Annotated in this window: 204 protein-coding genes, 2 pseudogenes and 1 riboswitch (2 of these 207 only partly in view); of the genes and pseudogenes, 99 read left to right on the forward strand and 107 right to left on the reverse strand. The window is 72.2% G+C overall.

Annotated elements, in window-relative coordinates; genetic code table 11:
* Window positions 1–523, forward strand: partial view of an aldehyde dehydrogenase family protein gene (locus OG736_RS38265; RefSeq protein ID WP_327186509.1) — the 3' portion only. 914 nt of this gene lie to the left of the window's left edge; only the last 523 of its 1,437 coding nucleotides appear in the window; its start codon lies beyond the left edge, outside the window; it ends in the stop codon at window positions 521–523.
* Between the two features lie 26 nt (window positions 524–549).
* Here the strand turns inward: OG736_RS38265 and trxA are convergent, their stop codons facing one another.
* A complete protein-coding gene (gene trxA, locus OG736_RS38270) occupies window positions 550–954 on the reverse strand; it encodes a thioredoxin (RefSeq protein ID WP_020127589.1) in 405 nt (134 codons plus the stop codon).
* Window positions 955–1,097: 143 nt separating this feature from the next.
* On the opposite strand from trxA, the gene OG736_RS38275 reads away from it, so the two are divergent.
* Window positions 1,098–2,516 carry a dihydrolipoyl dehydrogenase family protein gene (locus tag OG736_RS38275; RefSeq protein WP_327186510.1) on the forward strand — a complete coding sequence of 473 codons (1,419 nt, stop codon included), beginning with the start codon at window positions 1,098–1,100 and terminating at the stop codon, window positions 2,514–2,516.
* Between the two features lie 26 nt (window positions 2,517–2,542).
* Here OG736_RS38275 and OG736_RS38280 read toward each other — a convergent pair whose 3' ends face one another.
* Complete coding sequence (locus OG736_RS38280; protein WP_327186511.1) at window positions 2,543–3,187, reverse strand: peptide deformylase; 645 nt, start codon at window positions 3,185–3,187, stop codon at window positions 2,543–2,545.
* 160 nt (window positions 3,188–3,347) lie between these two features.
* On the opposite strand from OG736_RS38280, the gene OG736_RS38285 reads away from it, so the two are divergent.
* Window positions 3,348–4,775, forward strand: a complete 1,428-nt coding sequence (locus OG736_RS38285) for a PepSY-associated TM helix domain-containing protein (RefSeq protein ID WP_327186512.1) — start codon at window positions 3,348–3,350, stop codon at window positions 4,773–4,775.
* Window positions 4,776–4,841: 66 nt separating this feature from the next.
* On the opposite strand, the gene OG736_RS38290 is transcribed toward OG736_RS38285, so the two are convergent.
* The 10 genes from OG736_RS38290 to metE form a co-directional block, all read right to left on the reverse strand.
* Window positions 4,842–5,213 (reverse strand): tetratricopeptide repeat protein, encoded by a 372-nt coding sequence (locus OG736_RS38290; RefSeq protein ID WP_327186513.1) that lies wholly within the window; start codon window positions 5,211–5,213, stop codon window positions 4,842–4,844.
* A 75-nt stretch (window positions 5,214–5,288) separates the two neighbouring features.
* On the reverse strand, window positions 5,289–5,741 hold the full coding sequence (locus tag OG736_RS38295; RefSeq protein WP_327186514.1) for a winged helix DNA-binding protein: 453 nt from the start codon (window positions 5,739–5,741) through the stop codon (window positions 5,289–5,291).
* A 2-nt stretch (window positions 5,742–5,743) separates the two neighbouring features.
* Window positions 5,744–6,226, reverse strand: coding sequence for a MarR family winged helix-turn-helix transcriptional regulator (locus OG736_RS38300; RefSeq protein WP_327186515.1), 483 nt, complete (start codon window positions 6,224–6,226; stop codon window positions 5,744–5,746).
* A 177-nt stretch (window positions 6,227–6,403) separates the two neighbouring features.
* The gene (locus OG736_RS38305) at window positions 6,404–6,739 is read right to left on the reverse strand and encodes a hypothetical protein (protein ID WP_327186516.1); all 336 of its coding nucleotides are present in this window, start codon (window positions 6,737–6,739) and stop codon (window positions 6,404–6,406) included.
* A 52-nt stretch (window positions 6,740–6,791) separates the two neighbouring features.
* Complete coding sequence (locus OG736_RS38310) at window positions 6,792–8,738, reverse strand: glycoside hydrolase family 9 protein (protein WP_327186517.1); 1,947 nt, start codon at window positions 8,736–8,738, stop codon at window positions 6,792–6,794.
* Entirely contained in the window at window positions 8,735–8,863 is a 129-nt protein-coding gene (locus OG736_RS38315) for a hypothetical protein (RefSeq protein ID WP_327186518.1), read from the reverse strand. The genes OG736_RS38310 and OG736_RS38315 overlap by 4 nt, the downstream gene beginning before the upstream one ends.
* An 84-nt stretch (window positions 8,864–8,947) precedes the next feature.
* The gene (locus tag OG736_RS38320) at window positions 8,948–9,514 is read right to left on the reverse strand and encodes a universal stress protein (RefSeq protein ID WP_327186519.1); all 567 of its coding nucleotides are present in this window, start codon (window positions 9,512–9,514) and stop codon (window positions 8,948–8,950) included.
* A 116-nt stretch (window positions 9,515–9,630) separates the two neighbouring features.
* Entirely contained in the window at window positions 9,631–10,482 is an 852-nt protein-coding gene (gene folP, locus OG736_RS38325) for a dihydropteroate synthase (RefSeq protein WP_327186520.1), read from the reverse strand.
* Window positions 10,475–11,386, reverse strand: coding sequence for a methylenetetrahydrofolate reductase [NAD(P)H] (gene metF, locus OG736_RS38330; RefSeq protein ID WP_327186521.1), 912 nt, complete (start codon window positions 11,384–11,386; stop codon window positions 10,475–10,477). Before metF ends, folP begins: the two co-directional genes overlap by 8 nt.
* Before the next feature lie 161 nt (window positions 11,387–11,547).
* Window positions 11,548–13,866 carry a 5-methyltetrahydropteroyltriglutamate--homocysteine S-methyltransferase gene (gene metE, locus OG736_RS38335; protein ID WP_327186522.1) on the reverse strand — a complete coding sequence of 773 codons (2,319 nt, stop codon included), beginning with the start codon at window positions 13,864–13,866 and terminating at the stop codon, window positions 11,548–11,550.
* 165 nt (window positions 13,867–14,031) lie between these two features.
* Window positions 14,032–14,263, reverse strand: a riboswitch (cobalamin riboswitch).
* A 308-nt stretch (window positions 14,264–14,571) separates the two neighbouring features.
* Between metE and OG736_RS38340 the strand changes: the two genes are divergently transcribed.
* Window positions 14,572–14,841 (forward strand): hypothetical protein, encoded by a 270-nt coding sequence (locus OG736_RS38340; protein ID WP_327186523.1) that lies wholly within the window; start codon window positions 14,572–14,574, stop codon window positions 14,839–14,841.
* Between the two features lie 33 nt (window positions 14,842–14,874).
* On the opposite strand, the gene OG736_RS38345 is transcribed toward OG736_RS38340, so the two are convergent.
* Window positions 14,875–15,354, reverse strand: coding sequence for a nuclear transport factor 2 family protein (locus OG736_RS38345; RefSeq protein WP_327186524.1), 480 nt, complete (start codon window positions 15,352–15,354; stop codon window positions 14,875–14,877).
* A gap of 55 nt (window positions 15,355–15,409) precedes the next feature.
* Entirely contained in the window at window positions 15,410–15,778 is a 369-nt protein-coding gene (locus tag OG736_RS38350; protein ID WP_327186525.1) for an STAS domain-containing protein, read from the reverse strand.
* 173 nt (window positions 15,779–15,951) lie between these two features.
* Here OG736_RS38350 and OG736_RS38355 point away from each other — a divergent pair, with 173 nt between their 5' ends.
* On the forward strand, window positions 15,952–16,401 hold the full coding sequence (locus OG736_RS38355; RefSeq protein WP_327186526.1) for an ATP-binding protein: 450 nt from the start codon (window positions 15,952–15,954) through the stop codon (window positions 16,399–16,401).
* Between the two features lie 89 nt (window positions 16,402–16,490).
* On the opposite strand, the gene OG736_RS38360 is transcribed toward OG736_RS38355, so the two are convergent.
* From OG736_RS38360 to OG736_RS38380, 5 genes are all read right to left on the reverse strand, one after another.
* Window positions 16,491–17,858, reverse strand: a complete 1,368-nt coding sequence (locus tag OG736_RS38360; RefSeq protein WP_327186527.1) for a M1 family metallopeptidase — start codon at window positions 17,856–17,858, stop codon at window positions 16,491–16,493.
* 140 nt (window positions 17,859–17,998) lie between these two features.
* Complete coding sequence (locus OG736_RS38365) at window positions 17,999–18,670, reverse strand: response regulator (protein WP_327186528.1); 672 nt, start codon at window positions 18,668–18,670, stop codon at window positions 17,999–18,001.
* 23 nt (window positions 18,671–18,693) lie between these two features.
* Window positions 18,694–19,893, reverse strand: a complete 1,200-nt coding sequence (locus OG736_RS38370; RefSeq protein WP_327186529.1) for a sensor histidine kinase — start codon at window positions 19,891–19,893, stop codon at window positions 18,694–18,696.
* 136 nt (window positions 19,894–20,029) lie between these two features.
* Complete coding sequence (locus OG736_RS38375; RefSeq protein ID WP_327186530.1) at window positions 20,030–20,779, reverse strand: DUF4232 domain-containing protein; 750 nt, start codon at window positions 20,777–20,779, stop codon at window positions 20,030–20,032.
* 221 nt (window positions 20,780–21,000) lie between these two features.
* Entirely contained in the window at window positions 21,001–21,597 is a 597-nt protein-coding gene (locus OG736_RS38380; RefSeq protein WP_327186531.1) for an NADPH-dependent FMN reductase, read from the reverse strand.
* A 112-nt stretch (window positions 21,598–21,709) separates the two neighbouring features.
* On the opposite strand from OG736_RS38380, the gene OG736_RS38385 reads away from it, so the two are divergent.
* Window positions 21,710–22,546 carry a helix-turn-helix domain-containing protein gene (locus tag OG736_RS38385; protein WP_327186532.1) on the forward strand — a complete coding sequence of 279 codons (837 nt, stop codon included), beginning with the start codon at window positions 21,710–21,712 and terminating at the stop codon, window positions 22,544–22,546.
* A gap of 46 nt (window positions 22,547–22,592) precedes the next feature.
* Here the strand turns inward: OG736_RS38385 and OG736_RS38390 are convergent, their stop codons facing one another.
* The 4 genes from OG736_RS38390 to OG736_RS38405 form a co-directional block, all read right to left on the reverse strand.
* Window positions 22,593–23,237 carry a dihydrofolate reductase family protein gene (locus tag OG736_RS38390; protein ID WP_327186533.1) on the reverse strand — a complete coding sequence of 215 codons (645 nt, stop codon included), beginning with the start codon at window positions 23,235–23,237 and terminating at the stop codon, window positions 22,593–22,595.
* 265 nt (window positions 23,238–23,502) lie between these two features.
* Complete coding sequence (locus OG736_RS38395) at window positions 23,503–24,468, reverse strand: pirin family protein (RefSeq protein ID WP_327186534.1); 966 nt, start codon at window positions 24,466–24,468, stop codon at window positions 23,503–23,505.
* 80 nt (window positions 24,469–24,548) lie between these two features.
* A complete protein-coding gene (locus tag OG736_RS38400; RefSeq protein WP_327186535.1) occupies window positions 24,549–25,037 on the reverse strand; it encodes a hypothetical protein in 489 nt (162 codons plus the stop codon).
* A gap of 1 nt (window position 25,038) precedes the next feature.
* Window positions 25,039–25,524 (reverse strand): ATP-binding protein, encoded by a 486-nt coding sequence (locus OG736_RS38405; RefSeq protein WP_327186536.1) that lies wholly within the window; start codon window positions 25,522–25,524, stop codon window positions 25,039–25,041.
* 130 nt (window positions 25,525–25,654) lie between these two features.
* Here OG736_RS38405 and OG736_RS38410 point away from each other — a divergent pair, with 130 nt between their 5' ends.
* Together OG736_RS38410 and OG736_RS38415 are read left to right on the forward strand one after the other, a co-directional pair.
* A complete protein-coding gene (locus tag OG736_RS38410; protein ID WP_327186537.1) occupies window positions 25,655–25,885 on the forward strand; it encodes a DUF397 domain-containing protein in 231 nt (76 codons plus the stop codon).
* A 134-nt stretch (window positions 25,886–26,019) separates the two neighbouring features.
* Window positions 26,020–26,943 (forward strand): helix-turn-helix domain-containing protein, encoded by a 924-nt coding sequence (locus OG736_RS38415; RefSeq protein ID WP_327186538.1) that lies wholly within the window; start codon window positions 26,020–26,022, stop codon window positions 26,941–26,943.
* An 11-nt stretch (window positions 26,944–26,954) separates the two neighbouring features.
* Here OG736_RS38415 and OG736_RS38420 read toward each other — a convergent pair whose 3' ends face one another.
* Window positions 26,955–27,773 (reverse strand): SAM-dependent methyltransferase, encoded by an 819-nt coding sequence (locus OG736_RS38420; protein WP_327186539.1) that lies wholly within the window; start codon window positions 27,771–27,773, stop codon window positions 26,955–26,957.
* A gap of 172 nt (window positions 27,774–27,945) precedes the next feature.
* Here OG736_RS38420 and OG736_RS38425 point away from each other — a divergent pair, with 172 nt between their 5' ends.
* From OG736_RS38425 to OG736_RS38435, 3 genes are all read left to right on the forward strand, one after another.
* Window positions 27,946–28,656 carry a helix-turn-helix transcriptional regulator gene (locus OG736_RS38425; protein ID WP_327186540.1) on the forward strand — a complete coding sequence of 237 codons (711 nt, stop codon included), beginning with the start codon at window positions 27,946–27,948 and terminating at the stop codon, window positions 28,654–28,656.
* Window positions 28,653–29,627: a threo-3-hydroxy-L-aspartate ammonia-lyase gene (locus tag OG736_RS38430; protein WP_327186541.1), complete on the forward strand. Its 975-nt coding sequence runs from the start codon at window positions 28,653–28,655 to the stop codon at window positions 29,625–29,627. The genes OG736_RS38425 and OG736_RS38430 overlap by 4 nt, the downstream gene beginning before the upstream one ends.
* 142 nt (window positions 29,628–29,769) lie before the next feature.
* Window positions 29,770–30,129: a cupin domain-containing protein gene (locus OG736_RS38435; protein ID WP_054241124.1), complete on the forward strand. Its 360-nt coding sequence runs from the start codon at window positions 29,770–29,772 to the stop codon at window positions 30,127–30,129.
* Between the two features lie 17 nt (window positions 30,130–30,146).
* Here OG736_RS38435 and OG736_RS38440 read toward each other — a convergent pair whose 3' ends face one another.
* On the reverse strand, window positions 30,147–31,499 hold the full coding sequence (locus OG736_RS38440) for a vWA domain-containing protein (RefSeq protein WP_327186542.1): 1,353 nt from the start codon (window positions 31,497–31,499) through the stop codon (window positions 30,147–30,149).
* The gene (locus tag OG736_RS38445) at window positions 31,496–32,353 is read right to left on the reverse strand and encodes an AAA family ATPase (protein ID WP_327186543.1); all 858 of its coding nucleotides are present in this window, start codon (window positions 32,351–32,353) and stop codon (window positions 31,496–31,498) included. Before OG736_RS38445 ends, OG736_RS38440 begins: the two co-directional genes overlap by 4 nt.
* Window positions 32,354–32,477: 124 nt before the next feature.
* On the opposite strand from OG736_RS38445, the gene OG736_RS38450 reads away from it, so the two are divergent.
* Window positions 32,478–33,056, forward strand: coding sequence for a hypothetical protein (locus tag OG736_RS38450; protein WP_327186544.1), 579 nt, complete (start codon window positions 32,478–32,480; stop codon window positions 33,054–33,056).
* Window positions 33,057–33,058: 2 nt separating this feature from the next.
* Here OG736_RS38450 and OG736_RS38455 read toward each other — a convergent pair whose 3' ends face one another.
* A complete protein-coding gene (locus OG736_RS38455; protein ID WP_327186545.1) occupies window positions 33,059–33,904 on the reverse strand; it encodes an NAD(P)H-binding protein in 846 nt (281 codons plus the stop codon).
* A gap of 103 nt (window positions 33,905–34,007) precedes the next feature.
* On the opposite strand from OG736_RS38455, the gene OG736_RS38460 reads away from it, so the two are divergent.
* Window positions 34,008–34,373, forward strand: coding sequence for a winged helix-turn-helix transcriptional regulator (locus tag OG736_RS38460; protein ID WP_327186546.1), 366 nt, complete (start codon window positions 34,008–34,010; stop codon window positions 34,371–34,373).
* A 49-nt stretch (window positions 34,374–34,422) separates the two neighbouring features.
* Here OG736_RS38460 and OG736_RS38465 read toward each other — a convergent pair whose 3' ends face one another.
* The 6 genes from OG736_RS38465 to rhaI all read right to left on the reverse strand — a co-directional run bounded on the left by OG736_RS38465 (window position 34,423) and on the right by rhaI (window position 42,151).
* Window positions 34,423–35,064 (reverse strand): LutC/YkgG family protein, encoded by a 642-nt coding sequence (locus OG736_RS38465; protein WP_327186547.1) that lies wholly within the window; start codon window positions 35,062–35,064, stop codon window positions 34,423–34,425.
* On the reverse strand, window positions 35,061–36,545 hold the full coding sequence (locus tag OG736_RS38470; RefSeq protein WP_327186548.1) for a LutB/LldF family L-lactate oxidation iron-sulfur protein: 1,485 nt from the start codon (window positions 36,543–36,545) through the stop codon (window positions 35,061–35,063). Before OG736_RS38470 ends, OG736_RS38465 begins: the two co-directional genes overlap by 4 nt.
* A complete protein-coding gene (locus OG736_RS38475) occupies window positions 36,542–37,297 on the reverse strand; it encodes a (Fe-S)-binding protein (protein ID WP_327186549.1) in 756 nt (251 codons plus the stop codon). The genes OG736_RS38470 and OG736_RS38475 overlap by 4 nt, the downstream gene beginning before the upstream one ends.
* A 73-nt stretch (window positions 37,298–37,370) precedes the next feature.
* Window positions 37,371–38,807 carry a rhamnulokinase gene (locus OG736_RS38480; RefSeq protein ID WP_327187822.1) on the reverse strand — a complete coding sequence of 479 codons (1,437 nt, stop codon included), beginning with the start codon at window positions 38,805–38,807 and terminating at the stop codon, window positions 37,371–37,373.
* Between the two features lie 5 nt (window positions 38,808–38,812).
* Window positions 38,813–40,852, reverse strand: a complete 2,040-nt coding sequence (locus OG736_RS38485; RefSeq protein ID WP_327186550.1) for a bifunctional aldolase/short-chain dehydrogenase — start codon at window positions 40,850–40,852, stop codon at window positions 38,813–38,815.
* A gap of 138 nt (window positions 40,853–40,990) precedes the next feature.
* Entirely contained in the window at window positions 40,991–42,151 is a 1,161-nt protein-coding gene (gene rhaI / locus OG736_RS38490; RefSeq protein ID WP_327186551.1) for an L-rhamnose isomerase, read from the reverse strand.
* Window positions 42,152–42,412: 261 nt separating this feature from the next.
* On the opposite strand from rhaI, the gene OG736_RS38495 reads away from it, so the two are divergent.
* From OG736_RS38495 to OG736_RS38540, 10 genes are all read left to right on the forward strand, one after another.
* Window positions 42,413–43,930, forward strand: a complete 1,518-nt coding sequence (locus OG736_RS38495) for a sugar ABC transporter ATP-binding protein (protein WP_327186552.1) — start codon at window positions 42,413–42,415, stop codon at window positions 43,928–43,930.
* Window positions 43,927–45,021, forward strand: a complete 1,095-nt coding sequence (locus tag OG736_RS38500; RefSeq protein ID WP_327186553.1) for an ABC transporter permease — start codon at window positions 43,927–43,929, stop codon at window positions 45,019–45,021. The genes OG736_RS38495 and OG736_RS38500 overlap by 4 nt, the downstream gene beginning before the upstream one ends.
* Window positions 45,014–46,006, forward strand: coding sequence for an ABC transporter permease (locus tag OG736_RS38505; RefSeq protein ID WP_327186554.1), 993 nt, complete (start codon window positions 45,014–45,016; stop codon window positions 46,004–46,006). Before OG736_RS38500 ends, OG736_RS38505 begins: the two co-directional genes overlap by 8 nt.
* 34 nt (window positions 46,007–46,040) lie before the next feature.
* Complete coding sequence (gene rhaS / locus OG736_RS38510; protein ID WP_020127638.1) at window positions 46,041–47,123, forward strand: rhamnose ABC transporter substrate-binding protein; 1,083 nt, start codon at window positions 46,041–46,043, stop codon at window positions 47,121–47,123.
* A 40-nt stretch (window positions 47,124–47,163) separates the two neighbouring features.
* The gene (locus OG736_RS38515) at window positions 47,164–47,484 is read left to right on the forward strand and encodes an L-rhamnose mutarotase (protein ID WP_020127639.1); all 321 of its coding nucleotides are present in this window, start codon (window positions 47,164–47,166) and stop codon (window positions 47,482–47,484) included.
* A gap of 85 nt (window positions 47,485–47,569) precedes the next feature.
* On the forward strand, window positions 47,570–48,994 hold the full coding sequence (locus OG736_RS38520) for a BNR repeat-containing protein (RefSeq protein ID WP_327186555.1): 1,425 nt from the start codon (window positions 47,570–47,572) through the stop codon (window positions 48,992–48,994).
* A 91-nt stretch (window positions 48,995–49,085) separates the two neighbouring features.
* A complete protein-coding gene (locus OG736_RS38525) occupies window positions 49,086–50,144 on the forward strand; it encodes a LacI family DNA-binding transcriptional regulator (protein WP_327186556.1) in 1,059 nt (352 codons plus the stop codon).
* Between the two features lie 126 nt (window positions 50,145–50,270).
* Window positions 50,271–51,572 carry an alpha/beta fold hydrolase gene (locus OG736_RS38530; protein WP_327186557.1) on the forward strand — a complete coding sequence of 434 codons (1,302 nt, stop codon included), beginning with the start codon at window positions 50,271–50,273 and terminating at the stop codon, window positions 51,570–51,572.
* A 28-nt stretch (window positions 51,573–51,600) separates the two neighbouring features.
* Window positions 51,601–52,344, forward strand: coding sequence for a PIG-L deacetylase family protein (locus OG736_RS38535; RefSeq protein ID WP_327186558.1), 744 nt, complete (start codon window positions 51,601–51,603; stop codon window positions 52,342–52,344).
* A gap of 41 nt (window positions 52,345–52,385) precedes the next feature.
* Window positions 52,386–53,216 carry a pentapeptide repeat-containing protein gene (locus OG736_RS38540; protein WP_327186559.1) on the forward strand — a complete coding sequence of 277 codons (831 nt, stop codon included), beginning with the start codon at window positions 52,386–52,388 and terminating at the stop codon, window positions 53,214–53,216.
* Here OG736_RS38540 and OG736_RS38545 read toward each other — a convergent pair.
* Entirely contained in the window at window positions 53,178–54,764 is a 1,587-nt protein-coding gene (locus OG736_RS38545; protein ID WP_327186560.1) for a cytochrome P450, read from the reverse strand. The two genes, OG736_RS38540 and OG736_RS38545, sit on opposite strands and share 39 nt — an antisense overlap.
* A 107-nt stretch (window positions 54,765–54,871) precedes the next feature.
* Here OG736_RS38545 and OG736_RS38550 point away from each other — a divergent pair, with 107 nt between their 5' ends.
* Entirely contained in the window at window positions 54,872–55,486 is a 615-nt protein-coding gene (locus OG736_RS38550; RefSeq protein ID WP_327186561.1) for a TetR/AcrR family transcriptional regulator, read from the forward strand.
* A 135-nt stretch (window positions 55,487–55,621) separates the two neighbouring features.
* Window positions 55,622–56,347, forward strand: a complete 726-nt coding sequence (locus OG736_RS38555; protein ID WP_327186562.1) for a DUF2470 domain-containing protein — start codon at window positions 55,622–55,624, stop codon at window positions 56,345–56,347.
* Here the strand turns inward: OG736_RS38555 and OG736_RS38560 are convergent.
* Entirely contained in the window at window positions 56,315–57,505 is a 1,191-nt protein-coding gene (locus OG736_RS38560; RefSeq protein WP_327186563.1) for a lactonase family protein, read from the reverse strand. The genes OG736_RS38555 and OG736_RS38560 overlap by 33 nt on opposite strands.
* 359 nt (window positions 57,506–57,864) lie before the next feature.
* Window positions 57,865–59,121 carry an FUSC family protein gene (locus OG736_RS38565; RefSeq protein WP_327186564.1) on the reverse strand — a complete coding sequence of 419 codons (1,257 nt, stop codon included), beginning with the start codon at window positions 59,119–59,121 and terminating at the stop codon, window positions 57,865–57,867.
* A 181-nt stretch (window positions 59,122–59,302) separates the two neighbouring features.
* On the opposite strand from OG736_RS38565, the gene OG736_RS38570 reads away from it, so the two are divergent.
* A complete protein-coding gene (locus OG736_RS38570; protein ID WP_327186565.1) occupies window positions 59,303–59,950 on the forward strand; it encodes a TIGR03086 family metal-binding protein in 648 nt (215 codons plus the stop codon).
* A gap of 32 nt (window positions 59,951–59,982) precedes the next feature.
* Here OG736_RS38570 and OG736_RS38575 read toward each other — a convergent pair whose 3' ends face one another.
* A complete protein-coding gene (locus OG736_RS38575; protein ID WP_327186566.1) occupies window positions 59,983–60,624 on the reverse strand; it encodes a PAS domain-containing protein in 642 nt (213 codons plus the stop codon).
* Window positions 60,617–61,216: an HD domain-containing protein gene (locus tag OG736_RS38580; protein ID WP_327186567.1), complete on the reverse strand. Its 600-nt coding sequence runs from the start codon at window positions 61,214–61,216 to the stop codon at window positions 60,617–60,619. The genes OG736_RS38575 and OG736_RS38580 overlap by 8 nt, the downstream gene beginning before the upstream one ends.
* A 154-nt stretch (window positions 61,217–61,370) precedes the next feature.
* Between OG736_RS38580 and OG736_RS38585 the strand changes: the two genes are divergently transcribed.
* From OG736_RS38585 to OG736_RS38605, 5 genes are all read left to right on the forward strand, one after another.
* Window positions 61,371–64,619 carry a cytochrome P450 gene (locus OG736_RS38585; protein ID WP_327186568.1) on the forward strand — a complete coding sequence of 1,083 codons (3,249 nt, stop codon included), beginning with the start codon at window positions 61,371–61,373 and terminating at the stop codon, window positions 64,617–64,619.
* 22 nt (window positions 64,620–64,641) lie between these two features.
* Window positions 64,642–65,604 carry a phosphotransferase family protein gene (locus OG736_RS38590; protein ID WP_327186569.1) on the forward strand — a complete coding sequence of 321 codons (963 nt, stop codon included), beginning with the start codon at window positions 64,642–64,644 and terminating at the stop codon, window positions 65,602–65,604.
* A gap of 91 nt (window positions 65,605–65,695) precedes the next feature.
* Complete coding sequence (locus tag OG736_RS38595) at window positions 65,696–66,988, forward strand: ROK family transcriptional regulator (RefSeq protein WP_327186570.1); 1,293 nt, start codon at window positions 65,696–65,698, stop codon at window positions 66,986–66,988.
* Between the two features lie 266 nt (window positions 66,989–67,254).
* The gene (locus tag OG736_RS38600; protein WP_327186571.1) at window positions 67,255–67,527 is read left to right on the forward strand and encodes a hypothetical protein; all 273 of its coding nucleotides are present in this window, start codon (window positions 67,255–67,257) and stop codon (window positions 67,525–67,527) included.
* Between the two features lie 247 nt (window positions 67,528–67,774).
* Complete coding sequence (locus OG736_RS38605; protein ID WP_327186572.1) at window positions 67,775–68,608, forward strand: alpha/beta fold hydrolase; 834 nt, start codon at window positions 67,775–67,777, stop codon at window positions 68,606–68,608.
* Between the two features lie 12 nt (window positions 68,609–68,620).
* Here the strand turns inward: OG736_RS38605 and OG736_RS38610 are convergent, their stop codons facing one another.
* The 3 genes from OG736_RS38610 to OG736_RS38620 form a co-directional block, all read right to left on the reverse strand.
* Window positions 68,621–69,583, reverse strand: a complete 963-nt coding sequence (locus OG736_RS38610; protein WP_327186573.1) for an SDR family NAD(P)-dependent oxidoreductase — start codon at window positions 69,581–69,583, stop codon at window positions 68,621–68,623.
* A gap of 395 nt (window positions 69,584–69,978) precedes the next feature.
* Window positions 69,979–70,635, reverse strand: coding sequence for an HAD family hydrolase (locus OG736_RS38615; RefSeq protein WP_327186574.1), 657 nt, complete (start codon window positions 70,633–70,635; stop codon window positions 69,979–69,981).
* Between the two features lie 37 nt (window positions 70,636–70,672).
* On the reverse strand, window positions 70,673–71,713 hold the full coding sequence (locus tag OG736_RS38620) for a PHP domain-containing protein (RefSeq protein WP_327186575.1): 1,041 nt from the start codon (window positions 71,711–71,713) through the stop codon (window positions 70,673–70,675).
* Window positions 71,714–71,809: 96 nt separating this feature from the next.
* On the opposite strand from OG736_RS38620, the gene OG736_RS38625 reads away from it, so the two are divergent.
* Window positions 71,810–72,046, forward strand: a complete 237-nt coding sequence (locus OG736_RS38625) for a hypothetical protein (RefSeq protein ID WP_028806480.1) — start codon at window positions 71,810–71,812, stop codon at window positions 72,044–72,046.
* Between the two features lie 6 nt (window positions 72,047–72,052).
* On the opposite strand, the gene OG736_RS38630 is transcribed toward OG736_RS38625, so the two are convergent.
* Both OG736_RS38630 and OG736_RS38635 read right to left on the reverse strand, forming a co-directional pair.
* Window positions 72,053–72,529 (reverse strand): VanZ family protein, encoded by a 477-nt coding sequence (locus OG736_RS38630; RefSeq protein ID WP_057604057.1) that lies wholly within the window; start codon window positions 72,527–72,529, stop codon window positions 72,053–72,055.
* Between the two features lie 352 nt (window positions 72,530–72,881).
* A complete protein-coding gene (locus tag OG736_RS38635) occupies window positions 72,882–73,562 on the reverse strand; it encodes a DUF4230 domain-containing protein (protein ID WP_327186576.1) in 681 nt (226 codons plus the stop codon).
* Window positions 73,563–73,988: 426 nt separating this feature from the next.
* Here OG736_RS38635 and OG736_RS38640 point away from each other — a divergent pair, with 426 nt between their 5' ends.
* The gene (locus tag OG736_RS38640; RefSeq protein ID WP_327186577.1) at window positions 73,989–74,942 is read left to right on the forward strand and encodes a ribose-phosphate diphosphokinase; all 954 of its coding nucleotides are present in this window, start codon (window positions 73,989–73,991) and stop codon (window positions 74,940–74,942) included.
* 120 nt (window positions 74,943–75,062) lie between these two features.
* On the opposite strand, the gene OG736_RS38645 is transcribed toward OG736_RS38640, so the two are convergent.
* The gene (locus OG736_RS38645) at window positions 75,063–75,470 is read right to left on the reverse strand and encodes an anti-sigma factor antagonist (protein ID WP_082412745.1); all 408 of its coding nucleotides are present in this window, start codon (window positions 75,468–75,470) and stop codon (window positions 75,063–75,065) included.
* Between the two features lie 164 nt (window positions 75,471–75,634).
* Window positions 75,635–76,099: a MarR family winged helix-turn-helix transcriptional regulator gene (locus tag OG736_RS38650; protein ID WP_442817123.1), complete on the reverse strand. Its 465-nt coding sequence runs from the start codon at window positions 76,097–76,099 to the stop codon at window positions 75,635–75,637.
* A gap of 104 nt (window positions 76,100–76,203) precedes the next feature.
* On the opposite strand from OG736_RS38650, the gene OG736_RS38655 reads away from it, so the two are divergent.
* Together OG736_RS38655 and OG736_RS38660 are read left to right on the forward strand one after the other, a co-directional pair.
* Window positions 76,204–77,658 (forward strand): aldehyde dehydrogenase family protein, encoded by a 1,455-nt coding sequence (locus OG736_RS38655; protein WP_327186578.1) that lies wholly within the window; start codon window positions 76,204–76,206, stop codon window positions 77,656–77,658.
* A gap of 30 nt (window positions 77,659–77,688) precedes the next feature.
* Window positions 77,689–78,795 (forward strand): NAD(P)-dependent alcohol dehydrogenase, encoded by a 1,107-nt coding sequence (locus OG736_RS38660; protein WP_327186579.1) that lies wholly within the window; start codon window positions 77,689–77,691, stop codon window positions 78,793–78,795.
* Window positions 78,796–78,802: 7 nt separating this feature from the next.
* Here the strand turns inward: OG736_RS38660 and OG736_RS38665 are convergent, their stop codons facing one another.
* A complete protein-coding gene (locus tag OG736_RS38665) occupies window positions 78,803–79,753 on the reverse strand; it encodes an NADP-dependent oxidoreductase (RefSeq protein ID WP_327186580.1) in 951 nt (316 codons plus the stop codon).
* A 71-nt stretch (window positions 79,754–79,824) separates the two neighbouring features.
* Here OG736_RS38665 and OG736_RS38670 point away from each other — a divergent pair, with 71 nt between their 5' ends.
* Complete coding sequence (locus tag OG736_RS38670) at window positions 79,825–80,781, forward strand: GlxA family transcriptional regulator (RefSeq protein ID WP_327186581.1); 957 nt, start codon at window positions 79,825–79,827, stop codon at window positions 80,779–80,781.
* A gap of 72 nt (window positions 80,782–80,853) precedes the next feature.
* Window positions 80,854–81,708, forward strand: coding sequence for a hypothetical protein (locus tag OG736_RS38675; RefSeq protein WP_327186582.1), 855 nt, complete (start codon window positions 80,854–80,856; stop codon window positions 81,706–81,708).
* Window positions 81,709–81,715: 7 nt separating this feature from the next.
* Here the strand turns inward: OG736_RS38675 and OG736_RS38680 are convergent, their stop codons facing one another.
* Both OG736_RS38680 and OG736_RS38685 read right to left on the reverse strand, forming a co-directional pair.
* Window positions 81,716–82,279, reverse strand: coding sequence for a TetR/AcrR family transcriptional regulator (locus OG736_RS38680; protein WP_171401078.1), 564 nt, complete (start codon window positions 82,277–82,279; stop codon window positions 81,716–81,718).
* Window positions 82,276–82,638 carry a DUF1304 domain-containing protein gene (locus tag OG736_RS38685; protein ID WP_327187824.1) on the reverse strand — a complete coding sequence of 121 codons (363 nt, stop codon included), beginning with the start codon at window positions 82,636–82,638 and terminating at the stop codon, window positions 82,276–82,278. Before OG736_RS38685 ends, OG736_RS38680 begins: the two co-directional genes overlap by 4 nt.
* 136 nt (window positions 82,639–82,774) lie before the next feature.
* Between OG736_RS38685 and OG736_RS38690 the strand changes: the two genes are divergently transcribed.
* Window positions 82,775–83,239 carry a pyridoxamine 5'-phosphate oxidase family protein gene (locus OG736_RS38690; protein ID WP_327186583.1) on the forward strand — a complete coding sequence of 155 codons (465 nt, stop codon included), beginning with the start codon at window positions 82,775–82,777 and terminating at the stop codon, window positions 83,237–83,239.
* A gap of 71 nt (window positions 83,240–83,310) precedes the next feature.
* Window positions 83,311–83,703 carry a VOC family protein gene (locus OG736_RS38695; protein ID WP_327186584.1) on the forward strand — a complete coding sequence of 131 codons (393 nt, stop codon included), beginning with the start codon at window positions 83,311–83,313 and terminating at the stop codon, window positions 83,701–83,703.
* 141 nt (window positions 83,704–83,844) lie between these two features.
* Here OG736_RS38695 and OG736_RS38700 read toward each other — a convergent pair whose 3' ends face one another.
* A complete protein-coding gene (locus OG736_RS38700; protein ID WP_020127674.1) occupies window positions 83,845–84,141 on the reverse strand; it encodes a DUF4235 domain-containing protein in 297 nt (98 codons plus the stop codon).
* Window positions 84,142–84,183: 42 nt separating this feature from the next.
* Complete coding sequence (locus tag OG736_RS38705) at window positions 84,184–85,203, reverse strand: glutathione S-transferase family protein (RefSeq protein WP_327186585.1); 1,020 nt, start codon at window positions 85,201–85,203, stop codon at window positions 84,184–84,186.
* 126 nt (window positions 85,204–85,329) lie between these two features.
* Between OG736_RS38705 and OG736_RS38710 the strand changes: the two genes are divergently transcribed.
* Window positions 85,330–86,421: a cation diffusion facilitator family transporter gene (locus OG736_RS38710; protein WP_327186586.1), complete on the forward strand. Its 1,092-nt coding sequence runs from the start codon at window positions 85,330–85,332 to the stop codon at window positions 86,419–86,421.
* Between the two features lie 132 nt (window positions 86,422–86,553).
* Here OG736_RS38710 and OG736_RS38715 read toward each other — a convergent pair whose 3' ends face one another.
* Window positions 86,554–87,003, reverse strand: coding sequence for a nitroreductase family deazaflavin-dependent oxidoreductase (locus OG736_RS38715; RefSeq protein ID WP_327186587.1), 450 nt, complete (start codon window positions 87,001–87,003; stop codon window positions 86,554–86,556).
* Window positions 87,004–87,110: 107 nt separating this feature from the next.
* Window positions 87,111–87,734 (reverse strand): LysE family transporter, encoded by a 624-nt coding sequence (locus OG736_RS38720; RefSeq protein WP_327186588.1) that lies wholly within the window; start codon window positions 87,732–87,734, stop codon window positions 87,111–87,113.
* 300 nt (window positions 87,735–88,034) lie between these two features.
* Between OG736_RS38720 and OG736_RS38725 the strand changes: the two genes are divergently transcribed.
* The 3 genes from OG736_RS38725 to OG736_RS38735 all read left to right on the forward strand — a co-directional run bounded on the left by OG736_RS38725 (window position 88,035) and on the right by OG736_RS38735 (window position 91,724).
* Window positions 88,035–89,351: a cytochrome P450 gene (locus OG736_RS38725; protein ID WP_327186589.1), complete on the forward strand. Its 1,317-nt coding sequence runs from the start codon at window positions 88,035–88,037 to the stop codon at window positions 89,349–89,351.
* A gap of 9 nt (window positions 89,352–89,360) precedes the next feature.
* The gene (locus tag OG736_RS38730) at window positions 89,361–89,564 is read left to right on the forward strand and encodes a ferredoxin (RefSeq protein WP_054241080.1); all 204 of its coding nucleotides are present in this window, start codon (window positions 89,361–89,363) and stop codon (window positions 89,562–89,564) included.
* A gap of 183 nt (window positions 89,565–89,747) precedes the next feature.
* The gene (locus OG736_RS38735; protein ID WP_327186590.1) at window positions 89,748–91,724 is read left to right on the forward strand and encodes a M28 family metallopeptidase; all 1,977 of its coding nucleotides are present in this window, start codon (window positions 89,748–89,750) and stop codon (window positions 91,722–91,724) included.
* A 132-nt stretch (window positions 91,725–91,856) separates the two neighbouring features.
* Here the strand turns inward: OG736_RS38735 and OG736_RS38740 are convergent.
* Window positions 91,857–92,006, reverse strand: a pseudogene (locus OG736_RS38740) (TetR/AcrR family transcriptional regulator); the annotation flags it as partial.
* On the opposite strand from OG736_RS38740, the gene OG736_RS38745 reads away from it, so the two are divergent.
* The 3 genes from OG736_RS38745 (at window position 91,951) to OG736_RS38755 (ending at window position 93,928) form a co-directional block, all read left to right on the forward strand.
* Window positions 91,951–92,346, forward strand: a complete 396-nt coding sequence (locus OG736_RS38745) for a DUF1348 family protein (RefSeq protein WP_442817208.1) — start codon at window positions 91,951–91,953, stop codon at window positions 92,344–92,346. The pseudogene OG736_RS38740 and the gene OG736_RS38745 overlap by 56 nt on opposite strands.
* Before the next feature lie 9 nt (window positions 92,347–92,355).
* Entirely contained in the window at window positions 92,356–92,871 is a 516-nt protein-coding gene (locus tag OG736_RS38750) for a flavoprotein (protein WP_327186591.1), read from the forward strand.
* A gap of 88 nt (window positions 92,872–92,959) precedes the next feature.
* Entirely contained in the window at window positions 92,960–93,928 is a 969-nt protein-coding gene (locus OG736_RS38755; protein ID WP_327186592.1) for an aldo/keto reductase, read from the forward strand.
* A 97-nt stretch (window positions 93,929–94,025) separates the two neighbouring features.
* Here the strand turns inward: OG736_RS38755 and OG736_RS38760 are convergent, their stop codons facing one another.
* Window positions 94,026–94,850 carry a phytanoyl-CoA dioxygenase family protein gene (locus tag OG736_RS38760; protein WP_327186593.1) on the reverse strand — a complete coding sequence of 275 codons (825 nt, stop codon included), beginning with the start codon at window positions 94,848–94,850 and terminating at the stop codon, window positions 94,026–94,028.
* A gap of 68 nt (window positions 94,851–94,918) precedes the next feature.
* On the opposite strand from OG736_RS38760, the gene OG736_RS38765 reads away from it, so the two are divergent.
* Complete coding sequence (locus OG736_RS38765; protein WP_327186594.1) at window positions 94,919–95,905, forward strand: helix-turn-helix domain-containing protein; 987 nt, start codon at window positions 94,919–94,921, stop codon at window positions 95,903–95,905.
* A gap of 277 nt (window positions 95,906–96,182) precedes the next feature.
* Window positions 96,183–98,180, forward strand: coding sequence for an RICIN domain-containing protein (locus OG736_RS38770; RefSeq protein ID WP_327187825.1), 1,998 nt, complete (start codon window positions 96,183–96,185; stop codon window positions 98,178–98,180).
* Between the two features lie 9 nt (window positions 98,181–98,189).
* On the opposite strand, the gene OG736_RS38775 is transcribed toward OG736_RS38770, so the two are convergent.
* Complete coding sequence (locus OG736_RS38775; RefSeq protein WP_327186595.1) at window positions 98,190–99,485, reverse strand: arsenic transporter; 1,296 nt, start codon at window positions 99,483–99,485, stop codon at window positions 98,190–98,192.
* 72 nt (window positions 99,486–99,557) lie between these two features.
* Window positions 99,558–101,927, reverse strand: a complete 2,370-nt coding sequence (locus OG736_RS38780) for a SpoIIE family protein phosphatase (protein ID WP_327186596.1) — start codon at window positions 101,925–101,927, stop codon at window positions 99,558–99,560.
* Between the two features lie 299 nt (window positions 101,928–102,226).
* Between OG736_RS38780 and OG736_RS38785 the strand changes: the two genes are divergently transcribed.
* Window positions 102,227–105,313 (forward strand): glycoside hydrolase family 2 TIM barrel-domain containing protein, encoded by a 3,087-nt coding sequence (locus OG736_RS38785; RefSeq protein ID WP_327186597.1) that lies wholly within the window; start codon window positions 102,227–102,229, stop codon window positions 105,311–105,313.
* A 220-nt stretch (window positions 105,314–105,533) separates the two neighbouring features.
* Here the strand turns inward: OG736_RS38785 and OG736_RS38790 are convergent, their stop codons facing one another.
* Window positions 105,534–106,100: a cysteine hydrolase family protein gene (locus OG736_RS38790; RefSeq protein WP_327186598.1), complete on the reverse strand. Its 567-nt coding sequence runs from the start codon at window positions 106,098–106,100 to the stop codon at window positions 105,534–105,536.
* 216 nt (window positions 106,101–106,316) lie between these two features.
* On the opposite strand from OG736_RS38790, the gene OG736_RS38795 reads away from it, so the two are divergent.
* The 4 genes from OG736_RS38795 to OG736_RS38810 all read left to right on the forward strand — a co-directional run bounded on the left by OG736_RS38795 (window position 106,317) and on the right by OG736_RS38810 (window position 111,405).
* Window positions 106,317–108,557: a glycoside hydrolase family 9 protein gene (locus tag OG736_RS38795; protein WP_327186599.1), complete on the forward strand. Its 2,241-nt coding sequence runs from the start codon at window positions 106,317–106,319 to the stop codon at window positions 108,555–108,557.
* Between the two features lie 139 nt (window positions 108,558–108,696).
* Window positions 108,697–108,942, forward strand: a complete 246-nt coding sequence (locus OG736_RS38800; RefSeq protein ID WP_037735240.1) for a hypothetical protein — start codon at window positions 108,697–108,699, stop codon at window positions 108,940–108,942.
* A gap of 3 nt (window positions 108,943–108,945) precedes the next feature.
* On the forward strand, window positions 108,946–109,323 hold the full coding sequence (locus tag OG736_RS38805; protein ID WP_020128970.1) for a hypothetical protein: 378 nt from the start codon (window positions 108,946–108,948) through the stop codon (window positions 109,321–109,323).
* Between the two features lie 438 nt (window positions 109,324–109,761).
* Entirely contained in the window at window positions 109,762–111,405 is a 1,644-nt protein-coding gene (locus tag OG736_RS38810) for an RICIN domain-containing protein (RefSeq protein ID WP_327186600.1), read from the forward strand.
* A 73-nt stretch (window positions 111,406–111,478) separates the two neighbouring features.
* On the opposite strand, the gene OG736_RS38815 is transcribed toward OG736_RS38810, so the two are convergent.
* The 3 genes from OG736_RS38815 to OG736_RS38825 all read right to left on the reverse strand — a co-directional run bounded on the left by OG736_RS38815 (window position 111,479) and on the right by OG736_RS38825 (window position 115,113).
* Window positions 111,479–112,648 carry a lactate 2-monooxygenase gene (locus tag OG736_RS38815; protein WP_327186601.1) on the reverse strand — a complete coding sequence of 390 codons (1,170 nt, stop codon included), beginning with the start codon at window positions 112,646–112,648 and terminating at the stop codon, window positions 111,479–111,481.
* Window positions 112,649–112,733: 85 nt separating this feature from the next.
* Window positions 112,734–114,332, reverse strand: coding sequence for a purine-cytosine permease family protein (locus OG736_RS38820; protein ID WP_327186602.1), 1,599 nt, complete (start codon window positions 114,330–114,332; stop codon window positions 112,734–112,736).
* A 157-nt stretch (window positions 114,333–114,489) separates the two neighbouring features.
* The gene (locus OG736_RS38825; RefSeq protein WP_327186603.1) at window positions 114,490–115,113 is read right to left on the reverse strand and encodes an ATP-binding transcription factor AbmR; all 624 of its coding nucleotides are present in this window, start codon (window positions 115,111–115,113) and stop codon (window positions 114,490–114,492) included.
* A 356-nt stretch (window positions 115,114–115,469) separates the two neighbouring features.
* Here OG736_RS38825 and OG736_RS38830 point away from each other — a divergent pair, with 356 nt between their 5' ends.
* Complete coding sequence (locus OG736_RS38830; protein ID WP_020128975.1) at window positions 115,470–115,904, forward strand: protease inhibitor; 435 nt, start codon at window positions 115,470–115,472, stop codon at window positions 115,902–115,904.
* Window positions 115,905–116,076: 172 nt separating this feature from the next.
* On the opposite strand, the gene OG736_RS38835 is transcribed toward OG736_RS38830, so the two are convergent.
* The 9 genes from OG736_RS38835 to OG736_RS38875 all read right to left on the reverse strand — a co-directional run bounded on the left by OG736_RS38835 (window position 116,077) and on the right by OG736_RS38875 (window position 127,717).
* Window positions 116,077–116,274: a CDGSH iron-sulfur domain-containing protein gene (locus OG736_RS38835; RefSeq protein ID WP_054241065.1), complete on the reverse strand. Its 198-nt coding sequence runs from the start codon at window positions 116,272–116,274 to the stop codon at window positions 116,077–116,079.
* A complete protein-coding gene (locus tag OG736_RS38840; protein ID WP_442817124.1) occupies window positions 116,255–116,884 on the reverse strand; it encodes a HemK2/MTQ2 family protein methyltransferase in 630 nt (209 codons plus the stop codon). Before OG736_RS38840 ends, OG736_RS38835 begins: the two co-directional genes overlap by 20 nt.
* A 45-nt stretch (window positions 116,885–116,929) precedes the next feature.
* Window positions 116,930–117,946, reverse strand: coding sequence for an iron-containing redox enzyme family protein (locus tag OG736_RS38845; RefSeq protein WP_327186604.1), 1,017 nt, complete (start codon window positions 117,944–117,946; stop codon window positions 116,930–116,932).
* Window positions 117,947–118,625: 679 nt separating this feature from the next.
* Window positions 118,626–119,708 (reverse strand): Ppx/GppA family phosphatase, encoded by a 1,083-nt coding sequence (locus OG736_RS38850; protein ID WP_327186605.1) that lies wholly within the window; start codon window positions 119,706–119,708, stop codon window positions 118,626–118,628.
* Between the two features lie 134 nt (window positions 119,709–119,842).
* Complete coding sequence (locus OG736_RS38855) at window positions 119,843–121,345, reverse strand: MFS transporter (protein ID WP_327186606.1); 1,503 nt, start codon at window positions 121,343–121,345, stop codon at window positions 119,843–119,845.
* Between the two features lie 199 nt (window positions 121,346–121,544).
* Window positions 121,545–124,388, reverse strand: coding sequence for an NHLP bacteriocin export ABC transporter permease/ATPase subunit (locus OG736_RS38860; RefSeq protein ID WP_327186607.1), 2,844 nt, complete (start codon window positions 124,386–124,388; stop codon window positions 121,545–121,547).
* A 1-nt stretch (window position 124,389) separates the two neighbouring features.
* Window positions 124,390–126,612 (reverse strand): NHLP family bacteriocin export ABC transporter peptidase/permease/ATPase subunit, encoded by a 2,223-nt coding sequence (locus OG736_RS38865; RefSeq protein ID WP_327186608.1) that lies wholly within the window; start codon window positions 126,610–126,612, stop codon window positions 124,390–124,392.
* Complete coding sequence (locus OG736_RS38870; protein ID WP_327186609.1) at window positions 126,609–127,415, reverse strand: HlyD family efflux transporter periplasmic adaptor subunit; 807 nt, start codon at window positions 127,413–127,415, stop codon at window positions 126,609–126,611. Before OG736_RS38870 ends, OG736_RS38865 begins: the two co-directional genes overlap by 4 nt.
* 86 nt (window positions 127,416–127,501) lie before the next feature.
* Window positions 127,502–127,717: a hypothetical protein gene (locus tag OG736_RS38875; RefSeq protein ID WP_020128984.1), complete on the reverse strand. Its 216-nt coding sequence runs from the start codon at window positions 127,715–127,717 to the stop codon at window positions 127,502–127,504.
* Between the two features lie 1,027 nt (window positions 127,718–128,744).
* Between OG736_RS38875 and OG736_RS38880 the strand changes: the two genes are divergently transcribed.
* Window positions 128,745–130,259 carry a S1 family peptidase gene (locus OG736_RS38880; RefSeq protein WP_327186610.1) on the forward strand — a complete coding sequence of 505 codons (1,515 nt, stop codon included), beginning with the start codon at window positions 128,745–128,747 and terminating at the stop codon, window positions 130,257–130,259.
* A 72-nt stretch (window positions 130,260–130,331) separates the two neighbouring features.
* Here the strand turns inward: OG736_RS38880 and OG736_RS38885 are convergent, their stop codons facing one another.
* The gene (locus tag OG736_RS38885; RefSeq protein ID WP_327187827.1) at window positions 130,332–132,488 is read right to left on the reverse strand and encodes a SpoIIE family protein phosphatase; all 2,157 of its coding nucleotides are present in this window, start codon (window positions 132,486–132,488) and stop codon (window positions 130,332–130,334) included.
* Between the two features lie 304 nt (window positions 132,489–132,792).
* Between OG736_RS38885 and OG736_RS38890 the strand changes: the two genes are divergently transcribed.
* Window positions 132,793–133,401: a LuxR C-terminal-related transcriptional regulator gene (locus OG736_RS38890; protein ID WP_327186611.1), complete on the forward strand. Its 609-nt coding sequence runs from the start codon at window positions 132,793–132,795 to the stop codon at window positions 133,399–133,401.
* A gap of 351 nt (window positions 133,402–133,752) precedes the next feature.
* Here OG736_RS38890 and OG736_RS38895 read toward each other — a convergent pair.
* The 4 genes and pseudogenes from OG736_RS38895 to lanKC all read right to left on the reverse strand — a co-directional run.
* Window positions 133,753–135,339 (reverse strand): annotated as a pseudogene (locus OG736_RS38895) (ATP-binding cassette domain-containing protein); the annotation flags it as partial.
* An 80-nt stretch (window positions 135,340–135,419) separates the two neighbouring features.
* The gene (locus tag OG736_RS38900; RefSeq protein WP_327186612.1) at window positions 135,420–137,174 is read right to left on the reverse strand and encodes an ABC transporter ATP-binding protein; all 1,755 of its coding nucleotides are present in this window, start codon (window positions 137,172–137,174) and stop codon (window positions 135,420–135,422) included.
* A 118-nt stretch (window positions 137,175–137,292) separates the two neighbouring features.
* Window positions 137,293–137,409: a SapB/AmfS family lanthipeptide gene (locus OG736_RS38905; protein ID WP_020128989.1), complete on the reverse strand. Its 117-nt coding sequence runs from the start codon at window positions 137,407–137,409 to the stop codon at window positions 137,293–137,295.
* A gap of 88 nt (window positions 137,410–137,497) precedes the next feature.
* Window positions 137,498–140,146: a class III lanthionine synthetase LanKC gene (gene lanKC, locus OG736_RS38910; protein WP_327186613.1), complete on the reverse strand. Its 2,649-nt coding sequence runs from the start codon at window positions 140,144–140,146 to the stop codon at window positions 137,498–137,500.
* 210 nt (window positions 140,147–140,356) lie between these two features.
* Between lanKC and OG736_RS38915 the strand changes: the two genes are divergently transcribed.
* From OG736_RS38915 to OG736_RS38945, 7 genes are all read left to right on the forward strand, one after another.
* Complete coding sequence (locus OG736_RS38915; protein WP_327186614.1) at window positions 140,357–142,807, forward strand: SpoIIE family protein phosphatase; 2,451 nt, start codon at window positions 140,357–140,359, stop codon at window positions 142,805–142,807.
* Window positions 142,808–142,857: 50 nt separating this feature from the next.
* Complete coding sequence (locus tag OG736_RS38920) at window positions 142,858–143,196, forward strand: DUF6479 family protein (RefSeq protein WP_327186615.1); 339 nt, start codon at window positions 142,858–142,860, stop codon at window positions 143,194–143,196.
* Window positions 143,193–143,375: a hypothetical protein gene (locus OG736_RS38925; RefSeq protein ID WP_327186616.1), complete on the forward strand. Its 183-nt coding sequence runs from the start codon at window positions 143,193–143,195 to the stop codon at window positions 143,373–143,375. The genes OG736_RS38920 and OG736_RS38925 overlap by 4 nt, the downstream gene beginning before the upstream one ends.
* Window positions 143,376–143,442: 67 nt before the next feature.
* The gene (locus tag OG736_RS38930; RefSeq protein WP_327186617.1) at window positions 143,443–144,510 is read left to right on the forward strand and encodes a glucose-1-phosphate thymidylyltransferase; all 1,068 of its coding nucleotides are present in this window, start codon (window positions 143,443–143,445) and stop codon (window positions 144,508–144,510) included.
* Complete coding sequence (gene rfbB / locus OG736_RS38935; RefSeq protein ID WP_327186618.1) at window positions 144,507–145,475, forward strand: dTDP-glucose 4,6-dehydratase; 969 nt, start codon at window positions 144,507–144,509, stop codon at window positions 145,473–145,475. Before OG736_RS38930 ends, rfbB begins: the two co-directional genes overlap by 4 nt.
* The gene (rfbD, locus tag OG736_RS38940) at window positions 145,472–146,380 is read left to right on the forward strand and encodes a dTDP-4-dehydrorhamnose reductase (RefSeq protein ID WP_327186619.1); all 909 of its coding nucleotides are present in this window, start codon (window positions 145,472–145,474) and stop codon (window positions 146,378–146,380) included. The genes rfbB and rfbD overlap by 4 nt, the downstream gene beginning before the upstream one ends.
* The gene (locus tag OG736_RS38945; RefSeq protein WP_327186620.1) at window positions 146,367–147,170 is read left to right on the forward strand and encodes a class I SAM-dependent methyltransferase; all 804 of its coding nucleotides are present in this window, start codon (window positions 146,367–146,369) and stop codon (window positions 147,168–147,170) included. The genes rfbD and OG736_RS38945 overlap by 14 nt, the downstream gene beginning before the upstream one ends.
* 3 nt (window positions 147,171–147,173) lie before the next feature.
* Here the strand turns inward: OG736_RS38945 and rfbC are convergent, their stop codons facing one another.
* Window positions 147,174–147,773, reverse strand: a complete 600-nt coding sequence (rfbC, locus tag OG736_RS38950) for a dTDP-4-dehydrorhamnose 3,5-epimerase (protein ID WP_327186621.1) — start codon at window positions 147,771–147,773, stop codon at window positions 147,174–147,176.
* 4 nt (window positions 147,774–147,777) lie between these two features.
* Complete coding sequence (locus OG736_RS38955) at window positions 147,778–149,709, reverse strand: glycosyltransferase family 2 protein (protein WP_327186622.1); 1,932 nt, start codon at window positions 149,707–149,709, stop codon at window positions 147,778–147,780.
* 134 nt (window positions 149,710–149,843) lie between these two features.
* Between OG736_RS38955 and OG736_RS38960 the strand changes: the two genes are divergently transcribed.
* Window positions 149,844–150,347, forward strand: a complete 504-nt coding sequence (locus OG736_RS38960) for a metallophosphoesterase family protein (protein WP_327186623.1) — start codon at window positions 149,844–149,846, stop codon at window positions 150,345–150,347.
* A 192-nt stretch (window positions 150,348–150,539) separates the two neighbouring features.
* On the opposite strand, the gene OG736_RS38965 is transcribed toward OG736_RS38960, so the two are convergent.
* Window positions 150,540–151,640: an XdhC family protein gene (locus OG736_RS38965; protein ID WP_327186624.1), complete on the reverse strand. Its 1,101-nt coding sequence runs from the start codon at window positions 151,638–151,640 to the stop codon at window positions 150,540–150,542.
* A 204-nt stretch (window positions 151,641–151,844) separates the two neighbouring features.
* Between OG736_RS38965 and OG736_RS38970 the strand changes: the two genes are divergently transcribed.
* Window positions 151,845–153,707 carry a cellulase family glycosylhydrolase gene (locus OG736_RS38970; RefSeq protein WP_327186625.1) on the forward strand — a complete coding sequence of 621 codons (1,863 nt, stop codon included), beginning with the start codon at window positions 151,845–151,847 and terminating at the stop codon, window positions 153,705–153,707.
* A 76-nt stretch (window positions 153,708–153,783) separates the two neighbouring features.
* Here the strand turns inward: OG736_RS38970 and OG736_RS38975 are convergent, their stop codons facing one another.
* Window positions 153,784–155,043, reverse strand: coding sequence for a YncE family protein (locus tag OG736_RS38975; protein WP_327186626.1), 1,260 nt, complete (start codon window positions 155,041–155,043; stop codon window positions 153,784–153,786).
* A 181-nt stretch (window positions 155,044–155,224) separates the two neighbouring features.
* On the opposite strand from OG736_RS38975, the gene OG736_RS38980 reads away from it, so the two are divergent.
* On the forward strand, window positions 155,225–155,887 hold the full coding sequence (locus OG736_RS38980) for a TetR/AcrR family transcriptional regulator (RefSeq protein ID WP_327186627.1): 663 nt from the start codon (window positions 155,225–155,227) through the stop codon (window positions 155,885–155,887).
* Here OG736_RS38980 and OG736_RS38985 read toward each other — a convergent pair.
* A complete protein-coding gene (locus tag OG736_RS38985) occupies window positions 155,884–157,146 on the reverse strand; it encodes a glycosyltransferase (protein ID WP_327187828.1) in 1,263 nt (420 codons plus the stop codon). The genes OG736_RS38980 and OG736_RS38985 overlap by 4 nt on opposite strands.
* Before the next feature lie 208 nt (window positions 157,147–157,354).
* Here OG736_RS38985 and OG736_RS38990 point away from each other — a divergent pair, with 208 nt between their 5' ends.
* Together OG736_RS38990 and OG736_RS38995 are read left to right on the forward strand one after the other, a co-directional pair.
* Window positions 157,355–159,313, forward strand: a complete 1,959-nt coding sequence (locus OG736_RS38990) for a ricin-type beta-trefoil lectin domain protein (RefSeq protein WP_327186628.1) — start codon at window positions 157,355–157,357, stop codon at window positions 159,311–159,313.
* A 148-nt stretch (window positions 159,314–159,461) separates the two neighbouring features.
* On the forward strand, window positions 159,462–160,235 hold the full coding sequence (locus OG736_RS38995; protein WP_327186629.1) for a hypothetical protein: 774 nt from the start codon (window positions 159,462–159,464) through the stop codon (window positions 160,233–160,235).
* Window positions 160,236–160,540: 305 nt separating this feature from the next.
* Here OG736_RS38995 and OG736_RS39000 read toward each other — a convergent pair whose 3' ends face one another.
* The gene (locus OG736_RS39000) at window positions 160,541–160,906 is read right to left on the reverse strand and encodes a nuclear transport factor 2 family protein (RefSeq protein WP_327186630.1); all 366 of its coding nucleotides are present in this window, start codon (window positions 160,904–160,906) and stop codon (window positions 160,541–160,543) included.
* Between the two features lie 171 nt (window positions 160,907–161,077).
* Here OG736_RS39000 and OG736_RS39005 point away from each other — a divergent pair, with 171 nt between their 5' ends.
* Window positions 161,078–161,377 carry a hypothetical protein gene (locus OG736_RS39005; protein WP_327186631.1) on the forward strand — a complete coding sequence of 100 codons (300 nt, stop codon included), beginning with the start codon at window positions 161,078–161,080 and terminating at the stop codon, window positions 161,375–161,377.
* 66 nt (window positions 161,378–161,443) lie between these two features.
* On the opposite strand, the gene OG736_RS39010 is transcribed toward OG736_RS39005, so the two are convergent.
* Window positions 161,444–163,198, reverse strand: a complete 1,755-nt coding sequence (locus OG736_RS39010; protein ID WP_327186632.1) for an ABC transporter ATP-binding protein — start codon at window positions 163,196–163,198, stop codon at window positions 161,444–161,446.
* Window positions 163,199–163,371: 173 nt separating this feature from the next.
* Here OG736_RS39010 and OG736_RS39015 point away from each other — a divergent pair, with 173 nt between their 5' ends.
* From OG736_RS39015 to OG736_RS39025, 3 genes are all read left to right on the forward strand, one after another.
* Window positions 163,372–164,457 (forward strand): S-(hydroxymethyl)mycothiol dehydrogenase, encoded by a 1,086-nt coding sequence (locus OG736_RS39015; protein ID WP_142267472.1) that lies wholly within the window; start codon window positions 163,372–163,374, stop codon window positions 164,455–164,457.
* Window positions 164,457–165,086: an MBL fold metallo-hydrolase gene (locus tag OG736_RS39020; RefSeq protein WP_171401138.1), complete on the forward strand. Its 630-nt coding sequence runs from the start codon at window positions 164,457–164,459 to the stop codon at window positions 165,084–165,086. Before OG736_RS39015 ends, OG736_RS39020 begins: the two co-directional genes overlap by 1 nt.
* Before the next feature lie 137 nt (window positions 165,087–165,223).
* On the forward strand, window positions 165,224–166,138 hold the full coding sequence (locus OG736_RS39025; protein WP_327186633.1) for an SDR family oxidoreductase: 915 nt from the start codon (window positions 165,224–165,226) through the stop codon (window positions 166,136–166,138).
* A gap of 4 nt (window positions 166,139–166,142) precedes the next feature.
* On the opposite strand, the gene OG736_RS39030 is transcribed toward OG736_RS39025, so the two are convergent.
* Window positions 166,143–166,679 (reverse strand): hypothetical protein, encoded by a 537-nt coding sequence (locus OG736_RS39030; protein WP_327186634.1) that lies wholly within the window; start codon window positions 166,677–166,679, stop codon window positions 166,143–166,145.
* Window positions 166,680–166,779: 100 nt separating this feature from the next.
* Between OG736_RS39030 and OG736_RS39035 the strand changes: the two genes are divergently transcribed.
* Window positions 166,780–168,060, forward strand: coding sequence for an MFS transporter (locus tag OG736_RS39035; protein ID WP_327186635.1), 1,281 nt, complete (start codon window positions 166,780–166,782; stop codon window positions 168,058–168,060).
* On the opposite strand, the gene OG736_RS39040 is transcribed toward OG736_RS39035, so the two are convergent.
* Window positions 168,038–169,426 (reverse strand): pyridoxal phosphate-dependent decarboxylase family protein, encoded by a 1,389-nt coding sequence (locus tag OG736_RS39040; RefSeq protein ID WP_327186636.1) that lies wholly within the window; start codon window positions 169,424–169,426, stop codon window positions 168,038–168,040. The two genes, OG736_RS39035 and OG736_RS39040, sit on opposite strands and share 23 nt — an antisense overlap.
* Window positions 169,427–169,486: 60 nt before the next feature.
* Here OG736_RS39040 and yczR point away from each other — a divergent pair, with 60 nt between their 5' ends.
* Window positions 169,487–170,866 (forward strand): aminotransferase-like domain-containing protein, encoded by a 1,380-nt coding sequence (gene yczR / locus OG736_RS39045; protein WP_327186637.1) that lies wholly within the window; start codon window positions 169,487–169,489, stop codon window positions 170,864–170,866.
* 108 nt (window positions 170,867–170,974) lie between these two features.
* Complete coding sequence (locus tag OG736_RS39050; RefSeq protein ID WP_327186638.1) at window positions 170,975–171,670, forward strand: L,D-transpeptidase family protein; 696 nt, start codon at window positions 170,975–170,977, stop codon at window positions 171,668–171,670.
* A gap of 48 nt (window positions 171,671–171,718) precedes the next feature.
* On the opposite strand, the gene OG736_RS39055 is transcribed toward OG736_RS39050, so the two are convergent.
* Genes OG736_RS39055 through OG736_RS39070 form a run of 4 tightly spaced genes read right to left on the reverse strand, consistent with a single transcriptional unit; the run spans window position 171,719 to window position 176,216 of the window.
* Window positions 171,719–172,921, reverse strand: a complete 1,203-nt coding sequence (locus OG736_RS39055; protein ID WP_327187829.1) for a Gfo/Idh/MocA family protein — start codon at window positions 172,919–172,921, stop codon at window positions 171,719–171,721.
* Between the two features lie 14 nt (window positions 172,922–172,935).
* Window positions 172,936–174,270, reverse strand: coding sequence for an ABC transporter substrate-binding protein (locus OG736_RS39060; RefSeq protein ID WP_327186639.1), 1,335 nt, complete (start codon window positions 174,268–174,270; stop codon window positions 172,936–172,938).
* 23 nt (window positions 174,271–174,293) lie between these two features.
* Complete coding sequence (locus OG736_RS39065; protein WP_327186640.1) at window positions 174,294–175,232, reverse strand: carbohydrate ABC transporter permease; 939 nt, start codon at window positions 175,230–175,232, stop codon at window positions 174,294–174,296.
* A 15-nt stretch (window positions 175,233–175,247) separates the two neighbouring features.
* Window positions 175,248–176,216, reverse strand: coding sequence for a carbohydrate ABC transporter permease (locus OG736_RS39070; protein WP_327186641.1), 969 nt, complete (start codon window positions 176,214–176,216; stop codon window positions 175,248–175,250).
* A gap of 173 nt (window positions 176,217–176,389) precedes the next feature.
* On the opposite strand from OG736_RS39070, the gene OG736_RS39075 reads away from it, so the two are divergent.
* Both OG736_RS39075 and OG736_RS39080 read left to right on the forward strand, forming a co-directional pair.
* A complete protein-coding gene (locus OG736_RS39075; protein ID WP_327186642.1) occupies window positions 176,390–177,550 on the forward strand; it encodes an ROK family protein in 1,161 nt (386 codons plus the stop codon).
* 111 nt (window positions 177,551–177,661) lie between these two features.
* Window positions 177,662–177,832, forward strand: a complete 171-nt coding sequence (locus OG736_RS39080) for a hypothetical protein (RefSeq protein ID WP_020129024.1) — start codon at window positions 177,662–177,664, stop codon at window positions 177,830–177,832.
* A gap of 60 nt (window positions 177,833–177,892) precedes the next feature.
* Here the strand turns inward: OG736_RS39080 and OG736_RS39085 are convergent, their stop codons facing one another.
* From OG736_RS39085 to OG736_RS39095, 3 genes are all read right to left on the reverse strand, one after another.
* Window positions 177,893–179,284: a S1 family peptidase gene (locus OG736_RS39085; protein WP_327186643.1), complete on the reverse strand. Its 1,392-nt coding sequence runs from the start codon at window positions 179,282–179,284 to the stop codon at window positions 177,893–177,895.
* A gap of 119 nt (window positions 179,285–179,403) precedes the next feature.
* Window positions 179,404–180,237, reverse strand: a complete 834-nt coding sequence (locus OG736_RS39090; protein WP_327186644.1) for an SAM-dependent methyltransferase — start codon at window positions 180,235–180,237, stop codon at window positions 179,404–179,406.
* 50 nt (window positions 180,238–180,287) lie between these two features.
* Window positions 180,288–181,322, reverse strand: coding sequence for a hypothetical protein (locus tag OG736_RS39095; protein ID WP_327186645.1), 1,035 nt, complete (start codon window positions 181,320–181,322; stop codon window positions 180,288–180,290).
* Window positions 181,323–181,347: 25 nt separating this feature from the next.
* Between OG736_RS39095 and OG736_RS39100 the strand changes: the two genes are divergently transcribed.
* The 7 genes from OG736_RS39100 to OG736_RS39130 all read left to right on the forward strand — a co-directional run bounded on the left by OG736_RS39100 (window position 181,348) and on the right by OG736_RS39130 (window position 188,541).
* Entirely contained in the window at window positions 181,348–182,526 is a 1,179-nt protein-coding gene (locus tag OG736_RS39100) for a MalY/PatB family protein (protein ID WP_327186646.1), read from the forward strand.
* Between the two features lie 216 nt (window positions 182,527–182,742).
* The gene (locus tag OG736_RS39105; RefSeq protein WP_327186647.1) at window positions 182,743–184,074 is read left to right on the forward strand and encodes a sugar ABC transporter substrate-binding protein; all 1,332 of its coding nucleotides are present in this window, start codon (window positions 182,743–182,745) and stop codon (window positions 184,072–184,074) included.
* Window positions 184,071–184,985 carry a carbohydrate ABC transporter permease gene (locus OG736_RS39110; RefSeq protein WP_327186648.1) on the forward strand — a complete coding sequence of 305 codons (915 nt, stop codon included), beginning with the start codon at window positions 184,071–184,073 and terminating at the stop codon, window positions 184,983–184,985. The genes OG736_RS39105 and OG736_RS39110 overlap by 4 nt, the downstream gene beginning before the upstream one ends.
* Complete coding sequence (locus OG736_RS39115) at window positions 184,982–185,926, forward strand: carbohydrate ABC transporter permease (RefSeq protein WP_327186649.1); 945 nt, start codon at window positions 184,982–184,984, stop codon at window positions 185,924–185,926. Before OG736_RS39110 ends, OG736_RS39115 begins: the two co-directional genes overlap by 4 nt.
* A gap of 46 nt (window positions 185,927–185,972) precedes the next feature.
* The gene (locus OG736_RS39120; protein ID WP_327186650.1) at window positions 185,973–186,881 is read left to right on the forward strand and encodes a 5-dehydro-4-deoxyglucarate dehydratase; all 909 of its coding nucleotides are present in this window, start codon (window positions 185,973–185,975) and stop codon (window positions 186,879–186,881) included.
* A complete protein-coding gene (locus tag OG736_RS39125) occupies window positions 186,878–188,134 on the forward strand; it encodes a glucarate dehydratase family protein (protein WP_327186651.1) in 1,257 nt (418 codons plus the stop codon). Before OG736_RS39120 ends, OG736_RS39125 begins: the two co-directional genes overlap by 4 nt.
* A gap of 26 nt (window positions 188,135–188,160) precedes the next feature.
* On the forward strand, window positions 188,161–188,541 hold the full coding sequence (locus OG736_RS39130) for a PPOX class F420-dependent oxidoreductase (protein ID WP_327186652.1): 381 nt from the start codon (window positions 188,161–188,163) through the stop codon (window positions 188,539–188,541).
* Window positions 188,542–188,607: 66 nt separating this feature from the next.
* Here OG736_RS39130 and OG736_RS39135 read toward each other — a convergent pair whose 3' ends face one another.
* The 4 genes from OG736_RS39135 to OG736_RS39150 all read right to left on the reverse strand — a co-directional run bounded on the left by OG736_RS39135 (window position 188,608) and on the right by OG736_RS39150 (window position 193,874).
* Window positions 188,608–191,397 carry a hypothetical protein gene (locus OG736_RS39135; protein ID WP_327186653.1) on the reverse strand — a complete coding sequence of 930 codons (2,790 nt, stop codon included), beginning with the start codon at window positions 191,395–191,397 and terminating at the stop codon, window positions 188,608–188,610.
* 177 nt (window positions 191,398–191,574) lie between these two features.
* Window positions 191,575–191,988 carry a Zn-ribbon domain-containing OB-fold protein gene (locus OG736_RS39140; RefSeq protein ID WP_327186654.1) on the reverse strand — a complete coding sequence of 138 codons (414 nt, stop codon included), beginning with the start codon at window positions 191,986–191,988 and terminating at the stop codon, window positions 191,575–191,577.
* Window positions 191,989–192,183: 195 nt separating this feature from the next.
* Window positions 192,184–192,906, reverse strand: a complete 723-nt coding sequence (locus OG736_RS39145) for a TetR family transcriptional regulator (protein WP_327187830.1) — start codon at window positions 192,904–192,906, stop codon at window positions 192,184–192,186.
* A 119-nt stretch (window positions 192,907–193,025) separates the two neighbouring features.
* Entirely contained in the window at window positions 193,026–193,874 is an 849-nt protein-coding gene (locus tag OG736_RS39150) for a bifunctional methylenetetrahydrofolate dehydrogenase/methenyltetrahydrofolate cyclohydrolase (RefSeq protein ID WP_327186655.1), read from the reverse strand.
* Window positions 193,875–194,059: 185 nt separating this feature from the next.
* On the opposite strand from OG736_RS39150, the gene OG736_RS39155 reads away from it, so the two are divergent.
* Together OG736_RS39155 and OG736_RS39160 are read left to right on the forward strand one after the other, a co-directional pair.
* On the forward strand, window positions 194,060–194,887 hold the full coding sequence (locus tag OG736_RS39155) for an ATP-grasp domain-containing protein (protein WP_327186656.1): 828 nt from the start codon (window positions 194,060–194,062) through the stop codon (window positions 194,885–194,887).
* Between the two features lie 57 nt (window positions 194,888–194,944).
* Window positions 194,945–195,778 (forward strand): peptidoglycan-binding domain-containing protein, encoded by an 834-nt coding sequence (locus OG736_RS39160; protein WP_327186657.1) that lies wholly within the window; start codon window positions 194,945–194,947, stop codon window positions 195,776–195,778.
* A gap of 217 nt (window positions 195,779–195,995) precedes the next feature.
* Here the strand turns inward: OG736_RS39160 and OG736_RS39165 are convergent, their stop codons facing one another.
* The 6 genes from OG736_RS39165 to OG736_RS39190 all read right to left on the reverse strand — a co-directional run bounded on the left by OG736_RS39165 (window position 195,996) and on the right by OG736_RS39190 (window position 204,989).
* Window positions 195,996–198,377, reverse strand: coding sequence for a SpoIIE family protein phosphatase (locus tag OG736_RS39165; protein WP_327186658.1), 2,382 nt, complete (start codon window positions 198,375–198,377; stop codon window positions 195,996–195,998).
* A gap of 101 nt (window positions 198,378–198,478) precedes the next feature.
* Window positions 198,479–198,859, reverse strand: a complete 381-nt coding sequence (locus OG736_RS39170) for a hypothetical protein (RefSeq protein WP_020129043.1) — start codon at window positions 198,857–198,859, stop codon at window positions 198,479–198,481.
* Between the two features lie 303 nt (window positions 198,860–199,162).
* Window positions 199,163–200,086: a MurR/RpiR family transcriptional regulator gene (locus OG736_RS39175; RefSeq protein WP_327186659.1), complete on the reverse strand. Its 924-nt coding sequence runs from the start codon at window positions 200,084–200,086 to the stop codon at window positions 199,163–199,165.
* Between the two features lie 98 nt (window positions 200,087–200,184).
* Window positions 200,185–201,843: a glycosyltransferase family 39 protein gene (locus OG736_RS39180; protein WP_442817125.1), complete on the reverse strand. Its 1,659-nt coding sequence runs from the start codon at window positions 201,841–201,843 to the stop codon at window positions 200,185–200,187.
* Window positions 201,844–201,939: 96 nt separating this feature from the next.
* The gene (locus OG736_RS39185; RefSeq protein ID WP_327186660.1) at window positions 201,940–203,856 is read right to left on the reverse strand and encodes a phosphatase PAP2 family protein; all 1,917 of its coding nucleotides are present in this window, start codon (window positions 203,854–203,856) and stop codon (window positions 201,940–201,942) included.
* A 224-nt stretch (window positions 203,857–204,080) separates the two neighbouring features.
* Entirely contained in the window at window positions 204,081–204,989 is a 909-nt protein-coding gene (locus OG736_RS39190; protein WP_327186661.1) for a BadF/BadG/BcrA/BcrD ATPase family protein, read from the reverse strand.
* A 321-nt stretch (window positions 204,990–205,310) separates the two neighbouring features.
* On the opposite strand from OG736_RS39190, the gene OG736_RS39195 reads away from it, so the two are divergent.
* The 6 genes from OG736_RS39195 (at window position 205,311) to OG736_RS39220 (ending at window position 213,602) form a co-directional block, all read left to right on the forward strand.
* Window positions 205,311–206,444 (forward strand): ROK family transcriptional regulator, encoded by a 1,134-nt coding sequence (locus OG736_RS39195; RefSeq protein ID WP_327186662.1) that lies wholly within the window; start codon window positions 205,311–205,313, stop codon window positions 206,442–206,444.
* Window positions 206,445–206,722: 278 nt separating this feature from the next.
* Complete coding sequence (locus tag OG736_RS39200; RefSeq protein ID WP_314220065.1) at window positions 206,723–208,051, forward strand: extracellular solute-binding protein; 1,329 nt, start codon at window positions 206,723–206,725, stop codon at window positions 208,049–208,051.
* Between the two features lie 116 nt (window positions 208,052–208,167).
* Window positions 208,168–209,079 (forward strand): carbohydrate ABC transporter permease, encoded by a 912-nt coding sequence (locus OG736_RS39205; RefSeq protein ID WP_028806721.1) that lies wholly within the window; start codon window positions 208,168–208,170, stop codon window positions 209,077–209,079.
* Window positions 209,076–209,975: a carbohydrate ABC transporter permease gene (locus tag OG736_RS39210; protein ID WP_327186663.1), complete on the forward strand. Its 900-nt coding sequence runs from the start codon at window positions 209,076–209,078 to the stop codon at window positions 209,973–209,975. Before OG736_RS39205 ends, OG736_RS39210 begins: the two co-directional genes overlap by 4 nt.
* A gap of 2 nt (window positions 209,976–209,977) precedes the next feature.
* Entirely contained in the window at window positions 209,978–211,696 is a 1,719-nt protein-coding gene (locus tag OG736_RS39215) for a hypothetical protein (RefSeq protein WP_327186664.1), read from the forward strand.
* Between the two features lie 70 nt (window positions 211,697–211,766).
* A complete protein-coding gene (locus OG736_RS39220) occupies window positions 211,767–213,602 on the forward strand; it encodes a hypothetical protein (protein ID WP_327186665.1) in 1,836 nt (611 codons plus the stop codon).
* Here the strand turns inward: OG736_RS39220 and OG736_RS39225 are convergent.
* Together OG736_RS39225 and OG736_RS39230 are read right to left on the reverse strand one after the other, a co-directional pair.
* Window positions 213,592–214,227, reverse strand: coding sequence for a DUF6461 domain-containing protein (locus tag OG736_RS39225; protein WP_327186666.1), 636 nt, complete (start codon window positions 214,225–214,227; stop codon window positions 213,592–213,594). The two genes, OG736_RS39220 and OG736_RS39225, sit on opposite strands and share 11 nt — an antisense overlap.
* A gap of 10 nt (window positions 214,228–214,237) precedes the next feature.
* Window positions 214,238–214,912, reverse strand: a complete 675-nt coding sequence (locus OG736_RS39230) for a nucleoside/nucleotide kinase family protein (protein ID WP_327186667.1) — start codon at window positions 214,910–214,912, stop codon at window positions 214,238–214,240.
* A 63-nt stretch (window positions 214,913–214,975) separates the two neighbouring features.
* On the opposite strand from OG736_RS39230, the gene OG736_RS39235 reads away from it, so the two are divergent.
* The 4 genes from OG736_RS39235 (at window position 214,976) to prcB (ending at window position 219,497) form a co-directional block, all read left to right on the forward strand.
* The gene (locus OG736_RS39235) at window positions 214,976–215,371 is read left to right on the forward strand and encodes a YybH family protein (protein ID WP_020129056.1); all 396 of its coding nucleotides are present in this window, start codon (window positions 214,976–214,978) and stop codon (window positions 215,369–215,371) included.
* 57 nt (window positions 215,372–215,428) lie between these two features.
* The gene (locus OG736_RS39240; RefSeq protein ID WP_327186668.1) at window positions 215,429–216,208 is read left to right on the forward strand and encodes a beta-phosphoglucomutase family hydrolase; all 780 of its coding nucleotides are present in this window, start codon (window positions 215,429–215,431) and stop codon (window positions 216,206–216,208) included.
* On the forward strand, window positions 216,205–218,547 hold the full coding sequence (locus OG736_RS39245; RefSeq protein WP_327186669.1) for a glycoside hydrolase family 65 protein: 2,343 nt from the start codon (window positions 216,205–216,207) through the stop codon (window positions 218,545–218,547). Before OG736_RS39240 ends, OG736_RS39245 begins: the two co-directional genes overlap by 4 nt.
* Window positions 218,548–218,633: 86 nt before the next feature.
* On the forward strand, window positions 218,634–219,497 hold the full coding sequence (gene prcB / locus OG736_RS39250) for a proteasome subunit beta (RefSeq protein ID WP_327186670.1): 864 nt from the start codon (window positions 218,634–218,636) through the stop codon (window positions 219,495–219,497).
* Window positions 219,498–219,557: 60 nt separating this feature from the next.
* Here the strand turns inward: prcB and OG736_RS39255 are convergent, their stop codons facing one another.
* Window positions 219,558–220,439, reverse strand: coding sequence for a sigma-70 family RNA polymerase sigma factor (locus tag OG736_RS39255; RefSeq protein WP_327186671.1), 882 nt, complete (start codon window positions 220,437–220,439; stop codon window positions 219,558–219,560).
* A gap of 81 nt (window positions 220,440–220,520) precedes the next feature.
* On the opposite strand from OG736_RS39255, the gene OG736_RS39260 reads away from it, so the two are divergent.
* On the forward strand, window positions 220,521–220,970 hold the full coding sequence (locus OG736_RS39260; RefSeq protein WP_327186672.1) for a carboxymuconolactone decarboxylase family protein: 450 nt from the start codon (window positions 220,521–220,523) through the stop codon (window positions 220,968–220,970).
* Between the two features lie 288 nt (window positions 220,971–221,258).
* Here OG736_RS39260 and OG736_RS39265 read toward each other — a convergent pair whose 3' ends face one another.
* Entirely contained in the window at window positions 221,259–222,218 is a 960-nt protein-coding gene (locus tag OG736_RS39265; RefSeq protein ID WP_327186673.1) for a hypothetical protein, read from the reverse strand.
* Window positions 222,219–222,229: 11 nt separating this feature from the next.
* The gene (locus tag OG736_RS39270; protein ID WP_327186674.1) at window positions 222,230–223,702 is read right to left on the reverse strand and encodes an APC family permease; all 1,473 of its coding nucleotides are present in this window, start codon (window positions 223,700–223,702) and stop codon (window positions 222,230–222,232) included.
* 332 nt (window positions 223,703–224,034) lie between these two features.
* Here OG736_RS39270 and OG736_RS39275 point away from each other — a divergent pair, with 332 nt between their 5' ends.
* Entirely contained in the window at window positions 224,035–224,496 is a 462-nt protein-coding gene (locus OG736_RS39275) for a DUF5709 domain-containing protein (RefSeq protein WP_327186675.1), read from the forward strand.
* A gap of 30 nt (window positions 224,497–224,526) precedes the next feature.
* Here the strand turns inward: OG736_RS39275 and sthA are convergent, their stop codons facing one another.
* Both sthA and OG736_RS39285 read right to left on the reverse strand, forming a co-directional pair.
* Entirely contained in the window at window positions 224,527–225,930 is a 1,404-nt protein-coding gene (sthA, locus tag OG736_RS39280) for a Si-specific NAD(P)(+) transhydrogenase (protein WP_327186676.1), read from the reverse strand.
* 63 nt (window positions 225,931–225,993) lie between these two features.
* Window positions 225,994–226,200, reverse strand: coding sequence for a hypothetical protein (locus tag OG736_RS39285; RefSeq protein WP_057603951.1), 207 nt, complete (start codon window positions 226,198–226,200; stop codon window positions 225,994–225,996).
* A 140-nt stretch (window positions 226,201–226,340) separates the two neighbouring features.
* Here OG736_RS39285 and OG736_RS39290 point away from each other — a divergent pair, with 140 nt between their 5' ends.
* Window positions 226,341–226,804, forward strand: partial view of an MMPL family transporter gene (locus OG736_RS39290; RefSeq protein WP_327186677.1) — the start only. Its footprint extends 1,789 nt past the window's final position; only the first 464 of its 2,253 coding nucleotides appear in the window; its start codon is at window positions 226,341–226,343; the stop codon falls past the right edge of the window.

Below are 226,804 nucleotides of genomic sequence, written 5' to 3' on the forward strand. Positions count from 1 at the left end.
CCTCGCCGTCGGCGACCCGCACCGCGCGCAGGTCCACCTCGGCCCGCTCATCGACAGCGGCCAGCTGACCAAGGTGCACGGCCTGGTGGAGGCCAGCACCGCGGCCGGCGCCAAGCTCGCCGCGGGCGGCAGGCACGAGGACCTCTTCTACCGGCCGACCGTCCTCGCGGGCGTCGACGACGACACCCCTGCCTACGCGGAGGAGGTCTTCGGCCCGGTGGCCCCCGTCCGCTCGTTCGGCACCCCGGACGAGGCGGCGGCCCTGGCCGCGCGCAGCTCCTACGGCCTCTCGCTCGGCATCGTCACCCGGGACGCCGCCCGCGGGCTGGACCTCGCCGAACGCGTCCCCACCGGCATCGTGCACATCAACGACCAGACGGTGAACGACGAGGCCGTCGCCCCCTTCGGCGGGGTCGCCGCCTCCGGCACCGGCGCCCGCTTCGGCGGCGAGGCCAACCTCGAGGCCTTCACCGACGTCCGCTGGACGACGGTGCGCGCGGACGTGGCGCCGTACCCCTTCTGAGAACTTCCGTGCCGGGGACTCCGGGCCTACTCGCCCTGAGCGGCCGGGGAGCCGTCGGCCCCGGCCTTGGCCTGCTCTTCCTCGATCGACTTGCGGACCTCGTCCATGTCCAGCTTGCGCGCCTGTCCGATGACGTCCGTGAGGGCGGCCTCGGGCAGGGCGCCCGGCTGCGCGAACACGGCGACCCGGTCCCGCACGATCATCAGCGTCGGGATCGACTGGATACCGAAGGCCGCGGCCAGCTCCGGCTGCGCCTCGGTGTCCACCTTGCCGAACACCAGGTCCGGGTTCTCCTGCGCGGCCTTGTCGTAGACCGGGGCGAACTGACGGCACGGGCCGCACCAGGACGCCCAGAAGTCGATCAGGACGAAGTCGTTGTCGGTGACCGTCTGGTCGAAGTTCTCCTTGGTGAGCTCCACGGTGCTGCTCATGGCGTGATTCCTCTTCCCGGTGCTTCCTGCCAGGGGTCTCCTGGCATGGGGTGAAGCCGTCCGCCACAACACGGCCGGACCGACGCGTATTCCGCGCCCCTACCCGTGTGGCCACCCCGCACACCACCCACCAGACTGACCCCATGACGGAAACGGAAACCAACCTGTACGACGTGGTTGTGCTCGGAGCCGGGCCCGTGGGGGAGAACGTCGCCGACCGCACCCGTGCGGCCGGCCTCACCACCGCGGTCGTGGAGAGCGAGCTGGTCGGCGGCGAGTGCTCGTACTGGGCCTGCATGCCCAGCAAGGCCCTGCTGCGCCCGGTGATCGCCCGCGCGGACGCCCGCAGACTGCCCGGCCTGCGCGATGCGGTGCAAGGCCCGCTGGACACGGCGGCGGTGCTCGCCCGCCGCAACTGGTTCACCGGCGACTGGACGGACGACGGTCAGGTCGACTGGATCAAGAGCATCGGCGCGGACCTCTACCGCGGCCACGGGAGACTGACCGGCCCGCGCACGGTGACGGTGGGGGACAAGGTGCTCACGGCCCGCCACGCGGTCGTCGTCGCCACCGGTACCCGCGCGGCGCTGCCCGACCTGCCGGGCCTCGCCGAGGTCAGGCCCTGGACGAGCCGGGAGGCCACCAGCGCACAGTCGGCGCCCGGCCGGCTCGTCGTGGTCGGCGGGGGAGTCGTCGCCACCGAGATGGCCACCGCCTGGCAGGCGCTCGGCTCGCAGGTGACCCTCCTCGTCCGGGGCAAGGGCCTGCTCGACCGGATGGAGCCGTTCGCGGGCGAACTGGTCGCCGATGCGCTCACCGAGGCCGGCGCGGACGTGCGCACGGGCACCTCGGTCGCGTCGGTGACCCGCTCCGACGGCACCGTCGTGGTCGTCACCGACACCGGCGAACGCATCGAGGCCGACGAGATCCTCTTCGCCGTCGGCCGCGCCCCGCGCACCGACGACATCGGCCTGGACACGGTCGGCCTGGCACCCGGCTCCTGGCTCAAAGTCGACGACAGTCTGCGGGTCAACGGCACCGACTGGCTCTACGGGGTGGGCGACGTCAACCACCGGGCCCTTCTCACCCACCAGGGCAAGTACCAGGCCAGGATCGCGGGCGCCGCCATCGCCGCCCGCGCGGCCGGTACCGAACTGCCGGAGAGCGACCCGTGGAGCGCCCACGCCGCCACGGCCGACCACGAGTCCGTCCCCCAGGTCGTCTTCACCGACCCGGAGGCGGCCGCCGTCGGTCTCTCGCTCGCCGAGGCGGAACAGGCCGGACACCGGGTGCGGGCCGTCGACGTCGACATGTCGTCCGTGGCCGGAGCGGGCCTGTACGCCGAGGGCTACAAGGGCCGCGCCCGGATGGTCGTCGACCTGGAGCGGGAGATCCTGCGCGGCGTCACCTTCGTCGGTCCCGGTGTCGGCGAGTTGATCCACTCGGCGACGATCGCGGTGGCCGGACAGGTCCCGCTCGCCCGGCTGTGGCACGCCGTCCCGTCCTACCCGACGCTCAGCGAGGTGTGGCTGCGGCTGCTGGAGGCCTACCGGGACAACTGAGCGCACCCGGCCGACCGGCCCGCCGCTCAGGGGAGTTCGAACCCCAGCGCCCTCGCGGCCAGGTCCGCCGTCGGCTGCGTCCAGCGTTCGAGCACGGACTGGTTGGCCGAGAGCGAGCGCGGTTCGGCCCGGTCGAGGTAGAGCAGACCGTCGAGGTGGTCCGTCTCGTGCTGGACGATACGGGCGGGCCAGCCGGCGAACACATCGTCCAGCGGCCGGCCGTGCTCGTCCGCACCCGTGAGCCGCACCTCGGCGTGCCGGGCCACCACCGCCTGGTAGCCCGGCACACTCAGGCAGCCTTCGAAGAAGGCGGCGCGGGTGGAACCGACCGGCTCGTACTCGGGGTTGACCAGCACCCGGAACGGCTGGGGCACCCGGCCGCGGGCCAGCCGCACCTCCTCCGGTACCGGCGCCGGGTCCTCGATGACGGCGATCCGCAGTTCCACGCCGACCTGCGGGGCGGCGAGGCCGACGCCCGGCGCCGCGTGCATGGTGACGCGCAGGGCCTCGACGAACCGGGCGAGCAGAGCGGGGTCGAGCTGACCCTCGTAGCGCGTCGTCCCCGTCCTCAGGACCGGGTCTCCGGCCGCGACGATGGGCAACGGGCCGCCGGAGGCGAGGAGTTCCTCGATCCGTTCGGCAAGGGGCGGGCGGGGACTGGGAGATGCCATCGGGCCAGCATGCCACGGCCGCATGGCGTGTGACGCACGCCACTCGAAGTGGCGGGAACTCGGGGCCGTCCGCCGCCGACTACTGGTGCGTCACGGCTGAAAAGCGTCCCCCGGGCCGCTGACCCCGACCCACTCCTCCTGCCCCCGGAGAAGCGCCACCATGTCCACCGCTCCCTCGACCTCCCCCACTCCCGGCTCCGCTCGAGCCGGGGGATCGGACGAGGCCCCGCAAGCAGCGGCCCCCGCGCCGAAGTCCCGCGGTCCGTGGGCCCCGCTGCGCCCGCTGATATTGCGTCTGCACTTCTACGCCGGCGTGTTCGTGGCGCCGTTCCTGCTGGTCGCCGCCGTCACCGGGTTCCTGTACGCCGGCGCGTTCCAGGCCGAGAAGCTCGTGTACTCCCACGAGTTGACCGTGCCGGCCGGCGACACGAAGCTGCCGATCTCCGAGCAGGTGGACGCCGCCCGCAAGGCCCACCCCGAGGGCACGGTCTCGGCCGTCCGCCCGTCGCCGGAGGACGACGCCACGACCCGGGTGATGCTGTCCGGCGTCGAGGGCGTCGAAGCCACCCACACCCTCGCCGTGTTCGTCGACCCGTACACCGGCAAGGTGCGCGGCGCGCTGGAGCAGTACGGTTCGACCGGCGCGCTGCCGCTGCGCACCTGGATCGACGAGTTCCACCGCGATCTGCACCTCGGCGAGAACGGCCGCCTCTACAGCGAACTCGCCGCCAGCTGGCTGTGGGTGATCGCGGGCGGCGGTCTGGTGCTCTGGTTCTCCCGGCGGCGCGCCCTGCGCAAGGTCCGCGGCACCGCCGGACGGCGCCGCACGCTGGGTCTGCACGGCACCGTCGGCGTGTGGGCCGCCGTCGGCTTCATCTTCCTGTCCGCGACCGGGCTGACCTGGTCCACCTACGCGGGCGCCAACATCGACGTCCTGCGCACCTCGCTCGGCCAGGCCACCCCGTCGGTCTCGGCGGCCGCGAGCGGCGGCGACCACGCCGGTCACGACACGGCCTCCGGCGCGGGCGGGGACGGCGAGCACGGCGTCGGCCTCGACAAGGTCCTGGCCGCGGCGCGGGCCGAGGGGCTGGGCGACCCGGTCGAGATCGTCCCGCCCGCGGACGCCTCCTCCGCGTACGTGGTCAAGCAGGTGCAGCGCAGCTGGCCCGAGAAGCAGGACGCGGTGGCGATCGACCCGGCCACCGGCGAGGTCACCGACGTGCTGCGGTTCGACGACCACCCGCTGCTCGCCAAGCTGACCCGCTGGGGCATCGACCTGCACACCGGCGTCCTGTTCGGTCTGGTCAACCAGCTCGCGCTGATGCTTCTCGCGGGCTCCCTGGTCCTGTTGATCGTCTGGGGCTACCGCATGTGGTGGCAGCGAGGGCGCGGGTCCGCCTTCGGCCGGCCCATCCCGCGCGGGGCCTGGGCGCAGGTCCCGCCGTACGTCCTCGTCCCGCTGATGGCGACGGTCGCCGTGGTCGCCTACTTCGTGCCGCTCCTCGGCATCCCGCTCGCCGGCTTCCTGGTCGTGGACGTCGTCCTCGGCGAGATCGCGCACCGGCGGGGGCGGCGGGCGGCTGTCTGAGCGGGCCCGTGCACGGCGGCGGCCCGGCGGTGGAATGTCACCGCCGGGCCGCCCGCTGTTGTGGGCTCAGGCCTCGGGGAAGTCCCCGGCCAGTGCCGAGGCGAGCCGCAGGTGCGGTCCCGCCTCTGCGTGCCGCCCCTGTCGCTCCAGGGTCCGGCCCAGCATCAGCCGGGCATAGTGCTCCACCGGGTCCCGCTCGACGATCAGCCGCAACTCGGTCTCCGCGCGGAGCAGTTGGGCCGAGTGGTAGTAGGCGCGGGCCAGCAGCAGCCGCGGTCCGGTCTGCTCCGGCACCTCCTCGACCAGCCCGACCAGCACCCGCGCGGCGGCGGCGTACTCCTTCGCGGCGAAGAACAGCTGCGCCCGCTCCCACCGCTCGGCCGGCGTTCCGTGGGCGTAGTAGGCGGTGTTGTCGGTCGTCTCGTATGTGGTGTCCACTCGTGCCTCCTTCGAGGCCGACAACCGGAGATGGTGGTTGAATATTCCACTACTCGGAGGGGGTGCGTGGGTGCGCTACCGCGACGCGCGGGCCAGCTCCGCCAGCTCCGCCTCGGCCCGCTCGGTGACGCGGGCCAGGACGTGGCCGGTGGTCGCCAGATCCTCCGGCGGGATCCCGGCATAGATCCGGGCCGAGATCTCGCCCGTCTCGGTGCCGACGACGGCGAACAGCTCACGCCCGGCGTCCGTGGGTCGGACCAGAGTGCCGTCGGCCGCCAGCAGCTCTGCGGCGAGCAGCCCGTCGACGGTGGCGTGTACGTCCGCCGCTTCGGTCTTGAGTGCGTGGGTCACCTGCTCGACGAGCGCGCCGCGCTCCAGCGGTCCGTCGGCGGTGACGGCCGCCCGCAGGGTGATCTGCTGCTGGAAGGTGGCGCCGTGCCGGGCCAGGACGCGCTCCAGGACGGCGCGGCCCGCGTAGTGGGCCAACCCTATGGTGCGGCCGTCGACGGACGGTGCGGTGTCGGTCATCGTCACTCCTGCGTTCTCTCGTCGGTGAGGTCGAGCGGTACGTCGAGCAGAAGGGCCAGTTCGCCGGTGAACGCGCGTGTCCGCGGGCTCGTCAGGCCGCCGAGAGGTTCCAGCAGCTGTTCCAGCAGCCCCTGGACCACCTTGACGGCCCGCTGTGTCACGTCCTGGCCCCGTTCGGTCAGGGCGAGCTGTACGGCGCGCGGGTCGCGGGGATCCCGGGCGCGCTCGATGAGGCCGGCGGACTCCAGGGCGCGCGCCAGCTTGGAGACGTAGAGCGGCTCGAGGCCGGTGTGGTCGGCGAGCCGGCGCTGGCTGGGCCGTTCGCCGGCGTGCCGCATCCCGTACAGCGAGGCGACCAGCGAGTACTGGGCGTGGGTCAGGCCGAGCGGTGCCACCGCCCGGTCCACGGCCACGCGCCACTTCGTCGACAGCCGCCACACCAGAAAACCGGGCGTCGCCCCTTCGGGGCCCTTGCGCTCACTCATGAACAATAGAGTACATGGCTACTATGTCCATGGCTACTTAATCTCTGCTGCTGGGTCGGGAGTGACACGGGAGCCGGGAAACCGGGTTCGCTGAGACTCGCGCGTTCAAGGCTGCCTGCTGGTGGGTTCGGCGGGGCCCTGCCCGCTTCGCCGCCGGATCACCCCAGGTCCCCCGGATCACTCCGGATGGGCCACCGTCTCCTTCTGCAGTTGCACCGCCGCCAGCAGGCTCAGCTTCGGTTCCGCCTTGCGCAGCGCCTTCACCGCCGCGACCGAGGCGATGTCGCCCGTGAAGCCGACGGCGGCCAGCCGGGAGCGGACCCAGCGGGCACGCAGCTGCGTTTCGGTGGCGGCGGCGGTGGACTCGACGAGTGCGGCGGCGCGTTCCAGGCCCGGGCGCTCCTGTGGCGAGGCCTCGGCCAGTGCCTGACGCAGCGCCGTCGCGACCAGGTCCGCGTCCCGGATGGCCAGCACGAAGTTGTTCCTCTTGCTCAGTCCCGTTATTCCTGTCATGGGCAGCAGCGTGACGGGCATGTTCCCTGCGTGCCAAGCGACTTGAGGAGTCTCAGAGGCTCGGTTGTTCGCTGCCGCCCTGTGCGGTCAGGGCGAAGGCCAGCAGCGCCGTCGTGGTGAAGTCCAGTGCGGGCTCCACCGTCTGCCAGGCGCCCACGTCGTCGACGTACCGTGCGCCCTTCCCGTCGAAGTCGGTCCATGCTCCGCTCGGCGGGGCGGCCGTGCACTTCTTCATGGTCGGAAAGCCGTTCAACTCCTCCAGCCTCGAAGCGGCGTTGGGGCCGTTGACCACGGCACCCCGCAGGATGGCGCCCTTTCCGTCACGGCTGCCCCGGAGGTTGGCGAGCTGGTGTTCCGGGCAGTGCGGGTAGACCTCACCCGCACCGATCACGAAGCTGGTTCCCCAGGCGTTGGCGCCGAGGGCCCAGCCTCGCTGCCGGCCGGCGAAGGCCGCGTAACGGGTGTCCCCGGTGGCCTTGGCGTAGAGGCGGGCGGTGGCCATCAGGCCGAAGGTGTGCGGTACGGCGTCGAAGTCGTCGTAGACGGCGCCTGCTCCGAACGGATCGTGCCCGGCGCGGGTGACACCGTCGTCCAACTGGCGGCGCAGGTCCGCGTACAGCTCCTCGGCCCCGATGCCGTTCGTGCGGGCGCCGTCCAGGACCGTGGCCAGGTCGACGTGGGCCAGGGCGCTGACGTCCGCGACGTTGAGCGTGCCCTTGACGTCGGAGGCCAGATAGTCCCCGGCCCATCCGGCCGCGGCGTCGGCCCAGTCGCTCTCCCGGTCGTCCCCGAGTTCCCGTGCGGCCAGGGCCAGTTCGGCACCGCCGAACTCCATGTCGTCCTGCCATGAGTCCTCGGGATAGAAGGCGCCCGGGAACGCGGTGACGAGCTGCTCGTCGGGGTCGTGGTCGGCGTCGGCCAGGTCGTACACGGCGGCCGCCTTGTCCAGCCAGTCCTGGGCCTCCTCCGGCTCCGTGTCGGCCGCGCGCTGTGCGGCGAGGGCGAAGACCGCGGCCACCCGTCCCGCCAGGTTGGGGCTGATCGGCTCGCCCGGTGCGGCCGCGCGGAAGACCGGCCGGTGCTTGATCGTGTAGTCCGGGTCACCGGGGGACACGTCGAGTCGGTCGTCGGCCTCCGGCAGCCGCCACACGTCGTGGTCCGTCAGTACGGCGTCGTTGCCCGCGCCGATGCCGACCTGTGCGTAGAGGGTCTCGCTGTCCTCGTCCCACATCCTGTCCAGCCAGGCCAGCCCGTGCGAGGCCTCGGCGGACAGCTCGGTCAGGCCCGCCAAGTCGCGCTGTGCGAGCAGGAGTTCGGCGACGGAGTAGGAGGTGGTGGCGGTGAACTTGAGGAAGTCGCCCGCGTCGAACCAGCCGCCCGAGACGTCGACCCGGTCGCCGGTCGGGGTCAGCTGCTCGTCGAGCAGCTCGTTGCCCTCCTCGTCGTAGTCCGGGTCCGCGTAGACGGTCGCGTCCTGGTCGGCGAGATGCGAAGGGCCGTGCCGCAGGGCGCCGGGAAGCACGTCGGTTCCGTCGCGCTGTGCCTGCAGGAAGCGGACGTTGTCCCGGACGAGCGGGGTCATCAGCTCCTCGGCGTCGGCGACCCGGAAGGCGGGGGAGCGGCCGGCCGCGGTCCCGGTCAGGACGATGCGGTAGGTGCCGGGGGTGTTGAGCGTGGAGAGGTCGACGGTACGCACCGACGGGTACTTGGCGTTCCAGCGGCCGGTGGAGGCACCGAGCCGCCCCGCCGTGACGACGTCGTTCTCGGCGTCGACGACCTTGAAGCGCGCTTCGGAGAGGGCCCCCGAGGGCCCCATGACGTAGGCCTGCTTCGCCTCGCCCGCTATGTAGCCGACCTGGTCGACCCGGATGGCCACCTCGGTCGAGGCGGGCCCGGTGCCGCCGCCGAAGGGCAGGCCGTGCAGGGTCGCGGCGAGGAGCAGGGTGCCAAGTCCCGCGGCGGTGCCGACCAACAGCCGGGGCCTGCGCAGAGTGTTCATGCGCCCGTCTTGAGATCCGCGACGGCCACGGCCCGCGCGAGGGCCGTCGCGAACCCCGCGCCGCACAGCTGAGCAGCGACGACCGCCCCTCGTTCGGGACCGTCCTCCAAGATCGATACGCGCATGGCTCGGAGCTTAGACGGTGGGGGCGCCGGGGTCCGCGCCGGTCCCTTCATGGGGGAGGTCCCCACCGACTCCATCGCCTCGCCTCAGGCGTCGGGCGGCACGGTTTCGAACTCCCTCGCCAGGTGCCCGGTGTCCAGTCGCAGCCGCCACGCGTTCCGGCGCTGCGCGGCCGCGAGGGTGGCCTGGAGCGGTGACGGCGGCACCGCCAGGACGGGGCAGCCGGCGTGGGCGAGGCAGTAACGGCTGATCGACGGCCACAGCGCACGATGCAGCAGACCACGCCGCCCGGCGCCGATCACGAGGAGGTCGTCCTCCCGGTCGGCGGTCCCGACCAGCGCCGGACCCGGGGTGCCGCGCGCGATGAGGGGGCGTGTACGCAACCCGTGGCCGTCACCGCCGAACACCTCGCGCAAGGCACCGAGCAGCCGCTCACGCGCCAGCCGCTCCCAGTCCTCGACCAGGACGGCCGCGGCCGTCGACCTGCGGGCGGCGAGCTCCCCGCCCGGCGGCTCCCAGGCCAGCACCGGCCAGAGCTCGGCTCCCCGGCGCCGCGCCTCGTCGGCGGCCCGGACCAGGGCGGTGAGACTCCCCAGCGAGCCGCTCACCCCCACGACGACACGGGGGGCCGAGGACGGGCGGAACTCGGACATCGCTTCCTCCGTTCTGCGGGCGCCGACCGGTCCCTCCGGGCGGCGACCTTCCGCAAAACCTCTTCCACCCCAGCTACCCTGCGAGGCTCCGAACAGCCCGTGCGCCCTTCCCTACGTCACCACCCACCCTCCTTGGCCAGTTCCAGGGCTTCGAAGACCGTGAGCGCGTCGCGGAGGGCGGCGACGTCGTGGGTGCGGATGTAGTCGGCCCCGCTGCGCGCGGCGTACAGCTCCGCCGCCAGGGTGGCCGGGCCGATCTCGGGAAGAGCGCTCCCCGTGAGCGTCCGCAGAAAGGACTTCCGGGACGGGGAGACCAGCACCGGTACGTCGAAGCGCGCTCTCAGCCGCTCCAGGTGGGCCAGGGTTCTCAGCGACGGTTCGGGCCCCCTGCCCAGGAAGTGGCCCAGCCCCGGGTCGATGACCAGCCTGTCGTGACGGACCCCTGCCGCTTCCAGCGCTGCCAGGCGCTCGGCGAAGAACTCCTCGATGCCCTTGCACACTTCCGTGGGATAGGTCCGTACCTCGGTGGCGGGACCGCGACGTTGCACGGAGTGCATGACGACGAGCCGGCAGCCGGATTCCGCGAGCTCCTGGTACCGGGCGGGCTCGGCGAAGCCCTGGATGTCGTTGAGATACAGGGCGCCACGCGCGGCGGCGAACCGCTGCGTCGCGGGCTGAAAGGAGTCGACCGACACCGGAACGCCCTCGGCGACCAGCTGATCGATGACGTCGGCCAGCCGCCCCGTCTCCTCGTCCGCGGACACCCTCCGGGCTCCCGGATGGCTCGCGGCGGGCCCGAGTTCGATGACGTCGGCCCCGTCCGCGCGCAGCCGGCGCGCGTGGGTCACCGCGGCCTGCGCGGTCAGGAATCTGCTCCCGTCCGAGAACGAGTCCGGGGTGATGTTGACGATCCCGACCAGCGAAGGCCGACGGACTCCCACCGGTGAGGGATGAGCGCGCTCATCCATGGAGCTCGAGGTTCTGATAGATCTCGGCCGTCACCGTCGAGAAGTTCATGGTCATGAAATGCAGTCCAGGGGCCTCTTCGGCGAGCAGCCGGCGGCACATCTCGGTGGCGTGGTCGATTCCGAGTGCTCTGACCGCCTTGGGGTCTTCCTGAGCGGCGAGCATGCGCTCGGCCAGCCGGGCGGGGACGGCGGCGGTGGAGAGGGTGGGAATACGTCGCAGTGAGGGGACGGTGGTGATCGGCATGATCTCCGGGATGATCGGCGTCTCGCAGCCCGCCGCTGTCACACGGTCGCGGAAGCGCAGATAGTCCTCGACGTCGAAGAACATCTGGGTGACCGCATAGTCCGCGCCGGCCCGGCACTTGGCGACGAAATGGCGGATGTCGCTGTCCCGGTCGGCGGAACGCGGGTGCATCTCCGGAAATGCGGCGACGCCGACGCAGAAGTTTCCCGACTCCCTGATCAGACTGACCAGTTCGGCCGCGTACCGGACACCCCGCGGATGTCTGGGCCAGGGGCCGAGCGGGTCGCCGGGCGGGTCTCCGCGCAGAGCGAGAATGTTGCGCACGCCCTGGTCGGCGTAGTGGCCGAGAATGTTGCGCAGTTCGGCGACGCTGTGGCCGACCGCGGTGAGGTGGGCGACGGGGGTGAGCGTGGTCTCCTGGGCGATCCGCCCGGTGACGTTGACCGTCCGGCCCCGCGTCGAGCCGCCGGCACCGTACGTCACGGAGACGAAAGTGGGCGACAGGGCCTCCAGGCGGCGGATCGCGGTCCAGAGTCCGGCCTCTGCCGCCGCGCTGCGGGGCGGCATGAATTCGAACGAGTAGGAGCGGCCACCCCGTGCGAGCAGGTCGCGAATGGATACTGCGCTGTCTGTTCTTGTGCTGGGGATGCCGAGTGCCATGTGAACAAGCCTTCCGATCCTCGCAGTTCGTGGGCTGCCGCCCCGCTGATGCTGTCTCCGACGCCGACGCCGACGCCGACGCCGACGCCGGGGCTCGGGCTCGGGCCGGGGGAGGACGGCGAGTGCTTCCTCCCCCGGCCCGCTCGGCCTGCCCTCAGGCCTCAGGACCCGGAGAGTTCCTCACGCACGGCACGGGCGGCGGCGACCAGGTTCTCCAGCGAGGCCCGGGTCTCGGGCCAGCTGCGGGTCTTCAGGCCGCAGTCGGGGTTGACCCAGAGACGCTCGGCGGGAATGGCCCTGAGACCGGTACGGAGCAGCTCGGCGGCCTCCTCGGTGCTCGGGACGCGGGGGGAGTGGATGTCGTAGACACCCGGCCCGGCCTCGCGCGGGTAGCCGTGCGCGGCGAGTTCGCGGGCCACCTGCATGTGGGAGCGGGCGGCTTCGAGGCTGATGACGTCGGCGTCGAGGTCGTCGATGGCCTGGACGATGTCGCCGAACTCGGCGTAGCACATGTGGGTGTGGATCTGCGTGTCCGGACGCACTCCGCCGGTGCTGAGCCGGAACGCCTCGGTGGCCCAGGCGAGGTAGGCCGGGCGGTCGACGGTCCGCAGCGGCAGGGTCTCGCGCAGCGCGGGTTCGTCCACCTGGATCACCGAAGTCCCGCCCGACTCCAGGTCGTCGACCTCGTCGCGCAGGGCGAGGGCGACCTGGCGGGCGGTGTCGCCGAGGGGCTGGTCGTCGCGGACGAAGGACCAGGCCAGCATGGTGACGGGACCGGTGAGCATGCCCTTGACCGGGCGGTCGGTGAGGGAGCGGGCGTACGTCGTCCAGCGCACGGTCATCGGTTCGGGGCGGGAGATGTCGCCGGCCAGGATCGGCGGGCGGACGTAACGGGTGCCGTAGGACTGCACCCAGCCGTGCTCCGTGGCCAGGTACCCGGTGAGCTGCTCGGCGAAGTACTGCACCATGTCGTTGCGTTCGGGCTCGCCGTGCACGAGGACGTCCAGGCCGGCCTTCTCCTGGAAGGAGACGACGTCCTGGATCTCGGCCCTGATGCGCTCCTCGTAGCCGGTGGTGTCGATCCGGCCGGTGCGCAGGTCGGCGCGGGCGGTGCGCAGTTCGCCGGTCTGCGGGAAGGATCCGATGGTGGTGGTCGGCAGGAGGGGCAGGCGGAGGTGGGCGCGCTGGGCCGCGGCCCGCTCCGCGTACGGCTGGGAGCGGCGGGTGTCGGTGTCCCTGACGGCGGCGGCGCGGGCGCGCACGGCCGGGTCGTGGGTGAGGGGGGAGTTGGCCCGGCCGGTCAGGTCGGCCCGGTTCGCGGCCAGTTCGCCGGTGATCGCGTCGGTGCCGAGGGCCAGGCCCCTGGCGAGGGTGACGACTTCGGCGGTCTTCTGGCGGGCGAAGGCCAGCCAGCGCCGGATCTGTGGCTCGATGTCCCGCTCCAGAGCCGTGTCGAGGGGCACGTGGAGCAGGGAGCACGAGGCGGCCACGTCGACCCGTTCGGCCAGCCCGAGCAGGGTGCCGAGGGTGGCGAGGGACTGCTCCAGATCGTTGATCCAGACGTTGCGGCCGTTGACGACACCGGCGATCAGCCGCTTGCCGGGCAGGCCGCCCACGGCCGCCAGGGCGTCGAGGTTGGCGGCTGCGGCGTCGGTGAAGTCGAGCGCGAGCCCGTCGACGGGGGCCTTGGCCAGGACCGGCAGGGCGTCGCCGAGCCGGTCGAAGTAGGAGGCGACCAGGAGCTTGGGCCGGTCGGTCAAGGCGCCGAGAGCGCGGTAGGCGCGGGCGGCGGCGCCCAGTTCGGCCGGGGTGCGGTCCTGGACGAGGGCGGGCTCGTCCAGCTGTACCCACTCGGCGCCGGCCGCGCGCAGGTCGGCGAGGACCTCGGCGTACACCGGCAGCAGCCGGTCCAGCAGGGTGAGCGGCTCGAAGTCCGCGGGCACGCCCGGGGCGGGCTTGGCGAGCAGCAGGTAGGTGACCGGGCCGACCATCACCGGGCGGGCGTTCAGCCCGAGGGCGAGGGCCTCCCCGAGCTCGGCGACCTGCTTGGCCGGATCGGCCGTGAAGACGGTGTCCGGTCCCAACTCGGGCACCAGATAGTGGTAGTTGGTGTCGAACCACTTGGTCATCTCGAGCGGCGCGACGTCCTGGGTGCCGCGTGCCATGGCGAAGTAGCCGTCGAGCGGATCGGTGGCGACGGCGTCGCGGTGGCGGCCGGGGATCGCGCCGACCATGACGGTGGTGTCCAGGACGTGGTCGTAGTACGAGAAGTCGCCGGTCGGGACCTCGTCGATGCCGGTGTCGGCGAGCTGCCGCCAGTTGGCGGCGCGCAGTTCGGCCGCGGTGGTCCGGAGGGCGTCGGCGGTGACACGGCCCTTCCAGTAGCCCTCGACGGCCTTCTTCAGTTCCCGGTTCGGGCCTTGACGGGGGTAGCCGTACACGGTGGCCCGTGCTGCCGCGGCTGCGGACTTCGCTGTCACGGAAATCTCCTTCGCGAGACATCTCCCTGGGATCCCGGGACGGGACGCGAGCGCGAAGGGGTGACGAACCGGGCGGACCGATCCCGCGCGGCGCGGCGCGGTCGTTCGCCTGATATGTACGCCGACCCGCCCACGAGGTCACCGGGATTTCCGCGCACGAGTCCTTTCGTGCGCGGGCAACGGGCAGGTCTTCGGACTCACGGGCACGTCTCGTCGTACGGAGTTCGTACGAGACACCTACTGGCCGTCGCTTCCCAGACCCTGTTCGTGGGTCCAGTGCGTATGACGGCGGTCGTTCCCGCTCACCGCTGCGGGGCAGTCCCGGATTTCCACCGGGTTCCCTCTTGCGACGCATCCCGCCTGGCGGACGGGGCGAACCAGCTGCGCCCGCCAGCCTACGGGGCGGTCCTCCGGTGCGGCGGATCACTCAGCCATTCGGATGGTGAGGTGGAACACGCGTTCGGCATGCTTGGAATGTGCCGAGGGCGGGAAACGGCCCACTCGCGTCTCTCGCCCGTGTCCTCGAGACCTTCGCCATCGGACTCGGCTGCGAGATCCGCCGCGCCCGCCGGCTCGTCCGACGGGCTCGCCCTCGCCCTCGCCAACGCCTCCGTCCCGCTACCGTTGGCTTCCGTTCTGCAAGCCCGGCTCGGGGTGGCTGCGCCACCTCCGCCCCCACCCCCACCCCACGCAGCGAGGATGACCATGTCCAAGGACCGTCCCTGGAACCGCAGTCCCGAATCGGAGCCCGCCGGGCAGCCCGAACCGGCGGACATCCTCCCGCCGTTGGCCGGGCTCGAGATCCACGGCATGAACGACGAGCGGGTCAGGGCCCACTGCCTGAATCAGGCCCGATACTGGCTCGCCTCGTACGAGCACCTGCGCCGCCGCAATGACGACCACCTGGAGACCGCCACCAGGTACGCCGTCATCGCTGACGCCTTCCGGCCCGGATCCACGCCCATGGAGCAGTAGCCGCGAGCCCCCGGGGCCGATCGCGGCGGTGCGTCACGCATCCGGCGTCGGCCGGATCTCCGGGGCGAGCTCGGGCGGCCGACCCGTGGTCCACATCGCCCGGACGGACATGCGGCTGATGCGCCAGCCCCCGCGCTCGCGCCGCAGTTCGGCCTCCCAGTAGCCGCCCACCGTGAAGAGAGGGTCGGCGTCCTCACCGCGCTTCCGAAGCGTGGCGTCGTGGTGAACGTGCGTCATCAACGCGTTCCAGGACACCGTGGCCCTCCCCGTGGCCGGTTCGACGTCGACCAGGACGTCCGAGGCGATGTGCTGGGTGCGGGCGTACCTCTCGAGTGCCTCCCTGGTGTGTGCCATCGCCTCGACGCCGTCGGCCGCGCCGATCGGGGTCACCGTCCGGACGTCGTCGGTGACGTAGTCACGGGCCCAGTCGCCCTCGAACCTCCGCTCGTCCAGAGCTCGGAAGAAGCGGCTGATGAGCATGCTGATCTCGGTGTGATCCGGCTGTGTGGTCATAGCGGGAGCGTCGGCCCTCAACCGCGCTTGAGGTCAAGATCGGAGGACGTCGGCCTCAGGGGTTCAGGGCCCGCTCGGTGGTGGGGTGACAGGAGAGGAGGGCGTCGACGCCGACCAGTCGCAGGACCTGCAGGACGGGCTCCTGCGCGGCGGCGATGCGCAACCAGCCCTGCGCGCCGCTCACCTGCCGGTGGGCGGCGAGGAAGACGTTGATGCCGCTGGAGTCCATGAAGGTCACGCCGCTGAGGTCCGCCACGATCCGCGGGGGCGGCACCGCTCCGTCCGCGGAGAGCAGGGCTTCGCCGAGGACGTCCTTGACGTCGTGGTCGATCTCGCCCCGCATGGTCACGACACGAACGCCGTCGACCACGCGATGTTCGACGGACAGGCTCTTCGGCCGGCCCGCTTTCTCGATGTCGGTCACCGTCTCCTCGACTGCGTCTAGGCTGGCCCCCGGGTGAGGGCGTGCGCGGGAGATTCTGCCCCACCACCGCGAGGGCATGCACCCGGGCGGCTGTGCCGAGCGGCATCCCGTGGCATGCATGGCGCGATCGCGGGTACCGGCGCACGTGACCGGGGGAGTGAGGGCGAGGACACGTGGAATCCCACGCCGGAGGCGACGGCAGTACCGGGCTGGACGGCCACCTGATGCGCGCCGGTTACTCCCTGGGCGCGGACGACGGCAGCATCGCCGACGCCCGACACCATGCCGTCGACTTCCTCGACCGGGCCCATGACCACCATCGCCTGCCCGATCCCGCCCGTGCGCGTGACCTCACCCAGTTGGTGGTGAGCGAGCTGGTCACCAACGCCCGCAAGTACGCCCCCGGCCCCGTTCTGATGGAGCTGCGCCTCACGGCCCACGCGGTGGAAGTCGTCGTGTGGGACAGCGACCCGACGGTGCCCGCGGCCCGGCCGAGCGATCCCGGCCGGATAGGCCAGCACGGCCTGGAGATCGTCAAGGCCGTGACGGAAGACCTCTTCGTCGAGCAGGAACCGGTCGGCAAACGCATCACCGCCCGCATCGCCCTCGACGGCCCTCGCTGACCCACCCCGCACCAGCGCCACCCGCACCTGACACGGCGGTGGGTCCCACCCGGCGGCAAGTCCCCAGCCGCTCAACGGTCGTTGCACCGTCACCGGATGCGGTGGGTCTCCCAGAAGGGGCCGAGGTCCTCGTCCGTCATGGACTGGGCGGCCTTCTTGAAGTCGGCGGTGGTGGAGACGCCGTACCAGTGGTCCCGGGCGTACCGCTCGAGGAGCCGGGCCATGGTGTCGGCGCCGAGGATGCGTTCCAGGTCGGCCAGGGCGCAGGGCCCGGCCGTGTAGACGAGGTGGTACGTGCCGCGGTGCTGCGACCAGTAGGCCATGGAGGCGGTCAGCGCGGCGCTGTCGTCGGGCCAGTAGACGTCGGACCAGCAGTCGCCCGTCTCCCAGCCGTAGAAACGGGCGTTGGCGTACTGGGCGAAGCTCTCGTCCAGCCACGGTGAGGTGTACTCGTCGTTGCCGACGATGCCGTACCACCACTGGTGCGCCAGCTCGTGGACGACGGCGCCGCCTTCCTCGGTGGTGCCGAGGAGGACGAGGCCGGGGTACTCCATGCCGCCGCCGAACCCGGGGGTCATCACGAGGTCGACCTCGCCGTACGGATAGCGGCCGAACTCCCGGCCGAACCGGTCGATCGCGGCGACGGCGTCCGCGCGGGTGAGGCGCACGCCCGCGGCGGGGGTGTCGGCCGCCCAGTACGACTTCACGCGCACGCCCCCGGGCGTGGTCTGCGCCGCCGTGCGGAACGGGCCCGCGGCCCACGCGAAGTCCCGCACCCGGTCCGCGACACCGAGGGTGACCGTACGGCCGGGTCCGCCGGGGAGGGTGCGGGTGTGACCGGTCGTGGGCACCTTCAGGGCCGACGGGTGGTCGAGACGGACGCGGAAGTCGCTCGTCAGGGCGTAGAAGCTCTCACCGAGCGCCACGTACGGGTCGAGGTGCCACCCCTTCGCGTCGTGGACGGCGAGCACCGGCAACGCGTTGCCGAGAAAGCGGTAGGCGCCTTCGCGGCCGAAGCGGGCATTGCGTTCGGGCACCGTGATGGAGACATCGAAGGCGACGGCCGTCCGCGCGCCGCGCGCGAGCGGCTTCGGCAGGGCGATGCGCAGGGCCGTGCACTCCACGGCGGGCCGCCCCGGCGTGCCTCCCGCCACGTTCGACACGACGACGGGGGCGGGCGCGCCGGGTGTGCCGCACGGGTCCTCGCCGTTGCCCCACAGCCGCAGGTACACCTCACGCAGCGGCCGGTCGGACGCGTTGCGGAACGACACCCGCTGCCGTCCGGTCCAGTGGCTGCCGTCGGCGTCGGCGCGCAGGGTCACGTCGTAGCGCGCGCGATCGGGCGTCGCGGCGGCCCTGGACACTCCCGGCCCGGCTGCCGCGCCGGCCTCACGCACACCGGCGCCGGCCGCCGTGAGAAGCACGAGCAGCACGACGAACAGACGACGAACGGGCATGGGCGACCACACGGCCAACGGCGACATGCCAGCCGATATTGCCACAACACCCCGCCCATGGCACCGACTTGAGCGGACCGGCCGCGGTCGCCGGGGCCACCCCGCAGCCCCTGATGTCCGCCCGAGCCGTCACCGGACAGTCACGGACGCTCCCCGCCGACCTGCGCGATGCCCGTCTCGTAGGCGAACACCACCGCCTGGGCGCGGCTGTGGAGGTTCAGCTTGGTCATCACCCGGTGCAGGTGTGTCTTGACGGTGGACTCGCTGACACACATGTGCTCGGCGATCTCCTCGTTGCCGAGACCCTTGGCGACGTACCCGAGCACCTCGACCTCCCGGCCCGTGAGCAGGCTCGTCGATCCGGTCCCGGCCCGGGACTGCTGTGGGTGGACGGCGTGTCGCTCGATGAGCCGCCGGACGTGGGCAGGGGCCACCAGGAGGTCGGCGGAGAGGGTCGCCGTCACGGCGCTGAGCAGCTGTTGCGGCGGCATGTCCTTCAGCAGGAAGCCGCTGCATCCGGCGCGCAGGGCCGCGTAGACGAATTCGTCTTCGTCGAAGGTGGTGAGGACGACGATGCGCGGAGCCGGGTCGAGACCGAGGGCGAGAATGCGCTCCGCGGCCGCGAGCCCGCTGAGCCGGGGCATCTTGATGTCCATCAGGATCAGGTCCGGGTGGTGCTCGCGTGCCGCGGCGACGGCCTCCACGCCGTCCGATGCCTCCACGACCGGGCCGAGCCCTTCCACCGTGCGCAGGAGCGTGACGATGCCGGAGCGGATGAGGTGCTGATCGTCCACAACCAGGATGCGGGCCACAGCGCTCCTCGGAGATGCTCACGTCACGGATCGGCCGCCGTCGCGGTCTGCCCCAGGGGAAGACCGAGTCGTACCTGGAATCCACCCTCCGGGCGCGTACCGGCTGTCAGCGAACCGTGCCAAATCTTGGCCCGTTCCCGCATCCCGATCAAGCCGTGTCCGGACCCGGCGGTGGATGTGGCCGAAAGCGGTCCGCCCCGGTCGAGAACAGTGACCTGCAGTTCGTCGTCCAGGTATCGGACGGTCACTTCGGCCGTGGCCGACCCGGAGTGCTTCACGACGTTGGTGAGGGCCTCCTGGACGACGCGGTAGGCGCACAGTTCGACTCCCGGGTGCAGGGGCCTGCGCTCGCCCGCGAACCGGACCTCGACGTGCAGGCCGACCGCCTCCAGCCGCTCGGCGAGCGCGGGAATGCGGTCGACGCCGGCCAGCAGGTCGTCGGGGACCGGGTCGGCCGGATTCTCCGGACCGCAAGCGTCGCCGAGATCGTAGGTGCGCAGTACGACCAGCAGGCGGCGAAGCTCCTCCAGCGACTCCCGTCCGGCCGCGGCGGCGGTACCGAGCGCCTTGCGGGCGGAGGGCGGATCGGTGAAGAACACGTACTCGGCCAGCCCGGCCTGAAGCGTGACGATCGTCATGTGCTGCGAGATCGTGTCGTGCAGCTCGCGCGCGATGCGGAAGCGCTCGTCGAGGACGGCCCGGCGGGCCTCCCGGCGCTGCTGCTGATCGAGCAGGTAGGTCAGTCGCCGCAACTCGGCGTTGCGTTCGGCGAGACGGCGCTGGGTGAGCCCGACGGTGCAGGCGACGGCCGGCACGATCAGGGCCTGCACGGCCACGACGGGCCAGGGCAGCCGGCCGCACACCCCGCTGAGGGCGATGACCGCCGCGAGCAGCGCGACACCGCCCCCGATGCGGCCGCGTCCTTCCCGGGCGGCGACGGAGATGAACGCGACCGCCGGAACCCAGAAGTTGAGAGAGGGTTGGTAGCCGAGCAGCAGATATCCGGCGAAGCCGGCCGCCGTGACCACGAGCACGCCGAACGGCCGGTTCTCCCGCAGTGCGAGTGCCAGGGCGATCAGCAGGGTGAGCAGATGCGCCCACAGGTCGAACGGCCGCCAGGGCGCCGGATGGTAGAAGGCGCCGGCCAGGCAGCCCGCGAGGGCGAAACCGACGGCGAGGGCGACGTTGGCCGGGCGCGGCCGCAAGGCCTCCGTCGCGGGCATCCGGACATGGTAGACGACGGTTCTCAACTGATCCGCCTCCTACAGGAGTTGCAGATGACCGCCGGCCCTGCCGGAGGACGTCCCCGGCAGGGCGGGCGAGGGTCGGTGACAGGAGGCCGGTCCCGGTCGAGGTCGGTCAGGAGGACATGATGAAGTCCAGGGCGAAGCCGGAAGCGGTCGTCCAGTAGGTGACGCGTGCACCGTCGTCGAAGGCCACCGTGCGGGGCAGGTCGACGCCGATCGGCTTGCTCCCGTCGCTGCCGAGCTCGCGGCCGTGGAGGAGAAGGGTGATCGTGTTCGTCTCGTACTGGTCCATGGGGACACCGGAGGCGAGCAGCGCCGCGTACGCCTCGTCACCCGGAGCGAGCGTGACGGGCCCCGCCTTCGGGTCGCTGTCCTCGTACACGTCGATCGGATACCGGGCCTCGGCGTACTCACCGAGAAAGAGGTGCGGGTAGTGGAAGACGCTGCACTTCTTGTCGCCTGCGTTGGTGACGGTGATGAGCAGATGCTTGGGGACCTCGCCCTTCCCGTCCTCGAGCGTGGTGCCGAACGAGAGGTCCGTCGCGGCGCAGGCGGGGGCGGCACCGCTGCCGCTCCCGCCACCGGTGGCGCCCCCCGCGCCGCCGCCACCGGTGGCACCCGCGCCGCCGCTCGGTGTGGCCGAACCCGTCGAGCCGGGCGTGGCCGAACCTGTCGCACCCGGCTGGGCCGGGCTGGTCGCGCTCGGCCGGTCCGAGGCGGTGGAGCCCGCGCCGTCGGCCTCACCCGGCTCGCACGCGGTGGACGTGAGCATCGCGCCGATCGCCGCGGCACCCAGGGCACAGGACCTCCAGCCCTTGGGGCTCCTGGGCGTCTTGCGGTTCTTGCGGACAGCAGCATTCATGGTGTTCCCCCGTGGCCGGCCGCGCCGGCCGCTCTCGACTCCGGTCCGCCCGAACGTCGTCCCGGTGATGCCGAGGCTAGGAGGACGAGGGTGCCGACGGCGTCCGGCGGAGAGCCAGTACCTCCGTCAACTTCTGGCGTCGAGCGGCATCCCGACGTGGACCGGGGGCCGACGACGGGGTCAACCTCCGGTGGACTCGTCCGTCGGGGCGTCGCCGGTCGTCATGCGGGGTAGGGGGTGGTCTCGCGCGCCGTGCGCAACGCGCCTGCCCACCAAGCAAGTTGGTCGAACAGGGTCTTGGCGTACCCGGAGACCTGGGGGTCGAGCGGGCGGCCGTCCTGCCACGCGGTGTAGTAGTTCGGGAAGGCCAGGCCGTCGCGGACGGTCACCGCGTGCAGCTCGGTCAGCACGTTCTCCAGGTGCAGCACCGCGTGCCGGCCGCCTGCCGCGCCGCCGTAGCTGACGAAGGCGACGGGCTTGGCCGTCCACTGGGTGAAGTGCCAGTCGATGGCCGCCTTCAGCGAGGCGGGGTAACTGTGGTTGTACTCCGGCGTGACCACGATGAACGCGTCGGCGCTCTCCAGCGCCGCCGTCAGCCTCGTCATCCCGGCCGGCCGGGGGTAGTCGTCGCCGGCGTACTTCGGTGAAGCCGCGGGCAGGGCGAGCGGGATGTCGATCTCGGCCAGATCGACGACATCCACGTCGAAACCGGCGTGCAGGCGCGCCTGTTCGGCGATCCACGAGGTCACGACCGGGCCGAACCGTCCCTCCCGGACGCTCCCGACGATGATCACCAGCTTGTGCTTGTCGTTGTCCATGCCCATCACGATCAGGCCGCACCGTGGCCGCAGCCAGACCGTGCTCAGGCTGGCCCCCGCAGGGCCACGCTGAGCCCTGCGCGGTCAGCGGGCAGCGGCCTATCCTCGTCGCATGGGCACGCCGTTGGGAGATTTCGTCCGGGCCAAGCGCGACAGCATCCAGCCGCAGTCGTTGGGGCTTCCCGATCGGGGCCGCCGCAGGTCACCGGGGCTGCGGCGGCTGGATCTCGCCGCACGAGCCGGCATCAGCGTCGAATACCTGACCCGCATCGAGCAGGGCCGTGACCGACGTCCCTCGCTGGCGGTGATCCACGCACTCGCCGACGCGCTCAGCCTCGACGCCTCGGAGCGGGACCACCTGCGCTATCTGGCGAAGATCACCGGCGGTGAATGCTCCGCGCACACCCGGCCCGCACCACCGCGCCGCAACGTGCGACCGGCGGTCCTCGAAACGCTCCGCCTCCTCGAACCGGGCATCGCCGTGGTCACCAACCGGCTGGGCGACATCCTCGCCCACACCGGCGCATACGAGTCGGTGACCGGCGCGGCCGGGCTGCTCGACGCCGACGCTCCGAATCTCACCCGCTATGTCTTCACCGACGCACGCGCCCGCACGTTCTTCGCCGACTGGGACGACATCGCCGACGAGCAGGCGTTCGACCTGTGGCTCGGACCGTCCGCCGAGAACTCGGAGTGGCTCACCGCGCAACTCGCGACCCTCGCCGGACCCGACTTCACCCGCCGCCGGAACCGCCACGTGGTGCCACGCCGTGGCATCCTCCGGCTCAACCACCCCTCCGGATGCGAACTCCGGCTGAGCCGCGAGACGCTCGAACTCTCCTCGGACGCCCAGCAACTCGTCGTCTTCCTTCCCGCGGACGACGCGACGGTGCAAGCCGTCGAACAACTCCGCCAACGGCCCCACGGCCGGCTCCGGGCCATCTCGTAACGGACTCCGCCCTCGCCGCCCGGGCCCGCCCGGTCGCGGGACGCGTTCAGTCGCCGCGACCGACACCCCGATCGGGTGCGGTCATGTCCCCCGTCCCGGGTGTGCCTTCGGCGAGCCCGTAGCGCAGGTACACGGTCCCCTTCGGGCCGGCTGCCGGGGGTTCGAGGAGGGTCACGTTCGTGGGCACCGCGCCGCCGTCGAACACCTTCTTCCCGACGCCGAGCACGATCGGGTGCACCCAGAGGTCGAGACGGTCGAAGAGCTGCTCGCGCAGGAGGGTCTGCACCAGGTTCAGGCTCCCGACGACCTTCACGTGCTCGTGCCTGTCCCGGATCTCGCGCACCGCTCCGGCCAGATCCGGCCCGAGCCGCGTCGACCCGGCCCACGAGAGGTCGGGCCTGCCGCGGGAGGCCACGTACTTCGGGACACTGTTGAAGAGCGTGGCGATCTCGTTGTCCTCGCCGCCCTCCTGGTGCGGCCAGTAGGCGGCGAAGATGTCATACGTCCGCCGGCCGAGCAGGAGGGCGTCCGTCCCCTCGTACGCGGCCATGACCTGCGCCCCGGCGACCTCGTCCAGCAGGGGCGCCTGCCAGCCGCCGAACGGGAACCCCGTCGGGTCCTCCTCGGGGCCGCCGGGCGACTGCCCGACGAGGTCGAGGGTTGCGAACAGCTCGATGTGGATGAGGCCCATGTCCTGCTCCCGGTGGGATTGACTCGGTGGGGAGGTAGACCTGCGGGCGCCGGCGGACTCATCGCTGCGACGACACCCGGATCCGTACGCGTCTCGGCACTCCTGACTCACGATAGATCACCGGCCGCGTGCCCACCGGGTGACCGCCCTTCGGCCGGCGTCACCGCATGTCACCGGCGCGATCCACGGCTGCGGCCGGCCGGCGGAGCGGGGGCGGGGTGTGTCCGCGACGGTTGCTCCGGCCCGGCGGTCCGGTCTTCCCGGGTCAGCGGACCCTTCCGCGCGGCTTCAGCGGTGTCGGCGGCAGTTCCGGGGCGCGCAGGGGAGCCCCGTCGTAGCCCTTCACCTCGCCGAAGCGGGTGCCCGTCGTCCAGTCCTCGCGGGCCTGGGCGATCTCTTCCTGGGAGCGGCCGACGAAGTTCCACCACATGACGAGCTCCTCCTCGAACGGTTCGCCGCCGAGGAGCATCAGGCCCGCGTCGGACTCGGCCCGCAGGGACAGTTCGGTGCGGCCGCAGCCGAGGTAGAGCATCGAGCCCGGCAGCACGGGAACCCCGTCCACGTGCGCCTCGCCGGACATCGACAGCACGCCGTACTCGAAGTCGGGGTCCAGCGGCAGCCGGACGTCGGCACCCCGTGCGAGTGCCAGGTCGGCGCCGACGAGCGGGGTGTACGTGGTGCCGGGGGAGGCGGCGCCGTCGAGGGCGCCGAGGAGCACGGTGGCGCTGAGGCCGGGCGCGGTGACCGTGGGCAGGTCGGCGTGGTGCTCGAAGCGGGGGTCGGTGTGCCGGTGGGCGTCCGGCAGCGCGACCCACAGCTGGGCGCCGTGCAGGTAGCGGGCGTGCGACCGCGGGCTCTCCTCGGAGTGGCTGATCGCCCGCCCCGAGGTCATCAGCCCGAGTTCCCTGGGCCGGATGGTCTGGAGGCTGCCGGTCGAGTCGCGGTGCAGCACCTCGCCCTCGTGCAGCCAGCTGACGGTCTGCAGCCCCATGTGCGGATGCGGCGGGACCTGCATGCCGGGCTCGTCGGCGATGTCGTCGGGGCCGTAGTGGTCGACGAACGCCCAGGCGCCGATCATGCGCCGGCCGAGGTTCGGCAGCAGCCGGCGCACCTCGGTCGACCCGCCGAGCTTCACCTGCCGGGGGCTCAGCAGTTCGCGGACGGGTTCGGCTACGACGAATCCACGGCCGCCGCACAGACTCGGTACGGGCGCGCGGTCAAGGTTGCTCATGCGGTCAACCTAGCGGTCGGGTGCGGCGGTGTGCAGAACGGGCGGCGCAGGCCGGGGCGTGGCCCCCGGCGGCGGCGGGTTCAGTCGGCCAGGGTCGCGGCGAGTTCCGTGGTGGCCCGCACGAGGTCGGTGTCCCGCTCGGCGAGCAGTTGACGCAGGACGTCGCGCTGGGCGTGCACGGCGTGCCGGGCCGCGCGTTCCCATGCCACGTAGTTGTCGGGGTGGTGCAGCAGTTTGGGGTAGGCGGCGGCGGTGGTCTCCCACTGCCGGGTGTCGGCGATGCTCTTCAGCAGGCGCAGGATCTCCGCGCGGCAGGTGACCTGGGGGAGCCGGACGAGTTCCCAGAGGAAGGGCACCGTGGCCGCCGTCGCCTCGTCGACGACGAAGCCGAACTGGCAGATTCGGCGGCGCAGTTGGCCGAGTGCCGTGCCGGCGCTGTCGGCGTCGCCGCGGGCGAGTGTGGTGAGCAGGAAGGGGATGCCCGCCGCGGAGCCGGTGGAGTCCTTGATCTCGGGCCACGGCACGTGTCCCAGGTCCTTGAGCGGTGCGGGTCTCTTCGTCGCAGTCATGTCAGGTGTCACGTGTCGGGTAGGGGTCGGGACGGGACCGGGTCGGCAGCATCGCCCAGACGGTCTTGCCCACGGGAGGGCGCCGGGTCCAGCCCCAGTGTTCGGAGAGGGCCTCGACGATGTGCAGTCCGCGGCCGTGTTCCAGGAGGGCGTCCGCGGTGCGCGAGTGGACGGGCAGGCTGTCGCTCGGATCGGTGACCGCGCACACCAGGTGCGCGCGGCGCAGGGTGAGCCGGAGCCGTACGTGGAACTCGTCCGTCGAGGTGTGCGGGAGCGCGTGCAGGACGGCGTTGGCGGCCAGTTCCGTGACGACGGTGACCGCGTCGTCGGTGCAGCGCTCCAGGGACCAGCAGTCGAGGGTGCGCTGGGTGAACTCCCGTGCCTGGGCGAATCCCTCCCGGCTGCCCGTGAGGTACAGGGCGGCCGTTCTGGGGGATTCGCGGACGGAGACGGACTCGTGGCTCCGGAACTGCGCAGGTGATGACACGGGGCATCTCCCTGAGGCGGCGTCAGGACGTCGGGTTGGAAGTGCGGTTGACGGCATGGCTATTATCCACGCTGACGAGGTCCTCGTGCAATTTCACGAGAAATTGCGCGTACGAAGCGAGGAGAGTGCAGTGTCGTCAGTGTCGAACGGAGTGCGGGCGAGTTCGCTGGGCGTCCGCTGGATCAAGAGCAGTCACAGCAACGCCGAGGGCAACTGTGTGGAGGTCGCGGCCTTGGTCGGGGGAGGCGTCGCGCTGCGCAACTCCCGTGATCCCGACGGTCCGGCGCTGGTGTACACACCGGCCGAGGTGGCCGCGTTCGTGGCCGGGGCGAAGGACGGGGAGTTCGACCACCTGGTCTGACGCCTGGGCCGCCATCTGGCCCGGCACCTGGTCCGAGGGGGCTGTGTGGAGGCTCAATTCCCCTGCCGCGTGCGGTCGGAGGCCTTCGGATGCGATACTGCGGTCTGTCGTCTGCCGGTCCACGGGGAGTCAGGATGTCTGTCGAGTCGCCTCGAGTGTCCCGCCTCGAACCGTATCTGAACCGGGCCGAGCCCGCCCCGACCTTGCTGAAAATGCTGGTCGGCGTCCAGCTGGCAGGTATCCGGGAGGACGCCGGCCTCTCCCAGGACCAGGCCGCGCGGGCCGTCGGGTTCAGTCCGGCGAAGCTGTCGCGGATCGAGGCGGGCAAGGGCCGCAGACCGCCCGTCGAGGCGGACGTCCGCGCCCTGCTGTCGCTGTACGAGACCGACGACCACGAGGCCTCCGTGCTGCTCCGGTTGCTGCGGCAGGCGGGCGAGCCGGGCTGGTGGCAGCGCTACGACAAGCGGCTCATGCCCGAGTGGTTCGACCGGCTGGTCGGCCTCCAGGAGGCGGCCACCGCGATCCGTACCTTCGAGATCCAGTACGTGCCGGGCCTGTTGCAGACCCCCGCCTACGCACGTGCCGTCGTCGAGCGCGGGCTGCCTTCGGCGACCTCCCGGGAGGTCGAGCGCCGGGTGGAGCTGCGGACGCGGCGCACCGAACTGCTGCGGCGACCGGACGCCCCGCGGGTGTGGGCGGTCCTCGACGAGTCGGTGCTGCTGCGGGTGCTGGGCGGCCAGGACGTGATGCGCGAGCAGCTCACCCACCTCGTGGAGCTGGCCGGGCTGCCCCATGTCACGGTCCAGGTCGTCCCGTTGGATGTCACGCATGCCTCCGCGCCGGCCATACCGGTCACCTATCTGCGTTTCGGCGGCGTCGATCTCCCCGACGTCGTCTACCTGGAGCAGATCAGGAGCGCGACCTTCCTGGAGGACCGGGACGAGACGGAGGAGTACCGGGTCGCGCTGGACCGGCTCGCGGACGAGGCGCTCGATCCGCGTGCCTCGATGGCACTGCTGAAGGAGACGGCGGAGCGGCGCTATGCCGCCGCTCCATGAGGTGAGGCGGCTCAGCCCAGGCGGCCCACTCCGCCGAACTCGATCCACTCCTGCGTGAGTTGGCGGGGCGCGACCTCGGTGTCGGGCCGCCAGGTGGAGACCTCCACCAGTCCCGGGTCGAGGATCTCCGTGCCCTCGAAGAACGCGGCGACGTCCTTCTCCTGACGCACCCGGCCCCAGTGGCCCTGCGTGGCCTTGTCCATGAAGTCGGTGACGAACGCCCTGACCTCCGGATCCTCGCTGACCAGCTGGCACATCACCAGGAAGCTGCCGGGCGCGAGGCGTTCGGTCACCCGGCGGACGACCGCCTGCGGACCGTCGGTGTCGCTGTCGGGGATGCAGTGGAAGACCGAGTTGAACAGCACGGCCGCCGGCTGCGAGAAGTCGATCAGCCGCCGGGTGTCCTCGTGCGTGAAGATCGCCTCGGTCTCCCGCAGGTCGGCGTGGATGACGGTGGTCCGCTCGTCCTGCTCCAGCAGGGCCCGGCCGTGCACGAGCACCATGGGGTCGTTGTCGACGTAGACGACGTGCGCGGTCGGGTCGACGCGCTGGGCGACCTGGTGCACGTTGTCCTGGGTGGGCAGGCCGGAGCCGTGGTCCAGGAACTGCCGGATCCCGAACTCCTGCGTCAGGGTCTTCACGACCCGCTGGAGGAAGCGCCGGTTGTTCAGCGCGAGAGCACGGGTGCTCGGGACGACCTTGTCGAGTTCCTCGCAGGCCGCCCGGTCGGCCGCGTAGTTGTCCTTGCCGCCCAGGTAGTGGTCGTACATGCGTGCGGCTGTGGGGACGGCCGCATCGATCGACGTGGACAGCTGCTTGCCAGGCTGCATCTCTTCCCCCAGAACGCCGCCGCACCACGGACTGGCGCGGTCGACAACACATCCTAGGGAAACGGTAATTGGCGAACCACCCCCTTGATCGGCGGTTCCCCTGAAGGTGTCGACGCGCCCGGCCGTTCTGGACTGCTGGTCCAGAGACTGGACGTGTGGTCTAATCTCTCTCATGGAGACCCGGGAGTCCGAGCAGGACGTGATCCTGCGTGCGCTCACCCCCGTCGTCGACGGGATCGCGGCCACGTTCGGGCCGGTGTGCGAGGTGGTGCTGCACGACTACCGGCGGCCGGAGCGGTCCGTCGTCGCCGTCGCCGGATCGGTGACGGGACGGACCGTCGGCGGGGCGATGAGCGAGATCGGCATGCGCGTCCTCGCCCGCGGCGACGACGCCGTGGACGAGCTGAACTACGTCACCCGCACCGGTGCCGGACGGCTGGTGAAGTCGTCCACGATGGTGCTGCGCGACTCCACGGGCGCGGTGTTCGGCGCGCTGTGCGTCAACGTGGACGTCACCGAGGTGGACCGGGTGCAGGGCCTGCTGGCGGCGCTCGCGGGGGCGGCGGGCGGCCGGGCCGAGGTGCCCGTGACCACGTTCGGCGACGACATCGACTCCGTCGTCGACGCCCTCCTCGACGACCGTCTGCGGCGCCAGGAGCAGACCTGGGCCGGTCTCGACCGGGCGCGGCGCCTGACGCTGTTCCGCAGCCTGGACGAACGCGGAGTCTTCGCCGTGCGCCGCGCGATCGAGCAGGTCGCCGCCCGCCTCGGCATCTCCCGGGCCTCCGCCTACAGCTACCTCGCCCGGGCCAGAGCCACGGACGAGACCGGAGCCGACGGCACCGCAGGCACCGACGACAACCCCGAGGGAGCACACCCGTGACGACCACACCCCCGACGATCACCCTCGACGACGTACGCGACGCGGCCGCCCGGCTCAAGGGCGTCGCGCACCGTACGCCCGTACTGCGCTCCAGCACCCTGGACGCGCTGGTCGGCGCCGAAGTCCTGCTGAAGTGCGAGAACTTCCAGCGCGTCGGCGCGTTCAAGTTCCGCGGCGCCTACAACGCGGCCTCCCGGCTGGCCCCCGAGCAGCTCGCCCGGGGCATCGCCGCGTACTCCTCGGGCAACCACGCCCAGGCCGTCGCCCTGGCCGCGCGGGAGCTCGGCACCACCGCGGTGATCGTCATGCCCGAGGACGCGCCCCGCTCCAAGCGGGCCGCGACGGAGGGTTACGGCGCCGAGATCGTGACCTACGACCGCTACACCGGCGACCGGGTGGCCATCGCCGAGGCGCTGGCCGCCGACCGGGGGCTGGCGCTCATCCCGCCCTACGAACACCCGCACGTCATGGCGGGCCAGGGCACCGCCGCGCTGGAACTCCTCGAGGAGGCGGGCGAGCTGGACGCCCTGCTGGTGCCGGTCGGGGGTGGCGGACTGATCGCCGGCAGCGCGACCGCGGTCAAGGGGCTGCGGCCGGGCACCCGGATCGTCGGTGTGGAACCGGAGGCCGGGGACGACACCAAACGCTCGCTGGAGGCGGGCCGACGGGTCGAGATCCCGGTGCCGCGCACCATCGCCGACGGCCAGGCCCTGCACACACCGGGGGAGCTGACCTTCTCGGTGAACCGGCGGCTCGTGGACGAGATCGCCCTGGTCTCCGACGACGAGATCCGCGCGGCCATGCGGTTCGCCTTCGAACGCCTGAAGATCGTCGTGGAGCCGAGCGGCGCCACTCCGCTCGCCGCCCTCCTCGCCGGGCGGGCCGGCGTCCTGCCCCGGCGCGTCGGAGTGATCGTCTCCGGCGGCAACATCGACACCGGCCGCTTCGCCGAGCTGTGCGGCTGCGTCTGAGGGGCCGATACCACCGATTGGCGGCTCCCGCGCTACGGGCGGAGGATGGAGGGGTGGGGCTCGGCCCCCGACCGGCGACGCCCAGAGCCGCTGGGGAGACCGGCCCCGGCCGTGGTGAGGCGCGGCCGGAAGGAGAAGCGTCATGATGGAAGTGAAGGCGCTCGAGAAGCCGGACGAGCGGCGCGATTTCCCCAGGGGGCACCTCGAGGCCGTCCATATGACGGGGCTCGACTTCGCCGTGGCGACGTTCGAACCGGGATGGCGCTGGTCCGAGTCGCTCGCGTCGCTGGCGGGCACCGACACCTGCCAGATCCACCACAACGGTTACGTGGTCCAGGGCCGCATGCACATCACCATGGACGAGGGCGGCGAGGGCGAACTGGGCCCGGGCGATGTCTTCGTGGTGTCGCCCGGCCATGACGCGTGGGTCGTGGGCGACGAACAGTGCGTGGTGTACGACTTTGCCGGGGCGATGGCCAAGGACTACGCGAAGGCGCAGTAGGACGGGGCCGGATACTGCTAGACCGGGAGCAACCGGCTGACCAGGGCGCCGAGTTGGTGGGCGTTGCGGCACTCGTGCATCGCGATCGACCCGGCGTACTCGGGGGCGGCCGAGTCGCCCGTGCCCCACAGGGAGCGGGGCTCCGGGTTCAACCAGTGGGCGTGACGGGCCTGTTCGGCGATCTGCCGGACCGCGGGCAGGTTCGGGTCGCTCATGTTCGTCCGTGCGTCGCCGAGCACGAACACCGTGGTGCGCGGGCCGACCGCCGCACCGTACCGCTCGGTGAACTCGCCCAGGGCCACGCCGTAGTCGCTGCTGCCGTGGTATCCCGTCAGGTTCGCCTCCGCCCGGATGCGGGCGCCGAGGCCCTCCGGGTCGGCCGCGCCGTGTTCGAGGAGGCCGGTCACCTCGTCGATCCGGTTGACGAAGGCGAACACCCGCACCTTGCTGAACTGGTCGTGCAGCGCCTGTACCAGCAGCATCGTGAAGTCGGAGAAGCCGGACACCGACCCCGACACATCGCACAGCAGCACCAGTTCGGGACGGGCCGGACGCCGGCGGCGCAACACGGGCCGCATCGGCACCCCGCCCGTCGAGAGCGAGCCGCGCAGGGTCCGCCGCAGGTCGATGGTGCCCCGGGCGGCCCGGCGGCGCCGCGCGGCCATACGCGTCGCCAGCTTGCGGGCCAACGGCTGTACCGTCCGACGCAGTTCGGCCAGCCGGTCCTTGCCCGCGTACAGGAAGTCGACCCGGTCGGCGGTCGGCGCCACCGCCCGCCGGGCGATCTCGTCCCGCCCCCGCCGCTCCGCCACCCGGCGCCGCGCCTCCCCGGCCACCAGCGCGCGGAAGGTCTCGATGCGGCGCCGGATCTCGTCCTCGAGGAGCCGGTCGGTGAACCCGACGTCGCCGCCCCGGGCCCGGACGTCGTCCCGCACCCGCGCCAACAGTGTCTGCGGACGCAGGCGTTCCAGCGTCTGGTACGACGACCAGCCGTCCGCGCCCGGTGAACTCCCGTACCCGCCCAGCCCGTCGACGGCCTCGATCGCCAACCGGGCCAGCATCGCCTCGTCGCCGGCGGCGAGTGCGGCGGCCAGCCGGTCACGCAGGTCGTCACGGTCGCCGGGCTCGCCCTGGGGCGCGCCGACGCCGTGCGGGAAGTACAGGTCGAAGACCGTGTCGAACACCCGCCGCTGGTCCGTCGAGTGCAGCAGTGTCGCGGCCAGCCCCTCGCGCAGCAGTCCGCGGTCCGCGAACCCCAGCGCCGCCGCAGCCTCGGCGGCGTCCACCGTCTCGCCGGTGCCGACGCGCAGACCGTGCGCGCGCAGCGCGGCGACGAAGCCGACCAGGCGGTCGGCGACCTCGGCGCTCACACGGCGTCCAGGTCGAGCTTCGCGCCGGCCTTGAGGATGTCGTCCTGGTGCTTGAGGATCACGCCCAGGCTGTCGCGTACGACGCTCTCGTCGAGGGTGGTGGCGCCGAGCGCGAGCAGGGTGCGCGCCCAGTCGATGGTCTCGGCGACGGAGGGCGCCTTGCGCAGGTCCATCGCGCGCAGCGCGCCGATCACCCGGACCACCGACTCGGCCAGCGCCGTTTCGATGCCCGGCACCTTCAGCCGGACGATGCGCCGCTCCAGCTCCTCCTCCGGGAAGTCGATGTGGAGGAACAGACAGCGGCGGCGCAGCGCCTCCGACAGCTCACGGCTCGCGTTGGAGGTGAGCACCACGAACGGGCGGCGGGTGGCGGTGATCGTGCCGAGTTCCGGGACGGTGACCTGGAAGTCGCTGAGCACTTCGAGGAGCAGTCCCTCCACCTCGACGTCGGCCTTGTCGGTCTCGTCGATCAGCAGGACGGTCGGCTCGTCGCCGCGGATGGCGGTCAGCAGCGGCCGGGGGAGGAGGAACTCCTCGCTGAAGATGTCCGTGCGGGCCTCGTCCCAGGTCTCGTCCCGGCCCGCGCTGATGCGCAGCAGCTGCTTGGCGTGGTTCCACTCGTACAGCGCCCGGGACTCGTCGACGCCCTCGTAGCACTGGAGCCGGACCAGCCGGGCCCCCGCCACCTGGGCCACGGCCTTGGCGAGTTCCGTCTTGCCGACGCCGGCCGGTCCCTCCACGAGCAGTGGCTTGCCGAGCCGGTCGGCGAGGAAGACGGTCGTGGCGACGGCGGGGGAGGCCAGGTAGCCGCTCTCGGCGAGCCGGGCGGAGACATCGTCGACGGACGTGAACAACGGGGCCTCCGGGCGGATCGGTCGCGGTCTCGGCGAGTGTTCGATCACCTATCTAAGCGCTTGTTCACCCCCGTTGTCATCAGCGGCCGGAGGTGTTGTCAGTGGCGGGCGGTACGTTGCGATCATGGGTGTGTATCTGGTGAGCGTCACCGCGCAGGACTGGTCGGAGCCCGGCGAGGACGGGTACGGAGACGTCGCGGCCGCGCTGAACACGGAGTTGGGGCGGTGCGGGCTGCCCCCGTACGAGCCGCGTGAGGCGGTGCGGGACGCGCCGGGCTGGTTCGAGGAGAAGATCAGCCCGTCCATGGACGGCTTCGACGAGCTGTGCCGGGCGCGGCTGACCCTCGAGGAGCGGCACACCCTCCTCGACTGGTCGGTGCTGGTCCCGTTCGCGCTGGACGAAGGCGTCCTGCTGCCCGTCGGCTCCGCCTACACGGACGAGACCCTGGTCGTCGGGGCGCCGCACGTCCTCGCGCTCGCCGAGCGGCTCGCCGCGGCCCTCGACCTGCCGCTGGACCTGGTACCGGCGACCTTCGGCAACCTCGAACTGACCTTCTGGTTCCTGGAAGGCGAGGCGGAGAAGGCCGCCGCCACCCGGCCGGGCCCCTGGGCCGACGACCTGGCCACGGCGTTCTACACGGCGCTCTACCTGCGCGCCGCCCAGTACTCGCTACGGCACGGCTGCCCGATGACCTACTGCTGAGCTCACCGGAACGCGGCCGCGTTGCGCCGTGCCCAGTCCTCGAAGGTGCGCGGCGCCCGGCCCAGGACGCGTTCCACGTCCGGGCTGACGAGCCGCTCCGCGGGCGTCGGTTCGCCGAGGATGGACAGGGTGGTCTCGACGACCGGCTCCGGCATGAACGCCAGCATCTGCGCGCGCGCCTCCGCCCGCGTCTGCTCGACGAACCGGACCGGCTCCCCGATCGCCCGGCCGATGGCCTCCGCCCGCCCGCGTGGTGTCGTGGGGACGGGCCCGGTCAACTCGTGCACCCGGCCGTGATGTCCCTCCTCCCGCAGGGCCACCGCGGCGACCTCCGCGATGTCGGCCGGGTCGACGGTGGGCAGAGCGACGTCGCCGAAGGGGGCCGCGACGGTGCGATGGGTGCGGACCGGCTCCGCCCAGGCGTAGGCGTTGGAATGGAAGCCGCCCGGCCGCAGGATCGTCCACTCCAGGCCGGACTCCCGGACGGCGTCCTCGATCGCGCCCGCCAGGGCGCCGTGCGACTCCGACTCCGGCCGGGTCGCCACCCCTTGGGACGACAGCAGCACCACCCGGCCGACCCCGGCGGACTTGGCCACGTCGAGGAGGTCGCGCGGGCTGAGCAGATGGATGCCGGCGCCGCCGTTCTGGAGGAACAGCGCCTCGGCCCCGTCGAGCACCGGCCGCAGGCTCTCCGCGTCGATGAGGTCCGACCTCAACGTCCGTACGTCTTCCGGGACGTCGCTCTCCGAGATGTGCCGGGACGTGGCGGTCACCCGCTCGCCCGCGGCCGCCAGAGAACGGACCAGTTCACGGCCGACGTTCCCGGTCGCCCCCGTCACCACGATCATGGGTAACTCCTTGTTCGGAATGGGTTGTTGACGTTGCGGAGCGACGCTAACACCGCCGGTATAGTAGGTACCCAGAGGAAAGTGACTTCCCCGAGGGGTACGCATGACCGGTGACCCGACCGATCCCGAACTCGCCTGCCCCATCGCCCCCGTGGTGGACATCGTCTTCAGCCGCTGGACCACACCGATCCTGTGGACGCTGCACGCGCGGGGCCGTCAGCGGTTCGGCGAACTGGAACGCGCGATCACGAACATCACCCCCAAGGTGCTGACCCAGCGCCTGCGCCAGCTGGAGCGCGACGGCCTGGTGGTGCGCACCTACCACCCGGAGGTGCCGCCGCGCGTCGAGTACGAGATCAGCGAACTCGGCCTCAGCCTGGCCCCGCTCTTCGCCCACCTCGCGGACTGGGCCACCGGAAACCTGCCCAAGGTGGCGCAGGCCCGGGAGGGGTACGACCGGGGAGCATGAACCGGCCCGGGGATCCTCGCGATCTCCGGGCCGGGGCACCCGGGGGCGCTCAGCCGACCAGGATCACCTCCAGGGTGCGCGGGCCGTGCACCCCCTCCACCCGGTCCAGCTCGATGTCACTGGTCGCCGAAGGGCCCGAGATCCACGTCAACGGGCGGGCCGGATCGAGCCGTTCGAGAGCCTGCGGCACGGACGACACCACCTGCTCGGGGACGCGCACCACACAGATGTGGTGGTCCGGGACCAGGGTGATCCGGCGCCGCCCCTGGTCGGGACCGCCGTCCAGCACGATCGTCCCGGTCTCGGCGACCGCCACCGCGCACGCCGTGACCACGCTGTCCACCCGGTCGAGTTCCTGCGCGCCGCTCTCCACCCGGTCCGCCACCCGGGCGGTGTCCGCCTCCGCCAGCCACGCCTCGTCGAGTCCGGGCGGCACCAGCACGGTCGCCGCCTTCCGCTCCGCCAGCAACCGGGCCAGCACGGACGGAAGTTCGTCCGCGCCGCACCGGTGCACGACGGCCCGGTAGTCCGCCAGGTTCTCCGCCAGCAGCTCGACCGTCTCCTCGGCGCTCCGGGCGCCGTGCTCGCGCAGATAGTCGCGCGCGACGGCTTCCTCGTACGGGGTGTCGTCCTGCGGCACATCGGCCAGCGCGCGCCGCACCCGGCCCAGAATCCGTTCCCTGCTGCTCACTTCGCCGTCCCCTCGGTGGTCCCGCCGTTCGTACGCTGCCACCAGTCGCGGAACGGCTCCGCGGGCACCGCCGGCAGATCCCGCGTGGCGCTCCACGCCCTGCCGGGGCCGGGCAGCGTACGAGGATGCAGCCGGCGTGTCCGGGACGCCAGTCGCTGCCCGGCGCGCAGGGCGCCGGGCCGGCCGAACGCCCAGCGGGCCGCCCGCATCGCGGCCCGCTCGGCGCCGTGGCCCTTGGCCGGCTTGAGCACCACCTTGTTGCCCTCGCGCGTGGCCGGGCCGCCCTGGACGACCCGTTCCCGCAGGTGCACCAGCACCTCCGGGATGTCGATGGCCACCGGGCACACCTCGTAGCAGGCGCCGCACAGCGACGAGGCGTACGGCAGGGAGGCGTCGATCTCGCTCTCGGTGCCGCGGAGCTGGGGGCTGAGGATCGCTCCGATCGGGCCCGGGTAGACCGAGCCGTAGGCATGCCCGCCCGCCCGCTCGTACACCGGGCACACGTTCAGACAGGCGGAGCAGCGGATGCAGCGCAGGGCCTGCCGGCCGACCTCGTCGGCGAGCGTGTCGGTGCGGCCGTTGTCCAGCAGCACCAGGTGGAAGGTGCCGGGACCGTCGCCGTCCGTCGTGCCCGTCCAGGTCGACGTGTACGGGTTCATGCGCTCGGCCGTCGAGGAACGGGGGAGCGTCTGCAGGAAGACCTCCAGGTCCCGCCAGGTCGGCACGATCTTCTCGATGCCGACGACCGAGATCAGCGTCTCGGGGAGGGTGAGGCACATCCGCCCGTTGCCCTCGGACTCGACGACCACCAGGGTGCCGGTCTCGGCGACCATGAAGTTGGCGCCGGAGACGCCGACCCTGGCACGCAGGAACTTCTCGCGGAGGTGCAGACGGGCTGCGTCGGCGAGCTCGGCGGGGGTGTCGGTCAGGCCCTCGGGAGCGGGGCGGCCCCACTCGCTCATCTCACGGGTGAAGATGTCCCGGATCTCACCCCGGTTGCGGTGGATCGCGGGGACCAGGATGTGCGACGGCCGGTCCTTGCCCAACTGCACGATGAGCTCGGCGAGGTCGGTCTCGTAGGCGCGGACGCCCTCCGCCTCCAGCGCCTCGTTGAGCCCGATCTCCTGCGTGGCCATGGACTTGACCTTGACGACCTCCGACTCGCCGGTCTCCTTGACCAGGTCGGTCACGATCCGGTTCGCCTCGTCCGCGTCGGCGGCCCAGTGGACGATGCCGCCCGCCGCCGTCACCGACTCCTCCAACTGCACCAGATACCGGTCGAGATGGCGCAGCGTGTGGTCCTTGATCCGCTTGCCCGCCTCCCGCAGCTCCGCCCAGTCGGACACCTCGGCCACGGCGTTCGCCCGTTTGGCCCGGATGGTGTGGGTGGCGTGCCGCAGATTCGCGCGCAGGGTCTGGTTGCCGACCGCCTCGTGCGCGGCCTCGGGGAAGGCCGGCATTCCTACGAACGTTCCGCTCATGCCGCCGGTTCCTCCTCGGTGCTCGCCAGGATCTCCGCGATGTGCACGGGCCGCATGCCGGTCTCCAGCCGGGTCATGGTCCCGCCGATGTGCATCAGGCAGGAGTTGTCCGCCGCGCACAGCACCTCGGCGCCCGTCGACTCGGCGTTGCGCACCTTGTCGGCGCCCATCGCCGCCGAGACGTCGGCGTTCTTGAGTGCGAAGGTCCCGCCGAAGCCGCAGCACTCGTCGGCCCCCGGCAGCTCCACCAGCTCCAGCCCCCTGACCGCCTGGAGCAGCCGCCGGGGCCGCTCCCCGAGACCCAGTCCCCGCAGCCCGTGACACGTCGGGTGATAGGTCACCGTGTGCGGGTAGTACGCGCCGACGTCCGTCACCCCGAGCACGTCCACCAGGAACTCGGTGAGCTCGTACGTCTTCGGGACCACCGGCGCCAGAGTGGCGGCGAGGGTGTCCCCGCGCCCCTCGGCCCGGGCCCGCTCGCCCATCCGCGGATACAGCTCCCGCACCATCGCCCCGCACGACCCGGAGGGCGTCACGATCGCCTCGTACTCCCCGAAGACATCGGAGAAATGCCGGGCGAGCGGCTCGGCCTCATGGCGGTAGCCGGTGTTGTAGTGGGCCTGGCCGCAGCAGGTCTGGGCCATCGGGAAGTCGACCTCGACGCCCAGCCTGGTCAGGAGTTTCACCACGGCACGGCCGGTCTCGGGATAGAGCGTGTCGTTGACACAGGTCAGGAACAGTGCGACACGCATCGCGGCTCCTTGCGGGTAGGTCATCGGATGAGTGCAGAGTAGTCCGGTGAGGGGGCCCGGGGGAGACCCCGGCTCACCGCGTGGCGAGCCGGGCCTCCGCCTCGCGCCACCGCTCGGCGTCGCCCTGCGGCTCGTAGCGCGTCAGTGGCTGGGTACGGGCGAGCAGCCGGCGCATGTCGGCACGGTCGCCGACCAGTCCGTGCGCCCGCGCCTGGACGAGCACGTTGCCGAGGGCCGCGGCCTCCGTCGGACCGGCCACCACCGGCAGCCCGCAGGCGTCGGCGGTGAGCTGGCACAGCAGCGCGTTACGGGTGCCGCCCCCGACGATGTGCACGACGTCCACGGGATGGTCGGCGAGCCGCTGCGCCTCGTCGACGGCCCGCCGGTGGGCCAGGGCGAGCGAGTCGAGGATGCACCGGGTGATCTCCGCGGGCGTGGCGGGCACCGGCTGCCCGGACGCGCGGCACGCCTCGGCGATCCGCTCCGGCATCCGCCCGGGCGCCAGGAAGGCGGCGTTCCCGGCGTCCACGACCGAGCGCAGCGCGGGCACGGCGGCCGCCTCCCGCAGCAGCCCGCCCAGGTCCGGGTCGCCCCAGGCCCGTACGCACTCCTGGAGGAGCCACAGTCCCATGATGTTGCGCAGGTAGCGGACCGTGCCGTCCAGCCCGAGCTCGTTGGTGAAGTTGGCGGCCCGGCTCTCCTCGGTGAGCACGGGCGCCGTCAGCTCCAGGCCGGCCAGCGACCAGGTGCCGGTGCAGATGTAGGCGAACCGCTCACCGGTCGCCGGGACCGCGGCCACGGCGGAGGCGGTGTCGTGCGAGCCGACCGTCGTCACCGGCACCGGCCCGGGCAGCCCCGTCTCCTCCAGCACCTCCGCCCGCAGCAGCCCCGCCGGGTCGCCGGGCCGCCGCAGCGGTGCGAACAGGTCCAGGTCGATGCCGAGCCGGGTGGCGATGTCGTACGACCAGTCGCCCGTCGCGGGATCGATCAGCTGGGTGGTGGAGGCGTTGGTGAGCTCGGTGCCCTGCTCACCTGTCAGCCAGTAGGCCAGCAGGTCGGGGATGAGCAACAGGCGCCGGGCGTGGGCCAGTTGCCGCGTCTCGCGGGCCGCCGCCAGCTGGTAGAGGGTGTTGAAGGGCGCGTACTGGAGTCCGGTGGCCGCGTAGAGCTCGGCTGCCGGCACGGTCGCCCACACCTTCTCGGCGACCCCGTCGGTACGGGCGTCCCGGTAGTGCACCGGGTTGCCGAGCAGGGTCCCGTCGGCGTCGAGCAGGCCGTAGTCCACGGCCCAGCTGTCGATGCCGACCGAGTCCACCTGGCCGGCCGCCCGCAGGCCCTCCAGAACTCCCGCGTAGAGGGACAGCACATCCCAGCGCAGTCCCTCGGGGACCCGGACCGGCCGGTTGGGGAAGCGGTGCGCCTCCGCCAGCTCCAGCGAGTCCGGGCCCACCCGGCCGACCATGACACGCCCGCTGGACGCGCCGAGGTCGACCGCCGCGTACGACCGCACGGCCGTCACCGGAGGAACGCGGCCGCCACACCCGCGTCGACGGGGACGTGCAGTCCGGTGGTGTGGGTGAGTTCGCCGCCGGTGAGCGCGAACACCGCGTTGGCGACGTGGTCCGGCAGCACCTCACGCTTGAGGATGGTCCGCTGCGCGTAGAACTCGCCGAGCTTCTCCTCGTCGATGCCGTAGGTCGCGGCCCGCTGCGCGCCCCAGCCGCCCGCGAAGATGCCCGACCCGCGCACCACGCCGTCCGGGTTGACGCCGTTGACGCGGATGCCGTGCTCGCCCAGCTCTGCGGCCAGCAGGCGCACCTGGTGGGCCTGGTCGGCCTTGGTGGCGGAGTAGGCGATGTTGTTCGGGCCGGCGAAGACGGCGTTCTTCGACGCGATGTAGACGATGTCGCCGCCCAGCTCCTGCGCGATCATCACCCGTGCCGCCTCACGTGAGACGAGGAACGACCCGCGGGCCATGATGTCGTGCTGGAGGTCCCAGTCCCGTGCCGTCGTCTCCAGCAGCGGCTTGGAGATGGAGATCCCGGCGTTGTTGACGACGAGGTCGACGCCGCCGAAGGCGAGTACGGCGTCCCGGAAGGCACCGGCGATCTGCTCCTCGGAGGTCACGTCGACGGTGACGGCGACCGCCTTGTCGGGCCCGCCGAGCTCTTCGGCGACCTGCGCCGCGTTCTCGCCGTCGAGGTCGGCGATCACGACACACGCGCCCTCGGCGGCCAGCCGGTGCGCGATGGCCTTGCCGATCCCGCTGCCGGCTCCCGTGACCAGGGCCACCCGGGTGGCCAGCGGCTTCGGCGCGGGCATCCGCTGGAGCTTGGCCTCCTCCAGGGCCCAGTACTCGATGCGGAACTTCTCCGACTCCTCGATCGGCGCGTACGAGGACACCGCCTCCGCGCCACGCATCACGTTGATCGCGTTGACGTAGAACTCGCCGGCCACCCGCGCGGTCTGCTTGTCCTTGCCGAAGGAGAACATGCCCACGCCCGGGACCAGCACGATCGCCGGGTCGGCGCCGCGCATGGCGGGCGAGTCGGCGTCGGCGTGCCGCCGGTAGTAGGCGGCGTACTCCTCGCGGTACGCGGCGTGCAGCTCCTTGAGCCGCGCGATCGCGTCCTCCACCGTGACGGTGGGCGGCAGGTCCAGGACCAGCGGCCGCACCTTGGTCCGCAGGAAGTGGTCGGGGCAGGAGGTGCCGAGTGCGGCGAGTCGCGGGTGCTCGGCCCGGGCCAGGAAGTCGAGGACGGCGTCGGAGTCGGTGAAGTGCCCGACCTGGGGACGGTCCTGGGAGGCGATGGCCCGCACGTACGGCGCGAGCGCGGCGGCCCGCTCCCGCCGCTCGTCCTCGGGCAGCGCCGCAAAGCCGTCGAGGACCGGGCCGAACGGATCGGCCTTCCCCTTCTCCTCGAGGAAGGCCTCGGCGGTCCGGATGATGTGCAGCGAGTTGCGCTCGCACTCCTCGGAGGTGTCGCCCCAGGCGGTGATCCCGTGCCCGCCGAGGACCACACCGATCGCCTGCGGGTTCGCCGCCTTGATGGCGGCGATGTCCAGCCCCAGCTGGAAGCCGGGCCGCCGCCAGGGTACCCACGCGACGGTGTCGCCGAAGCATTCGGCCGTCAGCTTCTCCCCGTCGGCGGCACAGGCCAGCGCGATCCCGGAGTCGGGGTGCAGGTGATCGACGTGTGCGGCGTCGACGAGTCCGTGCATGGCGGTGTCGATCGAGGGCGCCGCCCCGCCCTTGCCGTGCAGGCAGTAGTCGAACGCGGCGACCATCTCGTCCTCGCGCTCGACGCCCGGGTAGACGTCGACGAGCCCCCGCAGCCGGTCCAGCCGCAGCACGGCGAGCCCCGCTCCGGTGAGCGTGCCGAGGTCGCCACCCGACCCCTTGACCCACATCAGCTCGACGTCCCCGCCGGTCACGGGGTCGGTGTCGGTGCCCTTGGCGGAGGTGTTGCCGCCGGCGTAGTTGGTGTTACGGGGATCGGCGCCGAGCCGATGGGACCGACCGAGGAGGGCGAGGGCTTCGGGGTGAGTGGTCATGAACCTTCAATCCTTACGTGACGGGGCGAGTGCACTTACTTCAGGGGCGCGGGGCGGCAGCGACATGCGGCTCCGCCGGGCGGGCGCGACCGGCCACGACGGGCCCGCGGTCCGCGACGAACAGGTGGCGGCAGACGCTTACGCCCCCCACCCCGCCTGCTCCCCACCGACCCGCGAGGCGACGATCTTCTCGGCGTACCCGGACGCCCGGTACGCGGCCATGGGGTCGGGGTCAAGCCCCGTCTCCTCCCGCACCTCACGCAGCAGCGGACGCACGTCGGTGTTGTACGCGTCCATCACCACCGCGTTGGCCTCCAGCACATCACCGGACGCCTGCGCGGCGGCCAGCGCCGAGCGGTCGACCAGCAGCGCCTTGGCCGTGGCCTCCTGCACGTTCATCACGGACCGGATGATCGCCGGGATCTTCGCCTCGATGTTGTGGCACTGGTCGAGCATGAACGCCACATCGGACGTGAACCCGCCCCCGCGCACGACCTCGTACATGATCCGGAACAGCTGGAACGGGTCGGCGGCACCCACCATGAGGTCGTCGTCCGCGTAGAACCGCGAGTTGAAGTCGAACCCGCCGAGCTTCCCCTCGCGCAGCAGCGTGGCGACGATGAACTCGATGTTGGTGCCGGGCGCGTGGTGCCCGGTGTCCACCACGACCTGCGCCTTCGGCCCGAGCTTCAGGCAGTGCGCGTACGCCGTGCCCCAGTCCGGGACGTCCGTGGAGTAGAAGGCCGGCTCGAAGAACTTGTACTCCAGCAGCATCCGCTGCCCGTCCCCGAGCCGCTCGTACACCGCGGAGAGGCCCTCGGCGAGCCGGTCCTGCCGCGCCCGGAGGTCGTCCTGGCCGGGATAGTTCGTGCCGTCGGCGAACCACAGCTTCAGATCGGTGGAGCCCGTCGCGTCCATGATGTCGACGCACTCGAGCAGATGATCGAGAGCCTTGCGCCGCACCGCCGCGTCCGGGTGGCAGACGCTGCCCAGCTTGTAGGCGTCGTCCTGGAAGGTGTTGGAGTTGATCGCCCCCAGCTTCACCCCGCGATCCTCGGCATGTTTCGCAAGTGCGGAGTAGTCCTCCACCTTGTCCCACGGGATGTGCAGGGCCACGGTCGGAGCGGCGCCGGTGAAGCGATGCACCTGCGCCGCGTCGTCCAGCTTCTCCTGCGGGGTGCGCGGGACGCCCTCCTGGGCGAACACCTTGAAACGGGTGCCTGAGTTCCCGTACGCCCACGACGGCGTCTCGACGGCCTGGGTCTTCAGCGCGGCCTTCACCGCGGCGAGGTCGGTCACTTCGGGCTCCTGTGACATCGGTCCGGAACAACTCCCGGATGAAACGATTCAGAACGGGAAGCTATGAGGCTGCGGGGAGAGTGTCAAGCCCTCCGGCCTGCTTCGTTCTCCGTGACCGCCGCGTGACCTTCGGCTATCGAAAACTTTTCGAGACGTACCCATTGACGTGACATGGCCCGGATGCCTAACGTCCCGGCAATCCAGTTGAAACCTTTCACGACGCTGTGAGGGCACGTCCCGGGCGTCGTCGAGGAGCCATCCATGACCCACCCGTCCGACGCGGGACCGGCCCCGGTGCTGGCGTTGAAGGACGTAACCAAGTCCTTCGGTGCCGTTCGCGCCCTGCGGGGCGTCTCCCTGGAGCTGTTCCCCGGCGAGGTGCACGCCCTCGCCGGCGAGAACGGCGCGGGCAAGTCCACGCTCATCAAGGCCCTCGCGGGAGTGCACCGACCCGACGCGGGTCGGGTGCTGCTCGACGGTGAGGCCGTCACCTTCCACGGTCCCGGCGACGCCCGCGACGCCGGCATCGCCGTGATCTACCAGGAGCCCACGCTCTTCCCCGACCTGTCGATCGCCGAGAACATCTTCATGGGCCGCCAGCCCCGGCGCGCCCTCGGCCGCATCGACCACAAGGCCACCCACGCGGCCACCGCCGCCCTGATGCGGCGCCTCGGCGTCGAGCTCGACCCCGACCGTCCGGCGCGCGGCCTGTCCATCGCGGACCAGCAGATCGTCGAGATCGCCAAGGCGCTCTCCTTCGACGCCCGGGTCCTGATCATGGACGAGCCGACCGCCGCTCTCACCGGCAGCGAGGTCGCCCGGCTGTTCGGCGTCGTGCGCACCCTGCGCGAGCAGGGCGCGGCGGTGCTGTTCATCTCGCACCGGCTGGAGGAGATCTTCGAGATCTGCCAGCGGGTGACCACCCTGCGCGACGGAGCCTGGATCGCCAGCGAGCCGCTGGCGGACATGACCGAGGACGACCTGGTCCGCCGGATGGTCGGCCGCGACCTCGACGAGCTCTACCCCAAGCAGGACGTGACGCCGGGCGAGGTCGCCCTCAGCGTCCGCCGGCTGACCCGCGAGGGTGTCTTCACCGACGTCTCCTTCGAGGTCCGGCGCGGCGAGATCGTCGGGCTCGCCGGACTCGTCGGCGCCGGCCGCACGGAGGTCGCCCGGGCGGTCTTCGGCATCGACCGCTGGGACGCCGGGGAGGTCGCCGTGGACGGCCGTACGCTGACCAACGGCGCCCCCTCCACCGCGATGGCGGCCGGCCTCGCGCTGGTCCCCGAGGACCGGCGGGCCCAGGGCCTCGTGATGGACATGTCCATCGAGCGCAACATCGGCCTGACCGGCCTGCGCACGACCGTGAAGGCCGGCCTGATGGACCGCGGCGCCGAGCGCAGCCGCTCCCTCGACTGGGCGGTCAAGCTCCAGGTGAAGTACGCCCGGCTCGCCGACACCGTCAACACACTGTCCGGCGGGAACCAGCAGAAGGTCGTCCTCGCCAAGTGGCTGGCCACCGGCCCCAAGGTGCTCATCGTCGACGAGCCGACCCGTGGCATCGACGTCGGCACCAAGGCCGAAGTGCACCGGCTGCTCAGCGAGTTGGCCGCCGACGGGGTCGCCGTCCTGATGATCTCCTCCGACCTGCCCGAGATCCTCGGCATGGCCGACCGCGTGCTGGTGATGCACGAGGGCCGGCTCGCCGCCGAGATCCCCCGCACCGAAGCCACCGAGGAAACCGTGATGGCCGCAGCCACCGGGAGGGCCGCCGCATGACGGTGACCACTTCCCAAGAGGCCCCCGTCGCCGAGGTGCCGAAGTCCAGCGGCACCCGGCTGGTCGACCGCGTCTTCAAGATGCGCGAACTCGCCATCCTGGTCGTCTTCCTGGTGATGATCGCCGTCACCCAGGCCGGCAACAGCGAGTTCCTGTCCGAGCAGGGCATCAAGGACCTGCTGCTGAACGCGACCATCCTGGTGCTGGTCGCCACCGGCCAGTCCCTGGTCGTCATCACCCGCAACGTCGATCTGTCGGTCGGCTCCACCCTGGGCATCAGCGCCTTCGCCGCCGGTACGTATCTGCAGGGCGGCGGCAACCCGGTGATCGCGATCGTGCTGGCGATCCTGCTGGGCGTCGGCTTCGGGCTCCTCAACGGCCTGCTGGTCAGCCTCGGTCAGGTGCCCGCCCTCGTCGTCACCCTCGGCACGCTGTACATCATCCGCGGTATCGACTCCATCTGGGTCGGCTCCCGCCAGATCACCGCCGCCGACCTGCCCGACTCCTTCGTGGACTTCGGCTCCGGCGGTCTGTCCGCGGTGCCGTGGCTGGCGCTCATCGCGCTCGCCGTCCTCATCGCCACCGCGTACTACCTCAAGCACTTCGGCAGCGGCCGCGAGCTGTACGCGCTCGGCTCCAACCCGGAGGCCGCCCGGCTCGCCGGCATCCCGGTGCGCAAGCGGATCCTCGCCGCGTACACCTTCTGCGGCGGCCTCGCCGGCCTCGCCGGGGCGATGTACCTGGCCCGGTTCGGCAACGTGGACTCCGGGACCGGCAACGGCTACGAACTCACCGTCGTCAGCGCGGTCGTGGTCGGCGGCGTCGTCTTCACCGGCGGCTCCGGCAGCGTCTACGGCGCGGCCCTCGGCGCGCTGCTGCTCACCTCCATCAACAGCGTCCTGCCCGCGCTCGGCGTCAGCTCGGTCTGGGTGCTCGCCATCAACGGCGTGCTGCTCCTGCTGGCCATCGCGGTCGACCGGGTCGTCGCCCTGCGGGTGGCGTCCGCGCTGAAGAAGAAGTCGGCCGCGGCCAGGACCACCACCGCCTCCGTGAAGCCCCCCGTCAAGAAGGGAGACGCCGGCCATGCCTGAGTCGCTCACCCGCGCCGTCCGCTGGGACACGGTCGTCGGCGCCCTCCTGATCGTCCTGCTGCTGTTCTCGTTCTCCTTCGTGGACGGCTTCGGCAACGCCCTCAACCTGTCGTTCCTGATCGGCAACACCCTGCCCATCGCGCTCATCGCGCTGCCGATGACCCTGCTGGTCGTCTCCGGCGAGATCGACCTGTCCGTCGCCTCCACCGCCGGGCTGTCCGGCGCGGTGATGGGCGCCCTGTGGAACCAGGGCCTCACGATCGAGGCGATCATCCCGATCTGCCTGCTGCTCGGTGTGGTGTGCGGGCTGGTCAACGGACTGCTCGTGACCCGCCTCGGGCTCCCGTCGCTCGCCGTCACCATCGGCACCATGGCCGCCTACCGGGGCATCGCGCAGATCGTGCTCGGCTCCGACGCGGTCACCGACTTCCCCACCCAGTACCTGGACTTCGCGGCCGGCCGGCTCGGGGACACCTTCCTCCCGCAGGCCTTCCTGCCCTTCGTCGTCCTGCTCGCGATCGCCGTGGTCGTGCTGCACGCCACCCCGTTCGGCCGCTCGCTGTTCGCGATAGGCGCCAGTGAGGAGGCCGCCCGGTTCGCCGGCATCCGGGTCAGGCGGCACAAGCTGATCCTGTTCACGGTGACCGGCCTGCTGGCCTCCCTCACCGGCATCTTCTGGGCCCTGCACTACGCCAGCGCCCGCTACGACAACGCCACCGGCCTCGAACTCTCCGTCATCGCGGCCGTCCTGCTCGGCGGTATCGACTTCGACGGCGGCAAGGGCACGCTCGGCGGTGCCATCGCGGGAGTCTTCCTGCTCGGCGCCGCGCAGAACGTGATGAGCCTCCAGGACGTCTCCGCACAGTCGCAGATCGTCGTCACCGGCGTCCTGCTCGTCGTCTCCGTGCTCGGCCCCCGGGTCGCACGGCAGATCTCCGTCGCACGGGCGGGCCGTAGAGCCACGGCCCCGACTCCGACGGCTTAACTCCGCCTCGCACACCTCGTAAAGGAACCCCGTGATGCGCAAGTCATCCCTCCGTCGTGCCTGTGCGGCCCTCGCCGCCGTCTCCTCCCTCGCGCTCGCCGCCACCGCCTGCGGCGGCACGACCAAGGAGGACGTGAAGAACGAGAGCACCGGCGCGGCCGCCTCGGCCGGCAAAGCCGACCCGAACGCGGCCACCAAGAAGGGCCTGACCGTCGGCTTCCTGCCCAAGCAGGTCAACAACCCCTACTTCACCAGCTCCGACAAGGGCGGCGAGGCGGCTCTGAAGGAGCTGGGCTCCAGCTACAAGGAGGTCGGCACCAACAGCGGCACCGACACCTCCGGCCAGGTCTCCTACGTCAACACGCTGACCCAGCAGCAGGTCGACGCGATAGCCGTGTCCGCCCAGGACCCGGGCGCCCTGTGCACCGCGCTCAAGCAGGCCATGAGCAACAAGATCAAGGTCGTCACCTACGACTCGGACACCAACCCCGAGTGCCGCAACGCCTTCGTCTCGCAGGCGTCCGCCGAGGACCTGGGCCGTACCGAGGTGCAGCTGCTCGCCGAACAGATCGGCTACAAGGGCGAGATCGCGATCCTGTCCGCCGCGCAGACCGCGACGAACCAGAACACCTGGATCGACTTCATGAAGGACGAGCTGAAGGACGCCAAGTACAAGGACATCAAGCTCGTCAAGGTCGCGTACGGCGACGACGACGCCCAGAAGTCCTTCCAGCAGACCCAGGGCCTGCTCCAGGAGTACCCGAACCTGAAGGGGATCATCTCCCCGACCACCGTCGGCATCAAGGCGGCCGCCCAGTACCTGTCGGGTTCCAAGTACAAGGGCAAGGTCAAGCTGACCGGCCTCGGCACCCCGAACGACATGCGCACCTACGTCAAGAACGGCACCGTCGACGCCTTCGAGCTGTGGGACCCCGCGAAGCTCGGCGCGCTGGCCGCCCAGACGGCGGTGGCGCTGGTCTCGGGCCAGATCACCGGCGCGGAGGGTGAGACCTTCAAGGCCGGCGGCACCACGTACACCATCGGCAAGGACGGCGTGATCAGCCTCGGCAAGCCGACCGTGTTCGACGCCAAGAACATCGACCAGTTCAACTTCTAGTCGCCGGACACCTCGACCACCCACGGAGGAGCGGTACTTCATGCAGCGCGTCTGTTTCCTGCTCAAGGTCCGACAGGACCGGCTCGCCGAGTACCGCGAACGCCATGCCGCCGTGTGGCCGGAGATGCTCGAGGCTCTCTCGGCCACCGGCTGGCACAACTACTCCCTGTTCCTGAGAGACGACGGCCTGCTCGTCGGCTACCTGGAGACCGAGGACTTCGCCGCCGCCCAGGCCGGCATGGAGGCCGCCGACGTCAACGCCCGTTGGCAGGCGGAGATGGCCCCGTTCTTCGAGTCGCTCGACGGAGCCCGGCCCGACGAGGCGATGAAGCCTCTCACTGAAGTGTTCCACCTCGCCTGACACCCCCGTCCCCTCTCCGCCGTCACCGGCTGTTCCCCGCTGTTTCCTCTGCTTCCCGCTCTCGCAGACGATGGAGTCCCCCGAGATGAGACGACGCACCCTGCTGGCCGGCGCTCTCCTCAGTGCCGCGGCGTCCCCCGTCCTCGCCGCCGGCACCGCCCGCGCCGCCGACCCCGGCCCCTCGGTCACCAAGAAGGCCACCACCCGACTCGACGCCACGGCCGTGTTCTTCGTGTCCTACGACGGCCTGGTCAACAACAACTCGTTCCAGAAGAACGGCTTGTTGACCTACAAGGGCTACCAGTACGCCGCCTGGTACACCTCCACCAAGAACGCGGTGGTCGCCCGCCGCGTCCTCGGTGGCACCACCTGGTCCACCGTCACCCTCTCGCACCAGCTCAAGGCCGGCGACTCGCACAACGTCATCTCCATGGGCGTCTCGAAGGTCGACGGCCGGCTGCACCTCAACATGGACTCCCACAGCGACGGCTTCTTCTATGTGAAGTCGGCTCCCGGGCTCCTGGACAACCCGGCGGCCACCTCCTGGACGTCGTCCGTCTTCGGCACCGTCCAGACCACCCTGGACGGCCTCGCGCTCACCACCCAGTTCACCTACCCGCAGTTCATCGCCACCCCCGAGGGCAGGCTCCAGCTCAGCTACCGGGTCGGCATCTCCGGCAACGGCCGCAACGCCCTTGCGGAGTACGACGGTTCGACCTGGACGAACCTCGGCGAGTGGTCCAGCTCCACCGGCACCTACACCAGCGAGCACGGCTCCTCGACCGTCCGCAACATGTACCTGCACGGCATGGACTACGACGTCAACGGCCGGCTGCACTCCTTCTTCACCTGGCGCGAGCAGAACGGCGCCGTGATGTGCTCCGGCGGCGGCATCACCAACCACGACACCGGCTATGTCTACTCCACCGACCGCGGCCGCACCTGGCTGAACAACGCGGGCACCGTCGTCGGCACCACGGGCGGCTCCGACAAGGTCGCCGTCACGGACGCCGGACTCGTCGTGGACGCGCTCAACCCGGACCACTCCCTGATGAACCAGGAGAGCCAGGCCACCGGCTCCACCGGCCTCCCGCACGCGATCATCAGCTACGTCCCCGGCCGCTTCGGCCAGTGCACCACCAACTACGTCGGCGACCGCACCGCCAACGGCCGCGCCTTCCATCTGCGCAAGAACTCCTCCGGGAGCTGGCAGAAGACGGAGATACCCGTCGTCCTCGGCTCCAGCCAGCGCACCAAGCTGGTCCTGGACAAGTACGACAACGCGTACGCGATCTTCCCCTTCGGCCGGATCGCCGGCGCCTCCAAGGCCTCCGGCTACACGGACTGGACCGTGCTCTTCGACGGCAGCGGCCTCAACGCCTTCGGGGAGGTCGTGATCGACGAACTGCGCGTCAAGGCCGACAACGTGCTGTCCTTCATGTACCAGGAGAAGTCGAGCGGGACGACCCCCTCGGCACTCCACGTCGTCGACTTCGCACTGCCCGCATGACCCGTATCCGTACTAGGACAGGGGTGCGGCGGGGTGACGGTAATGTGAAGGCCGTCCCGCCGTATCCCGTTCACCTGGAGGTCCCCGCCTGATGGCCCAGCCGGTGGGAATCAAGGACGTCGCCCGTGCCGCCGGAGTCTCCGTCGGCACGGTGTCGAACGTCATCAACCGCCCGGACACCGTCGCCACCGAGACCCGGGCGCGCGTGCTGTCGGCGATTGACCGGCTCGGCTACGTGCGCAGCGAGTCCGCCCGGCAGCTGCGCGCGGGACGCAGCCGGATCATGGGGCTGCTGGTGCTCGACATGGGCAACCCCTTCTTCGTGGACGTCGCCCGCGGCGCGGAGCGGGCCGCCCGCGACGCCGGGCTCGGTGTGATGGTCTGCAACAGCGCCGAGAGCGTCGGCGAGGAAGCCGAGTACCTGTCGCTCTTCGCCGAGCAGCGGGTGCGGGGCGTGCTGCTCACCCCGGCCGACGCGACCGGCCGCAACATCGCCTCCTTCCGCCGGCACGGCATCCCCTTCGTCCTCGTCGACCGCGTCTCGGAGGGCACCACCGAGTGCTCGGTCTCGGTGGACGACGTGGCGGGCGGCGCGCTCGCCGTACGGCATCTGGTCGACGCCGGGCACCGCTCGATCGCCTATGTCAGCGGCCCGCCCGGTTTCACCCAGGTCCGCGACCGCCGCACCGGAGCCCTGAACGCGCTCGCCGAGGCGGGCCTCGGCCCCGAATGCCTGCGTGAGCTGCCCACCGAACGGCTCGACGTGGCCGCCGGGCGGGACGCGGGCGCCCGCCTGCTGGGCCTCGGCGACCGCCGCCCGACCGCCGTGTTCTGCGCCAACGACCTGCTCGCCCTCGGCGTGCTCCAGGCGATGTACTCGGCGGGGGTGAAGGTACCGGAGGACCTGGCCATCGTCGGCTACGACGACATCGAGTTCGCGGCCGCCGCCGCGGTCCCCCTCACCTCGGTCCGGCAGCCCGCCGTCACCATGGGCGCGCTGGCCGCCGAGATGCTGCTGGAGGAGACCGAAGAAGGAGGGACAGGAGGAGCGGGAGGGGCAGGAGGAGCGGGCGCAGGCCGGCACGAACACCGGCGGGTGGTGCTCCAGCCGGAGCTGGTGGTGCGCAGGTCCAGCCTCTCGGCGCGCTGAGCGACGGTTCAGTAACGTGCTGAGTGCCCGTTCAGTAGCTGTTCATGATCCCCCGGGCTCCTGCACCGCCCGGACATGTGCTGAACTGGGACGCGGCCCTTACACCGATCGTCCCGGGAGCCTCTGTTGTCCGTCAGCTACCGCCAGCCCGGCGTCGTCCTCACCGACCGTCGCTTCACCGTCCCCCTCGACCACGCCGACCCGGGCGGGGAGACGATCGGGCTCTACGCCCGCGAGGTCGTCGCGAGCGAGAAGGCGGACCAGGACCTGCCCTGGCTGCTCTACCTCCAGGGCGGCCCCGGCTTCGGCGCCAACCGCTTCGTCGGCAGGCCGGCCTGGCTCGGGCGGGCGCTGAAGGAGTACCGCGTCCTCCTCCTCGACCAGCGGGGCACCGGCCACTCCACCCCGGCCAACCGCCAGACGCTCCCGCTGCGCGGCGGCCCGGCCGAACAGGCCGACTACCTGGCGCACTTCCGCGCCGACTCGATCGTCCGCGACTGTGAGCTGATCCGTCGCGAGGTCACCGGCGGCGCCCCCTGGACCGTGCTCGGCCAGAGCTTCGGCGGCTTCTGCACGGTCGCCTACCTCTCCCTCGCGCCCGAGGGCCTCGCCGCCGCCCTGATCACCGGCGGTCTGCCCGCTCTGGACGCGCACGCCGACGACGTGTACCGCGCCGCCTACCCGCGCATGGAGCGCAAGGTCGCCGCGCACTACGCCCGCTACCCGCAGGACGTCGACCGCGTCCGCCGTATCGCCGACCACCTCCTCCACCACGAGGTGACCCTCCCGAACGGCTACCGCCTCACCGTCGAGGCCTTCCAGACGCTCGGCATCCTCCTCGGCGGCGGCGAGGGCAGTCACCGCCTGCACCACCTCCTCGAAGAGGCCTTCGTCCCCACCCCGCACGGCCCGGCGCTGTCCGACGCCTTCCAGGAGGAGATGCAGAGCCAGCTCTCCTACGCCGGACACCCTCTCTACGCCCTGGTCCACGAGGCGATCTACGGTCAGGACGGCCGCCCCACCGCCTGGGCCGCCGACCGGGTGCGCGCCGAGTTCCCGCAGTTCGACGCGGCGAAGGCGCTCACCGGCGACGGACCGCTGCTGCTCACCGGCGAGACGGTCCACCCCTGGATGTTCGACACCGACCCCGCGCTGCGCCCGCTGCGCGAGACCGCCGAGCTCCTCGCCGCCCGCACCGACTGGCCGCCCCTGTACGACCCCGCGCGCCTCGCCGCCAACGAGGTCCCGGTCGCGGCGGCGATCTACCACGACGACCTGTACGTCGACACCACCCATTCCCTGCGCACCGCCCGCGCCGTCCGCGGCCTGCGCACCTGGGTCACCGACGAGTTCGAGCACGACGGCGTGCGGGCCGGCGGACCCCGCGTCCTGGACCGGCTGCTCGCCCTCGTCCGTGACGAGGCGTGACCCCGTCGTCACCGGTTAGTCTGCGGGCATGACCGAGCCGACGATCACCCAGCTCCAGCCCATGCCCGAGGACTGGCGGCGCGCCCTGGCCGTGGTGGCGCACCCGGACGACCTCGAGTACGGGTGCTCCGCGGCGGTCGCCGCCTGGACCGACGCCGGTCGCGAGGTCGCCTATGTGCTGGCGACGCGGGGCGAGGCGGGCATCGACACCCTCGCGCCCGCCGAGTGCGGTCCGCTGCGCGAGCGGGAGCAGCGGGCCAGTGCCGCCGTGGTGGGTGTGTCGACGGTCGATTTCCTGGACCACCGGGACGGCGTCGTCGAGTACGGTCCCGCCCTGCGCCGCGACATCGCCGCCGCGATCCGCAGGCACCGCCCCGAGCTGGTGATCACCCTCAACCACCGCGACACGTGGGGCGGGGTCGCCTGGAACACCCCCGACCATGTCGCGGTCGGCCGCGCCACCCTCGACGCGGCCGGGGACGCGGGGAACCGCTGGATCTTCCCGGAACTTCTCGAGCAGGGCCTGGAGCCCTGGAACGGCGTGCGCTGGGTCGCGGTGGCCGGCTCCGCGACGCCCACCCACGCCGTGGACGCGTCGGCGGGACTGGAGCGGGCGGTGGGCTCGCTGCTCGAACACCGCGCCTATATCGAGGCGCTGACCGACGAGGAGCCCGAAAGCTATGTACGGGGCTTCCTGACCGGGGTGGCGAAGTCGGTGGGCGAACGGTTCGGCGGCCGCCCGGCAGTGGCGTTCGAGCTGTTCAGCCGGTAACCGGGCAGGTCAGCCCGTATCGAATGCGTAGGCTGGACGGCATGCAAGACAAGACGGTGGACCGGACCGGACTGCGCGGCGACTGCGAGAACTGCTTCGGCCTGTGCTGCGTGGCCCTGCCCTTCGCCCGCTCCGCGGACTTCGCGATCGACAAGCCCGCGGGCAGGGACTGCCCCAACCTCGGCGAGGACCACCGCTGCGGGATCCACGCGCGACTGCGGCAGAGCGGCTTCACGGGCTGTACGGTCTACGACTGCTTCGGCGCCGGGCAGAAGGTCTCGCAGCTCACCTTCGGCGGCCGGGACCGGCGTACGGCCGCGCCCGAGGACGCCCGCCGGATGTCCGAGGTGTTCCCGGTGGTCCGCCAGCTCCACGAACTCCTCTGGTACCTCACCGAGGCGCTCGGCCTGTCCGCCGCCCGCCCGATCCACGGCGAGCTGCGCCGGACCCTGGCGAAGACCGAGGAACTCACCCGGCTGTCCCCGGACGAGCTGCTCGCCCTCGACGTCCCGGCGCACCGTCAGGACGTCAACGTGCTGCTGCTGAAGACCAGTGAACTGGCCCGGGCGGGTATCCGCGGGCGCAAGAAGGAGCGCCGGGGCGCCGACCTGATGGGCGCCCGTCTCCGGGGCACCGACCTGCGCGGCGCGAACCTGCGCGGCGCCTGTCTGATCGCGGCCGACCTCACCGGCGCGGATCTGCGCGGCGCGGACCTGATCGGCGCGGACCTGCGGGACACCGGCCTCGCCGACGCCGACCTGACCGGCGCCTTCTTCCTGACCCAGCCGCAGCTGAACGCGGCCCGGGGAAGCGCGGGCACCAGGCTGCCGGAGTCAGTCACCCGCCCCGTGCACTGGACAGCGGGACTCTGAGGGCGCCGTCGCCGCGCGCTCCTCGCCGAACGTCGCGCCGGACGGCGTCGGTGCCGGTGTCGGAGTGCGCCGGTCCAGGTGCATCCGCAGCCCGTCCGGCATCAGCGTCAGCCGTTCCGTGACCCGCAGCCGGTACGCCGGGTCGGGCTGCAGCTCGTAGCGGCGGAGCAGCAGCCCGAGCACCAGCGTGGCCTCGTGCAGCGCGAACTGCCGTCCGATGCAGGCCCGCGCCCCGGTGCCGAACGGCTTGAAGGTGTGCGGGGCACGCGCGCGGACGGCGGCCGCGTCGAAGCGGTCCGGGTCGAACCGGTCGGCGTCCGGCCCCCACGCCTCGGGGTCCCGGTGCAGCATGGCCGTCAGGATCAGTGCCCAACCGCCCCGCCGCATCGGATGCTCCCCGCCCAGCACGGTGTCCGCCCGGGCCTCGCGCGCGAACGCGGGCGCCGTCGGCCACAGCCGCAGCGCCTCGTCGAGGACCCGGCGGACGTATCGCAGCTTCGCGACCTGCTCGTACCCCGGCACGGCAGCGTCCCCCCACACCCGGTCCACCTCGGCGCGGGCGCGGGCCGCGATCTCGGGGTGGAGGGACAGGTAGTGCAGGGCGAAGGAGAGCGCGCCCGAGGTGGTCTCGTGGCCGGCGACCAGGAAGGTGACGACCTGTCGGCGCACGTTCTGCGCCGACAGCCGTTCGCCCGTCTCCGGGTGGGCGGTGTCCAGCATCCGGTCGAGCAGGTCGCCGTCCCCGCCGCCGCCCTCGCGGCGCGCCCGCACCAGCTCGTCGACCGTGCGGTTCAGGTAGGCGATGTCGGCCTCGTTGCGGCGCGTGGCCCGGCGCAGCAGGGCGGGGGAGGGCACGGTGTTGAGGCGCTGCGCGTAGGTGAGGGTGCCCACCATCGCCGTCACGAAGGGGTGCGGCCGGGCGCGTTCGAAGGACGCGAAGTCGTGCCCGAAGCCGGTGCGGGCGATCGTCTCCAGGGTCAGTTTGGTCATGTCGCCGGGCACGTCCACCGCCCGGCCCGCGGCCAGCTCGCGGTCCCAGTGGCCGGTGAGCCGCTCCGCCACGTCCAGCATCATCGGGTGGTAGGCCGCCATCGCCTCCCGGCTGAACCCCGGGGCCAGGACGTCGTGGGCCAGCTGCCAGTTCGGTTCGTGGTTGTACGCCGTGAACAGGGCGTCCCCGACGACGGGCCGCAGATTGGCGATGCCCAGCCCCACATGCTTGGCGAACCGTGTCTCGTCGGCCATGTCGGCGGCCAGTCCGGCGCCCCACACGAACACGAACTCCCGGCCGAACGCCTTGCGGCGGAAGATCGGCCCCAGCTGCCCGGCGTACCGCAGGGAGTCCTGGAGGGGCGTGCGCCGGCTCGCGCCCAGCACGTCGCCGAGCAGGGGGAGCCGGCGCGGCGGATGCGGTATGCGCTCCAGCTCGGGCCAGCCGAGCTCCGCGCTGCGGAACCCCTTCGGCAGGACGTCCCCCGACGCGGGCCCCGTCGGCCCTGTCGTCCCTGTCGTGGCCGGTCCGCCCGTCGTCCCCGTCGTCTCCGCCATGACGCGATCTCCCTTGATGCAGCGGCAGGTTGAGCATGTTGTACGTGGGTTCAACAGCGGTCTCAGTCTGCTGCCGCTGTTGAACCGGCGTCAAGTAGAGTGCGGGGATGGCCGCGAACCAGGGGGAGCGCACCCGGCGCCGACTCAGCACCGAGGAGCGCAGGGAGCAGCTCCTGTCGGTCGGCGCGCGGCTGTTCTCCGAGAGCCCGTACGACGACGTGTGGATCGAGCGGGTCGCCGAGATCGCCGGGGTCTCCCGGGGGCTGCTGTACCACTACTTCCCCACCAAACGGGACTTCTTCGCGGCGGTCGTGGAGCGCGAGAGCCGGCGCATGCTGCGCATGACGGCGGCGGTTCCCGGTGTCCCGGTGCGCGAACAGCTGGCGTCCGGCCTCGACACCTACCTGGCGTACGTGGCGGCCCACGCCCACGGGTACCGGGCCTTCCACCGCGCCGACGCCTCCGGGGACCAGGCCGTGCGCCAGGTCTACCGGCGGGCGCTCGCGGCACAGGAGCGGCAGATCCTGGCGGCGCTCGGCGCCGACCCGGAGTTCGGCCCGGTCTTCGAGGAGCGCCCCGACGTACGGCTGGCGGTGCGCGGCTGGCTGGCCTTCACGACGGCGGTCTGCCTGGAGTGGCTGCGGGGGTCGGACCTGTCACGGGAGCAGGTGGGGGAGTTGTGCGCGCGGGCGCTGCTGGGGGTCATCGCGGGCCCGGCGTGATCATCGGCCGGAGGGCCCGCGCCCTCGTTGCCGAGGTCGGACGGCCGGTGTCCCGGTCGAACATGGTGGGGCCATGGTTGGCGAACACTCGGATCTCCGATAGGTTAGGCAAGGCTTACCTAAGGAGGATTTGGGATGGGTGACAGCCAAAGCTGGGCGGCCGTGCCTGCCGCTGCCGAGCGGGCCCGTTCGGTACTCGCGGCCTCATGGTCCTGCGCGGTGACCGCGGACGGCGGGCGCGAGGAGTTCGTCGGTGCGCACACCGTCGACGAGGACGGCCGGGTGATCCTGCACGTGCCCGAGGACAGCGCCCTGCTCACGGCCGCGATCTGCGCGCCCCGCGGCGAGCCGTCCGCCGTGCTGGAGTTCGCGGACGTGGCGCCCGTCCCGGTCCGCGGCCGTATCCGTGCCCGGCTCTGGCTGGCCGGCTGGTTCACCCCCGAGGACGGCCACCTCGCCTTCCACGCCACCCGTGTCGTACTGAAGGAGCCCACCGGCGCGGTCGTCGTCGACCTCGAGGAGTTCGCCGGCGCCGAGCCCGACCCGCTCGCCACCGCCGAGGCGCACCTGCTCACGCATCTGGCCGACGCCCACCCCGACGCGGTGGAGCGGCTCTCCCGGCTCGTCCAGCGGGACTGCCTGCACGGCGCCGTCCGCGTCCAGCCGCTCGCCGTCGACCGGCACGGACTGACGCTGCGCATCGAGCGCGCCCGCGCCCACGGCGACGTACGCCTGCCCTTCCACGCGCCCGCCGACGACGTCGGCCAGCTCACCGAACGCATGCACGTGCTGCTCACCCAGGCGGCCGCCGCCGCCTGTCCCCGAGCCCTACAGCGGCAGCGCACAGACGGCGACGGGTGACGCGAACGGCTCGCCCGCGAGCCGCAGTTCACCGTCGGTGCCGTCCACCCGGAAGACGCTGACCGTGCCGGAGCGCTGGTTGGCCGCGAACAGCAGACCGCCGTCGGGGGAGAGGGCGATCTGCCGGGGGAAGTCGCCTTCCACCGGCACCGTGCCGAGCAGCCGCAGCCGGGCCCCGTCCGCCTCCACCGCGTAACGGGCGAGGGTGTTGTCGCCGCGGTTGGCGAGGAAGGCGTACCCGCCGTCCGGCGTGACCGCCAGCTGCGCCGGGTAGTTGGTGTCCGCCTTCGCGCCGGTGGACTGCGGCCTGCCGATCGTCAGCCGGCCGCTCGACGGCTCGTACGCGCAGACCGCGACGGTGTCGTCCGCCTCGTCGGCGAGGTAGGCGTACCGGCCGCCGGGATGGAACGTGAGGTGCCGCGGCCCGGCGCCCGCCCGGGTGTGCGCCTGCGCGACCTCCGTGAGCGTCCCGGCCCGCTCGTCCAGGCGGTAGCTGTACACCGTGTCCGTGCCGAAGTCGACGGCGAGGACATGGCCGCCGTCCGGGGCCGTGATGAACTGGTGTGCGTGCGGCCCCTGTTGGCCCGACCGGGGCGCCGGACGGCTGTGTGTCACCCGGTCGGTGCGCTCGCCGAGCGCCCCCGAGGCGGCGATCGGGTGCACGGCCACGCTGCCCGAGCCGTAGTCGGCGCTCAGCAGCCACCGCCCGCCCGGATGGACCGACAGGTGACAGGTGTGCGCCCCGCCCGTCGGCCGGCCGCCCAGCACCTTGCCGTCGGACAGCCGCACGGCGGTCACCGCGCCCCGCTCCCGTTCGTTCACCGCGTACAGCGTTCCGCCGTCCGGGTGCACCGCGAGATACGACGGGTCCTGGACACCCGTGATCGTGCCCCGCCCGGTGATCCGCCCCGAGGCGGGGTCGTACGAGGCGATGCCGATGCCCTTCCCACCGCCCTCGGCGGAGGTGTAGGTGCCCAGGTAGAGGGGGCGGGGGCCGGAGGAACTCCGCGAGGGATCCGGGGCGGCGGACGCCGACGCCGAGGGCTGCCCGGGCGGCGCGGCCTGCGGTGAGTCCCGGCTCTTCGCCGCGCCGCCGTCGTTGTCGCCGCCGCTGCCGCACCCGGCGAGGGCCGACGCGGCGGCCGCGCCGCCGAGCATCCCGACGAAGCCGCGCCTGCTCCGACCTCCGCCGGGCTCTCGGCTTCGCCCGGGGCGGGGGGAACCCCGGCGCGCCGCTTCCGTCCCACTGCCCATGCCCGCACCTCAGGTCGTCGTACGCCTCCGCCGTGACAGCCACCTTGACCCGGACGGGCCGTCGAACGCAAAAGCGGACCCTGGGCGCGGCGGGCGGCCGGGTACGCCGGGGCGGAGGGACAGGCGCGGTGCCCGGCTGCCGTAGCCGTACCGCACCGGTCTCCCGGGGCGTCCCGCAGGTGCTGCGCAGCGGGGGCGGCGCTCGCCCCGGGTCCAGGCAGGTCACCGGACGGGACCCCACGCCGACCCCGTCCGGGGCCGACTCAGGAGGAACGCCGGCCGAACCCCGTACGGTTCCGCCACAGCTGGTCCTGCACGCCCAGGCGCTCGCGCAGCCGGTTCAGTCGTGGCATCCGCTCACGCTGCTCACGGCTGTTGCGGTCCAGTTCCTCCAGGAGACGGCGGGAGCGGTGCTCGGTGTCGAGCTCGTCGATGATGCGGGTGGCCTCGGTCAGCACCGCGCCGTGCAGCTGCCACTGGCGCGCGTCGTGCTGGAGCTGCTCCAGCAGCAGCTGGGCGAGCTTGTCGCGGGTGGCCGCGGCCTGCCGCAGCTCGGCGGTGAGCCGCTCCTCGGCGGCGTCCGCGTTGAGGCTGACGCTCGTGGTGACCAGCACCGCGAAGCTGACCACCGCGTCGGCGATCTCGGACAGCAGCCGCTCCACGACCTCGCCGGTCCCGTCCGGGAACAGCGGCTGCGGCTCGCGCTCCTTGGCGAGATCGGTGAGGGTCCGGGCGAGCACCCGCAGCACGACCGTGCAGATCTCCAGCGTGTCCAGACCGGTGCGCAGCACCACCCGGTGCAGCAGCCCCTCACGCACCCGTGGATTGAACCGCAGGCTGTCCTCGGCCTGCCGCAGGGCCGCGTCCACCTGGACGATGTCGTGGTCCAGGCGGCGCGCCTCGTGCAGCCGGGCGGCCGCCTGCTCCACCGGGGTACGGCCCGAGGCCTCCTCGCCGATGCGCAGCATCAGCTGGCGCAGCCGGCGGGCCAGCCCCTCGATCGACTCGCCCGCCTCCTCCACCCACACCGGAGGCGGCAGCAGCAGATTGCAGCCGAGCCCGACGAACGCGCCGATCAGCGTCTCCACCACGCGCGCCCACGCCGTGTCCCCGACGGTGGTCACGCCCAGCACGAGCATGGCGCTGATCGCCACTTCGGGTACGTACTCGTCGACCCGCACCAGATGCCCCACCGCCAGCGAGGACACGATCAGCAGCGCGAGGCTCCACCAGGTCAGACCCACCAGGAGGCTGAAGGCGATGGCCACGAGCACCCCGGCCACCACGGCGTTCACCCGGCGGATCCCGTTGGTGAGCGTCGCGTACAGGGTGACCTGGACGACGAGCAGCGCGGTCAGCGGGGCGGTGAGGGGCAGCGCCTCGGGGCTCAGGCGCAGCGCGATGACATAGGCGATCGTCGCCGCGGTGGCGGACCGCACTGCCTGGACGACGACGGGTTCCCGGTGGCGCTGTACCAATCGCACGAGCGGTGCCGCTCGCTCACGTACTTCTTCTTGCATCGACAGTCCAGTTCCCCTTCCCCCGCGGCCTCGAACGTTTCTTCACCACCTCGCGGCACGCGACGGGCGACCGGCTGCCTCGATCGGCCGCATTGAGGACCGTCGCTGTCCGCAAGTGAGCCTAGATTGATCTCATCAGCCGGGGAAGACACCGGGTACGTGCGACGGAGGGGGAAGCTCCATGGCGGACAAGGCAGCCGGGCCGGAAGAAGCGGTGACGGCCGACCGGGCCGACGGGGCGGGCACACCGGGCATCGAGGTGCTCACGGGGGCGCACGCCTACCTGCGGCAGGTGGTCGCGGCGGTCGGCGACGAGCAGTGGGGCGCAGCGACCCCGTGCGACGCGTGGACGGTACGCCAGGTGCTCAACCACGCCCGCATCGACCAGCAGGGCTACGGCCTCGCGCTCACCGGAGGACGGCCCGACAGCGACCCGTTCCACCCGGCCGACGCGCTCGACGGCGACCCGGCGGCCGAGCTGGCGAAGGTGCTGGACGCGGTGGCCGAGGCGTACGCCGGGATGCCCGCGGACACCGAGCAGGTGCCGACGCCGCTGGGCCCGCTGCCGCTGCCCCTCGCCATCGGCGCCGCCGCGATGGACGCGGCCGTGCACGCCTGGGACATCGCCGTGGCCACCGGCCAGGACCGCCCCCTGCCGGCCGGGACGGCCGAGGGGATCGGGCCGGCGGCGGAACACCTCGTGGACCACCTGCGCGACTCGTACCAGGTCTTCGCCCCGGCGCGGGAGACCCCGGACGGCCACGACCGGTCGGCGACGCTGCTGGCCTTCCTCGGTCGCGACCCGCGCTGGTCCCCGCGCGCGGACTGAGGGGGACGCTTGGGCGACGGCTGTCCCGTCGCCTACGCGTCGCCGGCCGGCGCGGGCGGCCACGCCCCTGCCGCCAGCACCCCCAGCGCATAGGCGCGGGCGACCAGTTCCGTACGGTTGGCCGCGCCCCAGCGCGTGGACAGGCGCCGCAGGTGATAGGTCACGCCGTCCCGGGTGAGACCGGTCTCGCGGGCGGCGCGGGCCGTCGTGGCGCCGCCCGCGAGCAGCGCGAGGATCCGTGCCTCGACCGGCGTGACGCGGACCGGGGGAGCCTCGGTGCGCGGCGCGCGTTCGCCGAGGACGCGCAGCATCACCAGCAGCGCGGGAGTCGCCTCGACGCTGTCGCTCACCGGGTCCGCCGTCAGCTCCCCGTACCGCTCCACGGCGCCGGGCGGCTGCCAGCACACATACACCTGGTAGCGCGAGCGGTGCCGCAGTCGCAGCGCCTCGGCGATCCGCTCCACCTGGGTCGCCTCCTGCGGCCGGAACAGCTCCAGCACCCCCTGCCCGCGCAGCCGCCCCGGACTCGTCCCGCACTCCGCCGCCATCGCCGGATTGGCCAGCCGCACGGCGCCGTACACATCGCACACCGCGACCGGCACCGACACCCGGTCGAAGAGCAGCAGCGCGCGGTTGCGCCACACCACGGCGTCCCGCTCGGCCCGCTCACCCATGGACGGGATGCGCCGCCTGCCAGGCCAGCCGCAGGTCCGCGCCCTCACCGAGGCCGGTGAGGAACTCGTCGAGGTCCAGGAACTCCTGCCAGACGGGCCGTCCGCCCGCGCGCGACAGCTCGGCCACCACCAGGTCCTCCAGGTCGGCCACCCGCTTGTTCTTCCACACCTTGTCGGCCAGGCTCACCAGCAGATCCTCCACGGCCACACCCGGCGTCCCCCAGGAGGCGTGCGTCCCGGCGAACCGCGCCGCCTCGGGGCGCACCCCGTGGGCCAGCAGCAGTTCCCGTCCGGCCGCCTCGTGCCGGGCGCCGGGGCCGGACAGCTCGTCGGGGTGCAGGGTCTTGCCGATGTCGTGCGTGGCCGCGCCGAACAGCACCGCCTCCCGGTCCACGGCCAGCGCCGGACAATGCCGTCCGACCCAGTCGACGAGCCGGCCCGCGACATCGTGGACGGCCCGCAGATGAGCGACCAGCCGGGGCGGCGCACCGACCTCGTCCAGGAGCGCCGCCACCTCCCCGGGCAGCGGGCGCAGCACAGGGTCCGAGGTCTCGTCCAGGGCGATGGACAGCACGGTCGGGGTGAAGGTCATCGGCCCAGCCTAATAACCGTCGCGGGGCGCCTCCGCAACCCCTCACGTGCCCTTTCCGCTGCACGAACATGTAGTCCGGCGGCACGGCCCCGGTATCCGGGTGGATCACGCTGGAGTGCGGTACGTCCGTTCAGCGAAAGGCAGTTGTCGCGCCATGCCCCCCACCGCGCTGCGCCCGCACACCACCGACACCGGCTCCGTCACCCCCACCGACACCGGCTCCGTCACCCCCACCGACTCCGAGACCCCCACCGGCATCCCCCTCGTCGACATCACCGCCACGGGCCCCGGCCGGACCCCCGTCCAGCAGGCCATGGAACTGATGCGGGAGCACGGGCCGCTGTTCGTGCGGCGGTTGCACGGGCGGGACACGCTCTTCGTCGCCGACCTCGACCTGGTGACCGACCTCGCCGACGAGCGGCGCTTCGCCAAGCACGTCGGTCCCGCCCTGGAGAACGTCCGCGAGTTCGCCTCCGACGGTCTGTTCACCGCCTACAACGACGAGCCCAACTGGGCGAAGGCGCACGACATCCTCATGCCGGCCTTCGCGCTCGGCTCGATGCGCTCCTACCACCCGGCGATGCTGAAGGTGGCCCGCAGGCTCATCGGCGCCTGGGACCGCGCCGCCCGCGCCGGGCAGCCCGTGAACGTGCCCGACGACATGACCCGGATGACCCTCGACACCATCGGACTCGCCGGATTCGGCTACGACTTCGGGTCGTTCGAACGGGACGAGCCGCATCCGTTCGTCGAGTCGATGGTGCGCTGCCTGGAGTGGAGCATGACCCGGCTCGCCCGCGTCCCGGGCCAGGACCACACCGCCGCCGACGCGGCCTTCCAGGCCGACGCCGACCACCTCGCCCGGGTCGTCGACGACGTCATCGCCGCCCGCACCTCGGGCACCGGCGGAGATGCCGGCGACGACGACCTCCTCGGGCTGATGCTCACCGCCCGGCATCCCGCCGACGGCACCACGCTCGACACCACCAACATCCGCAACCAGGTCATCACCTTCCTGATCGCGGGCCACGAGACCACCTCGGGCGCGATGTCGTTCGCGCTGTACCACCTCGCCAAACACCCCACCGCGCTCCAGCTCGTCCAGCGCGAGGTCGACGCCCTGTGGGGCGACACGCCAGACCCCGAGCCGACGTACGACGAGGTCGGCCGGCTGACCTACACCCGCCAGGTGCTCAACGAGGCGCTGCGGCTGTGGCCCACGGCGGCCGCGTTCAGCCGGCAGGCGCTGGTGGACACCCTGCTCGGCGGACGCGTTCCGCTGAAGGCGGGGCAGTCCGTGGTCGTCCTCGCGCCGATGCTGCACCGGCAGCCCGTCTGGGGCGACAACCCCGAGCTGTTCGATCCCTCCCGCTTCACCCCCGAGGCGGAGGCGGCCCGTTCCGTGCACGCCTTCAAGCCGTTCGGCACCGGTGAACGTGCCTGTATCGGACGGCAGTTCGCCCTCCATGAGGCGACCATGCTGCTGGCGATGCTCGTCCACCGCTACCGGCCGCACGACCACGCCGACTACCGGCTCGCGGTGAAGGAGACCCTCACGCTCAAGCCCGAGGGCCTCACCCTCACCCTCTCTCCGCGCACCCCGGCCGACCGGGTCCACCCGGATCTGCCGGGCGCCGTCCGGACCGAGACCGCGCCGGCCGTCGAGGCGAACGCCCTTCCCGCTCGCGTCCGGCCCGGCACCTCCGCCCTCTTCCTGCACGGCAGCAACTACGGCACCTGCCGCGAGTTCGCCGACCGACTCGCCGACGAGGCGGCGGAGATCGGCTGCACCACCCGGGTGGCCCCACTGGACGACTACGCGGACGGTCTGCCCACCGACCGCCCGGTGGTCATCACCGCCGCCTCCTACAACGGCCGCCCCACCGACGACGCCACCGCGTTCGCCGCCCGGCTCGAGGAGACCCGCGACCTGTCCGGCGTGACGTACGCCGTCCTCGGCGTCGGTGACCGCAACTGGGCCGCCACCTACCAGCACGTCCCGACCCGCGTCGACGAGCGCCTCGCCGACCTCGGCGCCACCCGGCTCACCGACCGCGCCGCCGCCGACGCCTCCGGCGATCTGACCGGCGTCGTACGGGAGTTCACCGGCCGGCTGCGCACCGCGCTGCTGGAGCGGTACGGCGACCCCGACGCCGTCGAGTCCGCCACCGCGCCCGCCGACCGGTCCCCGGCCGCCTACGAGGTCCGTACCCTGACCGGCGGTCCGCTCGACGCCCTCGCCGCGCGACACGGGCTGGTGCCGATGAAGGTCACCGAGGCGTACGACCTCACCGCTCCCGGCCACCCCCGCCGCAAGCGGTTCCTCCGCCTCGCCCTGCCCGAGGGGACCACCTACCGCACGGCCGACCACCTCACCGTGCTCCCGGCCAACGACGGTGTTCTCGTCGAACGCGCCGCCACGGCACTCGGCGTCGACCTCGACACCGTCCTGGACATCCGTGCCACCCGCCTGACCCGCACCGGACTCGCCGTGGACCGGCCCATGACGGCTCGTCAACTGCTAGTCCAACAGGTCGAGTTGCAGGAGCGTCCGAGCGCTTCCCAGCTCTCCCTGCTGGCCGCCGCCAACCCCTGCCCGCCCGAACGCGCGGCCCTTGCCGCCCTCCCCGACGGCGACCCGCGCACCCTCGTCGAGGTGATCGAGGACCACCCGGCGCTGCGCGGCGCACTGGACTGGCCGCGACTCCTCGATCTCCTCACCCCGCTGCGGCCCCGGCACTACTCCATCTCCTCCTCGCCCGCGGTCGACCCGGGACACGCGGACCTGATGGTCTCGCTGCTGGAGGCGCCCGCGCGATCGGGCCGGGGTCTCCACCGGGGCACCGGCTCCGGGTATCTCACCGGGCTCGTGGCGGGCGACGCGGTGTACGCCCGTGTCCAGCCCTGCCGCGAGGCCTTCCGTGTCGACGACTCGGCACCCGTGGTGATGGTGGCGGCCGGCACCGGTCTCGCACCGTTCCGGGGCGCCGTCGCCGACCGCACGGCAGCCCTCTCCTCGGGTGCCCGACTCCAGCCCGCACTCTGCTACTTCGGCTGCGACGCCCCCGACGCGGACTTCCTGCACGCGGCGGAGCTGCGCGCGGCCGAGACCGCCGGAGCCGTCTCGCTGCGCCCCGCGTTCAGCGCGGCCCCCGAGAACGGGGCGATGTTCGTCCAGCACCGCATCGCCGCCGAGTCCGACGAGGTGTGGCGGCTGCTGGCCGCCGGAGCCCGCGTCTACGTGTGCGGCGACGGTTCACGGATGGCGCCGGGTGTCCGGGAGGCGTTCCGTACCCTGTACCGGGACCGCACGGCCGGAGCCGGTGACACGGCCGCCGAGGCGTGGCTCGACGGGCTGATCGCGGACGGCCGTTACGTGGAGGACGTCTACGTGGCCGGGTGACCGGGAGGAAGGAGCGGGCGGGGTGACGGATTCCTGGGAGCGTGCCCGGAGCGTCCTGGCGGCGGCGGGCATCCCGTCCGACCGGCTGGCCCACGTGGGGCCGCTCGGCGGCGGCACGTACAACACGGTCGAGGAGCTCCGCCTGACGGACGGCGGCCACTACGTACTGAAGGTCGCGCCCACGGCGCCGGGCCTGAGCCACGAGACCCGACTGCTGTCCGCGGAGGCGGAGTTCTGCCGCGGGGCGGCCCTGGCCGAAGTGCCGGCGCCGCGGGTGGTGGCCCTCGACGGGCAGTGGCTGCTGATGACGGTGTGCCCGGGCGACCCCTGGAACGGATCGCTGGATCCCGCCGAACAGGCCGATCTACGCAGGGAGTTGGGGAGTCAGATGGCTCGGCTGCACCGGGTGACCGGGCCGGGCTTCGGCTACCCTTCCGGCGCCTTCGGCCCGCTCGCCCCCGACTGGCGCACGGCGTTCACGGGGATGTTCGACGCCCTCCTCGCCGACGCCCGCAGCTACGGCGCCTGGCTGCCCCGCCCCGCCGACGAGGTGGCCGCCGTCGCGTGGGCCGCGTACGACGCCCTGGACGAGGTGACCGTCGCCCGCCTCGTCCACTTCGACCTGTGGCCGGGCAACATCCTGGTCGACCGGGCCGGCGCAACGCCCCGGATCGGGGGCCTCATCGACGGCGAGCGCATGTTCTGGGGCGATCCCCTCGCGGACTTCGTCTCGGCGGCGCTGCTCGGGGACATCCGGAAGGACGAGCCGTTCCTGGAGGGGTATCGCGGGGCCGGAGGGCACGCCGTGTTCGACAGGTCCGAGCGGCTGCGGCTCGCCCTGTACCGCGCCTACCTCTACCTGATCATGCTCATCGAGACGATCCCGCGGGCATACGGCGCGGAGCACGACCGCTGGCTGCGCGAGACGGTCGCGCCGGAGCTCCTCGCGGCACTGGACGAGATCGAGTCCGCGGGCGTCTCTTAGCTCACATCGTGAACTAAGGGTTGGAGGAATGTCGCGTGAGGCTGCCCGCAGGGGTATGTTGCAGGTCGGGCAGGGGGCGAAGGGGAGCGACATGACGGGGCGGAACGGGCGCACGGTACGCGACCTGAGGCGGGCCAACCGTACGGCTGTGCTGCAACGGCTCTACTTCGACGGGCCCCTCAGCCGCTTCGAGCTCGGCCCGACCACCGGCCTGAGCTCCGGCTCGGTGAGCAACGTCGTCGCCGACCTGGTCGCCGACGGACTGGTCGAGGAGGCCGGCAGCGTCGACTCCGACGGCGGCCGCCCGCGCATCCTGCTGCGCGTCGTCCCCGCCAGCGGGCACATGATCGGCGTGGACGTCGGCGAGACCCGGGTGCGGATCGAGCTGTTCGACCTCACCCTCACCGAACTCGCGCGGGTGGAAAGGCCGTTGGAGCAGCGGCGGTACGAGGTCGACGGGATCGTCGGGCACATCAAGGACGGTGTCGCCGAGGTGCTGGGCGCCGCCGGCGTCGGCCCGGAACAACTGCTCGGGGTCGGGATCGGTGTCCCGGGCATCATCGAGCACACCCCGGAGCGGGGCGCCGTCGTGCACGGCCAGACGATCGGCTGGGACGCCGTCCCGCTGGAGGCGCTGCTGCGCGAGAGTTCCCTCCTCCCCGAGAGCGTGCCGTACTTCATCGACAACGGCGCCAAGACCCTCGGCCAGGCCGAGATGTGGTTCGGCGGCGGACGCGGCGCGCACAACGCGGTCGTCGTCCTGTTCGGCTCGGGTGTCGGAGCCTGTCTCGTCACGCCCGAGGTGGAGCACGGCCGGGCCGTCGAGTGGGGGCATCTGACCGTACGGGTGCGGGGCCGCCGCTGCCGGTGCGGCGCCCTCGGCTGCCTGGAGGCGTACGCGGGCGCCGAGGCGCTGCTGGAACGCTGGCGGGAACAGGGGGGCCGGCCGCCGGAGGGCGTGGACGAGGAGAGCGCGCTGACGGCGATGCTCAGCGCCGCCTACCCTCTCGGGAGCGCGGAGGCACCCGACCCCGTGGCGCTCGCGGTGCTGGAGGAGACGGCCGAGTACCTCGGCGCCGGTCTCTCCGACCTGATCAACCTCTTCCAGCCCGAGCGCATCCTGATCGGCGGCTGGGCCGGACTCCAGCTCGGCGCCCGCTTCCTGCCCGCCGTACGCCGCCACGCGACCGCGTACGCGCTGCGTCACCCCGCGCAGAAGGTCACCGTCGAGCTCGGGCGGCTCGGCCCCGACGCGGTCACCGTCGGCGCGGCGATCCTCCCGCTCGCCGACTTCTTCGCCCGAGGCGGCCGACGCCCCGAACCCACCCCCGCCGGCCCGGCCCCCGCCTGGCGCACGGTCCTGGAGGAACGCGCCCCCCGTTGAGCCCGTGCCGACCGGGCCTTGCGCGGGTCGGTACAGGCCGGGCCCCGCGCCGGGTTCGCACCGCCGGCGGTGGTCGCGTCGCGCCTTGAGGCCGTGTCGCCGCCCCGACCGGTGTGCCGGACGTCCGGCGGCACCGCCTCCGTACACCCGGCCGCGCCGCCACGTTTCGCTGATCACCGCGGAGGTACTCGCCTCCTCGCCCGGACGATCGCCGCCCGGGAGAGTCGCCCGCGCTTGGCGCGGGACGACGGTGAAGGGAGGACGTCGTGGCCGCACAGCGCCCCGAGGGTCCCGGCGAGAACGGCACGCCGATACCGCGCGACCCGCCGGACCAGCAGGCCGACGGGGGAGAGGACCCCTGGGACATCGGCGACCCCGAGCCGTCCGGACAGTCCGAGGAGTCCGAGGAGTCCGGCGGGTCCGGGGAGGACGCCTCCGACGTTCCCGACACCGACGAGGCGGGTACCGGCCGGCAGGGCGCGCCCCGAGCGGGCAGCGGTCAGTCCGACCGGCCCGTGCCCGAAGAGCCGGCCGACTGAGGACCGGCACGGGTACGGCCGGCCGGGTCCGCGCACGGCCCGTCCACCGTCGGCTCACGGCACCGACCGCACCGGGCGGGGAAGCGCCGCCACGGGACCCGACCCGCACGGCGGTGCCGCGGCGGCGGCGACTTGGCGAGCGGCGGACGCGGGCATGACCCGGGAGGTAATCGACGCCAGGGGTCCCGGCCGGAAGCATCGAGGACGTACCCGGCCACCGCGTCCCCGCACGTCAGGAGAACGACCCATGCCGTACTTCACGAGCCCCGTCGACGGCGCACGGCTGCACTACGTCGATCACGGGCCCGCCGACGGGCCCGTGATCGTCTTCGTGAACAGCCTGTACTTCGGTACCGAGATGTGGGAGTACCAGATGCTGCCGCTGGCCCGGGAGGGCCACCGCTGCGTGGGCTTCGACCGGCGCGGCCACGGACGCTCCGACGACGTGTGGGGCGGCTTCGACCTGGACAGCCTCGCCGACGACGTGCAGGGCCTCCTCGACCGTCTCGACCTGGGCGAGGTCACTCTCGTGGGCCACTCCCTCGGAACCGCCGAGATCGTCCGCTGCCTGGCCCGGCACGGCGTCGACCGCGTGGCCCGGGTGGCGCTGGTCGCCGGCATGGCGCCCGGTCCGGCCCGGTCGGCGAACCACCCCAAGGGCGTCGATCCGGAGCTCCTGCGGGCGGGCACCGAAGCCTTCCGGCGTGACCGCTCCGCCTTCTTCGCCGACGGCGCGCGCGCCTTCTTCGCGCTGGACCGGCCGGGCAACGACCTGTCCGAGGCGTACGTCGAGTCCATGATCCGGCGCTGCCACGGCTCCACGGCACGGGCCGGCGTCGCCCTCGGCGAGCTGATCGCCGAACTCGACGTCGCCCCAGAGCTGGCCGCGCTGAACCTGCCCGTGCTGGTCGTCCACGGCACCCACGACACCTCCGGGCCCATCGAGCTGACCGGCCGCCGTGCCGCGCGCCTCGCCCCGAACGCCACCCTCGAGGTGTACGAGAACGCCGGTCACGGCCTCTTCGCCACCCACGCCGACCGACTCACCGCGGATCTGCGGAAGTTCGCGGCCGGGGGCTGACCCGGCGTCCGGCTAGGCGAACGCGTTCACACCGGTCAGCCGCGCCGACAGCTCCCACAGCCGGGCCGCCTGCTCCGGGTCGGTCGCCCAGTCCTTGACGCCGACCCGCTCGCCGTCCGCCGGGGCGGGCTCGGCGATGTCGCAGTCCTCGAGGTAGACGCCGCCCATACCGGCCAGCTGCGGCGAGGTCGCCGCCCACACCTGGGTGGCCGCGCCCTGCTCCGGGGTCTTGAAGCCCTCGACGTCGAGCACGTTGCCGTCCTCGTCGATCCAGCCGCGGTCCACCATCTCCTGCTTCGGCAGATGCCGCTGGAGGGGCGTGAGAATGCCACCGGGGTGGAGGGAGAACGCGCGGACGCCCCGGTCCCGGGCCAGCCGGTCGAGGTGGCCCGCGAACAGCACGTTGGCGGTCTTGGCCTGCCCATACGCCTCCCACTTGTCGTAGCCGTCGTGCCACTGGACGTCGTCCCAGCGCATCCCCGAGAAGTGGTGGCCGCGCGAGGACACCGAGACGATCCGGGCGCCGCCGGGCTCGATCGCCGGCCAGAGCCGGTTGACGAGGGCGAAGTGGCCGAGGTGGTTCGTGGCGAACTGGGCCTCCCAGCCGGGGCCGACGCGGGTCTCCGGGCAGGCCATGATGCCGGCGCTGTCGATGAGAAGGTCGACGGTCCGGCCGGAGGCGAGGAACCGGTCGGCGAAGGCGCGCACGCTCTCCAGGTCGCCGAGGTCGAGGACGTCCGTCTCGACGCCTTCGAGGCCGGCGAGGTTCTCGCGGGCGGTGTCGGGGCGGCGCGCGGGCACGACGACCCGGGCGCCGGCCTTGGCCAGCGCACGCGTGGTCTCCAGTCCGAGGCCGGAGTATCCGCCGGTGACGACGGCCAGCTTCCCGGTCAGGTCGATGCCCCGCAGGACGTCGTCGGCGGTGCTCGTGGCGCCGAAGCCCGAGCCGATCTTGTGCTGTGCGGTGTCGCTCATGTCCGGAACGCTACGGATTGAAGCGCACTCGAAGTCAAGCGCCCGAGGCCGAGCGATCGAGGTCGAACGCTCGAAGACAGGCGATCGGATGCGCGGGGGGCGGAGCCGCGGGGGTCCGGTCCGTGCGGACAGGGGAAAGCCCCGACCGGACGGGGGAATCACGGTCGGGGCGGTCCGGGTGTGGGTGCGGACGGCGGTCGCCTCTCGGCGAAAGGCTCCACAGGGCTTCAGCCGAACGATCGTCCCCGTGGGCAAAAGGTGAGGCCCGGGGACACTGTCCCATCCACACCCACGAATGGTTCAACGGAGAACTTCCTGCGGGTGTTCCCGGGGCCGTGGCCACGCGCGGTGATGCGCGTCACCCGCCCCGGGAGGCCCGCGCGGATCGCCGTCCCTCAGGCCAGCGGGCTGTCCTTCAGGGACGCCAGGAGCTCGGCGGGATCGGCGTACACCGCCTCCGCCCCCGCCTCCAGCAGGTCGGCGCGGGGGATGCCGCCGCACAGGACGCCCACGCAGCGCACCCCGGCCCGGCGGCCGGCCCGCATGTCCCACACGGTGTCCCCGACGAACACCGCCCCGTCGGCGGGCGCCCCGGCCAGCTCCAGCGCGTGCTCCACGGGTTCCGGAGCGGGCTTGCCCTCCTCGACGTCGTCCGCGCTCGCGGTCGCGGCGATGACGTCGTCGGCGTCGATGGCGCGCCGCAGGGCGGACAGCTCGGCCCCGCTCGCGGAGGTGGCGAGCACGACCGTCCAGCCGTCGTCGTGCAGCCTGCGCAGCAGCGGGCCGGCGTCCCGCAGCGCCGGCAGCCGGTCGAAGTACTGCCCGTAGAGGGCCTTGTGGGCGGCGCTGATCCGGGCGTCCTCGTCCTTGTCCCGGTCGTCGCCGAGCAGGTGGGCGACGAGATCGTCGGACCCCAGCCCCACCGCCCGGTGCACCGCGTGCATCGGGACCCGGTGGCCCGCCTGCCGGAAGGCCTCCCACCAGGTGGTGACGTGCAGGTGGTTGGTGTCGACCAGGGTGCCGTCGACGTCGAACACGGCGGCGCGTGTCATCACGGGTCCTTTCTCTCGAGCTCACCCGGGTACCACTTCAGGCACCCGTCACGCCCGCCGGTACCCGCCCCTCCCGCGTCCAGGCCAGCAGGTCCTCCAGTGGCCAGGCGTTCACGATGCGCTCTTCCGGCACCTCGCACTCCTCGGCCCGCGCACAGCCCAGGATCTGCCAGTCCAACTGGCCGGGCGCGTGCGCGTCGGTGTCGACCGAGAACAGCACGCCCGCCTCCACGGCCCGGCGCAGCAGCCGGCGTGGCGGGTCGAGCCGCTCGGGCCGGCTGTTGATCTCGACGGCCGTACCGGACTCGGCGCACGCGGCGAGCACCGCGTCCGCGTCGAACTCCGACTCCGGCCGTCCCCGCCCGGTCACCAGCCGCCCGGTGCAGTGCCCGAGGATGTCGGCGTGCGGGTCGCGCACGGCGTTCACCATGCGGCGCGTCATCGCGCGGGACTCCATGCGCAGCTTGGAGTGCACGGACACGACCACCACGTCGAGCCGCTCCAGCAGCTCCGGTTCCTGGTCCAGCGACCCGTCGTCGAGGATGTCGCACTCGATACCGGTCAGCAGCCGGAACGGCGCCCAGGTGGCGTTGAGCTCCTCGACCACCTCCAGCTGCCGGCGCAGCCGCTCGGGCGAGAGCCCGCGGGCCACCGTCAGACGGGGTGAGTGGTCGGTCAGCACGGCCCACTCGTGGCCGAGCGAGGCCGCGGCCCGGCCCATCTCGTCGATGGGGCTGCCGCCGTCGGACCAGTCGGAGTGCAGATGGCAGTCTCCGCGCAGCAGCTCCCGCAGCCGTTCGCCGGCGCCGTCCGTGAGCGGCTTGCCCGCCTCGTCCTCCAGTGAGCGCAGATAGGACGGCGTCTCCCCGGCAAGCGCCTCGCGTGCCACCTGGGCGGTCTTGGGACCCACGCCCTTCAGCGTCTCCAGGGTCCCGGCCCCGGCTCGCTCGCGGACCTCCTCCGCGGGCAGCCGGGACAGGACCCGGGCCGCCGTGCGGAAGGCCTTCACGCGATAGGTCGGCGCCAGGGACCGCTCCAGCAGGAAGGCGATCCGGTCCAGGGCTTCGACGGGATCCATCGCCACCTCCTGGCTCCAGAGTTCCCCAGCCGCGCGCCGACCGCACCAGGAAATCGGATGATTCGCCCAGACTGGTTCCGTTTTATCCTCTATGGCATGACCGAAATCGCGAGCCTCCGTATCTCCCAGCCGCGGATCATGGTGCTCGGGGTCCAGCCGGGCCTGTCGCCGTTCCGCATCGTGGAAATCGACTCCGAGGTGGTCGGCGAGGCGAGGGACGTGACCGACGTCCTCGAGATCGCCGCCGCGTACGGAATCACGGTTCACGACCTCGACGACCCCGACGTCGTGCGATGGGTGGGCGGGGACCGGTACACCTGGACCCCGCGCTGACGGCGGTCAGGCCCCCTCTCGGGCGCCCCGACGCAGGTGCCGTTCCCGGGCGTGCACCGCGCGGCTCATCCGGCGGCCCACGAGCAGGTAACCGATCAGGGCGCCCGTGGTGTTGAGGATGACGTCGTCGATGTCGAAGGCGCGTCCGGTCACCACCGCGCCCTGGGCGAACTCCACCATCAGCATGACGGTCGCGGTCAGCAGCAGCACCCGCAGCAGCCCGCGCGCCCGGGGCGCGACCACCGGCACCAGAACGCCGAAGGGCACGCCGAGCAGGATGTTCCCGCCGATCTGCTTCACCGCGTCGCGGAGTTCGGGCTGGTCGAGGTAGGCGCGCAGGGAGTCGCCCGGACGCAGGTTGGAGTGCACCAGTGCCGCGGATGCGGGCGACGGCTCCAGCGTGAGCCGGGCGAGCACGACGGCGAACGCCACCATGAACGCGAAGGCGAACAGCATCGCCAGCAGCCGGAGCGGGAGCGGCAACGGCCGACGCTCGGCGCGTGCCGCCTTCTTCGACGAGCCCGACTCCGAACCGGGCCTCGGGCCTGACTTCGAGCTGGGCTTCGGGCCGGATCTCGAGCGCGTCCCGAAGGGGAAACCGCGCTTCGGGCCCGACTTCCCGGCCCCGTTCTTCGGCGGGGCGGGCTCCTCCGTCCTGGTGGCGCGTGGGCGGAACACGGCAAGCGGACGCAGAGCTGCACGGGCCATTCGGTCCTCCAGTCTTCAACTTCCCAGCGTGATAGGGCGATTACCCCCGATCGGCCGAGGGATGCGGTTCCGCCTCGCCGTGGCCCCGTCGACCTTCGGGGCGGCCGACTCTCCCCTGGGGGGCCGGTCAGGCGTGGTACGTCACCTTCACCTCCGTGAAGCCGAGGGAGCGCAGCAGCCCCTGGAGCATGTCGGTGGTGTTGGTCTCGGCGCGCGCGATCAGCTCGCTCTCCTTCGCCGCCTCGCCGATGTGCTTGACCGCCAGCTTCTGCACGGCCTGCTCACCGCTCGGGTTGTCCGAGAAGAGGTCACCGAGGCGGTCGAACAGCCCGCGCTGCTTGGAGACCGCGTAGGAGCGGTCGGGGTCGAGCGCCGGTGTGCCGAGCAGGGCGTGCGGCAGCCGGAGCGTGGCCGAGGTGCGGTCCTCGTCGACCGTCACGTCCTTGTCGCCGACCTTGCCGAGGTCGACGTAGGCGTCCACGGTGCCCGCCCCGACGTACAGGGTGCGGGTGCCGCGGATCGCGTCGGGGAGGTACTTGGCGTCCTTCTCCAGGTCGACGACGACCTGGAAGTTTCCGGAGGCGGCGTCGTAACGGCTCATGTCCTGGATGGATTCCAGCAGGGCGGGGCCCGAGCGGTCATGGGTCTCGGTGCCGAAGAAGTCGCGCAGTCCCGGCAGCAGGCTCAGCCGGATCCCGGCGAACATCACGACGAGTACGACCACGACGGCGGTGAGCACCTTGGCCCAGCCGGGCATGCGCCGGGGGAGGCGTGTGGTGGGCTTCTCGGGCTTGGTGTCAGTCGTCATGCGACGGCCCTCCTTCCTTCTGTCCGGATGCCCGTCAAATCCCCCGTCAGACCGCGCTGTTGGCAACCTGTGACAGTGAGGGCGCGGATGGCCTGTCGCTCAGGTGAGTGTGCCGGTGCGTGCCGCGAGGTCACCCCGGGATGCCGGGGGAGGGGCCGGCCGCGTCGGCCCGGCGGCCTGCCGGCCGGCCACCGAGCCGCCGACGTGCGCTGCCGCGACCGGCGCGGTTCCACCCGGTCGGCCGCGTGGAGCGGTCCGGGGCCCCGTGGCAGGCGACGACCGGTTTCCCCGGGGTCCGAGGGACTCCGAGTGACGTCGAGTGACCGGGCGGGACTCCCGCGCACTCCTGAGGGTGGGCAAAACGGACCCGGTCCGTAGCATGAGAGCTCCCCGCCCCAGCCGGACATGATCAGCGAGGAGCCGATCGTGCGAGACATCTCCGTGTTCAGCGGCAGTGCCCACCCCGAGCTGGCCGCCGAGGTCTGTGCCCACCTCGGCGTGCCCCTGAGCCCCACCCGACTCAGCAGGTTCGCCAACGACTGCCTGGAGGTCCAGCTCCAGGCGAACTGCCGGGAACGGGACGTCTTCCTGGTCCAGCCCCTGGTCAAGCCCGTGCAGGAGCACCTCGTCGAGCTGCTGCTGATGTGCGACGCGGCCCGCGGGGCGTCGGCGGGCCGGATCACGGTCGTCATGCCGCACTACTCCTACGCCCGCTCCGACAAGAAGGACGCGCCCCGCATCTCCCTGGGCGGACGCCTGGTCGCGGACCTGATGGCGGCGGCCGGTGTCCACCGGGTCCTCGCCATGACCCTGCACTCGCCCCAGGTGCACGGCTTCTTCTCGATGCCCGTGGACCACCTGCACGCCCACCGGGAGCTGGCCGCCCACTTCCGTCGCTACGACCTCACCCGCACCACCGTGGTCTCGCCCGACCTCGGCAACGCCAAGGAGGCCGCCGCCTTCGCCCGGATGATCGGCGCCCAGGTGGCGGCCGGCGCCAAACAGCGGTACGCCGACGACCGGGTCAGTATCAGCGCGGTGATCGGCGAGGTGGCCGGGCGGGATGTGATCGTCCTCGACGACGAGATCGCCAAGGGCAGCACGGTCCTGGAACTGCTCGACCGGCTGAGGGAGTTGGAACCGAGGTCGATACGGGTGGCATGCACGCACGGCCTCTTCGCGGCCGGTGCCCTCAAGCGGCTCAGCGAGCAGAGCGACGTGCTGGAGATCGTGTGCACCAACACCGTGCCGGTGCCCGCCGAGGAGCACACCGACAAGCTGCGGATCCTGTCCATCGCGCCCGCCCTCGCCGAGGCCGTGCGCCGTATTCACAACGGTGAGTCCGTCAGCGCCCTGTTCGACGCGGCGCGCGGCCAATAGCCCGCGACCGGCACAGAAGCCGGGACCGGGACGGACACGGGGACCGGAATCGGGCACGGGGTGTCGGGGACGGGCGGGCGGCGGGGGGTCACAGGACCGGGAGGAGCGCTTCGAGCGCCGTCATAACGTCCCGGAGGTGGCCTCGGGCTGTTCCAGGGCGGCGTCCAGCGTCGTGGCGGGCGGCAGCAGCCGGTACAGGCCCGTGGCCCGCAGGATCCGCAGGGTGAGCCGATGGGTGCAGACGAGGTGCAGATGCCCGCCGTGGTCGAGGACGCGGCGGCGGGCCCGGTATAGCAGGCGCAGCCCGGAGCAGTCGAAGAACTCGATCCGGCTCAGGTCGATCACGATCCGGGGCGCCGGGCCACCGGTCGCGTCGTCGAGGTGCGGGGTGATCTCGGTCGCCGCGACGATGTCGATCTCGCCGCGGAACTCCAGCACCGTGTACCCCCGGTCCTCGCGGACGCGCAGATGCGGGGTGTCCGCTGCGGGTTTCTCCAGCACGACGACATCGCCTCCAACCCGCTCCACCGGTCGGGAGCCTCCAACGGCCGGGGAGCAGACAGCAGTTCCCCGCCCCAGCAAGTTACCCCCGATCGAGTGAATTCCAGCATGTTCGATTGACATATGTCTTCGAAATGCAACCGACTCTGTCGGAGTTTTTTCGCGCCGTGAGCGAAGGGGTGCGCCGGGTGCTACGACAGGGCGTGCCAGGCCTTGGAGAGCGCTGTGCGCAGCTGCTCCGCCTGGTGTGCGGTGAGCTCCCGCACCATGCGCTCCTCCAGCTCCCGCACCGGCCCGGCGTGCCGGTCGAGCAGCTCGCGCCCCTCCGTGGTGAGCAGGATCAGCAGCTCGCGCCGGTTGCGCGGATTGCGTTCGCGGCGGATGAGGCCGCGCGTCTCGAGGGAGCGCACCAGATCGGCGATGGACTGGGCGGTCACGAAGGAGTCCCGGGCCAGCTGGGCGGCGGACAGGCCGTCGTGCCGTTCCAGCACGGTGAGCGCCGTGTACTGGAGGGCCGTGATCCCCGACGGCCTGACCAGCTCGTCCAGGTGGGATCGCACGACCAGCTCCACCTGCTTCACCATGTAGAGCAGGGACGGGGGTGTCCGGTGGGGCTGAGGTGCGGACGCTGCCTTGGTTGTCTGGGTGCCGGCCATGAGACCGAGCGTAGACCATTGACAGGAAACCTGTCTGTAATGAGACTGCGAACCAACAGGAATCCTGTTTGTTGAAATCTTGGCGACGATGCTGAGGAGTGGTGATGACCACCTTCGAGATCGACCCCGGTCGACTGTTCATCGGGGGACAGTGGCGCGAGGCCGCGGACGGAGCGCGGACCGAGGTGGTCGACCCGTCCCGGGGCACGGTCGTCACCACCGTCGCGGAGGCGGGCGCCGCCGACGTCGACGCCGCCGTACGGGCCGCGCGCGAGGCATTCGACGCCGGGCAGTGGTCCGGGCTGAGCGGCCGGGAGCGCGGCCGCGTGCTGCTCCGGGTGGCGGAGCTGATCCGTGCGGAGGCCGACGAGATCGCCCGGCTGGAGAGCCTGGACGTCGGCAAGCCGATCACCCTGGCGCACGCGGTCGACGTCACGAACGCGGCCAACGACTACGAGTACTTCGCCTCCCTCGCCTTCTCGCTGGACGGCGCGACCCGCGACACCCCGATGAACGCCCTCGCCTACACCAAGCGCGGCCCGCTCGGTGTGGTCGCCGCGATCACCCCGTTCAACTTTCCGCTGATCCTGGCCGGTTCGAAGATCGCCCCGGCGCTCGCCGCCGGCAACACGGTCGTCCACAAGCCCGCCGACGAGACCCCGCTCAGCGCCCTGTACATGGCGGGACTGTTCCAGCGGGCCGGCGTCCCCGACGGAGTGGTCAACGTCGTCACCGGCGCCGGCCCGGTCGCCGGTGAGGCGCTGCTGCGCCACCCCGGCGTGGACAAGATCGCGTTCACCGGCTCCACCGCGATCGGCCGGCACGCCGCGAGCGTCGCCGGTGAGAACCTCAAGCCGGTCACCATGGAACTCGGCGGCAACGCCGCGCACATCGTCTTCGAGGACGCCGACCTGGAGAAGGCCGTCGGCGCCGTCATCAAGGGCTTCGTCTTCAACACCGGCCAGTTCTGCATGGGCGGTCCGCGGCTGCTGGTGGCCCGTCCGGTCTACCGCACCCTGCTGAACATCCTCGCCGAGGCGGTGCCCGGGGTGCCGGTCGGCGACCCGCGGAAGGTGGAGACCGTCGTCGGCCCGATGGCGGGGGAGAGGCACCTGCGCAAGGTCGAGGAGTACGTCGAGCTGGCCCGCAAGGAGGGTGCCCGCATCGTCTGCGGCGGCGAGCGGCTCGACCTCGACGGCGGCTACTACTACAAACCCACCGTGATCGCCGACCTCGCGAACGACTCCCGTGTCGTCCAGGAGGAGATCTTCGGCCCGGTCCTCACTGTCCAGCCCTTCGACGACGAGGACGAGGCCGTCGCACTGGCCAACTCCACGCCGTACGGCCTGGCTTCGGGCGTGCAGACCGGCAACCTGGCCCGCGCGCACCGCGTCGCCGACCGCCTCCAGGCCGGCATCGTCTGGGTGAACGACTGGGCGATGCTCGACCCGGCCGTCCCCTTCGGCGGCGTCAAGGACTCCGGCTTCGGCCGCGAGTACGGCCCCGAGGCGATCGACGCGTACACCAAGGTCAAGTCCGTCGTCGTCTCGCTCGACTGAACGCGCCGCGAAACAGAGGGAGTCCAACCGATGTCCATCACCACACGCGCCGCCGTCGTCGAGTCCGGCGGAGCCCCCTTCACCCTGTCCGACGTCGTCCTCGACGACCCCGCCCCGCACGAGGCGGTCGTCCGTCTGGTGGCGGCCGGACTCTGTCACACCGACCTCGGCGTGGCGAGCGGCGGACTGCCCTTCCCGCTGCCCGGAGTCCTCGGCCACGAGGGCGCGGGCGTCGTGGAGTCGGTCGGCTCCGCCGTCACCGGCGTGGCGCCCGGCGACCATGTCGTGCTGTCCTTCACCTCCTGCGGCGACTGCCGCAACTGTCACGGCGGCCACCCCGCCTACTGCGCCACCTGGCTGCCGCTGAACCTCATCGGCGGCCGCCGCGCCGACGGCACCAGCACCATCAGCCGGGACGGCGAGCCCCTCGGCGGCCACTTCTTCGGCCAGTCCTCCTTCGCCGAGCGGGCCCTGGTCGACGAGCGCAGCCTCGTCAAGGTCGACCCCGGGGTACCCCTGGCGTCGATCGCCCCGCTGGGCTGCGGGGTCCAGACCGGCGTCGGCGCGGTCTGGAACGTGCTGAAGCCGGCGACCGGCAGCACGATCGTCGTCCTCGGCGCGGGAGCCGTCGGCCTGTCGGCGGTCATGGCGGCCGCCCTCACCCCGGCCACCACGATCATCGCGGTCGACAGGGTCGCCGAACGCCTCCAGCTGGCCAAGGAGCTGGGCGCCACGCACACCGTCGACGCGAGTGGGACCCCGCTGGGCGAGGCGGTCGCGGAGATCACCGGCGGACAGGGCGCCGACGGCATCGTGGAGACCACGGGCAACACGGCCGTGCTGCGCCAGGGCGTCGACGCGCTGGCCGCCCGCGGCACCCTCGTCGTCGTGGGCGCACCGCCCTTCGGCAGTGAGGTCGCCCTCGACGTCAACGGGCTGCTGGGCGGCAAGCGGGTCGTCGGGCTCACCCTCGGCGACAGCGAGACGCAGTCCTTCATCCCCGCCCTGGTCGAGCTGGTCAAGGAGGGGCGGCTCCCGCTGGACCGCCTGATCGGCACCTATCCGTTCGCGGACATCGGCCAGGCGGTGCGGGACATGACCGCGGGCAGGACCATCAAGCCCGTGCTGCTGTTCTGACGTCTCGTCAGTCGACCGTCAGGACCAGCTTGCCGGTGGTCCGGCCGGTGTCGCCGAGCGTGTGCGCCTCGGCGGCATCGGCCAGCGCGAAGGTGCCCGCGATCGTGGCGCGCAGCTTCCCCGCCCCGACCAGTTCGGCGATCGTCCGCATCCCGGCCCGGTCGGCGTCCACGAGCATCCGCACCGCCCGTACGCCGAGCCGCTCCGCCTCCTCGTAGAACTCGTTCGACCCCACCGGCAGGATCGACACCACGATCCCGCCCGGCCGCAGCACGCGCAGGGACCGCACGGAGGTGTCCCCGCCCAGCGTGTCCAGGACCACGTCGACGTCCTTGACGGCCTCGGTGACGTCGTTCTCCCGGTAGTCGATCACCTCGTCGACGCCGAGCTCCCGCAGGAAGTCGTGCTTGCCCGCGCTGGCCGTACCGATCACATACGCACCGCGCGCCTTGGCGATCTGCACGGCGACATGGCCCACGCCGCCCGCGGCCGCGTGGATCAGCACCCGCTGCCCTGCCTCGAGTCCGGCGTTCTCGACCAGGGCCTGCCAGGCGGTCAGTGAGACCAGCGGCAGCGCGGCCGCCTGGACGTGGTCGATCCCGGCCGGCTTGTGCCACAGGGCACGGACCGGGGCGATGGCGTACTCGGCGTGCGAGCCGTGGCCGTAGGGGTACGGCAGCATGCCGAAGACCTCGTCGCCGGGGGCGAAGGTCGCCACGCCGATGCCGACCGCCTCGACGGTCCCGGAGAGGTCCCAGCCCAGGACGAAGGGCGGCTCGCCCAGGAACCCGCCCGTCGCGCGGTGCTTCCAGTCGGTCGGGTTGACGCCGGCGGCGCGCACCCGGACCAGTACCTCGTTCGGACGCGGCGCGGGCCGCTCCACTTCCCTCTCCCTCAGGACCTCGGGGCCGCCGAGGACGTTCTGGTCGATGACGCGCATGGTGTTCACAGTGCTCATGGTGAACCAGCCTGCCGGGCCGCGCCGGACCGGGAAATGGCAAGATTGCCAAGCTTCGATAGGATCGTGCCATGCAGGCACAGCAATGCAAGCACCGGGTGGTCGTCCTCGCCCTCGACGGTGTCTACCCCTTCGAACTCGGCATCCCCAGCCGGATCCTCGGCGCGGCCGACGACCACTACGAGATCCTGACCTGCTCGGTCGACGGCCGTCCTGTCCGGACCAACGCCGACTTCACGATCGGCGTGCAGCACGGTCCTGAGGCGCTGGCCACGGCCGCCACCGTCGTCGTCGCCCCGGTGGCCTCCGACTGGATCACCGCCGAACTGCCGGACGGGGTCGCCGAGGCGCTCGCCCGGATCCGCCCCGGCGCGCGCATCGTCTCCATCTGCACCGCCGCGTTCGTCCTCGCCGCCGCCGGTCTCCTGGACGGTCGCCGGGCCACCACCCACTGGCAGGTCGCCGAGGCGTTCGGTCGGATGTATCCGCAGGTCGACCTCGACCCGGACGTCCTCTTCGTCGACGACGGCCGCGTGCTGACCTCGGCGGGCGCCGCCTCCGGGGTCGACATCTGTCTGCACCTCGTGCGCAAGGACCACGGCAGCGAACTCGCCAACAAGGTGGCCCGCCGCTGCGTGGTCCCGCCGTTCCGCGACGGCGGCCAGGCGCAGTACATCGAACAGCCCGTTCCCGAGACCGGCCCGGCGAGCACGGCGGCCACCCGCGCCTGGGCCATGGGACGCCTGGACGAGCCCCTCGCCCTCGCCGACCTCGCCGCGCACGCCCGGATGAGCCCGCGCACCTTCGCCCGCCGCTTCCACGACGAGGTGGGCATCAGCCCCGGACGCTGGCTGATCCAGCAGCGCGTGGTGCACGCCCGGCACCTGCTGGAGGCCAGTGACCTCTCCGTCGACCAGATCGCCGGCCGGGTCGGCTTCGCCACCGGCGCCTCACTGCGCCAGCACCTGCACGCGGCCATCGGCGTCTCCCCCCAGGCGTACCGCAGGACGTTCCAGACGGCCCGCTGAACGTTCCGGATCGCTGCCGCGTCACAGGAGCGGGCGCGAACGGGCGTCGCGGGACGGAAGCGGGGGGCGGGCATGCGCGCAGGGTTCGTGGCGTCGGGACTGCTGGTGGTACTGGCGGCCGTGGGGTGCGGTGCCGGGGGCGAGAAGGACGTGGTCGTCGAGGGAACGCCACCGGCGACGCCGTACGCCGGTCCGCTGGACATCGCCACGAAGGAGCTGGACGAGAGCACGCCGGAGGCCTTGCGCACCGCGTCCGGCGCCGCGGGCCGGGCGCTGGAGTGCGACGGGGAGATCTCCTCGGGCGGCGGGCCGGACGGCTGGAGCGAGCGCGACGGCGGTGACACGCCGAAGGAGGGACTGCGGCTCTACTTCGACCTGTTCGAGCCGGCGGGCCCGCGCTCCGGCTTCCGGGTGGAGCGGGAGGAGGCGGACCGGGTGCTGTTCTCGTACGACGTGGCCGGCCGGACGAAGGTCGCGGTCGTCGTCGCCCGGGACCAGAAGGACCGGCCGGGCTGGGGTCCGGAGACCGAAGCCTCCTGTGATCCGGCAGAACTGCCCGCGAGCGTCACCGACGCCGGCGACGAGGAGATCTGGACCGACCGGCACGGTGGGCGGGTCGCGACCACGACCCTGAGCAGCTACCCCGGTGCCGAGCACTGCGACTGGCAGACGGCGCATTTCCTGGGGATGGGCCGGGGCGAGGACCACCGGCAGTACGTCCGCGACCCCGACGGCGTGATCGAAGAGGACCTGCTGACCGCGCCGTACGACGGCGACGCCGCTGTGCCGGCCGACGCCCACGACACCGGGTACCGCTACGGCGACTGGCGGTTGTGGCTGACGGACGACGCCTCGACGGCGTACGTCCGCACCTCCGACGGCGTCGAGGCCTGGCCTCTGGCGAAGGACACGGTGGCGTGCATGTGACCGTCGGTCAGCGGCTGGCGTGCAGCGCGACCAGCAACTGCCACACCTGGTCGGCGATCTCACCGGGCGTACCCGCGAGGTCGCCGTGCAGCCAGTCCGCCAGCACCCCCGCGAAGGTCGCGGCGACGGCCGAGGCGACCAGGGGAGCGTCGGCGGCGCCCGCCCGTTCCCGTTCCCGCAGGCTGTAGGCCCGCAGGTCCCGGTGCAGCACGCGGCCGAGCGGTCCGCCGCCGCCCGGCGCGAGCAGGGTGCGGTACAGCGCGGCGTGCGGCGTCAGGGAGCCGAAGAACTCCGGCAGCGCGGCCGGCGCCCGTACCGGGTCGGGCCGCCCCTGCCAGGCGTGCAGCGCCTCCACGGCCTCGCGGACGACGTCCGCGCAGGCGTCGACCGCGAGCGCCTCGAGGTCGGGATAGTGCACGTAGAAGGTGGCCCGGCCGACCCCCGCCCGCCGCACCAGCGCGGCGACGCCGACCTCCTCCAGCGGCCGCTCGGCGCATTCCTCCAGCAAGGCGGAACGCAGCCTCGCCCGGGTGCGGGCCGCGCGCGGGTCCTCCGGCTCGCCGCGGGTCACTGCGCGATCAGGACGGCGGCCAAGGCGAGCGCACCGGGCAGGGCCTGCGCGACCAGGATCCGGCGGTTCGCCGTGGCCGCGCCGTACACGCCGGCCACGATCACACAGGACAGGAAGAACACCTGCGCCCGGAACCCGGTCGGGTCGTCCGCGATCAGTCCCCACACCAGACCCGCCGCGAGGAAACCGTTGTAGAGCCCCTGGTTGGCGGCCATCGCGGCGGTCCGCTTCGCCATCTCCGCGTCCAGGCCGTGGAACGACATCCCCGGCTTCTTCTGCCACAGGAACATCTCCATCACCAGGATGTAGAGATGCAGTGCGGCCACCAGAACGACCAGCACGTTCGCCAGGATCTCCATGGTCTCCCTCAGTTTCTTGGACAGGTGTCCACTATAACGGGACACCTGTCCAGGAAGTCCAGCCGCCGGTGGGAATCGTGACCCCGCGCGTGGGGCTCTTGGTGCGAAACGTGCGGCGGCGGCCAGACTGGAAACCATGACGCCAGCACCCGCACGCCCCGCCAAGCAGCGCAAGCTCGACACCCTCCACCGGCTGGAACACGACGTCGACGCGTGGGTCGCCACCGCCGCCGAGAGCGGCTCGGCCCCCTATCTGGTACCCCTCTCCTTCGTCTGGGACGGCGCGACCCTGCTCTTCGCCACGCCCGCCACCAGCCCCACCGGCCGCAACCTGCTGGCCACCGGGGTCGCGCGCATCGCCGTCGGCCCGACCCAGGACGTCGTGATGATCGAGGGCACCGCCGTGGCCGTGCCGCCGGTCGAACTGCCGGAGGAGGACGCCGAGATCTTCGCGGGCAAGACCGGCTTCGACCCGCGCGAACTGGCCGCGCCCTACCTGTACTTCCGGGTTCTCCCCGGCCGGATCCAGGCCTGGCGGGCGGCCAACGAGATCCAGGGGCGGGAGCTGATGCGGGACGGGGCGTGGCTGGTGGCCGACTGAAACCGGGGTATCCGCAAGGTCCGGGGCGGACTCGCCCGCCCCGGGCCGGATCTCGCGGAGGAGACGACGACATGGCAGTGGTGAAAGCGGGCGTTGTGGTGCTCGACTGTGCCGAGCCCGAGAAGCTCGCCGAGTTCTACAAGGGGCTGCTGGACGCCGAGGAGATCGTCGCGTCCGCCAACCGCGTGGAGATCAGGGGCGCCGACGGGACCCGGCTGGCCTTCCGGCGCGACGTGAACGCGACTCCGCCGAGCTGGCCCCGCCCCGAGAACTCCTTTCAGGCCCACCTGGACTTCCTCGTCGACGACCTCGACGAGGTGGAACGCAGGGTCGTGGGCCTGGGTGGCCGCCCCCTGGAGACCAGGGGTGCCCCCGGCCCGCACGAGGAGCGCGGCTACTCCGATCCGTCCGGCCACTCCTTCACCATCCGCCTCGAGCCCCCCACGGCGCCCAAGCAGGGCTGAAGCCGGGCACGGGAGCGGCCCGGCCCCCACCCGGACGATGCCGGAGAGGGCCGGGCCGCGGTCGGGACGGCGTGGCCCGGGCGGAGCCCGGAAGGACCCCGTGGGTCCACCGCCGACCGCGACCGGTCCCGGGCGGGCCGATCAGTCCCGGCCGCCCTTGTCCTGGGCCGGCCACACGCCCGTGGACCGTTCGATCGCCTTGGCGCCGGTGCGGTCGGCGGCGCTGCGGACCGCCGCGAAGATGGCGCCCTGGACCGCCGCGGCCAGCAGGATCTCGCCCCAGCCGCGGTCCCGGTCGAGAGCGTCCGGAGCGTCGTCCTCGTGTCGTATCGCCTTCCACGCCTTGCGGAACGCGGCTCCCGCCAAGGCGCCGCTCGCCCAGCCGAGCACGAAACCGACGGGCTTGTAGACAAGGGGGAGTTTCCTCTTCTTGGCCACGTGTGTCTCACTCCTTCTTCCGGTGTTGCGTGGATGGGGGTCTCAGGGTCGTCCCCGCGCCGGAACCTCCTCGTCGACGCGGACCGGATCGGGCGGTGTCCCGGTGCCGAACGGACGGCCGCCGAGTTCCTCGCGGTGGTGGGAGGCATGCCAGTCGGCCAGATCCGGGCCGAGGGGGACGATTTGGGTGGGGTTGATGCCGGTGTGCACCCGGTAGTAGTGCCGCTTGATGTGATCGAAGTCGACGGTGTCGCCGAAACCGGGCGTCTGGAAGAGATCCCGGACGTACGCCCACAGCACCGGATTCTCCGTCAGCTTCCAGCGGTTGCACTTGAAGTGGCCGTGATAGACGGCGTCGAAACGCACCAGTGTGGTGAACAGCCGGATGTCCGCCTCGGTGATCGTGTCCCCCACCAGGTAGCGCTGCCGGGCCAGTCGGGACGCCAGCAGCTCCAGCCGCCGGAACACCCCCGCGCACGCCTGCTCGTACTCGCCCTGCTCATGGGCGAAACCCGCCCGGTACACCCCGTTGTTGACGTCCTCGTACACGTCGGCCATGACCGTGTCGATCTCGTCGCGCAGCTCTTCGGGGTAGAGGTCGGGGGCACCCGGGCGGTGCAGCGCCGTCCACTCGGTGGCGAGGTCCAGGGTGAGCTGCTGGTAGTCGTTCGTCACCAGCTCGCCGCTGGGCACGTCCACGATCGCCGGCACGCTGACGCCGTCGCCGTGGTCGCGCTCCCGGCGGTCGTACGCCTCGCTGAGCCAACGGATGCCGAGGACCGGGTCGCGGCCGTCCGGGTCGAGGGTGAAGCGCCAGCTGCGGTCGTCCTGGATGGGGTCGGCGATCGCCATCGGCAGGGCGTCCTCCAGTCCGAGCAGGCGCCGGGAGATCACCGCCCGGCTCGCCCACGGACAGGCACGGCTGACCACCAGACGGTATCGGCCCGCCGTCACGGGCCAGCCGTCCCGGCCGTCCGCGGTGATCCGGTCGGTGAAGTGACTCTTGGACCGCTGGAACGCCTTGTGGCCGTACGCGCTGTTGCCGTCGCCCCCGCCGCTCATGGTTCCTCCCGCTGGCGTCGCCTGCTCTCGTGCACGTCATGTGCCCGTGCATGTCCTGCTGAACGCGTTCCCCGATTTCCGCCGACGGCACGGTATGAGCCCGACCTGCCTGGGCAGTCGGCGAAGGTGACAGGTACATCTTCAGAGCGCCGGACCGCACGGACCGCCGAACGGACCGCCGAACAGACCGCCGAACAGAACACCGAAACGAACACCGGAAGGGCGGCCGAGGAGAAGGCGCGAGGGAGAGGAGACCGCGCCACGTCGTCGAACGCCGACCGCAGGACCCGCGTCACCGTCCTGGTCGCGCTCGCCGCCAATCTGGTGATCGCCGTGGCCAAGGCCGTGGGCGGTCTGTTCGCGGGCTCGCCCGCGCTGCTGTCGGAGGCCGCGCACTCCGTGGCCGACAGCCTGAACGAGGTCTTCCTCCTCGCCGCACTGCGCCGCAGCCGACGCCCGGCCGACGCACGCCACCCCTTCGGCTACGGCAAGGAACGCTTCTTCTGGTCGCTGCTGGCCGCCGTGGGAATCTTCGTCATGGGCGGCTGCTTCTCCTTCTTCCAGGGCGTCGAGGCCCTGCGGTCGGGCGTCGACGAGAAGCTCAGCGGCTATGTGGTGGGTCTGGTCGTGCTCGGCGTCGCCTTCCTCGCCGAGGGCGCCTCACTGCTGCGGGCCCTGCACCAGGTACGCAAGCAGGGCGGCGGTCTCGCGGGCCTGCGCGACCCGGCCCTGCGCACGGTCGTCGCCGAGGACGGCACCGCCGTGCTCGGCGTCACCCTGGCCGCGATCGGCATGGTCCTGCACATGGTGACCGGGCAGGTCGTGTGGGAGGCCTCCGCCTCGCTGGCCATCGGCGCGCTGCTCGTCTACGTCGCCTACCGACTGGGGCGCGAGGCCCGCGACCAGCTCATCGGCGAGGCCGCCGACCCGGAGACCGGGGCGCGGATCCGCGCGCTGCTCGACGCCCAGCCCGAGATCGACAGCGTGGAAGCGCTGTTCACGATGAAGATGGGCCTCGACACGGCGCTGGTGGCGGCCCGCGTCGACCTCATGCCGGGCCTGGACAGCGAGCGGGTCGAGGAGATCGCCGTGCGCATCAAGCGCTCGATCGCGGCGACGGTGCACGAGGCGGACCAGATCTTCCTCGATGTGACCGACCGCGGCGCGCGCGAGGCAGCGGAAAGCCCCGCCGCGACGGGGGAACGCGGCGGGGCCTGACAGTCGGGTGCCCGTTGGGAGCACCGTCATGCCCATCCGCGACAGATTTTTCTACGACATCGTCGAGGAGTCCTCGAGTCCCGCTCGAACGGTGCCCGGAGGGACACCTTCCGCCCCCCGGCGGAGGCCGTCTCAGCTGCCGGCGGCGGGCTCCACGACGAACACCGGGATCTCCCGGTCCGTCTTCTTCTGGTAGTCCGCGTACGCCGGAAACGCGGCGACCGCGCGTTCCCACCACTCGGCCTTCTCCGTGCCGGTGACCTCACGGGCCGTCATGTCCTGCTTCAGGGGGCCGTCCTGGAGCTCCACCTGGGTGTCGGCCTTCAGGTTGAAGTACCAGACCGGGTGCTTGGGCGCCCCGCCCTGCGAGGCGACCAGCGCGTACCGGCCGTCGTGCTCGACCCGCATCAGCGGCGTCTTGCGGAGCTTCCCGCTCTTCGCGCCCCGGGTCGTCAGCAGGATGACGGGCAGTCCGGTGTCCCGCAGCGTCGTCCCCTCGGTGCCGCCGGAGCGCTCGTACTGCTCCACCTGTTCGCGCACCCACTGCGTCGGGCTGGCTTCGTACTCGCCTTCGAGAGGCATGGCATTCGTCCCCTTCGTCATCGCGCCGCGTCGTTCGCGTCACGTACGTCCGACTCGCAACCCGATTCAACACCGGTGACCGCGAGATTCATCCGCCCCGGGGCCGCCTAGATCACCATCCGCACCGCCAGCACCGTCATCACCCCGCTCGACACGAGCGCCGTCAGCAGCCGCCCCCGGTGTCCGGTCAGCACGCGGCCCAGCAGCGCGCCGCCGCCGGCCAGCGACACCTGCCAGCTCGCGGACGCGAGAAAGGCCGCAAGGACGAACACGCCCTGTTCCAGGGGCCGTACGGACGCGGTGGTGCCGGTACCGAGAACCAGGGCGGCGAAGTAGATCACGGTCGTCGGGTTGAGGAGGGTGATGCCGAACAGGCTCAGAAAGGCCCGCGGCGGGCTCGGCGGAGGCGGCGCGGACCGGGTGCTGAGCCGCCGGGCCCGGTACCGGCGTACGGCCGCCACCGCGCCGCGTGCCGCCAGCGCCAGCAGGACCAGCGCCGAGGCCCAGCGCAGCGGCGTCAGTACCGGCCGCAGTACGGCGGCGACGGCGGCGCCCCCGACCGTGGCGACCAGGGCGTAGAGGCCGTCCGCGAGGGCGACGCCGAGCGCGGCGCACACACCGGTGCGCAGGGAGGTGCGGGCGGTGAGGGAGACGAGGTAGGTCGCGACCGCGCCGACGGGTACGGCGATGCCGTAGCCCGCGACCAGGCCCGCGACGAGCGCGGCCGTCACGGTCGCGCGGTGTCGGGCCTCCGGGGACGGCCGGGCTGCTGTCGGCCGCGCGCCGGGAGGGCGGTGGCGGGCGTCAGCGGCAGGAGGGCGTCGAAAGTGGACATGGCCGGATCCTGCGGGTGAAGGCGGGGCGACGGCAATCGGTTTTCCCGCCGCCGCACCGAGAGTGACGCTTCGGAGCGAATGGTTCCGGCCGAATCGCCCCATTGGTCGATCTGGCCGAACTGCGCGTCGTCCTATAGGTGCCCGGGGCATCTAATGAAGATCGGCATGACGCACTCTTCGTCTGCGAGGTCACCCATGACGGACACCACGGACACCACGGCCACGACACACACCACGGGCCTGACGAACGCGCCGCGTGCGACGGGCCCGACGCATGCGGCGGACGCGACGGACGTGACGGGCCTGACGGATGTGAGGCGCGGGCCGGCGCCCGTCGCCTTCCCCCAGGACCGCACCTGCCCCTACCAGCCGCCCGCCGCCTACGACCCCCTGCGGGACTCCCGTCCGCTGGCCCGCGTCACCCTCTACGACGGCCGGGTCGCCTGGCTGGTCACCGGGCACGAGGCGGCCCGCGACCTGCTCGCCGACCCCCGCCTGTCGACCGACCGCACCAGCCCCGGCTACCCGGCGACCTCGCCCCGCTTCAAGGCGCTGCGCGACCGCCGGTCGGCCCTGCTCAACGTCGACGACCCCGAGCACCACGTCCAGCGCCGCCTGCTGGTCGCGAACTTCACCCTCAAACGCGCCACCGCCCTGCGCCCGGCCATCCGGCGGATCGTCGACGAGCGCATCGACGCGATGCTCGCGCAGGGGCCGCCCGCGGAACTCGTGAACGCCTTCGCGCTGCCCGTGCCGTCCACGGTGATCTGCGAACTGCTCGGCGTACCGTACGCCGACCACGAGTTCTTCGAGGAGCAGTCGCGACGGCTGCTGCGCAGCCGGGTGCCGGAGGAGGTGCGCGTGGCGCGCGACCGGCTCGACGCCTACCTCGGCGCGCTGATCGACCGGAAGCTGGCGGAGCCTTCCGGCGACGGCGTCCTCGACGCCCTGGTCCACGAGCAGGTGCGCGAAGGCACCGTGGACCGGGAGGAGGCGATCGCGCTCGCCACGATCCTGCTGGTCGCGGGCCACGAGACGACCGCCAACATGATCTCGCTGGGCACCTACACCCTGCTCCGGCACCCCGAGCGGCTGGCCGAGCTGCGTGCCGAGCCGTCGCGGCTGCCGGCGGCCGTCGAGGAGCTGATGCGGCTGCTGTCCATCGCGGACGGGCTGCTGCGGCAGGCCACCGAGGACATCGAGGTGGCCGGGACGACGATCCGGGCGGGGGAGGGCGTGGTCTTCGCGACGTCCGTGATCAACCGGGACGAGGGCGCCTACCCGGCACCCGACACCCTCGACTGGCACCGCTCCGCCCGCCACCACGTGGCGTTCGGCTTCGGCATCCACCAGTGCCTCGGCCAGAACCTGGCCCGCGCGGAGCTGGAGATCGCCCTGGGCACCCTCTTGGAGCGGCTCCCCGGCCTGCGGTTGGCCGTGCCCGCCGACGAGGTCCGCTGGAAGCCCGGCGACACCATCCAGGGGATGCTGGAACTCCCCGTGACCTGGTGAGGGGCACCCGTGACGGACATTCACATCGACACGGACGTCTGTATCGGCGCCGGCCAGTGCGCACTGGCCGCCCCGGGCGTCTTCACCCAGGACGACGACGGCTTCAGCGCCCTGCTGCCCGGCCGGGAGGGCGGCGGCGGTGACCCGATGGTGCGGGAGGCCGCGCGGGCCTGCCCGGTCGGCGCGATCAAGGTGTCCGAGTCGGCCGGATGAGGCCCGGGCGCGGAGCGCGGCGACCGTGAGGCCGACCGCGTCCGCGCCCCCGTATCCCCTTCAACTGTCCTGTGTTGAACGGCATTCGCGTACATCCTGGGATGCGGTAACGCAACCCGAGGCGGACGATGGAAGGGGCGGGGGCTGTCGATCGGGGGCCGGCTCACCTCGCGGAGGCCCACCATGACCGTGCTCTTCTTCGATATCGGGGCGACCTTGGCGGACGCCCGTTTCGAGCCCGACGGTTCGCTGACGCTCGTGCCCCGACCACGTGTCCTCGCGGTGCTCGACGCCTTCCGCGACGTACGCAAGGGCGTCATCTCGAACCCGGGCCCGGGTGCGGCCGACGCGGAGCGGGCCGCGTCGGCCCTGCGCGAGGCGTTCCCGGACCGGTTCACGGACGACGCCCTCGTGCACTGGGGCGCCAAGGACAGCCGGGAGATCTTCGACGGGGCGGTCGCCGGCACGGCGAGTGGGAGGACACCTGCCTCGGCGGCCGACGCGTGCGTCTTCGTGGGGGAGGACGCACGGGAGCGCGCGGTCGCCAGGGAGGCCGGGATGCGCACGGCGGCCCACCCCGTGTTCACCGCCGCCTGCGTGGAGAACCGTCCCGTCCTGTGGGCGCGGATCGGGCTGCCCGAGAGCCTGGGGCTGCCCGCGCTGGAAGCGGTCGCGAACGGGACCGAGGTCGTCCCCGTGCACGTCGCGTCGGCGCGGCTCGTGCTGGCCATGGCGAGCATGCGCGGCGCCGAGGTGCTCGAACAGGCCGGGTGCACGGTCGACCTGCGGGGACCGGTGGAGGACACGGAGGCCTTCCTGATCCGCGACGACCGTCCGCTCACCCCCGCCCCGAGCGCCGCGGACGATCAGGACGACGCGACGGCGCGCGCCACGGCAGCCTTCGGCCTCGTCGCGGGCGCACTCGCCGCGGCCGCCACCCCGCCGCTCCTCCCCCTGGGACCCGCGCCGGGCGGCGTCTACCTCGCGGCGCCCGCCGGTGCCCCGGTGGAGGACGTGCATCTGCCGGGTGCGAAGCCCGGGCACACCGAACGGCTGCTGCCGGACCCGGCGCTGCTCTCCCGCCCCGGCGAGGCGTGGACGGACGAAGGCGCCCTCGGCCGGGCGGAGGGCGGCGCGGACCCGGGCCCTGCCGCGATGGCCGCCATGGACGGTCACCCTTCCCCGGAGACGATCGCGGCGGTGCGCGCGGCCGTGACCCCCGAGGTGCTGCGCGGCCATGTCGCGCGCATCTCCGGCGTCGAGCCGTTGAGAGACGGTGACGGGCTGCTGGTGCGCAGCCGGGACGCGTCCGCCGAGGACAATCCCCTGGTCGTCGAGGCGCTCGCGGACCGCTTCCAGGACCTCGATCTGCGGGTGCGACTGCACCGGTTCCGGTGGCGGGGGCACCGGCTGTTCAACGTGGAGGCCGAGCACCGCGCCGCCGGGGCGGACTCCACGGTGCTCATCACCGCGCACCTGGATTCCACTGCTTCCGGCGGCGACTTCGTCGATGCGAACGGCGACCCCCGCCCCTACGACCCGGCCGTTGACCCCGCACCTGGCGCCGACGACGACGGGAGCGGGACCGCCGCCGTGATGGCCGCCGCCGAGTGTCTGCACGCGCTGCTCGCGGACGGCAGGGCACCCACCCGGAACGTGCGCTTCGTGCTCTTCAACGCCGAGGAACAGGGCCTGGTCGGCAGCAAGTTCTACGCCAGGGCCGCGGCCGCGGCGGGGGAGCGGATCGCCGGCGTCTTCCAGATGGACATGATCGCGGGCCGTCAGCAGGGCAGCACGCCGACCGTGGAGATCCATGCCGGTTCCTCGGTGTCGGGCCCGGTCGTGGGCGCGTCGGACGCGCTGGGCGCACTCGTCGCGGACACCGTCCCGGCCATCGACGCCGGGGTGACGGTTCAGCGGCTCACGGGCCCCGACGATCCGGCGATCGGGCGCAGCGACCACGCGAGCTTCCACGAGCGGGGCTGGGCGGCCGTCGCCGTCTCCGAGGACATCTTCGCCCTCGACGGCGGGCCCGGGACCGGCACGCGGCAGTACCACACCCCGGGAGACACCCTCCTCGACCAGGACCACAGCACGCGGTTCGCCGCCACCGTCGCCCGCTCCGTCACGGCGACCGCCCTGACCCTCGCGGGCCTGTGACCCGTGAGTCCGCCCGGACCGGGCCTCGCGCCCGCGGGATCCGGTGCGCGGCGCTCGGGGAGACGGCCTTCGACGCCCTCCGCGCCCTCCGCCCCGACACCTCCTTCGTCGGCTGCCGGGCCGCGCCGGTGGTCAGCTCTCTCCGGCCGGGCCCGAGGACCGCGTTCGGCCCAGCAACAGCCGCGCCGCTTCGCGTGCCTCCGTCGCCCTCGCTGCACCGCCGCTGATCCCGGCGGTCACCATCGCGCCCTCCGCCGGCAGGAACAGCGGCCCGGTGAGGGCGACCTCGGTCCGGCGCAACCGCGACACCTTCCGCACCGGCCGTGCCGCGATCGTCGAGTTCCCCACCGCCGAGTGGGCCCGCGAACACGAGTACGCGCTCCGCAAGGACCTCTGGGCCCACGACGGTCACCGCATCGCCGTCCGCTTCCCGTACGAGTCGCGCGACGCCACCGGACAGTGCTGGCGCAGCCACGGCAACGAACTGTGGGAGTTCGACGAGCGCGGGCTGATGACCCGCCGGGAGGCGAGCATCGACGACGTGCCGATCGAGGAGGCGGACCGACGGATCCACGGGCCGCGCCCCGAGGCCGAACGAGGGCTGTCCTTCCCGCTTCAGTAGGGTGCGCGGGTGACCGAACAGGACGAACAGCCGCGCTTTCTCTATGTCGTCGTCTGCGCCGCCGGTATCGCCGCGGACGTCGGCAGGCTGATCGCCGCCGCCCAGGAACGGGCGTGGCAGGTGGGCGTCATCGCGACGCCCCACGCCATGAACGGCTTCTTCGACACCGCCGCCGTCGAGGCGCAGACCGGGCGCCCGATCCGCTCCGCCTGGCGGCGCCCCGGCGACCCGCGGCCGTTCCCCGAGCCCGACGCGGTCGTCGTCGCCCCGGCCACCTTCAACACCATCAACAAATGGGCGGCGGGCATCGCCGACACCCTCGCCCTGGGCACCCTGTGCGAGGTCTCCGGGCTGGGCGTCCCTCTCGGGGTCCTGCCCTGTGTGAACGAGACCCTCGCGAGCCACCCCGCCTACCAGGACAGTCTGATACGGCTGCGCGGCACGGGCGTCCGGTTCGGCAGCCCCTACGACCGTGCCCAGGGCGAGGAGTTCGACTGGGAGCGGGCGCTGGACCTGATCGGATGAGTCCGGCAGGCCGCTCGGTCCGGCCCGTCCGGCCGGGCCGACGTACGCTCCACTTCCGTACCCCACACCGACGTCAGGAGCGGCCGCGATGCAGTACGTGAAGCTCGGTTCGACGGGTCTGGACGTGTCCAGGATCTGTCTGGGCTGCATGACCTACGGACTCCCCGACCGGGGCGCGCACGAGTGGACCCTCGACGAGGCGGCGTCGCGCCCGCTCATCAGGCAGGCCCTGGACGCGGGCGTCACCTTCTTCGACACCGCGAACGTCTACTCCGACGGCACCAGCGAGGAGATCGTCGGCAGGGCCCTGCGCGACTTCGCCCGCCGCGACGAGATCGTGCTCGCGACGAAGGTGAACGGCCGGATGCGGCCCGGGCCCAACGGTGCCGGACTGTCCCGCAAGGCGATCCTGTCCGAGATCGACCACAGTCTGCGCCGCCTCGGCACCGACCACGTCGACCTCTACCAGATCCACCGCTTCGACCCGCACACCCCGGTCGAGGAGACGATGGAGGCGCTGCACGACCTGGTGAAGGCGGGCAAGGTCCGTTACATCGGGGCGAGTTCGATGTACGCCTGGCAGTTCTCCAAGATGCAGTACACGGCCGAGCGGCACGGCTGGACCAGGTTCGTCTCGATGCAGAACCACTACAACCTCCTCTACCGCGAGGAGGAGCGCGAGATGCTGCCGCTCTGCGCGGACCAGGGTGTCGGCGTACTGCCGTGGAGCCCGCTGGCCCGCGGCCGCCTCACCCGTGACTGGGGCACCGAGACCGGCCGCAGCTCCACGGACGGCTTCGGCGGCTCCCTCTACCTGGAGGGCGACCGCAGCACCGTCGAGGCGGTCACCCGCATCGCGGCCGAGCGGGGCGTCCCCCGCGCCCGGGTCGCCCTCGCCTGGCTCCTCCACCAGCCCACGGTGACCGCCCCGATCGTCGGAGCCGCGCAGCCCCACCACCTCGAGGACGCGGTTGCCGCCACCGAACTGACCCTCACCGAAAAGGAGTTGGCGGAACTGGAGGAGCCCTACCGGCCCCACCCGATCGCCGGCCACTGAAAGCGCCCCGTCAGGGGCGCGGGGGACCGCGCGACCAGCCCCCGCGCGACCAGCCCCCGCGCACCGGCAGCCGAAGGGCCACCCGGCGAGCGGAGCGCTAGTGCGGGCCCTGCGGTGCGAACTCGGTACCGCAGGGCCCCGCCCCCTCGCTGACGGCCAGCGGCACCCGCTCACCACCCATCGACACCGTCCGGTAGTACTGCCCGATGCGCTCCGCCGACTGCCCCGCATAGTGCCCGATGAACGACCGCCGGAACCGGTCCCCGCTGCGGTTGGGCCCCGACCCGTGCACCAGGCTGCCGTTGAAGAACAGCACGTCACCCGGCGCCATGTCGACCGGCACCGCGGCGAGCCCGGGCGGCGGCGGCACGTACTCGCGCGCGAACGACACCTCCGCGTCCGCCTCCTCGGGGCAGAACAGTCCCGTCCGGTGGGTGCCGGGCACGACCTCCAGCCCGCCGTTGTCCCGGTCGATCACGTCACAGGCCAGCCAGGCCGCCACGCAGGTGCCCGGCTCGACCCGCAGATAGAAGTTGTCCTGGTGCAGCGCCTGGCCCCGGGCCCCCGGCGGCTTGAAATAGAACATGCTCTGCGCGGCCAGCACCTCCTCACCGAGCAGTTCCTCCAGCACCTTCCGCAGCCGCGCGTCCAGCAGCACCTGCCGGGCGAGGGAACTGATCTCGTGCGGGTGCATCACCCTCGGGTACGCGTGCAGCGGGTCGGCGGCGCCGGGGCGCGGTTCGAAGTGCCCGGGCACCGGCCGCCCGGCCGCGTGCAACTCCGTGAACTCGGCACACAGCCGGTCGACCTCGTCGTACCCGAACAGCCCGCGTACGACGGTGAAGCCGTCCTCCCGGTACTGCCGCAGCCCCGCGCGGGTCAGGACGGGTGCCCCGGCGGCGCCGGTGTCCGTGACGGTCATACTTGCCCTCCTCGGTCCACTGGTCTCGACCGCCACGCTAGGCCGACGCACTCCCCGGGAGGATGCCCATGCGTGCTGACGACCTGCCCAGGACTGCCGGGCCCGCGGATCCGTCCCCGCCGCCCGGCCTGGTGGTGGTCGGACACTTCGACGAGGACGCCGGGTACGGCGTCGACCGGCCCCAGGGGTCGGACAGTTGGCTGTTCACCTGGACGACGGGCGGGCGCGGCCGGCTGCGGCAGGGCGGGAGCGAGGTGCGGGCGGGCGCCGGGGACCTGGTGGTGCTCGCGCCGGGCGTCCCGCACGCCTACGCCGTCGAACCCGGCGCCCGGCACTGGCGGTTCTGGTGGGCGCACTGCCAGGCCCGGCCCTCCTGGACACCCTGGCTCCGCCCCTACGCCACCGGCGACGGCCCGGACGGTCTGTACGCCGTCGGCCCCGTCCCGGCCGCGCTGCACGACCGGATGGCGGGAGCCTGGCGGCGGATGCACGCCGACGCCCGGTGGACCGGTGCCCAACCGCCGGCGGGTGACCTGGGGATCGTGGTGGCCCATGGCTCCGCGGCCCGGGAACTCGCCCTGTGCGGGCTGGAGGAGGCCGTCCTGCTGGCGGCCGCCTCGGCCCGGCCTCCCGCGTCCCCGCCCGGCCTCGACGACCGTGTCCGCCGGGCGCAGGCGCGGATGGCGGCGGATCCCGGCGCCCCGCACACCGTCCGCTCGCTCGCCGTGGAGGTCGCGCTGTCGCCCTCGCGTTTCGCCCATCTCTTCACGGAGCAGGTAGGCCGCTCCCCGATGCGGGACCTGCTCGAGACGCGACTGAGCCACGCCGCCCGGCTGTTGGAGGGCACCGACCTGTCCGTGGAACGCGTGGCGTCGGCCTCGGGCTTCGCGAGCGCGTTCCACTTCAGCCGCGTCTTCCGCGCCCGCCACGGCACACCGCCGGGCGCGTACCGGGACGGAATGCGGCCGGCAATTACCCGTCCTGAAAGGCACGCCAAAAGGGGCACCAAAAGGGACACCGATACAGTGACCACCCCACAGGGGTTCGGCGGTTGACGTTTCGTCAAAATTATTTGGCTTCCACGCAATGCACGAAACCGCGAGATCCCTTGTTCCGCCTGGTCCGGCTGTGCAAAGGTGAGCCCTGTCGGCGCTCGGACAACGATTTCCCCGATGCGCGCGAGACACCTCCCGTTCACACCCCCCACGCTTCAAAAGAGCGGTACCCCCCGCGGACGTCAGAGGTGCCGAACCCTGTGCGAGTCGATCCCGCTTCGTGGGCGGGATCGCATACCCGATGGTATGGACTTTATGCCGCATGCCCCCGGAAGGAATGCAGACCGTGAATGACGCAGGCCTGTCGAATTCCCCTTCGGCGCGCCGCTTCGACGCGACGGACGAACAGCTGAGCTCCGAGCTGAAGAAGTGGACGGGGGCGTCACCCGCACTGCATCCCGTCGGTGAGCTGCTGGACCGCCACTGGGCGGCCGCTTTCGCCTACGCGCGGCTGTGCACCGACGGCGAGCGCGCGGCGGGCATGCTCACCACGGCCGCCTTCACCCGGCTGTTCGGTGAGAGCCTGCGGCAGAACGGGCCGACCGCCGCGTGGCGCCCCCATCTGCTGGTGACCGTGCGCCGTATCGCCGGTGAATGGGACGCCGACGGCCGCCGTGACCTGCTGCACCCGGCGCTGCGCTCCGAGGACGAGGACGGTGACCGCGCCGCCGCCCGGCTGCTGCCGCCGCTGAACCGGCGCATCCTGTCCCGGGCGTTCCAGCGGCTGCCCCAGTCCGCGCGCTGCCTGCTCTGGCACATCGAGGTCGAGGCCGAGCCCCTGGCGGTCCCGGCCGGACTGCTGGGCCTCGAGGAGGAGGGCGCCCGGGTCGAACTGCGCCGGGCCCGCGAGCGGCTGCGCGAGGAGTGCCTCCAGGTGCACCGCGAACTCGCCACCGACGACGAGTGCCACCGCTACGACCGGCTGCTGGACGTCACCTGCCGTCGTGGCGGCGCCGACCTCGACCCGGATCTGCGCGGCCACCTGGAGCGGTGCCGGCACTGCCTGCACACCGCCGACCAGCTGAGGCAGTTCGAGGGCCTGCTCGGCGCCGCCCTGGCCGAGGGCATCCTGGGCTGGGCCGCCGCGGCCTATGTCGAGGCCAGGATGGCCGACGACGGCGAAGCCGGCGAGAGCCCCGCGGAGCAGCCCCGGAGCTACTCGGGCGAGGCCTTCACCGACGGGACCCCCGCCCCCGAGGCGCCCGGCGCCGGCGCAGGACCGAACCCCCGTGCCGGGCTGCGTGCCGGGGCGATCGCCCGCATCGGATCGCGGGTCGGTGCCGCCGCGCGCACCGGGGCCGCGCCCGGCGCCGACTCCCGCCCCGGCGGGAGCCGTTCGGCCCAGAAGGCGGCCCGCCGCGCCCGCCGACGCAATCTCGCCGCCGCCGTGCTGACCGTGAGCGGGCTGGTCGTGCTGCCGCTCGGCGTGTGGGCCGCCATCGGCTCCGGGGACGGAGCCGCGTCCGGCGCGGGCAGCGAGTCGGCGAGGACCCCGGCCCCCGGGACGGACACGGCCACCTCCGACCCGTCCTGGGTCGACGTCGGTGAGGACGCCCAGGGCACCCTGCGCGGGCGGCTGCACAACGTGGCCTCCGGGCTGTGCATAGGCATCGTCGGCACCAAGGCCGTCAGCGGCGCCGAGACCGAACTCGCCGCCTGCTCCTCCGTAGCCGGCCAGCAGTGGTCGTACGAACCGGACGGGCTGGTGCGCAGCGCCGCCGACGCCGATCTGTGTCTCGACTCCCACCTGGGCTTCTCGGTGCGGCTGGCCCCGTGCGCGGGAGCCTCCCAGCCCGACCCCAAGAACGTCCGGTACGACTTCACGCTCCAGGGCACGCTCGTTCCGCGCTCGGGTCAGAACCTCGCGCTGGCGCCCGCCGCCACCGACGGATCGGGCGCCCTCGTCCTGAAGAACCGGGTGGACAGCGCGGCCCAGCGCTGGGTGATCGACACCTCGCAGCCCGACCCGCAGATGCAGTTCGTCAACTGGGGCGCCGACAGCACCTCCTCGGGCACCCCGGCGCCGACCCCGACGCCCAAGGCCGCGAAGCCCCCGGCGCCGACGCCGTCCGCCGCCCCGGCCACCACCAGCCCGACGAGCTCCTCCGCGGGCTCCACCACCACGTCCTGCTCGTACGACACCTATTACTACTGCTCGTGGGGCGGCCAGTCGGGCTCGTCCGGCGGCTCGGGGTACGGCTACGGCGGCTCCGGGTACGGCGGCGGGTACGGGGGATACGGCTCGGGCTCCGGGTTCGGCGGCGGGCGCAACTGATCCGGGCGGTCAGACGCCGACCACCTGCAGCGAGGCCCACAGCGCGACGACGGCCGGGACCAGCGCGGCCGGCACCGTGAGCAGACCCAGCCGGGTGAACTCCCCGAGCCCGACCCGTTCCGCACGCGCCTGGACCACGCGCCGCCACAGCAGCGTCGCCAGCGATCCGGCGTAGGTGAGGTTCGGGCCGATGTTCACCCCGAGCAGCACCGCGAGCACCGCCCCGGTCCCGGCCGGGGCGGCGAGCGGCACCAGGACCAGCACCGCGGGCAGGTTGTTGATCAGATTGGCCAGGACGGCGGCCAACGCGGCGACCGCGAGCAGGGCGAGCAGGCCCGAGCCGTCCGGCAGGACGTGCCGCAGCGCGTCGGCGAGTCCGTTGTCGACGACCGCGCGCACCACGATGCCGAGCGCCAGCACGAACGCCAGGAACCCCGGCGCGGCTGCCCGCACCACGGCGACCGGTGTCACCCGCCGCCGCAGCAGCGCGCGTCCGGCCATGACCAGGGCGCCGGCGAACGCGGCCCAGGCCGGCTCGATCCCGACGGCGGACGCCACCACGAACCCGACGAGTGTGCAGGCGACGGTGACCAGCGCGAACAGCGGCAGCTCGGGCGCCGGACCGTCGTCGGCGGCGGGCTCGGCGGCCGGCAGGTCGTCGGCGAAGAAACGCCGGAAGACCAGGTACTCGGCGCCGATCGCGACCACCCAGGGCAGGGTCATGAGGGCGGCGAACCGGGTGAAGCTCAGCCCGCTCGCCTCGAACGCCAGCAGGTTGGTGAGGTTGGAGACCGGCAGCAGCAGCGAAGCGGTGTTCGACAGGTGCGCGCAGGCGTAGACGTGCGGCCTGGCACGCACGCCCATCCGGGCGGCGGTGGCGAACACCACCGGCGTCAGCAGCACCACGGTCGCGTCCAGACTGAGCACGGCGGTGATCACCGAGGCCAGCACGAACACCGCGACCAACAGGCGTCGGGGGCTGCCCGCCGACTTCCGGGCCATCCACGCCCCGCACGCCGTGAAGAGGCCCTCGACATCGCACAGGTGCGCCAGCACCAGCACCGCCGCGAGGAAGCCGACGACCGGTCCGAGCCGCTCGGCCTCCGCCAGCGCGTGCTCCGGCGAGACCGCCCCCAGGGCGATCACCAGTGCGGCGGCGGGGACGGCGACGAGTGCCTCGGACCGCCCGGCGGGGCGCAGCACGGCCCATCCCAGGGCGGCGGCGAGCAGGACGACGGACAGCGTTTCGGCGAGCGGGGAGTTGATGTGTGTCTCCGGGAGCGGGGTGGGGTGGTGCCCGCCCATCTGACTGGTCCGGGTGTCCGTCCATGAAAACACGCGTGGGTAAAGCGCCGGCCAAGCGACCGGGAGGCCGCCTCACTCCTCGTCGAGCAGGCTCAGCTCCGCCCAGATCGTCTTGCCCTCGGGGGTGTGCCGGCTGCCCCAGCGCTGGGTGAGCTGGGCGACCAGCAGCAGGCCGCGGCCGCCCTCGTCCCAGGTCTTCGCCCGGCGCAGGTGCGGGGCGGTGTGGCTGGTGTCGGACACCTCACAGATCAGCGTGGTCGCGTCATGGATCAGCCGGAGCCGGATGGGGTGGGCGCCGTAGCGGATGGCGTTGGTGACCAGTTCGCTCACCACCAGCTCGGTGGTGAAGGACGCCTCGCTCAGTCCCCAGCGGGAGAGCTGGTCGACCGCTTGTTTGCGGATCGGCGCGACCAGCGAGGGGTCGGCGGGGATGTCCCAGGTCGCGACCTGGGAGGCGGGCAGGCCCCGGGTGCGCGCGAGCAGCAGGGCCACGTCGTCGGCGGCGCCGCCGGGCGGGAGCAGGGTGTGCAGGATCCGGTCGCAGGTCTCGTCCAGGGAGTCCGAGTAAGCCGCCAGCGTCTCGCTCAGCAGCCGGAGACCGGAGTCCACCTCCCGCTCGCGGGACTCGATCAGGCCGTCGGTGTAGAAGGCGAGCACGCTGCCCTCGGCGAGCTCCAGCTCGGCCGACTCGAAGGGCAGCCCGCCCACGCCCAGCGCGGGACCGGCCGGCAGCTCGACCCGGCGGGCCGGGCCGTTCGGCCGCAGCACCACGGGCGGGGGGTGCCCGGCCCGGGCCAGCGTGCAGCGTCGCGACACGGGGTCGTACACCGCGTACAGACAGCTGGCGCCGACCTCGCCGGGGTTGCCCTCGCCGCCGGCCTCCTCAGACAGCCGGACGACCAGGTCGTCCAGGTGCGTGAGCAGCTCGTCGGGGGCGAGGTCGATGTCGGCGAGGGTGCGCACGGCGGTGCGCAGCCGTCCCATGGTGGCCGAGGCCTGGATGCCGTGCCCGAGGACGTCCCCCACGACCATGGCGACGCGCATCCCGGACAGCGGGATCACGTCGAACCAGTCGCCGCCGACCCCGGCGCGGGCGGCCGGCAGATAACGGGAGGCGGCGTCGACGGCGGCGGTGCGGGGCAGGGAGCGCGGCAGCAGGCTGCGCTGGAGGGCGAGGGCGGTCTCGCGCTCGCGGGAGAAGCGGCGGGCGTTGTCGATGCAGACGGCGGCCCGGGCCGTGATCTCCTCGGCCAGCAGCACGTCGTCCGGGGTGAACGGGTCCGGCCGGCGGAACCGGGTGAGGACGGCGACGCCGAGCGTCATACCGCGCGCCTGGATCGGCACGGACATCGTGGAGTGGATGCCGAGCTCCTGCACCCGGGCGCCGCGTGCCGGGTCCCAGGCGAGCCATGCGTCCAGACCGCCTCCCGCCAGGGAGCCGATGATGGTGTGTCCCGCGACCAGCGAGTCGGCCTGCGGCGACCCGGTCGGGTACTGCTGCACCTCGCCCGGCTTGGCCACCGCCTCCGGGTTGCCGGCGTTCACCGAGTGGTGCGCGGCACGCCGCAGCCCCACCGGCGGGCTGAACCGGCTCGGCAGCTCCCCGCCGTCCTGCGGGTCGAGCAGGTCGACGCTGACGAAGTCGCCGAGCGCGGGCACGCAGACCTCCGCCAGCTCCTGGGCGGTCCGGATGACGTCGAGGGTGCTGCCGATGCGCACGCTGGCCTCGTTGACCAGCTGGAGCCGCTCGCGTGCGAGGTAGTTCTCGGTGAAGTCGTGGGCGGACAGACACACGCCACGGACCCGGCCGTCGTCGTCGACGACCGGCGCCATCCGGGCCAGCCAGGCGTGGGCCCGCGACTCGCCGCCGCTGCGGGAGTACGTCTGCACGTCCTGCGGCCGGCCGCTGGTGAGCACCCGCAGCATGTGCTGTTCGAGCTCCGTGCTCTGCGGCCCGCCGCCGATCTCGGCGAGGCGCAGCCCCCGGACCCGTTCCTCGGGCAGTCCGATGACCTCACGCATCGCGTCGTTGATCCGGCGCAGTCGCAGGCGTTCGTCGTAGACGGCCACGGCGCAGGGGGACTGGACGAGGCCCGCCGCGGCGAGGAGAGCGTCCGAGGGGCCGGTGCCGCTCCCGGCGAGCGGGGTGACGACGAGCCACTGTCCCGGGTCGTCGGTCCGGGCGGGGAGGCGGTGGGCGAGCAGCCACACCCGGACCGGGCGGCCGTCGCGATGGCGCAAAGTGACCGTTCCGTCCCAGCGTGTGCCGCTGAAGTCGGGTGTCCCGTCGGCCAGCAGTTCCGTGGCGGGCCGGCCCAGGACATCGGCCGGGGTCCAGCCCAGCAGGGCCCGGGCGCCCTCGTTCCACCCGATGAGCGCGCCGGAGTCGTCGACGACCGCCCGGGCCGTCGCGGCCTCGTCGAACGGATACTCCGGGCTCATCTCGGCACTCCATCGCGGACACTCACAGTGAACAGGCACGTCACTTCCGTTCCAGCCTAGTGTGTCCCGCTCCCTGGCGGACGGGAACCCCCAGTGCTCGGCTGAACAGCGAGTTCCCGTCGGGGTCAAGGGCTAAAACCGGCCGATCCCGTGCGGTCCCGGGGGAGGGAGCCCCGGTCCGCCGCGGGAGCGGGCGGGCGCGTCGGGCCCCTTGACGGGCAGGAGCGGCCCGTCGTCAGATTCTGTTTGTTAACGATCAGTTGTGAGTACTTCTGGTTCCTGATGAGGGAGAGCCGACCATGACGGTCACTCGCAGATCGGTCCTTCTCGCGTCCGCGGCCGCACCGGCCGCCGGAGCGCTCCTCGGCACACCGGCGGCACAGGCCGCCGCGGACGCCGTACGCGCATCCGGCCGCCGCACGGTCGCGCTGCGCGACGGCTGGCGCTTCGCGCTGGTCAACCCGGGCGGGATCACCGACCCGACCGGGCAGTACGCGGACGCCGCCGCCCCCGGCCACGACGACTCGACCTGGCGCGCGGTGGCGGTTCCGCACGACTGGAGCATCGAGCAGACGCCCACCACGCAGAACGGCACGACCAGCGGCACCGGCTTCTTCCCCGGCGGCCTGGGCTGGTACCGACTCGCCTTCACCCTGCCGCCCGGCCACGCCGGCCGGCGGATCTCGGTCGAGTTCGACGGCGTCTACATGGACTCGTACGTCTACTGCAACGGCACCGAGGTCGGCCACCACCCCTACGGCTACACCGGTTTCGCCTTCGACCTCACCGACCTGCTGCACACCGACGGCACCACCGAGAACGTGATCGCGGTCAAGGTGCAGAACCGGCTCCCGAGCAGCCGCTGGTACTCCGGCAGCGGCATCTACCGCGAGGCCCGCCTGGTCGTCACCGAACCGGTGCACGTGGACCGCTGGGGCACCTACGTCACCACCCCCGAGGTCACCGACGAACGGGCCGTCGTCCGGGTCGCGACCACCGTGGCGAACGCGTCCGGCGCGAGCACGGACGTCGAGGTCATCTCCCGTGTCCTCGCCCCGAACGGCCGCACCGTCGCCCGCACCTCCTCCACGGTCGCCGTCGCCGACCGGGCCACGCAGACCCACGAACTCACCGTGACCGACCCGCAGCGATGGGGCTTCGAGACCCCGCGCCGCTACACCCTGGAGACCGAGCTGCGTGTCGCCGGCCGGGTCACCGACACCTACCGCACCCCGTTCGGCATCCGCACCTTCCGCTTCGACCCGGACGAGGGTTTCCACCTCAACGGCAGCCACGCCAAGATCAAGGGCGTCGACCTGCACCACGACCTGGGCGCGCTCGGCGCCGCGATCAGCGTCGACGCCGTCCGCAGACAGATGACGATCATGAAGTCCATGGGCGTCAACGCCTTCCGCACCTCCCACAACCCGCCGTCGCCGGAGATGATCCGGATCTGCGAGGAGCTGGGCATCGTGATGCTGGTGGAGGCCTTCGACTGCTGGAAGACCGGCAAGACGCGGTACGACTACGGGCGCTTCTTCGACGAGTGGTGCGAGCGTGACGCCACCGAGATGGTGCTCGCGGCCCGGAACTCGCCCGCCGTCCTCCTGTGGTCCATCGGCAACGAGATCACCGACTCCACCTCCACCGCCGGTCTCGCCATGGCGGACCGGATCATCACCGCGATCAGGGCCGCGGACGACACCCGTCCGCTCATCATCGGCTCGGACAAGTACCGCACCCCGCCGACCAAGGGCTCCGCCGCCGACCTGATGCTCGCCAAGCTGGACGGCCTCGGCCTGAACTACAACACCGCCAAGTCGGTGGACGTCCTGCACGCGACCTACCCCCACCTGTTCCTCTTCGAGTCCGAGTCGTCCTCGGAGACCTCGACCCGCGGCACCTACCAGGAACCCGAGCACCTCAACACCGGCGAGAACCACACTCCCGGCAGGCGGGCGACCTCCTCCTACGACAACAACCTCGCCTCCTGGACGATGAGCGGCGAGTACGGGCACAAGAAGGACCGCGACCGGAAGTGGTTCACCGGGCAGTTCCTGTGGTCCGGCATCGACTACATCGGCGAACCCACCCCGTACAACGTCTTCCCCGTGAAGGCGTCCTTCTTCGGCGCGGTCGACACGGCCGGGTTCCCGAAGGACATGTACCACCTCTTCCGGAGCCAGTGGGTCGACGAGCCGATGGTCCACCTGCTGCCGACGACCTGGAACCACGAGACGGGCGACACGGTCGAGGTATGGGCCTACTCCAACGTCGACACCGTGGAGCTGTACCTCAACGGAAAGTCCCTGGGCATACGGAAGTTCGACACCAAGAAGACCGTCGACGGCCGCGCCTACCTGGAGACCACCGAGGCCACCGGCGACGACAAGACCTTCACCACCGGCCCCTATCCCGGCAGTTACACCAGCCCGAACGGCAGCGCGGGCAAGCTGCACCTGACATGGCGGGTGCCCTACCGGCCGGGCGAGCTGAAGGCGGTGGCCCGCCGGGGCGGCAGGACGGTCGCCACCGACGTGCTGCGCACGGCCGGCGCCCCGCACGCCGTACGCCTCACCCCGGACCGCAAGTCCCTTCCCGCGGACGGGCGGTCACTGGTCTTCGTCACCGCCGACGTGGTCGACGCGCACGGGACCGTGGTGCCCGACGCCGAACACCTCATCTCCTTCGAGGTCAGCGGCGGTTCTCTCGCCGGCCTCGACAACGGGCGGGAGGAGAGCGCCGAGCGCTACCAGGCCAGCACACGGACCGCCTTCCACGGCAAGGCCCTCGCCATCGTGCGCTCCGGCACCGGGGCCGGCGCCCTGAGGGTGACCGCCCGCGTGGAGGGGCTGCGCAAGGGCACCGCCACCGTGCGCACCACGCCCGCCCGCTCGAAGGCGACCACTGCGCCCGCCGCCTTCACTCCCGACCTGCCGGCGCCGGTGAACCACCCCTACGCGGACGCCAGTTACTCCGGCCGCCCGGACACGCTGCCAGCCGCCCTGCTGGACGGCGACCCCGCCACCGGCTGGTCCAACGCCTTCGCCAAGTCGGCCACCGCCCTGCTGCCCGCTTTCGGCGGGGCCCGGCCGCGGGACTGGGTCTCGGTGGACTACGGGCGCACCCGGGACTTCGACCGGGTGGAGGTGTCCTTCACCGTCGACGCCACGCACAGCCTGCCCGCGGCGGTCGAGGCGGAGGTCTGGGACGGCGAGCGCTATGTGCCGGTCACCGGGGCGACCGTCGACTGGGCCACCGCCTCGGACACGCCGACGGCTCTCACCTTCGCCCCGGTCCGCGGCTCCAGGCTGCGCCTGACCCTGACCAGCAGCGCACCCGACACACCCCGAGGAGCGGTCCGCATCACCAGGCTGGAAGCTTGACCGGCTTCACCGGCTGAACCAGCAGGACCGGCCGGCCTGCTGCCCGGCCGGCGTCTCCCGGGGCGTCGAGGCTGGAGCGGCCGGCCGGGCGGCCGACCCGCACTGCCCGGTCCGTACGACCCTCGGCCCTCCCGCGGCGCCGGGGCCGGACCGTTCCGGGCGGTTCGGAACAGTCCGGCCCGGCGCTGCCGCCGCCCGGTCACCCCGCGCCCGAGACGCCTCAGCCCGCGTCGGTCGCCTCGAAGGTCACCTTCGCCGTGTCCACCGTGCCCGCGGCACGCCCGGGTGCGCTCTGCCACGACCAGTACAGGTTGGTGTGGGCTATCACCTGCTCCGGGGCCGGAGCGCCGTACTTGCTCAGGTCCTCCGTCGTGTGCGCGTCGCCGACCAGTGTCACGTCGTATCCCCGCACGAAGGCGCCGTGCAGGGTCGAGCGGATGCACGCGTCGGTCTGCGCCCCGGTGACGATCACCCGGCCCACCCCGTGCTGCGCGAGCACCGACTCCAGCTCGGTGTCCTCGAAGGAGTCCTGGTACGTCTTGTGGACGAGCGGCTCGGCGTCGAGGCGGAGCAGTTCCTCGACGTACTCCCAGTTCTCGCTGCCCCGTTCGAGGTCGTCGTCGGAGTGCTGTACCCAGACGACGGGCACGTCCTGCGCGCGGGCCGCGTCGATCAGGGTGTGGATGTTCGCGATCACCTCGTCGCGCCGGGGCGCGCCCGCCACCACGCCCTTCTGGACGTCGATCACGAGCAGGGCGGTGTTCGGCCGGTCGGGCAGGGTGGTCATGGAGAACTCCGGTTCCTCGTCATGGTGATCGGTGCTCGGACGGTCCACATTAGGACGCACCACTGACAACGGCCTCGAAGCCATCTCGTCCGGACCGTTGACGGAGTGTCATGACTCCAACAACCATGTCTTGCGACCCTGCTCTGGGAGCGCTCCCACGAGATGGCACCCCGCATCCCGTTCGGAGCGTCCCGCACCTCCCCGAGGAGCCCGGACGTGAAACGACGCAGCACCACCCTGCTGTCCCTCGCGGCCCTGCTGGGCGCGGCGCTCACCGCGCTGCCCGCGCAGCAGGCCGGTGCCGAGGAGGTCGAACAGGTCAGGAACGGCGGCTTCGAGACGACCGCCGACCCGTGGTGGACCAGCAACGTCACCGCCGGTCTCACCGACGGCCGACTGTGCGCGGATGTGCCGGGCGGCACCGTCAACCGCTGGGACTCCGCCATCGGTCAGAACGCCATCACCCTGGTGAAGGGGTCGTCGTACCGGTTCTCCTTCAGCGCCTCCGGAGTGCCCGAGGGCCATGTGGTGCGGGCGGTCGTGGGCCTCGGTGTCTCCCCGTACGACACCTGGTACGAGGCGACCCCGGTGCTGAACGAGTCGGGAGACGCCTACACGTACACGTTCACCTCGCCGGTCGACAGCACCCAGGGGCAGGTCGCCTTCCAGGTCGGCGGGAGCGCGGATCCCTGGCGGTTCTGCCTGGACGACGTGTCGCTGCTGGGCGGGGTGCCGCCGGAGGTGTACCAGCCCGACACCGGGCCACGCGTGCGCGTCAACCAGGTCGCCTATCTGCCGGCCGGACCGAAGAACGCCACCCTGGTCACCGACGCCGGCGCGAAGCTGCCCTGGCAGCTCAAGAACGGCTCCGGGGCTACGGTCGCGCACGGCTGGAGCGTGCCGCGCGGACTCGACGTCTCCTCCGGACAGCACGTCCACTCCATCGACTTCGGCGGCTACCGCACGCGCGGGACGGGCTTCACGCTGGTCGCCGACGGTGAGACCAGTCGCCCCTTCGACATCGGCACGGCCGGCTACGACCAGCTGCGGCTGGACGCGGTGAAGTACTACTACACGCAGCGCAGCGGCATCGCGATACGGGACGACCTGCGGCCCGGGTACGGCAGGGCGGCCGGTCACGTGGACGCGGCTCCCAACCAGGGCGACTCCGCGGTCCCGTGTCAGCCCGGGGTGTGCGACTACACCCTCGACGTCACCGGCGGCTGGTACGACGCCGGCGACCACGGCAAGTACGTCGTCAACGGCGGCATCGCCGCCTGGGAGCTGCTGAGCACCTACGAACGTTCCCTGCTCGCCCGCACCGGCGACCCGGCCGCGCTCGGCGACGGGACCCTCGCCCTCCCGGAGAGCGGCAACAAGGTGCCGGACATCCTCGACGAGGCCCGCTGGGAGCTCGACTTCCTGCTGAAGATGCAGGTGCCGGACGGGCAGCCGCTCGCCGGAATGGCCCACCACAAGATCCACGACGAGCAGTGGACCGGCCTGCCGCTGCTGCCGGGCGACGATCCGCAGAAGCGCGAACTGCACCCGCCCTCCACCACCGCGACCCTCAATCTGGCCGCCACGGCCGCCCAGGCGGCCCGCCTGTACCGGCCCTACGACAAGGCCTTCGCGGCGAAGGCGCTGACGGCCGCGCGCAAGGCCTTCACGGCGGCCCTCGCGCACCCGGACGTGTACGCCGACCCGGACGACGGCATCGGCGGCGGCGCCTACAACGACGACGACGCGACCGACGAGTTCTACTGGGCGGCCGCCGAGCTGTACCTCAGCACGGGGGAGAAGCAGTTCGCCGACAAGGTGCTGAACTCCCCGGTGCACACGGCGGACATCTTCGTCCCCAACGGCTTCGACTGGTCCCGAACGGCCGCCGCCGGCCGCCTCGACCTGGCGACCGTCCCGAACCGGTTGCCCGGCCGCGACAAGGTCCGCCGATCTGTCGTGCGGGGCGCCGACACGTATCTCGCCACGCTGGCCGGACAGCCGTACGGCATGCCCTACGCCCCCGACGGCAACCGCTACGACTGGGGTTCCAGCCACCAGGTCCTCAACAACGCCGTGGTCATCGCCACGGCCTACGACCTCACCGGCGCCTCGAAGTACCGGGCCGGGGCCGTCCAGAGCATGGACTACGTCCTCGGACGCAACGCGCTCAACCTGTCGTACGTCACCGGCTACGGCGAGGTGAACTCCCACCACCAGCACAGCCGCTGGTACGCGCGCCAGCTGGACCCGAACCTGCCGGACCCGCCGCGGGGGACCCTGGCGGGCGGCGCGAACTCGAGCATTCAGGACCCCTACGCGCAGGGCAAGCTCCAGGGCTGCGTGGGCCAGTTCTGCTATATCGACGACATCCAGTCCTGGTCCACGAACGAGACCGCGATCAACTGGAACGCGGCGCTGGCCCGGCTGGCCTCCTTTGTGGCGGACCAGGGGTAGGGCGGGATCGGCAACCGGATCAGCAATAGGCCCTGCCTGATCGGCAGTGGGCAGGGCCGAACACCTTCCGGTACCGCGCGGTCATCAGTTTGACCTGGGGATATTTACGAGTAAGTACCCGCGCGGTACCGTGAGGGGCATGCCAGCCCTCAATGTGGAATTCAGCGATCGCGAGCTGGAGGACCTGCGGCAGATCGCCAAGGAACGCGGTACGTCGATGAAGGCACTCGTGCGGGAGGCGGCCGCCGCCGACATCGCGCGGCACCGGGCGCTCCAGGAGGGCGCGGAGGCCTTCCGCAGGTTCTTCGCCTCGCACGCGGACGAGTTCGCCGCCGCCTTCCCCGAGGACGAACGCTCCGTGCGGGGCGAGGGGCGGGTCGCCTGACCGATGACCTCCGTCATCCACATCGACGTGCCCTGGCTGCTCCAGCGCCACGAAGAGGTTCTGCCGGAGCAGCCCACCGTCAACGACTTCTCGGCGCTGGTCGCCGCCGTCGCCCGGCACCGGGTCGATCCGCCCAAGCTCGGCGTGGACTCCGACCCGGCCTGGCGGGCCGCCGCGCTGCTGCACACCCTCACCGTGCTCAAGCCCCTGCCCTCGGCCAACGCCCGCTTCGCCTGCGCGACTGCGGTGGCGTACATGTTCACCAGTGGGGTCGGTATCGATCCGCCGTACGGCGCGCTCGTCGACCTCGCCCGCGATCTGCTGGACGGCAAGACGGACGTCTACGGCGCGGCGGACCGGTTGCGGTCCTGGCAGATATAGGCAAAGCGCAAAGCGTTCAGGGCCGCCGGCCGAGGGCGGGAGGAACAAGGCCGGCGGCCGTTTCGCGCAGGAGAGCCGCCGTCCTGCGCGGGGCCTCCGAGGAAGTGGCCGGTTCCAGCCAACCGCACGGGCCGGTGCGCCGGGAGAGTGCGCGGCGCCCTGCCGCGTGCGCGTGTTTCACACGGGGCGCAGGGGCGAATTCCGGCCGGGCCCGCAGAGGTCGTGGAAAGGCGCGCTGCCCGGTCCGAGCCGGCCCCGCCTATCGACTTTTTATCAACAAGGCGCAGCTTCAGCCGTCGCCTTGTTGTGCGCGACTCAGTTGTGCAAAGGTGAACCGCCCGTGCGGGGGGTCATGACCAAACCCCCCGCGTTCGTCGGCGGAGGCGAATTCACGCTCCCTGCCGCACCGGACAGGTACGTACCAAAGGAATGCGCTCAGTGCCCACCCCTCAGCCTCCTCGTCCGCCCTACCCTCCCCAGGGCGGGGGTCCCGGAGAATCCGACGAGTCACTCGCCGCGGGTATACGCGGCGGCGCGGACAGCGAGGTCGCCCAGTCCACCGCTCTGCTGATCGCCCGGCACTGGCGGCCGGTGCACGAGTACGCGGTCATCTGCCTCGCCTCCTCCGGGAGTGTCGCGTCCATGGTCACCGCGGCCGCCTTCCACCAGGTCCTCGACCGGCTGAAGCTGGGCGAGCCGGGGACCGCGCTGCGGCCCCGACTGCTGGTGACCGTGCGGGACATGGCCCGGCTGTGGTCCGCGGACGAGGGACTGTCCGGCGTGCTGCCGGTGCTGCGCAAGCCGGCCGGCGCCCGGGGGATGCGGGCCGCGAAGTCCATGATCCCGGAGAACCGGGTGCTGGCGGAACGCTCGTTCCAGGGCCTTCCCGCGGTCGCCCGGTGCGTCCTGTGGCATGCGGAGGTCGAGGCCGAAGAAGTCAGCGTCGCCGCCGGTCTGCTCGGTATGGACACCGACACCGTGACCGCCGTCCTGGAGCAGGCCCGGGACAAACTGCGCGAGGGAGTCGTCCGGGCGCACCGGGAACTCGCGCCGAGCAAGGACTGCCGCTTCTACAACCGGCTTCTCGACGTCCCGATCCGTCGCGGCGGCGACCTCCTGCCCGACGTGCGCAAGCATCTGGACGAGTGCCGCTACTGCCGTGCCGCCGCCGAACAGCTCGGCCACTTCGAGAGCGGCCTCGGCGTGCTGCTCGCCGAGGCGGTGCTCGGCTGGGGCGCCCGCCGCTACCACGACACCCGCCCCGGCCGCGCCAAGCAGCAGACCGTACGGCTCAAGGGCTCCGCACGGCACGGCGGCCGTGGCGGCCGTGGCACCCGCGGCAGGGGCGGCAACCTGTTCTCGCGCATCCCCTCGCCCCGTAGGCGGCCGTCGGGGGAGACCCGTTCACCGCGCGCGCTGTTCACCGGTGTCGGCCTGGCCTCGGCGGGTCTGCTGACCACCCTGCTCGCCGCCGGCATGTGGTCGGACGACGGCGGCGCCGACCCGGCCGCCTCGACCAGCGGAAGCGTCCCCGGCATCGACTCGCAGGCCGCCACCGCCTCGCCGACCGCCCCGGACACCGCCCAACTGCCCACCGCGCCACGGCAGACCACGCTGCGCAACGCCGCCGCCGACCTCTGCCTGGACGTCCGGGGCGAGGCGACGGCGGGCGCCTCCGTCGAACTCGCGGACTGCTCCTCCGATGCGACCCAGCAGTGGTCGTACGACGACGACGGGCAGTTGCGCAGCGTCGCCGGGCCCGGCCTGTGCGTGGACTCCCACGCCGACGCCGGGGTGGTCATCCTCGGCGCGTGCGTGGACGAGACCGACGCCCGGGGGGACGACGTCCGCTACGACCTCACCGTGCAGGGCGAGTTGCTGCCCCGCTGGGACGACGCGCTCGCCCTCGCACCGGCCGGTGAGGAGCCGGGCGCGGACGTGGTCGTGAAGGTCCGCGACCACTCCACCGGCCAGCGCTGGCTCACCGACGTCGCCTCCGCCACCCCCGGTTCCCTCGCGGTCACCGGCACGGACGCGCCCGCGTCGGCCCAGCCGGTCGACCTGGCGGACGGCACAGCCTGAGGCACGCGGTACGCGGACCCCGGCCGGCCCGCGGGCACGGCGGTGACCGGTGGCCACGGTCACCCGACCGCCGTCACCCGGCGTCCTCGACGAGGTCCGCCGGGCCCACGGTCCCGGGCCCGGCGTGGCCGGACAGCGCCAGGGTGAGGTCGAACTCGGCGAGCAGACAGCGGATCACGTGCTCGACGCCCGGCTGTCCGTCCAGGCCGAGGCCGTAGACGTAGGGACGGCCGAGGAGTACCGCCCGCGCGCCGAGGGCGAGCGCCTTGAAGACGTCGTCGCCGGTGCGCACCCCGCTGTCGAACAGCACCGTCAGCCGGTCGCCGACCGCCCGCGCCACCCGGGGCAGCGCGTCGGCGGCCGCGACCGAACCGGCGACCTGCCGGCCCCCGTGGTTGGAGACCACCACGCCGTCCATCCCGGCGTCGGCGGCCAGCCGGGCGTCGTCGGGGTGCAGGACACCCTTGAGGATGATCGGCCCGTCCCAGTTCTCCCGCAGGAACGCCAGGTCCGGCCAGGTCTTGCCGGGGTCCGCGAACAGACTCACGAAGTGCAGGACGGCCGCGTTCGGGTCCTCGTGCACCGGCTTGGCCAGGCCCGCCAGGAAGGCCGGGTCGGTGAAGTAGTTGGCGGTGCCCACGCCGTGCAGGAACGGCAGATAGGCCTGGTCGAGGTCGCGGGGCCGCCACGCCAGCAGCGGGGTGTCCAGGGTGACGACGAGCACCGTGAACCCGCTCGTCCGCGCCCGCCGCAGGAAGCTGCGGGTCACCTCGCGGTCCTTGGACCAGTACAGCTGGAACCAGCGCTCGGCGTCCCCCATCGCCTCGGCCACCTGCTCGATCGGCGTGCTGGACGCCGACGACAGGACGAACGGCACCCCCTGCGCGGCCGCCGCCCGGGCCGCAGCGGACTCGGCCTCCGGATGCATGATCGACAGCACGCCGACGGGCGCGAGCGCGAGCGGCGCGGGCAGGGCACGGCCCAGCACCTCGACCGACAGGTCCCGCTCGTGCACGTCCCGCAGCATGCGCGGCACGATCCGGCGACGCTCCAGGGCCGCACGGTTCGCCCGCGCCGTGCTGCCGTCCCCCGCGCTGCCCGCCACATAGCCGACCGGCCCCGGCCCGAGGCGGTGTTCGGTGAGCTCCTCGAGCCGGGTCAGGTCGGTGGGCAGCCGGGGGACCGCGCCCGTCATCCCGTTGAGATAGATCTCGTACTGGAAGTCCGCCCAGTGCTTCGCCATCCGTACGTCCCGCCTCTCGCCGTCCCGGCGTCGTCGCCGTCGCAGGGCGACCATACCGGCGGGTCGGTGGCGGCGGTCCGGTGGTTCAGTCGACGGCCGACCCGGACGGTACGGCGGCGGGTTCGCCGGCGTCCGTGCCCGGACCGGTGATCGGCGGCACCGCCACCTCCACGGTCCTGGCCAGCCGTGCCCCCTCGGGCCCGTACACCGCCCGGGGTTCGGGGAAAAGCCGCAGCAACGCCAGGTAGAGCACGGCGGCGACGGCCAGGGACAGCGGCAGGCCGATGTCGATGCCGTTCGCCAGATCACCCAGCGGGCCCACGAACTGTCCCGGGATGTTCGTGAACAGCACACCGAGCAGCGCCGACACCCACCAGGCGGTCATGCCGCGCCAGTTCCAGCCGTGCGCGAACCAGTAACGCCCGCCGCGCTGACGGCGGTTGAAGACCTGGAGGGCTTCGGGGTCGTACCAGCCGCGCCGGGTGAAGAAGCCCAGCATCATCACGACCATCCATGGCGTCGTACACGTGATGATCATCGTGGCGAACGTCGAGATGGACTGCACCAGGTCCAGGCCGAACCGGCCGACGAAGATGAACACGATCGACAGCAGACCGACCAGCACGGTCGCCCGCACCCGCGACAGCCGCGGGAACACCGACGAGAAGTCCAGACCGGTGCCGTAGAGCGAGGTCGTGCCCGTGGACATCCCGCCGATCAGGGCGAGCAGACACACCGGCAGGAAGAACCAGGACGGTGAGATCGCCAGCAGCCCGCCCACGAAGTCCGGGGCGGCCGGGTCGACGTACTCCGGGGCCTTCGACGCGATGATGCTCGCGGTCGCCAGACCGAAGACGAACGGCAGCAGGGTCGCGATCTGCGACAGGAACGCGGCGCCGACCACCCGGCGGCGCGGGGTGGTGGCCGGGATGTAGCGGGACCAGTCGCCGAGGAACGCCCCGAACGACACCGGGTTGGACAGCACGATCAGCGCCGCGCCGATGAACGACGGCCAGAACAGCGCGTCGGTGGCCGCGTCCGCGGAGTCCGTGAAGACGCCCGCGTACGACGCGTCGAAGTCGCCGGCGAAGGCGATCGCGCCGAGGAGGAACAGCACCGTGGCCGAGGCGACCGCGACCTTGTTGACGAACAGCATGAACCGGAAGCCGTATACACACACCGCGAGCACCAGCCCGGCGAACACCGCGTAGGCGACGGCGTACGTCAGGTCGCCGCGGGAGAGGCCGAAGAGGCGGTGGGCGCCGCCGACCAGGGCGTCGCCCGAGCTCCACACCGAGATGGAGAAGAACGCGATCGCCGTCAGCAGGGAGAGGAACGAGCCGACCACACGGCCGTGCACGCCGAGGTGCGCGGACGAGGAGACCGCGTTGTTGGTGCCGTTGACCGGTCCGAACACCGCCATGGGGCACAGGATCAGCGCGCCCACGAAGACCCCGAGGAGGGTGGCGGCGAGGCCCTGCCAGAAGGACAGGCCGAAGAGGATCGGGAAGGCGCCGAGCACGCAGGTGGAGAAGGTGTTCGCGCCGCCGAAGGCGAGCCGGAACAGGTCGAGGGGGGTCGCGGTGCGCTCGGCGTCGGGGATGCGGTCCACACCGTGGGACTCGACCTCGGTGAGCGACGGGGGAGACGCGGACGGCGCGGGTTCGGGGGACGGCGGGGTCAAGGGAGCTCCAGCAACAGGCGGTCGACGGTGGAGCGCGGGGTGGCGCGGCACGGTGAACGGCCGTCCGGTCGCGGGGTGGGCGACGCGGGCGGATGCCGTCACTGATCGGGGTCTGCCGAACCTACGGCGCGGGGCAAGACCCCGACCAGAGGATGAATCATCCTTCTTCCGCGTCGGGAGTGGACGAATCCGTCACCCCTCCATGACCGTGACCGTGACCGGGGCCGGAGTCGGGGTCGGAGGAGGAGTCGGAGTCGGGGGCCGTGTCCGGCCCCTGGGCCCGCACCCGCTGGACCTGTTCGAGGGAGTCGCGCAGCTCGGTGAGCCATTCGTCGGTGTGGCGCTGGACCAGCCGGACGCACCAGGCGAGCGCGTCGCTGCGGCTGCGGGCCACTCCCGCGGCGATCAGGGTGTCGAGGACCTGGCGTTCGGGCTGCCGCAGCCGGGTCATGACGGGCGCGGCCACGTGGGTGAACAGGGCACGCTCCCCGTCGCACACCACACCCCAGGACACCTTCCGGCGGAACCGGTGTTCGGCGTCGCGGGCCACGGCGATCCGGGTCTCCCGGGTACGTTCCCGGAACTCCTGGATCCGGGCGGTGACCGCCGCCTCCCGCTCGGCGGCCGAGGCGCCCTCGGCCGTCCGGGGCGCGGGGATGCGGCCGATCACGGTGATCTCCTCGCGGTCGACCGTCACCTCGGCGGGCTCCTCGAAGAGGTCGTCCGGCAGGCGGCCGGCGAACCAGCCCCTCAGCTTCTCTTTCTGCTCGGTCGTAATCATGTAATGACGATTACTCCGCAGGTGCATGAACACAAGGGGTCGAGAAGGAGTCCGCCGAGAGCGGAACGGAGGGTGCGCGGAGGGATCCGGAGGCGGAGGCGGAATGTTTCAGGCCGATTAACGAAGCTATGGAAACCGGTCATCGAGTCGACCGAAGGGATCATGAAGCGCTTGCTTTCGGCGTTGGAACGTTCGAATTCCGTTACTTCTCGCCACTGATTCAATACGCAAGGTTACTGAAACCCGTGGGGTCGATGTGAGATTCGGCGGTGGACTCGGCAGACTCGCGCTCGCCGCGTTCGACACCGACCGAGCCGGACCGGCACACCCCCGAATCGAGCGGAAGGATGCACACAATGCGGAACACCGCGCGCTGGGCAGCGACCCTCGGCCTCACGGCCGCCACCGTCTGCGGATCCCTCACCGGATCCGCGCTCGCCGCCCCGGCCGCAGCGCCGACCTCCCTCTACGCCCCGTCGGCCCTCGTGCTGACCGTGGGTCACGGAGAGACCGCCGCCACCGTCAACGCGGCCCGGGCCGTCACGCTGAGCTGCGCCCCGACGCCCTCCGGCACCCATCCCGCCGCCGCTCGCGCCTGCGCCGAACTGCGCGCCGCCGGCGGCGATCTGGACGCCCTGGCGGGCCCGGGTGACGCCGTCTGTACGAGGCAGTACGACCCGGTGGTCGTCACCGTCGACGGCGTATGGCAGGGCAAGCGCGTCTCCTTCGAGCGCGCCTTCTCCAACGAGTGCGTGAAGAACGCTGCCGGGAGCAGCCTCTTCGCGTTCTGAGACCGGGATCGCGTGGTCCCCGTGGACACCGAGAGAGGCTCGTGAGGTGGGGAGTGCGAGCCCCTGTCACGGGAGCAGCGTGATTCCGTACCCGGAGGCCGGACGGACAGTGTGGGGCTGTCCGCCGGCCTCCGGTGCACCCGTTTTCCAGGAAGGACGCGCCGGAGGGTCCCTAGGACCGCTCCCGGTGACTGGTGTCGCACCAGGGATAGCGGCGGCTGCGCCGGCAGGTGCACAGGGCGACCCGGAAGCGGTCGGATGCGACCGTGGTGCCGTCCTCCAGTTCCACCTCGACCGGTCCCTCGACGAGCAGCGGGCCCCGGCGCTGGACGGTGATCCGACAGGGCCTGTCAGCTGGGGAGTTCGGCACGGACGACCACCAGTTCTTCGTTCTCGTCGTCGGCGGACAGCAGACCCCGCTCCCGCAGCCAGTCCCTGCGCTCGCGCAGGACCGGGCCGAAGGGGATGCGGCGGCGTCGCGTCACGGACGCCTTCAGGCCGGACGCGCGCAGGACCGTCAGGGTGCTCGCGGGGTCGCTGAGCGCGGAGTGGACCATCAGCAGCACACCGCCGGGCCGCAGCAGCAGGGGCGCCTCGAGGCAGATCCGGTCGAGCAGGAGCCTGCCGTCACCGCCGCCGTCCCAGGCCCGGGCCGTCCCGCGGCCCACGCGGTCGCCGGCCGGCGCGGGCACGTACGGCGGGTTGGTCAGGATCAGGTCGAACGACTGTCCGTGCACCGGGGCGAAGAGGTTGCCGCGGTGCACGCGCACCGGCAGCCGTTCCCGCCAGGCGTTGAGGCGGGCGGAGTAGACCGCGCGCCAGGACACGTCGACCGCGGTGACCCGCGTGCCGCGCCGCGCGGCCTCCAGCGCCAGCGCGCCGGTGCCGGTCCCCACGTCGAGGACGTCGGCGCCCGGGAGCAGCGGTTCTTCGGACAGTGCCCCGGCCAGCAGGGCGGTGTCCTCCTGGGGGGCGTACACGCCCGGGAGTACGAGAGGATTCACGCCGACCAAGTACCCAGACAATCACGAAATATGGGCTTTTTCCTGATCGGGGAGCGGGGTACGCAGGGAGGACTCTCCCGAACGCCAGGCGCTGAGCAGGCGGGCGGCGAGGCGGTCCTCCAGGTGTCCGGTGGCGTCGAGGCCGAAGGTGATGTCGGGGGCCAGGTGCGGTTCCTCGTCCAGCAGCCCGCCGATGACGTCATGGCGTACCACCTGCTCGTGCACGGCGTCGGCCTCGACGTGCTCGTCGTAGAAGTGCACGGCGGCGGGCCCTGCGTCCGCGCGGCGCATCGCCTGGGCGAGCCGCCGGGAACCGGGCGAGGAGGTGATCTCGACCGCCGCGAAGTGGCCCACGAGGGCGCCCCTGAGGGCCCGGTGCAGGCCGAAGAGGGACATCAGGTTGACCGTGGCCAGGCTCTCGGCGCACGCGGCGTCCAGGTAGCGGCCGTAGGTGGTGTCCAGGCCCAGGTCCGTCATCAGGTCCGCGAACAGGCGTGCGTGGACGCGGTCGGGGCGCCCGCCGCCCCACTCGTCGAACTCCACCGCCGCCATCGCCGCCTTGGCCCGGCCCCAAAGCCTCGGCAGCACCCACGCGTGCGGGTCCGCCTCCTTGAGGTGGTACAGGGACCGCTGGGCCGCGTACTCGCGCAGCTGCCACAACTCGCCCTCGGCCGCGAGGAAATGGCTGACGCCCGAGCCCTCTACGGGCTCGACGAGAAGTTCCGCGAGCGCGTCCTCGACGGAGTCGTGACCCGGTGTGTCCTCGCGCAGGGCGGTCAGGAAACGGTGTTCCAGTGCGGCTCGCACCCGCAGCAGACCGGGATCCCACTCCCGGTCCGGGGCCACCCCCGCGAATCCGCGGTAGTGCAGCTCGTAGCAGAGGTACAGGGCCAGCTGGAGGTCGTCGCCGTATGCGGACGCGGATGCGACCGTCTCCGCTGCCGGGAGCGCGTCCGCGCCCGCCAGATATCCGCGGACGGCCGCGGACACCGGGCCCCGGGCGGCCGGCAGCTGTGGTCCATGGGGGTCGTGTGCCATGCGCGCCGGGTACCCCACGCAGGCCGGACCACCCGCCGGGGCCCGGATCACGCGCGGCGACCCTCCGCATCAGGCGGCCCCGGCGGCTCACGCGCGCCGGACCTCGCCTGGGCGGCCGGTCTGCGCCGATCCGCGCCGACCCGCTCCGATCGGCCCGAGCGCCGGCCGCGGGCCGCTGGGACCGGCGTCCGGCCCGACCTGGCCATGGCCGTCCACCGGCTCGGGTCCGTCCGAGCGGCCGCTGGGACCGTTTCACGCGAGCGGACCGGACCGTGGCGTCCACCGGCACGTCCGCCCCGTGGGCCGAGCGCCGCCGCGACCGGTACCGGCCGGACCCGGCCATGGCTGGCGGGCACCCGCTCGGGTCCGCCCCAGTGCCCCTCGGGCGGTCGCCGGGCCGGTACCCGGCTGGACCGGACCAGGCGCCGTCCACCGACGCGGGGCCGTCCGCCTCGTGGGCTGGGCAGCCGCTGCGACCGGCACCCGAGGGGACCGGACCACGGCCGTTCACCTGCTCGGGTCCGGCCGAGCGCCGGCCGGGCGGCCGCCGGGGCCGTCGGCGTGCACCTCTACCGGGCAGCCGAGCAGCCGGCCCACCGGCCGCCCCCCGCTCAGTCGCCCCGCGACTCCTCCGGAGCGCGTTGACCGGGCGGCTCGCCGTAGGGGGCCGGCGTGGGGGTCAGCGGGTTCGGTCCGTTGCGGGTTCTTCCTGCGGGCGTTGCGGCGCGGTTCCGGACGGTCGGGCAGGGGAGGGGACGTGTTGGGTGAGGCGCAGGGGTACCGGCTCCGGGGGCGCCTTCTTCTCGTTGTCGGTGAGCCGGCTCACCTCGGCCCACCAGGCCGGGCCGTCCTCCATGTGCCGCAGCATGACGCCCTCGCGGATCGCCCACGGGCAGACGGTGACCGAGGTCAGTCCGGTCAGTTTCATCGCCGTGTGCCCGATCACCGCGCCGGCCAGGCTCTGCGCGGCGCGCGGCGCGGAGATGCCGGGCAGCCGGGCGCGTTCGGCGGCGGGCAGGGCCGCCAGGGTGGCGATGGCCTCGCGCAGGTCGCGCCGGCGCAGGGTGCGGTCCATGAAGGGGCCGTGCCGTCCGGGGGCGGCCCCGCACAGTCGGCCGAGCTGCTGGAAGGTGCGGGAGGTGGCCACCGCCGTACGCGGCCCCTCCCAGCGGACCCGGGCCGCCACGTCCCTGAGCTGGTGGCGGATCCTGCGCCGTGCCGCACGGAGGGCCTCGGGGGAGGGCGGGTCGTGGTCCGCGAGGAAGTCGTGGGTGAGCCGGCCCGCCCCCAGGGGCAGTGAGGCCACGAAGTCCGGCAGCCGGCCGCGGCCGAAGGCCACTTCGAAGGAGCCCCCGCCGATGTCCAGCAGGGCGAGCGGGCCGCAGCGCCAGCCCATCCAGCGGCGGGCCCCGAGGAACGTCAGCTCGGCCTCCACCTCGCCCGGCAGGGTGCACAGCGCGACGCCGGTCCGGGAGCGGATCTCGCGCAGCACCTCGCGTCGGTTGGGGGCCGCGCGCACCACGGCGGTCGCGAAGGCGAGCGGGCCCGCCGCACCCCACCGGTCCGCGGTCCGGGCCGCCGCGGCGACCGCCAGGACGAGGCGTTCCACGGCCTCTTCCGGGAGGGGGTCACCGGGCGCGACCTGCTCGGCCAGCCGCAACCGCCACTTGGCCGTGTGCACCGGCAGAGGGGCCCCGCCCGCCGCGTCCGCCACCACCAGCCGCACGGTGTTCGAGCCCACGTCGAGCACGCTGATTCTCATGGACCGCGGGTACCCACGGCTAAACCTGCGGGCGCCCCGCCCTTGCGGGCCCGACACGGAGGGGCCGCCGTCCCTCGCGGACGGCGGCCCCTCTCCCCGGTGTCTCCCTGGTGCGGCGGCGGGTGGAGGGCCCGTCACATGTGGACCACCGGTGCCGCGTCCGCGTCCTGCTGCGGCACCCCGCGGCGGAAGAGCAGGAACGCGATGACCGCGCCCGCGGCGAAGAAGCCGGCCGACCACCAGAAGGCGGTGGTGTAGCTCTCGATGGTCGCCTGCGCCTGGACCAGCTTGTTCGCCGGGTTCTTCCCGACCAGGTAGTCGGCGGCGGCGCTCGCGGCCAGGGTGTTCAGCAGGGCCGTGCCGATCGAACCGCCCACCTGCTGCATGGCGTTGACCGTGGCGGAGGCCACGCCCGCGTCCTCGGCGGCGACACCGCCGGTGGCCATCTGCATGGCGGGCGGCATGACCAGGCCGAGGCCGATGCCGGTGATGACCAGCTGCGGCAGGACCGCGCTCAGGTAGTGGGAGCCGACGCCGATCCCGGTCAGCCAGGCCATGCCCACCGCGGCGATCGCGAAGCCCAGCGGGATGACCGCCTTCGGGCCCAGGCGCGGCACCAGGGCCGTGGTGCCGATCTGTGCCGCCACCATGAGCGCCCCGACCATCGGCAGGAACGCCACACCCGTCTTCGTCGGGCTGAAGCCCAGGTTCAGCTGGAGGTAGTACGTGAGGAAGAGGAACACGCCGAACATGCCGGCACCGGAGATCAGCACGGCCAGGAACGAGGCCGCCCGGTTGCGGTCGAGGAGGATGCGCAGCGGCAGCAGCGGGTGCGCGGCCCGGGTCTGCCACCAGGTGAAGGCCGCGAGCAGCGCTCCGCCCGCGAGCAGGAAGCCCCAGGTCTGCGGCGAGTCCCAGTCGTGGGTCTCCGCGTTGGAGAAGCCGTACACGAGGGAGAACAGACCGGCGGCGACCAGGACGGTACCCGGCACGTCGAGCTTGGAGTTCTCGGCGTCGCGGTGGTTGGACAGCAGCAGCCAGCCGCCCGCGAAGGCGACGACGGCGATGGCCACGTTGACGTACAGCGTCCAGCGCCAGTCGAGCGCGTCGGTCAGGATGCCGCCGAGCAGCAGGCCCACCGCGCCGCCCGCGCCGGCGATGGCGCCGTAGACGCTGAACGCCTTGGCGCGTTCCTTGGCGTCGGTGAACGTGGTGTTGAGCAGCGACAGCGCGGCGGGCGCGAGGAGCGCGCCGAAGGCGCCCTGCAGTGCCCGGGCGGTGACCAGCATCTCGAAGTTGGTCGCGGCACCGCCGAGGGCGGAGACGGCGGCGAAGCCGACGACCCCGATCAGGAAGGCCGTCTTACGGCCGAAGAGGTCGGCTATCCGGCCGCCGAGCAGCAGCAGGGAGGCGAACGCCAGCGCGTAGGCGGTGACGATCCACTGCCGGTTGCCGTCGGAGAAGCCGAGGTCTGCCTGGGCCGAGGGCAGGGCGATGTTCACGATGGTGGCGTCCAGCACCACCATCAGCTGGGCCAGGGCGACGACCGCGAGGATCCACCACTTCTTGGCGGATGCTGCGGACGGCCCCTGGTCGGCGCCCGTGCGGGTGCCGTCCGTCAAGGTCTTCGGAGACATGGGGAACCACTCCAGGGACGTGAGGGCAAAGAACACGTAAACGAAACGGTTTCGTACACCTGGAGGCTAGACCAGTTTCTGCGAAACGGCAAAGTTTCGTTAGTGAGAGGGCGCAGACTCGCGCGGCGGCGGACCCGCGGCCGGGGGCCGGTTCCCGGCCGGAGGGAGCCCCTGGCACCGGAACCGACCGGGACGGGGGCTAGGCCAGCTGCCGTCGCACCAGCTCGTGCAGCCTTCCGCCGGTGTCCGCGAGGAGCTGGGCGGGCGGGCCCTGCTGGGCGACCTTGCCGTTCTCCATCACCACGACCCGGTCGGCGTCCATCACCGTGGACAGCCGGTGCGCGATGACGACCCGGGTGGCGTTGAGCTTGCGGGTGCTCTCGATGACCGTGCGCTGGGTCTCGTTGTCGAGGGCGCTCGTCGCCTCGTCGAAGAACAGGATGCGCGGCCGGCGGATCAGCGCCTGGGCGATCATCAGGCGCTGACGCTGGCCGCCCGAGACCGACCCGCTGCCCGAGACGATCGTGTGCAGTCCCATCGGCATGCGCTTGATGTCCTCGGCGAGCCCGGCCAGCTCGGCGGCCGCCATCGCCTCCTCCGGCGTGTAGGCCTCGGTGCCGCAGATGACGTCCAGCAGGGAGCCGGTGAACGGCTGGGCGTGCTGGAGCACCACCCCGCACTGCCGGCGTACCGCCGACTGGTCGAGGGCCGCCAGGTCCTGGCCGTCGTACAGCACACTGCCCGAGACCGGCTTGTCGAAGCCGATGAGCAGCCGCAGAAGCGTCGACTTCCCGCAGCCGCTCGGGCCGACGATCGCCACGAACTCGCCCGGCCGCACCTCGAAGGAGACGTCGTCGAGGACGAGGGGACCGTCGTCGGAGTAGCGGAAGGACAGCCGGCGGGCCTCGAGCGCGCCGGTCAGCGGGCCGGGGCGGGTGTTCGCCGTGCGGACCTCCGGCGTCGCCTCCAGCACCGGCCGGATCTCCTCGAACAGCGGCAGCGCGGCCACCGCCGAGACGAACGCGCCGGTCAACGAGGTCACCGAGGTGAGCAGCATCGTCATCGACGTGTTGAAGGTGAGGAAGTCCGCCGCCGACAGCGCACCCCGCGCCGGGCCGGCCAGCAGCATGAACATCAGCAGGGAACACAGCGGCAGATACACCGAACCCAGCACCGTGTTGAGGTTCTTGATCCGGCCGAGGCGCTGCTGGAGCTCCCGGCTGCGCGCGAACTGCGCCGCCCAGGCCGCGTACGCGTAGTTCTCGGCGGCCGCCACCCGCAGCTTCGGCAGTCCGCGCAGGGTCTGGAAGGCCTGGTTGTTGAGCTTGTTGGAGAGCACCACGAGCCGCCGCTGCCAGCGCACCTGCCACAGCCCGAGGGCCAGGAACACGGACGCGATGACGACCAGCATGCCGATCGCGGCGAGGGCCATCGGCACGCTGTACCAGAGCAGCAGCCCCAGGTTCATCGCGCCGATGGTGACGGACTGCGCGACCGAAGGACCGAGTCCGGCCAGCAGTCGGCGGATCGCGCTGATGCCCATCGCGGCACTCGCCAGCTCGCCCGTCGAACGCTCGGCGAAGAACTTCGTCGGCAGCCTGAGCAGCCGGTCCCACACCGCCGGCTGGAGCGTCGCCTCGATCCGGCCCTCCAGCCGCAGCATGGTCAGGTTCTGCAGCAGCATGAACGCCGCCGCCACCACGCCGCTGACCATCACCGCCAGACACACCTGCACGATCAGCCCCTGCTGGGCCTTCGGCACGTACTCGCCGAGCACCTTGCCGGTCGCGATCGGCACCAGCGCCCCGATCACCACCGTCACCAGCCCGCTCAGCAGCAGGTTCGTCAGGTCCCCCGCCGTGCCCCGCATGCTGAAGCGCAGCAGCCCGAGAGGGCCGAGGCCCTGTTCCGGCAGCGGGCGGTAGAACATGACCGCCCGCGGTTCGAACTCCGCCGCGTTGGCCTTCTCGACCGGGGTCTCCCGCCCGGTCGCCGGGTGCACGGCGACATAGCCGCCGCGCCGCCACAGCAGCGCGACCGGCGCCCCGGACAGGGCCCGGTGCCCGACCAGCGGCCCCACGTCGTCCCGCCACCAGTGGCCGTCCAGACGTACGGCCCGGGCGCGCACCCGCGAGGCGAGAGCGACCCGCTCCACCGGGTCCAGCCGGTCGCTGTCGGCGCCCATCTGCGCGGGTTCGGCGAGGGTGATCCCGGCGGCCCGGGCGACGAGCCCGCACGCCGCGTAGGTGGCGTCGGCGTCGGCGGCCGTGGTGCGCTTGTCCGTGCCCCTGCCGTTCCTGTCGCCCCGGCCGCTCTTGCCGATCGACGCCAGCAGAGTCCGGTCGGCCTGGGCGCGGACCGCCTCACCGGCCTTGATCCCGGCGGCCGTGCGGGTCTCGTGGGTGTGCTCCAGCTGCTCGATCCAGCGATCCAGCGTGGTCAGCAGCCGGTACTGCTGGTCGACCACGCTCTGCCACAGCGCAGGGTCCATCAGCAGGTCGGCCGCCGCCTCCGCGCCGTACAGCGAGCCGTACTGCACGCTGCCCGGCGGCACCTGCATCCAGAACACGTCGTCGTCCGTGACCTCGGCAGCCCCTTCGGTGGCCATCGGCGCCTGGAAGAGGATCGACAGACCGCGGCCGACGCCGAGGGCGAGCGCGTACTCCAGGGGGCTCGAAGTCGGCGGCACGTACTGGGGGTTGCCGTACTCGTCGTAGGACCAGGTCTGGGTGTTCGCGGGCTGGTACAGCTCCCGCAGCCCGATGCGGTGCACCACGCAGTCGCGCAACGGGCGTGCGACGAGCGTGTGGTGGGGTCCGGTGACCGGACCGAGCAGCAGTGAGCCCCCCTCCAGTCGGCCCAAGTGGTGCCAGTGGCCCTGCTGTTCGGCGTCCACCGCGAACAGGTCCAGCGCGCCGGACGCGACCAGCCACAGCACCTGCGGCCCTTCCAGGTCGAGCCGGCTGAAGCCCGCGCAGTCGATCCGCGCGCCCAGCTGCCCCAGCGCGGCGAGCACGACATCGCCTTCGGACACGGCAGTCATCTCATCGCTCCCTGACCAGCGCCGCGTACGAGCCGCCGCGCGCCACCAGTTCCTCGTGCCGCCCGCGCTCCACGACCGTGCCGTGCTGGAGCACGACGATCTCGTCGCTGTCGCGCACCGTGCTGAGCCGGTGGGCGATCACCACGCACGCGCAGCCGCGCCGGCGCAGGTTGTCCATCACGACCTGCTCGGTCTCCGCGTCCAGCGCGCTCGTCACCTCGTCCAGCACCAGGATGCTGGGCCGGCGCACCAACGCCCGCGCGATCTCCAGGCGCTGGCGCTGACCGCCGGAGAAGTTGCGGCCGTCCTGCTCCACCTTGCTGTGGATGCCGCCGGGCCGCCGTACGACCGTGTCGTAGAGCGCCGCGTCCCTGAGCGCGTCGACGACGGCGTCGTCCGGGATCGACGGGTCCCACAGCGCCACGTTGTCCCGCACCGAGCCCTCGAAGAGGAACACCTCCTGGTCGACGAAGGACACCGAGGAGGCGAGCGCCCCGCGCGGAATGTCCTCCAGCCGCTGCCCGTCGACCCGGATCACGCCCTCCCAGGGCGCGTACAGACCCGAGATCAGCCGGGACACCGTCGACTTGCCGCTGCCCGAGCCGCCCACCAGCGCCACCTGCTGCCCCGGTCCGACGGTCAGGTCGAAGCCGGTCAGCAGCGGCTTGTCCAGCGGGCTGTAACCGAAGGTGATGTTCTCCAGCTCGACATGGCCGTGCAGTCGGCGCGTGGAGTCCCCGCCGGCGCGGCGGTCGTAGAGCGGGTCGGCACGGAAGTTCTCCACGTCCTTCAGCCGGGCCACGTCCGCCGCGAAGTCCTGGATGCGGCCCGCGACCCCGTTGAGGCGGGTCAGCGGGGCGGTGAAGCGGGTGACCAGGGCCTGGAAGGCGACCAGCAGACCCACCGAGATATGGCCCTCGATCGCCCGCATGCCGCCGATCCACAGGATCAGCGCGCTGTTGAGCGTCGCGAGCGTCGGCGCGACCACGCCCAGCCAGGCGCTCGGCACCCCGAGCCGCTGCTGTTCCTCCAGCGTGGTGGCGTGCTGTCCGGCCCACTTGCGGAAGTACCCCTCCTCACCGCCGGTCGCCTTCATCGTCTCGATCAACTGAAGCCCGGTGTAGGCCGTGTTGGTGAGCCGCGCGTTGTCCGCGCGCAGCTTCGCCGTCCGGGTCGCGCGCAGCCGGACGACGATCCGCATGGCGACGATGTTCAGCAGCGCCACGCCGATCCCGACGGCCGTCAGCTGAGGGTCGTAGGTGTAGAGGAGGACCGCGTACAGGACGACGACGATCGCGTCCACGCCCGCCGACGCCAGGTCGCGGGCCAGCGTCTCGGCGACCGCGTCGTTCGACTGGAGCCGCTGGACCAGGTCGGCCGGGCTGCGCTGGGAGAAGAAGGTGACCGGCAGCCGCAGCAGATGGCGCAGGAAGCGGGCGCTGGAGAGGGTCGAGGAGATGATCCGGCCGTGGTGCAGGTTGGCCTGCTGGAGCCAGGTCAGAGCCACCGTGAGGGCCACGCAGGCGCCCATCGAGACGAACAGCACGCCCAGCAGGGAGGTCTGCCGTCCGATCAGGAACATGTCGATGTAGGTGCGGCTGAGCGCCGGCACGGCCGCGCCCACCAGGACCAGCAGCAGACTGGCGAGCACGGCTGCCGGCAGGGTGCCCGCGGTGCCGCGCAGCCGGGCCGGCATCGCGCCCAGCACACCCGGTCTGCGTCCGCCCCGTTCGAAGTCCTCGCCCGGTTCCAGCACCAGCACGACACCCGTGAAGCTGCCGTCGAAGTCCTCGATCGGCACGAAACGCCGGCCCTTGCCGGGGTCGTTGATGTACACGCCCCGGCGGCCGAAGCGGCGACCGAGGCCCTCGTAGACGACGTAGTGGTTGAACTCCCAGAAGAGGATCGCGGGCGACCTGACGCCGGCGAGTGCCGCCAGGTCCATCTGCATGCCCTTGGCCGTGAGGCCGTAACTGCGGGCCGCCTTCAGCAGGTTGCTCGCCCGCGAGCCGTCACGGGAGACACCGCAGGCGATGCGCAGCTCCTCCAGAGGAATGTGCCGGCCGTAGTGCCCGAGGACCATGGCGAGCGAGGCCGCCCCGCACTCCACGGCCTCCATCTGGAGCACGGTGGGCGTGCGGACGGTCTTCGTCCGGCTCTTGGGAACCGTGCGTCGGGGCGGTGCGGCACGCCGCCGGGTCCGCGGCTGCTCGGTGGTGGTCACGGGAGCAGCCAATCGACGGGACGCTGGTCGGCCAGCCGGATCGAACCCGTGGCCATGGTCATGGAGGTGAGGGCGAAGGGCGGCCCGTCCGCGGACGACCACCGGTAGCCGCTCTTCGTCGCCGAGGACCTGTCGAGGCGGACCAGGACCGCCACCGGGCGGCCGTCCTCGGTGAACTGCTGGCCGAGCTGGCTGTCGCCCAGGAACGCGGCGATCGCCTGCGCCGACTGGGCCGCGCGGTCCACCGACTTCACATGACCGCGCAGCACGCCGTACTCCTGCGAGGGCACGGTCTGCACGGTCAGGTCGACGGCCGCGCCGGACGGGATGGAGGCGGCGTTCTCCGCGGGGACGTACACCGTGGCGTACAGCGGGTCGTCGGCGTCGGCGACCTTCTCGACGGCGGCGACGTTCGCGCCGGTGGAGATGATCTGACCGATGGTGGCGGCGAGTGCGGTGATCCGGCCCGCGGCGACCGTCCGCACCACGGCGTCGCCCTCCGCCGTACGCACCTTCAGCACGGGCGAACCGGCGGGCAGCCGCTCGCCCTCCTTCGCGAGGACCGCGGTGACCTGGCCCGCGGCCGGGCTCTGGAGGATGTAGCTGCCCTCACCGTGGGTGAGGACGGCGGGCGCGCTCACCGTGGAGGCGACCGAACCGGTCACCGCCCACACGGACGCGGCCGCCATGACGACCACGGTCACGGACAGCACCAGCCAGCCCTGAGGGCGCGCGAAACGCACCGGCAGGTCGAGTTCCTCCGGCGACTGGAGCTTGGCGAGGGCCTGTTGGCGGAACTGCACGGGCCTACCTAGGGAGTCTCAGGGCGCCGATGAGTCCCGGAGCCGGGTGACGGCTCCGGGACTCAAAGGGGTCACGAAAGGTGCGATCAGAGACCGGCGACCAGGTTGGTGACCGGGGCCGTGTTCAGGCCGGTGACACCCTCGACGGTGCCGACGGCCGTGTTGACCAGGCCGGAGACCGGGGCGATGCCGTCCACCAGGCCGGTGACGGTGCCGACGGCGTTCAGGGACAGACCGCCGGAGACGTTGTCCAGCTCGGCGTCGGAGATCTCGACGGTCTCAACCTGGGGGGTGGAGTTCATGGTGGAACTTCCCTTCACATGGATATCTCATAAGGGGGGAGCGGCCCCCTCTGGGGACAGATGACGGCCGCGAGCACGGGCACCGGGCACCCCGTTTCCGGGAGACCGCGATGACCCTGCGGTGCGTTGGATCAAAGCAGGTCCGCGGTCGGCGCAGCCAATCAATCACCGCGTTCACCTGCGAACTTGTGTCACGGGAGCGTGAAACGGTGCAGGCGCGCCCACTGCTTGTCGGCGACTTCTCCACACCATGGGCGGGATCTGCTCGGATGAGCGTCCGGCGGCCTCGCGGCGAATCCGACACTTCAGTACCAAAGGCGTGGCGGGCGTCGAGCAGTTGTGCAGAACCCCTGCTCGCGGTGACCCGCTTGGGCATTCGATGTGCAGATTCTCTGAAGCGGGGATTCGGTCCGTGGATCTGAACGGATCGTGGCCGGTCGACCACGAGGAGTGCCGGTCGACGCGTGCCCGAACGGCGAGCGCATAGCTCGTGCACAGGTTGGTGAACGTCTTCCGGGGGTCGGGCTTCGGCCGTACCGCTCGGTTCAGGCCATCCGAATCGGTCACCGCGTGCCGGAACGAAGTCGGTCGACGTGTCGTCTTCCTGTTTTCGGGGCCTCGCGAGCGGCCGACACGGTGATGTCGACGGCTGTGTCCGTGGCTGCCGCCGGCACCTGTCCCGGAGGTCCCCCACGCTCCCGTGTCGGTGCCCCTGACCAGGGAGGACGCCGAACCGGCGGCGCTCGTCGGGGAGTTCGGCGAGCACGCCCGGAACGAGCGCCCGGAGTGCGAAGCCGACCGAAAGGATCTTGTCGGCTTCGGCGGTCGTCATCGCCATATGGGCGTTTGTTCCCGAGGTCGCGAGGTCGGGCTCAGGTCATGGCCGATTCAGGTTTGAGCAAAGGAAGTTGGCAAACGCGATTGAACGCACCCCCTGACCCCTGCGTACTCATGGCCAACCAGGCGCCGCTGTACGGAGCTGCCGAACCCCGGCAGCCAGACCCCGTCCCCCAGGAGGTCGAGTTTTTTGAGTCACAAGCGAGTTACGAAGCGCAAGGCCATCATCGCCGCAGGCGGTGTGGCTGCGCTCGGAGCGGCAGCCATCCTGCTTCCCCAGGCCAACGCCTCCCAGGACGGCGGTTCCGACAACGCCGCCACGGTGAAGACGCTCAAGGCGGGCGACGCCTCGGACCTCGCCGCACAGCTCGAGAAGCTGCTCGGTGACGCCTTCGCCGGCTCGTACTACGACAGCGAGGGCAAGCAACTCGTCGTCAACGTCATCAACGTCGAGGGCGATGACATCAACATCGACGGCGACGAGAACCAGGTCATCGTGCAGGCCAAGAAGGCGGGCGCCAAGATCCGCCAGGTCGACAACAGCACCGCCGAACTCGAGGCGGCCGCGAAGACGCTGAAGAAGGAAGCGACCATCCCGGGCACCGCCTGGGCCGTCGACCCCAAGACGAACAAGATCCTCGTCACCGCCGACTCCACGGTCACCGGCACCAAGTGGGACCAGATCGAGTCGACCGTCAAGACCCTCGGCACGGGCATGGCGACGATCCAGAAGTCGGCCGGCACCTTCACCACGAAGGTCGCCGGAGGCGACGCGATATTCGGCGGCGGGGCACGCTGTTCCCTCGGCTTCAACGTGACGGCCGGCGACGGCTCCCCGGCCTTCCTGACGGCCGGTCACTGCGGGGTCGCGGCCGAGCAGTGGTCCGACTCCGAGGACGGCGAGCCGATCGCCACCGTCGACCAGGCGACCTTCCCCGGGGACGGCGACTTCGCGCTCGTGAAGTACGACGACCCCGCCACCGTTGCCGCGAGCGAGGTCAACCTCGGCGACCAGACTCTCGCGATCACCGAGGCCGCCGAGGCGACGGTCGGCACGCAGGTCTTCCGGATGGGCAGTACCACCGGTCTCGACGACGGTCAGGTCCTCGCCCTCGACGCCACCGTGAACTACCCCGAGGGCACCGTCACGGGCCTCATCCAGACGGACGTCTGCGCCGAGCCCGGCGACAGCGGCGGCTCGCTCTTCACCCAGGAGGGCCAGGCGATCGGCCTGACCTCGGGCGGCAGCGGCGACTGCACCGTCGGCGGCGAGACCTTCTTCCAGCCGGTGACCACCGCGCTCGAGGCGGTCGGCGCGACCCTCGGCGACGGCGGCATCGGCGCCGGTGACGCGGTCGGCGGCGAGGAAGCCGGCGCGGGCGCCGTGGACGAGAACGGTGACGGCATCGACGACCAGACCGGCGAGGCCATCGAGGGCGGCGGCGAGGAAGCCGGTGCCGGTGCGGTGGACGAGAACGGTGACGGCATCGACGACCAGACCGGCGAGGCCATCGAGGGCGGCGGCGAAGAGGCCGGTGCCGGTGCGGTGGATGAGAACGGTGACGGCATCGACGACCAGACCGGCGAGGCCATCGTCGGCGGCGCGGACGAGAACGCCGACGGCGGCGCGGACGAGAACGCAGGCGGCCACGACCAGAACGACAACGGCGCGGAGGGCGGCTCGGGTGTGACCGAGTCGCACTGACCCGGCATCAGCTGAACGGTCCGACCCTCCGGCGGGGGTCGGACCGTTCATGTCTGCGCCCGGCGGCGGTCCTCACACGTCACCCCGCGCCCGCAGCAACAGCAGCGCCACGTCGTCCTGCCGTTCGTCCGCCGCCGCGTAGGGACCCACCAGCTCGTCGGCCAGCTCCGCCAGCGGACGGTCCCCGGCCTCGCCGAGCCGCCGCCCCAGGCCGGCGACCGCGTCCTCGATGTCCACCCCCGGCGTCTCGATGAGCCCGTCGGTGTAGAGGGCGAGGACACAGCCGTCGGTCAGCTCGACCTCCGTCGTCGGATACGTCGCCGTGGCGTCGATGCCCAGCAGCGGACCGCCCGCGAGGTCGAGGACGCGCACCCGGCCGTCCGCCCGGCGCAGCAGCGGCGGGGGATGCCCCGCCCGGGCCATGACGGCCCGCCCCCGGGCCGGATCCAGCCGCAGGTAGAGACAGCTCGCGAAGAGGTCGGAGCCGAGGTCGATCAGCAGCCGGTTGGTGCTGCGCATGACCTCCGCAGGCTCCTGACCCACCGTCGTGTACGCGCGGACGGCGGTACGGATCTGGCCCATCAGCCCGGCCGCGGTCACGTTGTGCCCCTGCACGTCCCCGATCACGGCCGCCGGGAGCGGGTGCGAGGGCACCAGGTCGTAGAAGTCCCCGCCGATCTCCATGCCCCGGGTGGCGGGCAGATAGCGGGCGGTCGCCTCGATCCCGGGCAGCGACGGCAGCGAGTGCGGCAGCAGTGCCGCCTGAAGCCCGTGCGCCAGCTGGTGTTTGACGTCGTAGAGCAGCGCGCGGTCCAGGGCCTGTGCGATCAGTCCGGCGAGGCTGGTCAGCACCGCACGCTCGTGCGTGGAGAACGTGTGCGGTTCGGCGTAGGCCAGCACACAGGCGCCCACCGGGCGGCTGGAGGCGATCAACGGCAGGAAGGCCCAGGCGGCGAACCCGTCGGGCGTGGAGTGCCGGGCCGGGTACAGCCGCTCCAGGTCCTGCCGGGAGTCGAAGAACGCCGGGACGCCCGTGGCGGCCGCGTGCGCGCCCGGCGTCGGGGAGGACAGCGGCGTCCGGTCGAACCGCTCCACGACATGCGGGTCGGGGTACCCGTGGTGCCCGAGCACGTGCAGCCGCCCGGCCCGCGCGCCCAGCAGCGCCAGCGCCTGGCTGCCCACAGCCGGCGCGATCTCGTCCGCCACCAGCCCCACCACGTCCTGCACGCTCACCGTCTCGGTGAGCGCCCCGGCCATGCTCAGCGCCTGCGACATCGACACCAGCCGGGTCGGCGCGTCCTCCGAGCGCGCATCGGTCGCGCTCATCTCCGACACCGCCCGGGCCCGGCTGATCCGCACGCTGATCCCGGTGGTACTCGGATACAGCCGGAACGACAGCCACTGCGAGGGCGGGCGCAGCGCCACGAACGAGGTGGCCTCCTGGCTGAGCAGCGCGGCCCGGTAGCGCTCCTCGTACAGGGGATCGTTCAGCCAGGGAACCGTCGCCCACAGCTGCGAACCGAGCAGCCCGCCCACCGGGACGCCGAGCAGTTCGGAGGCCGCCTCGTTCGCGAACCCGACCCGTCCGCTCACGTCGAGCGAGCACATTCCGTACGGCAGCCGCGACACCATCCGTGCCGCCTCGATCGTGCCGAGCGTGTCGGCGACGCTGCCCAGCGGGCCCGTGTCCAGCAGATCGGTCTCGGCCCGCACCGAACGGTTCTTCGACGCGGCGCGTTCCAGCCGCAGCGCGAGCCGCTCACAGGCCGCCGTCAGCTCCTGGCGTTCCCGGTCGGAGAGGTCCGGCGGGTGCGAGCCGGGCCAGGTCACGAAGACCGCGCCGTACACCCGGGTCGCGGTGAGCACCGGCAGCGCGGCCAGCGCGAAGGGATAGGGCAGCACGACGGCGATCCGCGGATAGCGGCGGGCCATGTCCTCCACCCCGCCCACCCACACCAGCCGCCGCTCGCGCACCGCCTCGGCGACCGGGATCGGCGCGCTCAGCCCCACCCGCTCCCAGGGTGCCGCGAAGGACCGGGGCAGCCCCGCCATCACCGCCATCTCCAGCAGCGGCTCGTCGCCCGGACGCAGGTACACGGCACCCGAGTGCGCGCCGACGGCGTCCATCATCGACGTCAGCGCCAGTGAGAGCAGCGGCTGGCCGACAGGCGCCCATTCGGTCGCAGGTGCCTGACCGGACGACATCTGCCCGTCCGACACGGCGACCACCTCCTCGCCCGGCGCCGCGCGAGCCTCAGGCTCCAAATCTGCCCCCTGGCGGCCCGGCGCGCACGGCGAGCGACGCGCCCGCCGAGGGCTGCCCCCGTACCCCGTCGGACCACCCTCATGCCCCCTGGGCCGAAGCGCGCGACGGCGTACGGGCGCCCCGCGTGCGCCCCCGCGCATCCCGATGGCTGGATCTTCGCGCTGAGAAAAGGTCCCGGAGCCGAAGAATGGGCACGCGTTCAACACCACGAACGACACCACGGACAACACCACGGAACCGGCGTAGGCGAGAGCTGAAGGGGCGGCAGTGATCCGCGTACTACTGGTGCACGACGCGTGTCTGGTCAGATCGGTCCTCGCACAGTGGCTGTCCCGGGAACCCGATCTCCGGGTGGAGGACGTCCCCTGGCGCAGCGCGGCCGGCCGCGTCGGGGCGGTGCGCCCGGACGTGTGCGCGGCGGATCTCGACTGCTCCGACGCCTACGGCCTCCCACCGCTGGGCGACTTATGCCCGCGGGGCGGCGGTCCGGTGCCGCCCCGCTTGCTGGTTCTCGCCAGTGCGAATCGGCCTGGCCTGCTGAAACGGGCCCTGGAGGCGGGGGCGCTCGGCTATGTCGACAAGGCGGGCACGCCGGAGCAGTTGCTGCGCGGCATCCGGAAGGTCGCCCAGGGGGAACGTTTCGTCAATGATTCGCTGGGCTTCGGCTTCCTCAAGGCCGCCGAGATGCCGCTGACCCGGCGGGAGCTGAGCGTGTTAACCCTCGCCGCCGAGGGCGCCTCCGTCGCGGAGATCGCCGGGAACCTGCACCTGTCCCACGGGACCGTGCGCAACTACATGGCGGCGATCACCCGCAAGACCGGCGCCCGCAACCGGGTCGACGCCATCCGTATCTCCCAGGGACAGGGCTGGCTTTGAGCCGCCCCCCGCTCGTCCCGCTTCCCCCGATTCCCCTGTTCTCCCTCCTTCCCCAGCTCCCTGCCCACCTTCTTCGCCTGCTTGGTCCCAGCCGCCGACGAGATCGCGGTACAGGGGAGAGCGTCGCACCACCTCGTCGTGGGTCCCGTACGTGGTCCGCGGCCCGTCCATGACCAGCACCCGGCCGGCGCGCCTGGCCGAGCTGATGCGGTGGGCGACGACGACCAGGGTGCCGCCCGGCCGGGCGGCGAAGGCGCGCTCGGCCCGGGCCTCCGCCTCCTGGTCCAGGTGGCTGGTCGCCTCGTCGAGGAGGGCGAGCGGGGCGTGCGACAGGTAGGCGCGGGTGAGGGCGATCAACTGGCGTTCGCCGGCCGACAGCGCCGCCGGATCCACCCTCGCCGCCGGTCCCCCCAGCGCGTCGAGCAGCGGGGTCAGGCCGACCGCCTCGGCCGCCGCGAGCAGTTCCTCCTCGGGCACGGGGTCCGGCCGCAGGTGCGTGAGGTTCGCGCCGAGGGTGTCGCTGAAGACGTACGCCTCCTGCGGGATGAGCACGCGCCGAGCGGCCGCGTCGCTGCTCGGCACCGGCCGACCGCAGATCCTTATCTCCCCGCACACCGGCTCGAGGAGTCCGGCGACCAGCCCGGTCAGCGTGGACTTCCCGACCCCGCTCGGACCCACGACGGCCAGCTGCGCCCCGACGGGCAGGGTGAGCGTGAGGCCGTCGACGACCGGCGCGGAGGCGGGACCGTAGGCGAAGGTGAGGGAGGTCAGCGAGAGCGCGGCGGGTGCGGGACTCGGCGGGCCCGCCGGCGGGGCGGGCCGAAGGGGAGGGCCCTGCGGGGTCGCGCTCGGCCGGGGACGGTCGGTGGACGGGGTGTGGCCGGTGGACGGGGTGTGGTCGGTGTTCGGGCTGTGCTCTGCGGACGAACGGTCCGGCGCTTCACGGGGCAGGCTCCGGCGCCGGGGCAGGGGCGGGTCGATGCCTGCCGGTCGCCGTGCGGTGGGCGGTCGCCGGGGGGTGGGCGGCCGGTGGTGCCGGGTCGTCGTCCGGTCCTCGCCGTCGGGCGGGGGTACCGGTGCCTCGCCGCCCGGTGCCAGTCGCCGCAGGACGACCGTCAGGCGGGAGCCGCTCGTGCCCAGGCCGTGGACCAGGGCGGTCAGGGCCGGGAGCAGGGACTGGGTGACATAGGCGAGGGCGCCGACGAGGGCGCCAGGAGTCACGCCGTGGTCGAGCAGCCAGGGGGCGCCGGCCAGCAGCAGGACCAGCGGCAGATGGCCGCCGAGCGCCAGGCAGGCCACCCGGGCCACGCCCCAGTGGGCCAGGGCGCGGGCAGCGCGCAGCTCGGTGTCGACGAGCGCGTCGGTGTCCAGGGCGATCCGGTCCTCGGCACCGGCCGCCGTGACGTCCCTGAGCCCCGGGCAGACGACGCCCAGGTGCCCCGCCAGAGCCTCGTCGGCGGCGAGGAACGCCTCCTGCCGTCGGGCCAGCGGACGCAGGGTCACCGCGAACAGGCCCACGCCTGCGGCGAGCGGCGGTACGACGACCAGCAGGAGCTGCGGTGCGAGCGCGCACAGGCCGACCAGAGCGCCGGCGGACGTGAACACGAACGAGCGCGAGACCATCACCAGGCCCGCGAAGCTGTCCCGCGCGATCTCCACCTGCTGGGTGAGACCGGACAGCGCCCCGCCGTCCGCCTCCCGCACGCCCCGCCGCACCACCCGGGTGACCAGCCGGTCCCGCAGCGGTTCCACCAGCGCCGCGACCGCCCCGTACACCCGCCCGGTCCCGTACGCGCCCACGAGCACCCCCAGTCCGGCCACCGCGAGCCACCGCAGCCCCACCTCGGCCCGATCGGCCAGGAACCCGTCGTCCAACGCCCGCGCCAAGGCGTAGCCGAGCAGGAAGGTCTGCCCGGTCTCCAGCACCGACCAGCCCATCAGCCGGCCCAGGGCCCGCCGACGGTCCAGCAGAAAGCGGAGTCCCCTGGCCCCCGGCCCGTCCGCGTCGGCCGCCCGGCTCACCGCCGTGCCTCCGGGCCGGACTCGGAATCCGTCCGCGCACCCGTTCGCGCACCGGCGCCGGCTTCCTCAGCCGTCCCGAACACCGCCCGGTACCCCGCCGTCCGCCACAGCTGTTCATGCGTCCCCACCGCGCGCACCCGGCCCCCGTCCAGCCAGGCCACCGCGTCGGCGCGGGCGGCCGTGGAGGCGCGGTGGGCGACCACGAGGCGGGTGGCGGTCGTGGCGCGGCCGAACACGGACCGGGTGACCTGGCGTTCGGTGATCGTGTCGAGGCTGGAGAGGGCGTCGTCGAGGATGAGGAGCCGGCCGCCGTGGGCGAACGCGCGGGCCAGGCCGAGACGTTGGGCCTCGCCGCCGGAGTGCGGTGCGTCCGCGCAGGGCGTGGCGTAGCCGTCGGGCAGGCGCCGGACGAAGTCGTCGGCGCAGGCCGCGCGGGCGGCCTCCCGGACCCGGGCCGGGGAGGCGAGGCCGAGGGAGACGGTGTCCTCGATCGTCGTGCCCAGCAGGGCCGGGCGGTCGAAGGCCTGGGCGATCGCGGCCCGCAGTTCGGCCCGCGGGAGCGCGGGCAGCGGCACGCCGTCCAGCAGGACCTCGCCGGCGTCGGGGTCGGCGAGCCTGCCCGCCAGCGCGGCCAGGAGCGACTTGCCGGCGCCCGAGCGGCCCACCAGGGCCAGGGTCGTCCCGCCCGGTACCACCAGGTCGACGCCGTCCAGCACCGTACGGTCACCGCGGCGGGCGGTCACTCCGCGCAGTTCGAGCCGGCCCGGGCCGCCCTGTGGCAGGCGGCGGTCGCCGTAGGGGGGAGCCGGTTCGGTCAGGACCTCGCCGAGGCGGGCGGCCGCCGTGCGGGACCTGACCAGGCCGGAGAGCTGTCCGACCAGTACGCCCACGCCGGTGGCGAGCACCGCGTAGCGCGACGCGGCGAGGACGTCGCCCGGCGACAGCCGGTGCCGGGTGAGCAGCAGACCCGCGACGGCGACGACCGCGAGGTGCAGCAAGGGCGCCACCGCGGTCGCCTGCGCGGCGGCCCGGCCCTGCACCCGCCACATGCGCCGGCCCGCCCGGGACAGTTCGGGCAGCGGTCGCAGGATCCGTGCGGTGTCCCGGTCCGCCGTGCCGGCCGCGCGGATCGTGCGGGCCCCGCCGACCGCCTCCGTGAGCGCGTCCGCGATCCGCCCCTGCGCCCGCTGGTAGTCCGCCGTGCACGCCGAGGTGCCCCGGGCGAGGGACCGCAGCAGAAGGGTCAGGACCGGCGCACCGGTCAGGAAGACGACCGCGAGCCACGGGTCGATGAGGGCCAGCGCCGCGACGGCGCCGACCGGGCCGGCCGGCGCGGCCAGCAGAGCGGCGCGGGCGCCGGGGGCGGTACCGGCCTGGGCGGCGCTGCCGACGACCCGCGCGACGAGGTCCCCGGCGCCGAAACGGGCCGTGGCGCGCGGCCCCACGGCCAGGACGTGGCAGGTGACCCGGCGGCGCAGGAAGGCGGTGGTCCGGGCGTCGAGAGTGCCGCCGAGGACGGTCTCGCAGGCGTCGAGCAGGGTGAGCAGCAGGGCGAGGGCCGTGCAGTACAGCACCCAGCGGGTCGCGGGGGAGTGGGTGAGCAGCAGGTCCAGGGCCCGGCCGAGGGCCGCGGGCAGCAGCAGTTGGGCGCCGGTCGCCGCCACGCTCACCAGACCCAGGGCGACGCAGCGGGCTCCGCTGTGCCGGGTGGCCGCGCCGAGCAGCTCACCGGTCGTCCGGTCCATCGGCATCCTGCTCCCGCGCTTCCTCGGAGGTGTCGGAGGTATCCGGGCGGGCCGGCCCCGGGCGGCCCCCTCCCTGAGGAGCGGACCGCCCGGAGCGTTCAGCGTGTCGTGCGCGTTTCGCAGGTCAGAGACAGAGCAGAACGCTGGCCGCGCTGATGCAGGACAGCAGGCTCACGGTGCTGTTGCCGCCGCCGCTGGTGTGCTCGTCGGATTCCATCGTCTGAAGGTCGAGCAGGGCCATGGTGTGTCCTCTCATCGGTTCATCGGTGGGATGTCACGTCCCGTGGGGACGGGTTGCGTCACGACTCCGTCGGTTGCGCGGAGCCGCGTCATGAGGGCCGCCGGTGCGGCGGCGGGAGGAACGGCAGGTGCGCGGTGGCGCCCGTGCCGTCCGGGTCGAGGGCGGCGGCGAGGGCGAGCAGACAGCCCGCCGTTCCGGTGCCGAGGTCCATGGAGAGCCGCATCATCTGGTGCCCGGGGAAGGCGAGTTGGCCCTGGTAGGGCATCGCGAACCAGCCCAGCGCGGCGATCTGTTCGTCGAGCCGGCTCCGGGTGGCGCCGGGCGTGCCGGTGCGGGCGAGGTGCAGGATCATCCCGGCGCGGCCCTGGAAGAGGCCGGGCTGCGCGTAGAAGCGTGAGGTGGCCGCGGTGAGGATGCCGGCGCGGGCGCGGTCGAACTCCCCCGTGGCGTCCTCGGCATGGGCCGCGTGGTCGTCGAGCACGGCTCCCACCCCCACGCTCCCGTCCCCGAGGTACGGCAGGGTCCGCCACCCCTCGTCGACCTCCAGCGCACCGCCCTCGCGCTCGCTGCATGCCGCCAGGTCCCGGCGCAGCGCGACGCCGGCCGCCTCCAGCAACCGGGGCTCGCCGGTCTGCTCGTACTGCCGGAGCAGGAACAGCGCGGGTCCGCTCGCGCCCCGCAGCAGCCCGGCCCGGCGCCGCCGGGGTGTGTCCTGCACCGGTTCGGCCAGTCGTGTCACGACGATGTCCGCGGCCTCGGCGGCCCGCTCGCGCAGGCCCGGCTCACCCGTCCGGCGTGCCAGGTCGCCGAGGACGAGCCCGAGTCCGGCCAGCCCGCCGTGCAGGTCCGAGGAGAGGTTCTGCCACCGCTCGCGCAGGATGCCGTCGACCAGGTCCAGCGCCCGCTGCCGGTGACCCAGCAGGTCCAGCACGTGGGCGACGCCCGCGAGGCCGTCGTACAGGCCGAGCGGGGTGCCTGTCGGGGCCGGCGCGGTGTGGTCGAGGAGCCAGCGCTCGCCGTCGTCGTGGCGTTCGGCGCCGGTCACCGCCAGCGCGTACAGCACGCCGGCCGCGCCGTGCGCCAGCCCGAGACCGCCGCCGTCGGAGAACTGGGCGACGTCCCCGGGGAAGAGCCGGTCGTCGCGTTCGGGAGTCGCCGACGCGAGGATCGCCTTGACCATCGAGTCCTGGCTGTGCGGCCAGTCAGCGGGCTCCACCCGGAAGGCCGGCGCCGACGGCACCCGGGCGGCGACCCGCACCGGCGCGCCGGATCCGCCGCCGTCCGGGGCGGAGCCGTCCGCGACGTCGCGGGTGATCTCCGCGACCGCCCCGTCCAGGAACTCCCCGGGCACGTCCGGGAACTGCTCGGCGATCACCTCGGCCAGATGGGCCGCCTTGCCCCGGTCCACCACGAACAGTGTGGTGACGGGCAGGAACAGGGCCAGCCGTAGGCAGGCCAGTGCGTACCGGTCGACGTCGGCGCCCCGGCGGTCGGGCGGTGCGAAGAAGCCGGGGTGCGCCACGACCTGGCGGCCGTTCTCCCCGGCGGGCGCCGCCGCCTCGAAGTCGATCAGGTACACCGACTCCTCGTCCGGCGCGACCATGATGTTGAAGACGTGCAGGTCGTTGAAGACGATCCCGCGCGCGTGCACCTTCCGCACCGCGCGTTCCACCGCCCCGTGGATCCGTACCGCCCACGTCGTGTACGCGGCGACGGCCCGCGGATCGGGGTCGGGGGAGAGCAGGGGGTGCCGCTCCGCGAAGAAGGAGTTGAGCGGACGCCCCTCGACGAGGTCCATGACCAGGAAGCGGTGGTCGCCGAGGGTGAACCAGTCCCGCACCTCGGGCACCACGCCGGTCCCGGCCATCGCCTCCAGCGCCCGCTTCTCGCGCTCCAGCCGGATGATCGCGTCGGCCCCGTCCGAGGCCAGCCCCGCGTGCGGCCGGCCCTCCTTGAGGACCACCTTGCGCCCGTTGCGGGTGTCGGTGCCCGCGTAGACCCCGCCGCCGTTGGAGAAGTGCAGCGCCTTCTCGATGCGGTAGGGCAGTTCGCCCACCGTCGTCGTGTTGCGGGCCGCCAGGTGCGGCTCCAGGAACGGGGGCAGCGTCACCCACTCCGGCACCTGGAAGGAGGGCGCCCGGCGGTCCGGGACCAGGGTTCCCGCGCCGTCGCGCACCGCCGGCACCAGCGAGCCGCGGTCGTCCACGACGTAACTGCGGGCGAACGCCCCGTACCGGACGTAGAGCGGGCCGTCGGCCCAGCGCAGGTCGGTCAGGATGTACGGGCCCTCGAAGCCCTCGAGCAGCGCGCCCAGCTCGCGCAGCACCGTGTGCAGCTGCTCCTCGTCGGACGGGTAGACCGTGACGAACTTGCCGCTGGTGTCGCGGCCCGCGTACTTGGTGTTGCGCAGGTGCAGCAGGTGCGGGCCCGGCACGAACTTGAACGGGACGCGGCGCGGGACGCAGTAGTCCCACACGATCGCCGCGATCCGCTCGGCGTTCGCCCGGGTGGCCGAGGCGTGGATCTTCCAGCCCTGGGCGGGGCCCGGTGCCGGGGAGCCGTCCGGGTCGAGCGGCGTCAGGGTCAGCCAGTCGCCGGTCCGCGCCGAGGTCCAGCCCTCGGGGACCGGGCGGCACGCCGTGTCGAACTGCGGAGCGGGACCGTCGCCGGTCAGCCGGTCGGGCGTCTCGTAGAAGTGCGCGTCCGCCAGCGCGTACACCTCGTACCGCTTGTCCATGCGTCCCCTTCCGTGGCCCTTTCCGTGGCCAGGCCAAGAGACTCGCAAGCGGACGAGGGTCGTGGACAGTCACGCCTGTCACGACATCCCTGTGCGGAACGCACGCGTAAAGACATGTTCGGTCCCTTTCGAGCACGGCCGGCGCCCGTACCCCGGATCGCCTCCCCGGAACGGCCACAGGGGCTGCGCGGGGGCACCTTTGGCGCTGTAATGGCGGACGTGGTCGATGAGGGTGCCGCGGAGCGCAGAACGGGGCCCCTGCGTGCCGAAATCGCGCTCAAAACGATCACAGCCGATCCCGCCTCACCTGAACGGGTGAGGCGCACGCTCGAACAGGCACTCGTCTTCGCGGGCGCGGTCCTCGCCGCGGTCTACATACCCGGCGGGGACGGCGCCCCGCTCCGGCTGGTCGATTCGGCCGGCGTCCCGAGGACGCTGTACGGACTGCGCGAGAGCTACCCGCTCGACGGCCACTCGCCGGCCGCCGACGCCCACCGCGCCGGGCGGCCGATGTGGCTGGGCCCGGCGGAGCTCGCCGACTGCGCGGAGGCGCGCCGGATGCCCGCCCGCGACGTCCACCTGGCCGTCCTGCCCGTGCACGGCGGCACGGGCGGCTGCCTGCTCGCGGTGAGCGAGCGCCCCGGCGGCTTCGGCGCCGACGAACGCGCCTGCCTCGAGCTCGTGGCCGAGGCCGTCGCCCTCCCCGCTCCGGCCGTCCCCGCCGAGGACGAGGAACTGCGCCCCGACGCCTTCAGCCTGGCCATGGACACCGGCCGGGTCGAGGTCGGCGACGCGCTCCTGGAACTGTTCGGGCTGAGCCGGGACCGGTTCGACGGCCGGGTGGAGACGCTCCTCGGGCTCACCGTCCCCGAGGACCTGCCCTCGCTGATGTCCGTCGTCGAGGCCGGCCACATGTCGATCGGCGAGCGCGAGCTGGAGTTCCGCGTCCTGCAGCCCGCCGGGCCGCCGAGGTGGCTCAGGCTGCGCGGCCGGCTGCTGCCCGGCGACGGCGGGCCGGCACGCCTCGTCGGCACCGTCACGGACGCCTCCAACCTGCGCGGCGAGGTCACCGACGTCGCCCGCGTCCAGCGGCTGGCCGCCGCGCTCGCCACCGCGGGCACCGTCAGCGACGTCGGCCGGGCCGTCGTCGCCGCGCTGCGCAAGCCGCTGCGGGCCGACCGGATCGCGCTCGCCGAACTGGAGAACGACCGGCTCGTGGTCACCGTCCTCGACCCGCCCGAACCCGAGTCCTGGCCCGAGCTGTGGCAGCTGGAGTGGCGCGCAGAGTGGCCCGACGCGCCCGTGCGCGCCATGCCCACCCTCGCCGCCGCCCTGCGCGAGGGCCGCGCCCGGATCTGGCCCGCCGGCACCGCCCTGGAACCGGCCCTCGCCGAGGTCGGCCCCGGCGGTCTCGCCGTCCTGCCGCTGTCCGCCGGTGGACGGATGGCCGGCGCCTGCCTGATCGGTTGGGACGAGCCGCACGACTTCGGCCCCGACGAACGCGCCCTGCTCACCGCCTCCGCCGGCCTCGCCGGTCAGGCCCTGACGCGCGCCCGCGCCTTCGACGCCGAACACGAACTCGTCGGCATGCTCCAGCGCCAGCTGCTCCCGCGCCGCCTGCCGGAACTCCCCGGCGCCGTCGCCGTCGCCCGCTACCTGCCGGCCACCGCGGGCCTCGAGGTGGGCGGCGACTGGTACGACGTGATCCCGCTGTCCGACCACCACGTCGCCCTCGTCATCGGTGACGTCCAGGGACACAGCGCGGGCGCCGCCACCCTCATGGGCCAGATGCGCACGGCGCTGCGCGCCTACGCGGCCGAGGGCCATCCGCCGGACGTCGTGGTCTCCCACTCCAACCGGCTGCTGATGGAGCTGGAGACCGACCTCTTCGCCACCTGCTGCTATGTCGACGTCGACATGGAGGAGGGCACCGCCTGGTGCGTACGGGCCGGACACCCGCCACCCGTCCTGCGGTACCCCGACGGATCGACCGACATCGCCGAGACGGACGGCGGCCCGCCCCTCGGCGTGGTGACCCGGGCCGAGTTCCCGATGACCCCGCTGCGCCTGCTGCCCGGCACCGTCATCGCCCTGACCACGGACGGACTCGTGGAGTCCGCCGACATGGACATCGACACCGGTCTGGACCGCCTCGCCCACGAACTGGCCGTGTCCGACCCGGCCCACCTGGGTCCCGTCGCCGACGCCCTGCTCGGCAACGCCCACCGCGGCGACGACGTCGCCCTGCTCCTCATGCGCTACGACGGCATGGCCGTCAAACCCCTGCGCGAGGGCTGGACGGTGTGGCGTGTGCCCGAGGCGGCCCGGCAGGCCCGCCGCTTCACCCGGCGCACCCTGCGCACCTGGGGCGTGCCCGCCGAGGCCATGGACACCGCCCTGCTCGTCGTCTCCGAACTGGTGACCAACGCCCTGGTGCACACCGACGGCCGGGTCCGCCTCGACCTCGTCCTGATCGGCCACCGGCTGCGCGTCGCCGTCACCGACGCCTCGCCCCGCACCCCCGTCAAGCCGACCGGTCTGGGCTGGGAGGCCACCGGCGGCCGGGGCATCCTCCTCGTCGAGGCCATGTCCGACGCCTGGGGGACGGTACCGGTCAGCGGCGGCAAGCAGGTGTGGAGCGAACTGGCGCTGGACCACTGAGCCGCCGTGCGGCCACGTGTCCCGGAGGACGAACGGGGTACCCGCCGCCCATGGACACCTTCGCCTCAGCCGTCCTCGCGGCATCCGGTAAGTCCGTGCTGGCCACCGTCGTCTTCATCGCCGTCGGGATCGTGCTCGTCGGCGGTCTGATCTGGGCCTTCCGGCTCGGCATCAAGGTCCGGGCCCGCGAGCCCGCGCCTCCGAAGCCGCACGAACAGCCCCGCAGGCCCGACTCCGGCCCGGCCCACGAGACGCGCCGGGCCCGCGAGCCCAACGAGATGCCGCGGGCGACGGACGAGAGCGAACGCCTCACCCCGCACGAGCTGCGCCCCACCGGCAGCCGGGACAGCGTCGACCAGCACCGGCCTCGTTGGGATGAGTCGTCGTGACCGCGTACATCGATCAGGATCCGGCGCCCCGCCGGGCCGAGACCGGCTGGGCCAGGGCGCGTCGGCTGCGCCGCGGAACGGCCGCGCCGCGCACCTGCCTGGCGGCCGTCGCCGTCCCCGGGGCGGTCGCCGGGATGCAGTCCGGCCCGGAATGGAACATTGTCAGGGGTGAGGACTGACCGGCAGACGGTCGGCGTGAGCGAATGAATCGGTTGCCGCCGGGCGGCCGGGGCTGGAGTGAGGCTGATGAAGGCTCTCGTGCTGTCCGGCGGCGCCGGGACACGCCTTCGACCGATCACCCACACCTCCGCCAAACAGCTCGTACCGGTCGCCAACAAGGCCGTGCTCTTCTACGGCCTGGAGTCCATCGCCGCCGCCGGCGTCACCGAGGTCGGTGTGATCGTCGGTGACACCGCGCAGGAGATCCGGGAGGCCGTCGGCAACGGCTCCCGGTTCGGCCTCGACATCACCTACATCCCGCAGGACAGGCCCCTCGGCCTCGCCCACGCGGTGATCGTCGCCCGCGACTTCCTCGGCGAGGACGACTTCGTGATGTACCTCGGCGACAACTTCATCGTCGGCGGCATCACCGACCTCGTCGACGAGTTCCGCAGGACCCGGCCCGACGCCCAGATCCTGCTCACCCGGGTCCCCGACCCCCGCGCCTTCGGCGTCGCCGAACTCGACCCCGCGGGACAGGTCGTCGGCCTCGAGGAGAAGCCGGCGCACCCCAAGAGCGACCTCGCCCTGGTCGGCGTCTACCTCTTCACCTCCGCGATCCACGACGCCGTACGCGCCATCGGGCCGTCCCGGCGCGGCGAGCTGGAGATCACCGACGCCGTCCAGCGGCTCATCGACACCGGCGCCCGGGTGCGTTCCACGATCATCAAGGGCTACTGGAAGGACACCGGGAACGTCGTCGACATGCTGGAGGTCAACCGGACCGTGCTGGAGGGCGTCGAGCGCCGGATCGACGGCGAGGTCGACGAGGCCTCCGAGACGGTCGGCCGGGTCGTCGTGGAGGCCGGAGCCCGGGTGGTGAACTCACGCGTGGTCGGGCCCGTCGTCCTCGGCGCGGGCAGCGAGGTCCGCGACTCCTACATCGGCCCCTTCACCTCCGTCGGCGAGAACTGCCGGATCACCGACAGCGAGCTGGAGTTCTCCATCGTGCTGCGCGACTCCTCCATCGACGGGGTGGGCCGCATCGAGAACTCCCTGATCGGACGCCATGTCGAGGTCACCCCGGCGGCGGGCGTGTCCAGCGCCCACCGGCTGGTCCTCGGCGACCACAGCAAGGTACAGATCCACACATGAACCTCCTCGTCACCGGGGCCGCCGGATTCATCGGCTCCACGTATGTGCGCGGCCTGCTGGCCCGCGACCCCGCCGTGCGCGTCACGGTCCTGGACAAGCTCACCTACGCCGGCAGCCGCACCAACCTGCCGGCCGGGCATCCCCGGCTGGAGTTCGAGCACGGCGACATCTGCGACGCCGACCTCGTCGACAAGCTGACGGCCGCCGCCGACCAGGTCGTCCACTTCGCCGCCGAGTCCCACGTCGACCGGTCCATCGACGGCGCGGGCACCTTCGTCCGCACCAACGTCCTCGGCACCCAGACGCTGCTGGACGCGGCCCTGCGGCACGGTGTCGGCCCGTTCGTGCACGTCTCCACCGACGAGGTGTACGGCTCGATCGAGACCGGCGCCTGGACCGAGGACCACCCGCTGCGCCCCAACTCCCCGTACGCCGCCTCCAAGGCCTCCTCCGACCTGATCGCCCTCTCCTACCACCGCACCCACGGCCTGGACGTCCGCGTCACCCGCTGCTCCAACAACTACGGCCCGTACCAGTTCCCCGAGAAGCTGATCCCGCTCTTCGTCACGAACCTCCTGGACGGCGAGCAGGTCCCCCTCTACGGCGACGGACGCAACGTCCGCGACTGGCTGCACGTCGAGGACCACTGCGAGGCGGTCGACCTGGTCCGTACCAAGGGCCGCCCCGGCGAGGTCCACAACATCGGCGGCGGCACCCAGCTGAGCAACCGCGAGCTGACCGGTCTGCTCCTCGACGCCTGCGGGGCCGACTGGGGCCGGGTCCGGCACGTCGAGGACCGCAAGGGCCACGACCTGCGCTACTGCGTCGACTGGACGAAGGCCCGCACCGAGCTCGGCTACCGGCCCCGCCACGACTTCGCCACCGGTCTCGCCGAGACCGTCGCCTGGTACCGGGACCACCGCGACTGGTGGGAACCCCTGAAACGCACAGCGCGGATGCCATGAGATGGCTGGTCACCGGCGCGGGCGGAATGCTCGGCCGGGACACGGTGGAAGAACTGGCCCGGCGCGGCGAGGACGTGACCGGCCTCGACCGCACCGGCCTGGACATCACCCGTCCCGGATCCGTGGCCCGGGCGTTCGCCGCGCACCGGCCCGACCTGGTGGTCAACTGCGCCGCCTACACGGCCGTCGACGACGCCGAGACCGACGAGGCCCGCGCGCTGCTGGTCAACGGCGAGGGACCCCGGCTGCTGGCCGCCGCCTGCGCCGCGCACGGGGCCCGCCTGGTCCATGTCTCCACCGACTACGTCTTCGACGGCGAGGCCCGCGCCCCCTACCGGGAGAACGGTCCGCCGTCCCCCCGCACCGCCTACGGCCGCACCAAGCTGGCCGGCGAACGGGCCGTCCGCACCGTGCTCCCCGACACCGGCGTGATCGTGCGCACCGCCTGGCTCTACGGCGTCCACGGCCGCAGCTTCGTCCGCACCATGCTGGAACTGGAGGCCCGCCGCGACACCGTCGACGTCGTCGACGACCAGCGCGGCCAGCCCACCTGGAGCGCGGACGTCGCCGCCCGTATCGCCGAGCTGGGGCCGAAGGCCGGCCGCGGCGCGACGGGCGTCTTCCACGCCACCGCGGCCGGCGAGGCCACCTGGTACGACCTGGCCCGCGAGGTGTTCCGCTCGGTCGGCGCCGATCCGGACCGGGTGCGCCCCACCACCGGCGAGGCCTTTCCCCGACCCGCGCCCCGGCCGGCCTACAGCGTCCTCGCGCACGGCCGGTGGCAGGAGGTGGGTCTGTCGCCGCCACGGGACTGGCGCGCCGCCCTGGGGCAGGCGCTTCCCCTGATCCGCAAGGCGTCCTTCGACCCGGTGTCCCTCAAGGAGTCCCTTCGTGAAACGCCATGAGTTCCTGCGGGAACTGCACAAGGCCACCGCCAACCGCAACTACCTGGAGATCGGCGTCAACGACGGCCGCAGCCTGCGGCTGTCCCGGGTGCCCAGCATCGCGGTCGACCCCGCGTTCAAGGTGACCTCGGAGATCCGCTGCGACGTCCACCTGGTGAAGGCCACCAGTGACGACTTCTTCGCGCGCCGCAACCCGCTCGCCCACCTCAAGGGCGGCCGCCACCCGCTGCGCAACCTCGCCCGGGGCCGCAAGCCCCTCGGTCACTGGAGCCGCACCACGCTCGATCTGTCCTTCATCGACGGCATGCACCTGTTCGAGTACGCGCTGCGCGACTTCATCAACGTAGAGCGCCACTCCGACTGGTCGAGCGTGATCGTCCTCGACGACATGCTGCCCCGCGGTGTCGACGAGGCCGCCCGCGACCGGCACACCACCGCCTGGACCGGTGACGTCTACAAGCTCATCGAGATCCTGTCCCGCTACCGCCCCGACCTGGTGGCCGTCCCCGTCGACACCCAGCCGACCGGACAGCTCGTCGTCTTCGGCGCCGACCCCCGCAACCCGGTGCTGCGCGAGAAGTACCACGAGATCATCGCCGAGTTCGACGTCCCCGACCCGCAGAAGGTCCCCGAGGCGGTCCTGGAGCGGGTGCGCGCGGTGCGGCCCGAGACCCTGCTGCGGGCGGGTTTCTGGAAGCCCCTCGTGCGGGCCCGCAACCGTGGTCTCGACCGCTCCCGGGGCTGGGAACCGCTGCGCGGAGCGCTGGAGCGGGTGACGGTCGGCCGCTGATGCTCAGCCGCTGACCCTCAGTTCCTGGTAGCGGGCCCGGCAGGAGGCGTACGACGGCAGCAGCCCCGACGCCTCCGCCCGGGCCAGCGACGGCGCCTCCGCGTCCTTCGGCGACAGCACCGGCTCCACGCCCCGCGGCCAGTCGATGCCCAGGGCCGGGTCGAGCGGGTGCACCCCGTGTTCGTGCTCGGGCGCGTATCCGGTCGAGCAGAGGTAGACCACGGTGGCCTCGTCGGAGAGGGCCAGGAAGGCGTGGCCGAGGCCCTCGGCGAGGAACACCGCGTGCCGGGTGTCGTCGTCCAGCCGGACCGCCTCCCATCGCCCGAACCGGGGCGAGCCCACCCGCAGGTCGACCACCACGTCGAGCACCGCCCCGCGGACACAGGTGACGTACTTGGCCTGTCCCGGCGGCACGTCCGAGAAATGCACCCCGCGCAGGACGCCCCGGCGGGAGACGGAGCAGTTGGCCTGGGCGATCCCGAGGTCGTAGCCGGTGGCCTCGCGGAACTCCGGCATGCGGTACCACTCGTGGAAGCTGCCCCGCCCGTCCGGGAAGACCTTGGGTTCCAGCACCCAGGCCCCCTCGATGTCCAGTGGCCGCATGTCGTCACTTCCTCCGGGGCGTGATGCTCTGGAGTGCCCGGTACAGCGCCCGGCGCACCCTGCGGGCCAGTCGTCGCACACCCGCGGGCTGGGGCGCCGGCACCACGAGGACGCCGTCCGACGCGACGTGCAGGGCGAAGGGCAGCGGGTGGAAGCGCGCCCCCTCCGCGTCCGGGGTGAGGCAGACCGTCGTCAGCCAGGTCCTGCCCAGCAGATCACCGACCGGCAGGACGGCCGCCAGCCGGCCGCCCGGCGAGAGCGTCCCGAAGACCTCGCGCGAGCCGCCGGACTTCGCCCCCGTCAGCCGCAGCAGCACATCGGCGGCCTCGGGCACGTGCAGCGGCAGGACCACGTGGAGGCGGTCCTCCGCGACGGCGACGTCCTCGGCCGCCACGCGGCCCAGGCCCAGCCGTCGGCCCGCGTGCCCGACGTCCAGCGCCAGGCTCGCGTACCGGTCGGTCCAGTACGGCAGCACCACGCGCCCCGCGACCACCCCGGCGGGCGGGACGGGACGGCCGTGACGGGGCGCCGGGCCCAGCCGCAGCTCCTTCGTCCAGCCGCCCAGGCCGACGCGCACGAACACGTCCCACAGCCCCTCACCCGCCGGCCCGCCGCTCAGCGCGGTCGAGGGATCGATGGTGGCGGTCGCCCGCAGGACGAGCCGCACGTGGCTGCCGTCGCCGGCCGGGACCGTCTCCCGGACCACGTCCACCGGCTGGAAGTACTGCGCCGAGCTGGCCCGCTCCCGCAGCAGCAGGTCGGGCGCGGCCCGGTCGAACCGGCCCACGGTGTCCGTGCCCAGCCACCGGACCGCCTCGGCCACGTCCCGCGGCGGCCACTGCGGGGAACCCCCGGCGGACGGGAAGGTCATCGGCCCGCCGTCGTGCGTCAGCTCGGCGGCGAAGGCGATCCGCAGCACCCCGCCCTGCCAGGTGACGTCCTCCGGGTCGACGGCGAGCGCGACGCCCGCCTCCCACTCCGCGAACGCGACGACGTCGTCGTAGCGGCCCTCGGCGGCCAGCGCGGCGACGACCCGCTGGGTGGGCTGGAGCGGTGCCGCCACACCGGGCCCGAACCGCTCGACGACGACCCCGTGGATCTCCTCGAACAGTTCCCTGCGGTAGTCCTCGGGCAGGCCGAGGAAGCGTTTGCCGCGCAGCCGCTCGACCATCTCCACGCGCAGCCACCGCCGGAACAGCTTGTCGCGCAGCGGACCCGGCTCGGTGTACCGCTCGACGACGTCGAGGGCCTCCCGGAGGTTCTTGAAGTACCCCACGGGGTCGAACCGCTGGAAACCCGCGTTCGCGGCGTCGTCGCGTCGGACGTGGTAGTAGCAGACGTAGTCGCCGAGCACCGAGACGTTGTCCGCGCGCAGATAGGCCTCGGTGACGAAGACATGGTCCTCCAGGCGCCGCCGCCCCTCGGGAAAGCGCAGGCCGGTGCGGTCCAGGAATGCCCGGCGGAGCATCTTGTGCGGGGTGAGGCTGTCGATCAGCGGTGCGTTCTCGACGGTGGCGTGCGGGCGGTTGGTGCGGAACAGCTCCACCGGCACCGAGCGTCCCTTGCCGGCCATCTTGCCCACGACGACGTCGGCGTCGTTCGCGACCCCGTAGGCGTACATGCGCTCCAGGGCCTCGTCGCCGAGGTGGTCGTCGTTGTCGACGAACATCACGTACTCGCCCCGGGAGATGTCGATGCCGACGTTGCGGGGCTTGCCCGCCCAGCCGGAGTTCTCCTGGTGGACGACCCGGATCCGGGGGTCCTCGGCGGCGGCCGCGTCGAGGAGGGCGGGGGTGGCGTCGGTGGAGCCGTCGTCGACGAAGATCACCTCGTACTCGTCCGGCGGGAGCGACTGCCTCAGCAGTGAGGCGAGACAGTCCTCGATGTAGGGACCGGGGTTGTAGACGGGGACGATGACGCTGACCTTGACCGGCATCGGGCTCCTGGCCCCCTTGCTGGATCGCTCTGCCGTGCGCGGGACGGAGGGTGCGCGTGGCCCGATGCTAACCCCGGCGCCGACGCCCCACCTGTCCTGATTGGTCCGAGTCGGGGATTTTGTAGTCTGGCGCCGTGCGCCTGCTGATGATGTCCGACACCCACCTTCCCCAGCGCGCCAAGGCGCTGCCCGCCCCGCTGCTCGACGAACTTCCGCACGCGGACGTGGTGATCCACGCCGGGGACTGGGTCGACACGGAAACCCTCGACCTGCTGGAGCGCCGCAGCCGCCGGGTCGTCGGCGTGTACGGCAACAACGACGGGCCCGACCTGCGCGCCCGGCTGCCCGAGGTCGCCTTCGCCGAACTGGGCGGACTGCGCTTCGGGGTCGTCCACGAGACCGGCCCCGCCCAGGGCCGGGAGGCCCGCTGCGCCGCCCGCTTCCCCGACCTGGACGTGCTGGTCTTCGGCCACAGCCACATCCCCTGGGACACCACCGTCCCCGGCGGACCCCGGCTGCTCAACCCGGGTTCCCCGACCGACCGACGGCGTCAGCCGCACTGCACCTACCTGACCGCCACCGCGGCCGACGGACGGCTCACGGACCTCGTCCTGCACCGGCTGCCACCGCGCCGATGACAGAGAACCGGGCCGCGCCCGGCCGAGAGGGTCGGGGGCGGCCCGGAACTTGCGAGTGTGCGTTGCTTCAACGGACCTCCTCTTCGCGAGACGAAGGACAGAGGACATGCATGCCTGTCCGTTATGGGCGGGTACCCGGTTCGCGCGCGCCTCACACCTTCTCGCGGAAAACCGGGAAGGCGGCAGGCCCCCTCACTGCGCGCGGTGGATCGCCCCGGCCGTCGCGGTCAGCGGAGCCCCGCTGCCGCCCCAGCGCAGCGCGACGATCTCGGCGGCCACCGACACCGCGACCTCCTCGGGCGTCCGGGCCCCCAGGTCGAGCCCGACCGGTGAGCGCAGCCGGGCCAGCTCGGCGTCCGTGAGGCCGGCCTCGACGAGTCGCGCCCGGCGTTCGTCGTGGGTACGGCGGCTGCCCATCGCCCCGATGTACGCGGCCGGCCGGCGCAGTGCCACCTCCAGCAGCGGCACGTCGAACTTCGGGTCGTGGGTCAGCACGCAGATGGCCGTGCGGCCGTCGGTGTCCGTGTCGCGCAGATACCGGTGCGGCCACTCCACGACCACCTCGACGCCCGGCGGGAAACGCTTCGGGGTGGCGAAGACCGGCCGCGCGTCGCACACCGTGACCCGGTAGCCCAGGAAGTCGCCGATCCGGGCCACGGCGGCCGCGTAGTCGATCGCGCCGAACACCAGCATGCGCGGCGGCGGCGCGAAGGAGTGCAGGAACACCGCGACGGCGTCCTCCCGCCGCTGGCCGCGCGGCCCGTAGTGCCGGACGCCGGTGACGCCGAGGGCCAGCTCGCCGCGCGCGTCGGCCGTGACGGCCGCGTCCAGACCCTCCGTGCCCAGCGTGCCGGAGGTCCGGTCCGGCCAGACGGCGAGGGTGGCCCCGCGTGGCGTGGGGCCGTCGGTCACCGTGGCCACCGTCACCGGCTCGCCCGCGGCGACCGAATCCGCGACGGCGCCGAACGACGGGTCGAGGCCGGGCGTGACAGGACGGACCAGCAGCGTGATCTCGCCGCCGCAGGTCAGTCCCACGGCGAAGGCGTCCTCGTCGCTGTAGCCGAAGGTCTCCAGCCGGGCCGCCCCGTCGGCCACGACCTCCCGGGCCAGCTCGAACACCGCGCCCTCCACGCAGCCCCCGGACACGCTGCCCACGACCTCGTCGTCCGGCCCGACCGCCATCGCCGCGCCCGGATCGCGCGGCGTGCTGCGGCTGACGGCGACCACGGTCGCGAGCCCGAACGGCGCACCGGCCGCATACCACCCGTTCAGCACCGGGAGAATCTCGCGCACGATCGGTTCCCTTCCGGCCGCGACGGCCGAATCGGCCGTCTCCCCTGAACGGTAATCCGCAGCCGTGTCGCCCGCCGGTCCGCACCGCGCGGGACGCCTGGTGAACCGGCGGAGCCGGGTTGCCAACTGGGTTGACGGGGAATGAACTTACTCACGGGTCAGAAGGTATTGACGGTGTCCGGAAATCACCGGACTGTAGTGGACATGCCGAATATCCGGGCACGTCTGCTCGCTGTTCTGGTGGTCCTCTGCGGACTCTGTGGCTTCCTGACGGTGGCGGGCTCCCCGACCGCCGGCGCGGCCACGCTCCCCGACTCCCTCTCCTTCGACGGCACGGCGCTCACCGTGTCGGGCGGCCGCTTCCTCGACGCGAACGGCCGCGAGATCGTACTGCGCGGCTACAACGTCTCCGGCGAGACCAAGCTCGCCGAGAACAAGGGCCTTCCCTTCGCCTCCGTCGCCGACGCCAAGAAGTCCGCCACGGCCCTGCGCGCCCTCGGCGGCGGCAACTCCGTCCGCTTCCTGCTCTCCTGGGCCTACGCCGAACCGGTGCGCGGCCAGGTCGACACCACCTACCTGGCCGCCGTCACCGCACAGATGGGCGCCTTCCTGGACGCGGGCATCCGGGTCTATCCCGACTTCCACCAGGACCTCTACTCCCGCTACCTCTTCAACTCGGGCAGCTGGTACACCGGCGACGGCGCCCCCGCGTGGGCGGTGGCACTCGGCGGCTACCCCGCCGAGTCCTGCGGCATCTGCTTCCTCTGGGGCCAGAACATCACCCAGAACGGCGCGGTGAAGGCCGCCCAGTACGACTTCTGGCACAACAATCACGGTCTCCAGGACTTCTTCCTGGCCACCGCCCAGAAGACCATGGCGTACCTCAAGGCGAACCTCACCACCGAGCAGTTCAACGGTGTCCTGGGCTTCGACCCCTACAACGAGCCCTACGCCGGCACCTACGACTCCGGCCAGAACAGCCGCACCTGGGAACGCGACCTGCTGTGGCCCTTCTACGTGAAGTTCCGGGCCCGGATGGACGCGGCCGGCTGGACCGACAAGCCCGCCTTCGTCGAGCCGAACCTCTTCTGGAACGGCAACGTCAGCAAGGAGGAGGGCGGCCTCCTCGACGCGGGCACGCTCGGTTCCCGCTATGTCTTCAACACCCACTTCTACGACCAGAAGGCCATCTCCGGCGTCCTGATGTGGGGCAACGCGGAGGACGGCCAGTACGTGACCGACTTCGGCACGGTCCGCGACCGGGCGTCGGCGGCCGGGACGACGGCGATCGTCAGCGAGTTCGGCCATCCCCTGAACGGCACGACCGCCGGCAAGGCGCCGACCGTGCTGAAAGCGATGTACCAGGCACTCGACTCCCGGGTGAAGGGCGCCGGTTGGTGGACCACCCCGGCGACCTCGGGTCCGGTCCTGTCCGGTTCGCAGTGGCAGTGGGACATCTACAACGGCCGCCACCACGAGCTGATGAACGGCAACGCCGACAAGGTGCTCACGACCGGTGACGCCTGGAACGACGAGGACCTCTCCGCCGTACGGCTGGACGACAGCGGCACGGCGACCCTCCGTCAGGACGCCCGGCTGCTCGACCGGATCTACCCGAGCGCCACCTCCGGCACCACCGTCGCCTTCACCTACGAGGACCGCTCCCGCGACGGCTCCACCACCCTCACCTGGAATCCGGTCCCCAGCTCCCTGCCCAACACGAAACAGCTCGTCGGCTCCGGCCAGTACGGGCTGCTGGTGTGGCGTTCGAACGGCGGCACGGCACCCACCGAACTGCACCTGCCGGCCTCCTTCCCGACCGCCACGACGACCGTCGTCTCCGACCTCGGCACGGTGTACGCCCCGCCCGCGTACACGACGACCACGAAGATCGCAGCGGCCGCCGAACCGGGCGGCGCGGGCAGCCGGCGCCTCCTGCTCAGCGCGCCGGACTCGGGCACCGTGCACTACGCCCTGGTCACCAACGGGGCGACCGCGCCGTCCGCGACCCTGCTGGCCGCCGCGCGCACGGAGCTGTCGGCGTGGGTGACCCAGAAGGTGGGGTAGCCCCACCGGGCACGACAGCACGACAGCAGGGGTGGGTGGCGGTCACCGCCACCCACCCCTGCTGGCCGAGAAGCCGTCAGCCGGCGCTTGTTCCGCTCCAGTTCGCCGCGACATGGCCGATCCGGACCCGCTGCGGATGGTCGCCCACCGGCACCGACACGACCTTCTGCCCGGTGGCGAAGTCGATCGCCGTGACCTGGTCGGCGCCGCTCTCGGAGATGACACAGCTCCTGCCGTCGCCGCTGACCGTGGCCCAGTAGGGCTTGGAGGCGGTGACCAGCGGGCCCTCCTGGAGGGTCGCGCGGTCGACGACCGTCGCGTAGTCGTCCATCGTGCCGGCCACGCACAGCTTGCTGCCGTCGGGGCTCATCGAGATGCCGTGGTGGCGCGAGTCGTTGACGAAGGTGGTGCGGTCGTCGCTGGTCGCCGGGTTCTTCGGCAGGGTCTTCGTCCGGGTGATGCGGTCCGTGGCGAGGTCGTACTCGAAGAAGCCGTTGAAGAACGAGACCTGGAAGTACAGCTTGGACTCGTCCGGTGAGAAGACCGCCGGACGCACCGCGTCCGAGTAGTCCGTGAGGCCGATCGCGTCCAGTCGCTGCCGCATGTCGATGACCCTGACCTGCTGGTACGTGGTCGCGTCGACGACGGTGATGCGCCGGTCGCCCTTCGTGAAGTCCTGCCACGGGGCGTCCTGCGAGGTGTTCACGTCGCCGATCGACATGTTGTAGATGTACTTGCCGTCCTTGGTGAAGATGTTCTCGTGCGGCTTGTCGCCGGTCTTGAACGAGCCCAGCTGCCTGCCGGTGCCGATGTCCAGGACGTGCACGGTGTTCGAGATCGACGCGGAGACCGCGACCCGGGTGCCGTCGGGCGAGACGGCCATGTGGTCGGAACGGTAACCGGACACCGGGAAGCGCCAGTTGATGCTCCCGGTGGCCAGGTCGATGGAGACGACGTCGGCGAAGCTGGGCCGGGAGACGACCACCGAGGCGCCGTCCGGCGTGGTGTACATGTCGTCGACGAACTGGTCGTGGCCCTCGCCGACACCGTTGCGGATGGCCTGGAAGTAGATCCACTTGATCGGGTCGGAGTTGATCTCCGCCATCCGGGCGCTCTTGTCGGGGATCACGTTGATCCGGCCGACCTTGGCGAAGTCACCGCTGGACCTGATGACGTCCGCCGTGCCCTCCCAGTTGTTGCCGACGAAGAGCACCTCGCGCAGCGCGGCGGCGGTCGGGGCGTCGGAGACGGCGGTGGCGGCGGTGGCGGGGGCGGTGACGGTCAGGACGAGGGCGGCGGCTACGGAGCAAAGGTGCCTGGATCTGAAGGCAGGCATGGCTGCTCTCTCCTCTGGGGGGTGGAGGCGTGGGGGCAGGGCGGAACAGGGTCGCCCAATCTGAACACGGAGGCATTCAGACTTTACTTACTGGAAAGTAAGGAAGGGGGGCCCTTCGCCACAAGACTCCGTACACGACAAAATTGGCGGCGGGGGAGCACGGAACGACGAGGGAGGGTCAGTGGCGGGCAGGCTCAGGGCGCCGACCGGCCGTTACGGTGGCAAGACCGCCGAACAGCGGCAGGCCGAGCGGCGTGGGAGATTCCTGGCGGCGGCGCTGCAGCTGTTCGGGGACATTCCGGGCTACCGCGGCACCACGGTCGCGTCGCTCAGCGAGGCGGCCGGTCTGTCGACCCGCCAGTTCTACGAGGAGTTCCGCACCCTCGAGGACGTCCTGGCCGCGCTGCACCTCCAGGTCAACGACTGGGCCGAGGAGGCTGTCCTGGTCGCCTTCGCCGCCGCCCAGGACATGCCGCTCCTGGAGCGGGTCACCGCGATCTTCCGCGCCTACGCGGCCGACGTGACCTCCGACCCGCGCCGCATCCGGATCACCTTCGTGGAGATCGTCGGGGTCAGCCCCCGGCTGGAGGAACAGCGACTGGCCCGCCGCGCCCGCTGGGTCGACCTCATCTGCGCCGAGGCGACGGCAGCCGCCGCCCGCGGCGAGGCGGCCCCCCGCGACTACCGCCTCGCGGCGACGGCCTTCATCGGCAGTGTCAACGGCCTCCTCCACGACTGGAGTGCCGGGTGGGTGGACGCGACCCTGGACGAGGTGGTCGACGAACTGGTGCGCCAACTGCTGGGGATCCTGCGGCCGCCGGGGTGGGCGCCCGAGCGGGCCTAGCCGCTCCCGCCCGGCCGGCCGGACGGCCCGGGTGACAGCCGCCCCACGGCCTCCACGACCCGTCCCACCCCGTCCTCCGCGCGCACCCGGGTCCCCAACTCCCCGGCCCGTTCGCGGAAGCCGGGCTCCCGGGTGACCCGCAGGAGCGCGGCGGTCAGGCTCTCAGCCGTCAGCCGGCGCAGGGGCACCGCGTTCGGCGCCACGCCGAGGTGGACCAGGCGGTCGGCCCAGAAGGTCTCGTCGAACTGGATCGGCACCGGTACGGCAGGGACCCCGGCCCGTACGCCCGCCGCCGTCGTCCCCGCCCCGCAGTGGTGGACCACCGCGGCCGTCTCCGGGAACAGCAGCGAGTGCGGGACGTCGTCGACGGTCAGCATGTCGTCGCCGTCGGCCGCGAGGCCCGCCCAGCCGCGCTGGATCACCCCGCGCAGTCCCGCCCGCCGCAGCGCCCGGACGATCTCGGCGCTCAGCCGCCGCGGATCGGGCACGGTCGCGCTGCCCAGCCCGACGAAGACCGGCGGCGGCCCGGCGTCGAGGAACTCCCGCAGGGCGGGCGGGAGTCGGCTTTCCCGGTCGTACGGCCACCAGTACCCGGTCACGTCCAGCTCCGCCCGCCAGTCGTGGGGCCGGGGCACCACCAGGGGGCTGAAACCGTGCAGGACCGGCCAGCCGTGCCGGGCCCGGCCGCGCAGACCGGTGCCGGGACGGCGTACGGCGGGCAGCCCCAGCCGGGCCCGTACCGCCGGCACGACCGGCGCGAAGATCTGCTCGACGGCCACCCCGACCCCGTGCCCGGCGAGCCGGTTGCCGACCGCTCCCCATGAGCCGCCGCCCAACATCGGCGGCGCGAACTCCCTGGTGGGGGCGACGGGTTGGAGGTAGAGGCCGAGGCTCGGCAGGGACAGACCCGCGGCGATGGTGTGCCCCAGCGGCGCCACCGAGGCGGACAGCAGCAGGACGTCGCTGGCGTGCGCGGCGGTCAGGAGGTCGTCTGTCATCCGCCCCACCAGCGACCGCGCCATCCGGGCCATCCGCAGCAGCTTGCCCGGACCGGTGGTGCTGCGGTGCAGCCCCCGGCCCCGCTCGGACTCCAGTTCCGCCCGCGGATCCACCGGCAGCGCGTGGAAGTCCACCCCCGAGCCGGCCACCAACGGCGCGAACCGCGCGTGCGTGACCAGGGTGACCTCGTGTCCCGCCCGCACCAGCCCATGGCCCAGCCCCGTGAAGGGGGCCACGTCACCCCGGGAACCCGCCGTCATGATCGCCACTCGCACGACGGACAGTATGGGGGCGGGGTGCGGGGTCCGGGGTGAACGACCCTGCGAAAGTGGCCACTTCATCGTTGAGAGCGGTCACATCACTTCTGTCGCAGCCGTTGACTTCACTCTCCGGCGGTTCTACTTTCGGCGCGCAACGCGTTCGGTTTGCCGACCCTTGTTCGATATTTCGAAGCTTGGAGCCGCCCGTATGTTTCCCCCACCCCCCGCGCACCCGGCCCGGCGCTGGAGATCAGCCGCCGCCCGGGTACTCGCCCTGCTGCTGACGGTGACCGCCGCCCTGGTGTTCGCCCAGCCCGGCCCGGCCCAGGCCGCGACCTCGCGGCAGATCGCCGTGCCCACCGCCCCGATGGGCTGGGCCTCCTGGAACAGCTTCGCCGCGAAGATCGACTACAACGTCATCAAGCAGCAGGTCGACGCGTTCGTCGCCGCGGGACTGCCGGCGGCCGGATACAAGTACATCAACATCGACGAGGGCTGGTGGCAGGGCACCCGCGACAGCGGGGGCAACATCACCGTCGACGAGTCCGAGTGGCCCGGCGGCATGAGCGCCATCGCCGACTACATCCACGGCAAGGGCCTCAAGGCCGGCATCTACACGGACGCCGGCAAGGACGGCTGCGGCTACTACTACCCGACCGGCCGGCCGGCCGCCCCGGGCAGCGGCAGCGAGGGCCACTACGACCAGGACATGCTCCAGTTCTCGCAGTGGGGCTTCGACTTCGTGAAGGTCGACTGGTGCGGCGGTGACGCCGAGGGCCTCGACGCGGCGACGGCGTACACCGCGATCAGCGGCGCCGTCACGAAGGCGACGGCCGCGACCGGCCGCCCGCTCACCCTCTCCATCTGCAACTGGGGCTACCAGAACACCTGGAACTGGGCCCCCGGCCTCGCCCCGATGTTCCGGACCAGCACCGACATCATCTACTACGGCAACAACCCGTCGATGACGAACCTGCTGTCCAACTTCGACCAGGGCCTGCACCCCACCTCCCAGCACACCGGGTACTACAACGACCCGGACATGCTGATGGTCGGCATGACCGGCTTCACCGCCGCCCAGAACCGCACCCACATGAACTTGTGGGCGGTCTCCGGCGCCCCGCTCCTCGCCGGCAACGACCTGACCACGATGACCACGGAGACGGCGAACATCCTCAAGAACCCCGAGGTCATCGCCGTCGACCAGGACGCGCGCGGCCTCCAGGGCGTCAAGGTCGCCGAGGACACCTCCGGGGCACAGGTGTACGGCAAGGTCCTCGCCGGCAGCGGCAAGCGTGCCGTCGTCCTGCTCAACCGCACCTCCGCCGCCCAGAACATCACCGTCCGCTGGTCCGACCTGGGTCTGACCAACGCCTCCGCCACCGTCCGTGACCTGTGGGCCCGCGCCGACGTCGGCTCGTACTCCACGAGCTACACGGCGAGCGTCCCGGCGGGCGGCTCGGTCATGCTCACCGTCACCGGCGGCACCGAGGCGTCGGGCAGCACGTACACCGGCACGTCGAGCTTCTCCGGTGTGGTCGCCGGGAGCACCGGCCTGAAGGTCGTCGACGTCGCCTACACCAACACGGCCTCCACCGCCCGTACCGCGACGCTGAAGGTCAACGGCCAGACCGCGACGACGGTCTCCTTCCCGCCGACGGGCTCCGCGCAGGGCACCGTCTCCCTCCAGGTGGCCCTGTCGAAGGGCTCGTCCAACACACTCGCCTTCACGGGCGCCCCGACCCTCGCCGACATCACGGTCAAGCCCCTCGCCGGCGCGAACGGCACCCTCGTCGTCGGCAAACAGTCCGGCCGCTGCCTGGACCTGTACAACAGCACGATCACCAACGGCACCCAGGCCGAGCTGTGGGACTGCAACGGCGGCTCCAACCAGGCCTGGACGTACACCTCCCGCAAGGAACTCGTGGTGTACGGGAACAAGTGCCTGGACGCCTACAACCTCGGTACCACCAACGGCACCAAGGTCGTCATCTGGGACTGCAACGGCCAGAACAACCAGAAGTGGAACGTCAACAGCGACGGCACGATCACCAACGTCAACGCGGGGCTGTGCCTCGACGCCAACGGGGCGGGTACGGCCAACCGGACCCCGATCGTGCTCTGGACCTGCGGCACCGCCGACAACCAGAAGTGGACGCTGACCTGACCCTGTGGACCGGAGCCCCGACCCCCGGGTCGGGGCCCCGCCACCCCCCGGGCAGAGGCGTCCGAGCACCGGTGTCGGGGAACCGGCCGGGCGTTTCCCGTGTCTGTCGACATGCCGGACCAGTCGACGTGCGGGACCAGGGGGGACCATGTCGGACACCAGCGAGGCCGAGCCGGCCGGGAGCGGGGGCGGGCGGGTCCGGCGCGCGGTGTTCCGCCTCGTCATGGCCGCCCTGATCCTGCTGCTCGCCGGACGCACCTACCAGGAGACGGCCGTGGCGCTCGCCCGGGCGGACGGATCCCTGCACACCGCCGAGGCGAGCGTGACGGGGCTGACCTCGCACACGGTCTCCGGGTACTCGGGCGGCGGCCAGGCCGGCGGCAGCGGCACGTACTTCACCCACACCGAGTACACCGTCCGACTCGCCCTGGGCGAAGGGCGGAAGAGGGTCGACAAGGTCGCGGACCAGGTCGGGCACGACCTCTGGGAGGGCAAGCGGGTCGTGCTCGGCCTGTGGCACGGCCGGGTCGTGGAGATCGACGGCCAGGACGTCTGGCCCGGCTGGCACTTCGGGACGCTGGACGTGACGCTGATCGTGCTCACCCCGCTGACGACGGCCTATCTGATCTCGCTCGCCGTGTCCGCCGCCGCATTCCTGGCGGCCAGGACGGGCCGGGTCCGGGCGAGCCGCGACGACCGCTTCGGGCCGTGTGCGCTGGGGGCGGCGGTCGGCATGGCGGCGCTGCTCGCGCTCCTCGTCAACGCGGCCTTCGGGAACATCCTCCCGTACTGGCCGGCCGTTCCCGTCTGCGCCGGCACGGCGGTGGCACTGGCGAGGCTGAGCGCGGTGATCCGGCGCCTCGGGCGAATCGCCGCCGAGGACACCCCGGCGGGCACCGGAAGCGCGTCCGCGCGGGTCTGAGGCCGGCTGTGCCGCGGCGGGTGGCGGTCGTCGAGGCCGGCTCTGCTGCGGCGGGCGGCGTGTGCCGGTACGGCGTCACCGGCGCCGGCCGCACCGGGTGCGAACGGCGGGCGGTGTCGGACGATGCGGGCGGGACCGCACGGCTCGCAGCGCCGTCCGCAGTACAGCCACGGACACGCGCCGACCCGCTGCGGAGGCCGGTACCGGCAGCGCAGACCGGGCGGGACGCGACCGGCCCCGTACAGCCCGCACCGAGAAGGTCCAGGTCAGCCGGGAGGTGACCTGGACCCCTGCGGTCTTCCTGCCTACTCGTCCCATGCCTGGATCATGGTCTGCTCGACGATCTTGCCGTCCCGCAACGTGATCATCGACTCGGCGAGGACGCGCACGCCGTCCGAGTACCGACACGACTCGCTGAAGGCGGCACGGTCGCCCTGGACGATGCACTCCTCGAGCTTATGGGTCATGTCCCGGCTGTAGACGTCCTCCAGCATCCGGCCGATCTCGTCCCGCCCGTGCAGCACTTTGGGTTGGCTGGGCTGGGAGTTGTGGTCGATGACGCGTATCTCCGCGTCGTCGGCGTAGAGCGACAGCAAAGCCGTCGCGGTGTTGCCCTCCACGCCCCTGCGCAGGGTCTCGGTGTCGAAGGCGGAGCCTGCCGCGGTGCCCATGGTGACCTCCTCGGAGGGCCGCGGCCGAGGGGAGGTCGGGCCGCCCGACCCTCACCTTCGAGGCTCCTCCGGCAGGCCGGGCTCGGCAAGCGCAGCCGGTCACCTCCGCCTGTCGGGTGAGCGCCGGCGCCCACCCGTGTCCGCGAGGGCACCGGTGGCGTTGCTGTAGGCATGATCTCCACTCGACGCATCGCCGCTCTCGCCGCTCTCGCCGCCGGGGTCACAGGCCTCGCGGCGCCCATGGCGAGCGCGGCCGAAGCCCCGGCCGGCGGCAAAATCAACCCGATGACCGCGCTGGACTCACTCGCCGCGAGCCAGATTCCCGCGGAGTACCGGGCCGACCTCCCGCCGGTCTCCACGCAGCTGCGTGAGCTCGGCAAGGTGAACCAGCTGGAGAACCTGAGCGAGCTGCACCAGATCACCGACCTCGCCGCTCCCGTGGCCGGGCTGCTGCCCGCCATCGACGTCTGAGCTCTCGTCCTTCCCCGACGGGGCCGTCCGGACGACCGGACGGCCCCCAGGCGCGTCCGGGCCCGCTCACTCGACCGTCGCCAGGAACTGCGTCGCCGCCAGCTCCGCGTAGAGCGGGTCGCCCGCCACCAGCTCACGGTGCGTTCCCACGGCGCGTACCCGGCCCGCGTCCATGACGACGATCCGGTCGGCCATGGTGACCGTCGACAACCGGTGCGCGACGACGAGGACGGTGGTCGTCCGGGCGACATCGGCGACGGTGTCGCGCAGCGCCGCCTCGTTCACCGCGTCCAACTGGGAGGTCGCCTCGTCCAGGAGGAGAAGCCTCGGGCGGCGCAGCAGCGCGCGGGCGATGGCCACCCGCTGCCGCTCGCCGCCGGACAGCTTCGTCCCGCGATGCCCGACCAGGGTGTCCAGCCCTTGCGGCAGCCGTTCGACCAGGCCCTCCAGCCGGGTCGTCTTCAGCACGCCCCGCACGGCGTCGTCGTCCGCCGACGGGTTCCCCAGCAGCAGGTTGTCGCGCAGCGAGCCCGACAGCACGGGCGCGTCCTGCTCGACGTAGCCGATGGAGGAGCGCAGCCGGGACAGGTCCCAGTCCGCGAGGTCGCGCCCGTCGAGGGCGATCGTGCCGGACTCCGGGTCGTAGAACCGCTCGATGAGCGAGAACACCGTGGTCTTGCCCGCGCCCGAAGGGCCGACGAACGCGGTCATGCCCCGGGCCGGCACGGTGAACGTCACCCCGTGGTGGACGTACGGCAGGTCGTCGGCGTACCGGAACCGGACGTCGGTGAAGCCCAGCGAGGCCGGTTCGGCGGCGTGCGAGGGCAGCGGCTCGGGCCGGGACGCCGGCTCGGCGGGCAGCCGCAGGGCCTCCTGGATGCGGCTCAGGGCCGCCGAACCCGTCTGGTACTGGGTGATCGCGCCGACGACCTGCTGGATCGGCGACATGAGATAGAAGACGTACAGCAGGAACGCCACCAGCGTGCCGATCTCGATGGCGCCCGTCGCGACCCGCGCCCCGCCCACCGCGAGGACGGTGATGAAGGCCGTCTGCATCGCCAGGCCGGCCGTGTTGCCCGCGGCCGCCGACCACTTGGCGGCCCGCACGCTCTGCCGCCAGGACTCCTCGGCCGCCGCGTGCAGCGTCTCCTCCTCACGGTGCTCGGCGCCCGACGCCTTCACCGTGCGCAGCGCGCCGAGCACCCGCTCCAGCGAGGCGCCCATCACGCCGACCGCGTCCTGCGCCCGGCGGCTCGCCCGGTTGATCCGCGGCACGATCACGCCCAGGACCGTCCCCGCACAGACGATCACGGCCAGCGTGACCCCCAGCAGCACCGGGTCCACCAGGCCCATCATCACGACCGTGGCGGCCAGCGTGAGCCCGCCGGTGCCGAGGCCCACCAGCGAGTCGGTGGTCACCTCGCGCAGCAGCGTCGTGTCGGAGGTGATCCGGGCCATGAGATCGCCGGGCTCGCTCCGGTCGACCGCCGTGATCCGCAGCCGCAGCAGATATGAGGAGAGCGCCCGCCGCGCGCCGAGCACCACCGACTCCGCGGTGCGCCGCAGCACGAACGAACCCAGCGCGCCCACCGCCGAGTTGGCGACGACCAGTGCCGTCAGCGCGAGCAACGCGCCCGATATCGAACGGTCCTGGCCCAGATCGTCGATCAACTTCCTTGCCACCAGAGGCAGGAGCAACCCGGTGGCGCCGGTGACCAGGGACAGCGCCGCACCCGCCAGCAGGGACCGGCGATGTGGCCGTACGTAGTCGAGCAACAGCCGCCACGGGGGCCGGTCGCCGGCGGTCTCTGCGATGGTCACGGGGCTCCTCGGGAGGTGGGGTCGCAGGCCTCAGGCTACGTCGGCCGCCGCGCGGTGCGGCCGGGAAGGGCGTGTTCAGGGCGGGCGTCGGCCCTGCCGCCCGTGCCCTTACCGATCAGTCACGCGTAGGGTCGGCAGCGGGACGGATGACCGCCGACGAAAGGGGCAGCACCATGCCGCAGGAAGTGCGCGCAGTGATCGCGCCGGGGAAGAACGAGCCGGTACGGGTGGAGACGATCGTGATCCCCGACCCCGGTCCCGGCGAGGCCGTGGTGCAGGTGCAGGCCTGCGGGGTCTGCCATACCGACCTGCACTACAAGCAGGGCGGGATCAACGACGAGTTCCCCTTCCTGCTCGGTCATGAGGCGGCGGGTGTGGTGGAGTCGGTCGGCGAGGGCGTCACCGACGTCGCTCCCGGCGACTTCGTCATCCTGAACTGGCGTGCGGTGTGCGGGCAGTGCCGGGCGTGTCTGCGCGGCAGGCCCTGGTACTGCTTCGACACCCACAACGCCAAGCAGCGGATGACCCTGACCGACGGCACCGAGCTGTCCCCGGCGCTGGGCATCGGGGCGTTCGCCGAGAAGACCCTGGTGGCGGCCGGGCAGTGCACGAAGGTCGACGCGTCGGTGTCGGCGGCCGTGGCGGGGCTGCTGGGATGCGGGGTGATGGCGGGCATCGGCGCGGCGATCAACACCGGCAACGTGGGCCGCGGCGACACGGTCGCCGTGATCGGCTGCGGCGGTGTCGGCGACGCGGCCATCGCCGGGTCGAACCTGGCCGGCGCCGCGAAGATCATCGCCGTCGACATCGACGACCGCAAACTCGAGACCGCCCGCAAGATGGGCGCCACGCACACGGTCAACTCCAAGGAGACCGACCCCGTCGAGGCGATCCGCGAGCTGACCGGCGGCTTCGGCGCGGACGTGGTGATCGAGGCCGTCGGCCGTCCGGAGACCTACAAGCAGGCCTTCTACGGCCGTGACCTCGCCGGCACGGTCGTCCTGGTCGGCGTGCCGACGCCGGAGATGAAACTCGAGCTGCCCCTGCTGGACGTCTTCGGGCGCGGCGGGGCACTGAAGTCGTCCTGGTACGGCGACTGTCTGCCCTCCCGTGACTTCCCGATGCTGATCGACCTGCATCTGCAAGGCCGCCTGGATCTGGGGGCGTTCGTGACCGAGACCATCCGACTCGACGAGGTGGAGCAGGCGTTCGAGCGGATGCACCACGGAGACGTCCTTCGCTCGGTGGTGGTGCTGTGATGGCCGCGCGCATCGAACGCCTCGTCACCTCGGGCCAATTCAGCCTCGACGGCGGGACCTGGGACGTCGACAACAACGTGTGGATCGTCGGCGACGACCACGAGGCGATCGTCATCGACGCCGCGCACGACGCCGACGCCATCCTGGCCGCCGTGGGCGACCGCCGGCTGACGGCCATCGTGTGCACCCACGCCCACAACGACCACGTCTCCGCCGCGCCCGCCCTCGCCGACGCGACCGGCGCCACGATCTGGCTGCACCCCGACGACCTGCCGCTGTGGAAGCTCACCCACCCGGACCGCGAGCCCGACGCCCACCTGGCCGACGGCCAGGTCATCGAGGCCGCCGGCACCGACCTCACCGTCCTGCACACCCCCGGGCACGCGCCCGGCGCGGTCTGCCTCCACGACCCCGGCCTCGGGGTGCTCTTCACCGGCGACACCCTCTTCCAGGGCGGACCGGGAGCCACCGGTCGTTCCTACTCCCACTTCCCGACGATCATCACCTCCATCAGGGACCGGCTGCTCGCGCTGCCGCCCGAGACGAAGGTGCTGACCGGTCACGGCGACACGACGACCATCGGCGCGGAGGCCCCGCATCTGGAGGAGTGGATCGCCCGGGGGCACTGAGAGCGACCGCGGCCCGCGCCCGACCGGGTGACCCGGCGGGGAAAAGCCGACAGGAGATGTCCGGCTTCCGCGCGATCCTCGATCACGCCATCGATCCTCGATGACGACACCGACGGAACACGCGCAGGAGGTCGGACATGTCCGGTCCGCTGGAAGGCAAGGTCGCCCTGGTCGCCGGGGCGACACGGGGTGCGGGACGCGGCATCGCCGTGGAACTGGGGGCGGCCGGTGCCACCGTCTACGTGACGGGACGCACCACCCGCGCCCGGCGCTCCGAGAGCGACCGCCCCGAGACGATCGAGGACACCGCAGACCTGGTCACCGAGGCGGGCGGCCACGGCATCGCCGTGCCCACCGACCACCTCGACCCGGGCCAGGTCCGCGCCCTCGTCGACCGGGTCGCGGACGAGCAGGGCCGCCTCGACGTCCTCGTCAACGACATCTGGGGCGCCGAGCACCTCTTCGCCTGGGACACCCCGGTCTGGGAGCACGACCTGGACAACGGGCTCCGGCTGCTCCGGCTCGCCGTCGAGACCCACGCGATCACCAGCCACCACGCGCTGCCGCTGCTGCTGCGCCGGCCCGGCGGACTGGTCGTCGAGATGACCGACGGCACCACCGAGTACAACCGTGACACCTATCGCGTGAACTTCTTCTACGACCTCGCCAAGACATCCGTCCTGCGCATGGCCTTCGCCCTCGGCCACGAACTCGGGCCGCGCGGCGCCACCGCCCTCGCGCTCACCCCCGGCTGGCTGCGGTCGGAGCTGATGCTCGAGAACTTCGGTGTACGCGAGGACAACTGGCGCGACGCCCTGGACCGCGTCCCCCACTTCGCCATCTCGGAGACACCCCGCTACGTCGGCCGGGCGGTCGCCGCCCTGGCCGCCGATCCCGACGTGGCCCGCTTCAACGGGCGGTCCCTGTCCAGCGGGGGCCTCGCCCCGGTGTACGGCTTCACCGACCTGGACGGCAGCCGCCCGGACGCCTGGCGCTACATGGTCGAGGTGCAGGACCCCGGGAAGGCGGCGGACACCACCGGCTACCGCTGAGCACTCAGGCGTCGGAGAGCGGAGCGGTCGCCCAGCGCGCCGGGTGCCCCGGCGGCAGGGCGAGATCCTCGCGTACGGCCGCGTAGTAGCCCTCGCGGCCGGCCCGCTGCCGCTCCAGCAGCTCCTGCCAGGCCTGCGGGTCGTGCGTCCCCTCGCGCATGAACCGTTCCATGTCCATCACCGTGGTCACCCACACCCGCGCCCGCTCCACCACCTCCCGGCTGCCCAGCATGATCAGGGCCTCTCCGGCCGGGTCGCGTCCGTCGGTCGCCTCCGCGAGCAGCGGCTCGGCCTGGGCGGGGGACAGGGGGTGCGGGTGCGGGTCGTTGCCGAGGTGGGAGGCGACGCGGTAGGTCAGGTTCACCGACTTCTTCAGCGCCCGCGCGTACTCGCCGTACACGCTCAGCCGCCGTTCCTCCCACCGGGCCGCCGTCTCGCGCCGGAACCTGGCCCCGTCGCTGCGCACGATCGCCAGATACGAGCCGAGGGCGCCGACCACGACGCCTATGAGAGCGGGGAGTTGCTGAAGGAAGGCGGACATCTCCGCACGATCTCCGTCCTGTTGACGTGGTAGAGGCGCTTAACGGCCCGTGCAGATCTTTTCACTTGTCCGACCGGAGAACGTCGGGCAGCGTGCAACCGTGCACACCCCCACCGAGCCGACCGCCTCACCCTGGCGCGTCCGCGACTTCCGCGTCCTGTTCTCGGCCACCGCGCTGAGCCAACTCGGCACGAACGTGAGCTATGTCGCCGTACCCCTCGTCGCGGTGACCGCGCTCGACGCCAGTCCCGGACAGGTCGGTGCCCTGGCCGCGCTGAGCACGGTCGCGTTCCTGTTCATCGGGCTGCCGGCCGGGGTCTGGGTGGACCGGATGCGGCACGGCCGCATCCTGATCGGCGCGGACCTGGGCAGGGCCCTGCTGTTCTCCTCCGTGCCCGTCGCCTGGTGGTCCGGCACGCTCACCCTCGCCCACCTGTACGCGGTGGTCCTGCTCAACGGATGCGCGACCGTGTTCTTCGACGTCGGCTCGCAGAGCGTGCTGCCCCGACTGGTCGACCGCGCCGCCCTGGTGCGGGCCAACACGGCCGTCGTGAGCCTGCAGGCCGTGGGCAACATCGCGGGACGCGGCGCGGGCGGCGGACTCGTCCAACTGCTCACCGCACCCGTGGCCGTGCTCTGCGCGGCCGGCGCCTACCTGGTCTCCGCGCTCCAGCTCTGCGCACTGCGGCCGGGCGACGAACCGCCGCGCCCGGCGCCCGAGAGCCGACTGGGCGCCCAGATCGCGGAGGGCGTACGGCACGTCCTCGGCGACCGGGAGCTGCGGGCGCTCGCGCTCACGGCCGCCCTCAGCAACTTCGGCTCGCAGATCGTCACCACCATGCTGCCGATCCTGTTCGTCCGTGAACTCGACCTTCCCGCAGGCGCGTTGGGTCTGTTCTGGGGGGCGGGCGGGCTCGGGCTGCTGCTCGGCGCGTGGTGCGCCCGCCCGCTGGCGGCACGCCTCGGACACGGCCGGGCACTGGGCCTCACCGGCCTGGCCCTGGCACCCGCGGCCCTGCTCGTGCCCCTGGTCGGACGAGGGCCCTGGCTGTGGATCGCGGGGGCGGCCTGGGTGCTGACGCTGCTCAAGACCGGCGTGGACAACGTCCTCGGCGTGAGCCTGCGCCAGCGGATGACCCCGGACGCCCTCCTGGGCCGGATGAACGCCACCTTCCGGTTCCTCCTGACCGGGGCGCTGGCCGTGGGCGCCGCCGTCTCCGGCCTCATCGGCGAACTGGCCGGAGTGCGGGCCACCCTCTGGGTGGGCGGCGCGCTGCTGGCGGTGAACTTCCTGCCCGTCTTCCTCTCCCCGGTCCGCTCCCGCCGCGAACTCCCGCACCAGCGGGCCACGGTGCCGATCAGCCGCAAAGTGCCGCGGTGAGCGCCTTCAGCACCCGCTCCCCGTCCGCCGGCGACGTACGCCAGTTGCTGAACGCGGCCCGCAGCGCCGGCACCCCGCCGTACACCGTCGGCGTCAGGAACGCCTCCCCGGACGCGGCCACGGCCTCCGCGAGCGCGCCGACCCGCTCCTGCGTCGGGTCGTCGGCGAGGGTGAAGCAGACGACGTTCAGCCGCACCGGGGCCAGCAGTCGGAGCCCGTCCAGCGCGGCGATCCCCGCACCGAGCCGGGCCGCGAGGTCTACGTTCCGCTCGACGATCTCACGGTGCCCGGCCCGCCCGTAGGCCACCAGCGAGAACCAGGCCGGCAGTGCCCGCAGCCGCCGCGAGTTCTCCGGTGTGAGGTGGACGAAGTCGGGCTCGCCGGTGGGCAGTCCGAGATACGGCGAGGCGTTGTGGAAGACCCGTACCTGGAGGTCGCGGCGGCGGGTGAACTGCACGGCCGCGTCATACGGCACGTTGAGCCACTTGTGCAGGTCCACACAGACCGAGTCGGCCAGGTCGAGCCCGTCCACGAGGTGCGCGTACGCGGGGGAGAGGGCGGCGAAACCGCCGAACGCCGCGTCCACGTGCAGCCAGAAGTCGTACCGCTCCTTCAGGGCCGCGATCGCGCGCAGATCGTCGAAGTCGACCGTGTTGACGGTGCCCGAGTTGGCCACGACGACCGTCGGCCGTCCGTCCCGCGCGGCCAGCGCCGTCTCGAGCGCGTCGACGTCGACGGCCTCCCGGCCGTCGAGCACGGGCACCTTCCGCAGCCGGTCCCGGCCGATGCCCAGCACCGAGAGCGCCTTGGCGACACTGGAGTGCGGGCTGCCCGAGAGCACCTCCACGGGCCCCAGCGCGGCCGCGCCCTCCCGCGACACGTCCACCCCCGACCGTTCGCCCAGCCACTCACGGGCGACGGCGAGACCGACGGTGGTGGAGACCGTCGCGCCCGTCACGAACGCCCCGCTGTGGGCCTCACCCAGCCCGAACAGCTCACGCAGCCAGGTCACCGTCTCCCGCTCCAGCGCCGCCGCCCACGAGCCGCCCGCCCCGGAGACGTTCTGGTCGTACGCGCCGGTCAGCCAGTCCCCGGCGACCGACGCGGGCGTCGCCCCGCCCGTGACGAAGCCGAGGTAGCGCGGCCCGGCCGAGCCGGAGAACCCGGGCGCCCAGTGCTCGGCGAACCGCGCGAGAGCGCCCTCGGCCCCGGTTCCCTCGTCGGGCAGTTCCACCCGGTCGGGCGCCCGGTCGAGGCGGACCACCGGCCGCTCCGCCAGGCCGGTCACCTCACGGACGGCGAAGTCACGGGCGGACTGGAGGAGGTCGGGAAGCCGGGAAAGATCGTCGGCGAGAGTGCGATGCATACGGCGAGCCTAGGACGGGGCACCGGACGGCGACTGGTCCACCTGAGGGAAACTGGACCGATGCACGATGGTTTCGTCTCCGCCCTCGGCGCCTGGCGCGAGCGCCCGGGACCGCTGGCCCGCTCGCTCGCCGACGCGGTGCGTGAGGCGGTGGTCGACGGCAGAGTGCCGCCCGGCACCCGGCTGCCCTCCGAACGCGACCTGGCCCGCGCCCTGCCGCTCAGCCGCGGCACGGTCGTCGCCGCCCTCGCCCTCCTGCGGGACGAGGGCTGGCTGCGCACCCGGCACGGCAGCGGCAGCACCGTGCGGCTGCCCGGCCGCCTCACCGAACGCACCGCACCCTGGTCCCAGGACCGCGGCGGAGCGGGTGACACCGCACTCGACCTCACCCTCGCGGTCACCGCCGCCCCGCACGACGCCTACCTCGCCGCCCTGGCCCGCGCCACCGAACGCGCGGGGGCCCTCCTGGTCGACGCGGGCATCGCGGGCCCGGGGCTGCCCCGACTGCGCGCACTCCTCGCCGACCGCTACACCCGGGCCGGTCTGCCCACCCGCCCGGAGCAGATCCTCGTCACCTCCGGCGCCCAGTCCGCGCTCACCCTGCTCCTCGACCGACTGCACACCGACCGCCGCCGCCCGGTCGCCGTCGAGAGCCCCACCTACCCCGGGGCCCTGGCCGTGCTGCGCCGCCGCCGCGCCCGGCTGCTGCCGGTGCCCGTCTCGGCGTCGGACGGCTGGGACACCGACCGCCTCGAGGACGCCGTACGCACCCGGGGCGCCCGACTCGCCTACCTGACACCGGACTTCCACAACCCCACCGGAGCCCACATGACCGGGGCGACCCGCGCGCGGGTCGCCCGTCTCCCGCTGACCGTCATCGCCGACGAGACGATGCGCGACCTCGACCTGCGCACCCCGCCCGGCACCGAGCCGCACCTCGCCGGACCCGGTGTGATCCAGATCGGCTCGGCCGCCAAGACCGTGTGGAGCGGCCTGCGCATCGGCTGGATCCGCACGACCGCCGACCTCGTGGGGAGCCTGTGCGCCAACCCCCTCCAGGCCCTGCTGTCCCCGCCGCCCCTGGAACAGCTCATCGCCTGCGAGCTGCTGGCCGACGACAGCGGCTTCGCCGACGTTCTCGCCGACCGCAGGGCCCGGCTGCGCGCCCAGCGCGACCACCTGGCACATCTCCTCGACGGCACCGGATGGACCTACGAACTCCCGCACGGCGGACTGACCCTGTGGCTGCACCTGGGGACGGCCACCCGCGCCGCCGACCTCGCGACCCGGGCCGCCGCCCGCGGCCTCGCCGTGACCCCGGGCCCGCATTTCGCCGTGGACGGGACGACTCTCGTCCACCACCTGCGGCTGCCGTTCACGGCCACCCCCGAGGCGCTCGGCCGCGCGGTGCGGCTGCTGCGCGAGTGTCTGGCGAACTGACGCGAAGTTCACTGTTTCGTCACAGCCCGGATCGGACTACAACCGACGCCCCCGGAGAGCTGTCTAGGAGGGTGAGATCGCCACTGATGTGCCAGGGAGAGGGCAGCCATGGGGGACATACGCAGACGAGGGGCCGTCGTGCTCGGGCTCACGGGCCTGGTCGCGCCGTTGACGCTGGCGCTGGGCGCCGGGCCGGCGCAGGCCGCCAGCTGTACGACGACGGCCGGGCCGTACCAGAAGCAGGTCGAGAAGTTCCTCGGCCGGCCCGTCGACGGCAAGCAGTCGACCACCGACTGCAAGGCCATCCGGGCCTTCCAGACCAAGCACGGCATCACCCCCAACATCGGCTACGCAGGGCCCGTCACCTGGGGCGTGATGGACCTCATGAACAAGCAGAAGGCGGTCGGCAACAAGCCCAACAAGGCCGGCAAGTGCCCGACCAACAAGGGGCGCATCGCCTGCGTCAACCTCACCCTCCAGATCAGCTGGATCCAGGACGGCAGCAAGCTCGTCTACGGGCCCGTCCCGGTCCGTACCGGCCGCAACGGGTACGAGACCCGCACCGGTCTGAAGAAGATCTACTGGCGGAACATCGACCACGTGTCGACCATCTACAACGTGCCGATGCCCTACAGCCAGTTCTTCGACGGCGGCCAGGCCTTCCACTCGGTCGGTGTCAGCATGTGGAACCCGCCGGGCTCCCACGGCTGCGTCAACATGACCACCACGACCGCCAAGAAGTACTGGTCGCTGCTGAAGAACGGCGACGACGTCTTCGTGTACGGCCGCAAGCCGGGCACCTGAGTCCACCCCGGTCGCTGACGTGGCGCGGGCGCCCGGCCGTCCCGGGCGTCACACCCCGGGCGCGTCCCCGAAGTCCGGGATCTCCAGCCTGGCCCCGCCCTGCCGCGCGGACTCGTGCGCGACGATGCCCGGCAGGGTGTAGCGGGCCGCGACCCAGGCGTTCACGGACGGCAGCGTACGGGTGCCGACCGCGGTCACGAAGTCGTCCACCAGGAAGTGGTGGCTGCCCTCGTGCCCGTTGTGCAGTTCGTCGAACTCCCGCGGCAGCCGCGCACGGTCGTGCACCGGTGCCGAACCCGAGGTGAAGGCGGCCCGCAGCTCGGGCGCGATGTGCTGGAGCGACGGGTCGTCGGGGGACAGGGTGGGCTTGGGTTCGAGCAGCTCGCTGATGTCCTTCACCCCGTTCTTGTCCTGCCACAGCGCCACCGTCGCCAGCTGTTCCATGCTCGCCTCGGTACCGAAGAAGCGGAAACGGGACTCGCGGATGTGGGACGGGTATCCCACCCGCCGGAACTCGTTGGTGCGGAACGAACCACCGCCCGCCACCTCGAACAGCGCGGTGGCGTTGGAGAAGTCGTTGCCGAACCGGCTGACCTCCTTGTCGAAGACGCCGTCCCCCCGCTCGTCGACGACACCGATCGCCGACACGCTCACCGCATGCGTTCCCCAGGCGCCCAGCACACCGCCCACCGAGTGCGTCGGGTACAGCAGCGGGGGATAGCTGGCGGTCGCCTTCCAGTCCTCGCCGCCGCTGTACCGGTAGGCGTCGTAGAAGCCGAGGTCCATGTCGTGGACGTAGTCGCCCTCGGCGTAGAAGATCCGACCGAACGCGCCCTCCGCTATCTGGTTGCGGGCGTGCACGGTCGCCGGGTTGTACTGGCTGGTCTCGCCCATCATGTACGTCAGCCCGGTCTCCCGGACGGCGTCGATGATCGCCGCGATCTCCTCCGTGGTGATCGCCATGGGGACGGCGGAGTACACGTGCTTGCCCGCCGACAGGCCCTGGAGAACCAGCGGTCCGTGCGTCCAGCGCTGGGTGAAGACGGCGACCGCGTCGACCGCCTCGGACGCCAGCATCGCCTCGTACGAAGGAAACGTCCCGGTCAAACCCACATCGGCGGCGAGCCGCTCGGCGCGCTCGGGCAGCAGATCGGTGACGTACACGTCGCCGACGCCGGGGTGGGCCAGGAACAGCTTGGCGAACTGGCCCGAGAACTGTCCGGCACCGACGATGCCGAGGGAGAACGTCATGGTGGCTGTGCCCTTCACTGGTCGAGAATCAGGTTGATCTGGTCGTTGGTCCGGTCGAGGCCGCTCACGGAACTGCCGTTGGCGAAGATGTCCTGCATGGCGGGGTGCATGAGCGCGTACACGTCGGCCGCGTAGTTGGTGATCGGATAGGAGAAGGTGGTGAAGTCCTTCTTGTCGGCGACCGGTTCGGTGAACGCGCCGACGTCGATGCCCTTCTTCTCGTACGCCGCCACCGCGGCCTTCGTGCCGTCGGGCGTCGCCGGGAAGACGATCCCGTAACTCCCCACCGTCCGTTGGCACTCGTCCGACGCCAGGTACGCGACCCACTTCTTCGCGCCCGCCTTGTTGCGGGCGTTCCTGGTGATCGAGTCGGCGAGACCGTTCATCATCGTGGCGCGCTTGCCGGACGGGCCGGCGGGCGTGACGGCGGTGCCGATGTCCAGGCCCTTGAAACCGTCGTACGACGAGATCATCCAGGCACCGTCGAAGGCGGCGGCCGCCTTGCCTGCGGCCACCTGGGTGTTGGCCTGGTTGGACTGGGAGTTGTAGTCGGTGAAGGGCACCATGTAGCCCTTCCTCGCCAGGCCGAAGTACCACTCGACGACCGACTGGAAGGTCTTGCTGTCGTACCCGTACTTCGTGCCCCACCGCTTCCGGTCCGTGTAGGTCCAGCCGGCGGAGGCGGTGAAGGTGCTCCACTGGGTCTGGCCGTCGCCGTCCCCGCCGCCGTTGGTGGCGAGGCCGTACACCTTGACGTGGTTCTTGTCGAAGCCGGGCTCGTCGCCCCGCCGGCCCTTGCTGTCGACGGTGAGGTGCGCGACGGCCTTCTCGAACGTGCCGCCGTCCTTCGGGTTCCAGGACAGGCCGTCGAGCTGCTCGGCGGTGAGTCCCGCGTCCTTGGCCATCGCGCGGTTGTAGAAGAGGGCGACGGTGTCCCAGTCCTTCGGGGCGCCGTAGCGCCGGCCGTCCTGGCCCATCCAGTTGGCGCCGAGCCCGGGCTGGTAGTCGGCGTCGTCGATGCCCAGGTCGTCGAGCGGTTCCAGCACCTTCAGGTCGGCGAACTGGCCGAACTTCTGGATGTGGTCGGTGAACACGTCCGGCTCGGTGCCCGCGATGAAGCTCGCGGTGAGCTTGGTCCAGTAGTCGTCCCAGCCCAACTGGGTGATCTTCACCGTGAGTCCGGGGTTCTGCTTTTCGAAGTCCTTCGCGCAGGCCTCGTAGGCGGGCTGTTGGTTGGCGTCCCACAGCCAGTACGTCACCGTGTCCGCCGACGACCCGGCGCCCCCCTGGGCGCAGCCGCTCACCAGGGACAGCCCGAGCACCCCGGCCAGTGCGGTGAGCGTACGCATCCGTATCCGCATGTCCGTCCCCATTACTTGATCCCGGTGAAGCTGATGGTGCTGACGATGCGGCGGGCGAAGAACCCGAAGAGCACGAGCATGGGCAGGGCCGCGATCAGCGTCGCCGCCATCAGGCCGGACCAGTCGGTACCGGTCTGCGGGGTCTGCGCCCGGAAGACGGCCAGCGCCACGGTGAGCACCCGTGAGCCGTCGCCGTAGGACACCATCAACGGCCAGAAGTAGTCGTTCCAGGAGGTGATGTACGTCAGCACGGCCAGGGTCAGTACCGGCGTGGACGCCATCGGCAGCAGCACCCGGAAGAAGATCCGTACCTTCCCCGCGCCGTCGAGCAGGGCCGCTTCCTCGACCTCTCGCGGAACGTTCATGAAGAACTGACGCAGGAAGAACACCGCGAACGGCGTCATGAACATCGTCGGCAGGGCGATCCCCAACAGGGAGTCCACCAGGCCGAGTTCCTTGATGAGCACGAAGTTCGGCAGCAGGGTGAAGATGGTCGGCACCATCAGGCCGGCGAGGAACAGGGCGAACACCTTGTCCCGGCCGCGCCAGCGAAGGCGGGCGAAGGCGTACGCGGCCATGGCGGAGAAGAAGATCTGGCAGACGGTGACGAGGGTCGAGACGACCACCGAGTTGAGCAGATACCGCCAGAACCGCAGCCCGCCGCCCGCCCCGCCCTGGGCGATCGCCTCCTCGGTGGACTGGAGGCCGAGCGCTCGTTCGAAGCCGCCCGCGGTCGGATCGACCGGCAGGGGATCGCCCGGGCTCGCGGCGAGCCCGGAGTTGGTGGACAGCGCGGTGCGCAGGATCCAGTAGAACGGCAACAGGGTGACGAGCACGATCACGGCCAGTACCACCCAGGCCACGATCCGCCCGGGGGTGGGCCGGCGCCTGACGGGCCGTACGGGTGCCGCCTGTGGTGCCGGTGCCGTCGGGACGGTCACAGCGGTCATGTCGACTCCTTCCGCTCAGCCGAGGTCGGTCCGACCGGCTCGGGTGAGCCGGTACTGGACGAAGGTGATCGCGCTGAGCACGACGAGCAGGGCCACCGACATCGCGGAGGCGTAACCGAACTGGAAGCGGCCGAAGGCGGCGCCGTAGATGTAGTACTGGAGCACGTTGGTGGCGTCCGCCGGGCCGCCCCTGGTGGTCACGGCGACGGTGTCGAACACCTGGAAAGAACCGATCACCGTCATGATCAGCACGACCGCGAGGACCGGACGCAACAGCGGCATCGTGATCCGCCAGAACATCCGCCACTCGCTCGCGCCGTCGACCTTCGCCGCCTCGTACATGTCGTTCGGGATGGCCTGGAGACCGGCGAACAGCAGCAGCGCGGTGTAGCCGACGTGCCGCCATACATTGATCAGGGCGATCGTGGGGATCGCCCAGGTCTCGTCCGCCAGGAACGGGATGCGGTCGAAACCGAGCGCCGCGACGATCTCGTTGCCGACGCCGAGCTGGGTGTCCAGGATCCAGAGCCAGACGATGCCGGCGACGACGTTCGACATCAGGTACGGCGTGAGCACGATCCCGCGCAGCAGGGCCGACTGCGTCAGCCGCTGGAGCAGTACGGCGATCGCCAGCGCCGAGACCGTCTGCACCCCGATGTTGATGACCACGTACACGACCGTGACCCTGAGGGAGCTCCAGAAGATCGGGTCGTGCGCCATGCGCACGTAGTTGTCGAAGCCCACCCATTCCGCCGGCGTGAGCAGGTTGAAGCGGGTGAAGCTCAGGTAGATGCCGCGCAGCGTCGGCCAGAGCAGGAAGACGACGAATCCCAGCAGGGCCGGCGCGATGAACACGGCTGCGAGCCGTCCGTCACCCCGGCTCTCGCCCGTCCCAGGCCGCCGGTCCGTCCTCGACTTGGTCGAAGTCCGCTCGGCGCCGCCCGGCGGCAGGCGCGACGGAGGGCTGCTGGAGGCGATGGTCATCGTGAGACTCCCTTGTCCGCGGCGGCTCGTCCTCGGGCACTTACTTTTGCTGCGAAAGAATTCAGCCGTCAAGTGGTCGGTGAGCATCTTTTGCGGAGGCCGTCCGGCCCGTATCCTGACCTAGATACTTCCAAGTCAAAAGAAATCAGCGATCGTGTGGGAGTCTGACCCTCATGACCACAGGTACCGCCAGCTGGCTGCCGCTGAGCCCGGGGGAGCGCTCGGTCGCCATCGAGGTGCTCGTCCACGGCCCGCTCTCGCGCACCGACCTCGCGCGCCGGCTCAACCTCTCCGCCGGCAGCCTCACCCGGCTGACCAAGCCGCTGATCGAGTCGGGACTGCTGGTCGAGGTGCCCGACGGGGGCATCGCGGAGGAGGCGCGGCAGGGCCGCCCCTCGCAGCCGCTCGACGTGGTCGCCCAGTCCCGCTCCTTCATCGGCTTCAAGATCACCGGTGACATGGTGTACGGCGTCGTCACCACCCTGCGCAGCGACATCGTCGCCCGTCACGACCGCCCGCTCCGCACACACGACCCCGAAGCGGTCGTCGCGCTGCTCGGTGAGATGACCGACGAACTGGCCCGCGCCCATCCCGGCCTGGCCGGGATCGGCATCGGGGTGGGCGGGCGCGTCGAGGACCGTGCGACCGTCGGGGAGTCGCCCTTCCTGGGGTGGCGGGACATCCCGCTGGCCGCACTGGTCGAGGAGCGCACCGGGCTGCCCGTGGTCCTGGAGAACGACGTCGCCGCCCTGGTGGAGGCCGAGACCTGGTTCGGCGCCGGGCGCGGGCTCGACCGGTTCGTGGTCCTCACCATCGGTGCGGGCTTCGGCTACGGCCTGGTCCTCTCGGGCAGGCGGGTGCCCTGTGTCGAGGAGGACGGCGGCTTCGGCCGGCACATCATCATCGACCCCGGCGGCCCGCTCACCCCCGACGGGGAACGCGGCAGCGCCGTCTCACTGCTGACCATCCCCAGCATCCGCTACCAGGTCCAGGCCGCCACCGGCCGTGAGCACACCTACGAGGAGATTCTCGCCCTGGCCGCGGCCGGGGAGCCGATGTCCTCCCGTGTCGTCGACGAGGCGGCCCGCGCGCTGGGCACCCTGATCGCGCAGATCGCCCACTTCGTCATGCCGCAGAAGGTCCTGCTCGCCGGTGAGGGGGTCGGTCTGATGGATGTCGGCGGGGCGACGGTGGAGGCGGCCGTCCGTGCCCACCGGCATCCGCTGGCCGCCCCGGTGGCCCTGGAGACCAAGGTGTCGGACTTCCACGACTGGGCGCGCGGCGCCGCCGTGCTGGCCATTCAGGTGCTGGTCCTCGGGGCGGCGGAGGGGTGAACGGCGCACGGGGGGTTGACAGATGGACGTGATCAGTAACACGTCCGTTATGTCCGGTTCGTTCGTGATGACTCACGTGGTCTTCACTTCCGAAGCCGTAAGCTTCACGCCATGTCCACCACTGTTGAATCCCTCTCCGAGCGATCGGCCGCAGAGGTCAACGAGGAGATCCGGGCCCTGTGGCTCCGGTCGGGCGGGACACTGAGCGTCGAGCAGCGTGCGGAATACCAGCGGCTCGTCCTGGAGTGGGCCGCCGCTCCGTCCTCCGTCGAAGCGGCCTGACAACCACCCGGCCGCGGGGCCGCCCGACAGCGGCGCCCCGCACCGGGCACCCCCCAGCCGTCACCCCCATGTCGCCGAGTAGTACCGCTGGTAGGCCTTGCGGTCCTGCTCGGCGCGGAAGTACCGGGTCGCGACGAGGGCGACCATGCTGCCCGCGATGACCAGCAGACCGGGGCCGATGTTCCTGGGGTCGGTCAGCCGGGCGGCGAGGGTCTCGCTGACTCCGCTCTCCGTCACGGGGGTGGTCGTGCCCGGCGACGCCGCGCCCGGGGAGAGCCCCGCCTGGGTGGAGGAGGCCGACGGCGCGGGATCGGCGGACGACGTGGACGCGCCGGCGTTGTCGGAGGGAGCGGCCACGATCAGCTGTACGCCGAGCTGTGCCAGCGCCCTGGTCACCGGCTGGAAGAACGTCGTCCCCCCGGTGGTGCAGTCGCCGCTGCCGCCCGAGGTGACACCGAGGGCGATGCCGTCGGAGAACATCGGACCACCGCTGTCGCCCGGTTCGGCGCACACGCTCGTCTCGATGAGCCCGCTGACCGTGCCCTCCGGGTAGTTCACCGTCGCGTCCAGGCCGGTGACCTCGCCGTCACGCAACCCGCTGGTGCTGCCGCTGCGGAAGACCCGCTGGCCGACGGCCGCGTCGCCGGTGCCCGTGATCCGCACCCCGTTGCCGTTGCCGATGGCCACCACGTCGGCGCCCGCGCCGGCCTTGCCGCTCGCGTACTGCACCAGGGAGAAGTCGCCGCCGGGGAAGTTGGAGTTCACCGTCCGGCCCACCTGCTGCTTGGCCTGGTTGTCCGCGAACCAGGTGGAGCCGGTGGGCCCGCAGTGCCCGGCGGTGAGGATGAAGTCGTTCGTCCCGTTGGTCACGTTGAAGCCGGCCGAACAGCGTCCGCCGGTCGACAGGATCGGCTGGGCGCCGTTGATCCGGGTGGTGAACTCACCGGTGGTGCGCTCCATGCGGACGAAACTGCCGATGCCGGTGGCCGTCTGCGTCAGCTGTGACCAGTCGCCGGCCGACACGGTGCTGTCGGCCTGTACGACGACCTGGTTCGTCCGGTAGTCCATCACCCAGGCGGTGCCGGGCACCTTGGGCGCCGAACGCAGGGTGGCCGTGGCCGACTTGAGCTCGTTCATGCTGTGCGGGACGACCTTGGCCTCCGCGCCCGCCGCCCGGACCGTGTCGGCCGTCTCCTCGTCGGTGACGGCGACGACCGGGCGCCCGTCGGCGCCGAGCCAGGTGCCCGCGGTGCGCGAGGTGCCGAGCTTCTTCACGAGGGTCGCCCCCGGATTCGTGACGACGGACTCCGCCGCACTGCGCGGCGCCGCGGCCGTGCCGCCCGGCTCGCTCGCCATGGCCGCCTGCGTGACCATGGCCCCTCCCAGGAGGAGTCCGCCGACGGCCGCCAGCCGTGTCACTCGCCGGACGGTCCGTCGTCGTACATGCCTCATGTCATGGCTCCCGAAACCCCGAACGCACGGCCTCAACACCGCGGGGCGCTCCGGTCGTTGAGTGCCCTCACCTCCATACGTGCGAGGACCCCGCAGCGTTCAGAGCGGAGGTGATCACCTCAGGGTTTGCGTGCCACCCCGCCGAACATCGCGACCTCGTCCGGTTCGGCCCCGCCCGCGATGCCCTCCGGACGCCAGCGCGAGCAGGACACCACGCCCGGGTCCAGCAGCTCCAGGCCGTCGAAGAAGCGGGCCACGTCCTTCGGGGTGCGCTGGGTCAGCTTCGGCGTGCCGTGCTCGTTCCAGAACGCGACGGCCTCGTCCACGTCGGGCATCGCCGGGCTGGTGACGGTGTGCGAGAGCACCAGATGACTGCCCGCGGGCAGCCGGTCGACCAGACGCCGCACCAGGCCGTACGGGTTTTCGTCGTCGCCGACGAAGATGACCACGCCGAGCAGCATCAGGGCGACGGGCGCGTCGAAGTCCAGTGTCTTCGCGGCGTGTTCGACAAGCGCGTCGACGTTGCGCAGGTCCTCGTCGAGATAGTCGGTGCGGCCCTCCGGCGTGCTGGTGAGCAGGGCGCGGGCGTGTGCCAGGACCAGCGGGTCGTTGTCGACGTAGACGGTCCGGGAATCCGGGGCGAGACGCTGCGCGACCTCGTGCGTGTTGTCCGCGGTGGGCAGCCCGGTCCCGATGTCGAGGAACTGCCGGATACCGGCCTCGGTCACCAGATGCTTCACGGCACGGCCCAGGAAGAGCCGGTCGGCGCGGGCGTATGCGCCGATGCCCGGATGTAACTCCCGGATCCGGTCGCCGGTGGCCCGGTCGACCTCGTAGTTGTCCCTGCCGCCGAGCCAGTAGTTCCAGATGCGGGCGGTGTGCGGCCGGGAGGTGTCGATACGGAGGTGCGGCGACTGGGCGGCCGCTTCGACGGTCGGCGCGTTCTCGGTCACGGGTCGGCTCCTGTACGGAAGAAGGGGAGCGGGAAGTACCGACCAGCAATCTAGACGGGCGAGTTGAGCGGCGCGGACCGTCCTCCTGATTCCGCCGCGGGCCCGAGCCGCGCCCAGCTCCGCTCGTCGCCCCACACGGCCGCCGCGCCGGTGTAGGGGCGCAGCAGCGCGGTCAGCGCCGGGTCGCCGCGGCCGTTGAGCTCGTCGGAGGCGATCCGGCGGGCGATGCCGGCCAGGAAGTCGGCGAGCTGCACCCGCGCGTCGAGCCGCGAGACGACGAGCCGGAGTCCGGCCAGGCGGATGCCCCGCACCCGGGCCGCCCCCTCGATCCAGGCGATCCGCTCCGGGGTGAGCATGTTCTGCCGGTCGTGCGCCAGCCGGACCGGGCGCCCGCCGGCGCTCCAATGGGCGGCCGTGTGCAGGATCGAGGGCAGCAGGGGATTGAGGACCGGGGTCAGCACGAACGGTCCGTCCTGAATGCCGGCCCGGTAGGCGAGCGCGCGGGAGCGTTCCTGCGCGAGCCGTGAGAGAGTCTCGGCCACCGCCGTCCCCGGATACCGCTGCCGCAGTTCTTCGAGCGTGCGGAAGAAATGCCCGACGGGCGTGTCCGACGCGTCCTCGTGGCGCACCCACAGCAATTGGTTGGCCGCCTCCAGGAATTGTTTCCATTCCGCCTCGGTGAATGTCCGCCGCCCGTGCCGGAACAGCGGGACGGCCGCCCCGGGATCGCCGAGCAGCAGGTCGGCGGCCCGGTCCACGACGAAGAAGGACTTCTCGACGAGGTGTACGTGGGCGTGCCCGTACAGCGGGCCCGATGCCGAGAGCAGCCATTCCAGAACCGCCCGGTGTTTCTCCCGGAGCAGATGGTTCGCCTTGTACTCCTCGGCGGGCGAACGGATCCGGTTCCTGATCTCCTGTACATGTCCGGCGGCGGAATCGGCCGACAGCAGCACACTCGCGTGGGCGAACACGTCGGTGTTCCCGCCGGTGAGGTTCTCGCCGTCCGAACCCGACTCGTCGCAGGCGATCTCGGGAATGCCGCCGGCGTTCGCCACAGCTGTCCCGTTCAGGTGATCCCAGGTCACACCACAGCCCCCTATCTTGTGCCCCATGACCAGCATCCCGCACGAGACGCCCGGTGAACCGAACCCTTTACAGGCCCTCACACTCGACCGGCTCCGATGTCGTACGAGCATGAAGTGGCGTACCCATCCGGCGGACGTCCTTCCGCTGTGGGTCGCGGAGATGGACGTGCCCCTCGCCGAGCCGGTCGTCGGCGCGGTGACGCGGGCCCTCGCGCTCGGTGACACCGGCTATCCGGCGGGCACGGCCTACGCCGAGGCGCTGGCCCTGTTCGCCGCGAAGCGGTGGGCCTGGAACGGGCCGGCGGTCGAGCGGACGGCCATCGTGCCCGATGTGATGCTGGGCGTCGTCGAGATGCTGAAGCTGGTGACGGGGCCCGGTGATCCGGTGGTCGTCAACCCGCCGGTGTACCCGCCGTTCTTCCAGTTCGTCGCGCACATGGACCGGCGGATCGCCGAGGCGCCCCTCGGCGCGGACGGCCGGCTCGACCTCGCCGTACTGGAGGAGGCCTACCGGCGCGCCGTCGCCGGCGGTGGCCGCGCCGCGCACCTGCTGTGCAGCCCGCACAACCCGACCGGCACCGTGCACACCGCGCGGGAACTCGCCGCAGTGGCCGCGCTCGCCGGGCGGTACGGCGTGCGGGTGGTCGCCGACGAGATCCACGCGCCGCTGACCGCCCCGGGGGTCGACTTCGTGCCGTACCTCGCCGTCCCCGGCGCGGAGAACGGCCTGTCGCTGATGTCGGCCTCCAAGGGGTGGAATCTGGCCGGGCTCAAGGCGGCGCTGGCCGTCGCGGGCCCCGAGGCGGCGGCCGACCTGGCCCTGCTGCCCGAGGAGGTGTCCCACGGGCCGAGCCACGTCGGTGTGCTGGCGCACACCGCGGCCCTGATCGAGGGCACGGCGTGGCTGGACGCCCTGCTGGCCGGCCTCGACGAGAACCGGCGCCTGCTCACCGCCCTGCTGGCCGAGCATCTGCCCGGCGTCGGGTACCGACCGGGGGACGCCACCTATCTCGCCTGGCTCGACTGCCGGGCGCTGGGCCTCGGAGACGATCCGGCCGCGGTCTTCCTCGAGCGGGGGCGGGTCGCCCTCAGTCGCGGGCTCGATTTCGGCACGGGCGGGGCCGGGCATGTCCGTCTGAACATCGCCACCTCGCCCGAGATCCTCGCCGAAGGTGTACGACGGATGGCGGCCGCCCTTCGCTGAGCCGCAGGTCTTCCCGCCGGACCGCCGCCCCACCGGAGCTCCTCCGGTGGGGCGGCGGTGTTCCGCGCGCGGCGCGTGACGATCGCCCCGCGGCCCCCGTGTCACGGTCCCGCAATGTCACAGCCATGTCTTGACATACGGCTGAAACCGTTCGTAGCTTGGGCGCCTCAATTTAGATTCGTGAAGCGAGTTCACGAATATGAACGGAGTGTGCCCATGGGGGATCGCCGACGAAGTCGCCGCCCGGCCGCCACGCTTGCCCTCGCGGGACTGCTGTTCGGATCGGCCGCCTGCGGCTCCGGTTCGGACAGTGCCGGGGGCGGCGACCCGAACACCCTGGAAGTCTGGACCCGGAGCAACCCGGATCCCGCTGCCACGTACGAGCGGGTGTTCGCGGCCTTCACCGAGAAGACCGGCATCAAGATCGACTACCAGCCGGTCATCAACTTCGACCAGCAGCTCCAGAGCCGAGCGTCCACCAAGGACCTGCCGGACGTCATGATCAACGACACGGCGCTGATGGGCAGTTACCAGAGCCAGGGCCTGCTCCAGCGGATCGACCCGGCCGACATCGCCGGCGGCGACCAGATCGACGCCAAGACCTGGTCCTCCACCGTCGGCGTCGACGGCTCCCACTACGGGATCCCCTACTCCCGTCAGGCCATGACCCTGATGATCCGCAAGGACTGGCGCGAGAAGCTCGGCCTGCCGCAGCCGCGGACCTGGCAGGACATGCTCACCCTCGCCAAGGCCTTCGCCGACGACGACCCCGACGGGGACGGCAAGAAGAACACCTACGGGATGGTCGTCCCCGGCAGCGCCCAGAACGGCTACGCCGCCTGGTGGGCCGCCAGCTTCCTGTGGCAGGGCGGCGCCCGCGTCATCGAGGCCACCAAGGACGGCGGTTATCGGCCGGTCGTCGACTCGGCCGCCGCCGTACGCTCCGTCTCCTGGCTGAAGAGGAACCTCTTCTGTACTTCTGACAACGCTGTCATCCAGCCGGGCGCCCTCACCGCCATCACCGGCAACGCCACCAACTTCCAGGACGGCAACGCCGGTATGTACCTCACCGGCCCCTACAACATCGCCACGTTCGACCAGGCCCTCGGCAAGGACAGGTTCGAGGTGGTGCAGGCCCCGGCCGGTCCGGCCGGCAACGACGTCCTCGCGGACGGCGAGAACATCTACTTCGGCGCCAGGACCGGCAAGACCGAGCAGGAACGGGCCCTCGCCGCCTTCCTCGTCTCGCCCGAGGGGCAGCGCCTCGCGATGACCGGCAAGAACCAGCCCGTCGTCCGGATCCCCGTCAACTCCACCCTCGACGCGGCGACCGTACGCAACGACCCCCGCTGGGGCGTCGTCCAGAAGGCCTACGAGGACGCCTCCGTGCAGTTCCCCAACGCGCCGGACTTCGCCCCCGTCAAGCAGGACACCGCCGACGCCCTCAACGCGATCTTCACGTACTGCGGCAGCGACGTCCGCGCCGGCCTGAAAGAACTCGACGACACCCTCGCCGGCGACCTCAAGGACCAGGACCTGCTGAAATGACAGCGACGACAGCCCCCGCACGCGGCTCCCGGGTCCGCGGCGCGTTCAGCAAGCGAAACGTTTTGCCGTGGGTGTTCCTCGCCCCCGGCCTGCTGCTCGCCCTCGTCTTCAAGTTCCTGCCCATGGGCAAGGGCGTCTGGCTCAGCTTCTTCAAGGTGCGGCCCTTCCTGGGCGACCAGTGGGTGGGCCTGGACAACTACACCCGCGTCCTGACCGACCACCGCTTCCAGGAAGCCATCGGTCACACGCTCCTCCTCGGCCTCGGACAGTCCCTCGGCGCCATCGCCGTCGGCTTCGCGCTCGCGCTGCTGCTGGAGGGCCAGGCCCGCTCCCTGAAGATCATGCGCACGGCCGTCTTCCTGCCGGTCGTCACCGCCACCGCCGTCGTCGGCGAGATGTGGCGGCTGCTGTACTACCCGACCTCCGACGGCATCGTCAACCACGGCCTCGGCCTCCTCGGCCTCGGGCCGATCCAGTTCCTCGACAACCCGGACACCGCCCTGTGGGCCACCATGGTGATGAGCGTCTGGATGCTCGCCCCCTACAACATGGTGATCATCCTCGCGGGACTGGCCGGGGTGGACCGGACGCTGTACGAGGCCGCCGCGATGGACGGCGTGTCGCTGTGGCAGCGCCTGCGGTACGTCACCCTCCCCGCGATCCGCCCCGCCCTCGGCATCGTCCTCACCCTCGCCGCCATCCGCGGCCTGCGTGTCTTCACCGAGGTCTACGTCCTCACCGGCGGCGGCCCGGCCGGCTCCACCGAGGTGTGGATGACCCGGGCCTACACCCTCGGCTTCACCCGCAACGACATCGGCGGCGCCTCCGCGGCCTCCGTCGTACTGCTCTGCGTGACCCTGCTGCTCACCGTCACGGTCAACCACTTCCGCAAGAGGGGAGACGTGCGATGAGCGCACCCGCCATCGACCCCGTCCGGACACCCGCACCGACGGCCACGACAAGGGAGTCCGCCAGGGCGGCCCGGGCCACCCCCGCCCGCTTCGACACCGCCCTCGGCTGGAGCGACCGGCCGGGCGTCGCACGGTGCCTGCGGATCCTGCTCTGCGCGATCGCGATCGGCGTCTTCGCGGTGCCGTTCCTGACCGTCGTCTCCGGCGCCTTCACCACGCACGCCAGCGGATCCTCCCTGTCCTTCCTCCCGCACGACAGCACCTGGCAGAACTTCGAGGTGGCGGGGGAGCGGGGCATCTGGGACTACTTCACCAACTCGCTCGTCATCGCCGGCGGCGCGCTGCTGCTCCAGCTCACGGTGTCCGTGCTGGCCGCCTACGCGCTGGCCCGGCACCGGTTCCGCGGCCAGGCCCTGGTCCTCACCCTGTTCATGCTGACGATGATGCTCCCCGAGGAGGTCATCGCGATCCCGCTGTCCCTGGTCCTCGGCCATGTCCCGGTCGTCGGCGTGGACCTGAAGGGCACCGCGTGGGGCGTGATCCTGCCGCTCGGCGCCTGGGGCTTCTCCGTGATGCTCCTGACCGAGTTCATGAAGGACATCCCCACCGAGATAGAGGAGGCCGCCCGGCTCGACGGCGTCGGAGAGTTCCGCATGCTGTGGCAGATCGTCCTGCCGCTGTGCAAGCCCGCGCTCGGCGTCGCCGGTGTCCTCGGCTTCGTCATGATCTGGGACCAGTACCTGCTGCCCCTGATCGCCTCCAAGGACCCCACCGACTACACGGTCACCGTCGCCCTGTCCATCCTGCGGACCGACCCCGAGGTCGGGTCCGGAGTGGTCCTCGCCGGAGCCGTCATCGCCCTCGTCCCCAGCCTGATCGTCTACCTGCTCCTCCAGCGCTCGCTGGTCACCGGCATCGCGGCCGGCGCCACCAAGGGCTGACACCCCGGCACGCCCCCCACGCCCATCACGCAGTTACGAGGGAGACATGAAGTTCCAAGGAGTGCTGTTCTTCCCGGTCACGCCGTTCGCCGCGGACGGCTCGCTGGACGAGGAACGGCTCGGCCGGCACATCGACGCCGGTGTCTCGGCCGGCGCGGGCGGCGTGTTCGTCGCCTGCGGGACGGGTGAGTTCCACGCCCTCGACCCGGACGAGCTCGAGCGCGCCACCCGGGTCGCCGTCGAGACGACCGCCGGACGCGTTCCCGTCCTGGCGGCCGCCGGCGGGCCGGTCCCCGTCGCCCGCGACCACGCCGTACGCGTGGCCCGGGCCGGCGCCGACGGCATCCTGCTGCTGCCGCCCTACCTGGTGACCGCGCCCCCACAGGGCCTGGTCCGCTACGTCGAGGAGGTCACCGCCGCCACCGACCTCCCCGTGGTCTTCTACCAGCGCGGCACCGCCCGCCTCACCGGCGCCACCGCCGCCGGGATCGCCGCCCTGCCCAAGGTCATCGGCCTGAAGGACGGCATCGGCGACATCGAGCACATGCACCGCATCGTCCGGGCGGTGCGGGCCGTTCCCGGCACCGAGGACTTCCGGTTCTTCAACGGCCTGCCCACCGCCGAGACGACCGCCTCCGCCTACCGGGGAATCGGCGTCGACCTCTACTCCTCCGCCGTCTTCGCCTTCGCCCCCGAGATCGCGCTCGCCTTCCACCGGGCCCTGTCGCAGGGGGACGACACCCTCGTCGCCCATCTCCTCGACGAGTTCTACGGTCCGCTCGTCGAACTCCGCGACGAGGTCCCGGGATACGCCGTGTCCCTGGTCAAGGCCGGGGTGACGATCCGGGGCCTGGACGTGGGCGGCGTACGGGCGCCCCTGCTCGACCCCACGCCGGAGCATGTCGCCCGGCTCGCCGAACTCATCGACCGGGGACTGGAGGCCGTCACCGTATGACCACCCCTGCCACGCGCATCCGCGAACTCGTCGTCACACCCATCGCCTTCTCCGACCCGCCGCTGTTGAACTCGAACGGCGTCCACGAACCGCTCGCGCTCCGGGTGATCCTCCGACTCGTCCTGGAGGACGGCACGGTGGGCCTCGGTGAGTCGCCCGGCGGTGCGGCGCGCCTCGAGCGGCTGATGGTCGCGGCCAGGACGGTCGTCGGCATGGACGTCTTCGACACGACCGCCGTCGCCGCCGCGATCGACGCCGCCCTGCTGCCGGGCGTGCCCAGCTCGCACGAACGCGGCTGGACCACCTCGGCCGTCGAGGTCGCCTGCCTGGACGCCCAGGGCAAGCTGCTCGGCCACCCGGTCTCCGACCTGCTCGGCGGCCGGGTACGCGACTCCGTGCCCTTCGCCGCCTACCTCTTCTACAAGTGGGCCGAACACCCCGCGCTCGACGGCCGCCCCGCCATCGGCGACGACTGGCCCGAGGCACTCGACCCGGCCGGGATCGTCGAGCAGGCGCGGCTGATGCAACAGCGGTACGGCTTCGATTCGTTCAAGCTGAAGGGCGGAGTCTTCCCGCCGGACGAGGAGATCGCCGCGATCAGGGCGCTGGCCGAGGCGTTTCCCGGCCGGCCGCTGCGCCTGGACCCCAACACGGCATGGTCGGTGGAGACCTCGAAGTACGTCGCCCGGCAACTCGACGGCGTACTGGAGTACCTGGAGGACCCGACCGGGACCATCGAGGGCATGGCGGCGGTCGCGCGGGACTCGCCGCTGCCGCTCGCCACCAACATGTGTGTCATCGCCTGGGAACACCTGGGGCCGGCCGTCGAGCAGAACGCGATCCAGGTACTCCTCACCGACCACCACTACTGGGGCGGACTGCGCCGCACCCGCGAACTGGCCGCCGTCTGCGAGGCGTTCGGGATCGCGCTGTCCATGCACTCCAACTCGCACCTGGGTATCAGCCTCGCCGCGATGACCCACGTCGCCTCGGCCATCCCGAACCTCGACCACTCCTGCGACACGCACTACCCGTGGAACAGCGCCGACGACGTGATCGTCCCGGGGGTGCTGGAGCTGTCGGACGGCGCGGTGAAGGTACCGACCGGCCCGGGGCTCGGCGTCGAGCTGGACACCGACGCCCTCGACCGGCTGCACCGCCGCTACCTCGACTCGGGTGTGCGACAGCGCGACGACACCGGGTACATGCGGCGGATCCAGCCGGACTACGAGTTGAGGCTGCCGAGGTGGTGAGGCGTACGGATGCCTAGACTGCGGGCATGGCTGACAACGCGCTGGACCGGCTGGCAGCGGGCAAGTACCTGCTGATCACCAGCTATCGCAAGAACGGCACCGGGGTCGCCACGCCCGTGTGGGTGGTGCGGGACGGGGACACGCTCGGGGCCTGGTCGGCCGCGGACGCCTGGAAGGTGAAGCGGATCCGGGCCCGCGGCGACGTCCTGGTGGGTCCCTGTGACGTCCGCGGCAACCCCACCGGCGAGCAGATCCCGGCCACCGCCGAGATCTGCGACGCGCAGACCACCGCCCGCTATCGCACCCTGCTCGCCCGCAAGTACGGCGTCGTGGGCCGCCTCACCCTGCTCGGCAGCCGACTGCGCAGGGGTCTGGACGGAACCGTCGGGATCCGCGTCACGCTGTGAGCACGGAAACGGAGAAAGGGGGCCCGGACCGCGTGGTCCGGGCCCCCTTCGGTCAGCGCGTCCGTACTACGGCGCGTCCACGACCGTTCCCGTCAGCACCGGCCGGTCCGGCAGCGGCTCGGCGTCGTCGTCGGTCAGCGCGAGACGCATCGACTCGGCCGGCTCGGCCACCTGGTCCTTCACCGTGGGCACGGTGAAGTCGACCTCGGTGGTCCCGGCCCGGATGTTCAGCCAGACCCACAGGTTCGCGTCCGACAGCGGACGCTCCGGGTCGGGCACGTCACCGGAGTAGTCCAGCAGCCACTGCGGGTCCACGTCCTTGGTGGACAGCTCGGCGCCCTCGGTGACCGGCAGCACCCGGACCGGCTGCCAGAAGTCCACGTCGGCGGTCTCGGAGAGGGTGATCCGCCAGCTCAGCGACCCGCCCTCGGTCACCCGGTCGGCGACCGGAGCCAGGGTCACCTTCGGCGCCGGGTCGTCGTTCTGCACCGTGACCCCGCCCCGGTAGGAGCCGACGACGGCGCCGCGCACGGCCTTCACGAGAAGGTCCTGTGTCACGTCGTAGGCGAAGCGGGTGTCGCCCTTCACCACGATCGGCACGTCGATCGGCGTGCTGCCGGGCCGGACCGTGACCACCTTCTCCGTGGCCTCGAGGGTCTCCGGGTCGACGACGTAGAAGCGGACCCGGCCGCTGCCGTGCCCGGACACCTGGACCGGGACGTGGTAGGTGCGGGTGCCGGAGTCGCCCTCCTTGGCCGTGATCCGGCCGATGTCGACCCGCGGCAGCGCCGCCGCCCTGACCGCCGGTGTGCCGGGGGCCCAGCCCCAGGCGTCCATGAACCACGCCTGTCCGGACCCCGAACGCGGAGTCAGCGCAAGGGACTTGACGTGCCTGAGATCGAGGCCCGCGCGGGTGGCGGAGGCAAGCGGGACACGCAGCTCGCGGGCCCAGTACGAGGCGGTGCGGTCGGAGCCCGGCAGGCCGTCGACCGTGACCCGGCCGAGCGAGGCGCGGCGGCCGGCCGCGTCGGTGACGGACACGTCCAGCTCGGTGCCGGTGGTGTTCGGCGGCACGAAGACCCGCAGCGCCAGGCTCTCGGCGCCGGAGAGGGAGACCGGAGCGAGGGAGCGGATCGTCGTCGGTGTGCCCGGCGCGGACCACTTCAGCGCGACCGCGCTCTTGCCGGAGTCCTTCTCCAGGTCCCACCAGCCGAAGTGCGGGGACATCCCCGTGGCGTCGGCGTCCAGACATGACCTGGCCGGGTCGGGGTCAGCCCAGCACACCCGGCCGCCGGTCACCTCGACGCCGCCGTCGGGCACGAAGCCGCCCGTGCGGCGGGCGCCGACCGCGTGCGTCAGGACGCGGGCCGGGTCGGCGGAGGGCGCGCGCTTCCCCGTGCCGTCGAGCAGCGGGCGCACCCGGTCGTCACCGGCGACGAACAGCCGGGCCGCGGCGGCGATGTAGGTCGCGCCGGCCCGGTGCTGCTGGTCGGCGGTCAGCCGGGTGGGGGCACCGGTGGAGCAGACCGGGTCGGGCTGCTGCGCGTCCGGGTCCTCCCAGAAGTCGTCGAAGGACGGCGCCACGGCCTTGCCCGGCGTCCACTCGGTGTTGAAGAAGTTGTGGTTGGCGCCCACCATGTAGACCGCGCTGTGCAGGGCCTTGCCGTTGCTGATGCCGCGCGTCCCGTCGAGGTACGTCTCGCCCTCGAGATCGGCGACGTCGCCGTCGCAGCCGGGCAGGATGGTCGCGGAGGGGACGTCGGCGACCGGATTCTGGCCGAAGATCGTCGGTCCGACGAGCACGGTCCCGCGGATCTTCCAGCGGACCGGGCCCCGGTAGCCGTCCTGCGCGGCGGGCGGCGGGTACAGGCTGTCCAGGGCGGCGCGGTTGACGCCCTCGCCGCCGCGCGAGTGGCCGACGAGCAGGACACGGGAGAGGTCGGCCTTCGTCGCGTCGGGCACCGACGCCGGGGCGTGGCCCGGGTGCGCGGCCCAGTCGGCCCACGTGGCGAGGTGCCGGCGCACCAGCGAGGAGCGCGCCTGCGCACCGCCGTCCTCGGCCTCGCCGTCCTGGCCGTTGATGCCGTTCGCGGAGATCGACACCGTGACGTAGCCCTGCGAGGCGAGGAGCTTCTGGTCCTCGAGGTAGCCCCGGTAGCTCGGGATCGACTTCATGCCGGCCGGGCAGGGCCAGGAGATGTCGAAGTCGTCGCTGCCCGGCTGGTAGCAGGTGGTGTGCCGGCCGTGCAGGAACAGCGCGAGGGGCCGCTTGCCGGTGGTCCCCTTCGGTGCCACCACGACGGCTTTCATCTCCACCGGTTGGGCGAATCCCGGCAGCTTCACCGGGGCGAGGTCGTACTCGCCGCTGACCGTGCGGTACGCGCCCGGCCTGCCGGGGTCGACGGAGTTGGCGGGAGCCGGAGCAGGGGTCCGGGCCGGAGGCTGCTCGGCGGTGAGGGAACGCTGTTCACCTGGGGCGGAGTTGCCGGCGGCGGTGTCCAGCCGGCGCCCGCCGGCCAGCACCCGCAGGTCCTTCAGGGGGGCGTCCCCCGCGTCGGCGAGGGAGAGCCGGAACGTCCGGCCGTCCTTCTCCGTCTTCGGTACGCCGAGCAGTCGGTCGCCCGAGCGGAACTCCACGCGGGCGTCGCCGAGGGGCACGGGCGTGGGCGACCGCCAGACCAGCGCACGCGCGGTGCCCTCCCCGCCGACCTGCCATCCCTGCGGCAGCGCGGTGTCGGCGGTCGTGGTCGACGGTCTTGTCTCGGCAGGCTGTCGGGCTTGTGCCAGTCCCGGTGTTCCCGCCAGGGCCGCGAGCGCGGCCACGGCGGTGACACCTATTCGCCGGGCACGGATCAAGGTCCACTCCTCAACACTCGGAGCGCGGGGCCCCGTCCGTATCGGGAGCCCCTCGCGCCCCGAAGGAAGCGAAAGCACCTCTGTGGGTTGCCTGTGACCGGGAATCAGGTCCGCGGAGCGCAAAGATCCGGACAGCGGGGATCCGCTGTCCGGACTCGGACCGGTGACGCGAAGGTTCTAGTGCCAGGCCCGGAACGGCTCGTCGAGGAGCTGGAAGACCGGCTCGCCGCGTACCGGGTCCTTGACCGTGGACAGCCGGACGCGGTCGCCGCTGTGGATGCCGATGAGCGGGCCCATGACCCGGCCGCGTACGACGAACCCCTCGGCCATCTCGACCAGGGACACATTGCGGGCGGCGGGGGTGTTGCGGTTCACCACCGTGGCGTGACGGACCGTGCCGGCGCCCTCGCTGCGCTCCGTGCGCAGGTCGCTGCCCTGACACACCGGGCACAGCAGCCGGTGGTACATGGCGGTGCCGCACCAGGTGCAGCGCTGGAAGAGGATCGTGTCGCCGTCGGTGTTCGCGCGGTCGAGGACGCCCGCCGCGGAGCCGGCGGCCTGCTGAACGGCGTTTCCTGAGTAGTGGTACACGCGGGTCAACTCCCTGCACTCGGCCGGAATCCACGTGCCCGGCCGACCCGTGCACGCACGTGCCCGGTCAGCCGTGCCACCGTGCACGCCCACAGCGTATGGCACTCAGTGCCACTCGTAAAGGCACTGCGTACCCACAATATTGAGGGGGTTCGGCGGGGGTCCAGCGAGGGTCCGGCGGGGGTGCCGAGGGGTTCACTCCCGTCCGAGGGTCGTCTCGATCTCCTGCACCACACGCCACAGCGGTGCCCCGCGCCGGGAGACCACCACGACGACGTCGTCCGGCAGCTCGTCGGCGGGCGGCATCGGGAGCGACGGGAACGCGGGACGGGCCGTGGCTGTGGTGGATGCCGGGGCGGTCGGGGGTGCGCCGAACGCCGACTGCACGTACCCCAGCGCGTGGTCCACGGTCGTGCTCGCGTCGCCCTGTCCGGCCGAACGCAGCCAGGAGCGCAGGGCGTTGTTGTGCGCGGCGACCACGGCGGCCGCGATCACGTCGGCGTGCAGGTTGCCGTCGGGCCGGCCGGTGAAGCGGCCCCGGAGGTACTCGGCGAGGGCGCGCTCGTAACGCCAGACGACCGACAGCTCGTACGCCCGCAGCCCGGGCACCTGCTTGGTGAGCCGGTAGCGCTGCACGGAGAAGGAAGGGTTCTCGGCGTACATCAGCAGCACGAGCCGGGCGGCGTCACAGACGCGGCGCACCGGCTCGTGCTCCCGGCCGCTCGCGGCGAGGAAGGCCGTCATGTCGGCGAGGCACCGCTCGTGGTCGGGGAAGACCACGTCCTCCTTGGAGGGGAAGTAGCGGAAGAAGGACCGCCGGCCGACGCCCGCCAGGGCAACGATGTCGTCGACGGTGGTCTGCTCGTAGCCCCGCTCCAGGAACAGCCGGAAGGCCGCCGCGACCAGGGCGTCCCGCATGGGCGGTTTGGCCTCCGCCTTGTGAGTGGCGCTCATGGACGCGAACGTAACACCTGATCGGCGCCGATGGCACTCAGTTCCCTCCGTCGGGGAACCGAGTGCCCGGCACCGGGTGCCGGTCACATCCGCTCGGCGGCCTCGACCACGTTGGTCAGCAGCATCGCGCGCGTCATCGGCCCGACCCCGCCGACCGGCGGCGAGAAGGACCCGGCGACATCGCTCACGTCGGGGTGGACGTCGCCGAGGATGCCCTCGACCGTGCGCGTGAGGCCGACGGAAAGCACCGTCGCGCCCGGCTTGATCCAGTCGGGCCTGACCAGGTGGGCCACTCCGGCCGCGGCCACCACCACGTCCGCCTCCCGGGCGTGCGCGGCCGTGTCCTGGGTGGCCTCGTGGCACAGGGTCACGGTGGCGTGCTCGGTGCTGCGGGTCAGCATCAGGCCCAGCGGCCTGCCCACCGTGACACCGCAGCCGATGACGCAGAACTGCTGGCCCGTGATCTCCACCCGGTTGCGCCGCAGCAGGTCGATGATGCCGCGCGGGGTGCAGGGCAGCGGGCCCGGGATGCCCAGCACCAGCCGGCCGAGGTTGGTCGGGTGGAGTCCGTCGGCGTCCTTGACCGGGTCGATCAGCTCCAGCACGGCATGGGTGTCGATATGGGCCGGGAGCGGGAGCTGCACGATGAAGCCGGTGCACGTCGGATCGGCGTTGAGCCGCAGCACGGCGGCCTCGACGTCGGCCTGGGAGGCGTCGGCGGGGAGTTCCACGCGGATCGAGGCGATGCCGACCTGCGCGCAGTCGCGGTGCTTGCCGCCGACGTAGGAACGGCTGCCCGCGTCGTCGCCGACGAGGATCGTACCCAGCCCCGGATGGATGCCCCGCTCCTTCAACGCCTGGACGCGGAGGGCGAGTTCGCTCTTGATGTCGGCCGCGGCGGCCTTGCCGTCGAGCAGTGTTGCGGTGGTCACGGGAGTCGACGAGCCCTTCGGGAGAAAAACGACGGTCCTGTCATCGTACGACCCGCGCGCCCACCGCCCCTCGGGAGTCCCGGGGGCCGCGGCCGTCCCTCCGGCCGCGGCGGTCCCGCCCCGGACCGCCCGCACGCCGTCTGACGTAGCCTTTCCGCACCGTTCGACCGTCATCAGGAGACCGCATGTCCGCCGCCCGCCCCCGTCTCCTCTACGTCACGGACCTGGCCTACCAGGCGCGCGGGCGCCGTTACTGCGACGAGGACGTCTTCCTCACCTCCCGGCTGCGCGCGGAGTTCGACCTGGCCCTGTGCCACCCGCTGGACGCGGCCGCCCTGATGCACTCCTTCGACGGCGTCGTCGTCCGCAACAGCGGCCCGGTCCTGGGCTACCGGAAGGAGTACGAAGCCTTCCGGGAGCGCGCGCTCCACGACGGCGTGCGCGTCTACAACCCGCTCACCGGCCGCGCCGACATGGCCGGCAAGCAGTACCTCCTCGACCTGAGCGCCGCGGGCCACCCCGTCATCCCCACCGTCGACCGCCCCGAGGACCTGCACCGGCTGCCCGACGCCGAGCGGTACGTCGTCAAGCCCAAGCTCGGCGCCGACTCCATAGGCCTGCGGATCCTCCCGCCCGACGCGCTGCCCGCCCTGGCCGACGGCTCGGTGCTGGTCCAGCCGTGCGTCGACTTCGCCTACGAGGTGTCCTTCACCTACATCGACCACGACTTCCAGTACGCCCTGTACGCACCGCATCCCGACCGTCGCTGGCAGCTGGAGCCCTACCGGCCCACGGTGCGGGACCTGGAGTTCGCCCGGCGCTTCATCGACTGGAACGGCCTCGCGCACGGCATCCAGCGCGTCGACGCCTGCCGCGCCCCCGACGGCGAACTGCTGCTGGTCGAGCTGGAGGACCTCAACCCGTACCTCTCCCTCGACGCCCTGGACGAGGCCGGACAGGACTCCTTCGTCGCCGCGACGAAGCGTTCCCTGCACCGTTTCCTCGCGGGCTGAACCCGTCCGCCCGTCCGCCCGTATCTCTCCTGGGGGACCCACGGGAGGGAGACGAGTGTGCCGACACCGGACGAACCCGGAAAGCCGCACGAACGCCCGGTCCTGGAACCCATCCGGGTCCTGCGACCGCGCAACACCGACGCCCTCGCGGAGCTGTTCCGCGAGATGGCCGAACTGACCCAGGACCCGGACGCCTACGAGGCGATACCCCTGCGGCCCGAGGCGGCCGGGGACGACGCGGAGACGGAGGAGCTCCCGCCGCTGGACCCCCGCACGGCGACCACGGCCACGACCGCGCGGACGACCACGCCGACGCCACGCGGCGGCCGGGACTGGGCGAGTGAGCACGGCGGCCCCCGGCCCCTGCCCGGCGGCGACGGCCCCGGCGGCCGCAGAGGCGCGGCGCGGGAGCGGAGCGGATCGCGGGCCGCGCCGGTGGCGGACGGTGCGCGGGCCCGCGCCCGCACCGGGTCCGGCGCGGGTGTGCGACGCGGCGCCATCACGGTCGGCGTGTGCGCGGCAGCCCTCGTCGGCTTCGCCTGCGCGCTGCTGCTGCCGGGCCGGGGCGGTGAGGCCGCGGCGCAGACGACCCCGCCGACGGCGGCCACGCCTTCCCCGGCCGCCACCGCGAGCGAGTCCGTCGACCCCGACGGAGCCGGCACCCTGCGGGAGGGGGACAGCGGCGCCGAGGTGACCGACCTCCAGCAGCGCCTGCTGCGCATCCCGGACGTGTACGCCGACGGCCCCACCGACGGCCGTTACGACACCGTTCTCACCGAGGCCGTGGCGCGGTTCCAGCTCTGGTACGGCATCCGCGGCGACGAGAGCGGCGTCTACGGCGACGACACCCGTCGCGATCTGGAGTCCCGTACCGCCTCGTCCGGCGGATGACCGGGTAAAGCCTCGGGAACGGGCCACGGCCGGGCGGTGTGTCGCGTGTCACCATGGACGGCGGGTCGGCGCGCGTTCGGCACCCCGGCCCGTCGAGCCGAAAGCCGTCCGCATGAGCGTGTCCCGCATCCCGGGTCTGGTGCTGCCCGTCGTGTTCCTGCTGGCCGTCGTCGTCGGGGCGCTGTGGTACTGGCGGCACCGCGACGACTGAGCCGTCCTACCGCTCGGCGTCCGCCGGCACCCGGATGTCGAGCACGCACACGTCGTCCCGTCCCTCGGGTTCCAGCGTCGCGCCGAGCAACTGGTCCAGCGAGGCGGGTGCGGCCCCGGTCCGGGGTACGGCGGCCCTGGCCAGTCGCTCCAGGCCGCGGTCGATGCTCTCCGAGGGCCGCTCCACCAGACCGTCGGTGTAGAGCAGGATCTGGTCGCCGGGTTCCAGGCGGACCTCCGCCGCCTCGTAGCGGGGCGCGTCGGTCGCGCCGAGCAGCATCCCGAAGGGGCGCTCGAGGTAGTGCGCCTCACCGGCGCGCACCAGCAACGGCGGCGGGTGGCCGGCCTGCGCCCACTCCAGCCGCCGTTCGCGCGGGCTGTAACGGGCCAGCATCATGGTGGCCGAGCCGTGCGGGTCGCGGGAGTGCAGCAGCAGGGCGTTGAGGCGGCTGAGTGCTCCGGTCAGCGTCGAACCCGTGATGACCATCCCCTTGGCGGTGAACCGCAGCAGGGCCATCGAGGCCACGGCGCCCATACCGTGCCCGGCCACGTCACCCACCACGAACAGGGCGTCGCCGTCGGGCAGTTCGATGGCGCTGAACCAGTCGCCGCCGACGCTGAGGCCCGACTGCGCGGGCAGGTAGGCGATGTCGACGCGCAGCCCGGCCAGCCGGACGGGCTCCTTCGGCAGGGGCAGCAGCGCGTCCTGCAGCCGGGCGGCCACCAGGCGCTCGGCCTCGAGCACCCCGTGCTGGGTGAGCATGGCCCGTTCGCTCGCGACGAGGGCGAGTTCGGCGCTGCGCTGCGCGGTGAGGTCCTGCACGAAGCCGTGCACCTCGACGGGCGTGCCGTGGGCGTCCGAGACGGCCTCGGCGACCACCCGCAGATGCCGGACGCCGGCCGGGGTGGCGATCCGGAACGGCACGTCGCACGGTCGCCCGTGCCGCACCAGCTCGCCGACGGCGCGGGTGAGCGCCGGCTGGTCCTCGGGGGAGGCCAGGCGCGGCAGCCCGGAGAGCGGGACGGCACCCTGTGCGGCATCGCGCTCGAAGATGCTGAAGACCTGGGAGGACCAGTTCCCCTCGCCCGTGTCCAGGTTCCAGGTGGCCCAGCCGAGGTTGCCCAGCCGCTGCACGTCCGCCAGCCGCTGCTCCTGCCGGTCGGAGGGATCGTGCCGGAGCCAGCTGACGACCAGCCCGTCGCCCGACCGCATCACCCGCGCCGAGCAGGTGGCCGGCTCGCTGACCCCGGACACCATCTGCTGCCGGGCGAACGGCTCGCTCTCGTACGGCCGTTCGTCGGCCAGCACCTGGAGGCACCCCTCCCACAGCGGATCGCGGGCGACCTCCGGCCAGCACTCCAGGAAGCGCAGGCCGACCAGCTCGCGCCCGCTGCGGCCCACGGCGTCGGACGTCACGCTGGTCGCGGCATCGATGCGGAAGTCCTCGACGTCCCCCGACGTGGAGCGCAGCGGGGCGAGGAGCACGGCCGCGACGGGCAGCCGGTCGAGCACCGTCTGCACGGCGTCGGCCGCCTCGGCGGCGGCGGGGTCCGGCCGGGCGCCGAACGTGCGCAGCGGGCCCGCGCACAACTGGGCGACGGCCAGCAGGTGTTCGCGCACCGGGGGTGAGAAGGCGCCCTCGCGGTGGCGCAGGATCCCGAGCACGACGTCGGCCGACTCGCCGGTCACCACCGGCAGCCAGGCCCGGGACGGCCACCGCTCGGGCGGGTTCCCGATCAGCTGGTACCGCTTGCCGTCCTGCGGGGCGTCCTCCAGCCAGCGCGGCTGCCCGGCGGTGAGGGCGTCCAGCGCGGCGATCCCGCTGACCGGCGGCACCCGGCTCCACTGTGCGGCCAGCGTCCTGTCGATACCGGCGTGCCCGGTGAGCTCCAGCCCGCCGCCCGGCCGCCGAGCGAAGATCATCACGGCGCCGGCGCCCACGTCCACGGCGAGCCGGTCCAGCAGACACCGGGCGAGATCGTGCGGGGTGCCGGCACGGACGAGGGCCCGGCGCAGGCGGCCGAGGGCCGCGGCGTCGATCTCGTCCGGGGCCTCCCCGGGCGTGGTCCTCCGTGCGGGGGGTCCGGCCGGAGTCGGCTCGGCGGCGCCGTGCGGCCGCCCGGAGAGCGCGCCGAGGCTGATCCGGCATTCCTCGAGCAGCGTCCGGTTCCCGGCCTTGGCCCGCTGCTGAAGCTCCTCCTGCGCGGCGTCCGGCGAGCAGCCGAGCTGTGCCATCACCGCGCCCTTGGCGCGCTCCAGCACGGCCGCGATGGCCGCCAGATCCTGCAGCCGGTCCAGCTCCGCGCGCTGCCGCGCCACGACCCGGGTCAGTGCCGCCACGTCGGGCGCGTCGCCGGACTGTGCGGGCAGGGCGGGTTCGCTCGTCACGCCTTGAGCATGGCACATCGGGATGACTTCGATCGGGGTCTTGCGGCAACGCTCCCGCCAGGCGTGATACCCGTCGGGGAGATGCGAACGGATCTTCCCGTTCAGCGTCCGGAGGTCTGCTCGACCAGGGCCTGGGTGACCGCTCGGACGCTGCGGGCGATGTGCTGCAACTGCATGACCTCGGCCGCGTACATTTTGATCGTGTGCTCGATGACGGACTCGGGCAGGCCCAGCCGGGGCAGGTCGGCGCGGGCGGTCTGGAGGGCGGTGCGGGCCACCCGGACCTCGTTCTGGACCTGGATCTGCGCGTGACGGGCGAGCAGTACCGGGTGGCGCAGCAGCGCGGGGTAGCTCGCGTAGCGCGCGGGCACCAGCTCGCGCAGCCACTTGGCCGCCGAGCGCTCCCAGTCGTAGCTGCCGGGAGTCTTGACCTGGCACGGCCAGTCCGAGCTGATGCGCGTCGTCGTCAGGGTCATGATCATCGCTTCCGGTGTTGGCGTCGTGACGGTGGTCCGACGGTTCGGGGCGGCCCCGGCCCAGGGGAAGACCGGGGCCACCACGGGCGCTCGCGCAAGCGATGCCCCGAACACCCTGGGCGCCGACGCGGGTAGGGGACGGCGGCTTCGGGTGCCCGTACATGAGCCCTTGGCGGGCGGATGCGGCCGTGAGCAGTATTTATATATGCCGACTGCTTTGCAAGACGTATGAAAACATTCATGCGCGAAATGCCCGCAATGATCCCTCTGTGTATTGCCGGGGGAGGGGGGTGGCCTTCGGGAGGCCGGTCACTCACGCAGGAAGAAATGGTGCTGCTCGGCGATCTGCTCGTACTCCTCGAGCCGCGCCTGGGTGCGTTCGGGGCCCGCGTCGGTCATGGCCTGGAGCAGCGCCGCGGCCATCACGCCGGGAGCGGCGTAGGAGTCGAAGACCAGGCGGGAACCGGTGCCGGTGGCGAAAGTGGCGTCGGCCTCGTCGGCCACCGGCCCCAGCGCCAGGTCGGTGATCAGCGCGACCTTGAGACCGGCGCTGCGCGCGACCCGTACGGCGGTCAGCGTCTCCTGCGCGTGCCTCGGCATCGAGAACGCCAGCACCCAGGTCCCGCCCGCCTCCCGGGACTGCAGGAGCGCGTCGTAGGCGACGCTGCCGCCCCGGGTCACCAGCCGCACGTCCGGGTGGACCCGGCGGGCGGCGTAGGCGAAGTACTCGGCGAGCGAGACGGAGATCCGCAGCCCCAGGATGGTCAGCGGCGTCGACTGCGACAGCTTGCGGCCCACGTCGATGACCCGGTCCGGGTCGGCGAAGTCGCGCCGCAGGTTCTCCAGGTTCTCGATCTCCGCCTCGACCGCCGCCTGAAGCTCGTTGCTCCTGTTCACCTCGGCCGCCGCCGGACCGCCGGCCAGGGCGCCCAGCGCGATCGACTGGAGCCTCTCCCGCAGCGCGGGATACCCGCTGAAGCCGACCGCCGCGGCGAACCGGGTCACCGAGGGCTGGCTGACCCCGACACGGTCCGCGAGGTCGGTGATCGACAGGAACGCCGCCTCGGTGATGTGCTCGATCAGATACTGGGCGATGCGCCGTTGCCCCGGGGACAGATGGGGTCCGTCGAAGAGCGCCCTGAGCCGGGAGGTCGGGGACACCTCCGTCTCCGGACCGGTTCTGCCCGAGGTGATCGCGGATGCCTGTGCGCGTGCCTGTTGCGGCGATGGCACCGGTGCGCCTCCTTTGTCTTCCACGGGCTCAACATACTTCAGGGACCGCGCCCGACAGGGTGGGTGAAGACGCCCCTCGCGCACCCGGTGATCGTGGATTACCGCCGGTACAGCGTGATCGAGTCGCCGACCTCGTCGACCGGCCGGCTGGAGCGCAGCAGCACGTCCAGCCCGTCCCTGGCCTCGGCGACCGCGGAGTCCGACACGACCAGCAGCCCGTGCACCTTCTCCGGCGGCACCCGCCTCGGGTCGGAGGCCTCGATGCCGTAGTAGGCGGGCACCCCGCTGCCCTTGTACACGAGCCACACCCGCTCGCCCCGGTAGCGGCCGTGCAGCCGGTCCGCCAGCCGTCCGAGGTCCTGGCCCCAGTCCACGTTGGAGTCGTGCAACCGCAGATGGGTCCCGGCCGGCCCGCCGAACGCCTCGTTGGAGTACGGCAGGTAGTAGGGATACGTCCGCAGCGAGCTGACGGCGACGAACACCGTCAGCGCACCCACCACCACGGGGGTCCACCGCCGGCGCACCACCAGGAGGCACCCCGCGGCCACCGCGAGGAACATCGGCAGGAAGACGGCGTACCGGGTCCCCAGGTCCCGTGCCCCGGTCATGGCCGAGGCCAGCAGCACGGCGGCCGGGACCAGCACGTACGGCGCCGCGGGCCGCAGCCGTCGCAGCACGACCATCGCGACCGCCCCGGCCGTCCACAGGGCGAGCATGCCGAGCGGAGTCTTCACGACCAGGGCGACCGGCAGGTAGTACCAGCGGGCGCCGGAGTACCGGTGCCCGAACAGGAAGCCCTGCCACGACCGGTTCTCCAGGCCGAACTGGATCCGCATGCCGTCCCGGTACGCCTCGGGGAAGGGCAGCATCCGGACGAGGTGCCCGTGCAGGCCGTGCACGACGGGCACATGGGTCGCCCCGGCATCCCAACGCAGCAGCGGATCGACCGCGAGATACGCGGCCCAGACCACCGCGACGCCGGTCACCGTCACCACTCCCGCCGCCCGCAGCGCCCGCCGGGCGTCGCGGGGCCGCCGGGCGCACACCGACAGCGCCGCCAGGGCCGCCAGCACGGGGACCGCGGGCAGCGTGCTCATCTTCGTGGCGAGCGCCGCGCCGAGCGCGGCCCCGGCGAGCGGCAGGTACCGGCGCGCCCCGCCGTCGCGGGCCCGCCACAGCAGCCACACCGAGGTCAGCAGGAAGCCCGCCGCCGGGACGTCGAGCGTCGCCAGCGAGCCGTGCGCGACGACGTCGGGGGAGAGGGCGTACAGGGCCAGTGCCGTCAGCGCGGGCGCGGGCCCGGCGAGGTCACGGGTGAAGGCGAACACCACCAGGCCGAACAGCAGGGTCAGCGCGATCACCGGCAGCCGGGCCCACAGCATCAGCCGCCAGGGGTCGTTGCCGGACTCGTAGAGGAGGTGACGGCCCGCCGCCTCCTGGGTGCCGGTGAACCACGGATCGACGTGTGGGCGGGCGAAAGCCACCCCGACGGCGACGACGAGTTTGCCGAGGGGCGGGTGCTCCGGGTTGAGCCGCACCCGGTGCTCGTGGAGGTACCCGGCCGCCGCGGCGACGTACACCGGCTCGTCGATGGTCGGGGTCTGCCGTACCGCCGTGGTGACCATCGCGACGGCCATCTGGGTCAGCAGGACGGCCACCAGGGCCGGGACCAGCAGACGCCGGCGGGCCGACCGCGCGGGCCGCGCCGGCTCCGCGTCGGGGGTGGTCTCCAGGACCGGATGCGGTTGGGTTGCCATCGTCCGTCCTGCGGTGACACCGGCCGGGCGGCGGCCGGAGCCGGTGCGCAGCCGCCTCGGGGGCTCGCTGCGCACCGGCTCCCGCCGCGAAGGGTGTTACCGCTTCAGGAGTCGTACCGACAGACCGTCTGCCGTGTACACGGGTACGGCGCGCAGGCTGTCGGAGTTCAGCTCGACGCGGTCGAACTGACCGCGCAGCGCCGAGGCGTCGATCACCGGGACCGTCGTCCCCGCGGCCGGCGGCCGGTCGGCGTCGAGGCGCAGCGACAGCACGGCGCCCCGGTCCAGCCGGACCCGCCCGGACACCGTGAGGACGGGCCCGTGGTGCCCGCGCAGCGTCAGGTCCAGCACGGCGCCGGACTCCTGGGCCCACGCGCCCCGCACCCGCACCGGGGCGTCCGCGCGCAGCGTGCCGCCGGTCAGCCGCACATCGCCCTGGCCGAGAGCGCCTGCGTGCCCGGCGACAAGCACGCCCTCCGCCAGCACGGTGCCGCCGTGGTAGCGGTTGTGCCCGGTCAGGGTGAGCGTGCCCGAGCCGCGCTTGGTGAGACCGCCCTCCCCCTCGATGTCGTGGCGCCAGACGTCGGCCGCGTCGAAACCGCCCTTCGACGCGTCCAGCGTGACCGTGACGTCGGAGTCGAAGGCGCCGTACCCGTCCGCCGCGGCGAACAGGTTCAGCCGGCCCCACTGCTCGAAGCCGTCCAGCAGGACGTACCCGGAGGGCAGCGCGGTCGTGCGCAGCACCTCGCGGCGCTGGGCGGCCGTCAGATACGGCTGTCGGGTCTCCAGCAGCACCTCGGCGCCCTTGGGCACGGTGAGGGGAGTCTTGCGGCCCTGGCGCTCGAGCACATAGGTCAGGCGGGGCTCGTTGGCCCGCGCGTTGGCCTCCCGGTCGGCGTACGGGTCCGAGGCGTCGGAGTGCGCGTAGGCGGACAGGGTGTCGGCCGTGGTGCCGGTCTTCTCGGTGAAGTAGGCCAGGGCCTGGGCGCGGGCGGCCGCCTTGAGGGCGGCGTTGGCCGGGTCGGCGAGCGCGGCGGCGGCGAGGGCGGTGGCCATGATGCGGCCGCCGAGGACGTCCACGGTGGAGTGCATGCCGGAGACGATCCGGGTGTGGCTGAGTTCGAGGGCGCGGGTCACCAGTTCCTGGAACCGCTCGGGCACGGCGTACGCGAACGCCAGCGACGCCAGGTGGAAGGCGTTGGTGTGTCCGCTGGGGAAGCCGCCGTCGTCGGTCGCGGAGGTACCGCGCTGACGCAGCAGCTGCGGGACGACGACCACCTTCGAGTCGTACACGGGGAAGCCGAGGGCATCGGTCTTCCCGGTGTCGACGACCTCGCTGTTCTCGTTCATGCGCCACGGACGCGGGTACTGGAAGGCGTACTTGCCCGGGTTGCCGGAGGCGAACGGGCCGCGCACGGTGTCGACGAGCTTGGCGACCTGGCCGAGGTCGGAGGTGTAGGAGCCCGCGCCGATGGCGGAACCGGCGGGCGCGTCCGCGGGCACGGCGTCACTGATCGTGGTGGCGGGAGTGGTGTCCGGCGCGCTGGTGATCGACGTGACGGCCTTGGCGCCGGTCCTGTAGAGATCCGTCAGCGGACCGAGCCCGGCGATCATCGCGTAGCTCTGGTGCTGACGGTCGTAGACGAACGCCTGCCGGCCCGCGGCCTCGGTGCGGGAGCGGGTGATCGCGATGCAGTAGCGCATGTTGGCGCGCAGTATCTCCGGGCGCAGCGGGGTGCCGGTGTTCCAGGCGGCGCCGGTCTTCCACACCTGGGCGAAGCCGCCCAGGATCCGCACCACGGCGTTGGTCTCGGGCGTGAGGTTCGCCGTGACGTTCGTCTTGTAGTCGTCGACGAACGGCAGCGGGCCCGTGGCGGCCTTGGCGTCGGCGGCGCCCAGCCAGGAGACGAGCGTCGGAGCGGCCACCAGGGCCGCCGAGCCGCCGAAGGAGACCTTCAGGAAGCGCCTTCTGTTCACGGCCGAGGGGGTGGACTGCCCGGCGGGTGACGGCATGAGTGTGCCTCTCTCGAGTTCTTCGGCCGTGCGGCCGGGGAAGACGTGCGGGATACCTGCGGTGATACGTGCGGGGTACGTGCGATCGGGTGCGACTCTTCTGTCTTTTGACGACGTGTGAGCCGGAAGACGCGTACGAGCGAAGATCTACGGCCGAGTCGTGTCGCTTCCGCGATGACCCGGCGACCGGTGTGTGTCCTGCGGGTGAACGAGAGGCCCGCGCCTCACAGGAGGGCGCGCGCCGACGCCACCGCGCCCTCGACCGGCGGCACGGTGAGCGGCTGGGCCCGCGCCCCCGGCACCACGTCGGCGAGCGCGGTGGCGAACGCCTCGTAGAGCGCCGGCTGGCCGAGCACCGTGCCGCCCGCCACGACCACGTCGTCGACCGCGACACCGCGTGCGGCGAGGCGGGCGACGAGCCCGGCGAGCTGCGCACCGGCCTCGACGATCACGGAGCGGGCGAGCGCGGAACCGTCGGCCGCCGCCGCGAAGACGGCGGGCGCGTGTCGTCCCCACTCGGCGGAGGCGTTCGAGGCGCCCTCCAGAGCCGCGCCGAGCGCCGGGACCTCGGGCACGCCGAAAGCGGCGAGAAGGCCCCGAGCCAGGGCTCCGGGTTCCTCGCCGCGGTCGTGGGCCGCCCACACGGCCCGGGCCGCCTCGCGGACCAGACCGGCGGCGCCGCCCTCGTCGCCGAGGACCGCGCCCCAGCCGCCGACCTGGACGGGGTCGCCACCGGGCAGCCGGCCCACCGCCACCGAACCGGTGCCGGCCACGAGGCCGACGCCCTTGTCGAGTCCGGCGGCGGGCACGAGCAGCTCGGCGTCGCCCACCACGCGCGCGGGCACACCGAGGGAGAGCTGAAGGGCATCGCGGATCTCCGCGCACTGGCGTGGTGTCTCGCAGGCGTGGGCGCCCACGGCGACCGCGGCAGGGCGTGCGCCCTCGGGCAGCGTCTCGTGGACGAGGCGGGTCAGCCATCGTGCGGCGGCCGCCGTGTCGTGCGGCCGCCAGCCGGTGCTGGTGCGGACGTGGTCGGTCACGACGGCGTCGCCCGTGAGGGCGCGGAGATGGGTTTTGGTGCCGCCCACGTCGACGCCGACCACGAGGGCGGCCGGGGGTGGAGAGTCCTGCACGGATCCTCTTTCGTCGTTGCTGCGTGGAGCTGCGACGGCGGGCGAACCGTGTCTGAGGGATTGCGGATCGGTGAACTAGGGAAGCCCCGGGACGGGCTTCTGACGAGCACGGCAGGCGAGTACCGTGAAGTTCGTTAGGAAGTTAACTAACGAAGTACAGTGCGTCAAGAGTAATCGCGCACTCGACCGTCCAGGCTCCCGTCCGGGCCGCCGCGGGACGGGAACGCGCGACGTCGGAGCATCCCATCGCCGCAGCCCGCCGAGACGATCGGTCCGGGCGCGCGGCCCTGTACCCGTGTGGGGGAAACTGTGGAACTCGACGTGGCGGAAGCCCCCCGCCTGACCGAGAGCGCGAGTGCGGTGTTCGCCGTGCTGGCCCAGGCGGGCAGCGCGACCCGGCCGCAGCTCGCGAGCCTGGCGGGCCTGTCCAAGCCGACGGTGTCCGCCGCCGTGGCGGAGCTGGAGAGCGCCCGGCTCGCCACGCACTCCGGGACCTCCTCCAGCGGCACCGGGCGTTCCGCGGCCGTCTACTGTCTCGGTCCTGCCGCCGGGGCCGTCCTCGCCGTCGACCTGGGCCCCGCCCTCACCCGGGTCCGCGGCTGCGCCCTGGACGGCTCCCTGCTCGCGGAGGCGACCGCCTCCCGGACGGATGCCGCCGACGCCGTGCGCGAGGCGCTCACCGCGCTGCCCGCCGGCCTTCCGCTGCGCAGCATCGTCGTCGCCGTCGGTGACGTGGCCGCGCGGGACCGGCGGGGCAGCGGAATGCGCCCGGCGACCGCCAAGGCGGGCCCGGTCTTCGACGCCATGGCCGTCGCGCTGCCACCGGGCGTGCCCGTCCACCTGGAGAACAACGTCAACTGCGCCGCGCTCGCGGAGCTGCACGAGGGGGCCGCGCGCGGCCGGCACACCTTCGGCTATCTGCGGATCGGCGTGGGCATCGGCCTCGGCATCGTGGTCGGCGGCTCGGTGCTGCGCGGCTCGAACGGCGCCGCCGGAGAGCTGGCCCGGCTGCCCTACCCCTGGGACGACGGCCGTGAGCCGCGCCAGGAGGCCCTGGAGGAGTACATCGGGGCACGTTCCCTGCTGCGCCGGGCCGCGGCGGCCTGGCAGGGCACCGACGGCCCCTGCCCGCGCACCACCGAGCGGCTCTTCGCCCTCGCCGGGGAGGGCCGTGCCCCGGCCCGCGAGGTCGTCGACCGCCATGCCGCGGACGTGGGCCGACTGGCCGCCGCCGTGACCGCCGTGCTGGACCCGGGCCTGATCGTGCTGGGGGGCAGCACGGGCGCCGATCCGCGGCTCCTGCCCGGTGTGCGGGCCGAGCTGGCGCGGCTGAGCTGGCCCACCGAGGTGGTCAGCAGCACGGTCGGGGACAGCGGCACCGTCGCGGGTGCCGCGCGACTCGCGGTCGCCCGGGGAGTCCAAACCGTGACCGATGCCGCGCGGGCCAAGGATTGACGGCCCGCGACTCGGTCTGCCAATGTCCGGACAAGCGCTTTCTAAGTCGGCCGGGACGCCGGCTTGGGTTGAGCATCCCGCCCGTACGTGAAGTACGGCAGCCGCACGAGGGCGTGCTTGTGCGACGACGGCCCTCATGGCCGGGGATCCCACCCGTTGAGGCGACGCGGCCGGGCGAGGCCGACGCCATCGGAAAGCAAACCTTCCTGCAAAATGCACCCGTGCCGCTTCGGTCGGCGCCGTGCTCCGTCCCCTACGACGAAAAAAAGGGATCGAAGATGACCACTGTGGGTGTGCGGCGCTCCCGCCGACTCGGCCGCGGCGGCATACGCCGCCTGGTTCCGCTCGCTGCCGGGGCCGCGGCAGGTGCCCTGCTTCTCTCCGCCTGCGGGTCGGGGTCCGACTCGGGCGGGACCTCCAAGTCGCTGACGTTCTGGATCTCCACGGTTCCGGGGCAGGACGCGGGCTGGAAGGCGTCGGTGGCGGCGTACAAGAAGGAAACCGGCGTCAACGTCAAGCTCGTCAACATCCCGTACGACGGCTACGACGCGAAGCTGCGCAACGCCGCTCAGGCGAGCTCCCTGCCCGACGTGGCGGCGGTGCCGAAGATCGACCCGATCTGGTCGAACAAGCTGCTCGACCTCGGCTCCATCGCCAACAACAAGACCAACAAGATCAACGCCAACTTCGTCGCCAAGGACTCGTCCGGGAAGGTGCTGTCCATCCCCTCGGACGTCACCGCGTCCGGCATGTTCATCAACAAGTCGCTCTTCGACAAGGCCGGCGTCTCCTACCCGACCTCGCCCTCCAAGACCTGGACCTGGACCGAGTTCATCAAGGCGGCGAACGAGGTCCGGGAGAAGACCAAGGCCAAGTACTCCCTGACGTTCGACCAGTCGCCGTCCAGACTCCGCGCCATGGTGTACGAGATGGGCGGGCAATACATGCACGCCGACTCCTCCGGCAAGTTCTCGGCGGACGAGGCGACCAAGAAGGCCGTGAACACCTTCGTCGGCTGGAACGACGACAAGACCATGCCGAAGTCGGTGTGGACCAGCGGCGCCGACCCGTCGGCCATGTTCCAGAGCGGTGACGTCGTCGCCTACTGGTCCGGTGTGTGGCAGGTCGCCTCCTTCGCGGAGAGCGTCACGAAGTTCGAGTGGGCGAGCGTCCCGACCCCCGCCGAGCCGGTGCAGGCCAGCGACGTCAACAGCGGCGGCATGGTCGTGGGCTTCAACAACAACAGCGACGCGGCCACCGCCGCGAACAAGTTCATCTCGTGGCTGTACGAGCCCGAGCACTACAAGGCGCTGTGCGAGGCATCCGGGTTCCTGCCGGTCGAGAGCGGCCTGAACCCGACGTACCCCTTCAAGTCCGAGGCGGCGCAGGCGGCGTTCAAGCTCTACAACGAGTCGATTCCGCTCTACGCCCCCGTCTCCGGCTACTTCAACGTCGCGCAGACGAACTGGGCGCTGAACGGCAAGAGCCTCACCGACGACCCGACCAAGGCGGAGATCGGCAAGGCGATCAACGGTGAGCAGTCGGCCGACAAGGCCCTGGAGAACATCGTGGCCGGCTACAACCAGCAGGTCGGCGGCGTGAAGTAGGTCCCAGGTCCGGGCGGCGGTGCGAGCCGCTGCCGCCCGGACCTGGACGTCCGCGTGATGCCGGGCTCATGGCGTGAGCCCACCGCAATCCCATCCACCAGCACGGAGTCAGGAAGATGACAAAACGAGCCTCGGACGTGTCCGTGAGCCCGCCCAGGAGCCGTAGTAAGTACACCCTTGCGCCGCTCGTCCTCATCGCGGCCAATGTCGTGCTCTTCGCGCTGTTTTTCGTCTGGCCGGCGGTGATCGGGCTCGTTTACTCCTTCACGAACTACACGGGCGTGGGGTCGTTCCAGTTCGTCGGACTGGACAACTACCAGAAGCTGCTCGGGGACTCGACCTTCTACGACGCGACGACCCGGACGCTGCTGTACACCGTGCTCTTCGTTCCGCTGAACTTCGTGCTGTCGCTGCTCATCGCCAACGTGCTGGTGAGCAAGCACGCCAAGGGTGCGTCGGTCGCCCGGCTCTTCTTCTTCATCCCGTGGCTGCTGTCGCCCATCATCGTGGGTGTCCTGTGGCGATGGCTGTTCGGTGAGAACTTCGGACTGGTCAACTACCTCATCGAGAAGCTCGGCGGAAGCGCCGTTCCGTGGCAGTCGAACGCGGACCTGTCACTGATCGTGGTCGTGGTGGCGGCCGCCTGGGCCTGGACGGGCTTCTCGATGCTGCTGTTCATCGCGGCGATCAAGAACGTGCCGACGTCGTACTACGAGGCGGCGGCGCTCGACGGCGCCGGTCCGTGGCGCCAGTTCATCAGCATCACACTGCCGAGTATCGCGCCCACCTCCTTCATCGTCATCCTGCTCAACACGATCCACGCGATGAAGGAATACGCGGTGTTCGCCTCCCTCAACAGCGGCGGACCCGGAACGTCGAACAATCTGCTGGTCCAGTACATCTACCAGACGGGGTTCAAGGCAGGCCAGATCGGCTACGCGAGCGCCGCGTCGTTCGTGCTCATGCTCATCCTGATGGGCGTCGCGGTCATCCAGATGATGGTCAACCGGCGGGTGGAGAACCGATGACAACCACAGACATGCCGCGCAAGGTCGACGACTCCGTACGGGCCGTCTCCAAGAAGAGGTCCCGCGGGTCGGCGACCGGCGGGCTTCGGCGCGCGATTGCCCCGACGACTCTGCTGTGGGTCCTGGCGGGCCTCTACGGGATCCCGGTGCTGTGGTTCGTCCTCAGCTCCTTCAAACCGGCGGGAGACCTGTTCTCCCTTCCGCTGACGGTGCTCCCGCAGAACCCCACCGTGTCGGGTTACAAGGAAGCGTGGGCAAGCGCCAACTTCGCCCAGTACTTCATCAACACGACCCTCGTCTGTGTGATCGCGACGATCCTCACGGTGGGAGTCAGCTGCTGCACCGGGTACGCGCTGGCCAAGTACGACAACAGATGGCTCAAGGCCTTCTTCCTCTGCATCCTGGCCACCACGATGCTCCCTGCCGAGGTCATGCTCGCCCCGCTGTTTCTGGTGGTCCGCGACCTGGGCTTCTACAACTCGCTCGCCGGCATCATCCTCCCGGCTCTGCTCACCGCGACCGGGTGCTTCATGTTCCGCCAGTTCTTCCTGACGGTCCCCGACGAGCTCATCGAGGCCGCCCGCATCGACGGCGCCAAGGAGCTGTCGATCTTCCTGCGGATCATGGTGCCGCTCTCCCGGCCCATCATGCTCACGCTCGCCATCCTGTCGTTCCAGTGGCGGTGGAACGACTACATCTGGCCGCTGCTGATGCTGAACGACCCCGAGAAGTTCACCGTGCAGATCGGCATCCAGAGCCTCGTAGGGGCGCAGAACATCAACTGGTCGGTGCTGCTCGGCGGTTCGGTCATCTCCATGATCCCGCTGATCGTCGTCTTCCTGGTGTTCCAGAAGTACGTCATGAACGCCGACATCAACGCCGGACTGAAGGACTGACCTTGCCCACCCCGCTCGACCACGAGTTCGTCCGCGCGGTGGCCCGCGCCGCCGACCGGCAGGCCGTCCCGTTGGCGGCCCGCCCGGACGAGGAACCCGCCGGTGTAGCGCACCGTGGTCTGGCGCGGCGGGTGAAAACCCTGGTCGCGGCATACCGTTCCCCGGACTCGGCACTGCACGGCAGCGGACAGGCCGTCGCCGCCACCCTGACCCACCTCCGCGCCCTGCGGGCCGCGCAGACACCCACCGGCCTGTTCGCCGGCGGCGACAACGTGCAGTCACCCCCGGACTCCGCGTTCACCGTCAACGACGTGTGCGACTCGCACGTCCTCGCCGCGGGCGCCGGGCCGGAACTGCGCGAGGTCACGGCCGCGCTCGCCGAGATCGCCGGCGCCGCCGCCGGCAGTCTCCTGACCGGCGGCGTGCACACCCCGAACCACCGCTGGGAGCTGTCGGCGGCACTGGCCCGGCTGCACCGGTCGTTCCCGGACGACCGGCTGCTCGCCCGCGTCGAGGAGTGGCTCGCCGAGGGCGTCGACATCGACGCGGAGGGCCTGTACTCGGAACGCAGCGCCAACTACGCGGCCCACGTGTCCAACCCGTCGCTGCTCCTGCTGGCCGATGTGCTCGGCCGCGCCGACCTGCTGGACGCCGTCGAACGCAATCTCGCCACCACCTTGGACCTCATCAGGCCGGACGGCACGGTGGAGACCGTCCACTCGCGACGGCAGGACCAGAACCACCCGTTCCCGCTGGCGCCCTACCTGCCGCACTACCGGCTGCTCGCGATCCGCACCGGCCGGGGCGACTTCGGCCGGGCGGCACGGCTCGCGGCCGCCGGCGGCATCGACGACCCCGACCTGCTCGCCCAGACCCTCCTCACCCCGGACCTGTGCCGCGCCCTGCCTGCACCGGCCGTGGAGACACTGCCCCGAGACCGGTACCTCACCACCGCCCGTCTCGCCGCACGCGCCTCGGCCACCGCGCACACGGTGGTGTACGGCGGCTCCGACGTGCCCGCGCACCGGCGCATCCGCTCGGGCCTCGCCTGCAACCCCACCTTCCTGCGCCTGTTCGCGGGCGACGCCGTCCTCGACGCGGTCCGGCTCTCACGGGGATTCTTCGACCTGGGCCCGTTCCGCGCCGCCGAGATGCACCGGCTCGCCGACAACCGGTACCTGCTCTCCGAAACCCTCACGGCCGCCTACTACCAGCCGCTGCCGCCGGACCGGCGACGGGACGACGGCGTCTACCGGCTGGCGGACGAGGGACGCTTCTCGGGCGCGATGGCCTTCCCGGACCGGCCTCGGGACGAGGTCTCCCACACGACCCGCGTCGAGGTGGACCTGCGGGAGGACGGTGCGGACCTGCGGATCGACATCAGCGGGCCACGGGTGCCCTGGGCGCTCGAACTGACCTTCCGGCCGGGTGGCGTGCCGGAGGGCGCCCTGCCGATCGGCGACGGGCGCTGGTGCCTGACGACCGGGCCGATGACCTACCGGGTCGGCCACGACGAGATCCGGGTCGAGGCCGACGTCGAGGCAGGCGAACCGCTTGCCGGGCCGGACCGGAGCGACGTACTGCGGTACGACCCGGGCCAGGACTGCACCGTGGTGGGCGGCACCGATGCGACGACCGGGAACCGCGTCTGCATCGGTGGACTCGGCCCGCACACACTGACCCTCGCACTGCGCGTCCGCCGGCCCGCACCTGTCGGGTGACTCCGACGACCCACGCCATGGCCATCTCAGGCATGAAGGGCTGATCCCCGTGGACCTTACGTCCCCTCCCGTGTACCTCCTCCACCAGCGCGGCCCGCTGCACGACCTGCCCGACACCCCGCAGGCGTACGACGCCGTCCTCGCCGACGTCACCGAACAGGCGCTGCGCCGCCTGACCCCGCAGGGCAACCTGGAGCACCCCGACTGCGTCGACGACATCGGCGACACCTCGCTCGGCATCACCTCCCTGCTGGCCCTGGCCTGGCAGCGCACCAAGGACCCGCGGCTGCCGGAGGCGGTGCACCGCAGCCTCGCCTTCCACCTCCGCGAACGGGTCTACCGGGACGACAACCCGGGCTACCCGAACCTGAGGGTGCGCGGCTCCCGACTCCCCTACGCCCGCTACACCCTGGCGGCCGGCGCACACCCCGTCGGCGACTGGCCGAGCACGGTGTGGGCGCTGCTCCAGGCCGTGAACGTGCTCGACACCGCCGAGGGCCTGGTGCCGGACGAGCAGCGCGCCGAGTTGCTCGAGGTGGCGCGCGGCTACTGGAGCTGGCTGACCGATGCGACCTTCTTCAACCCCCAGGAAGCGGGCAACCAGGCCATCGGCTGCGTGGTCGGCGGCCTGATGCTGGCCCGCCATCTTGCGCCGGAGGACGGCGAGCCGGTCCGCGCACGGGCCCTCGCGCTGTACTCCGACGAGATCCGCGCCCACCGGGTCCGCGACCGGGGCGCCCTGCTGCCCCCCGAGCACGGCGGCGCCTACGACAACAACTACGGCCCGATCTCCCTCTCCTTCCTCGCCCAGGCCCACCGGGTGAGCGGCGAGGAGGTCTTCGCCGAGGACGGTGAGGCGCTCGCCCGCTACCTCGACGCCCGCCTCACCGGCGGCGGCTTCGACAACGGCGGCCCCCGCTACAGCGAGCAGCACTCGGCTTTCGAGTCCGTCCTCGGCCTGCGCTACTTCGGCTCCCGGATCGGCGCCGACCTGGGCCGCTACCGGGGCGACAGCCGCTGGGCACGGCACGCCGTCAAGGCGGACGGCGGCGTCGACGGCCACTTCGCGTGGATGCTGGTCTGGCAGATCCAGGACACCACGCGCTGGCACCGCGAGCCGTCCTCCGGACCCGCACGGCACCAACTGCGCGCCGGCGCGGTCTCGGTGGCCTTCGACGACCGGATGACCCCCGCGGTCGTCGAGGCGGCCGGTACCTACTACCTGCCCGCCGCCGTCAACCGCCAGCACGGCTTCGGCCCCGTCACCGACGGCTTCCTGCTGTGCCGGCCGATGGGCGAGGTCCGGGTCCGCGACGCCCGCGCCGACGGCCTGACGGCCAAGCTGGTCACCAAGCCGGTCGTCGGCCGCGACCATGTCCTGCGCAGCGTGCGCTCCCTGTACGTCACCGACGGCACCACCCTGTGGACGACGGTCGCCGTGGAGCGCCTCGACGGGACGCCGTACCTGCTGGCCGGCCTGCCGTACGCCGAGGACGACGGCGACCGGGTCCGGCGCACCGCGCACGGAGCCGTCTCCTCACCGGGCGGCCTGCGCCTCACGCACCCCGGAGCCGAGGGCGCCGAGCACTTCGACGCGCGCGCCGAACTCACCCAGGAGCAGGCCGCCTTCGCGCTCGCCGCCGACCCGCGCGGCTACGGCAACCCCGACGAGGGCTGGCGCCACCTGGTCAGCTCGACGGCACTGGAGGCGGGACCGCTCTCCGACGCACCGGACGACCTGCACGTGTTCGCGGTGCGCCACGGCACCGAGGAGCCGCTCACGGTCTCGGTCGAGTGGGCCGAGGAGGGCCTGACCGTGCGGACGGACGCCTTCACCGCCGTTCTCGGCCCCGACGACGAGCACGCCGAGCCGACGCTGACGCTGCGCGCCGCCGTCAGGCGCTGAGGGTCATCCGCGGGGTGCCGCGCACCGCGTACGCGGGCAACCGGGCGCCCTGGAGGAACGCGGGGGAGAGGGACAGACCGAACCGCCGCTCCACCACACCGAGGCTGCGCCGGTAGCCCGTCCGGCAGTCCTCGTCCTCCGGCGGAAGGTAAGTGCTTCCGTCGCAGGACAGGACGCCCGCGGCGACCAGGTCGGGCAGCAGCAGATCCGGCTCCGCGCCCCAGCGCCACACCTCCTCCCGCAGCCCGTGCCCGGACACGAACACACCGTCGCGCGCGTAGTGGAAGTCGGCGGGCGGGTGCTCCTGGGGCGGCACGTACCGCACGACCTCCACGCCGTTGCGCGACATCTCCGCGAGCAGGTCCCCGCCGGTCGAGTCCCCGTACTCCAGGGCGAACGACCAGTCCCCGGATCTGCCCACCCGGACCACGCCGTCCCCGTCCTCGGCCGGCCGCCACTGCGTGATCCCGAGCTGCCACACCTCGGCGTCGGTGATCGGCTCCGTGGCCCCGCCCGGGTCGGCTCCCATGCGGTGGGCCAGCTCCTCGGGGGAGATCCCGCGCGCGAACACGACGCTGGACATCCAGCCGTCCAGATCCACCAGCCACACGATTCCGTCGGTCATGGGATCGAAGCTAACGCGTGGCACCGACAACGCCCCCGGAGGGCCGGACGGGCAGGGACACGACCAGATCGGCCCGGTCCCTCGTCGTCGCCACCAGCTCGGCGTTGCGCTGGTCGCTCCGCAGCACCCAGGCCACCGCCTCCTCGTGGCCCTTGCCGAACTCCTCGTGCCGGGCGATCAGCCGGCGGACACGCTCGTCCTCGTCCGTCTCGCAGAACCACACCTCGTCCAGGGCGGCCCGCACCCGCTTCCACGCACCCGTGCCGACGAGCAGGTAGTTGCCCTCCGTGACGACCAGCCGGGCCGTCGGCGGCACCGGCACGGCCCCCGCGACCGGCTGCTCCAGCTCCCGCTCGAAGCCCGGCGCGTAGACGAGGTCCTCGCCGTCCGCCTCCTCCCGCAGCCGCCGCAGCAGGGCCGCGTACCCGGCCGCGTCGAAGGTGTCGGGCGCCCCCTTGCGGTGCCGTCGGCCGAGGCGGTCCAGTTCCACGTCCGCGAGATGGAAGCCGTCCATCGGCACGTGCGCGACCCAGGGGTCCCCAGTGCCGTTCAGCTCCCGCACCAGACGCTCGGCGAGCGTCGTCTTGCCCGCGCCCGGACCGCCGGCGATACCGAGGAGCGCGCGCCGGCGGCCGTCCCCGGCGAGGGCACGGGCACGTATGAGCAGATCGTCGAAAGTGAGCACACAGCAGAGTGTCGCAGTCTCCTGGAAGGTGACCCGCAAGGCCGCAAGGAAAGGAGGACGACCGTGTCCGACGACGAGCTGCAGATCCGCACCCTGATCACCCGCTGGGCCGAGGCCGTCCACCGGGGCGACCTCGACACCGTCCTCGACCAGCACGCCGAGGACCTGGTGATGTACGACGTACCGGCGCCCCACGAGGGCATCAGGGGCCTGGCCGCCTACCGGGCGACCTGGCCGCCCTTCTTCGTCTGGCAGGCCCAGGGCGCCCGCTTCGACATCGACACCCTCGACGTCACCGCAGGCCACGACGTCGCCTACGCCCACGCCCTGCTGCGCTGCGGCACACCCGAGGAACTCGCCGAGTGTCCGAGCCTGCGGCTGCGGCTCACCTTCGGCCTGCGCAAGGAGCACGGCCGCTGGCTCATCGCCCACGAGCACCACTCCTTCCCGCACGACTGACCGGGTGTGGCGCGCGACACACCGGTGAGGGGCCCGATGTGGGGGAACCAGGGCGGTATGACGTCGACGCTCGGTCTCCCCGAAACGATCCAGGCCTGTCTCTTCGACCTCGACGGGGTCGTCACCCGAACGGCCGTGGTGCACGCGGCCGCCTGGAAGGAGACCTTCGACGCGTTCCTGTACGCGCGCGGAGGCAAGGACTTCCGGCCGTTCGACGAGGCCCACGACTACGACGAGTACGTCGACGGCCGCCCACGCGCCGACGGCGTCCGCACCTTCCTCGCCTCCCGGGACATCGAACTGCCCGAGGGCGAACCAGGTGACCCGCCCGACGCGCAGAGCGTCCACGGGCTGGGCAACCGCAAGAACGAGCTGCTCCTGGAGAAGATCCGCACTCAGGGCGTCCGGCCGTACGACGGCACCCTGCGCTACATAGCGGCGGCACGCGCGCGTGGCCTGCGGACGGCGATCGTCTCCTCCAGCGCCAACACCCGCGACGTGCTGCGCTCGATCGAGGCCGAGCACCTCTTCGAGGTACGGATCGACGGCGTCGTGGCGGCGGAGCGGGAGCTGCCGGGCAAGCCGCGCCCCGACACGTTCCTGGCCGCCGCCCGCGACCTCGGCGTCGAGCCGGCGCGGGCGGCCGTCTTCGAGGACGCGCTGGCCGGGATGGACGCGGGCCGGGCCGGGAACTTCGGGTACGTCGTCGGCGTCGACCGGGTGGGGCAGAGCGACGCGCTGTACGCGCACGGCGCGGACATCGTGGTGAAGGACCTCGCGGACCTCGCTGAACTCGGGGACCTCCCGGGCGGCGTCGACGGGGGAGGACGGGAGTGATCAAGGAACGGTCCTACACCGTCGAGCCCTGGTACGTGCGCGAGACGCGGCTCGACCTCGACGTGCTGGCGCAGAGCGAGTCCGTCTTCGCGCTCTCCAACGGGCACGTCGGCTGGCGCGGCAACCTGGACGAGGGCGAGCCGCACGGCCTGCCCGGCGCCTACCTCAACGGCGTCCACGAACTGCATCCGCTGCCCTACGCCGAGGCCGGCTACGGCTACCCGGAGTCCGGGCAGACCGTCATCAACGTCACCAACGGCAAGATCCTGCGGCTCTTGGTCGACGACGAGCCGTTCGACCTGCGCTACGGGCGGCTCGTCACGCACGAGCGGGTGCTCGATTTGCGCCGGGGTGTCCTGGAGCGGACCTGCGAGTGGACCTCGCCCGCCGGATCCACGGTCCGGGTGCGCTCGACCCGGCTGGTCTCGCTCACCCAGCGGGCCGTGGCCGCCGTCGCCTACGAGGTGGAGGCGGTCGGCAGCACCTCCCGGGTGGTGATCCAGTCCGAGCTGGTCACCAACGAGAGCCTGCCCGACCCGAACGGCGACCCGCGCGCGGCCCGTGCCCTGAAGTCGCCGCTGGAACCGGAGGAGGACGTGGCCGTCGGCCGCCGGCTGCGGCTCGTCCACCGCACGAAACGCAGCGGACTGCGGGTGGCCGTGGCCGCCGACCACGAGGTCACCGGTCCCGAGCGGACCACCGTCGACAGCGAGAGCAACGTCGACGTCGCCCGGCTCACCGTCACCTCCGTGCTGGAGCCCGGTGAGCGGCTGCGGGTGGAGAAACTCGTCGCGCACGGCTGGTCCGGCGCCCGTTCCCGGCCCGCGATGAGCGACCAGGTGGAGGCGGCCCTCGCGGCGGCCGGGCACAGCGGCTGGTCGGGCCTCCTCGACGACCAGCGCGCCTACCTCGACGACTTCTGGTCCCGCGCGGACGTCGAGGTCGACGGCGACGAGGAGATCCAGCAGGCCGTCCGCTTCGCCCTCTTCCATGTGCTCCAGGCCGGTGCCCGCGCCGAACAACGCGCCATCCCCGCCAAGGGGCTGACCGGATCCGGCTACGACGGCCACGCCTTCTGGGACACCGAGACCTTCGTGCTGCCCCTGCTCACCTACACCGCTCCCGGCGCCGTCGCCGAGGCTCTGCGCTGGCGCCAGAACACCCTGCCCGCCGCCCGCGAACGGGCCGTCCAACTCGGCCTGCGCGGCGCCGCGTTCCCCTGGCGGACGATAGAGGGCTCGGAGGGCTCGGCGTACTGGCCGGCCGGGACCGCCGCCTTCCACGTCAACGCCGACATCGCCGACGCCGTGGTCCGGTACGTCACGGCGACCGGGGACCGGGAATTCGAAGCGGCCACCGGTGTCGAGCTGCTGGTGGAGACCGCACGGCTGTGGCGCTCGCTCGGCCACCACGACGCGCACGGCACCTTCCACATCGACGGCGTCACAGGACCCGACGAGTACAGCGCGGTCGCCGACGACAACACCTACACCAACCTGATGGCCCGGGCGAACCTGCTCGCCGCCGCCGACGTCGTCGTACGGCACCCGGGCGAGGCCGCCCGGCTCGGCGTGGACGAGGAGGAGAGCGCGGCCTGGCGGGACGCGGCCGAAGCGGTGCACGTGCCCTACAACCACGAACTCGGCGTGCACGAACAGCACGCGGGCTTCACCCGCTACCAGCAGTGGGACTTCGCCGGCACCCGCCCCGACCAGTACCCCCTGCTGCTCAACTTCCCCTACTTCGACCTCTACCGCAAACAGGTCGTCAAACAGGCCGACCTGGTCCTGGCCATGTACACATGCGCGGACCGCTTCGACGAGGAGCAGATCGCCCGCAACTTCGCCTACTACGAGCCGCTGACCGTCCGCGACTCCTCCCTCTCGGCCTGCTGCCAGGCGGTGATCGCCGCGCAGGCCGGCCATCTGGAACTGGCCTACGACTACACGACCGAGGCCGCGCTGATGGACCTGGCGGACCTGGAGCACAACACCCGCGACGGGCTGCACATCGCGTCCCTGGCGGGCACCTGGATGGCACTGGTCGCCGGCTTCGGCGGGCTGCGCGGTGACAGCGAGGGCCTGCGGTTCGCACCCCGGCTGCCGGAGAGGTTCAGCCGTCTCGCCTTCAGCGTCCAACTCCTCGGCCGCCGCCTGCGGGTGGAGATCGGCCCGGACAAGGTCACGTACACCCTGCTGTCCGGCTCCCCCCTGACGATCCGACACCACGGCGCTCCCGTGCTGGTGAACGGCGACGGCCCCGTCGCCCGCGCCGTACCGCCCGCGCCGGACCGGCCGACGCCCCGGCAGCCCCCGCACCGGGGGCCGAACACCCGCTGAGCACCGGGCCGGCGTCCGGCGGTGTGTTTCCCGGCCGCCGGGCGCTGGTAGGTAGTGGGGAGTCGCAGGCGGCGAGGGGGAGTGGCATGGCGGAGAGTGGGCACGACGGGCGGCTCGCGGACGAGTTCCTCACGGCGGGCGGTTCGTCCTTCAGTGACTTCCTGGCGGCGCACCGCCCCGAACTGCTGCCGACGCGCAGCCCGTTCGCCGACGGCTTCCGCGCCGCCCCGGACGCCTTCCCGCACGGTACGACCGTGCTGGCCCTCGTCTACCGCGACGGCGTGCTGATCGCCGGCGACCGCCGGGCCACGATGGGGAACCTCATCGCGCAGCGCGACCTGGAGAAGGTGTACCCGGCGGACGACCACACCGCCGTCGCCTTCGCCGGCACCGTCGGACTCGCTGTGGACATGGTGAAGCTGTACCAGGTCGAGCTCACGCACTTCGAGAAGGTCGAGGGCGTCCCGATGACCCTCGGCGCGAAGGCGCGCAGAATGGCCACGATGATCCGGCAGAACCTCGGCCAGGCCATGCAGGGCCTCGCCGTCGTACCGCTCCTCGCGGGTCACGACACGGCGGCCGCCCCGGGCGCCAGGAGCCGCATCTTCAGCTTCGACGTGGCGGGCGGCCTGTACGAGAAGGCGCCCTTCCACGCCGAGGGCTCCGGGTCGCCGTACGCGCGCGGGGCGTTGAAGAAGCTGTACCGCGCCGACATGTCCCGGCGCGAGGCGGCGCTGGCAGCACTCCAGGCGCTGTACGACGCGGCCGACGACGACTCCGCGACCGGCGGCCCCGACATCGGCCGCCGTATCTTCCCGATCGTCTCGGTCATCACCGAGGAGGGCTTCGAGCGGCTGCCCGAGGCGGAGACGGAGCGACTCAGCCACGAGATGGTCGAGCAGCGCCGCAGCAGGCCCGACGGACCCCACGCCACCGAGCCGCGCCCGTAGGGAACGACGTCGTGAACCGACCGGGCCGGCGCGGGTAACGGGCCCTGGTGCGAACGGACTTCACTCGGGCTCCGGCAGATCCATCGCGGCGAGCCTGGCCGGATCGGCCATGATCGCGATGCCGGTGATCCGACCGTCGGCGACGGTGAAGGCCATGACCGACAGCGCAGAGCCGTCCTCGCGCCAGGACACGAGCCCGGGAAGCCCGCCCACGAGCACCGCCCGCCCGCGCGCGGCCGCACCGGCGGACAGCTGCGCCCCGGCGGCGACCTGGGTGGCGCCGAGGGTGACGATCACGCCGTCCGGGGTGTCGACCACCAGCCTCACCTCGGGGTCGAGCACCCGCAGCAGTCCTGCGAAGTCGCCGTGGCGGGCCGCCGTCAGGAAGGCCTGGACGACCTCTCGCCGCTCCCGCCCGACGACCGTCGACCGCTCGGTCCCCTGCACCTTTCTGCGGGCGCGGCTGGCGAGCATCTTGCAGGCGGCGGTGGACTTGCCGAGGATCCTGCCGATCTCGTCGAACGGCACCGCGAACAGGTCGTGCAGCACGAACGCCAGCCGTTCGCTCGGCCCGAGCGACTCGAGGACGACGAGGAGCGCGAGGCCGACCGAGTCGGCGAGCACCGCGTCGTCCTCCGGCGCCGGTCCGTCGGCGACCGTCGTCACCGTGAGCTCGGGCAGCCCGTCGTCATAGGACGCCTCAGGGCGGGCCTGGCGCGAGCGCAGGACGTCGAGGCTGATCCGGCCGACCACCGTGGTCAGCCAGCCGGCGAGGTTGTGGATGGTCGCCGGGTCCTGGCGGGAGAACCGCAGCCAGGCCTCCTGGACCACGTCCTCCGCGTCGGCGTGCGAGCCGAGCATGCGGTGGGCGACCGCGCGCAGTCGCTCGCGCTGGGCCTCGAACGCCTCGGCTGTCGGGTCCGTCCGGCTGGTGTCGGACATGTTGTCACCTTCCCTGGCTCTGCTCCGTCATGAGGATGACGGGCCCGCAGGGGCACAGGTAACCGATGAAGGAGCAAGACGATGGAAGCACGCATGAAGGGCCCGGCGAACGCCGACGTGATCACCGCGATCCAGCACCTCGTCAAGGCGGTTCACTCAGGGGGTGTCGATCCGCGCCTGCTCGAACTGGTCCACCTGCGGGCCAGCCAGATCAACGGATGCAGCCCGTGCGTGTTCGCCGGGGTCGAGGCGGCGAAGAAGCACGGAGAGACCGACCAGCGGCTGCACAGCGTGGTCACCTGGCGCGAGACGCCCTTCTTCACCGACGAGGAGCGGGCGGCACTCGCGCTGACCGAGGCCGCGACCCGGATCCAGGACGGAGCGGCGGGCGTGACCGACGAGATCTGGGACGCCGCCGCCGACCACTTCTGCGAGGAGCAGCTGGCCGCGATCATCCTGGAGATCGCGATGACCAACTTCTTCAACCGGATCAACCACACGATCCGGGAGCAGGCAGGCAAGACCTGGTGAGTCGGGCGCGGAGTGGCGAGCCTGTCCCGCCGGACAGGCTCGCCGACGCCTCGGGCCTTGCCGCCAGGTCGGCGGTGGTCATGGCCTGACGGACGATCAGCCGGCACAGGCGTGGGTGGGACAGCGCCTGAAGCGACACGGACACGGGTCTCCCCCTTCGTCACGGGTGACGGAGTGTCACCCGTGACGAGACGGGCGGCCACCGAGGGCCGCGGACCCGCCGATTACCGCGCGCCAGGTAGTCGCGCGCCGGGTGATCCCGGGCGTACGGCGGGGGAGTCCCCGGTCTCAGTCGCGTACGCCCCACTCCTTGCGCCGTCTGACGATCTGCTGGACCGGGTCGCCGGTGTACGACCAGGGCGTGCGGGTCGCCCGGTGGCCGAGGATCCGCAGCAGCGGCGTCGCCACGTCCGCGGTGCCCGCCGAGCACGCCGCGTGGGCCAGGTAGTTGAAGTCGCGCAGCTCGCCCGGGGCGACGGCGTCGTCCTTGCGGCCCATGACCCAGCGTTCCCAGGTGCGGCGTACGTCGCTGACGGCGCCGTCGTTGTTCCAGTGCTGGCCGAGCCCCACCGCGGTGGAGCGGTCCTGCGTGGTGTCGAGGGCGTGGCGGAACTCCTCGACGCGCGCGTACTGCACCAGCACCGGCAGCGGACAGCCCGGCGGGGCCGCGCCGGCCGCGTCACGGGCGAAGTCGTACATCAGCCCGTGCGAGCCGTGCCAGCGGGCGGAGTAGTAGTGCAGCACCTGGAGGTGGCCCTCCATGCTGTACGGATCCCGTTGGTGCAGCTCGTCCCACCAGCGGGCGAGTTCCTGCCGGCGTACCCCGGCCGGATAGAGACGGGCGACCGAGATCAGCGAGGTCCACGGCGTCGGGTCGTCCAGGTACGCCTCGGCGGCGGACAGACACGACAGCACCGCGGCGTCGACCCGGGTCTGGTCGATCGGCACGCCACGGCCCGCGGTGATCGCCAGGTTGAACGCCCGGGCCGTCTCCGTGGCCGCCCGCAGCACCAACGCGTCGGCGCTGTGCGGCTCGGCGGCCAGCCAGGTCTCCACCGTCGAACTGCCCGCGCAGGCCTGCGCCAGCAGCCGGACCCGGTGGCCGCGGGCGAGCCAGGCGGGGCCGGTGGCGCGCAGCAGGTCCCGCAGGCCCTGCCAGCGGCCGATGACGATGTCGTGCCGGGTGGAGGAGAGGGGGGCGTCCCCGCAGTCGGGGTCGAAATCGGGAGCGAAGCGGTCGCGCGCCATCGGGGCCCCTCTCAGAAGTCGGTGGAGAGGCCCTCGTGGCCGGCGGCGTGCGTCGCCGGGCGCCCCTCGGGCACGTAGTCGGCCTCGACGGTGCGCGAGGCGTCCAGCCGGGCGGGCCGGTAGTAGTCGCTGCCCTGCCGCCAGTACCAGAGCATCGGCACCAGTCCCACGGCGAGCCCGCCGATGCCGATGGCGATCGCCGCGGGGGCCAGCTCACCGAGCGACTCCGCGAAGATCCAGAACATGAACGCGGCGCCGAACAGCGGCCACAGCCCGCCGAGGAGGAAGTCGGCAGGGGACTTCAGCAGCGTCTTGCGGTACGCGACGACCGCAGCCAGGCCCGCCAGCCCGTAATAGACGGCGATCTGGAGTCCGATCGCGGAGATGGCGTCGGCGAGGATGTCGCCCACCGAGCCCAGCGAGTTGGAGGCGACGAACAGCACCAGCGCCACCCCGCCCACCACCGCGATCGCCACCCAGGGCGTGTTCCAGGTGCGGTGCACCCGGCCCAGCGCGGACGGCATCGTACGGTCCCGGCCCATCGCGAACAGCGAGCGCGTCACCTGGATCAGGGTCGTCTCCAGGGTGGCGACGGTCGACAGCAGCACGGCCACGACCAGCACCTTGCCGCCCCAGCCCGGCCACACCTCCTCGCCCAGCGCCGCCAGCACGTTCGCGCCGTTGTTCTCGATCCGCTGCGAGCTGAGGATGACGTTCACCGCGATGGTGAAGACCTCGAAGAGGAGAAAGACGATGCCCACCCCGATCAGCCCCGCCAGGCCCGTCGTACGGCGGCTGTCACGGGTCTCCTCGCTGAGGTTGCTGGTCACGTCCCAGCCCCAGTAGTAGAAGGCCGCGACCAGCGCCCCCGACGCGAAGCCGGACACCCCGTCGAAATGGCTGAATCCGAGCCAGGACCAGTCGAACGGCAGCGAGTTGCCCGTGTGGAAGACGGCGAGCACCGCGAACAGCGCCAGAATCGCCAGCTCCACACCCGACATGATCAACTGCGCGCGCACGGTGAGCCGGGCCCCGCCCAGCACCACCGCCAGCATCACCAGGAACCAGGCGGCGCCGACGACGGTCGACAGCGCCGTGTTGTCGGCGAGGCCCTCGTCGAACAGGGCGAGCGTCATCGACCCGGCCGGCAGCGATCCCGCCACCATGAAGATGGTCGCCGAGATCACCAGAGCCCAGCCGCTGATGAAGCCCAGGAAGGGGTGGAGCGTGCGCCCCACCCAGGAGTAACTGGCGCCCGCGTTGACGTCGATCCGGCTGAGTCGGCTGAAGGCCAGCGCGATGCCCAGCATCGGTATCGCGCAGTACAGCAGCGCCGCCGGTCCGGCCAGGCCCACGGCGCCGGCCAGGACCGCCGTGGTGGCGGCGATGGAGTAGGCCGGCGCGCTGCCGGCGACCGCCATCACCACCGTGTCGAAGGTGCCCAGGACATTCGCCTGGAGGCCTCTTCCGGTGCTGTTGCTCATGGTTGCGCTGCTTTCCGTCGTGCACGCCGCCCGAGCGGGGACGACCCGGCGGCGTATGGGGGGTGAGGGATGGAGCGCCGCCGCGCGTCGAGAGGGGTGACCTCGGGAAACGTCGGCGGAGAAAGCGCGGAGGGGTACCGTTCCAGCACTGTGTCGGCGGACGGTCACACCGAGTGTGCGAGTGACTATAGCCCTAACGATTGAGCTTTCAAGATTGACGGATAAGTAATGTCCGGGGCCGCCCGTGCAGGTGGCATGTGCCGCGATTGGAGCGGCCCGCACGGGAAACGCGGACGGGGAGACAACGGTCCCCGACGGCGAAGGAGCAACCCATGGGTACGGAGTCCGAGGCGATGGGCGACGACGTCTACCAGCCCACCGGAACGAACGAGGAACAGCAGGACGCCGCCCCGCTCGACCTCCAGGACGCCGTCGGCGAACGCACCTACGACGACACCCTCGACGAGGGCTGGTCCCCGCCCGAGAAGCCGCTCGGCGTGACCAAGTACGGCACCACCGCGGCCGAACAGCACGAGGGCGAGAGCCTCGACCAGCGCCTCGCCCAGGAGGTCCCGGACGTGTCGGAACCGGCCGGCGACGGCGTCGGAGACCTCCCCGACGGCGAGGGTGAACCCGTCGACCCCGAGGTCGGTGACCGGCGCGCCGGCCGGCTGGTCGCCCCCGACGAGGGCGCCCACCCCGACGCCACCCCGCAGGAGATCGCCCAGGACGTGGGCATCGACGGCGGGGCCGCGGGCGCCGAGGAGGCCGCCGTCCACATCGTCGAGGAGTGAGCGCCTGCGGTCCCGGGCTTCCCGCTGCCCTCAGTCGCCGATGCGGTCCAACTGCCGTAGCCGGTTGGTCGCGTCGAGGGCGGCGACCTTGTACGACTCCGCCAGCGTCGGGTAGTTGAACACCGCGTCGACCAGGTAGTCGACGGTCCCGCCGCAGCCCATCACCGACTGACCGATATGGATCAGCTCGGTCGCTCCGGTGCCGAAGCAGTGCACCCCGAGCAGCTTCCGGTCCCCGGGCGAGACCAGCAGCTTCAGCATGCCGTGGGCGTCGCCGATGATCTGCCCGCGGGCCAGTTCGCGGTAGCGGGCTATGCCCACCTCGAACGGCACGCTGTCCTCGGTGAGCTGGTCCTCCGTCCGCCCCACGAAGCTGATCTCCGGGATCGTGTAGATGCCGATCGGCTGGAGGTGGTGCATCTGCCCGACGGGCTCGCCGCACGCGTGGTAGGCGGCCGCCCGACCCTGCTCCATCGCCGTCGCCGCGAGCGCCGGGAAGCCGATGACGTCGCCCACGGCGTAGATGTGCGGGACCGGCGTGCGGTAGTGCTCGTCGACCTCGATCCGGCCGCGCCGGTCGGCCGCCAACCCGGCCTTGTCCAGATCCAGTTCGTCGGTCAGGCCCTGCCGGCCCGCCGAGTACATCACCGCGTCCGCGGGGATCTTCTTGCCGCTCTCCAGCACGGTCAGGGCACCCCGCGCATGCCGTTCCACTGCCGCGACGGTCTCCCCGAACCGGAAGGTCACCGCCAGGTCCCGCAGGTGGTACTTGAGCGACTCGATGACCTCGACGTCGCACATGTCGAGCATCCCGGGCCGCTTCTCCACCACCGTGACCTTGCTGCCGAGCGCGGCGAACATGGACGCGTACTCCATGCCGATCACACCGGCGCCGACGATCACCATGGACTGCGGAACCCGCTCTATCGTCAGCACGTTGTCGGAGTCGAGGATGGTCCGCCCGTCGAACTCCACGCTGTCCGGGCGCGCCGGGCGCGTCCCGGTGGCGATCACGATGTGCTCGGCGCTGATCAGCCGCTCCTGCCCGGTGATCTCGCGCAGCGCGATCGTGTGGGCGTCGACGAACCGGCCGGTGCCGGCGAACAGGGCGACGTGGTTGCGGGACAACTGACTGCGGATGACATCGATCTCACGCCCGACCACATGCTCGGTCCGGGCGGTCAGGTCGGCGACGGTGATGTTCTCCTTGAGGCGGTAGCTCTGTCCGTACAGGTCCCGCTGGGTGAGACCGGTGAGATACAGCACCGCCTCGCGCAGCGTCTTGGAGGGAATGGTGCCGGTGTGGAGGGAGACCCCGCCGACCATGTCGGGGCGGTCTACGACGGCGACCCGGCGGCCCAGTTTGGCCGCGGCGATGGCGGCCTTCTGACCGCCGGGACCTGATCCGAGGACGAGCATGTCGAAGTCGGGCACGCTCCGGAGTCTGGCAGCCGCGGGGCCCGCCGCGAAAGGGCGGGCCCCGATTGCCCCGGATTACTAGGGCAGCAGCTTCTCGATCGCGCTGGGTCCCTCCTCGGCGAGCTTGCGCCGTGCCCACTCGAGACTGCGCGGGGTGATGTCCCGGCCGGTGGCGAGGACCATGTCCTCCGGCGACACCTCCGTGCCGGTACGCGTGTGGAGCAGGTTGTCCGGGGTGGCGCGCTCCGGGGAGGGCCGGGAGCCGCCTGGCTGTGACGTCGGCATGATGTCTGCTCCTCGCGTCCGAAGGGAGGCTTCGGCCCGGTGCGGTCATCGGGTCCACTAACACCATTCATCCTGGAGCCGCACCCTGCAATCCCGATCAGCTCCGGCTCGAGATGCCGGGAAGATCAACCGGGCGTCTAATGGGCTCCATGGCACCCACCACCGCCGGGAACCCGCACCGCGGGGGACTGCGCAGGCTCGGCGCCTGGTGCGCCCGTCACTTCCTGATCGTCATCATCGCGTGGCTCGTGGCCGTCGTCGCCCTCCAGGTGGTCAGTCGTTCCGTCGGCGGAACCTACGAGGACAACTTCCAACTGCCGGGTGTGCAGTCCACGGACGGTCTGGACGTGCTCAAGGAGCACGACCCGCAGGCCGGCGGCTACAGCAGCCAGATCGTCCTGCACGACGACCAGGCCGTGAGCACGCTGAGTTCACAGCTGTCCACGGCCGTCGGAGACCTCCAGAAGCTCCCCCACGTGCTCTCGGCCCAGAACCCGCTCTCCGTGACGTCGTCCAAGGTCGGCCCGGTGTCGAGCGACGGCAAGACCGCGTATGTCACCGTCCGCTTCGACGTACAGCCCTCCACCCTCGGCGACGACTACCT

Origin of the sequence: Streptomyces sp. NBC_01334, from assembly GCF_035983595.1 — a bacterium.
Lineage (GTDB): Bacteria > Actinomycetota > Actinomycetes > Streptomycetales > Streptomycetaceae > Streptomyces > Streptomyces coriariae.

What these genes read in the sequence shown, in the direction of transcription:
- OG736_RS39125 (WP_327186651.1), top strand. Translation starts at nt 186,878, where the DNA reads ATGACCACCCCTGCCACGCGCATCCGCGAACTCGTCGTCACACCCATC.
- OG736_RS39120 (WP_327186650.1), top strand. Translation starts at nt 185,973, where the DNA reads ATGAAGTTCCAAGGAGTGCTGTTCTTCCCGGTCACGCCGTTCGCCGCG.
- OG736_RS38825 (WP_327186603.1), bottom strand. Translation starts at nt 115,113, where the DNA reads ATGATTACGACCGAGCAGAAAGAGAAGCTGAGGGGCTGGTTCGCCGGC.
- OG736_RS39020 (WP_171401138.1), top strand. Translation starts at nt 164,457, where the DNA reads ATGGCCGCGCGCATCGAACGCCTCGTCACCTCGGGCCAATTCAGCCTC.
- OG736_RS39115 (WP_327186649.1), top strand. Translation starts at nt 184,982, where the DNA reads ATGAGCGCACCCGCCATCGACCCCGTCCGGACACCCGCACCGACGGCC.
- OG736_RS38500 (WP_327186553.1), top strand. Translation starts at nt 43,927, where the DNA reads ATGACGGTGACCACTTCCCAAGAGGCCCCCGTCGCCGAGGTGCCGAAG.
- OG736_RS39285 (WP_057603951.1), bottom strand. Translation starts at nt 226,200, where the DNA reads ATGCCGACGTCACAGCCAGGCGGCTCCCGGCCCTCCCCGGAGCGCGCC.
- OG736_RS39055 (WP_327187829.1), bottom strand. Translation starts at nt 172,921, where the DNA reads ATGACGTTCTCCCTCGGCATCGTCGGTGCCGGACAGTTCTCGGGCCAG.
- OG736_RS38650 (WP_442817123.1), bottom strand. Translation starts at nt 76,099, where the DNA reads ATGGCCGGCACCCAGACAACCAAGGCAGCGTCCGCACCTCAGCCCCAC.
- OG736_RS39015 (WP_142267472.1), top strand. Translation starts at nt 163,372, where the DNA reads ATGCCGCAGGAAGTGCGCGCAGTGATCGCGCCGGGGAAGAACGAGCCG.
- OG736_RS39000 (WP_327186630.1), bottom strand. Translation starts at nt 160,906, where the DNA reads ATGGGCACCGCGGCAGGCTCCGCCTTCGACACCGAGACCCTGCGCAGG.
- OG736_RS38760 (WP_327186593.1), bottom strand. Translation starts at nt 94,850, where the DNA reads ATGACCGTCACGGACACCGGCGCCGCCGGGGCACCCGTCCTGACCCGC.
- OG736_RS38385 (WP_327186532.1), top strand. Translation starts at nt 21,710, where the DNA reads ATGGGCACGCCGTTGGGAGATTTCGTCCGGGCCAAGCGCGACAGCATC.
- OG736_RS38280 (WP_327186511.1), bottom strand. Translation starts at nt 3,187, where the DNA reads ATGGCATCTCCCAGTCCCCGCCCGCCCCTTGCCGAACGGATCGAGGAA.
- OG736_RS39075 (WP_327186642.1), top strand. Translation starts at nt 176,390, where the DNA reads ATGACCACAGGTACCGCCAGCTGGCTGCCGCTGAGCCCGGGGGAGCGC.
- OG736_RS38390 (WP_327186533.1), bottom strand. Translation starts at nt 23,237, where the DNA reads ATGGGCCTCATCCACATCGAGCTGTTCGCAACCCTCGACCTCGTCGGG.
- OG736_RS39265 (WP_327186673.1), bottom strand. Translation starts at nt 222,218, where the DNA reads ATGGCGCGCGACCGCTTCGCTCCCGATTTCGACCCCGACTGCGGGGAC.
- OG736_RS38555 (WP_327186562.1), top strand. Translation starts at nt 55,622, where the DNA reads ATGGGTGACAGCCAAAGCTGGGCGGCCGTGCCTGCCGCTGCCGAGCGG.
- OG736_RS38620 (WP_327186575.1), bottom strand. Translation starts at nt 71,713, where the DNA reads ATGGATCCCGTCGAAGCCCTGGACCGGATCGCCTTCCTGCTGGAGCGG.
- OG736_RS38375 (WP_327186530.1), bottom strand. Translation starts at nt 20,779, where the DNA reads ATGAATGCTGCTGTCCGCAAGAACCGCAAGACGCCCAGGAGCCCCAAG.
- OG736_RS39210 (WP_327186663.1), top strand. Translation starts at nt 209,076, where the DNA reads ATGACAACCACAGACATGCCGCGCAAGGTCGACGACTCCGTACGGGCC.
- OG736_RS39025 (WP_327186633.1), top strand. Translation starts at nt 165,224, where the DNA reads ATGTCCGGTCCGCTGGAAGGCAAGGTCGCCCTGGTCGCCGGGGCGACA.
- OG736_RS38695 (WP_327186584.1), top strand. Translation starts at nt 83,311, where the DNA reads ATGGCAGTGGTGAAAGCGGGCGTTGTGGTGCTCGACTGTGCCGAGCCC.
- OG736_RS38535 (WP_327186558.1), top strand. Translation starts at nt 51,601, where the DNA reads ATGACCGAGCCGACGATCACCCAGCTCCAGCCCATGCCCGAGGACTGG.
- lanKC (WP_327186613.1), bottom strand. Translation starts at nt 140,146, where the DNA reads ATGGACAAGCGGTACGAGGTGTACGCGCTGGCGGACGCGCACTTCTAC.
- OG736_RS38930 (WP_327186617.1), top strand. Translation starts at nt 143,443, where the DNA reads ATGAAGGCTCTCGTGCTGTCCGGCGGCGCCGGGACACGCCTTCGACCG.
- OG736_RS39005 (WP_327186631.1), top strand. Translation starts at nt 161,078, where the DNA reads ATGATCTCCACTCGACGCATCGCCGCTCTCGCCGCTCTCGCCGCCGGG.
- OG736_RS38285 (WP_327186512.1), top strand. Translation starts at nt 3,348, where the DNA reads ATGTCCACCGCTCCCTCGACCTCCCCCACTCCCGGCTCCGCTCGAGCC.
- OG736_RS38580 (WP_327186567.1), bottom strand. Translation starts at nt 61,216, where the DNA reads ATGACCTTCACCCCGACCGTGCTGTCCATCGCCCTGGACGAGACCTCG.
- OG736_RS38800 (WP_037735240.1), top strand. Translation starts at nt 108,697, where the DNA reads ATGCCAGCCCTCAATGTGGAATTCAGCGATCGCGAGCTGGAGGACCTG.
- OG736_RS38585 (WP_327186568.1), top strand. Translation starts at nt 61,371, where the DNA reads ATGCCCCCCACCGCGCTGCGCCCGCACACCACCGACACCGGCTCCGTC.
- OG736_RS38915 (WP_327186614.1), top strand. Translation starts at nt 140,357, where the DNA reads ATGGCGGACGTGGTCGATGAGGGTGCCGCGGAGCGCAGAACGGGGCCC.
- OG736_RS38670 (WP_327186581.1), top strand. Translation starts at nt 79,825, where the DNA reads ATGCAGGCACAGCAATGCAAGCACCGGGTGGTCGTCCTCGCCCTCGAC.
- OG736_RS39050 (WP_327186638.1), top strand. Translation starts at nt 170,975, where the DNA reads ATGGGGGACATACGCAGACGAGGGGCCGTCGTGCTCGGGCTCACGGGC.
- OG736_RS38360 (WP_327186527.1), bottom strand. Translation starts at nt 17,858, where the DNA reads ATGCCCGTTCGTCGTCTGTTCGTCGTGCTGCTCGTGCTTCTCACGGCG.
- OG736_RS39180 (WP_442817125.1), bottom strand. Translation starts at nt 201,843, where the DNA reads ATGGCAACCCAACCGCATCCGGTCCTGGAGACCACCCCCGACGCGGAG.
- rhaS (WP_020127638.1), top strand. Translation starts at nt 46,041, where the DNA reads ATGCGCAAGTCATCCCTCCGTCGTGCCTGTGCGGCCCTCGCCGCCGTC.
- OG736_RS39240 (WP_327186668.1), top strand. Translation starts at nt 215,429, where the DNA reads ATGACGTCGACGCTCGGTCTCCCCGAAACGATCCAGGCCTGTCTCTTC.
- OG736_RS38315 (WP_327186518.1), bottom strand. Translation starts at nt 8,863, where the DNA reads ATGCGCGTATCGATCTTGGAGGACGGTCCCGAACGAGGGGCGGTCGTC.
- OG736_RS38455 (WP_327186545.1), bottom strand. Translation starts at nt 33,904, where the DNA reads ATGATCGTGGTGACGGGGGCGACCGGGAACGTCGGCCGTGAACTGGTC.
- OG736_RS38770 (WP_327187825.1), top strand. Translation starts at nt 96,183, where the DNA reads ATGCAGACCGTGAATGACGCAGGCCTGTCGAATTCCCCTTCGGCGCGC.
- OG736_RS38495 (WP_327186552.1), top strand. Translation starts at nt 42,413, where the DNA reads ATGACCCACCCGTCCGACGCGGGACCGGCCCCGGTGCTGGCGTTGAAG.
- OG736_RS39105 (WP_327186647.1), top strand. Translation starts at nt 182,743, where the DNA reads ATGGGGGATCGCCGACGAAGTCGCCGCCCGGCCGCCACGCTTGCCCTC.
- OG736_RS38690 (WP_327186583.1), top strand. Translation starts at nt 82,775, where the DNA reads ATGACGCCAGCACCCGCACGCCCCGCCAAGCAGCGCAAGCTCGACACC.
- OG736_RS38995 (WP_327186629.1), top strand. Translation starts at nt 159,462, where the DNA reads ATGTCGGACACCAGCGAGGCCGAGCCGGCCGGGAGCGGGGGCGGGCGG.
- OG736_RS38755 (WP_327186592.1), top strand. Translation starts at nt 92,960, where the DNA reads ATGCAGTACGTGAAGCTCGGTTCGACGGGTCTGGACGTGTCCAGGATC.
- OG736_RS38485 (WP_327186550.1), bottom strand. Translation starts at nt 40,852, where the DNA reads ATGACCACTCACCCCGAAGCCCTCGCCCTCCTCGGTCGGTCCCATCGG.
- OG736_RS38605 (WP_327186572.1), top strand. Translation starts at nt 67,775, where the DNA reads ATGCCGTACTTCACGAGCCCCGTCGACGGCGCACGGCTGCACTACGTC.
- OG736_RS38725 (WP_327186589.1), top strand. Translation starts at nt 88,035, where the DNA reads ATGACGGACACCACGGACACCACGGCCACGACACACACCACGGGCCTG.
- OG736_RS38560 (WP_327186563.1), bottom strand. Translation starts at nt 57,505, where the DNA reads ATGCTCGGCGGCGCGGCCGCCGCGTCGGCCCTCGCCGGGTGCGGCAGC.
- OG736_RS39130 (WP_327186652.1), top strand. Translation starts at nt 188,161, where the DNA reads ATGGCTGACAACGCGCTGGACCGGCTGGCAGCGGGCAAGTACCTGCTG.
- OG736_RS39260 (WP_327186672.1), top strand. Translation starts at nt 220,521, where the DNA reads ATGGAAGCACGCATGAAGGGCCCGGCGAACGCCGACGTGATCACCGCG.
- OG736_RS38540 (WP_327186559.1), top strand. Translation starts at nt 52,386, where the DNA reads ATGCAAGACAAGACGGTGGACCGGACCGGACTGCGCGGCGACTGCGAG.
- OG736_RS38425 (WP_327186540.1), top strand. Translation starts at nt 27,946, where the DNA reads ATGGAGACCCGGGAGTCCGAGCAGGACGTGATCCTGCGTGCGCTCACC.
- OG736_RS38920 (WP_327186615.1), top strand. Translation starts at nt 142,858, where the DNA reads ATGGACACCTTCGCCTCAGCCGTCCTCGCGGCATCCGGTAAGTCCGTG.
- OG736_RS38615 (WP_327186574.1), bottom strand. Translation starts at nt 70,635, where the DNA reads ATGACACGCGCCGCCGTGTTCGACGTCGACGGCACCCTGGTCGACACC.
- OG736_RS38320 (WP_327186519.1), bottom strand. Translation starts at nt 9,514, where the DNA reads ATGTCCGAGTTCCGCCCGTCCTCGGCCCCCCGTGTCGTCGTGGGGGTG.
- OG736_RS38855 (WP_327186606.1), bottom strand. Translation starts at nt 121,345, where the DNA reads ATGTCTCCGAAGACCTTGACGGACGGCACCCGCACGGGCGCCGACCAG.
- OG736_RS38565 (WP_327186564.1), bottom strand. Translation starts at nt 59,121, where the DNA reads ATGCAAGAAGAAGTACGTGAGCGAGCGGCACCGCTCGTGCGATTGGTA.
- OG736_RS39085 (WP_327186643.1), bottom strand. Translation starts at nt 179,284, where the DNA reads ATGAGGCATGTACGACGACGGACCGTCCGGCGAGTGACACGGCTGGCG.
- OG736_RS38595 (WP_327186570.1), top strand. Translation starts at nt 65,696, where the DNA reads ATGACGGGGCGGAACGGGCGCACGGTACGCGACCTGAGGCGGGCCAAC.
- OG736_RS38815 (WP_327186601.1), bottom strand. Translation starts at nt 112,648, where the DNA reads ATGGCGAAGCACTGGGCGGACTTCCAGTACGAGATCTATCTCAACGGG.
- OG736_RS38685 (WP_327187824.1), bottom strand. Translation starts at nt 82,638, where the DNA reads ATGGAGATCCTGGCGAACGTGCTGGTCGTTCTGGTGGCCGCACTGCAT.
- OG736_RS38705 (WP_327186585.1), bottom strand. Translation starts at nt 85,203, where the DNA reads ATGAGCGGCGGGGGCGACGGCAACAGCGCGTACGGCCACAAGGCGTTC.
- OG736_RS38305 (WP_327186516.1), bottom strand. Translation starts at nt 6,739, where the DNA reads ATGACAGGAATAACGGGACTGAGCAAGAGGAACAACTTCGTGCTGGCC.
- OG736_RS38450 (WP_327186544.1), top strand. Translation starts at nt 32,478, where the DNA reads ATGGGTGTGTATCTGGTGAGCGTCACCGCGCAGGACTGGTCGGAGCCC.
- OG736_RS38850 (WP_327186605.1), bottom strand. Translation starts at nt 119,708, where the DNA reads ATGAGAATCAGCGTGCTCGACGTGGGCTCGAACACCGTGCGGCTGGTG.
- OG736_RS38275 (WP_327186510.1), top strand. Translation starts at nt 1,098, where the DNA reads ATGACGGAAACGGAAACCAACCTGTACGACGTGGTTGTGCTCGGAGCC.
- rfbB (WP_327186618.1), top strand. Translation starts at nt 144,507, where the DNA reads ATGAACCTCCTCGTCACCGGGGCCGCCGGATTCATCGGCTCCACGTAT.
- OG736_RS39060 (WP_327186639.1), bottom strand. Translation starts at nt 174,270, where the DNA reads ATGCGTACGCTCACCGCACTGGCCGGGGTGCTCGGGCTGTCCCTGGTG.
- OG736_RS39170 (WP_020129043.1), bottom strand. Translation starts at nt 198,859, where the DNA reads ATGATCATGACCCTGACGACGACGCGCATCAGCTCGGACTGGCCGTGC.
- OG736_RS38295 (WP_327186514.1), bottom strand. Translation starts at nt 5,741, where the DNA reads ATGACCGACACCGCACCGTCCGTCGACGGCCGCACCATAGGGTTGGCC.
- OG736_RS38310 (WP_327186517.1), bottom strand. Translation starts at nt 8,738, where the DNA reads ATGAACACTCTGCGCAGGCCCCGGCTGTTGGTCGGCACCGCCGCGGGA.
- OG736_RS38400 (WP_327186535.1), bottom strand. Translation starts at nt 25,037, where the DNA reads ATGACTGCGACGAAGAGACCCGCACCGCTCAAGGACCTGGGACACGTG.
- OG736_RS38860 (WP_327186607.1), bottom strand. Translation starts at nt 124,388, where the DNA reads ATGACTGCCGTGTCCGAAGGCGATGTCGTGCTCGCCGCGCTGGGGCAG.
- rfbC (WP_327186621.1), bottom strand. Translation starts at nt 147,773, where the DNA reads ATGCGGCCACTGGACATCGAGGGGGCCTGGGTGCTGGAACCCAAGGTC.
- OG736_RS39255 (WP_327186671.1), bottom strand. Translation starts at nt 220,439, where the DNA reads ATGTCCGACACCAGCCGGACGGACCCGACAGCCGAGGCGTTCGAGGCC.
- OG736_RS38570 (WP_327186565.1), top strand. Translation starts at nt 59,303, where the DNA reads ATGGCGGACAAGGCAGCCGGGCCGGAAGAAGCGGTGACGGCCGACCGG.
- OG736_RS39110 (WP_327186648.1), top strand. Translation starts at nt 184,071, where the DNA reads ATGACAGCGACGACAGCCCCCGCACGCGGCTCCCGGGTCCGCGGCGCG.
- OG736_RS38420 (WP_327186539.1), bottom strand. Translation starts at nt 27,773, where the DNA reads ATGCAGCCTGGCAAGCAGCTGTCCACGTCGATCGATGCGGCCGTCCCC.
- OG736_RS38790 (WP_327186598.1), bottom strand. Translation starts at nt 106,100, where the DNA reads ATGACCACCCTGCCCGACCGGCCGAACACCGCCCTGCTCGTGATCGAC.
- OG736_RS38610 (WP_327186573.1), bottom strand. Translation starts at nt 69,583, where the DNA reads ATGAGCGACACCGCACAGCACAAGATCGGCTCGGGCTTCGGCGCCACG.
- OG736_RS39225 (WP_327186666.1), bottom strand. Translation starts at nt 214,227, where the DNA reads ATGACCGACGGAATCGTGTGGCTGGTGGATCTGGACGGCTGGATGTCC.
- OG736_RS39205 (WP_028806721.1), top strand. Translation starts at nt 208,168, where the DNA reads ATGACAAAACGAGCCTCGGACGTGTCCGTGAGCCCGCCCAGGAGCCGT.
- OG736_RS38985 (WP_327187828.1), bottom strand. Translation starts at nt 157,146, where the DNA reads ATGACGGCGGGTTCCCGGGGTGACGTGGCCCCCTTCACGGGGCTGGGC.
- OG736_RS38345 (WP_327186524.1), bottom strand. Translation starts at nt 15,354, where the DNA reads ATGACCACACAGCCGGATCACACCGAGATCAGCATGCTCATCAGCCGC.
- trxA (WP_020127589.1), bottom strand. Translation starts at nt 954, where the DNA reads ATGAGCAGCACCGTGGAGCTCACCAAGGAGAACTTCGACCAGACGGTC.
- OG736_RS38370 (WP_327186529.1), bottom strand. Translation starts at nt 19,893, where the DNA reads ATGCCCGCGACGGAGGCCTTGCGGCCGCGCCCGGCCAACGTCGCCCTC.
- OG736_RS39275 (WP_327186675.1), top strand. Translation starts at nt 224,035, where the DNA reads ATGGGTACGGAGTCCGAGGCGATGGGCGACGACGTCTACCAGCCCACC.
- OG736_RS39200 (WP_314220065.1), top strand. Translation starts at nt 206,723, where the DNA reads ATGACCACTGTGGGTGTGCGGCGCTCCCGCCGACTCGGCCGCGGCGGC.
- OG736_RS38525 (WP_327186556.1), top strand. Translation starts at nt 49,086, where the DNA reads ATGGCCCAGCCGGTGGGAATCAAGGACGTCGCCCGTGCCGCCGGAGTC.
- OG736_RS38765 (WP_327186594.1), top strand. Translation starts at nt 94,919, where the DNA reads ATGCGTGCTGACGACCTGCCCAGGACTGCCGGGCCCGCGGATCCGTCC.
- OG736_RS38415 (WP_327186538.1), top strand. Translation starts at nt 26,020, where the DNA reads ATGTCTGTCGAGTCGCCTCGAGTGTCCCGCCTCGAACCGTATCTGAAC.
- OG736_RS38785 (WP_327186597.1), top strand. Translation starts at nt 102,227, where the DNA reads ATGACGGTCACTCGCAGATCGGTCCTTCTCGCGTCCGCGGCCGCACCG.
- OG736_RS38505 (WP_327186554.1), top strand. Translation starts at nt 45,014, where the DNA reads ATGCCTGAGTCGCTCACCCGCGCCGTCCGCTGGGACACGGTCGTCGGC.
- OG736_RS38515 (WP_020127639.1), top strand. Translation starts at nt 47,164, where the DNA reads ATGCAGCGCGTCTGTTTCCTGCTCAAGGTCCGACAGGACCGGCTCGCC.
- OG736_RS38775 (WP_327186595.1), bottom strand. Translation starts at nt 99,485, where the DNA reads ATGGGCGGGCACCACCCCACCCCGCTCCCGGAGACACACATCAACTCC.
- OG736_RS38830 (WP_020128975.1), top strand. Translation starts at nt 115,470, where the DNA reads ATGCGGAACACCGCGCGCTGGGCAGCGACCCTCGGCCTCACGGCCGCC.
- OG736_RS38520 (WP_327186555.1), top strand. Translation starts at nt 47,570, where the DNA reads ATGAGACGACGCACCCTGCTGGCCGGCGCTCTCCTCAGTGCCGCGGCG.
- metF (WP_327186521.1), bottom strand. Translation starts at nt 11,386, where the DNA reads ATGGCACTCGGCATCCCCAGCACAAGAACAGACAGCGCAGTATCCATT.
- OG736_RS39155 (WP_327186656.1), top strand. Translation starts at nt 194,060, where the DNA reads ATGTCCGCCGCCCGCCCCCGTCTCCTCTACGTCACGGACCTGGCCTAC.
- OG736_RS38380 (WP_327186531.1), bottom strand. Translation starts at nt 21,597, where the DNA reads ATGGACAACGACAAGCACAAGCTGGTGATCATCGTCGGGAGCGTCCGG.
- OG736_RS38970 (WP_327186625.1), top strand. Translation starts at nt 151,845, where the DNA reads ATGCCGAATATCCGGGCACGTCTGCTCGCTGTTCTGGTGGTCCTCTGC.
- OG736_RS38780 (WP_327186596.1), bottom strand. Translation starts at nt 101,927, where the DNA reads ATGAGCCCGGAGTATCCGTTCGACGAGGCCGCGACGGCCCGGGCGGTC.
- OG736_RS38470 (WP_327186548.1), bottom strand. Translation starts at nt 36,545, where the DNA reads ATGAGCGGAACGTTCGTAGGAATGCCGGCCTTCCCCGAGGCCGCGCAC.
- folP (WP_327186520.1), bottom strand. Translation starts at nt 10,482, where the DNA reads ATGGATGAGCGCGCTCATCCCTCACCGGTGGGAGTCCGTCGGCCTTCG.
- OG736_RS38635 (WP_327186576.1), bottom strand. Translation starts at nt 73,562, where the DNA reads ATGACGACTGACACCAAGCCCGAGAAGCCCACCACACGCCTCCCCCGG.
- OG736_RS38475 (WP_327186549.1), bottom strand. Translation starts at nt 37,297, where the DNA reads ATGCGTGTCGCACTGTTCCTGACCTGTGTCAACGACACGCTCTATCCC.
- OG736_RS39065 (WP_327186640.1), bottom strand. Translation starts at nt 175,232, where the DNA reads ATGACCGCTGTGACCGTCCCGACGGCACCGGCACCACAGGCGGCACCC.
- OG736_RS39145 (WP_327187830.1), bottom strand. Translation starts at nt 192,906, where the DNA reads ATGCGGGACGCCCTGGTCGCGGCGGCCTTCCGGCTGTTCCTGGAGCGG.
- OG736_RS38460 (WP_327186546.1), top strand. Translation starts at nt 34,008, where the DNA reads ATGACCGGTGACCCGACCGATCCCGAACTCGCCTGCCCCATCGCCCCC.
- OG736_RS38545 (WP_327186560.1), bottom strand. Translation starts at nt 54,764, where the DNA reads ATGGCGGAGACGACGGGGACGACGGGCGGACCGGCCACGACAGGGACG.
- OG736_RS39070 (WP_327186641.1), bottom strand. Translation starts at nt 176,216, where the DNA reads ATGACCATCGCCTCCAGCAGCCCTCCGTCGCGCCTGCCGCCGGGCGGC.
- OG736_RS38990 (WP_327186628.1), top strand. Translation starts at nt 157,355, where the DNA reads ATGTTTCCCCCACCCCCCGCGCACCCGGCCCGGCGCTGGAGATCAGCC.
- OG736_RS38665 (WP_327186580.1), bottom strand. Translation starts at nt 79,753, where the DNA reads ATGAGCACTGTGAACACCATGCGCGTCATCGACCAGAACGTCCTCGGC.
- OG736_RS39185 (WP_327186660.1), bottom strand. Translation starts at nt 203,856, where the DNA reads ATGCCGTCACCCGCCGGGCAGTCCACCCCCTCGGCCGTGAACAGAAGG.
- yczR (WP_327186637.1), top strand. Translation starts at nt 169,487, where the DNA reads ATGCACGATGGTTTCGTCTCCGCCCTCGGCGCCTGGCGCGAGCGCCCG.
- OG736_RS39100 (WP_327186646.1), top strand. Translation starts at nt 181,348, where the DNA reads ATGACCAGCATCCCGCACGAGACGCCCGGTGAACCGAACCCTTTACAG.
- OG736_RS38735 (WP_327186590.1), top strand. Translation starts at nt 89,748, where the DNA reads ATGACCGTGCTCTTCTTCGATATCGGGGCGACCTTGGCGGACGCCCGT.
- OG736_RS38805 (WP_020128970.1), top strand. Translation starts at nt 108,946, where the DNA reads ATGACCTCCGTCATCCACATCGACGTGCCCTGGCTGCTCCAGCGCCAC.
- OG736_RS38660 (WP_327186579.1), top strand. Translation starts at nt 77,689, where the DNA reads ATGTCCATCACCACACGCGCCGCCGTCGTCGAGTCCGGCGGAGCCCCC.
- OG736_RS38625 (WP_028806480.1), top strand. Translation starts at nt 71,810, where the DNA reads ATGACCGAAATCGCGAGCCTCCGTATCTCCCAGCCGCGGATCATGGTG.
- OG736_RS39080 (WP_020129024.1), top strand. Translation starts at nt 177,662, where the DNA reads ATGTCCACCACTGTTGAATCCCTCTCCGAGCGATCGGCCGCAGAGGTC.
- OG736_RS38575 (WP_327186566.1), bottom strand. Translation starts at nt 60,624, where the DNA reads ATGGGTGAGCGGGCCGAGCGGGACGCCGTGGTGTGGCGCAACCGCGCG.
- OG736_RS38655 (WP_327186578.1), top strand. Translation starts at nt 76,204, where the DNA reads ATGACCACCTTCGAGATCGACCCCGGTCGACTGTTCATCGGGGGACAG.
- OG736_RS38300 (WP_327186515.1), bottom strand. Translation starts at nt 6,226, where the DNA reads ATGAGTGAGCGCAAGGGCCCCGAAGGGGCGACGCCCGGTTTTCTGGTG.
- OG736_RS38340 (WP_327186523.1), top strand. Translation starts at nt 14,572, where the DNA reads ATGTCCAAGGACCGTCCCTGGAACCGCAGTCCCGAATCGGAGCCCGCC.
- OG736_RS38905 (WP_020128989.1), bottom strand. Translation starts at nt 137,409, where the DNA reads ATGGCCCTGCTCGACCTTCAGACGATGGAATCCGACGAGCACACCAGC.
- OG736_RS39030 (WP_327186634.1), bottom strand. Translation starts at nt 166,679, where the DNA reads ATGTCCGCCTTCCTTCAGCAACTCCCCGCTCTCATAGGCGTCGTGGTC.
- OG736_RS38715 (WP_327186587.1), bottom strand. Translation starts at nt 87,003, where the DNA reads ATGCCTCTCGAAGGCGAGTACGAAGCCAGCCCGACGCAGTGGGTGCGC.
- OG736_RS38435 (WP_054241124.1), top strand. Translation starts at nt 29,770, where the DNA reads ATGATGGAAGTGAAGGCGCTCGAGAAGCCGGACGAGCGGCGCGATTTC.
- rfbD (WP_327186619.1), top strand. Translation starts at nt 145,472, where the DNA reads ATGAGATGGCTGGTCACCGGCGCGGGCGGAATGCTCGGCCGGGACACG.
- OG736_RS38975 (WP_327186626.1), bottom strand. Translation starts at nt 155,043, where the DNA reads ATGCCTGCCTTCAGATCCAGGCACCTTTGCTCCGTAGCCGCCGCCCTC.
- OG736_RS38955 (WP_327186622.1), bottom strand. Translation starts at nt 149,709, where the DNA reads ATGCCGGTCAAGGTCAGCGTCATCGTCCCCGTCTACAACCCCGGTCCC.
- OG736_RS38395 (WP_327186534.1), bottom strand. Translation starts at nt 24,468, where the DNA reads ATGAGCAACCTTGACCGCGCGCCCGTACCGAGTCTGTGCGGCGGCCGT.
- OG736_RS38675 (WP_327186582.1), top strand. Translation starts at nt 80,854, where the DNA reads ATGCGCGCAGGGTTCGTGGCGTCGGGACTGCTGGTGGTACTGGCGGCC.
- OG736_RS39040 (WP_327186636.1), bottom strand. Translation starts at nt 169,426, where the DNA reads ATGCATCGCACTCTCGCCGACGATCTTTCCCGGCTTCCCGACCTCCTC.
- OG736_RS38875 (WP_020128984.1), bottom strand. Translation starts at nt 127,717, where the DNA reads ATGAACTCCACCCCCCAGGTTGAGACCGTCGAGATCTCCGACGCCGAG.
- OG736_RS38845 (WP_327186604.1), bottom strand. Translation starts at nt 117,946, where the DNA reads ATGGCACACGACCCCCATGGACCACAGCTGCCGGCCGCCCGGGGCCCG.
- OG736_RS39270 (WP_327186674.1), bottom strand. Translation starts at nt 223,702, where the DNA reads ATGAGCAACAGCACCGGAAGAGGCCTCCAGGCGAATGTCCTGGGCACC.
- OG736_RS38900 (WP_327186612.1), bottom strand. Translation starts at nt 137,174, where the DNA reads ATGCCGATGGACCGGACGACCGGTGAGCTGCTCGGCGCGGCCACCCGG.
- OG736_RS38550 (WP_327186561.1), top strand. Translation starts at nt 54,872, where the DNA reads ATGGCCGCGAACCAGGGGGAGCGCACCCGGCGCCGACTCAGCACCGAG.
- prcB (WP_327186670.1), top strand. Translation starts at nt 218,634, where the DNA reads ATGGCGGAGAGTGGGCACGACGGGCGGCTCGCGGACGAGTTCCTCACG.